Here is a 227,899-nt window from a genome sequence, read left to right as displayed (position 1 = left end):
CACGGTTACTCCAGTCCTGCCGGCCGGGTTCCGGTTCTCAACGTGCCTGGGGCGCCAGCCCGTTCGGCTGAGCGGCGCCGCCGCGGAAGGCGCGAAGGGCCCCTGGAATCCGCCGATCCGGCCGGGGCCCTTCAGGTCGTACGCGGGGTGGGTCAGCGGACGGTGGAGCGGGCGGCCTGCTCGATGATGCGGGTCACCGCGCCGGGGCGGGAGACCGAGACGGCGTGGGAGGCCTTGATCTCGACGGTGTGGGCGTGGGCCCGCTCGGCCATGAAGCGCTGGGCGGCGAGGGTGATGTTCTTGTCCTGGGTGGTGACCAGGTCCCAGGACGGGATGGTCCGCCAGGCGGCGCCCGCGGCCTTCTCGTCGAAGACCGACGCGGCCACGGGGCGCTGGGTGGCGGCCATCTGCTCGGCTACGGACTTCGGCACGTCGGCCGCGAACTGGGCGTGGAACTTGTCGGCCTTGATGTAGAGGTCGGTGCCGGTGCCGCCGCCGGGGAGCGGGAAGGGCACGGCGTTGAGGGTCTCGCCGAGGGTGCCGCCGGGGAACTTGTCGGAGATCTGCGTGACGGTCTCGCCCTTGTCCGGGGCGAAGGCGGCTATGTAGACGAGCGCCTTGACGTTGGGGGAGTCGGCGGCGGCCTCCGTGATCACCGAGCCGCCGTAGGAGTGGCCGACGAGCACGACCGGGCCCTTCACGCTCTTCAGGAAGCTGTGGACGTACGCCGAGTCGCTCGCCAGCCCGCGCAGCGGATTGGCGGGGGCCACGACCGGATAGCCCGCATGCTTCAGGCGCGACACCACGCCGTTCCAGCTGGAGGAGTCCGCGAAGGCGCCGTGCACCAGGACGACCGTGGGCTTCTTCTCCTGGGGGTGGTGCGCGGCCTTGGCGGCGTTGGCCGGGGCCGTGGCCGCCAGCGTGAGCGCCGCGACGCCCGCGGCCGCGCCGAGGACGGCGACGCTCTTGCGGGTGGGGCGAAGCACGGTCTTGAGGTTCACGGGGCTCTCCTCTGCCACGGCGCCCGGCACAGGCCGGACAAGCGATCCCGGGTGTCCGCCCGGGGCGATGCAGAGAAATCTAGCGCCCGTTTAAGTTGTGCGCAACTGAGTTGCGTCCAACTTCATGGCTCGCATGGAAAATGTGGTGCCGCCCGCCCCGACGGCCGGCCGTACGCGGTCACGGGCCACCCCGGTGCGGACGTGAACCCCGGCCGACGCGGGCCGGGGTCCGTGTCCGGAACGGTCAGGTGCTGGTCAGCGCGGCCCGCCCGCGGTCCGCCCGCGTCGGTCCGGTGGCCGACGGCCGCACGTCGAAGTCGAACATGGCGGTCGGCACGTACAGGGAGCAGCACGCGTTGGGGATGTCCACGATGCCGCTGATGCGTCCCTCTATCGGGGAGGAGCCGAGCAGCAGGTACGCCTGCTCGCCGCTGTAGCCGAACTTCTTGAAGTACTCGACGGCGTTGAGGCAGGCCCGGCGGTAGGCCAGTGTCGCGTCGAGGTAGTAGTTGGTGTCCGTGTCGTGGTCGACGGAGATCCCGATGAAGGTGAGGAAGTCCGAGTAACGCGGCTCCACGTTGCCGGGCATGAACACCGGGTTGGTCGAGATGCCGTACGCCTCCATGCCGCCCTTGATCAGGTCGACGTGGAAGTCGATGAACCCGCCCATCTCGATGGCACCGCAGAAGGTGATCTCCCCGTCGCCCTGGCTGAAGTGCAGGTCGCCGCCGGAGAGCTTGGCGTCCTTCACGTGCACCGGGTAGAACACCCGGGATCCGCGTGTGAAGTTCTTGATGTCGTGGTTGCCGCCGTTCTCGCGGGCCGGCACCGTACGGGCGCCCTCCGCGCAGATGCGCGTGGCGAGGTCGCCGGTGGCCGTGCCGGCGAGCGCGTGGGAGGAGTCCGGGGGAACCGCGAGCGGCGGGACCCGGTTCGGGTCGGTGTCGATGAGCGCCTTCTCCCGCGTGTTCCACCGGCCCAGCAGTTCGGCGGAGGGGGCGGTGCCGAACAGTCCGGGGTGGGTGATGCCGGTGAAGCGGATGCCGGGGAGGTGCCGGGAGACCGCCTGCTGCCCGTGGAAGTCCCACACCGCCTTGTAGGCGTCCGGGAAGTAGTCGGTCAGGAAACCTCCGCCGTTGGCCTTGGCGAAGATGCCGGTGTAGCCCCAGCCCTGACCCGCGGCGTCCCCGGACTGCTGGGGAACGGGGCCGAGGTCGAGTATGTCGACGACGAGCAGGTCGCCGGGCTCGGCGCCCTCCACGCCGATCGGGCCGCTGAGCATGTGGGGAATGGTGAGATCGATGTCGCGGACGTCGTTGGCGGAGTCGTTGTTGCCGACCTGGCAGTCGGTCCAGTCACGGCATTCCATCCGGAACTCGGCTCCGGGCTTCACCATGGCGGCAATGGGTATGTCCGGGTGCCACCTGTTGTGTCCTGGAGTGTCCTGATCCCGCATCGACTTGGTCTGGTCCACGCTGAAAACTACTTCGGGCATGACAGCCTCTCTTCTCTGATCCGGTCAGGACGTTGTGCCCGTGCTCCCGGCCGATGCCGCCCGGCCTACCCCGGGGACCCGGCCGACGCCGCGGCCCGGGCCTCCTCCCGCGACTTCCTGGTGAGCGGCCACAGCGCGGCGAACACCACCACGCCGAAGGCGCCCAGGGCGATGGCGATCTCCGTGGTGTGCTTCCAGTAGCCGGACAGCAGCAACGCCGCGGGAATCACGCCGGTGACCCAGCCCTCGATCGCCGTCACCCAGCCCACATACGTATTGAGTTCCGTTTTCCGGAGACCGAGCACGACGAAGAACAGAGCCCACAGGAACGCCCAGTACAGCCAGATCACGCCGAACGGGTAGTCCTTGAAGAGGTGGAAATTGACGAACGAGTAGCCCAGGGCCACAATCGCCACGAACAGGGAGTAGTACCCGACGCAGATATTGTCGATACCGGCGAGCAGGACGATACCCACGTAGAGATAGGTGAATCCGAAGAGGTAAATCCCGGACGCCGCCAGAATCTTGTCCTGGTCACCGTTGGCCGTGAAGATGAGGTAGGTCGGTGTCAGCACCTGCAGCGCACCCACGAAGAGGTTGAACACCGCTGCCGACTTGGGGTCGACCTTCCCCAGCAGCAGCAGGCCGTTCATGAACAGCACCGCGCCGACGAAGAGCAGTCCCACGTTCGCCACGGGGACGCACCTCCTAAGTCCGCATGACGGATTGCGGCCGGCGCGCCACCGGGTCCCGCCTCGGCGGGAGCAACGTCCGCGCCCCGGCGTCGGCCCCCCTGAACACCACTGCCTCGCCGACCACCGCCCTCAGGGCCTGGGCAGCCGCGAGAGCGCGGGGTGCGGCCGCGGAGCCGCCCGCTCACGGGGCGGCGGCGCGGTCACCACGTCCGGCATCTCACGGGACCTCTCCTCCCGTTCGCGGAAGGAGGCGATCCCGTGCGGGGTCGCGGTGAGGGAGGGGGACGAGAACACCCGCCTGGACGCGCCCGCGCAGACGGGGCAGTCGTAGGCGGCCGGCGCGGTGCCGATCGCGAGCTTGACGTCGAAGGGCCCGCAGCCGCTGCAAAGATATTCATAGGTTGCCATGAAGTTGCCTCCGGTCACCGGCGCACTTTGGTCAACCTCGACGTCTGCGACACACCCCGTTGAGCGCACGCCGGGGAAACAATCCCTATCTCAAGGAGACGCCACGGCAACACAGTTGTCAAGGTCGGCGGGAAGCGCCCGGGCGTGGCGGAGAGGGGTTGCGGAGTTCCCCTCCGGTGCCCGCGGAAAACCATGGGTTTCACCGCCGGCCGACGCCCGGACGCATGACGGGGCGACCTTGGCGGGGATTGTTTCCGCGTTTTCTCCCGAACCGGCGGACGGATATCCGCGGCACCCGCGCGACGGGATTCCCGTCCCCACCGCTCACCGGAACACGGTCGCAGCCGGGCCCGGCGGCGACCGGCGCGGTGGGGCCTCCGTCCGCCCCTCGCCCGGCCCGGGCCGGGCGTCGCGCCCCGGGGAGGAGGTGGGCGGTATGCCCGCTGTGAGGCGGTTCACTGCCCTTTTCCTGGACGAATACCACTCGCGGCTTTAGCGTTCATATGCATCGGCCTTTTCCGTGAATGCAGTGGCAATGACGCCGCGCTCATCGGACGGCACACAACATCGCGGAACAAGGCGAACGCCGGAGAGGTGGACAAGTTGAGCATGGACGCCGTGTGGGTCCGTGGCGTGAACGGGCTCCAGATGCATCACGTCACCGACCTCCAGGACGCCGGAAGGTTCCTGGGCAACGCAGCCATGGCGCTGCGGGCCGCCCACGTACGGACCGGGTCCGACCACTACGAAGGCCTCGCCACCGAGCTCAAGGCCCTGGTGTCGCGGGTGCGGGAGCTGGAGGACCAGGCCCGCTCCGCCATGCACGAGCTGCACGCGACCGACCCGGAGCGCTTCGCCCGCTGCCGCGACGGCCACGAGCCCTGGCCCGGCGAGATCCAGGCCGGGTTCATCCCGCGCCACACCTGCCGCGACGAGTGCCTCTACCACGACCGCGGCGTGCTCGAGGCGATCACGCAGTGCACCTGCGGCAGGCCGCCCTGCCAGGCGTGCGAGATCGGCGGAGCACCCGTGATGAACTGATCCACCGCGCTGCGCGGCCGCCCTCGGGCGGCACGAAGGCCCCGGCCCGAAAGGCCGGGGCCTTCGTCGCGCCCGCCCGGGTTCCGCCGGCCCACGGGGCGGCGGGGTCCCTACACGAGGAGCCTGAGCAGCAGCACCGCCACCACCAGGACGGCCGCCGCGATGGCGACGACCCGGGCGACCCGGCGGCGGGAGGGCAGCGGGAGCACCTCGATGCCGGCGGACCCCGGGAACGCGTAGAAGACACGGTCGGGGTCGGTGGGGACGGTGATGCGGGCGAGGGGCAGGTGGCGGAGGACGACCGTGCGGTGGACCTCGCCCGCGCGGGGTGCCAGGTGCGGTTCCAGGGCCTCGGCGTGCGTCGCGTCGAGATCGCCGGGCAGCGCGTCGTCGCCGGTCAGCTCGGCCTTGCGCCAGTGGCCCGACCGGGCGGTGCGCAGGCGGACCCGGAACGGGGGCCGTCTGCGGGGCCGGCGCACCACCTCCCCGCGGCTGCGCTGCTCGATGAGCCCGCCCATCCATGTGGTGACGACCCCGCTCCCCGCACAGGCGTCGTGCGCGACGGTGCCGCCCGCACCGCACTTCGGGCAGTCGACGAGCCCCGTCCCCTTGCACTGGGAGCACTCCGTCCGGCCCCGCCCGGCACAGGTACGGCACGCGGCCTCCGGACGGCGGCACTTGGCGCAGCGGACGCGTCGCGGGACGGCACCGGAGGCGGGTTTCCCGGCGCGGTCGCCGCCCTTGGGACGCGGGCGCGGTGTGCCGGTGCCGCCGCATTCGGCGCAGGGCTCGAGTCCGCGGCAGTCCGGGCAGGCCGTGGTCGGGTCGCAGGGGAGGCTGCCGCGCCCCTCGCACCGCCCGCAGGCCCATTCGCCGTTTCCGCACTCGCAGGTGCGGTGGTGTACGGATCCCTCCCGGACCAGCTCGATCCGGCGTGTGGTGCCGTGGTCGCCGGGCGGGCCGGGCCGGTAGCCGGCGATGTGCGTGTAGGTGGGGAGCGCGGTGAGGTCCTTCCGGCCCTTCTCGGTACGGGGGGTCTCGCTGCGGGTCTCCGTGGTGCGGCGGATGCGGCAGTCGAGGATCGAGTGCCAGGAGAGGTCCGCGCTGCCGGGCGAGTCGAGGCGGACGGCGCCGCCGTCCCGGGAGAGATGCCGGGCCAGGGCCTGGAGCATGTCGTCGTCGGACGGCGGACCGGACGGGCTCTCGGCCAAGGCGACCACTCCCCTCGACGGGCGCGAGGCGCGCTGTCGGCAGGGTACGGGGGACCTGACGTGCCATCAAGATCCAGGGCGGGGAGGGGGCTTGATCCCCTCCCCGCCGTGTGCTCAGTTCTCGCCGGTGGGCGCGCCGCTCCCGTAGGGGCGGGTGATGACCTCCATGCCGTGGCCGGCCGGGTCCATGAAGTAGACGCCGCGGCCGCCGTCGTTGTGGTTGATCTCGCCGGGCCGCTTGCCGTGCGGATCCGCCCAGTAGGTCAGTCCGGCGTCCTGGATCCGCCGGAGGATCCCGTCGAAGGCGTCCTCGGGGACGAGGAAGGCGTAGTGCTGCATGACGATCGAGTCCGCGGGGACGGTGGCGAAGTCGAGGGTGACGCCGTTGGCGAGCTGCAGAGGGACGAACGGGCCCCATGGCTCGCCGGCCCGCAGGCCGAGGATGTGCGCGAGGAAATCGGCGGATTCCCGGTTGTCCCGGGCGTGCACGATGGTGTGGTTCAGTTCGACTGACACGGTGGGATGCCTCCGCAAGGCATTCTCACGGGCACCTCCATGCCTCACCCGGCCGGTGACCGGCACGCGATGCCGTGCCGTCGATCCTATGCCGCTGCGAACCGCTCCGAAATCCGGTGGGCAGGGAGCCGTCGTGACCGTACGGTGGACGGCCGGACCGAGCGGGGAGGACGAGGATGACGGGCACGACGACGCTGTGGCGGCCCACCGGGCCGCAGGAGCTGGCCCTGGTGGAGGCGTCGGGCTGGACGGAGTGGCCGCCGCGGCTGCCCGAGCAGCCGATCTTCTATCCGGTGCTCGACGAGGAGTACGCGATCCGGATCGCCCGCGACTGGAACGTGCCCGCCTCCGGCGTCGGCTACGTGACGCGCTTCGACGTCGAGGCCGCTTTCGCGGCCCGCTATCCGGTGCGCCAGGTGGGCGGTCGGACGACCTCGAACTGTGGGTCCCGGCGGAGGAGCTGGCGGAGTTCAACCGGCACATCGTGGGACGGATCGAGGTCGTCCACGAGTTCCGCGGCGCGTAGCCGCCCTGCTCACGCCCTGCTCACGCCCGGCGTCGCCGGGCCCCGCCGCCCGCGGACGCGGGCCGCCCGGGCATCGGACCGACCGGGCGGAACTGGGGACCGTAGGTGCCGCGCCCGTCGGGGAGCGGGATCTCCATGAGGGCGAGGGCGGGCTCCTCCAGTTGTTCCATCGCCTTGATCGCGCGGTTGAGCGCGCCGTGGTCCCCGGACTGCCAGGCGGCCTCGAGGTCGCGCAGCAGTCCCGCGTAGGCGGTGTCGAAACGGTGGAGCAGCGGCGCGGCCTCGCGGGACGGGGCGGGCCAGCCGCCCCGGGGGACCGCGCCCATCGGGTGGACCTCGGGGAACGGGATGGGCGGACCGCTGAACTCCCAGAAGCCGTCGACCTCCTGCAGGGCGCGGCCGTGGTGGATCTCGGCGAAGGCGTAGTAGTGGGCCATGGCGCGATGGCCCCCGGTGGCCTCGGAGGAGGGAGCCTCGGGGGAGGAGGAGCTGCCCTCGCCCTGCTCCTTGATGATCTCCAGGGCCGCGACGACGTCGTCGAGGGTCCGCATCGGCCGCAGTTCGTCGGGGCCGATGCGCTGGCCCATCTGACCGCGGGTGGTGAGCTCGGGGCGGTGGTCCAGGAAGGCGGTCACCACCCCGTCGTAGAAGTCGCCGATGGTCGGCGGGCCCTCGGACGGATCGGGGAGCGGGGACTCCGGGGTCTCGATGGCCATGAGGACGTCCCGGACGTACTCCCGGGTCAGACCGGAGAGGTACACCGTCAGCTCGCCGCGCACCCCGCCGGGCAGAGGGCAGGGGTAGTCGGGCGTGGTGCCGGCGATCCGCGGCCGTCCGCCGACGGCGACCAGCATGTTGCAGGCCAGGCCCATGTGGAACATCTCGTCGGCGACGATGCCGCGGATGAGGCGGGCCACCGTGGCGTTCCGGTCCCGCACCGACCACCAGGCGCACAGATACGGCGGGATGGTGGCGAGTTCCAGTTCCACGGCCACCTGCAGGGCCTGCCGCAGCCAGCCGGTTTCGCGGGAGGGAGCGGGCACGGCCATCAGCCGGGCGACCATGCCGCGGGCGGCTGCCGCCGCCACCCGGGGCGCGGCGGCCGGTGCCGCGGCGGCGGCGCCGGCCACCGCGGACGACGGTACGGACGAGGGGGCGAGCGGGGCCGCGTGGGCGGCGGCGCCGAGGACGGCGGGGCTCACGGCGGCCAGCGCGGCCGACTTGACGAAGCCCCGGCGGTCGAGGGCCGCCGGCGGGGTCGCGGTGGTCTCGTGCTGGTTGTCCCTGTCGTCTGTCGGCCCCGTCACGCACGTCTCCGTCCCCGAGAAGAATGGCGCGCGGGACACGGCACACGGCGGGGCCCCGCGAGGCTGGCGAAGCTATCAGCCGGGCCCGGGGCCTCGGGCTCGCGACGCCGCGAGTGCCGTGTCGCTCCGCCCGTGCGGCCCAACGGCGCTCGTGGTGGCGGTGGGCAGGCGGTTGTTCTTCGCGCCTCCGAACGCGACGGCCGAGACGGGCGCGGGGGCGCGCGGCCCGCCGCCGCACGGGGCCCCTTGCCCCTCCCCTCCACCCTCGCCCCCGCCTCGCCCCCCTCTCTGCCCCGGTGGGAGCGGCGGGGCAGAGAGGGGGAGGGGGCGGGGGCGGGGAGGCCAACGACGCGCGGGGGGAGAGAGCCCCACAAGCCCGGCAGACACGAGCGGGGGGACTCCTCGTCCGGGTCGAGCGCGGGACGACTGGCGCGCGTGGAGCCGGCCTGCCGGTCCGTCACCCCCCGTACCCCGCTTGGGAACGGACATTCAGGGCATCCGAAGGTCAGGAGGTGCTGACGATGGTCCCCCTGACGGCAGGCCCCGAGGACGATGAGAGTGAGGTCGGGCGCCTGCGCGCCGAGAACGACCAACTGCGCCGGGCGCTGGGCAGCCGGGCGGTCATCGACCGGGCCGTCGGCATGGTGATGGCGCTGACGCCCTGCCCCGGCGACGTGGCCTGGGCGGTCCTGGTCCGGGCCTCCCAGTACGGCAATGTGAAGCTCCGCGACGTCGCGGCCGCGCTCGTCGCGAGCGCGGAGGGCGGGCCTCTGCCGGCCGGCGTCCGGCAGGCCCTCGTACGGGCGTCGCCTCCGCGCGGTGTCCGGTCCGGGGGGGGGCCGCGGCCCCCCGGTACAGGCGGCTGAGGGACGACGCGGGGCCGGGCCTCAGCGCTCCCCGGTCCCGGTGATCCGCGCTGCCTCCCTCCGTGCGGCCTCCCCCGCCTCCCTCGCCCCCGCCCGCTCCGCTTCCTCCGGCTGCTCGACCTCGTCGCGCAGCCGGCGGCAGGTCCGGGTGATGAGCCGGGAGACGTGCATCTGGGACAGGCCCAACCGGTCCGCGATCTGACTTTGCGTCATGTCGCCGAAGAAGCGCAGGTAGAGGATCTGCCGCTCACGTGGCGGGAGTTCACGCAACCGGGGGCCGACGGCGAGGCGGTCCACGACGGAGTCCAGGCCGGGGTCCTCGGCCCCCAGGGTGTCGAGGAAGGTACGGCCCTCGGCGCCCGGGACGGCGGAGTCCAGTGAGGCAGGGGCGAAGCTGTCGAGCGCCTCCATGGCGGTCAGCACGTCCGCCTCGCTCAGGCGCGCGTGGGCGGCGATCTCGGCGACGGTCGGGGTGCGGCCCCCGGTCCCGGTGAGTTCGAGGCGTACGGCGCGGACCCGGCTCCTGAGTTCCTGGACCCGGCGCGGGACGTGGACGGCCCACAGGTGGTCGCGGAAGTGCCGCTTCACCTCTCCGACGATGGTGGGCACGGCGAAGCTCTCGAAGGCGCTGCCGCGTTCGGGGTCATAGCGGAGCACGGCCTTCACCAGGCCGAGCGCGGCGACCTGCCGGAGGTCCTCGGTGGTCTCGCCGCGGTGCCGGAAGCGACCGGCGAGCCGCTCCGACATCGGCATCCAGGCGATGACGACCTGTTCGCGCAGGGCGTCCTTCTCCGGGCCGTCGGGGAGGGCCGCGATCCGCCGCAGCGCATCGGCGGTGTCCGGGGCGTCGCCGTGACGGGGACGGGGACCTGGACCGGGACCGGGACCTGGGGCTGTGGACGGATGCGGGTGCCTGGTACGGGAGTTTCGGACGGCCATGACAGGTCCTGCGCCTTCCTGCGGAGTCCGGGAACCGGGGGACCGCGCCGCGCGGGACGTGCCGTGCGGGATGGCACGCCCCGCGCTCCGGGAACCCTGCCGGGCGCCCCGCGCGTGCGTGCCTCCCTTCCGAAGCACGGAAGTCGCCTGCCCGGAGCGGCCGTCCGCAAACCCCGCACCCGCGCGGCGCCGTTCCGCCATCCGGCGACCGCACGGACGTCAGCCGCAGGACACCGGGACGTCGCGGGGACCGGGCATGAAGGGGCGACCACACCTGCGGACAGGCGCGTGACGCGCGGGGACGAGCGGACCATGGGCATCACCACCACGACGGCTCGACTCGTGCCGCGCGGCGCGACGCTGCGCCGGATCGCCTGCCTGGCCCCGATCGCGCTGGTCGGCTGGTGGGTGGCCCGGCACTGGCCGCTGATCACCGCCGGGGGCCGCGAACTGCTCGGCGCCGACCGGGGCTGGCTGCTGGCCGCCGTGGCGGCGACGGGGCTGGCCTGGGTGGCGGTGTCGTTCATGCGGCAGGGCGTGGTCCTGGAACGGCTCCCGGCGGGACGGCTGCTGGCCACCCAGTTCGCCGCCGGCGCCGCGAACCACCTGCTGCCCGCGGGCATCGGGGCGAGCGCGGTCAACCTGCGCTTCATGCGGGCGTGCGGGCTGCCGCCGGCCCGGTCGGCGGCGGCCATCGCGCTCTACTTCCTGGCCGAGTGCGTGGGCCGCGGAACGCTGCTGGCGGTGCTGCTGGCCGCGTTCCCGCACGCGCTGCGGCTGGACGGGCTGCTGCCCGACGGCGTCTCCCTCCCGGTCGGCCCGGTGGCGGCGGTGGCCGGCGGGGTCTGCGCGCTCGCGTCCGTGACGCTGGTGGCCGTGCCCCGGCTGCGACGGGTGGCGTGGACGTTCCTGACCACGGCGCTGACCGACGCCCGGACGCTGCACGCCCGGCCGTCGCGTGCCCTCGCGCTGTGGGGCGGCTCACTCGCCTTCCCCGCGCTGCAGGCCACCGGGCTCGTCGCGGTCACGATGGCGCTGGACGTCCCGGTGCCGTTCGCGCACGTCGCCCTCGCCTACCTCGTCGCCAGCGTCGCGGCGGCGGCGCTGCCGACCCCGGGAGGCGTCGGCTCGGTCGACGCGGCGCTCGTGGTGGCCCTGGTCGCCTCGGGTGCCTCGCTGACCGCGGCCACCTCGGCCGTCCTCGGCTACCGCATCGTGACGGTCTGGCTCCCCCTGGTCCCCGGGGCGCTGGTGCTGGGCGCGCTGGTCCGCCGGAAGGTCGTCTGAAGGCGCCCCGCCGCCGTCCGCGCTCCCGCGCGGCCCGGGCCGCGCGCCGCTCAGCTGCTGCTGGGGCTGGTTCCGGTGCCGTTGGTGGGCGGGAACGCGTAGACGTGGTCCGGGGTGACGATCTTGGTCATCGCCTCGGCGAAGAGGCTGCTGGGCTCGTTGCCGCCCACGGCGGTGTCCGTGTTGAGCAGCACGACCATAGTCGCCTTGGCGTCGGGCAGGTAGACGGTCGCGCTCTGGTAGCCGGGCAGCGAGCCGTTGTGCCCGATCCAGCCGTGGTTGTCGAAGAGGCCGAGGCCGTAGCCGATCCCCGGGTAGGAGGTGGGGAGGAAGGCCGTCCGCTGCGCCTGGGTCTCCTTGCTGAGCAGGGTGCCGTCGGCCAGGATGCGGGACCAGGCCCGCAGGTCCTGCTGGTCGGAGATCATCGCGCCGGCCGCCCAGGCCCAGGAGGGGTTCCAGTCGGTGGCGTCGGCCTCCTTCCCGTCCTTCGTCTGGTTGGTGTAGCCGCGGGCGTGCGGGGTGGGGAACGCGGGCCCCTCGGGGAAGACGGTGTGCTTGAGCTTCGCCGGGTCGAGCACGTTGCGCCGCAGGTAGTCGCGGAGCGGCATGCCCCCGGCCTTCTCGATCACCAGTCCCAGCAGGATCGTGTTGGTGTTGGAGTACTGGAAGCGCGACCCCGGGCTGAACTGCGAGGAGTGCTGGAAGGCGTAGGCCAGCAGTTCGGCGGGGACGAACTCCCGCTTGGGGTCGCCCTCCAGGGCCTTCTGGAAGTTCGGGTCGTCCGTGTAGTTGTAGAGGCCGCTGCGCATCTCGGCGAGCTGCCGCAGGGTGATCCCGTCGCCGCCGGGCACCCCGTCCACGTACCGGGAGACGGGGTCGTCGAGGCCGACCTTCTTCCGGTCGACGAGGGTCAGCAGCGCCGTCACGGTGAAGGTCTTGGTCTCGCTGCCGATCCGCAGGTAGAGGTCGGGCGACATCCGCGCCTTCGACTTCCGGTCGGCCACGCCGAAGGCCCGTACGTAGGAGCCCTTGCCGGGGGCCCACAGCCCCACGACGACCCCCGGCGCGCCGGTCTTCTTCAAGGTGTCCTGCACCGCGCGGTCGAGCTTGCCGACGACGTCGCCGGAGAGCGCGGGGAAGTTCCCGCCGCCCGGTGAGCCGCTGGGCGACGCCTCCGCCGGGGACGCGGAGGGCGAACCCGCCGTCGCGCCGGGCTCCGCGGTCCGTGCGAGCGGCGTGGCCGGCGCGGACCGCGCGCCCCGTGTGTCCTCGGGGGAGCGGACGGTGTCCGCGGGCCCGCCGCAGGCCAGGGCCGTGGGGAGCGCGGCGGCGGCGAGGGCCGTCGCCACGGCCCTCCGCACGGTGCTGCGGATCCTGGGCGGACGTGCGCACGGATGCGTCATGCCAGTGCCTTTCGGCCGTGGGAGCGGGGGCGGGGCGGGGACACGCCATCGCGAACGTAAGCCGCCCGCCGCGGTGGGGCGACCGGGCGCGCGGACCGGCGCGGCCATGCGGGTGACCGCCCCCGGAGGCCGGGGTCTTGACGGTACGTCGGGCCATTGGTTGAGTGGCTCATCCACTGACCCCTGGAGGTGTGATGGAAGCGCTGCCGCGCACGTCGATCGTGGACGTCCTGGAGGACCGGCTCCGCGAGGAGATCCTCACCGGCCGTCGTCCCGCGGGAAGTCTGCTGCCGCCCGAACGCACCCTGGCCGAGGGCTACGGCGTCACCCGCACCACCCTCAAGCACGCCTTCGGGCGGCTGGTGCAGGCCGGGCTGCTGGAGACGCGCCACGGTGTCGGCACCCGGGTGCGGGACTACGAACGCCTCGGCGGCGCCGACCTGCTGCCCATGCTCGTACGGCACGACGCGCGCTGGCTCGCCGAGATCTTCGAGGTGCGGCGCGGGGTGGGCGCCCTGATCGCCGGCGCCGCGGCGGCACGGGCGGCCGGCCCCGCGCAAGCCCGGCTGCGGGAACTGGTGGAGGCCGTGCGCGCGGCCGAGGAGCCGGACGCGGTGCAGCTGGCGGACGCCGAGGTGCACCGGGCACTGGCCCGCGCCACCGGCAACCGCGTCTACGTACTGCTCACCAACACCCTCTTCAACGCCTACCTGCCGATGCGCCGCCACCTCGCGGGCCCCTTCCAGGACGCGCAGGAGGCGTACGCGCGGCTGGAACCGGTGGTCGCCGCCGTCGAGGCCGGCGACGGCGCGGCCGCGCGCGCGGCGGCGGAGACGTATCTGACGGCGACCGAGAAGATCATGCGCGAGGGGCTGAAGTCCCGGTGAGTGCGGGCCGCGGGACGGTCTTCGCCGAGACCATGACCGGGACCGTACGGCTGCGCGGCGAGGACCGCGAGCGGCCCGTGCGGATGGAGCTGACGGCGCGCAGTGACACACCGCTGCTCCCGCACCGCACGACGACGGCCCGGATCGCCGGTCGGCTGCGCATCGCGGGCCGCGCCGACGACGCCGCCGCCACCGGGACGCTGGAGGTCTCCCCGCTGGCCCGGCGGCGCATCCACTACCGGCTGGAGTTCGAACTCGACGGCGCCCGCTGCCTCCTGGAGGGATGGAAGTCCGTCACCCCGCGCCGCCCGCTCGCCTCGATGACCACACTGCCCTTCACCCTCACCACCGAGGGCGACCGGGAACCGGCCGGTACGGGCACCCTGCGGTTCCGTACCGCCCGCTCGCTGGCGCCCTTCCTGGCGAGCTTCCGCTTCCCGCGCCGCGACGACCCGCGCGCGCAGTGGGCGCCGCGCTGGGACGGTGCCGCCGGGCGCACCGAGGTCTGGTACACCACCGCCACCGACCCGGCGACCGGCACCGGCCTGTGGCTCCACCACGAACTGGTCGCCCCCGCCGACGGATCCCCGGCCTTCGCCCACGGCTGGGCCGCCCTCTTCCCGCCGGACGGCAAGGGGCCGGTGGAGCACGCCCGCTTCGGCCCGCTCCCCTGGCACCCCGGCGCGGACGCCGGGGGCTTCACGGCCGGGGAGATCGAGGCCGTCCCCGGCCTGCTGCGCGGCACCGCCGGGCCGCTGGCCTGGGACCTCACCGAGGACGCCGGCACCGAGCAGCCGCTCTACACCTTCCCCCGCTGGTCGTGGCGGCACCCGCTGCTCCCCGCCGCGCAGATCGTGCCGTCCCCCCGCGCGCACTACACGGGCACGGTCCGCAACGGCTCGTCCGAACTCGCCCTGCGCGCCGCCCCCGGAGCCTCGGCCCGCATCTACGGCCACGGCAACGCCCGGCGCTGGGCCTGGCTGCACGCGGACCTCGGCGGCGGCGACGTCCTGGAGATCGTCGCCGCCGTCTCGACCCGCCCGGGCCTGGACCGGCTGCCGCCGCTGGTCTTCCTGCGGCTGCGCAAGGACGGCCGCGACTGGCCGCGCGGCGGTCTGCGCCCGGCCCTGGGCCGGGCGGGACTTGGCCGCTTCACCGCCGAGATCGGCCTGCCGCGCTGGACGGTGACCGGCCGCGCCGGACGGCGGCGGATCTCCGTCCGGGTCGACCAGCCCGAGGAGCGCACCCTCGCCCTCGACTACGCCGACCCCGACGGCTCCCCCGCCGTCTGCCGCAACAGCGAGACCGCCGACGCCCGCGTGCTGCTGGAGCGCAGGCACCGCGGCGGCTGGCGCACCGAGGCCGAGTGGACGCTGCGGGGCACCGCCCACGCCGAAGTGGGCGACCGGTGAGCGCCGCCGTCCGCGGTCTGGTCGCGGCCCTGCTCGCCGACGCGGGGGACGGCGACTGGCCCGCCGGGGTGCCGCGGCGGCTGGACGGGCTGCTGGCCGCGATGCCCGCGAGCACCCGGCACGGTTTCCGCGCCGCGGCCGCCGCGGTGGACGTCTACGCGGCGGCGCGCACCGGGCGGCGGCTGGGCCGGCTGACGCCGGGGCAGCGGGAACGGGTCCTGACGGGGCTCGCGGCGCGGCCGGCGCTGCTGCCCCTGCTCGACGTGGTGAAGGTTCCGGTGCTGCTGGCGGCGGGCACCGAGCGGCTGCTGGCGGAGCCGCCCCGCGCCGCGCCCCCGGTGGCACCCGAGGATCCGCCGCTGGACTGCGTGCCCGCCGGCGAGTGGCCGGACCGCTCCCGCGCCGACGCCGTCGTCGTGGGCTCGGGTGCGGGCGGCGCCATGGCGGCGCGCACCCTGGCGCGGGCGGGACTGCGGGTGGTCGTCCTGGAGGAGGGCCGGCGGCACACCACGGCGGAGTTCGGACGGCGGGCCCCGCTCGACCGGTTCGCCGAGCTGTACCGGGACGGCGGCGCCACCGTCGCCCTGGGCGACCCCCCGCTGATCGTGCCGACGGGACGTGCCGTCGGCGGCACGACGGTGGTCAACTCCGGCACCTGTTACCGCACTCCGGACCGTGTGCTGACCCGCTGGCGCGAGGAGCACGGGCTCGGCGCCCTCGCGGACGCCGAGACCTTCGGGGCGCACCTGGACGAGGTGGAGCGCACCCTGCGGGTGGCCCGCCAGCCGCTGGACGTGCTGGGCCGCAACGGCGCCCTCGCCCTGCTCGGCGCCGACGGGCTCGGCTGGCGGGCCGCGCCCCTGCGGCGCAACGCACCTGGCTGCCGGGGCTCGTGCCAGTGTGTGGTGGGCTGCCCCGCCGGCGCGAAGCAGAGCGTCCAGCTGTCGGTGCTCCCGCAGGCGTGCGCGGCCGGCGCCCGCATCGTGACGGAGGCCTCCGTACGGCGGGTGCTGACCGAGCCCGACCGGCCCGGCGGGCCGCGCGCCTGCGGGGTCGCGGTGCGGCGCCGGGACGGCAGCGAGCTGGAGATCCTCAGCCCGCTCGTCGTGATCGCCGCGGGGGCGCTGCGGACTCCCCCGCTGCTGCGCCGCTCGGGCCTGGGCGGACATCCCCGGACCGGCCGCAACCTGGCCGTGCACCCCGCCACCAGCGTCGCCGGGCGGTTCGCCGAGCCGGTCGCGGACGGCGCGCCGGCCGTGCTGCAGAGCGTCGGCGTGGAGGAACTGCACGAGGACGGCATCCTCGTCGAGGCGACCGCGCCGCCGCCCGGCATGGGCTCGTTCGTGCTGCCCGGCGTCGGCCGGGAGCTGCGCGCGGAACTCGAGGACTCCGGACGGCTGGCCACCTTCGGCGCGATGATCGCGGACCGGCCCGGCGGCCGCGTCCTCGGCCGCGAGGGCGGCCTGCTCCGTTACGACCTCGACCCCCGCGACGGCCGCCGTCTGCTGCGCGCCGTCCGCGCGATGGGCGAGCTGCTCTTCGCCGCCGGGGCCGAGGAGGTGCTCACCGGCCTGCCCGCCGCCCCGCGGGCCCGTACGCCGCGGGAGTTCGCGGCGGTCCTGGACGGGGTGACGGCACGGCAGCTGCACCTGTCGGCCTTCCACCCCACCGGCACCGTGGCCTTGGGCGCGGACCCGGAGGTGGCGCCCGCCGACCCCAAGGGCCGGCTGCGCGGGGTGCACGGGGTGCTGATCGCCGACGCCTCGGCACTGCCCAGCTGCCCCGAGGTGAATCCGCAGCTCAGCATCATGGCGCTGGCCCTGGCCGTCGGCGAGGGCGCGGTACGGGCGGCCGGCTGAGGGTCAGCCGAAGCGCAGCACCGCGCAGGTCGTCGTGCCGTGGGCGTAGAGCCTCCCGTCGGCCGCGCCGGTCACCCGCGCCTCGGCGGTGGCCGTCGTCCGGCCGACGTGCAGCGCGACGCCCTCGCAGCGCAGCGTCGACGTGCCGGGGAGCACCGGCCGGATCAGGTGCACCCCCAACTGCACGGTGGTGTAGGTGGATCCGGCCGGGAGCCGGCTCATCACGGCGGAGCCGAGCGCCGAGTCGAGCAGGGTTGCGAGGAAGCCGCCGTGGACGGTGCCCATCGGATTGAGCAGGTGGTCACCGGGTTCGCCCTCGAAGACGGCACGGCCGTCGCCGACCTCGGCGAGGCGGAAGCCCAGGGTGCTCATGATCGAGGCGTCCGGGAAGCGGCCGTCGATCGCGCCCTGCAGGATCTCGCGCCCGGTCATCGCCAGGAGTTCCGGGGTGGGTTCGGGACGCGGCTCCCACGAATGGGTGCGCGAGCGGGTGGCCGTGGCGGCCTCGTACGTCGTCATGCCACCGACGCTAGGCGTCGGCCCGGTCCGCCGGGAGTGGCGGATCCGGCAGCTTGGATACCGTTCCCGACACCACGGGTGCGGCGTGGCGCAGGTCGAAGGCGGGCGATTCGGACCGGATGCGGGGCAGCGTGCGGAAGTTGTGCCGCGGCGGCGGGCAGGAGGTCGCCCACTCCAGGGAGCGGCCCCAGCCCCAGGGGTCGTCGGTCTCGACCGGCTTGCCGTACTTGGCGGTCTTCCACACGTTGTAGAGGAACGGCAGGATCGACAGGCCCAGCAGGAAGGAGCTGATGGTCGAGACGGTGTTGAGCGTGGTGAAGCCGTCCGCGGCCAGGTAGTCCGGGATGCGTCGCAGCATGCCCTGCGTGCCCAGCCAGTGCTGGACGAGGAAGGTGCCGTGGAAACCGACGAAGAGCGTCCAGAAGGTGATCTTCCCCAGCCGCTCGTCGAGCATCTTGCCGGTGAACTTCGGCCACCAGAAGTGGAGTCCGGAGAACATCGCGAAGACGACGGTGCCGAAGACGACGTAGTGGAAGTGCGCCACGACGAAGTAGGAGTCGGAGACCTGGAAGTCCAGTGGCGCGGACGCCAGGATCACTCCGGTGAGCCCGCCGAAGACGAAGGTGACGAGGAAGCCGGTCGCCCAGAGCATCGGGGTCTCGAAGCTCAGTGAGCCCTTCCACATCGTGCCGATCCAGTTGAAGACCTTCACCCCGGTCGGCACGGCGATGAGCAGCGTCATGAAGGAGAAGAAGGGCAGCAGCACACCGCCGGTGACGTACATGTGGTGCGCCCAGACCGTCGCCGACAGTCCCGCGATCGAGATCGTCGCCGCGATCAGGCCGGTGTAGCCGAACATGGGCTTGCGCGAGAAGACCGGTATGACCTCGCTCACGATCCCGAAGAAGGGCAGCGCGATGATGTAGACCTCGGGGTGGCCGAAGAACCAGAACAGGTGCTGCCACAGCAGCGCCCCGCCGTTCGCCGGGTCGAAGATGTGGGCCCCGAACTTGCGGTCCAGTTCCAGCGCGAGGAGCGCGGCGGCCAGCACCGGGAAGGCCATCACCACCAGCACTCCGGTGAGCAGGACGTTCCAGGTGAAGATCGGCATCCGGAACATCGTCATGCCGGGGGCGCGCATGCAGATGATCGTGGTGATGAGGTTGACCGCACCCAGGATGGTCCCGAAGCCGGACAGCGCGAGCCCCATGATCCACAGGTCGCCGCCCACGCCCGGCGAGTGCGCCGCGCTCGACAGCGGCGCGTAGGCGAACCAGCCGAAGTCCGCCGCGCCCTGCGGGGTGAGGAAACCGCCCACCGCGATCAGCGAGCCGAACAGGTACAGCCAGTACGCGAGCATGTTGAGCCGGGGGAAGGCGACGTCGGGGGCGCCGATCTGCAGCGGCATGATCCAGTTCGCGAAACCGGAGAACAGCGGGGTCGCGAACATCAGCAGCATCACCGTGCCGTGCATCGTGAAGAGCTGGTTGAACTGCTCGTTCGACATGACCTGCAACCCGGGGCGGGCGAGTTCGGCGCGCATCAGCAGGGCCATCACCCCGCCTCCGCAGAAGAAGGCGAACGCCGTGCCGAGGTAGAGCGTGCCGATGGCCTTGTGGTCGGTCGTGGTCAGCCATGCCACGGCGGACGCCGCGCGTCGCGGGAACGTGAGCCTCATGCCCGGTACGTGTCCGGTCCGGTCCGGGCCGTCACGCGGAGAACATCACAGCGGAAGGGTGTGATGATCGGGGTCATGTCGGACACCAAGCGGTCATGAGCACGGACGAGACGCAGTCACAGGCGTTCGCCGCTGCCTACCGCGAGCACTACTGGGCGGTCAGCCGCTATGTCGCCCGGCGGACGGCCGGGCGGGCGGCGTACGACGAGGTGGAGGAAGTGGTGGCGGAGGTCTTCGCCGTCGCCTGGCGGCGCCGCTCCGAGGAGGTCTCGTACACGCTGCCCTGGCTGTACGGCGTCGCCCGCAACTGCCTGGCGAACAGCGTGCGCGGGCAGGGGCGGCGGCGCAGGCTGCTGGACCGGATCGGCAACCACGAGGTGGCGCACGGCACACACCTCGTGCCGAGCCCCGGCGCCGACCAGCCCGGCGCCTGGGTGCACGAGGCGCTGGCCCGCCTCCCGGCAGCCGACCAGGAGGTGCTGCGCCTGACCGCCTGGGAGGAACTGGACGTCGGCGGGTTGGCGGTGGCGCTCGGCTGCGGGCGTTCCGCGGCCGCCATGCGCCTGCACCGGGCGCGCCGCAGGCTGCGCGAGCAGATCGACCGCATGGGGATGACCGTGACCCAGGAGGGGCCATGACCGACGAGCCGGAGCTGGATCTGCTGCGGCGGGCCGATCCCGTACCGACCGGCGATCCGCGCTGGCGCGACCGCCCTCTGGACGCCCGGGCCGAATTCCGGCTCCGGCGGCTGCTGGAATCCGCGCCCGCGCCCCGCCGGACCGCCCGACGGATCGGCGGCCTCGCCACCGGCCTGGCCGCGGCGGTGACGGCGGTGGTGGCCGTGCTGGTCGTCGTGGTCTCCGGGGCCGGCACCACCCCCGCGGTCGCCGCTCCGGTGGCGCTGCGTCCGCAGGCCGGGTCGCGGACCGTACCGCTGGCCGACGTGGCCGGCGCGGCACGGGAGGCGGCGGCCCGCGGCGGCGGCCCGGGCACCCGCCGGGGGAGCCATGTGATGACGTGGAGCATGGCCATGGAGGCGGGCCCGGGCGCCCGCCCGCCCGTCACGCTGCCCGAGGAGCACCTCACCCGCTGGAACGCCGACGGGAGCGGCAGCGAACTGGTCGTCGCCACCGACCCGCGGCACCCAGGGGAGCCGGTGATCAGCGACACCGGCGGCTCCCCGCACACCGTCGCGGACGGCGAGGTGCTGCACCGCGCCGCGTACCCGCCGGGCACCCTCCCCCCGTACGGCCGCTCGGGGACCGAGCCCCCGGACTCCGCGCAGGAGCTGCGGGCGTATCTGTCCCAGGTGTACGGCTGCGCCTGCGCCGGCACACCGGAACTGGTGGACACGCTGGCCTCGCTGCTGCAGGACTGGACGCCGGGCGCCCAGGCCACCGCCGCGATCGACGAGCTCCTGGCCGCCGCCCCCGGCCTGCGCCCCGCCGGTACCGTCACCGACCGGCTGGGCAGGCGCGGCCAGGCCTACGTGCACGACGCCGCCGGCCTGCGCCGCATGCTCGTCCTCGACCCGGCCGACGGGCGCGTCCTGGGGATCGAGGAGACCTTCACGCGGGACCAGCCCGAGTACCGGGTGAAGGCCGGCGACGTCATGTCGTACCAGGCCTGGATGGACTGACGCCCGCCCGCCGCCTCACGCGAAGCGGCCGCTCCGCACCGGCCCGGACGGGGCGCGGCGCCGCTCTCCTTCCTGCCGCGGCACGGCGGGGGCGCTGACCGCGGCGCCCCCGCCCCGCCCGGGGTCAGCGCGCGGCCAGGACCGCCAGGCGCGCGGCGGAGGTGCCGAGGCCGGTCGGGCCGGTGGGCCACCGGACTCCCCCCACCGGGCGGCGCAGCTCCTCCTCGTCGTAGCGGCGGCAGCCGCGGTGCCAGGCCAGGATGCCCGCCAGCCAGTTCTCCAGCTCGCGCACATGGCCGTCCAGCACCGCCCGCGCCTCCGCGCCCAGCCCGACGTCGTCGTAGAGCACCGGGAGTTCGTTCGCCGCGACGTGCCGGAACTGGCGCATGCGCCCGGTCATCAGGTCGTGGACGACGGCGAGCGAGGCCGGCTCGTCGCAGTCGAAGAAGTTCTGCACCACCAGCAGGGCGTTGTGGATCTCGCCCTCGTACTCGATCTCCTTCCGGTACGAGAAGACGTCGTTCATCAGACAGGCGTAGTCGGCGGCGGCGTTCTCCAGCGACCGCAGCGGCCCGCTCCGGTAGACCTCCTCCGGCACCCGCTCGCCGTGGCCCAGCCGGCACAGGCTCATCGTCAGGTCGGAACCGAAGGTGTGCCGGCGCATCTCCAGGTAGTCGACGGGATCGGGGATGCGGTTCTGCGCCTGGTTGGCCAGCTCCCACAGCCAGCTCCCGGTCATGTTCTCGACGGCGGTGCGCAAGCGGCGCCGGGCCTGCGGCTCCATCGGCCCGGCCGTCCGCGTCCACAGGTCGGCCAGGCTCCGCTCCAGGGCGTTGGCCGGGGCCGGGGCGGCGGAGCCGTCGACCGGCATGAAGGCCGACAGCCGGTCGTTGGCGGCGCGGGCGCCGGCCAGGTCGCGGGAGCGGCCGAAGACGGCCGGGACATAGTCGTCGGCGTAGGTGCCCCAGGTGAGCCAGCCCGAGGTGAGGTCCAGCGCCTCGGGGGTCGCGTCGGGGTGGATGCCGGCGGCGCACAGCGGGAAGTCGAAGGCGGCCAACTTGTGCTCGTCCCACACGTGGGAGTGCGGGACCCCGGGCTGCGGGAGCAGCAGGCCCATCCGGTGCGCCCAGTCGACGACATGGCGCCGGGCGGCGTCCAGGTGCGGGCTGAGCCTGGCCGGGAAGGGCATGAGGAAGTCGGGCTGCGGGGTCGGCGCCGTACGCCGCGGCAGGTGGGCGAAGCCGCGGGCGCGGGCCGCCTCGGCGCGCCCGGTGGTCCGTACCGTGCCCGCGGACAGCCCGAGCCCGCCGGGCAGCGCGAAGGGCGACCAGCCGGCGTCCGGGGCGCCCGCCCCGCCGCCGTTCATGTAGCGACTGGAGCGCATGTGCCACTCGTGCCCGCCGGACTGCCAGTCCTGCAGGCCCTTGACGTACGCGAGCACGCGCGCGCACTGTTCCGGGTCGAGCCCGTGCTCGGCGAAGAGCGGCGGCAGTTCGGTGAGGACGGTGTTCTCGAACTGCTGCAGCCGGGAGGTCAGCAGGTCGTTGACCGACTCCGCGGCCTCCTGCGTCGAGCAGCCGAGGAAGGTCTCCAGGACCAGCACCCCGTTGCTGAACTCGCCTTCCTCCTCGGTCTCGCGCTGGTACGAGAACAGGTCGTTGCGCAGGTGCACCGCGTCGGAGAATGCGTCCCGCAGCACGAGCAGCGGCCGCGCGCCCGCGACCCCGGCCGGCACCTCGGCACCGGCGGCGTACTCCACCAGCCCCGCCGACCAGGGCGCGCCGCCGACCTTCCGGCGCATCTCGATGTACTCCACCGGGTTGGGCACCCGGCCCGCGTTGATGTTGGACAGCTCCCACAGCGACTCGTTGAGCAGGTGCTCGGTGCTCTCGGCGAAGCGCCTGCGCCAGTCCAGCGACATCGACGGCACGGTGCGCGACCACAGGTCGGCGAGGCCCGCCTCCACCGGGTTCTCCGGCTCGGGCATCCCCTGCGCCAGGTCCATCGGCATGAAGGCCGGCAGCCGGTCCAGGTACGCCTTGCCGCCCTCGCGGTCCTGCGTGCGCTTGAACGCCTCCAGGAAGTGGTCGTCGAAGAAGAAGACCCATACGTACCAGTCCGTCACCAAGGACAGCGCCGGTCCGGAGCAGTCCGGGTGCGTGTACGCGCACAGCAGGGCGTAGTCGTGCGCGTCGAGGTCGTCGGTGTCCCAGATGCCCGAGCCCTCGAGCATCCCCATCTCCCGCGCCCACCCGCGGGAGTGCTCCCGCGCCCGCTCCACGTGGGCGTTGAGTCGAGCCGGGTGCGGCAGATAGAAGTCGGGCAGTTCAAATGGCTGCGTCACTCGTTCAGCGCTACCCGGGGCCGGGGGCGCTATCCGGCAGTACGGACAACCCATACGAACGGGTGAAAAAGGCCCGGAACGGCCGGGGCCGGCCCGTACGCCGGGCCGGCCCCTCCTCGTCCGCGGGCTTCAGGCCCGCTCCCGCGTGTCCCCCCAACTCCTGCACAGCGCCCAGATGATGAAGACGTCGAGGGCGATGACGATGATCGCCCAGACCGGGGTGTACGGCAGCCAGGCGAAGTTCACGACGATGTTGAAGGCCGCCAGGGCGACACCGGCGACCCGGGCCCAGTCGGGGGCGTTCTGCAGCAGGGCGGCGCCGACGACGATGACCAGCACGCCCAGCACGAGATGGATCCAGCCCCAGGCCGTCAGGTTGAACTTGAAGACGTAGTCGCCGAGACGGACCCAGATGTCGTCCTGGGCGATGGCGGAGATGCCCTCGAAGATCATCACGACGCCGGAGACGATGAGCAGGACCCCGGCGAAGGTGGTGCCGCCCGACGCCCACGCCGAGTGAGCGGGTTTGGCGGCCGGCTGCGTCTGCTGGCTCATGAGACGGCTCCCATCCCTTGCCGCCCGGGCTCGCTGCCCGGACACTCCACACGGTCCGCCCGAACGACGGACCGGGCCATCCGCGCTGCGCCGTCCGGGTGAGCTGCGGGCGGCAAACCCCGGCAGGGGAGATCATCGGTGCATGGCAACCACACTCCGCCTCGCCCAGCAGCCCGAGGCCGACGCACTGCTCTCCCGCAGCCCCCTGGCCGCTCTCGTCGGCATGCTGCTCGACCAGCAGATCCCCATGGAATGGGCCTTCTCCGGCCCCTACACCATCGCGCAGCGCATGGGGCGCGACGATCTCGACTCCGGGGAGATCGCGGCCTACGATCCCGAGGCCTTCTCCGAGCTGCTCTCCCAGAAGCCCGCCGTCCACCGCTACCCGGGCTCGATGGCCAAGCGGGTCCAGCAGCTGTGCCAGTACCTCGTGGAGCACTACGACGGCGACGCCGAGGCGATCTGGCGCGGCGTCGACGACGGCCGGGAGCTGCTGGCCAGGCTGAACGAGCTGCCCGGTTTCGGCAAGCAGAAGGCGCAGATCTTCCTGGCCCTGCTGGGCAAGCAGCTCGGCGTGGCGCCCCGGGGCTGGCGGGAGGCGGCGGGCGCGTACGGGGACCGGGACTCGCACCGGTCGGTCGCCGACATCACCGGCCCCGAGTCGCTGGACAAGGTGCGGGCCTTCAAGCAGGAGCAGAAGCGGGCCGCCAAGGAGGCGAAGACCCCGAAGAAGTCCTGAACCGGCCCGATCCGCCCGCCCCCTGTTCCATTCCTTGACCAAGGCATTACCCTTCCGTGGCGCACCATCACCCGTCCGTCACAACACGCCACGCATCGTCACGGAAGGACTGTCATGCCCCTGCTCATCAGCAGACGCAGACGGCGCACCACGGCCCTCACCGCGCTCGCCACCGCGGCGCTGGTGTCGCCGCTCCTGCTGGCCGGTCCGGCCGCCGCCACCGGCGGCCACCACGGCCACGGCTCCGCCGCCAAGAAGGGCGACCGGCTCGCCCGCGAACTGGTCCGGGAGTCGAACGCCAAGGACGCCCACCGGCATCTGAGGGCACTGCAGAACATCGCCGACTACAGCGACGGCACGCGCGTCGCCGGCTCGGTCGGCCACGAGCGCTCCGCCCGCTACGTCGAGGACAAGCTCAAGCGGGCCGGCTACAAGGTGACCCGGAACGCCTTCGACTTCGTCTACACCGAGACCGTCGCCCAGACCCTGGACGTGGTCGCCCCCGCACCGCGCTCGGTGCCGGTCATCCTGATGACCTACACCGCCAGCGGACCGGAGGACGGCGTGACCGCCCCCGTGGCCGTGGTGCCCGCCGACGACACCACCGGCTGCGAGGCGGGCGACTACGCCGCCGGCGCCTTCACCGGGAAGATCGCCCTGATCAAACGGGGCGGCTGCCCCTTCGCCGTGAAGCAGGCGGCGGCCGCCGACGCGGGCGCCGTCGGCGCGATCGTCTACAACAACACCGAGGGCCCGCTCAACGGCACCATCGGCGACCCGGCCGCCGGCCGCATACCCACCGGCGGTGTCACCCAGGCGGACGGCGAGGCCCTGGCGGCCGACGCGGCCGCCGGGCAGGTCACCGTACGGCTCGACATCCGCGAGCACCGCGAGGACCGCACCACCTACAACGTCATCGCCGAGACCCGCGGCGGCGACCCCGCCAATACGGTCATGTTCGGCGCCCACCTCGACTCCGTCGCGCACGGCCCCGGCATCAACGACAACGGCTCCGGCTCCGCGGGAATCCTCCAGGTCGCCCTGGAGCTCGCCGAATCCGGCGCCAAGCCCGCCAACAAGGTGCGCTTCGCCTGGTGGTCCGCCGAGGAGTTCGGCCTGCTCGGCTCCGAGGCGTACGTCGCCGGGCTCAGCGACGCGCAGCGCGCCCAGATCTCGCTGTACCTCAACTTCGACATGATCGCCTCGCCCAACGCGGCCTACTTCGTCTACGACGGCGACGACTCCGACGGTGTCGGCTCCGGACCCGGCCCCGAGGGCTCCGCCCAACTGGAGAAGGGCATCAACGACTTCCTCGACGGCAAGCGCATCCCGCACGAGGGCACCGACTTCACCGGCCGCTCCGACTACGGCCCGTTCATCGCGGCCGGCATCCCGGCGGGCGGCACCTTCACCGGCGCCGAGGGGATCAAGACCGCGGCCCAGGCCGCCCGTTACGGCGGCACGGCGGGCGTCGCCTACGACCCCTGCTACCACCAGGCCTGCGACGACATCGACAACATCGACATGAAGGCCTTCGACGTCAACATCGACGTCATCGCCGACGCCGTGGGCCACTACGCCTACGACACCCGGGCGGTGCGGAACTAGCCCTGTCGCCCACGGCCCAGAGCTGACCTAGCGGCGCCTTCGTTTGGACGTGCCGAAGAGGGACCGGGTGATCTCGCGCCCGATCTGGGTGCCGATGGAGCGGGCCAGCGACTGGAAGACGCCGCTGCCCATCACCTGCTCCACGACACCCGGTTCCTCCTCGGGCCGCGCCTCGCGCCCGCGTGTGGCGGGGGCCGGCGCGGGCGGTCGCGCGGGGGCCGGCGCGGGCCGTTCGCTCAGCCGCTCGTACGCCGACTCCCGGTCCACCGCCTGGGCGTAGCGCCCGTACAGCGCCGAGCCGCCGATCGCCGCGTCCATCGCGGCCGGGTCGGCCGGCCCCATCAGCGACCGGGGTGCCCGCAGCCGGGTCGCGGCGACCGGGGTGGGGGCGCCCTCCTCGTCGAGCACGGTGACCACGGCCTCGCCGGTGCCGAGCCCGGTGAGCAGCTCCTCCAGGTCGTACGGCGAGGTGGGAAAGGTGCGCACCGTCGCCTTCAGCGCCTTGGCGTCCTCCGGGGTGAAGGCCCGCAGCGCGTGCTGCACCCGGTTGCCGAGCTGCCCGAGCACCTCGCCGGGCACGTCCTTCGGCGTCTGCGTCACGAAGAAGATCCCGACGCCCTTGGAGCGGATCAGCCGCACGGTCTGGGTGATCGCCTCCAGGAACGCCTTGCTCGCCCCGCTGAAGAGCAGGTGCGCCTCGTCGAAGAAGAAGACCAGCTTCGGCCGGTCCGGGTCGCCGACCTCCGGCAGCTCCTCGAAGAGGTCGGCCAGCAGCCACATCAGGAAGGTGGAGAACAACTGCGGCCGGTCCTGCACGGCCGGCAGCTCCAGCACGGAGACGATCCCGCGTCCCTCGCCGTCCGTCCGCAGCAGTTCGGCGGTGTCGAACTCCGGCTCTCCGAAGAAGGCCCCCGCCCCCTGCGCCTCGAAGGCCGTCAGCGCCCGCAGGATCACCCCGGCCGTCGCCGGCGAGACCCCGCCGATCCCCTTCAGCTCGGCCTTCCCCTCATCGGAGGTGAGGAAGGTGACCACGGCCCGCAGGTCCTTCAGATCCAGCAGCTCCAGGCCCTTGGCGTCCGCGTAGTGGAAGATCAGGCCGAGCGACTGCTCCTGCGTGGTGTTGAGGCCCAGCACCTTGGAGAGCAGCACGGGGCCGAAGCTCGTCACCGTGGCCCGCAGCGGGATGCCCCGGCCCATGCCGCCGAGGGCGTAGAACTCGGCGGGGCAGCCGGCCGGGCTCCACTCCTGCCCCACCTCGGCGGCCCGCCGCGTCACGCGGTCGCCGGACACGCCCGGGGCGGAGATACCCGAGACGTCGCCCTTGATGTCGGCCAGGAAGACGGGCACGCCGTGCGCCGACAGCTGCTCGGCGATCAGCTGCAGCGTCTTGGTCTTGCCGGTGCCGGTGGCGCCCGCGACGAGCCCGTGCCGGTTGAGCACGGCCAGCGGGACGCGGACTGGGGCGCCGGGCAGCACCCGGTCCTCCCACAGCAGGGCGCCGAGTTCGAGGGCCGGTCCGGTGAAGGCGTACCCCTCGGCGATGGCCCCGGCGGCGCCGGGTGGTGGGCTCGGCGTGGTCATGGGCTGCTCCGCTGCTCCCGCTATCACCGTATTTGCCCACCATCGCACTCCTGCGCCATTGCTGCGCCCGTACGCCCTTGCCCGGTAGGCTTTCCGTGTGATCTTCAAGCGCATCGGAAACGGGCGGCCGTACCCCGACCACGGCCGGAAAAGCACCCGTGAATGGGCGGACGTCGCCCCACGTCCGGTACGCCTCGACCAGTTGGTCACCACCAAGGGGCAGCTCGACCTGGAGACCCTCCTCGCCGAGGACTCGACCTTCTACGGGGATCTGTTCGCGCACGTGGTGAAGTGGCAGGGCGACCTCTACCTGGAGGACGGCCTCCACCGGGCCGTGCGCGCGGCGCTGCAGCAGCGTCAGGTGCTGCACGCCCGGGTGCTGGAGATGGACTGACCTCCCCTCAGGCGCTCTTTCGCCCTTTCGGGTTCAAGTGCACTCCAATGGCCCTGATTGGTTGATCGTTTAGTAGGCCCGGGCGGCTTATCGCACTACGCTGCGCACATGAGCATGCTGACGCCCCCTGGCATGGGCGGAAAGTACCGTGTCACCGGGAACCAGTACCCGCGGATGCGCCGCCCCAGGAGCCGGGTGCGCATCGTGGCGGCCGTCGTCGTGACCGTCGCCGTGGTCGGCCTGGCCGGCTGGGGCACGCTGCAACTGGTCGACGTCTTCGGCGGCCGGTCCACGCCGCCCAAGAACGCGGCCGCCAAGGCCGAGAACGCCGCCAAGGAACGCACCTGCAAGGCCGGAACCGCCCCGGGCTCCGCCTCGACGGCCCCCACCGCCTTCCCCGAGCCGGGGAAGCTCACGATCAACGTCTACAACGCGACCGCCAAGGGCGGCCTCGCCAAGAAGACCGCCGACCAGCTCGCCGCACGGGGCTTCAAGGTGGGCACCTTCGGCAATGCCGACCCCGAGTACGACCGCAAGGTGCAGGTGGCCGCGCTGCTCGTCGGCGGCCACGGCCCCAAGGCCGAGGCCGCGATGAAGCTGGTCAGCGCCCAGATCAAGGGCACGACCACGCTGAAGCCCGCGGCCGTCGGGTCCAAGCGGGACACCGGCACCGTGGACCTCATGATCGGCAAGGGCTTCACCAAGCTCTCCGGCGAGAAGGCCGTCGAGAAGGCCCTCGCCGCGCTGGCCCGCCCGAGCGCGGCGCCGAGCGCGGGCACCTGCTAGAGCCCGTCGCTCCGGGCCGCGTCAAAGCCCGGGCCGCCGCGGAGCCCAGGACGGACACCGGCCGCCGGAGCGGATGCCCCGGCGGCCGGATCGGTGTGTCGCGTCGCGGCCCGCGTCAGCCGGCCGTGCCGTAGAGGCGGTCGCCCGCGTCGCCCAGGCCCGGGACGATGTAGCCGCTCTCGTTGAGGTGGTCGTCGACGGCCGCGGTCACGACGGTGACGGGCTTGCCCGCCAGCGCGCGCTCCATCGCCTCGACGCCCTCCGGGGAGGCCAGCAGCACCACGGCCGTCACATCGTCGGCGCCGCGCTCGATGAGCAGGTCGATCGCGGCGATCAGGGTGCCGCCGGTGGCCAGCATCGGGTCCAGGACGTACACCTGCCGGCCGGACAGGTCGTCCGGCATACGGGTGGCGTAGGTCTTGGCCTCCAGCGTCTCCTCGTCGCGGATCATGCCGAGGAAGCCGACCTCGGCGGTCGGCAGCAGCCGCACCAGGCCCTCCAGCATGCCCAGGCCGGCCCGCAGGATCGGCACCACCAGCGGACGCGGGTGGGACAGCCGGACACCCGTGGTCCTCGCGACCGGCGTGGCGATGTCCACCTGCTCGGTGCGCACGTCACGGGTCGCCTCGTAGGCGAGCAGGGTGACCAGCTCGTCGGCCAGCCGACGGAAGGTCGGCGAGTCGGTGCGCTCGTCGCGCAGGGTGGTGAGTTTGTGCGCCACCAGGGGGTGGTCGACGACGTGGATCCGCATGTCCACGACTCTAACCGTCGCCCTGCGGCCGGGCCCGCCCGGTGTGTGCGGCCGGTCAGGCTTCGAACCACCCGGAAGGGGGAATGCGTGCACTTACGCCCGGGCTGTCCCGGCCGGGCACGTGGATCTCTAGGGGTGGTGCCCCATGGCGGAGCGCGGCAGCGACGGCGCCGACGCGGACGACACGGACGACGCCCGTACGCAGCAAGAGCGCGACGCCGAACGCAGACGACGGCGTGCCATGTTCCTGCGCGAGCTGAACGAGGCCAAGGAACTCCGTGACCGCGTCCAGCCACGCCGGGCGCGCGCGGCACGCGCGCGCCAGCAGATGCGGATGCGGACGTTCCGCTGGTAGTCCCCAGGTCGGCACAATGTCCGTACCCGGCGGGCGCCGGCGGGGTCCCCGCAGGCCGCCACGCGGAAAAAAGCCGGAAGGCCTCTCACGACGCAGCGCGGAAGACCCTTCGCAAAGCCGAGGTTTCTGCCACGATGCCGAGTGTGGGCGGGGACCTGCGCCAGATCATTCGGCTCCCGCCCGAAAGTCCGGACGGCCTGAGACCTGTGGGAGAGTCACGGTGTACTTCGCCGCACTGCTCGCGCGCACCGAGGACGGTTGGGAAGCGCGCGAGACCGATCTCGACGATGTGGAAACCCTCGGCGACCTGACCGACTTGGCCCGGGCGGCTGCCGCCGAGGAGGATACGGTCCTGGTCTTCATCGAGCAGGAGGACGCCTGGTTCGGCGTCGTCCGCGTCGACGGTGAGGAGGACCCGAGGATCTACGTGTCCGACGCCGCCTCGGCGGCGCGGAGCTCGTACGGGGAGATCCTGCTGACCGACGAGCTGCTGGGCCGCGACCCGGAGGACCTGGACGAGATCGTCGACCTCGACGGCACCGAGGAGGGTGACGCCGACGACCTCGACGACGACGTGGTGCCCGGCCCGACGGAGGTCCATGTCCCGGTGGGCCCGCTCGGCGACGCCGAGCTGCTCGCGGACTTCGGCATGAGCGGCAAGGAGCTGCTGGCCCTCAGCGGCGACGGCGCGCTGACCGGGGAGGCGCTCGGCGAGATCGCCGACTCGCTGGGCTGCGCCGATGTCCTGGAGGCGGTCCGCTGACCGGTCCGCCCGACCCGCTGCGCGACCCCTGGGTCTCCCCGATGCGGCTCGCCCTCGAGGAGGCGGCCCTCGCCCCGCGCACCGGCGACGTGCCGGTGGGCGCGGTCGTGGTGTCCCCGCACGGCGCGGTCATCGGCCGCGGCCGCAACGAACGCGAGGCGGTCGGCGATCCGACCGCCCACGCGGAGGTGCTCGCCATCCGCGAGGCCGCCGCGGCGCTCGGCGAGTGGCGCCTCACGGGCTGCACCCTGGTGGTCACCCTGGAGCCCTGCACCATGTGCGCGGGCGCCGCCGTCATGTCCCGGCTCGACCGCGTCGTCTACGGCGCCGTGGACGAGAAGGCCGGCGCGGCTGGCTCCCTGTGGGACCTCGTCCGCGACCGCCGGCTGAACCACCGTCCCGAGGTGATCCACGGCGTCCTCGCCGAGGAGTGCGGCGACCTCCTCACCCGCTTCTTCCGATCAAAGGATTTCAAAGCACACCCAGACGTCCGCTAAGCTCTCTCTCGGTAGCGTGTCCGAGCGGCCTAAGGAGCACGCCTCGAAAGCGTGTGAGGGGGCAACTCCTCCGTGGGTTCAAATCCCACCGCTACCGCTCTGAGCTCGTGAGAGACGGCATCCGGGAACCTCCCGGGTGCCGTTTGTCGTATCCGGGTCCGGGTTCCCGTCCCGGTCGGCCGGTCCGAGGGCCCCTGGGGAGCGGTCGTCGTCCTCCCCGGTCCACCCGGGCAATGGCGGGGCCCGCCCGCCGTCTTCCCTCGTCCGCGCGGGGCGGCGATGATGATCACCGCATCACGGCCACCCCCGAGGGAGACATGCGCACCCGATCCGTCACGCCGGTCCTCGCTCTCGCCCTCCTCGCCGGGACGACCGCGTGCAGCGCCTCCGCCGAGCCGCAGGAGCCCCGGGGCCACGCCGCCCCGTCCCGCACCCCGGCCGCACCGAGTGCTTCACGCCCCGGGCCGGGCGACGTGCCGATGCCCGGCTTCGTCGGCGGCAACGTGAAGCGGGCGCTCGAGCAGATCGGCCCCGACGCCGAAGTGCGGGTCCTCGACGCGAGCGGAAGGCATCGCCCCGTCGGGGACGGTGCCGCGTGGACGATCTGCGGTGCGAAGACGACGCCCGATCAGCTCATCGTCCTCGAAGCGGTCATGAGAGACGAGAACTGCTGACGGCTCTGCCGGCACGTCGGCCCGGGTCGCATCCCGCCGCCGATTCGCCGTCTCCGGTCCTCCGGCCGCCGCAGTGGCGGACGTCACACACGGGTCGACGCCGGGCCGCGGGTCACCCGCAAGGAGGCCCCCCGTCACCCGGTCTGATTGGGCCATCCGGTGGATACACTCCAGCCATGGCGCAGGCGAAGAAAATCACCATGTACGTCATCGTGGCTTTCGTGCTCTATACGATCGTGACGTCGCCGGCCCGCGCAGCCGATCTCGTGCAGATAGGCTTCCAGGGCATATCCGACGCCGCCAAGGGCGTCGGGGAGTTTATGACCGCGCTGGTCAACTGACCGGCCGGGAGCCGGTGAGGAGCACAGCGCCGTGATACGCCACCTGGTCCTGTTCAAGCTCGACGAGGGTGTGAAGCGCGACGACCCGCGCGTCGCGGCCGGGGTCGAGGCCTTCGAGCGGCTCGGCGGGCTGATCCCCGAGCTGGCCTCCTGGGAACTGGGCTGGAACATCTCGGACCGCCCCATCGCCTACGACTTCGCCATCAACTCCTCGGTGGCGGACGCCGACGCGCTCAAGGCCTACCTGGAGCACCCCGCGCACCAGGCCGGGGTGGCGCTGTGGCGCGAGTTCTCCACCTGGGTGGTCGCCGACTACGTGTTCGAGTGACCCCCGGCGGCGGCCCGTACGGCCCCGCCCCTCCCGCTCAGCCCTTCGCCCGCCGGGCGGAGGGCTTTTTCACTGAGGGCCGCGCCTCACTTGCACACAGTCCACATGAATTGTGATGCTATGACCGCTTTTGCCGGATGAGTGGACCGATGAGGAGTGGCATGTCCGTGTCGGCCCGAACCGCGTCACCATCGACCACCGGAGGCGGCAGCGGGACCGGCACGGGGACCGGCGGCGGGAGCCGCGGGAGCACCAACAGCAACGCGGTGGAGGCCCGGGCCCTGACGCAGGTGCTGTTCGACGAGCTGTCGGGGCTGGAGCCGGGCACACCGGAGCACTCGCGGGTGAGGGCCGCCCTCATCGAGGTGAACCTGCCCCTGGTGCGGTACGCGGCGGCCCGCTTCCGCAGCCGCAACGAGCCGATGGAGGACGTGGTCCAGGTCGGGACGATCGGGCTGATCAACGCCATCGACCGCTTCGACCCGGAACGCGGGGTGCAGTTCCCCACGTTCGCGATGCCGACCGTGGTCGGCGAGATCAAACGTTACTTCAGGGACAACGTCCGCACCGTCCACGTCCCGCGCCGGCTGCACGAGCTGTGGGTCCAGGTCAGCGGCGCCATCGAGGACCTGACGGTGACCCACGGGCGCACTCCCACCACCGCGGAGATCGCCGACCGGCTGAAGCTCTCCGAGGACGAGGTGCTGGCCTGCCTGGAGGCCGGGCGGGCGTACCACGCGACGTCCCTGGAAGCGGCCCAGGAGGGCGGCGACGGGGCCCCCGGACTGCTGGACCGGCTGGGGTACGAGGACCCGGCCCTGACGGGCGTGGAGCACCGCGACCTGGTGCGGCACCTGCTGGTGCAGCTTCCCGAGCGGGAACGGCGGATCCTGCTGCTGCGCTACTTCGGCAATCTGACCCAGTCCCAGATCAGTGCGGAGCTCGGGGTTTCACAGATGCACGTCTCCCGACTGCTGTCGCGTAGCTTCGCTCGGCTGCGATCCGCAAATCAGCTCGAATCGTAACCCTTACGGACTACCCACCCCCTGAGAAATAAGTCGACATGGCGCTACAGCGTGTTGCCGACATGTGACATTCTGCGGGAACTGCGTTTGTCGCGGTCCGGCCTCCGGTATTCCAGTGGAGGAACGAACCGTCGCCCGCGACACCCGTCCGCGACCTCAAGGGGGTGGCATGTCCGTAGAAGTGGGCAGTCCGAAGGTGCTGAACACCGACGCGCCGCACGATGCTCCTGACGGCAAGGCCATCGACACCGCCGGCACCGCCGTCGCCGACACCACCGCCGTCGACACCGCCGACGTCGACAGCACGATCGAGGCCGTCGACACGAGCGTCGACACCCGCACGCTCTCCCGCTCGCTGTTCCTGAGGCTCGCCGAGCTGCCGGACGACAGTCCGGAGCGGGCGTACGTACGGGACACGCTGATCGAACTCAACCTGCCGCTCGTGCGGTACGCGGCGGCCCGCTTCCGCAGCCGCAACGAGCCGATGGAGGACATCGTCCAGGTCGGCACGATCGGCCTGATCAAGGCGATCGACCGCTTCGACTGCAATCGCGGCGTGGAGTTCCCCACCTTCGCGATGCCCACGATCGTCGGCGAGGTCAAGCGCTTCTTCCGCGACACCTCGTGGTCGGTGCGGGTGCCGCGCCGGCTGCAGGAGCTGCGGCTGGCGCTGACCAAGACCAGCGACGAGCTCGCCCAGCGACTGGACCGCTCGCCCACGGTCTCCGAACTCGCCGCCGCGCTCGGCGTCTCCGAGGAGGACGTCGTCGACGGCCTGGCGGTGGGCAACGCCTACACCGCCAGCTCGCTGGACTCCCCGCCCCCGGAGGACGACGGAGGCGAGGGCTCGCTGGCGGACCGGCTGGGCTACGAGGACACCGCGCTGGAGGGCGTGGAGTACCGCGAGTCGCTCAAGCCGCTGCTCGCCCAGCTGCCCCCGCGTGAGCGGCGGATCATCATGCTCCGCTTCTTCGCCAACATGACGCAGTCGCAGATCGGCGAGGAGGTCGGCATCTCCCAGATGCACGTCTCCCGGCTGCTGACCCGGACCCTGGCGCAGCTGCGCGAGGGCCTGACCGCCGAGCAGTAGGGTCGGGATCCGGCCGAGCGGGATACCGGGCGTTTATTCCTGACGGTTCGTCAGTACACTGACGGGATGGTGCACATACCACCTGGCCGCCGAGGCGCGCTGGCCGCGGCCTCGGCGGCCGTCGTCTGCCTGGGGGCTTTCGCCGCGCTCGGCCCCGACTGCGAGGGGAACGGCGCCGGGTACGTGGCCGTCGGCGCTCCGGGCCCGCCGGGCGGCACCTCGGTGAACGCCCCGCCCTCCGGCGACGTGGACCTCGTACCGCTGGACGGCCGCACCACCTCCCCTCCCGGACCGGGCCGTAGGGCGTCCCCGGGGCCGGATGCACCCGGACGCGGCGCGGGCACCACACGGCCGCCGGAGGCCCCGTCCGCCCGGCCCGGCGACACGGCCGCCCCCTCCCGGCGGGGCGGCGGCACTGCGACGACGGCGCCGGGCACACCCGGCGGGCGCCCCGCCCCCGGCGGCACCACGCCCTCCTCGTCCCCGCCGGCGCCCGGGGCTCCGGCACATCTGGAAGTGAGCGCGGTCGAACGGTCGAAGGCCGCCGACCGCTGGTGCGAGAAGGTCACCGTCACCCTCTCCAACAGCGGCGATCGCCCCGCGACGACCGGCACGGTCGTGTTCGGCACGCACATCATCGGCCTGCTGGGCATCGACTGGGGGACCGTGGAGAGCAGCCGCGCCGCGCCGGTGCCGGTGCCCGGCGGCGGCAGTACGAAGGGCACCTGGGAGGTCTGCGTCGACGCGTGGCGGGTGCCGCTGGGCATGCACGTCGAGACCCGGGACATCTCCGTCCGGGACTCCTGAACCCCGGCGGCCCGCCGGGGACGCGGAGGCGGGGGCCGGCCCGTCCCGGGACCGGCCCCCGCCCGCCGGGGAGGAGCGGTGGCGCGCTCAGCCCGCCAGGTAGGAGCGGATCTGGCCGAGGGTCCCGGTGTCGCTGAGGAACCCGATGTGGGTCGTGCACGCCACCAGATGGTTGTTCGCGCCGCTGAGCGGCGTGCTGGTGTAGGGGATGATGATGCCGTCGCACGGCGAGTACCAGGTCGCGTAGACCGTGCTGCCCGGCGTCTCGTCACCGCTGCTGATGGTGCGGACGAAGGCGGAGCCCGGGAGCATCTCGACGCACGAGGTGTAGATCACGCAGGCCGAGGCGTAGGTCGTACCGTGGTTGGCGCCCGCGACCGAGGCGACCCGGCGGACGGACGACGTCCCGCCGAGCTGGGTGAGGTACCACTGGGTGACCAGGCCGCCCATCGAGTGGTTGACGATGTCGACCTTGGTCGCGCCGGTGCGGGTCAGCACCTGGCGCACATAGCTCGCCAGTCCGGCGGCGCTGGTCTTGTTGGACTGGGCCCAGTTGTACTCGTACGCGAAGAGTTCGCCGCGGCTGTAGCCGCCGGCCACGAAGACCGACTCCGCGTAGTCCCAGTTGCTCGCGCTGCCGGTGTAGCCGTGCACGAAGACCACCGGGGTGTGGGTCGCGGCGTTCGCGGTGCCCGGCATCACGAAGGTGCCGAGGCCGACGGCGGCCGCCACGGTCAGCAGGATCGCCCATATTCGTCGCATCTGAACTCCTTGTCGTGGGGGTCGACAGGAGTGTCGGAGCGGGACGCGGGCCACGGACCGGTGGAATCACCAGTGTCTTTCTGGCATGTACGGAACATCACGCAGGACCCTTCCCTCCTCGTGGGCGCCAGCAGACACTGGCGTCATGGAGGCCGGACGGAGCGAACTCGCCGCGTGGCCGCCGGGACTGCGCGGCCGCGACCGCGAACGCGCGGCGCTGGAAACCCTGTTGGCGCACGCCCGGCAGAGCCGGGGAGGGGCGCTGCTGCTGCTCGGCGAGCCGGGGACCGGGCGCACCTCGCTGCTCGCCGCCGCGGCGGGGATCGCCACGGCGGCCGGGGGGACCGTGCTCCGCACCGCCGGGATCCGGGCCGAGGCGGCGGTCCCGCTCGCCGGGCTGCACCGTACGCTGCTGCCGATCGCCCCGCTGGTGCGGGCCGTACCGGGGCCGCACGGCGCGGCACCGGCGGAGGTGCTGGCCGGGCGGGTGCCAGCCGGAGGCGAACTCGCCCTGGGCGCCGCCCTGTCCGGCCTGGTGGCCGAACTCGGCTCCGCCGCGCCGCTGCTGTGGTGCGTGGACGACGCGCAGTGGCTCGACCCCGCGACACTGCGCGCCCTCGGCATGGCGGCGCGCCGCCTCACCGGCCTGCCGGCCGCCATGCTGTTCGCCGCCGACGACACGGACCCGGCCACCGCGGCCCTGGAGGGTCTGGACACCCTGCGCCTGGAACCGCTGGCACCGGACGCCGCACGCCGGATGCTCGCCGACCGCCTCGCCCGCGAACGGCGGTCCGGGGCGGCGCACTTTGGCGCCGGCCCCCTCCCCGGCACCCTCCCCGGCACCCTCCGCACGGGCCTCACCGCGGAGAGCCGGCTGTCCGGGCAGGACGCGGCCGCGGTCCTGGACCTGGCCGCGGGCAATCCGCTGGCCCTGGTCGAACTCGCCGAGGCGGCCATGGACGGACGGCTGCCCGAACCGCCCGCGCTGCCGGCCGGAAGCCGGCTGCGGGAGCGGCACCGGGAGCGCTTCCGTACGCTGGGCCCCGGCGCCCGCACCGTGGTGGCCCTGGTCCTCTCCGGCGGCCCGCTGGCCGCGCCGGTGCTGGCGGCCGCCGCCCGACGGCTGGGCCTGGCCGCCGGATCCGTGGCGGACGCCCGCGCCCGCGGCCTGGTCGAACTGCGCGACGGGACGGCGACGGTACCGGGACGGCTGCTCCGCACCTCGCTGGCCGCCCTGCTCTCCCCCGCCGACCGGCTGGCCGCGTACGCCGTCCTGGCGTCGGTCCTGGACCCCTCGGCCGCCCGCGCCTTCGGCGCCCTGCACCGGCTCGGCCGCTCGGCCGCCCCGTCGCCGGAGACGGAACGGGAACTGGAGGCCGCGGCCGGGGCCGCCCGCCGGTCCACCGGTCACACCGCCGCCGCCACCGTGCTCGAGCGGGGCGCGGAGGCCGCCGCCCGTCCGTACATCCGGGGCCGCTGGCTGGTGGCGGCCGCCGCCGACGCGCAGGCCGCCGGGGAGACCCGCTGGGCGCGCGGCCTCCTGCGCCGGGCCGGCGCGCAGGGCGGGCCGTCACCGGGCGGGGCCATGGGCGCGCTGGTCCGGGGCGAGATCGAACTACGCGACGGGGTGCCCGCCGTGGCCTGCCGCGACCTGTCGGCCGCGATCGGCCGGTTTCCCGCCGCGCAGCGCGCGCCGGCCGTACGGGCCCTGATGCTCGCCGGCGAAGCGGGTTGCGTGGCGGGCGACTTCGTCGCCTACTTCGACCTCGCCGACCGCGCCCGCGCGCTGCGCCGCAGCGACGACCCGCCGGAACGGCGCCTGGTCTTCGACCACTTCGCGGGGCTCGCGGCGACCTTCCGGGGCCGGCACGACCAGGCGCAGTGGGCGCTGCGCCGGGTGGTGCGGCTCGCCGAGACGCTCCAGGACGCGGAGCCCGCGGTCTGGGCCGCCCAGGCCGCCTACACCCTGGGGGACGCCCGTCGCGCGCACGCCCTGGCCACCGCGGCCGTCCACCGGGCACGGCGGCAGGGCGCGAGCGCGCTGGTGCCCGCGGCCCTGGTGTACGAGGCCCTGTGCGCGCTGGCGCTGGACCGGTACGCCGCGGCCGGGGCCGCCGCGGAGGAGGGTCTGCGGCTCGCCGAGTCGACCGGCCAGCGCAACCTCGCCGTCGACCATCTCTCGGTCCTGGCGCTGCTCGCGGCGCTGCAGGGGGACAGCGCCACCGCCGGGCTGCGGATGGCGGCCGCCGAACGCGCCGTGGCCGTCCGGGGGCTGGGCCGCCCGGAGGCGTTCAACCGCTGGGTCTCCGCCTGCGCGGACCTCGCCGCGGACCGGCCCGCCGACGCGCTGTCCCGCTTCGCCCGCATGCGGGCCGGCGCGGGCCAGGTGAACCTGGCGGTCCGGGGCATGGCCGCGCCCCACTTCATCGAGGCCGCGGTGCGCTGCGGGCAGCGGGCGAAGGCCGCGGGAGCCCTGCGCGCGTACGAGCACTGGGCGGCGGCGAGCCGCAGCAGCGTACGGCTGGCACTGGCGCACCGCTGCCACGGTCTGCTGGCGGAGGACGACGGCACGGCCGTCGACCACTTCCGGGAGGCGCTGCGGCTCCACCAGGACGACGACACCGTCCTGGAACTGGCCAAGACGGAGCTGTTCTACGCGTCCCGGCTGCGGCGCACCCGCCGGCCGGGCGAGGCCCGCGGCCTGCTGCGGGACGCCGTGGCGGTGTTCCGGCAGTTCGACGCCCGCCCGTGGACGGACCGGGCGGTGGCCGAACTGCGCGCGGCCGGGGACCGGGTGGGCCCGGTGGACCGGGAGCCCGGGGGAGTGCGGGAGCTGACGGCGCAGCAGACGAGGATCTCCGAGCTGGTGGCGCAGGGCGCCACCAATCGCGAGATCGCCGACCTGCTGCTGCTCAGCACGCGGACGGTCGAGTACCACCTGCGGAACATCTTCAGCCGTCTCGGGGTGCGCTCGCGCGTCGAGTTGGCGTCGCTGTTCCGCTGAGAGCGGGGCCCGTACGCCGGGCGCGGGCGCACGACAGCCGCCGGACGGCCGGCGGCCGCCGGCGTCCGGTGTCGGTGAACGGGGTGGGGCGCGTGCCCGTCAGGCGACCGCGAACCAGACCACGGCGGCGATCACGACGACGGCCGCGATCACGCCGACGATCAGCCCGGTCTTGTTGCCGCCCGCGGCCTGGACCTGGGCGGGCTCCTCGTCGACGAAGGCGCGGAACATCTGGGTGCTGCCGGCCGGGTCGTAGTTGTTGTCAGGGGTAGTCATGGGGCAGGACCCTAGCGAAGTCACGTCGGGGCGGTCACCCCCGGCCCGTCGTTACGGGGGGAATACCCCGGGGAATACCGCTCGTCCTCGCCGCGTCCATCACCACATGGCACTCATCGGCAACTCTGATCTCGACGTCTTCCCCCTCTGCCTCGGCGGCAACGTCTTCGGCTGGACCTCGGACGAGGCGACCTCCTTCGAGGTGCTGGACGCGTACACGGAGGCGGGCGGCAACTTCGTCGACACCGCGGACGTGTACTCGGCCTGGGTCCCCGGTCACTCCGGAGGGGAGTCGGAGACCGTGATCGGCTCCTGGCTCGCCAAGCGCGGCCGCCGCGACGACGTGATCGTCGCGACCAAGGTTGGTTCCCACCCCGCGTTCAAGGGTCTGAAGGCCGCCACGATCAAGGCCGCCGCGGAGGAGTCGCTGCGCCGCCTGGGCACCGACCGGATCGACCTCTACTACACCCACTTCGACGACCCCGAGACCCCGGTCGAGGAGATCGTCGGCGCCCTGGACGAACTGGTCCGCGAGGGCAAGGTCCGCCACGTCGCGGCCTCCAACATCAGCCCCGAGCGGCTGGCGGCCTCGCTGGAGTTCGCCGACCGCGAGGGCCTGACGAAGTACGTCGCGCTGCAGCAGCACTACAACCTGGTGGAGCGGGAGCAGTACGAGGGGCCGCTGCGCGAGGTCGTCGAGGCGCACGGCCTCGCCTCCGTGCCGTACTTCGGTCTGGCCCGGGGCTTCCTCACCGGCAAGTACCGGCCCGGCGTCACGGTGGACAGCCCCCGGGCGGAAGGCGCGGGCGCCTACCTGGAGTCCGAGCGCGGACCGCGGGTGCTGGCCGTGCTGGACGAGGTCGCGGCGGCGCACGGGGTGGAGCCGGCGAGCGTCGCGCTGGCGTGGCTGCGGTCCCGGCCGACCGTCGTGGCGCCGATCGCCAGCGCCCGTACGCCCGAGCAGCTGACCGCGCTGCTGGCCTCGGCGACGCTGGAGCCGACCGCCGCGGAGTTGCAGCGGCTGACGGAAGCATCCGCCTGACCTGCGGTTTTCACCGCCGTTCCGCATGACGACCCGCCTCCCTTGACCGGAGGCGGGTCGTTCCTTTTGGAGGTTTTTACCCGAAAGAATTTGCCTGCAGCAACCAAACGTTTCTAAGGTTGCTTGAGGCAACCAACAAGAGTCGGGAAGCGAGGCGCCATGGCGACGCAGGAGCAGTTCGCGGAGCTCGCGAGCCAGCTGCGCGCGATCCCGGTGGTCGCCCGCGAACTCAGCCGGGCCTGTCCACCGGAGTGTCCGCCGTCATCGCTCGGCGTGCTCTCGGTAATCAGCCGCCACGGCGAGATGCGGATGAGCCGGCTGGCCGAGCTGCTGGAGGTCGACATGTCCGTCACCAGCAGACACGTGGCCCACCTCGCCGAACGCGGCTGGATCGACCGGCTGCCCGACCCGCACGACAAGCGGTCACGGTTGCTGCGCCTGACCCCCGGCGGCGCGGACATGCTGCGCGCCGCGCAGGACCGGGTCGCCGAGGCGCTGGCCCACCACCTGAGGGACTGGCCGGACGAGGACGTCACCGCGTTCTCCCGGCTGCTGGACCGGCTGCGAACGGACTTCGCGGCCGCCTGCCGCCCCCGTACACATTCCACGACGTGAAGAGGATGACGATGGCAACAACCGCATCACCTGCCGGTGTGCGGGGGACCGACGCCCACGCAGGACACGCGGCCCCCATGTCGCACCGGCAGATCATGGAGGCCCTCACCGGGCTGATACTCGGGTTGTTCGTGGCGATCCTGTCGTCCACGATCGTCTCCAACGCCCTGCCGAAGATCATCTCCGATCTGCACGGCGGGCAGAGCGCCTACACCTGGGTCGTCACCGCCGCCCTGCTCTCCACCACCGCCACCACCCCGCTGTGGGGCAAGCTCTCCGACCTGTTCAGCAAGAAGCTGCTGGTCCAGGTGGCGCTGGTGATCTACGTGGTGGGCTCGCTGGTCGCGGGCCTGTCGCAGAACGCCGGCATGCTCATCGCCTGCCGTGTCGTCCAGGGCATCGGCGCGGGCGGTCTGACCGCGCTGACCCAGGTCATCATGGCCGCGATGATCTCCCCGCGGGAGCGCGGCCGCTACAGCGGCTACCTGGGCGCGGCCTTCGCGCTGGGCACCGTCGGCGGCCCGTTGCTGGGCGGCGTCATCGTCGACACCGACTGGCTGGGCTGGCGCTGGTGCTTCTACGTCGGCGTGCCCTTCGCGATCCTCGCGCTGATCGTGCTGCAGAAGACCCTGCACCTGCCGGTCGTCAAACGCCGGGTCAAGGTCGACTGGGCGGGTGCCTTCTTCGTCACCGCCGCCGTCAGCCTGCTGCTGGTCTGGGTCACCTTCGCCGGCGACAAGTACGAGTGGTTCTCCTGGCAGACCTACGCCCTGCTCTCGGGCGCCGTCCTGCTCGTCCTGGTCTTCGTGCTGGTGGAGTCGCGGGCGAGCGAGCCGATCATGCCGCTGCGGCTGTTCCGCAACAAGACCATCAGCCTGACCTCCGTCGCCTCGCTCTTCGTCGGCACCGCCATGTTCGGCGCCACGGTCTTCCTCAGCCAGTACTTCCAGCTGGCCCGCGGCGAGTCGCCGACGATGTCCGGCGTCATGACCATTCCGCTGATCGCCGGCCTGTTCCTCTCCTCCACCGTCTCCGGCCTGATCATCACCCGCACCGGCCGCTGGAAGGCGTTCCTGGTCGCCGGCGGGGTGCTGCTCACCGGCGGTCTCTCCCTGCTGGGCTCGATGCGGTCCGACACCCCGTACTGGCACCTGGCGCTCTTCATGGCGCTGCTGGGCCTCGGCGTCGGCATGATGCTGCAGAACCTCGTGCTCGCGGTGCAGAACCAGGTCGGCGCCGCCGACCTCGGTGCGGCGAGCTCCGTCGTCACCTTCTTCCGGACCCTCGGCGGCGCGATCGGCGTCTCCGCGCTGGGCGCGGTGCTCGGCAACCGGGTGACGCACTACGTGCAGGACGGGCTGACCGCTCTGGGTGTGAAGTCCACCGGCGCCCCCGACGGCGCCATCCCGGACCTGGCCACGCTGCCCGCCCCGATCCGCCACGTCGTGGAGAGCGCGTACGGGCACGGCGCCGGCGACGTCTTCCTGGTCGCGGCCCCGGTGGCCTTCCTCGCACTGCTGCTGGTGCTCTTCATCAAGGAAGTACCGCTGAGGACCGCGAGCGGCCTGCAGCAGGCGGCCGGTGTGCCCGGTCACGCCGAGCAGCCCGCGGCCGTTCCGGCCCAGGCGTCCGCGGTGGAGACCCTCGCGGAGACCGCCGCCGAGACCGCCGAGGCGGTCACCGTGGGCGCGGCCCCGGCCGACGTCCCGGCCGAGGGCACCACGATCCACGGCCAGGTGCGCAACGCCGACGGCACTGGTGTCGAACGCGCCACGCTCACCCTGATCTCGCTCACCGGCCGGCAACTCGGCCGGGCCGCGACCCGCACCGACGGCGGCTACACCCTGACCGCGCCCGGGGCCGGCTCCTACGTGCTCATCGCCGCCGCCGACGGGCACCAGCCGCAGGCCTCCACCGTGGTGGCCGGCACCGAGCCCGTCCCCTACGACGTGGTCCTGGCCGGCACCGGCGGACTCACCGGCACCGTCGTCGCCGAGGCCACCGGCATCCCCGTCCCGGACGCCATGGTCGTGGTCACCGACATCCGCGGCGAGGTCCTGGCCACCGGCGGCACCGCCCACAACGGCACCTTCGGCTTCGACGACCTGCCCGCCGGCGACTTCACCCTGGCCGTCAACGCCACCGGCTACCGGCCGGCCGCGCTGCCGGTCGAGGTCACCGGCAACGGCCCCACCCACGTCGAGGTCCCGCTCCGCGACGGCGCCCGCCTCCACGGCACCGTCCTCGGCGGCGCCGCAGGGACGCCGCTGCCGGAAGCCCGCGTCACCCTCGTCGACGCCGCCGGGAACGTCGTGGCCACCGCCACCACCGGCACCGACGGCGCCTACGCCTTCGGCGACCTGGACGCCGGCGAGTACTCGCTGATCGCCGCCGGCTACCCGCCGGTGGCCGCCCAGGTCACCGTCGGCAACGGCGCCGCGGCCGGCCACGCGGACGGCTTCGACGTCGAGCTGAACCACCCCGAGGGGTGAACAAGCGGCCGGTCCGTGCGCCTGCGGAGACACACGGACCGGCGAACGGGGGAAACAGGGTCCTGTCCGGGCGACCGGAGCAGGGGACGGCCGAGGCCGTCCGGACGGACCCGACCGGGGGCACCCACCGAAGGCGAGCGAGGTCGATGAACACCACGGCAGGAACCGGGCTGCGCGGGCGGATCCGGACGAAGGACGGTTGGGCGGTGCCGCACGCCGTGGTCACCGTCACCGACATGACCGGGCAGCAGATCGCGCGGGAGGCGGCGGACGCCGAGGGCGCCGTGCGCACCGCGGCGCTGGCCCCCGGGGCGTACACCGTGATCGTGACGGCGGTGGGCTATCGCCCGGCCGCCGCGACGGCGCTGGTCACCGCCTCCGGCTCGGCGGACCTCGGCACCCTGCTGCTGGCCCGCGCGGGCGGCCTCGAACTGCCGCCGCCCGGGCCGTGGACGATCGACCCGGCGCACTCCGAGGTCGGCGCGGTCGCCCAGCACCTGGGCCTGTCCAGCGTGCACGGCCACTTCACGGGCTTCACCGGCCGGATCGACGTCGCGGAACAACCGCTCGCGTCGTCCGTCGAGGCCGTCATCGACGCGGCCTCGATCGACACCGGCAACGGCACCCGCGACGAGCATCTGCGCTCCGCCGACTTCCTCGACGTCGGGGAACACCCCACGGTCAGCTACCGCAGCACCTCGCTGGAGCCCGCCGCCGGCGACCGGTGGACCGTCCACGGGGAGCTGACGATGCGCGGGGTCACCCGCCCGGTCGACCTGGACCTGGCCTACCTCGGCACCGGGCCGGACCCCTGGGGCGGCGTGCGCGCCGCCTTCCGCGCGACGGCCGAACTGCGCCGGGCGGACTTCGCGATGAACTGGAACCAGATCGTCCGGGCCGGCATCGCCACCGTCGGGACGACGCTCAGGATCGCCCTCGACATCCAGGCGGTCCAGGGGACGGCCCTCCCCGCCGGGTAGCCGCGGGACGCATAGGCTGCCGTCCATGGCTGCCAACATCGCGACCAATACCAGCGTGCAACTCGACCAGTTGCTGGAATTCGTACGTCCGCGCCACCGCGCCCTGCTGCTGACCACCCGCGCGGACGGCCGCCCCCAGGGCTCCCCCGTCACCTGCGGGGTCGACGACGCGGGACGGCTGGTCGTCTCGACCTACCCCGAGCGGGCCAAGGCCCGCAACGCGCGCCGCGACCCGCGGGCGTCCGTGATCGTGCTGTCGGACGAGTGGGACGGCCCCTGGGTGCAGATCGACGGCACCGCGGAGGTCATCGACTCCCCCGACTCCGTGGAACCGCTGGTGGAGTACTACCGCAACATCGCGGGAGAGCACCCGGACTGGGACGAGTACCGCGCCGCCATGGTCCGGCAGGGCAAGTCCCTGGTGCGGGTGACCCCCGAACGCTGGGGCCCGATCGCCACGGGCGGCTTCCCGGCGCGGCTCGCACCGTAGCCGCACTCGGTCACAGGGCCCGGGTCGGCTGATGGCGGCCGGACTCGGTGCGCGGTGTGCCGCCGCCGGGTGTGACGGGGCGCGGTGCCGGTGCCGGTGCCGGAGGGTGGTTGGGCTGTCCCGCCGTCTGGCTCCCTTCGGTCGCACAGCGGCGGGCTGCGGACGGGAGGGTGGCAGCCTGGGGCTGGTCGGCGGTGTGCGGGTGGGTGCGCGGCGGGGGTTCAGGCTCCGGAGCGGGGCCGGTTGTTCGTGGGGTGCCGGTCTCGTCGCCGTCCGCGCGTATAGATGGCCGGTGACCACGCCCACCCTTCGTGGGTGGCGCACCCGCCGTGACCTGCGTCTGCGGGTGATTCCCCGACAGGCGAAGGGCCCGGCGGGGGGTCTGCCGAGATCGGGCTCTGTTTCGCCGAGTATGTCGGCGAAAGCGGGCCCGATGTCCCCCGGCTCAAAGATCGGGCTCTGTTCCGCCGACTATGTCGGCGAAAGCGAGCCCGACCTCCCATGGCCCCCTCAACAGCACCCCGAATCACCCGCGGACGCAGGTCACGGCAGGCGCGCCCACCACCCACCGATGGCGTGGAAGCGGTCATCTCTACCCGCGGACGGCAACGAGACCCGCGCCACCGGAAAGGCACCCGCTCCGGAGCCTGAACCCCGGCCACCCACCGGCCCGCACACCGCCGCGAAAGCCCGCCCCCACCCTCCCATCCGCAGCCAGCATCTCTGCGACCGAAGGGAGCGAGACGATAGGAAAGCCGAACACCGGCACGACGCCCCGCGCCGCCTGCGGTGGCCCGGTCGGCCTCGCCCGGGCCGGAAGAGGGCGGCGGCCCGGTGGCCGCCGCCCTCTCCGCGTTCTACGACCTGGGGTCAGCTCGGGTCGGTCAGGTCGTAGACGGTCGTTCCGCCCAGGGTGGTGGAACCGAAGTTCTCCTCCACCCACGAGCTGATCTGCGAGGAGGTGCCGCTCCCGCCCCGGCCGCCGCCACCCATGCCGCCGGAGGCGATGAAGTAGTGGATCCTCCCCGCGGCCACGTACTCCTTGAACCGCTCCAGCGTCGGGGACGGGTCGCTGCCGTTGAAGCCGCCGATCGCCATCACCGGCTTGCCGGTGGCCAGCTGGTAGCTCGCGGCGTTCTGGGAACCGATGGCGGCGGCCACCCAGGTGTAGGCGCCGGCGTCCGCCAGCAGCGCCTTCTTCGCGGCCTCGTCGACCGCGGCACCGCCCAGCAGCCCGCCGAGGCCGCCTCCCGCACCGCCGCGGCGGTTCTCCCCGCCCGTGCCGCCGCCGGGGAAGCCCTGGCCGCCCTGGCCCTGTTGACCCTGTTGACCCTGTTGGCCCTGGCCCGGAACACCCTGGCCCTGCTGCCCGTTGGCGCCCGGCGGGCCCCCGGGGAAGCCGCCCGTACCGTCGGCGCCGCCGCCCGGGAAGCCCTGCCCGCCCTGGCCCGGGCCCTGCCGTCCGTTGCCGCCGCCGGGGAAGGCCCGCAGGCCACCCGGGCCGCCGCCCATGCCGCCGCCCTGCACCGCCGGGCCGACGGTCACGATGGAGCCGGTGTGCGCCGTGCCCGCGGTCTGCAGGGTGTACGCCAGCGGTCCACCCAGGGCGGCCAGGAGGCCGGCCGCGGCCGCGAGCGGGGCGACGCGCCGGGCCGCCCCCGCCGGCCGGGCGCCGAGCGGCAGTCCGGCCGCCGCCGCGATCCCCGCCGCCAGTACGGCGTACCGCACCCACGGGTGCCAGTCGGCGGAACGCCCCAACAGGACGTACGACCAGACCGCCGTGAGCAGGACCGTGCCCGCCAGAACCGCCGCGGCCGCGAGGCGCGAGCGCCGCTCCCACAGCATCACGGCGCCCGTGCCGGTCAGCGCCGCGATGTAGGGCGCCAGCGCGACGTTGTAGTACTGGTGGAAGATCCCGGACATGAAGCTGAAGGTCAGGAAGGTGAAGACCAGCGCACCTCCCCAGACCAGGAGGGCCGCGCGCCCGATGTCCGTGCGCCGCGCCCGCCGGGTCAGCCACAGACCGGCGACGAGCAGCACAAGGGCCGCGGGCAGCAGCCAGGCGATCTGACCGCCCATGTCGGAACCGAACAGCCGGCCCCAGCCGGTCTCGCCCCACTGCCCCCCGCCGTTCGGGCCGCCACCGCCCCCGACCGAACCGGTCTCGTCGCCGGTGATCCGGCCGAGGCCGTTGTAGCCGAAGGTCAGCGAAAGGAAGCTGTTGTCCTGCGAACCGCCGATGTAGGGGCGGGAGGACGCGGGCCACAGCTCGACGATCGCGACCCACCAGCCCGCGGACACGAGGGTCACCAGACCTGCGAGGCCGAGTTGCGCGAACCGCCGCCGCACCGTCGCCGGGGCGCACACCGCGTACACCACGGCGAGCGGCGGCAGGATCAGCCAGGCCTGCAGCGTCTTGGTGAGGAAGGCGAGGCCGAACGCGGCCCCCGCCAGGAGCAGCCACTTCGTACGGGCGTCCTCCAGGGCGCGCAGGACGCAGTGGACCGCCACCACCATCAGCAGGCACAGCAGCGCGTCGGGGTTGTTGAAGCGGAACATCAGCGCCGCGACCGGGGTGACCGCGAAGGCGAGGCCCGCGATCAGTCCGGCGGCCGGGCCGGAACGGCGGCGCACGGCGGCGTGGAGGACACCGACCGCCGCGACGCCCATCAGCGCCTCCGGGACCAGGATCGCCCAGGAGCTCAGGCCGAACAGCCGGACGGAGAGCGCCATCGGCCACAGCGCGGCCGGGGGCTTGTCGACCGTGATCGAGTTCGCCGCGTCGGACGAGCCGAAGAAGAACGCCTTCCAGCTCTCGCCGCCCGCCTGCGCGGCCGCGGAGTAGAAGCTGTTGGCGTACCCCGAAGCGCTCAGGTCCCACAGGTAGACGACGGCCGTGAACGCGAGCAGTGCCAGGAGGGCGGGCCGGGCCCAGCGCGGGTCCCCCGGCCGCCCGGCCCACAGGCGCGTGACGATCCCGCGTGGGCGGCCTCCGTCGCCCTCCGGTACGGGGTGGCCCGCGGGGCCCGCGGGCCCCGCGGACGCGGCGGGCGCCTCCGGCGCGGGGGCGCCCACCGGAACGGGACTGCGGCCGGTCGTCCCGGGCGGCGGCGCGTCGGCGGGAACGGGGGTGCGGCTCACGGCCGCCGGGGCGTGCGCCGGTGGCGGGGGAACGGCGTGCGGGGAAACGGTGTGCGGGGAGGCGCCCTGCGGCGGGACGGCCCGCGCGGAAGCGCCCCCGGGGCCCGCCTGGGGTGCCCCCGAGGGGCCGCCTCCCGGCGCGGCCCGGTCCTGGGCCTCGTCGCTGCGCGGCGTGGTCATCGCTCGCTCCTCGGGTCGTGCGCGTCGGCGTGCGCGGTCGGCAGGGGGCGGGGGGTGTCCCGCGCGGGTTCGGCGGCGGGGACGTACCGGCCCCCGCACTCGCCGGCGTACGGGGCGGCCGGCGCCTGGAGGGCGCCCCCGCCCGTCCGGTCGGGGAAGACCCAGGCGCGGAAGAGCAGGAAGCGCAGTACGGTCGCGGCGAGATTGGCCGCGACCAGCACGGCGAGTTCGGTGCCGTGCGAGGGCACGGCGACGGCGACGTGGAGCGCGGCCAGCGAACCGCCGGTGAGCGCCAGGCCGATGCCGAGGACGGCCAGCCCCTGCGCCTGGTGCCGCAGTGCCCTGTCACGGCCGCGTACGCCGAAGGTCAGCCGCCGGTTGGCGGCCGTGTTGCCCACCGTCGAGACCAGCAGGGCGAGCGCGTTGGCGGGTTGCGCGCCGCACAGCTCGCGGAAGAGCGAGTAGAGCAGCAGATACGCGACCGTGCTGAGCCCGCCGACGACGCAGAAGCCGAGCAACTGGCGGGCGAGCCCGGCCGGCACGTCGGCGATCCCGCGGTCGCGCGGGTCGTCGCCGAAGGGCCGGCGCAGCCGGTCCAGCGGGAGGGCGCCGGTGGCGAGGGCGCGGCCGACGCGCCACACGCCCCTGAGGTCCTCGGCGGCGGTCCTGACGACGTCCACGCTCGAGTCCGGGTCGTCGACCCAGTCGACCGGCACCTCGTGGATCCGCAGTCCGGCCCGTTCGGCGAGGACGAGCAGCTCGGTGTCGAAGAACCAGCCGGTGTCCTCCACCAGCGGCAGCAGCCGCTCCGCGACGTCCTTGCGGATCGCCTTGAAACCGCACTGGGCGTCGGTGAAGCGGGCGGCCAGCGAGGTCCGCAGGAGGACGTTGTAGGAGCGGGAGACGAACTCCCGCTTCGCGCCGCGCACGACGCGCGAACTGCGCGCCAGCCGGGAGCCGATCGCCAGGTCGGAGTGGCCGGAGATCAGCGGGGCGACCAGCGGCAGCAGCGCGTTGAGGTCGGTGGACAGATCGGCGTCCATGTACGCCAGGACGGGGGCCCCGGAGCCGGACCATGCCGCGTGGAGGGCGTGGCCGCGGCCCTTGCGCTCCAGCCGGAGGGCGGTGACCTCGGGGAGCTCGTCCTCGAGGGCGCCGGCGATCTGCGCCGTCCGGTCGGTGCTGGCGTTGTCGGCGACGGTGATCCGGAAGGGGTAGGGGAAGGTGCGTCCGAGGTGGGCGTGGATCCGGCGAACGCAACCTTCGAGGTCCTTCTCCTCGTTGTGCACGGGGATCACGACGTCGAGCACCGGTTCGGTCTGGGGGACGGCCAGGTGCTCGCGGACGGGGAGGATCTCCGCGTCCGGAGCCGCCCGGCCGGTCGGCGGAAGCTGATGGGTTCGCATGGCCACGACCCTCGCCGGGCGCGCTGTCACGACCTTGTGGCGATGCTGAGCGGCGGCTGTGAGTGCGCGGCGGCGGGCAGATGAACGCGGAAGACCGTGCGGCCGGGCACGCTGTCGATGGACACCGCGCCGCGGTGCGCGGTCACCACGGCCCGGACGATGGCGAGCCCCAGACCCGTGCTGCCGGCCGTCCGGGAGCGGGAGGCGTCACCGCGCGCGAAGCGCTCGAAGACGTGCGGCAGCAGGCCGGGCGGGATGCCGGGCCCGTCGTCCTCCACCTCGACGAGCACCTCCCGGCCGCGCGGCACGACCCGCGCCACGACGGTGCTGCCGGGCGGGGTGTGGCTGCGGGCGTTGGCGAGCAGATTGGTCAGCACCTGGTGCAGCCGTTCCGGATCGCCCGCCACGACGGCGGGTTCGTCCGGGAGCCGCAGCAGCCAGTGGTGGTCGCGGCCGGCCGCGTGCGCGTCGCCGACCGCGTCGACGACGAGCGGCGACAGGTCGGTCTCGACGAGGCGGAGCGGCCGGCCGGCGTCCAGGCGCGCGAGCAGCAGCAGGTCCTCCACCAGGGTGGTCATCCGGCTCGCCTCCGACTCGATCCGGCCGAGCGCGCGCCGGGTGTCCGGGCCGATCTCCTCCCGGCCGCGCCGGGTCAGTTCGGCGTATCCCCGGATGGAGGCCAGGGGGGTGCGCAGTTCGTGGCTGGCGTCGGCGACGAACTGCCGGACGCGCGTCTCGCTCTGCTGGCGGGCGTGGAGCGCGTTGCCGACGTGGTCGAGCATGCGGTTGAGCGCGGCGCCGACCTGTCCGACCTCGGTGCGCGGATCGGTGTCGGCGTCCGGTACGCGTTCGTGGAGGGCGACCTCGCCGCGGTGGAGGGTGAGTTCGGAGACCCGGGTGGCGGTGGCGGCGACCCGGCGCAGCGGCTGGAGGTTGAGCCGGATCATCACGAAACCGGCCATCCCGGCCGCGGCCAGGCCCGCGGCGGTCACGCAGACCTCGACCAGCACAAGGGTGCCGATGGTGTCGCGCACGGTCGCCGTCGACAGTCCCACGACGAGGGACGCACCGTCGCCGTCGGCGGCCGACCGGACGCGGAAGCCGCCCAGTCCCGGCACCTCCAGGGTGTGCGGCAGGCCGTCGAGGGGGACGGCCGCGAACGCCTCCCGCTGCGGGGCGGTGAGCGGCCGGACGGGCAGCCGGTCCTGTGCGCTGCCGTCCGGCCGCGAGCTGATGCCGGCGTCGGTCACCGCCCCGGTCCCGTCGAACCGTGCGCCCACCGTCCCGGGGGCGATACCGGGTCCGCTGATGAAGCGCAGGCGGGGGTCGGTGCCCGGCTCCTCGGACGTGACGCTCCCGGGAGACGGCACCGTGACCGGCCATTGGGCGCCACCGTAACCGGGTTCCTTCCGGGCCCGGTTGGCGATCTCCGCCACCTGCTTGTCCAGTTGCTCGATGAGGAAGGACTGCAGGGCGAGCGTCGTGACCGCACCGATGACCGCGCACACGACCGCGATGAGCAGCACCGAGGAGACCACCAGCCGGGTCCGCAGGGAACGGCGCCGCCGGGGGCGCCGTTCCGGCCGGGGCGCGGTTCCCGGCGTCGCCGGCGTGCCGTCCCCGCGGCCGGGCACGGTCGCGGGGATCACGCCGCTTCGCCCGGCTTGATCAGGTAGCCCGCGCCGCGCCGGGTGTGGATCATCGGGGTGCGGCCCGCGTCGATCTTCTTGCGCAGATAGGAGATGTAGAGCTCGACGACGTTGGCCTGGCCGCCGAAGTCGTAGGACCAGACGCGGTCGAGGATCTGCGCCTTGCTCAGCACCCGGCGCGGATTGCGCATCAGGTACCGCAGCAGTTCGAACTCGGTCGCCGTGAGGTGGATGCCCTCGCCGCCGCGGGTGACCTCGTGGCTGTCCTCGTCGAGCACGAGATCGCCCACCACCAGCAGCGACTCCTGCCGGGCGGTGGCCGCGCCGGCCCGGCGGAGCAGCCCGCGCAGCCGGGCCACGACCTCCTCCAGGCTGAAGGGCTTGGTGACGTAGTCGTCGCCGCCCGCGGTCAGCCCCGCGATGCGGTCCTCGACCGCGTCCTTGGCGGTGAGGAACAGCACGGGGACGTCCGGCACTTCCCGGCGCAGCCGGGCCAGCACCTCCAAGCCGTCCATGTCGGGCAACATGATGTCGAGGACGACGGCGTCGGGCCGCGACTCGCGGGCGGCGCGCAGCGCGTCGGCGCCGGTGCCCTCGGTGCGGACGTCCCACCCCTCGTAGCGCAGGGCCATGGACAGCAGGTCGGAGAGGGCGGTCTCGTCGTCGACGACGAGCACCCGGACAGGTGAGCCGTCGGGACGCGTGAGGTCGGCGGCGGGGGAAGGCGACGCGGTCATGCCCGAATCCTGTGAGCCGCCTCTGAGAACGCCCTGTCCGCTGTCTGTGATTTCTCTGAGAATCTCCCGCCGCGGGGCCGGCCGGACGCCCTGACGCGCCGCCGGGGAGGGAATGCCGCGGGCCGCGGTTCCCGTTTTGGTACGAAGGACGTCGAACTTCAAACGGACTTCACGGCGGGAGAAGACCCATGAGCGACAGCCAGACGCCGGCGATCGGGCGCTACGGACTGTGGAACGCCGGGCTGCGCGACCCCGATCCGGCCCGCGCGGCCGAACTCGCCGAGACCGCGGCCGAACTGGAGGAGCTGGGATACGGGGCCCTGTGGCTCGGCGGCAGCAGCGGCGTCGAGCACGCCGCACCCCTGATCGCGGCCACCTCCGCCATCACCGTCGCGACCGGCATCCTCAGCATCTGGCAGTACGGGGCCGAGGACGCCGCCGCCCGCCACGCCGCCCTCGAGGCCGCCCACCCCGGGCGCTTCCTGCTGGGACTGGGCGTCAGCCACGCGCGGCTCGCCGAGCGGTACAAGCGCCCGTACGCGGCGATGACCCGCTACCTGGACGCGCTGGACGCCGCAGGAGTCCCCGCCGGACGCAGGGTGCTGGCCGCGCTCGGCCCGAGGATGCTGGAGCTCGCGCGCGACCGGTCGGCGGGCGCGCACCCGTATCTGGTCACCCCCGAGCACACCGCGGAGGCTCGCGCCCTGCTGGGCGAAGGGCCGCTGCTGGCACCGGAGTTCACCGTCGTCCTGGAGGCCGATCCGGCGCGGGCCCGCGAGACCGCCCGGGAGATGCTGGCGTTCTACCTGACGCTGCCCAACTACACCGGCAACTGGCTGCGGCTGGGCTTCACCGAGGACGACCTCGCCGGCGGCGGCAGCGACCGCCTGGTCGACGCGCTCTTCGGCTGGGGCGACGAGGAGCGGGTGCGCGAGCGGATCGACGCCTTCCTCGACGCGGGCGCCGACCACGTCGCCGTCCAGGTACTGGCCACGGGTGAGGACCGGGCCGGGCTGCCGCGTGAGCAGTGGCGCCGGTTGGCGGCGGTCCTGAAGCCCAGCGGTCACTGAAGGTCCGTCCCGAGACAATCGGGGACGCTCCGCCGACAGGAACGGAACGCTCCGCTCAAAGGCGTTCAGCGCCCGGCCGCGCCACAGGGCCGGGCGTATGTTCGGCCCCATGGACAGCGGCACCGTGCCTCGCACTGTCTCGGTCGACCGCATGGCGTCCGGCGATCACGCCTGCCTCGGCTTCCAGGACGAGGACGACCGCTGGGAGATCCGCGCGGCCTTCACCGCGATCGGGCTGACCCGCGGCGAGCGCGTCCTGCTCTTCACCGAGCCCGGCACGCCCCCGGACGAAGCCGTCACCCGGCTCGCCGCCCACGGTGTGCGCGCCGCCGAGGCGGTGCGCCACAGCGCCCTCGTCATCACCCCCGAGGTCCCCGGCTACGATGCCGCGGCAGCCTGGACCGCACTGACGAACACCGCCCACCGCCACGGCTTCTCCGGGCTCCGCGTCGCCGGCGACATGTCCTGGGCGCTGGGCCCCGGCCTCGACCGGGACCGGCTCCTCGGCCACGAGACCGCCATGACCCCGATCCTCGCGGGCCTCGGCCTCACCACCATCTGCGAGTACGACCAGCGGCGCTTCGCCGCCTCGCTCCTCGCCCGGGTCCGGGCCGCCCACCCGGTCTGCGTACGCCCGCGGCACGGCACCCTGCGCGCGGAGCGGTCCGCCGGCACCCTCGCCCTCCGCGGCGACGCCGACCTCGCCACCCGCGACGACTTCGAACTGGCCGTCCGTCACGCCTTCCACGCGCCGGCCGGACCGCCGCACCGGGTCGACCTCACCCGGCTCTCCTTCATCGACGCCCGCTGCGCATCCGTACTGATCCGCCACGCGGCGTCCCTCGGCCCCGCCGACCGCGTCACCATCCGCTGCCCGCGTCTGCACGCGCGCACCCTGCGGCTCTGCGGCGCGGCCGAGGTCCCCCAGCTCCTCCTCGAGGAGATCTGAGCCCCGGCCCGGCGTCAGGCCTGCTGGGCCGCCCAGAACTCGTCCCACGAGATCTTGCCGTCACCGTTGCCGTCGACGGCCTTGATGACGCTCTGCGCCACGGTCTCGGTCACGTTGAAGTCCCCGAGCTGCGCCATCACGCTCTTGTACTCGCTCGCCGTGATGAGCCCGTCCCCGTCGACATCGAATCGCGTGAACGCCTTCTTGGCCGCCTCGATGTCCGCCATCGTGACCACCCCTCCATGTATGTACTCGGTCCTGACTGCGCACACCCTAGCCGCCGCGCGCCACGCACCGGCGGCCGGGCGGATACGGATCAGAACGGACACCGGACCGCCGCGGCGCTCCGGGCCCGGCCCCCTAGTCGTTCGCGGTCTCGACCGCGAGCGTGTAGTCCACGCGCGTCGTGAACTCCCCCGACCGTCCGCTGATCTCCAGCACGTGGAAACCGGATTCGAGCGGGGCCAGCCGAACCCACAGGCCGCATCCGGTGGTCGTGGCGCGGCCGCCCGTCATCGTCACGGGATTGCCCTCGAGGCTCGTGGCAGCACGTCGCTACTGGCTCGAGTGCGGGCGTGTCAAGGTCATGTTGCGGCAATCTAGTTCCAGCGGTTGATCACGATCCGTATCTAGCAAGCGTTGCCGAGCGACAGCATGCTCAGATCGTGTGGTTCTTCCTGGTGCCTCTCGTCCTGCTTCTCGTGGTCGCTGCCTGGGTCGACCGAAAAGCACGACAACGCAGCGGTCGTCGCTTTCGCGACGGCGCAGCCATGTCGAGGGACATACGGGATGTTCGCCGTGACGTACACGCGTGGGAAGCGGGATCCCTGGGGCACAACGGCGAAGACATCTCATGGATGAGGAAGCCTCGATGACCTGAGGTTTCACATTCGTGAAAGCGCTGTTCACATGTGAGCGCACAGATCGCGATGACGATGGAGGTCTACGCCGCGGCAAGCGATGAAGAGGTCCGCGCTGCTATCGGCAAACTGTCCGATGCTGTGGGTCGCGCATGAGGGAGCGCCTACACCCCGAGTGCTTGCCGTACGGCCGCGTGTCGCTCTCGCGCCTCGGTGATCCAGTCACCGTTGAGGTCCAGGGGCACGCGCACACATATCTGGGTGCTGGGTGCATCGCGGACCTCGACCACGTACGGGTCATCGGCCACGAAGGTGAGGTACGCGGTGCGTCCTTCCTGCGGCCAGTCTCCGGCGAACACCGAGTCGTCTTCGTCGTCGTATTCGTCTTCCTCGACGGCGTCCAGCAGCGAGCCCCATGCCCGGATGTCGTCGGCGTCGAATCCCGTCCGGACGGTGGCGTTGACGAAGTCACTCTCGATCACGATCTCCGCGTCGTAGTAGTCCCCCTCCCGGGAGAGCACCCGGACGGCGACGCTCTGCACACCGTCGTCCAAGCGGATCAGTTCCACCGGCTCGGCGCTCTCGGTCACGGGTCCCCCTTGGACTGACACGGTTGCTGTACTTCGCTGCTGTACGGCACGGCAAAGCCCCCTCCGGGAAGATCCCGGAGGGGGCTTTGACCTGCTGTGCACTCGGCAGGATTCGAACCTGCAACCTTCTGATCCGTAGTCAGATGCTCTATCCGTTGAGCTACGAGTGCTTGTGCTTCCCGGCGTTTTCTTGCCGGTCGGCGTTGCGGGAACAACATTACATGACCCTCGCCGTGAGGCGAAATCCATTAGCCACACCCGGCCTGACCTGCGGAAACGCCATCAAGGGAGTCCAGCAGGGGCCCCGGGAACGGCAGAAGCCCCGGCCGGGGGCCGGGGCTTCGTGGAGCGGAGGCGGAGGGATTTGAACCCTCGATGGACGGTAAAGCCCAAACCGCATTAGCAGTGCGGCGCCATAGACCGGACTAGGCGACGCCTCCAGATGCTCCCGCGTGAGCGGGTCTGTGCAGATGATGGCACAGCCCACCGGGCTGGGACCAATCGCTGACAAGCGTACTAGCCCGCGCGCGGCCAGGGCAAAGGCGTTGCCGCGCCCGCCGGGGCGACGCGCCCACGATCGGGTGGATTGGGAGGCGCGGGCCGGTCCGGGAAGGTAGGGACGGAACATGCGATTGGCTCGTGTTCCCCTTACTGCCGCGCTCGCGCTCGGCCTGCCGCTGACGGTGGCCGCGCCGGCCCTGGCCTGCCCGCCGGGGGCGGGGGAGCCGCCCGACCTGCTGCGGGTGACCGTGGACGACGGGGGCGGGCACGTGTCGTCGTACGAGCTGCGCTGCGGTCCCGCCGGCGGGACGCATCCCGAGGCGACGGAGGCGTGCGCCCGGCTGGACCGGCTGGGCGGGCCGGTGGGCCCCGCGCCGGAGGGCACGATGTGCACGATGATCTACAGCGGCCCGCAGCGGGCGACGGTGCGGGGCAGCTGGCACGGGCGGCCCGTGGACGCCAGCTACGACCGCAGCAACGGCTGCGAGACGGCCCGCTGGCGGCGGATGGCCCCGGTGCTCCCCGCGACCGCGGTCCCCGACGGTCCGCCCGGCCGGGTCGCGTGACCCGCGGAGGTGACCGACACCACATCCGCACGGCTCGGCCACGAACACTACTCACGCGTACGGGACATGGGTATCCGGAGCCTCGCGGCCAACGGCTGCCCGTACACTCGCTCTAGTGACATGCCCCCCGGTCGGCGGCAAGATGGGCCACCACCGGTGGATGCCCCCTTCGCGGGTGGTGGCGCGGCAGCAAGTGCGGTTTCCAGGGAGGACGCGTCTCGTGAGCAGCAGGCCATCCCGAGGCGCTGCTCGCCTCGCGGCAATACTCGACGCGCTGCCGGACGCCCTGCTGCTGGTGAACGCCAACGGGACCGTCGTCAACGCCAATTCGATCGCCCTGGAGACCTTCGAGTCGCCGGGTACCGCCCTCGTGGGCCGCGGCCTGCTCGATCTCCTGCCGGCGTTCGACGCGCGTCGCATCCCCGGTTCGATGCGCCGCCCCGACGACGACATGGGCCGCACCAAGCCGACCCGGATGGTCGCCCGGCGGACCGACGGCAGTGAAATTCCGGTGGAGGTCACGAGCGCGAACCTCGACGACGCCCGCACACCCTTCGCCGAGACCTACAGCTACACCGGCGACGAGCTGCTGATGCTGGTCGTCCGCGACCTGACCGGGACCCTGGACACCGAGGCCGAACTCGCCCGCCAGCAGCGCCAGACCGAGATGATCCTGCGCGCCGCCAGCGAGGGCGTGATCGGCGTCGACACCGACGGCAAGATCGTCCTGGTCAACCCCTCGGCCGCGCAGATCCTGGGCTTCCGGGCCACCGACCTCGGCGGGCAGGAGCTGCACCCGCTGGTGCACCACTCCCGTCCGGACGGCACCCCGCTGCCGGCCGAGGAGACGCCGCTCTCCGAGACGCTGCGCTCCGGGCTGAAGCACCGGGTCCGCGGACAGGTGCTGTGGCGCAAGGACGGGCGCTCGGTGCCGGTCGACCTGATCACGGCGCCGGTACGGGAGGGCGACCAGCTGGTCGGCGCGGTGATGACCTTCACCGACCGCACGCGCTTCGACGCGCTCGCCGCGCGCAACGCGCAACTGCAGTCGCTGCTCGGCGAGGCCCTGCGCGGCCCGCTGGACGAACTGCGGGGCGAGCTCGCCGGGCTGGCCAACGACCCGGCCGGGCAGCTGTGGCCGGAGGCCAACCAGATCCTGCACCACCTCACCGCGGGCTACGCGCGGATCACCACGCTCATCGACAGCGTGCTGGCCTTCCAGCGGCTCGACCGGGGCGAGGAGAAGCTGCAGCGCGAGACGACCTCGATGGACAAGGTCGTGGCGTCCGGTGTCGAGGCGGCGGTCGAGCTGATCGGTCCCGGCCGGGCCCAGTACGCGGTGCACGCGCCCCCGATCGAGGCGACCGTGGACGCCGAGCGGATGTCGCAGGCGCTGTCGCACCTGATCGCGGACGTCGCGGGCGTCGACGCGGCCGGCAATGTGCCGGTCGTGGTCGCCGGTGTCGACTCCACGATCGTGGTGGCGGCGGCCCAGCGCGGTGATTCCGTCCGCATCGAGGTCCGCGGCCCGCACGCGGGCGGCAACCCGGTGCACCTGCCGATCGCGCGCGGGATCGTCGAGAAGCACGGCGGCGTGCTCCAGACGCACGAGGTGCCCGGGCAGGGCAGCGCGTACGTGATGGAGGTGCCGGTCGGCACGGGCGGGGCGAAGACGGCGGTCAAGGAGCCCCGGCGCGAGTCGGAGACGACCGTGATGCCGGTGCCGGCCGAGCCGGTACGCGGTACGGCCCCCGCCGCCCAGGCGCAGGTGCCGGCCCTGGCGCCGGCGCGGTCCCTGCCCGTCCCGGCGGCCCCGCAGCAGCTCCAGCCGGCCCGCCCCGCGGCCGATCCGGCGCCGGCCCCCGGTGCCGCCCTCGCGCTGCCCGCCGCGCCGACCACCGACGCGCCCACCCCGACCGGCCGCCGCCGTGCCCTGCGGCGTCCCGAGGAACCGCAGCCCCAGCCGCAGCCCGAGCCGCAGGCCGTACCCGCCGAGGCACAGGAACAGCCCACCGGCCGCAGGGCCCGTCGCGGCGCCCCGGAGCAGCCGCAGCCGGAGCTGCTGCCCGCGCTGCCCGCGCTGCCGGAGGCGCCCGCGCCGGCGCAGAACGGCACGGGCAACGGCCGCCGTGCGCGCCGGGCCGCGGCCCCGGAGACCCCGGCCGCCCCGGAACTCCCCGCGCTGCCCCCCGCCCCCTCGGCCCCCGCCACCCCGGCGACCGAGTGGCCCGAGGCCCAGGGCTCCGCCCGCCGCCCGCGCGGCATCGTGGAGAGCACACCGCGGCCGTCGGCGATCGTGGACCCGCGGCGGCTCCCCCCGCCCACCGCGGCCTCCCGGCCGGAACCGCCGGCCCTCGAGCCGCCGATGATCCCCGAGCAGACGCAGCGCAGTCCCGAGCCGGAGCCCGTGGCGCCGCCGCAGCCGCCGCCACCGCCGCAACCGCTGGTCCCGCCCCAGGCACCGGCCCCCGCGCCGGTGCAGCCCCAGCCGCAGTCGACGCAGGACGGCGGTACACAGGGCCGGGCCATCAGCGTGCGCACCCTCGGCCAGGGCGTCGCCTTCGCCCAGCAGATCAACGAGCAGGTCGCCCAGCAGCCCACCGGCTCCGGGCGCCGCCGCAGGCTGGCCGCCCCCGCCGAACCCGAGCCGCAGCCCGTGGCACCCCCGCAGTCGGTCAACGGGACGGAGACCCCCGGCCGGGCGTACGCCATAGGCGCTCCCACCGAGGCGAGCGAGGGCCCCGAACCGCTCGACGGTCCCAACGGCGCCGTCGACGTCACGGAGGAGAGCGGCCCCGAGCCGGGGGCCGTGCTGGACGAGCCGCGCCGGCTGCTGGTCTGGCCGGAGCCGGACGTCGCCACGCGCCAGGCGCTGACGGACCGGGGCTACCGTCCGGTCATCGTCCGCTCCCGCGAGGAGGTCGACGCCCAGGTCGCCGAGCCGCCCGCCGCCCTCTTCGTGGACCCGCTCACCGGGCCGATCACGCGAACCGCGCTGCAGTCGCTGCGCCAGGCGGCGGCCCAGGCGGAGGTGCCGGTCCTCGTCACGGCCGGGCTCGGCCAGGCGACCCGCGAGGCCGCCTACGGGGCCGACCCCGCCGTGCTGCTCAAGGCGCTGGCGCCGCGGGACAGCGAGCAGCACCCGCCGCGGGTGCTGCTGATCGAGGCCCACACGCCGATCGCCCAGGCTTTCACCGCGACGCTGGAGCGGCGCGGGATGCACGTGGCCCACGCCCAGTCCGAGGCGGACGCGATGACGCTCGCCGCGCAGATGCATCCGAACCTCGTCGTGATGGACCTGATGCTCATCCGGCGCAGGCGTCAGGGCATCGTCGACTGGCTGCGGACGAACGGCATGCTGGAGCGCACGCCGATGGTCGTCTACACCGCGGTCGACATCGACACCGCGGAGCTGCCGCGGCTGGCGTCCGGCGAGACGGTGCTCTTCCTCGCGGAGCGGTCGACCAGCACGGACGTCCAGGGGCGCATCGTCGACATGCTCGGCAAGATCGGTTCCTGACGGCCCCGCGCACCGTGCACGGCCCGGTGCGCGCTACGGCCTCGCCTGGAGTTCCTCGATCCGGTCCAGGATCGCGAACATGGCGTGGTGCTCGTCCCGGCAGTTGGTGACCATCCAGTCGCCGCCCTCGACCGCATACGTACCGTCGTCCAGCTTGAGGAACTGATAGGCCGTGCCGTTCACCGTGAGCGTGCCCACCGTTCCGGCCGGTGCGTTCGTGAACGCGTTCATCCCTCGTGCCCTCCCATTGCCTGGCTGCCCTCTCGGGGCAGCCTAGGCGGCCCCAGGGACAACGCCCGGCCGGCCCGGCGCCGTCGTGCACGGTGCCCCGGACACGCGCCGGGCCCCGGGGGTGCGCCCCCGGGGCCCGGCGTGCGTGCGGCGCGTCGTCAGACGAGCTTGGTGACGTCCAGCTCGCCCTCCGCGTACTGGCGGCGGATCACCTTCTTGTCGAATTTCCCGACCGAGGTCTTCGGCACCGCCGGGATGACGGCCCAGCGCTCGGGCAGCTGCCAGCGGGCGACGCTCTCGCCGAGGAAGGCGTGCAGTTCCTCGTAGCCGACCGTGCTGCCGTCCCGGAGGACGACCGTGGCGAGCGGCCGTTCGCCCCAGCGCTCGTCGGGGACGGCCACGACCGCGGCCTCGGCGACGGCCGGGTGGGCCATGATGGCGTTCTCCAGCTCGACGGAGGAGATCCATTCGCCGCCCGACTTGATGACGTCCTTGGCGCGGTCGGTCAGCGTCAGATAGCCGTCGTGGGTGATCGTGCCGACGTCGCCGGTGCGCAGCCACCCGTCGGGGCTGAACTTGTCCTCGGGGCGCAGCACTTCGGCGTCGGCCCCGCCGTAGTAGGCCGCGGCGATCCAGGGGCCGCGGACCTCCAGTTCGCCCGCGGACTCGCCGTCCCAGGGCAGGATCTCACCGCCCGGGCCGACCAGCCGCGGCTCCACGGAGGCGGGGAAGCGGCCCTGGGTGATCCGGTACGGCCACTGCTCGTCCTCGGTGAGGCCGGCCGGCGGGTGGGCCATGGTGCCGAGGGGGGAGGTCTCGGTCATGCCCCAGGCGTGCAGCAGCCGGACGCCGATCTTGTCGTACGCCTCCATCAGCGAGGGCGGGCAGGCGGAGCCGCCGATGGTGACGTGCCGCATGCTGCCGATGTCGCGCGGCTTCGCGGCGAGTTCGGCGAGCAGGCCCTGCCAGATGGTGGGGACCGCGGCGGCGTGCGTGGGGCGCTCGCTCTCGATCATCTCGGCGAGCGGGCCGGGCTGCAGGAAGCGGTCCGGCATCAGCATGTTGATACCGGTCATGAAGGTGGCGTGCGGCAGGCCCCAGGCGTTGACGTGGAACTGCGGCACGACGACGAGGGTGGTGTCGCTGTCGGTCAGGCCCATCGACTCGGCCATGTTGACCTGCAGGGAGTGCAGATAGATCGAACGGTGTGAGAACAGCACGCCCTTGGGATCGCCGGTGGTCCCGGAGGTGTAGCACATGGCGGCCGCGGAACGCTCGTCCACCTGCGGCCAGTCGTAGGTGTCCGGGCGGCCGTCGATGAGGGACTCGTACGCGTGCAGCGTGGGGCGGCAGCCCTCCAGCGGCGAGGTGTCGCCGGGGCCGACGACCACGATGTGCTCGACGGACTCCATCGCCGGCAGCAGCGGCGCCAGCAGCGGGATGAGGGTGCCGTTCACCAGGATCACCCGGTCGGCGGCGTGGTTGGCGATGAAGACCAACTGCTCGGCGGGAAGCCGGAGGTTGAGCGTGTGGAGGATCGCGCCCATGGAGGGGATCGCGAAGTACGCCTCCACGTGTTCCGCGTTGTTCCACATCAGGGTCGCGACGCGGTCGTCCGGTTCGACGCCGAGTTCGTCGCGGAGCGCGTGCGCCAGCCGGGCGGCGCGGACCCCGATCTCGGCGAACGAGCGGCGCTGCGGCTCGCCCTCGCCGGTCCAGGTCGTCACCCGCGACCTGCCGTGCACCGTCGAGCCGTGGGTCAGGATCCGGGACACCAGCAGGGGAACGTCCTGCATTGTGCTCAGCACCGGTCGCCTCCTCGTTGAAGCGGGCTACGCGTGGGTAGGTGGGTGCTGAGATTCTGCTGGCATACCGCTCGGTATGTCACTACCCCAGGCGCAATTCGGGGTCCTCGCGCAATTTGCCCAGGGCGCGCGACACCGCGCTCTTGACCGTGCCGACGGAGACCCCGAGCGTCTCGGCGGTCTGGGCCTCGCTCATGTCCTCGTAGTACCTGAGGACGACCATCTCCCGCTGGCGGGCGGGCAGCCGGGCGATCGCGCGCAGCATCGCGTCCCGCTGCGCCTGCCGCTCGGCCTCGTCCGGGCCCGCGAAGGCCTGGCCGTACGGCTCGGGGAGATCGTCGGTCGCGTACTCCTCCACCCGGCGCCTGCGCCACTGCGAGGTGCGGGTGTTGACCAGTGTGCGGCGGACGTAGCCGTCCAGCGCCCGGTGGTCGTCTATCCGGTCCCACGCCAGGTACGTCTTGGTCAGCGCGGTCTGCAGCAGGTCCTCCGCGTCGCACGGGTTGGCGGTGAGCGAGCGCGCGGTCCGCAGCAGAGCCGGGCCCCTGTCCCGGACATATCGGGTGAACTGGGCCTTCGAGGCACTGGTGCACACGGGCGTGGTCATGGCTCCACGCTAGGAGCCGGTCCGGGTGCGGCGGATCCGCCGCAGGTGCCGAAGCGGGGTCACCCTGAAGTCGTAGGGCGGGGGCCCGCCCCACCTCCGGAGGACTGAGGGCGGCCCCGCCGCCCCTACGGGTCACCCCGCAGAGGCGCGGCCGGGCCTGTCATTCGACGACGGCCACCGGTCCGTCCAGGCGGTTCCGGTCGATCGCCAGCCGCCGCCCGCCGTGCTTCTCGCGCACGCTGCCCGAGTACTGGTGGATGCGGCCGTGCGGATGCCAGGCGTTCCTGCGGAGCACCGGTTCGTTGCGTACCGACGGCTTTCCCTGCCAGCGGGCGAACCAGACGGCGCGCGGCAGGTCGTCGTAGCCCTGCCGGCGGGCCCGCTCGATGTGCCGGATGCCGGACTCCGAACTGCTGTAGAGCCCCGGCAGATAGCCCGCGTCGGCGACCTCGCGGTCCCAGGCCCGGATGAAGTCCAGGGTCTGGGCCGCGCAGCGGGACCGTCTGACGTTGTACGCCTCCATGTCCAGGTACAGCGCGCTGCCTTCGGCGAAGCCGAGGGCGGCGGCCCGGCGCACGGCGTCGTAGCCCTCGCTCGCGCCCTGGCCCCACGGGTCGTCCGTGTCGATCCTGTGGTGGCGCAGATGCCCGCCGCGCGCGCAGGGCGACTGGGAGCCGACGTAGATCGGCAGGATGCGCCAGCCCATCCGGTGCACGGAGCGCACCCAGTTGCGGTTGAGATGGCGCTGGGTCCTGCAGGCGCGGGCGCGGCCGCCGTAGTAGACGCCGATGGCGCGGTATTTGGAGCGCAGCCAGGCCCGCATCGTGGAGAGCGGGGGCGTACGGCAGGTGTCGAAGCCGTAGCCCCGGTAGACGCGGGTGGGGGCGCCCCCGGCCGGGGCGCGTTCCTCACCGCCGCCGAGTCCGTAGGGGAGGTCCAGGCCGTCGAGGAGCCCCGAGTCGGCGAAGCCGTACGGGTCGTCGCCGCCGTCGCCGGGCGCCCGGGCCGGCCGGTGCACCCGCCCCGCCGACGGTGTGGAAGCCGTCACCGCGGGCGGCTTGGCGACCGACGCCGTGGTACGCGTCACGACGGCCTCGGCCGCGGTGGGGCCGGCCAGGAGGCAGGCCAGCACCATCGCCACGATCGCCCCGTGTCGGATGATCGGCTTGTGTTCGCGCATGCGTCGAGTGAACGCAGGCGGCTGCCCGCGTACGGCGGAGCCACGCCTCGGTTTCAGCCGTACGCAGCAACACCGGGCCCCGGATGGTCCGGTCGCCGCGGGCGCGGGCCTCAGTCCGCCGCCCCCAGCAGCAGACCCGAGGTCGGCACCCCCGTGCCGGCCGTGACCAGCACATGGGCCGCGTCCGGCACCTGGTTGACGCTGGTGCCGCGCAACTGCCGTACGGCCTCGGCGATGCCGTTCATGCCGTGCAGGTACGCCTCGCCGAGCTGGCCGCCGTGGGTGTTGACGGGCAGCCGCCCGCCCGGTCCCAGGCCGCCGTCGGCGGCGAACGCCGCCGCCTCGCCGCGCCCGCAGAAGCCGTACTCCTCCAGCTGCATCAGGACGAAAGGGGTGAAGTGGTCGTAGAGCACGGCGGTGTCGACGTCCTCCGGCCCGAGGCCGGAGGTGCGCCACAGCTGCCGCGCCACGACCCCCGACTCGGGGAGCCCGCACAGATCCCGCTCCGGACGGTAGTAGCCGGTCATCTGCTCCTGGCCGCGCCCCGCGCCCTGCGCCGCCGCCCTGACGACGGCCGGGGGGTGCCGCAGATCGAGGGCGCGCTCGGCGCTGGTGACGACCAGCGCCTGGCCGCCGTCGGTCTCCTGGCAGCAGTCGAGCAGGCGCAGCGGTTCGACGATCCAGCGCGAGGCGGCGTGGTCGGCGAGGGTGATGGGCCGGCCGTGGAAGTACGCGGCCGGGTTGGTCGCGGCGTACCGGCGCCCGGCGACCGCGACATGGCCGAAAACCTCCGGTTCGAGCCCGTATGTGTGGAGATAGCGCTGTGCCGACATGGCGACCCAGGACGCGGGGGTGAGCAGCCCGGACGGCAGGTTGACGCCGAGCGCCGCGCCCTCGGCCGAGGGCTCGCGCTGCCGGACGCCGGAGCCGAAGCGGCGGCCCGAGCGCTCGTTGAAGGCCCGGTAGCAGACGACGACGTCCGCGACCCCGGTCGCGACGGCCATCGCGGCCTGCTGCACGGTGGCGCAGGCGGCCCCGCCCCCGTAGTGGATCCGGGAGAAGAAGCCGAGTTCGCCGATGCCGGCGGCTTGGGCGACCGTGATCTCCGGGCTGGTGTCCATCGTGAAGGTGACCATGCCGTCGACGTCGTCCGGGGTCAGCCCGGCGTCCTCGATCGCCGCCCGGACGGCCTCCACGGCCAGCTTCAGCTCGCTGCGGCCGGAGTCCTTGGAGAACTCCGTGGCGCCGATCCCCGCGATCGCGGCCCGTCCGCCCAGACCGTCGCGTCGTCGCAGGCTCATCCGCCCCTCACCTCCACCACCGCGGTGCCCGTGACGTGCCGCCCCCGCCGGCCCGCGCCGACGACCTCCACGGTCGCCTCCGAGCCGCGCACCGCCGTGACGTTCCCGGTGAACACCAGCTCGTCGCCGGGGTGCGCCGGGGCGCCCAGCCGTATGCGGAGCGAACGGAGCACCGCCGAGGGGCCGAAGTGCCCGGCGATGTAGCGGCCGACCAGCCCGCCCGTGGTGAGGATGTTCAGGAAGACGTCCGGGGAGCCCTTGGCCCGCGCCGCGTCGGGGTCGTGGTGGACGTCCTGGTAGTCGCGGGTGGCGATCGCGCCGGCGACGATCAGCGTCCGTGTGACGGGGATCCTCAGCTCCGGCAGGACGTCGCCCGCCCGCGCCCCCGGTCCGGTCATCTCACACCTCCGCGCGGAAGACGGGTACGGCCGGCTCCCCGTCGGCGTGCCGGAACTCGAGTGTCACCGGCATGCCGATGCGCACCTTCTCGTACGGCACGCCGACGACGCCGCCCAGGACGCGCACGCCTTCGGCGAGTTCGACCAGGGCGACCGCGTAGGGCGGGTCGAAGGCGGGGAACGGCGGGTGGTGCACGACGACATGGCTGAACACCGTGCCGCGCCCGCAGGCCGGTAGCGTGTCCCAGGCGCCGGAGCCGCAGCTGTTGCAGCCGGGGAGCCACGGCAGCCGCAGGGTGCCGCAGGAGGAACAGCGTTGGATGAGCAACTCGTGCCGTTCGACGCCCTCCCAGTAGCCCGCGTTGTCGCGGTTGACGACCGGGCGGGGCCGCCGCGGGCGGTCGCCCGGCGTCCCCGCGGGGGCGTACTTGAGGATGCGGAAGCGGTGGCGGCCGGCGAGTTCGCCGTCCGCCCGGAGGTCCATGCGCGTGGTGACGAAGTACCCGCTGCCGAGGCGGGTAGCCTTGCGCGGCGACACGGACTCGATCACCGCGTCGAAGGTGATCCGGTCGCCCGGGCGCAGCGGCCGCAGGTACTCCTGCTCGCAGTCGGTGGCGACGACCGCCGTGCAGCCCGCCTCGTCCAGCAGCGTGAGGAGCTCGTCGTAGGCGCCCGCGCGGGAACCGCCTCCGCCGGTGTCCCCCGGCCCGGACAGCCCGCGCATGGTCCACACCTGGAGCATGGGCGCGGGTGCCGTGCCGTCCGGCGGGACGGGGTGGCCCATCGCCTCACACCAGTGCCGGATCATGGGCGTGTTGACGGGGTCCCTGCCCTCGCCCGCGACGGCGGCGGGGCACCCCACGTACGCCACGAGCCGCTCGTACAGGCCGTCGGTCGTCATCGTCGCCGTCACCGCCCCCAGTTTCTGACTGATCGTCAGATTGGCGAGAGGGCGGCACCGCTGTCAAGATGCCCGGACGGAAGACGTTGTCCACAGGCTGTGGACAACGCCGGACGCGACTGCGCGACGGCAGTGAGAGTGCCGTCGCGCAGTCGACCCTTCAGCCCCCCGGCCCCTCCCCGCGGGCCAGTCCGCTCACCACATGGGCCCGAAGTGGATGTTCAGCGAGGGCTGGTTGATGGTGGTGAAGGCCGAGCCGACCACGCTGGCCGTGCTGTTCTGGTTGGACGCCCCCGCCCCCGTCGCCGCCTGCTGCGTCGTCGTCACCGTCCCGAAGTTGTCGCGGCCCACGTTGCCGCCGCTGTTGCTCACCACCGTCGCGTTGGAGGTGCCACCCGCCTGGGCGCCGTTGTCGGCCGCCGCCGTGCCTGCGAACAGCGCTGCGGCCAGCGGCAGCGCGGCCAGGCCGGCCATGACTCGGGCGGTACGGATGCTTGCCATGTGTTTCCCTCCGAGGAGTGGATACGAGGTGCGCGGTGCGGTCGGCCGACCGCTCCGCCGGCTCTGCGACGTCGCCGCAAGCAGAGTTGCCCAGCGCCACCGCGGACAAGCCGGACCTTGATCCCTTTCGCTCGCAAGCGTGACGATCTGTCGACAAACCCGCACAGCCGCCGCGATTGACCGCTTGGCCGCGTCATGGCCGGCCCGCCCCGGGCCCCGCAGCCGCGGAACCGTTACGGCACGACTTTCGGCCAATCTCCGCGCCCGCCGGCGGAACCCGCGCCCCACCACCTCCGGGTACCCGCCGTGCTGCCGTTCGAGCGGAAGCGGGCGGCCCCCGGTGCGTGGCGCCCCGGAAGGCCCACGTCCGCTTCCTACGCTCCGGCTGACGGACCACCCGCGGCCCGTCACGCCCTCGCGACCGGACGCCGCCGCCCGGCCGCGCCGCTTCACCAGGGGAGAGATGTGACCCGGTCCCGAACCCGATCCCCGCTGACCTTGCTCGTCGCCGGGCTGGTCCTCGTCGCCTGCTGGCTGGCCGGCTGCGCGGGCCACACGCCCACCGGGCACTCCCACTCCACGGACCGGCCCGCTCCGCAGGACCGGCAGGCGCCCCCATCCGGGCCCGGCCCGCGACTGCAGGACCCCCCGGAACTGGTCAGCCGCGACGGCGTTCTCAAGGCCGCGATCGTCGTCGAGCGGCGCAAGGTCCAGGTCGGGAACCACCGGCTGTACGCCCTCACCTACAACGGGAGGTACATGCCGCCCACCTTCCGCGTCCGGCCGGGCGACCGCATCGACCTCACCATGACCAACCGCGTGGACGAGGACACCAACGTCCATGTGCACGGGCTCCACGTCTCCCCGCGCAGCCCCGCCGACGACATCTTCATCGCCATCAAGTACGGGAAGAGCCACCACTACACGTACCGGCTGCCGCGCACCGTCACGCCCGGGACGTACTGGTACCACTCGCACGCGGACATGATGTCCGCCGCCCAGGTCGCGGGCGGCGAGTCGGGCGTCATCATCGTCGACGGCCTTGGGCGGTACCTGCCCCCGTCACTGCGCGGGATCACCGAACACGTCGTCGCATTCAAGGACTTCCAGATCCACGGCGACGCGATCAAGACCCACGGCCTCACCATCGGCGCCGCCACCAACCGCACCGTCAACGGGCAGCAGAACCCCGTGATCTCCATCCGTCCCGGCGAGACCCAGCTGTGGCGGCTGGCGAACATCGGCGCCAACATCTACTACCGGCTGCATCTGAAGGGCACCCGCTTCCATGTGATCGCCCAGGACGGCTATCCCGTCCGGCGGGTCTACGCGCGGGACACCCTGATCATCGCCGCGGGAGCCCGCTTCGACGTCCTCGTCCAGGGCGGCCGGCCCGGCAGCGCCACGCTGGAGACCCTCGCCTACGACACGGGGAAGGCCGGCAACACCTTCCCCCGCACCGACCTGGCCACCGTCGTCACCGCCGGCACCCCCATGACCCCGGCCCGTATCCCGGAGGACTTCGCGCCCAACCAGGATCTGGCGAACGCCGCGATCGCGGACCGCAAGACGGTGGTGTTCACGGAGAACGCGGCGGGGGACGAGTTCTACATCAACGGCCGGAAGTACGCCCCGGACCGGGTCGACTTCACCTCCGCCCTCGACACCGTCGAGGAGTGGACCGTCCGCAACGACTCGGACGAGGAGCACTCCTTCCACGTCCACACCAACCAGTTCCAGCTGATGAGCACCAACGGCCAGGCCACCGATCCGGACCACCGCTGGTTCGACACGGTGAACGTGCCCGCCCGAGGCAATGTCGTCATCCGCATCCCCTTCACGGACTTCACCGGCCGGACGGTGCTGCACTGCCACATCCTCAACCACGAGGACATGGGCATGATGGCCGTCCTCGACATCGTCCCGCCCCGCACCCGCGGCAAGTGACCGTGCGGAGGCGGGTCCGTCCCCGCCCCCGCACGGCGGAGGGCCTCGGCACGCGCCGAAACGGCGTGAAGCCGCCATGACCGCCTCACCCGTGGCGGGGCCGCCCGTCTGACCGGCCGTTCACGGCCGCGAACGCGGACGGGGGAAGGGCGGGGGCTCGGGCGGCTCCTCCGGCTCACCGGAGGTGGAGGGCCGGTACGGGTCGAGAGCCGGAAGGTCGGGCACCAGATGCGCGTGGGCCCGGCAGACGGCGGCGGTCTCGGAGATCGACACCAGCGGGGTGCGGATGTGCGACCAGCCGCCGGAGGCGTCACCGGCCACCGCGACACCCACCCGGTCCGGGGCGATGGCGGTCGCTGCGGCCATCGCCTCGGGCGAGATGTCGCCCAGGCCCATCTCGGCGGTCTGCCGGTTGACCCGGTGCACGACGCGCCCCGCGAGCTGGGACCGCAGCGTGACCGCCCCCTTGCCGAGTTCGACCCCGAACCGCTGGCCGCAGATCTCCAGGTAGATGCCGACCGCGCGGGCCCGCTGCGCCAGCCGGATCAGGTTCGCGACCATGAGGTCCCGGCGTTCCTCGTCCCTCTTCGTCGCGTTGAGGAAGAGCTCGGCGACCTCGTCGACCAGGACCACGACCGGCGTCGGCCGCACATAGGCGGGCAGCCCCCAGATGTCGGACGCGACCTCCTCCTCCGGGGTGGTCAGCGCCGTTCGCTGGCACTCCTTGAGCAGGGCGAACCGGTCCTCCATCTCCCCCACCAGCGCCTCCAGCAGCTTCGCCGCCTGCTCACGGTCGGTGGCCAGGGCCGACAGGCGGGACGCGTAAGGGATCTGCTCCACCCCGCCCTTGCAGTCGATCCCCACCAGGGCCACGGGCAGCCTGGCCAGATTCATGATCAGGTTGCGCTGGTACATCGACTTCCCCGACCGGTTCGCCCCGAGGGTGAGCGCGTGCGGGATCTCCCGGTAGTTCCGTACGAAGGCGGTCCCGTCGTCGCGCAGGGCCACCGGCACCACCATCGGGCCGGACGGCAGACGGCGCGGCATCCGCACCTCACGGAGCACGTCGTAGCCGGTCATCCGCAACTCCACGACCCCTGGCCCGACCTCGACGACGTGCACAGCGTGCACGCCCCACGCGTGGCGCAACCGGTTGGACGCGGCGACCACATCGGCCGGCTCCAGCCCGCCCGGCAACCGCAACCGCACCCGCATGCCGGTCAGCGAGCCGCCCACCCGGCGGATCCTCGGCGGAATCGGCTGGACCTCCCGGCGCCCGACCGCGCGGACCATCAGGGCCCGCGTCCGCGACGGCGGCACGGCGAGCCCGCACGCCGTCATCGTGGAGCCGTAGGTCGACAGGAACCGCCCCCAGGCCAGCGGCAGTCCGACCAGCAGCCAGAACACCGCGGGAAACCGCTCACGGGCATAGACCAGGCCACCGGCCGAGGCCAGCAGCAGACCCAGGAGCGCGATGCCCGTCATGGTGATCAGCCCTTGCCGTTCGAGACGGCGGCCGGAACCGGCACAGTGACCGCCCGTGGCGCTCGAGGAGATCCCGTGCCCGGTTTGACCGTTAAGCGTATTCTCCCAGCCGCGCCCCCTCACCCCGCTCACCGACACCGGCGTTCCCCGCGGGCGGCGGACCGGTTGCCGGCTCAGCCGATGAACGGGAAGAGGGGGTAGCCCTCGTAGCAGCCGTCGTCGGGCGAGACGTGGGGCAAGCCCATCCCCACGCGGTACAGCACCGTCAGGGCGACGGCCAGGAGGATCAACGCGAGCCGGCGGTCGGCGAACCCCCCGCTGCGGGGGCGCCTGCGCAGGCCGGCGTGGACGAGAACGAGCACGACGGTCATCGACAGCCATACCGCCGGCATCGTCATGTACTGCAGGCCGATGTCGTTGCTGACGTTGTTGCCGAGCGGGCAGTCGTCCCAGCCCCGGACCGTCCACCAAGTGCCGATGAACGCGCCGACGGCGGCGATGGCCGGCGAGAAGAGGTACTCGCCGCAGCCGGCCCAGTCGACGGTCTCCCGCCCGGGATCCTCCTGAGTCTCCACGCCCCTCCCCGTCCTCCGGCGCCGGGAGCGCCACAAGGATGCGTCACGTCCGAAATGATCGTCGTGGTTCCCGCCGCGCCCGTGCGGCGGCGTGCGCGGCCCGTACGTCATGGGTGTCACATCCGCAGGGCGCGTGTTCCGCATCACACTCCAGGCGGCCCGGGAGGGCCTCCCGGATGCCCGACTCCCCTTGTCCCACGGGCGACCGGGCGCGAAAACAGCGCCGGAAAGCGCATACCAGCGGATAGTAATCTTCACGAGTGGACAGTGTGAAAAGGCGGCCTCGCCTGTGGATACTCCTGACCCTGGCCGCGGTGACGGTGATAGCCGTGACCGTGGTCGTCATCATCCGGGCGACCGCCATGGAGACGCTCTCCCCGAGCGACGCACGCGCCCGGGCGGCGGCGAACGCGCAGCCGGCATCAGGGGAAGTGGACTGCCGGAAGGCGAAGTGCATCGCGCTCACCTTCGACGGCAACCCCGGTGAGCCGACCAACAGGCTGCTGGACCTCCTGGAGCGGCAGAAGGTGCCGTCCACGTTCTTCCTCGAGGGCAGGCGCATCCACGAGCACCCCGATGTGGTGCGCCGGATCGCCGCCGACGGGTACGAGATCGGCAACCACACCTGGACGCACCCGCGGCTGACCGACGTCTCCGACGCGCAGATCCGCGAGGAGCTGGGCCGCACCGCGCAGGCCATCTCGGCTCTCACCGGCAAGAAGCCCACGCTGATGCGGCCGCCGGAGGGCCGCACCGACGACCGTGTCTCCGAGGTCTCAAGGGAGTTGGGGGTCGCGCAGGTCCTGTGGACGGTCACCGCCAAGGACTACGAGACGGCCGACACGTCGCTGATCACCCAGCGCGTCCTCGACGGCGCCGACCGCGACGGGATCATCCTGCTCCACCCGCTCCACAAGGGCACCGTGCCCGCCATGCCCGGCATCCTGAAGGGACTCAGCGAGCGGGGCTACACCTTCGTCACCGTGTCCCAGCTCCTCGCGCCGGGCACCGCCGAGCCCGGAAAGATCTACCGCTAGCCCGCGTTCGCCTCACCGGCGCCGAGCCCGTGGTCGAGTGGAACCTCTCCACGCTGCGGAGCGAGCCATGGCGACACCGTGTCGCGGAGGCCCGGGCGGCGCTGGAGGCCCTGACCCCGGACAGGTAACGCAAAGACGCCGGCTGCGGATGGGAGGGCCGGGGGGCGGGGCCCTCGTGGCAGTGTGCGGGCCGGTGGTCGGCGGGGTTCGGGCTCCGGAGCGGGTTCCCTTTCCGGCGGCTGAGGTCTCGTCGCCGTCCGCGGGCATAGATGGCCGCTTCCACGCCTCATACCGGTGGTGGGCGCGCCCGCCGTAACCGGCGTCTGCGGCTGCTTCGAGGTGCTGTCCAGCCGTTGACGGGAGATCGGGCTCGCTTTCGCCGATATGTTCGGCGGAACAGAGCCCGATCTTTGAGCCAGGGAAGACCGGGCCCGCTTTCGCCGAAATAGTCGGCGAAACAGAGCCCGATCTCGGAAACCGACCCACCGATCCCGCTGCCCTGCCGGGGATTCACCCGCAGACGCAGGTCACGGCAGGCGCGCCACCCACGCACGGCGGGCGTCGCAACCAGCCATCTCTACCCGCGGACGGCAACGAGACAGACACCACCGGAGAGGCAACCCGCTCCGGCGCCTGAACCCCCGCCACGCACTCACCCGTACACCGCAGCGACGGACCAGCCGCCCACCCTCCCCTCCGCAGCCCGCCGCCTTGCGACCGAAGGGAGCGACACGGCGCGACAGCCGCAGGACCGGACAGACACGGAACAGACAGGCGCAGAACAGACAGACGCGAACCGGACAGGCCGCCGCGGCTACGCGGCGAGTGCCGCCAGCATCCGCTCGGGCGCGCTGAGGATCGAGAAGTGCCCTTGGCCGGAATGGACGTGAAGGCGTGCGCCCGGAATCGCCGCGGCGAAGCGGCGGGCGTGCTGGAGCGGCACGGTGGTGTCGGCGTCCCCGTGGTGGATCGACGTGGGCACCCCGATCGTCGCGAGATCGAAGCCCCAGGGCCGGGTGAGCACGCGCAGATCCTGCCCGACTCCCCGGCTGCCGCGGCGGAACGCCTGCAGGTAGTTGGCCAGGAAGGCCGCGCGCGCGTCCGGCCGGCCGAGGGCACGCCGGTCGCCGTCAGGCATCTCGCTGGTCGCCAGGCGAAGGAACAGCCCCGGTGCCCGGCGTGCCAACGTGGCCAGCAGACCCAGAGACCAGCCGCCGAAAGCCGGAGCGCGCCCGGCGATCCGCAAGGCCGCGCGCTGCCCGGCCGCCATCCCGAGGGTGGGCCAGGCAGGCGGCCCGAGGGGCGCGATGAGCAGTAGGCCGCGGACACGGTGGGGCAGCTCGGATGCGCAGGCCGCCGCGAACGCCCCGCCGCCCGAGACGCCGAGCAGCGCCACCGATCCGACGCCCAACGCGTCGAGGACCAGGCCGGCTTCCGCGACCCAGTCCACGACCCGTGGCAGGCGACGGGCGTCGGTGCCGCCGATGCCGGGCCGATCCGGGGCGATGAGGCGCAGCCCGAGCGCGCGGGCCGCGCCCGCGAAGTCGTACGCGGACAGCCGGGAGTCGGCGAGCCCGTGGCAGAACAGCACCGCGGGCGCGTCCGGATCCCCCACCACCTCGACCGCGATCACCCCGCCGTCGGTCCGTCGTACCTCCACCTTCATGTCGTCTCCCGTGACCTTGATCCGAGAACCGCGCGGACGGGGTGCGGGCCTCAGCCGCGTCGAGTCGTCGTCGCGGCGGCCTCCGCCTCGGCGAGGCGCTCCTTCGGCAGGTGGCGGGTGAAGGGCAGCCCGGCGAGGGTGATGCCGGCAGCCAGGAGAATGGCCGTCTTCAGACCGGCGAGCTGGGCGGCGGCGTACTCGTCCACGAGCGCGTCCGCTTCGGCCTCGGGCAGTTTCGCGCGCTCGGCGGCGATACGCACCTGGTCGGTGCTGACGAAGCTGACGCCGGCCTCGATGGCGATGCCGGTCTGCCGGCGGGCGGCATCGGAGATCTGCGGGTTGTCCGCGATGCGGTCGGTGAACACGCCGGCGAGCGCCCCGATGGTGATGGCTCCGATGAGCGCGGTGCCGAGGGAGGAGCCCAGGTTCTGGGCCGTGTACTGCAGACCGCCGACCTCGCTGCGCTCCGATCCCCCCACGCTCGACTGCACCACGTTGCCGAGTTGTGAGGCGAGCAGTCCCATGCCGAGTCCCAGCACCGCCATGGCGGCGGCGAACGAGAGATCGTCGAGTTCGGGACGGATGGTGGCCAGCAGCCACAGGATCGCGGCGAACAACACCAGCAGACCCAGCCGCACCACCGTGCGGGGACTGGCGACGCGGCCGAGGAGAGGACCGCTCATGGAGGCGACCAGCATGGTGATCGAGACCGGCAGCAGCCGCAGGCCGGTCTGGAAGGCGTCCAGTCCCTGAACGACCTGCAGGTAGAGGGGGATGGTGAAGAACAAGCCGAGCAGGATGAGGTTCTGACTGAGCAGCATGGCCAGGCCGGCACGCAGCGGCGGGATGCCGAACAGCGAGAACCGCACCAGCGGCTCCTTGTGCCGGGCCTCTTGACGCCGTTCCCACACCCGGAACAGCCACAACACGACGGCTCCGGCGGCGATGACGAAGACGGTGGGGGAGAAACCGAAGATCGTGACCGGAGGGTTGCGCGGCTTCAGCCATCCCCACGAGCTGCTCTGCAGGACGCCCAGGACGACCAGGGCGAGTCCGACGGCGGACAGCACCGCACCGCCCGCGTCGAGGTGGCCGCGGGTGTCATCGCGGGGGTGGTCCTGGTCCTTGATCCATCCGATGCAGCAGAGGATGGCCGCCACGACGACGACCTCGCCGGCGAAGACCAACCGCCAGGTGAGGTACGTGGTGACCCAGCCGCCGAGCAGCGGACCGACCGCGATGCCCGCTCCCGCCAGGCCGCCGACCACCCCGTACGCCACAGCCCGGTCCCGGCCGGTGTAGGTGCCGGCCACCAGGGCGGCCAGGGCCGGGAGGACCAGCGTGGCTCCCAGACCCTCGATCACCGACCATCCGACAGTGAGCACCCACAGCGTCGGGGCCACGGCGGTGAGGGCGGAACCGGTCCCGTACACGACGAGCCCGGCGGCGAAGGCGCGGCGCCTGCCGATCTTGTCGCCGAGCTTCCCGCCCGTGATCATGAAGGCGGCCATCACCAGGGTGTAGAGAGTGATGACGGCCTGAATGGCCGTGACCTCGGTGTCGAAATCCTCGACCAGCCGACTGATCGACACGTTCATCACGGAGGTGTCCAGGACCATGAGGAACTGGGCCGCCCCAAGGATGATCAACGCCCGCCATCGCCCCACGCCCACACCTCCCGCAGGTCTCGGCGCACCCACCCCTGCGTGAGCGACGACACAAGAGAACCATATGCTCAGTAATGTCCGGTTCGCGAACGTGAAGTGCCGTGGCCGCCCGGCATGTCCCGCCCCCGAGGCGAGGCCGTCTGCCGTTCCCCGGCTCACGGCCCCGCCATGCGGCGGCGTCCCGGAATCGCCGAACCGAGCGGCCTCGCCGCCCTCCGCGTGCCGGCTCCCCGCAATGGCGCGACAGTGGTGACGTGGGGCTTTGGGTACACGTCTCGCTCTTCGACGTCGGCGCGAGTGCCGGTCAGATCGAGCCCGACGTCGACGAGTGCGCGAAGGACCTCGTCGACGGAATCGCCGGCCTCCGCCGGTTCTACGGCTGCGAGAGCACCTGGACGGCGACGCGGGCATCAGTCGGCCGGATCGCCGAAGCCATGCTCCGCGACGGCAAGGCGGCCGTGCAGCGCCAAGAACAGTGGAGCTGCGCAGTGGGCGACGTGGAGGTGGCCCTGTACCCCGTGCCGGACCGGATAGGACCGTCGAGCACCGCACACCCCTACGGCATCCCGGAGCGCGTGGACTCGCCCTGAGAGACAGGGCGGTACGCGACCCGGCCCCACGGTTCCCGAACGGCCTCGCCGCGCACGGACGGCCGGATTCGCAGGGCGACCACCGCGGCTCGGCCGCCCCGCCGCGCCCGGCGGCCCCTCCGATCACAGAGCGTGGCGTCAGCCCTCGTCGGGTGCGGTGACCTGCCCGCTCCCCGGCTCCCGCGCTGCCGCCGCGGCGCGCCGAGACGGACCCGGCAAGTTTCGTACGTTTATCGCGCAATTGGTGAGGAATCACCACATTGGGCCTCTGTGGGTGCCCGTCCCTCGGAGGACAGTTCCACAACCCAGCGCGTGTGTGTCACCGACACACACAGTTAGAGGGTCACCGACCATGACAGCACAAGCTCCCGAACGCACACTGGGCGCGATAGCCCACGGGGACTTCCCCGTCTTCGAGCAGATCGCGCGCATGAACATCGAGACGCTGCCGAACTCGGGTCTCGACGACCGCACGTACCACCTTGTGCGACTGGCCGCGCTCATCGCGATGGACGCCGCTCCGGCTTCCTACCTGGCCAACCTCAGCGTGGCCAAGGAAGCCGGGCTCACGGTCGAGGACGCCCAGGCCGTGTGCGTGGCGATCGCGCCGATCGTCGGCAGCGCACGCGTGGTTGACGCGGCAGGCAACGTCCTGCGCGCCCTCGGCTTCGCCGAACTCGTCGACGACATGGGGCCGTAGGACCGTCGGCGCCCAGCGGAAGTGAGCAGGTCCCGGGCACCGACCCCGGGGCCCGCCACGAAGGGGGTCGGGGCGTACGGCCGCCGGCAACCGAGGCCGGACGAAAGCGCGCGGCACACGACGCGCACCAGCGGCGAGGGGGCAATCAAGAGGAGCGGCAATGACCGGTCACATCCACCTGGCCTACGACTATCCCGTGCTGGGCGCGTTCTGGACCATGATGTGGATCTTCCTGTGGGTCCTGTGGATCTTCTTGCTGGTCCGGATCCTCATGGACATCTTCCGCGACGACGACCTGAACGGATGGGGGAAGGCGGGGTGGTGCGCCTTCGTCCTGATCCTCCCCTTCCTCGGGGTCTTCGTGTACCTCCTCGCCCGCGGCAGGGGAATGGGCAAGCGCGAAGCACAGCACGTCGCAGCCCAGCAGCAGGCCTTCGATCGCTACGTCCGCGAGACCGCCGGCACCCGTCCTGCGAGTGACGCGGATGAACTCTCGAAGCTGTCGGAACTCAAAGCCAAGGGCGACATCACCGAAGAGGAATTCCAGCGAGCCAAGGTGAAGATCCTCGGCTGACCTCCGCCGACCACGCCCGGCCGACTGAGGCCGCCCACGCATGCCAGAAGGGGTGCCCCATGTCCGGGGCACCCCTTTTGGCCTTGCCAATGCCGCCGCACCGCCCGCAGGTTACAGTTCCGCCGGGGAGGATCCATGTTCGACCAAGACCCGATCGCCGACGCATCCCGGGGATTCGGGTGCATGATCCTTGTGGTCATAGCGCTCGTTGCCGCGATGATGATCATTCTGGCGTTGCCCTACCTGCTGGCACTGGTGGAGTGGGTGCTGGTCGGCGGCGAGGCGGCGGATTGACGCGTACCCCTGGCCTGCCCGATCAGACGGGGAACCAGGGGGAAGCACGGCGCCCCCGCAGACATGCCAGAAGGGGTGCCCCCGTGTCTAGGGCACCCCTTCTGACCTTTGCCTTTGCGGGCCATTGCGGAGAGTGTGGGATTTGAACCCACGGTGACATCGCTGCCACGACGGTTTTCAAGACCGTTCCCTTAGGCCGCTCGGGCAACTCTCCCCGCGCCACCGTTCCGGGTTGCCGGGCCCGGGGCGGCGCGGGGACAGCCTAACGGGTCGGCTCAGCTGCTGCTGTCGCCCTTGCGTTCGCCGAGTGTGAGGGTGGCGGTGCGGGTCTGACCGTCACGGGTGTACGTGAGGTTGACCTTCTCGCCGGGCTCGTGCTGCCAGATCTCGCCGATGAGAGTGGGGCTGGAGTCGACCACGGTGTCGTCGAACTTGGTGATGACGTCGCCGGAGCGCAGGCCCGCCTGGTCGGCGGGGCCGCCGGAGGTGACGGCGTCGGCGCCGGTGGCGATCTTGGCGCCCTCGCCGCTGTAGCTGGAGTCGACGTGCACGCCGATGACCGCGTAGACGGGCTCGCCGGTCTTGATCAGGTCCACCGCGACGCGGCGGGCCTGGTCGATCGGGATGGCGAAGCCCAGTCCGACGCTGCCGGCCTGGGAGGCGCCGTCGTTGCCGCCGGTGGACTGGATGGCGGAGTTGATGCCGATGACCGCGCCCTCGGAGTTGAGCAGAGGGCCGCCGGAGTTGCCGGGGTTGATCGAGGCATCGGTCTGTATGGCGCTCATGTAGGAGGCGTTGGAGCCTTCGCCGTCGCTGGAGGCGATCGGCCGGTGCAGGGCGCTGACGATGCCGGTGGTGACCGTGCCGGAGAGCCCGAAGGGGGCGCCGATGGCGATGGTGGAGTCACCGACCGCGACCTTGTCGGAGTCGCCGAGGGCGAGCGGGGTGAGCTTGTCGGGGGTGACCCCCTTGAGCTTGATCACGGCGACGTCGTAACCCTGGGCGCGGCCGACGACCTCGGCCTCGTACTTCTTGCCGTCGGAGAACGTCGCGGTGAGCTTGCCGCCGTCGGCGGCGGGGGCGACCACGTGGTTGTTGGTGAGGATGTGGCCTTCCTTGTCGTAGACGAAGCCGGTGCCGGTGCCGCTTTCCTGGCGGCCGCTGGCCTCGATCGTGACGACGCTGGGGAGGGCCTGCTTGGCGATGCCCGCGACCGAGCCGGCGGCGCGGCTGAGGTCCTTGGGGTTGCCGACCGAGGAGACGGTGGTGGACGCGGCGCTGTCGTTGCGGTCCGCGGCCCAGAAGCCGACTCCGCCGCCGATGCCGCCCGCGACGAGCGCGGCGACCAGGACGGCGGCGACGAGTCCGCCGTTGCCGCGCTTCTTGGGAGCGGGCGCGGCGGGCACCGGGGTGCCCCAGACCGGGCCGACGGGGCCGGAGGGGCCCATGGGGCCCGAGGGCCCGGCGGGACCGCCGTACGGCTGCGTGGGCGGCGGCGCGACCGGCGGCAGGGGCGCGGTGTGGACGCCCGCGGGGGGTGCCGGGGGCACGGCGGGGTGGCCGGCGGGCGGCGTGGCGGCGTGCACCGGGGGCACCGGCACCGGAGGCACGGGCGGCGCGGCCGCCGGAGCCACGGGCGTCGGGGGCACCGCGGGCGCGGCCGGCGCCGGGGCGGAAGCCTGGACCGGAGCCTGGACCGGAGCCTGGACCGGGGCCGGGGCCGGGGGACCGGCGGGCGGGGCGGCGGGTGCCGCGGGAGGCGCAGCGGGAGCGGCGGACTCAGCGTCAGCGGGCGCCTGCGTCGGCACCGCCGCCGGGACCGGGCCGACCTCGTTCTCGGTGCTCACGGCTGATCTCCTCGGATATGCGTTGTGTGCCGTGCGTACGGATACCGCTACGGTGCGTACCACGACCGTCAGGATGGACACAGCTTTTCCCACCGGGTGTCAGACCGCCGTAAGCAGCGGCCGTTCCCGGCCCGGCGGATGGCACCATAGCCCGGTGACTGATCTCCGCGCGATCCAGGTCGTGGCCCACCGGGGAGCGTCGGAGGACGCCCCGGAGCACACGCTCGCGGCCTACCGGAAGGCGATCGAGGACGGCGCGGACGCCCTGGAGTGCGACGTACGCCTCACCGCCGACGGCACGCTGGTGTGCGTGCACGACCGCCGGGTGAACCGCACCTCCAACGGGCGGGGCGCGGTCTCCGCGCTGGAGCTGGCCGATCTGCGGACCCTGGACTTCGGCAGCTGGAAGGCCCGGGCGGGCGGCGCGCGGGCGATCGGCCCGCGTCGGCAGCCGTCCCGGGAGCTCCGCTCCCTTCTCGACGCCGACGCCGAGGCCCCCGACCGCTTCGACGCCGACCCGGACGAGCTCAGCCGCGTGCTGACCCTGGAACGGCTGCTGGAACTGGTCGCGGACACCGGCCGCCGGGTGGAGCTGGCGATCGAGACGAAGCACCCCACGCGCTGGGCGGGCCAGGTGGAGGAGCGGCTGGTGGAGTTGCTGGACCGGTTCGGGATGCTGTGGCCGGAGCCCGGCGAGCCGTCCCGGGTGCGGGTGATGAGCTTCTCCTCGCGTTCGCTGCGCCGGATCCGGCTGGCCTCGCGCGATCTGCCGACCGTCTTCCTGATGCAGTACGTGCTGCCCCGGCACCGCGACGGCCGGCTGCCGGCCGGGGTGGGGATCGCCGGTCCGAGCATCCGCATCCTGCGCTCCAACCCGGGTTACGTGGAGCGGCTGCACGACGCGGGGCACCGGGTGCACGTGTGGACGGTCAACGAACCCGAGGACGTCGAACTCTGCGTGCGGCTCGGCGTCGACGCGGTCATCACCAACCGTCCGAGGCAGGTGCTGGCCCAACTCGGGCGCGCCTGAAGGGAAAACGGACGGGATCCTTCCCCGGGCGGTGTGCACCGGCGCGTTCGGAACCTGTTCGATCGTTGTGTGTGCCCCAAGAGATCGCAGTTGGCCGGTTTCCGGCCCAGAAGGACAGGGCATCCATCCCGTGGCGTGGGGTGAAGGAGGTCTCGGGGGTGGCGTTGGTGGTGGCCCAGGAGGTGCCGACGTCCTCGACCATGGCCTTGCCTCATGGTCCGGCGGGCGTGGCCGAGGCGCGGCGCAGGCTGCGCAAGGAACTGTGTGCGTACGGGGTCGCGGAGCCGGTCGTCGACGACGCGGTGCTCATCCTTTCCGAACTGCTGAGCAACTCCTGCCGGCACGCACGCCCGCTGGGCGACGACGCGCCGTCCTCGGGCGGCAGCGGCATCAGGGCCGCCTGGCGGATCGACGAGGACGGGCTGCTGACGGTGGAGGTCACCGACGGCGGCGGACCGACCCGCCCGCTTCCGGCCAGTCCCTCGCTCACCGCCCGCGGCGGCCGGGGGCTCGGCATCGTACGGAACCTGTCGCTGCGCTGGGGCGTGCGCGACGCTCCCGGCGAGGTCACGGTGTGGGCGATGCTCGCGGTGCGCAGCCGCCACGCGCGGCGTGACGACCTCGCGCCCCAACTCGACGTCCCGATCGATTTCGCGGACCCCTTCGACGACCTCGCGTAGGCCCCGCGGGGCGGTTGCCCGGCCTCCACGGGCGCGACCTCCCCTGAGGGCGGACGGCGTGGCGCTAGGCTCACGGCCGGAACACCGCCGTTACCGGGAGAGATCGAGCCATGGCGAAGAAGCGCCCGACGAAGACGAAGGCCCCCGCCCGCCCGCAGATCGCCGACGGGGAGATCCCCGTCGTCGGGGCCCGGGAGCCCTGCCCGTGCGGCTCGGGGCGGCGTTACAAGGCGTGCCACGGCCGTGAGGCGGCGCACGCGGTGACGGAGTTGGTGCGGCGGCCGTTCGAGGGGCTGCCCGGCGAGTGCGACTGGGTGGCGCTGCGCGAGCTGGTGCCCGCCGCCACGGCCGAGTTGACGCTGAAGGACCCGCTGCCCGAGGGCGTGCCGTCGGTCACCCTGGCGACCGTGCTGCCCATGGCGTGGCCGGGGCTGCGCCGCGACACCGGCATGGTGCTGCTGGGCCTGCAGAACGACACCGCCTCCGGGGACATCAGCCGCGACCTGGCCGACACCCTGCTGCGCGCCCTGCAGGCGGAGCCCGGCAACCCGGTGCCCGGGGAACGCCCGGCGCCCGAAGGCCCGCGCCTGCAGGACCTGCTGGACCTGAACGCCGCGTTCGAGCCGGTGGTGCACACCGGCTTCGAGTTCTGGCTGGAGAACGCGGAGTCCGCCACCGGCGAGGTCGCGGCCTCACTGGAGCGGGCGAACGCAGCGGTCATCCCGACGGTCCGGCTGACCGGTGTCGACGCGGCGTACTGGTGCGAGACGCCCGAGAAGAACCACCTGCGCTGGGTCATGCCGCACCCGGAGGAGCAGTTGCTGGACGCGCTGGCCCGGCTGCACGCCGCGGGTGCCTCGTCGCTGGGCGAGGGCACCCGGCTGGTGGGCTCGTTCCGGGCGCACGGGCTGGTCGTCCCGGTGTGGGACCTGCCCGCGGGCGTCTCGGCGGACGAGGTCGAGAAGCCGGCGGCGGCCTTCGGCGAGCGGCTGGCCGAGGTGCTGGAGCGCACCGGCCCGCTGACGGCGGAGGAGCGGCGGGCGCGCAGCGGCTTCACCAACCGGCAGATCACCCTCAGCTGACCGGTCCGCGGCCCCGGCGGCCGCAGTTCGGGCCATGATCGCCCCCTGGTGATCCTGGTCACAGCCACCCCCGGCCGGGGGTGGCCGCCGGGCCGGAACCCGTACCCCGGATTTGCGTACGGGCGAAGTCTTGTTACCGTTTAAACAGTCCGGTCGCTGGTGCATCCCCCGTCGCCAGCGACCGGACGTTTCATTGTGCGGACCCGCTGCGCAGCAGCGGACGTTCCCCGCCCTTCTCTGCGATCTCCGCCACCGCCATGTACGGTTCCGCCGCTCCCGCCACCGTCGGCTCGCGCGGCGTCTCACAGCTCCCGTCCGGCGCCTTCGCCGCGATGACGCACCGTGTCTGCACGGTCCGCCCGTCGGGCCGCATGAGGGTCAGCACGCCCTCCAGAGGACGGCCCGTGGTGTTGGCGTAGTACGTGCGCGCCCAGGTGTCGCCGTCCTCGCCGATGGTGCAGGTCTGCGCCCGCAGCCCTGCCGGGGAGGCGAGTTGGGGACCGCAGGATGCGGTCTGGCGTTCGGATTCGGCCAGCTTCGGCAGGGTGTCGAACACACTGGGGCCGCTTGACAAGGGCTTGTCGTCGGTGATCGCCGCGGTCACGTCCACGGGCACGGCGGGGAGGACGGGCCCGGCGGTGGCGCCGGCCAGGGGCAGCAGCGCGGCGGCCGCCACGACCGTGGCGAGGGCGGCCATCCGCAGGTTCGGCGCACGCATCATGCGCCGAACATAGCGGGAGAAACGGACATGAAGCGGGGGCCGTTGCCCGTTCACCGGACAACGGCCCCCGCTCCTACCCGAACGAGTGACGGCCGAGGTTGCCGAGGCCGCCGACGGCCGACGGCGGCGCTCCGCGACGGGGGCCCGCCCGGCGCGGAGCCCGGTCAGTACGAGAGCCGGCTGCCGTCCGGCGCCGTGCGCCCCGCCTGCACCAGGGTGTCGACGATGACCCGCACCCCGGGCAACCACGGCGCCCGGTCTCCCGCGTCCACCACCGGCCGCCGGACCCAGCGCGCCCCCGCGGTGCCGCCGGACCCGACCGGAGACGGCGGCAGAAGGAGATAGCCGCCCTGGCCGTGGTACCGCAGCGAGGTCGGCACCCATTCGTGGCGGTCGAGCAACTCGCCCAGTTCTTCGAGGGAGTAGGGCTCCACCAGCACGGCGAACCGCGTGGGGGTGGACACGACGGGGCCGATGCGCACCCCGAGCTTGTCGAAGACGCCCAGCGCCCGCGCCCCCGCGACCGCCGGCAGGCTCACCGCCGAGACCCGGTCGCCCGTGGCGAGCACGAGCGGCTGGTCCGGCCGCCGCGTCCACCACCAGCGGACCATCCGCGGGTCGCGGGTCGCCGCGAGGAGGCCCGGATCATGCGGATGGGCGCCCGGCACCGGGCAGTCCGGACGCAGACAGGCGCATCCGCCGCGTGCGTCCGTGCCGGCTCCGGGCACCACGGGCCACTGCCACCGTTCGGCGCAGGTGAGCGCCGCACGCAGCAGCTCCGGACTGCTCTTGCGTCGCTTTCCGAGGATCTCGCGCATCTGCGCTCGTTCCTTTCCGTTGGCACTCAGGGATCTGCCCATGACACAACGTAATCTGGAACACACCGCTTACGAGTCAGCGCATCACGTCTCGAGCCGAGCGTGGAACGTGGCGGGGGGTGGCGCACACTGGCGCTTGTTCGTCCTGCGTCGTGCTGGGAACTGCTGCGTGCGCTTGCGTTTGCTGCTGTGTGCGGTCCCGCTGGCTGTGCAACACCCCGCCGTGGGGGAGGGTCGGCCGTCTCCGTCTATGACGCCCTGGCCGGGCGCCGGGTTCCTGAGGCCGCCAACTCCCATCCCGTACGTACCCGCTGCGGCGGATATGACGCGCTGTAGAACCCCTTCAGTCGACAACTAATTGTCGCACGCGGTGCCCTTTTTCGGCCATAGTCGTGCATCGGCCCGGGCTCTCCGACACCAGCCCCGCCACCTGCGCAATCCTGGACACACCCACGAGTAGGCGGTACAAGGTAATCCATTGATAGCGGCGCAGCATGAGCTTGGGGGTTTGCGATGCTATTGACGGAAATGCGCTGCTCTACGGAGCCGTCGCCGCGGCACGACGAAGTGCGTGAAAGCCGGCGGCCATGAGCGCCGCGCGCCTTCCGAAAGTGGCCGGAATCGACTCACCCATTCCGACACCGGCGCACACTGCCTCCCCCTCGGTCGAACAACAATCCCATCCGGGCGACCCGAACGCACACCCCCCGGCACCGGATCCGGTCGGCCAACTCACCGCCGCCCAGGACCGGCTGGCCTCCTGGGTGACCGACCTGACCACCCTGCACGAGCTCACCGGGCGCCTCGCCGGGACGGCGACCCTCGAGGACGCCCTCCGCGAACTGCTGCGCGCCGGAGGCACCTTGGTCGGCGCCCGGCGCGGCCTGGCGGCCGTCTCCCCCGCCGACCGGCTCGGTCCGCCCACGGTCGTCGGCCTCGGTCTCGGCCCGGCAGAGCTCGGCACGCTGGAGACGGTCCCGCTGCCCGCCGCCCCCGAAGCGGTGCCGGCCGAGGAGATCCACACCGATCTGCGCCACGAGCCCGGCCTCGACGCGCGCCACCGCGAGGTCGCCGCCCGGCTCGGCTTCGCGGCCAGCTACGCCCTGCGGCTGTCCGGCGAGTCCGCCGGCCGGCTCGGCTCGGCCCTGTGGTTCTACGACGAGCCGGCCGAGCCCGTGGAGCGGCGCCGCCACCTCATCGGGCTGTACTGCCGGTACGCGACCGAACATCTCGCCCGGCTGCTCGAGCTGGACCGCAGCCGCGCCACCGTCGCCACCCTCCGCGAGGAACTGCTGCCGGCCCGGCTCCCCCGGGTCCCCGGGGTCCGCATGGCCGTACGGCACCGCCCGGCCGCCGGGGGCGGGGGCGACTGGTACGACGCCCTCCCGCTGCCCGAAGGCGCGCTGGGGCTGTCGGTCGGCGGGGTCAGCGGCAGCGGTATCAGCGCGGTCGCCGCGATGGGACGGCTGCGCGCCTCGCTGCGGGCGTACGCGGTGATGGAGGGCGAGGACCCGGTCGCCGTCCTCTCCGACCTGGAGCTGCTGCTGCGGCTGACCGAACCCGCCCGCTCGGCGACGGCACTGTTCGCGTACGTCGAGCCGGCCTCCCGGAAGATCGTGCTCGCCGGTGCCGGGCACTGCCCGCCGTTGATCGTCGGCGGGCGGCGGATCGAGTACGTGGAGACCTCGCTCTCGGCGCCGCTGGGGATGCTCAGCTGCTGGGAGGCGCCCAGCGTCGACTTCCGGGCGCTCTCCGGGGAGACCCTGCTGCTCTACACCGACGGCCTGCTGCACCGTACCGGCGACCCCGTCGACCGCGCCTTCGCCCGCCTGCACGCGGCCGCCGCGTCCGCCCCGCGCACCGCCCGGGACGACCCCGCCCAGCTGGTCGAGCACGTCCTGCACACCCTGCTCCCCGACGACCGTGAGAACCCCCACCCGACCGAGGACGTCGTCCTGCTCGCCGCCCGCTTCGACTGAGCGCCTCCGGGGTACCGCGACCGATTGCCCCCCACACCCACTTACGATGGGGTGGTCTACAGCGAGGAGGCATGACGTGGCCGAGGACCGCGCCCCGGAGACCCCGGAAGGTGACGAGCCCATCAAGCAGCGGAAGAACGGCCTGTACCCGGCCGTCTCCGACGAGCTCACCGAAGTGATGAAGTCCGGCTGGGCCGACACCGAGCTGCGCGACCTGCAGCCGATCGAGCAGGCTCCGTACGCCGCCAAGCGGCGCGCGGCGCTGTCCGCCCGGTTCCCGGGCGAGCGGCTGGTGATCCCCGCCGGCAACCTGCGCACCCGCGCCAACGACACGGACTACCCCTTCCGTGCCGCCACCGAGTACGTGTACCTCACCGGCGACCAGACCCAGGACGCCGTCCTGGTCCTGGAGCCCCGCGGGGACGGCGGCCACGACGCCACGGCGTATCTGCTGCCCCGCTCCTCGCGCGAGAACGGCGAGTTCTGGCTGGACGGCCAGGGCGAGCTGTGGACCGGCCGCCGCCACAGCCTGGCCGAGGGCGAGGTCCTGCTGGGCCTGCCCTGCGCCGACGTCCGCAAGGTCGCCGAGGCGCTGCGCGAGGCCACCGGCCCGGTCCGGGTGGTCCGCGGCTACGACGCCGGTGTCGAGGCGGCGCTGACCGACAAGGTCACCGCCGAGCGCGACGCGGAGCTGAAGGAGTTCCTGTCCGAGCTGCGGCTGGTCAAGGACGAGTGGGAGATCGGCGAGCTGCAGAACGCCTGCGACTCCACGGCCCGCGGCTTCGAGGACGTCGTCCGGGTCCTGGACAAGGCCGAGGCGACCTCCGAGCGGTACATCGAGGGAACGTTCTTCCTGCGCGCCCGGGTCGAGGGCAACGACGTCGGCTACGGCTCCATCTGCGCCGCCGGCCCGCACGCCTGCACCCTGCACTGGGTCCGCAACGACGGCCCGGTCCGCTCCGGTGACCTGCTGCTGCTCGACGCCGGGGTGGAGACCCACAGCCTCTACACCGCCGACGTCACGCGCACGCTGCCGATCAACGGCACGTACAGCGACATCCAGCGCAAGGTCTACGACGCCGTGTACGAGGCCCAGGAGGCCGGCATCGCCGCCGTCCGCCCCGGCGCCGCCTACCGCGACTTCCACGACGCCGCCCAGCGCGTGCTGACGGAGAAGCTCGTCGAGTGGGGTCTGCTGGAGGGCCCGGTCGAGCGCGTCCTCGAGCTCGGCCTGCAGCGCCGCTGGACCCTCCACGGCACCGGCCACATGCTGGGCCTGGACGTCCACGACTGCGCCGCCGCCCGCACCGAGACCTACGTCAACGGCACCCTGGAGCCGGGCGTGGTCCTCACGGTCGAGCCGGGTCTGTACTTCCAGTCCGACGACCTGACCGTGCCCGAGGAGTACCGGGGCATCGGCGTCCGCATCGAGGACGACATCCTCGTCACCGAGGACGGCAACCGGAACCTCAGCGCGGGCCTGCCGCGCCGCTCCGACGAGGTCGAGAGCTGGATGGCCGGCCTCAAGGGCTGACGCCACCGACACGCAGGAAGGCCGGGGCCCCGCGGACGGTGTCCGCGGGGCCCCGGCCTTCCCGCCGTGCGGGGCGGCGCGATCCCGGGCGGACCCCGGGCCGTGTCGTCCTGGGCCGTGTCCTCCTCGGCCGTGTCGCCCCAGGAGGCCCTACGAGACCTTGAGCAGGGAGTCGTCCCGCCACTTGAGGATCTTGTCGAAGCTGACCACCGCCCCGTGCCCGGGACGGTTGTGGAAGTGGACGTGGTCCACGAGCGCCTCGATCAGGAAGAGGCCGCGCCCGTGCTCCGCGTGCTGGTCCTTCTTCGCCAGCGGCCGTACGGAGTGGTGCGTACGGCGCAGGTCCGGGGCGAAGCCCGGTCCGGAGTCCGCCACCTCGATGCGGCAGCGGTCCCCTTCGATGCGGGCGGTCACCCGGTACTCGCCGTGCGCGGCGTGCTCAACGGCGTTGGCACAGGCCTCGGTGAGTGCGACGGACAGGTCGTAGGAGATGTCCGGATCCACCCCGGCCGTCTCCATCGTCCCCAGCAGGAGCCGGCGGGCGAGCGGAACGCTCGCAGCCTCGCGCCGCAAGTGGAGGGACCACCAGATGCTCATGCTCAGCCTCCTGGCTGCGGCTCGACATACCGATACGTATTGCCCCGAAACACGGTCGGTAAGCGTGGCGTTGACGTGATGCCAGCCATACGGCGGATGCCGTCGCTCCTCAGGCCGGTGTAGGAACGCCGCCGGACGCCATAGCACAGACCGACACGTTCCGGGACCCGCCGTTCGCAACGGGGGCGCGCGGTGAGAGGATGACGCCCGTCATGTCTTCCCCCGTGCGCGCCGGCGCCGATCTGCGACTGCTGCGGGCCGCGGTGTTCACCGCGGTCTGCGTCGCGTTGTCCGCGGGCGCGCACACGCTGGCCTCGGGGCACGGCGTACCCGGCTGGACGCTGGCGGTGGGCTGGCTCACCGTCTTCGCCGTCGCCGTCCCGCTCGCCGGGCGGGAGCGCTCGATGCCGGCGATCGCGACCGGCCTCGCGGGCGGCCAACTCGCGCTGCACGTGCTGTTCAACGTGGGCGGGGTCTGCGGGCGCGGCGGCGGCATCGCCGAGATCGCCGGCCGGCTGCTCTGCGACGAGCCGGCGACACGGCTCGCCTCCCACGCGCACGGCATGCCCGGGATGCCCCACCCGGCGGCCGAGAACACGATGCTCTCCTACAGCCTCCCCATGCTGCTCGGGCACGTGCTCGCCGCGGTGACCGCCGGCTGGCTGCTGCGCCGCGGCGAGGCCGCGCTGTGGCGGCTGCTCGCGCTGTCGGTCCGCGGGCTGACCGAGTTGTCGGGCGGTGCCCTGCGCCACGCCGTCGCGCTCGTGCGCGTCCTGCTGACAGGGGCCCCGGCCGCGTCCGGCCCCGTCCCCGCCGCGGGCCGCACCCGGGACGTCACCCGTGTGCCGCGCACCGTGCTGCTGCGGCACAGCCTGGCCCGGCGCGGCCCTCCGGCGTACGCCCTCGCGGCCTGAACGCGACCCGCTCCACCGACGTATGAGGGCGGAGTCGCGCGCGCCGCACGCGTGCCATCCGCCACTTTCCCTCCGTCATCGTGGAGTCTCCGCATCATGAACACCGTCATGCGCCGCGCCACCGCCCTCGCCGCCGTCACCGGGGCGGCCGTGCTCGCCACCGCCGTCCCCGCCTTCGCGCACGTGAGCGTCCAGCCCGGCAACGCCGCCAAGGGCGGCTACAGCACGGTCGCGTTCAAGGTCCCCAACGAGGACGACAAGGCCGCGACGATCAAGGTCGAGGTCAACCTGCCGATCGACCACCCGATCGCCTCGGTCTCCACCCAGCCGGTCCCCGGCTGGACGGTGCAGATCACCAAGAGCAAGCTCAAGACCCCGCTGAAGACGCACGGCGGCGAGATCACCGAGGCGGTCACGAAGATCACCTGGAGCGGCGGGAAGATCAAGCCCGGCGAGTTCCAGCAGTTCCCGGTCTCCCTGGGCCCGCTGCCCGAGGACACCGACCAGCTGGTCTTCAAGGCTCTCCAGACGTACGACAACAAGGAGGTCGTGCGCTGGATCGAGGAGCAGCAGAAGGGTCAGGAGGAGCCGGAGCACCCGGCTCCCGTGCTGACCCTGGCCGACGCCGCGGAGGACGGCCACGGCCACGACGCCTCCACCGCGGACGACAAGAAGGACGACGCCAAGGCCGAGGCCGTCTCGGCGTCCGGCGACGGCGCCACCGAGAAGGCGGCCTCCGCCGACGCCAGTGACACCACGGCCCGGGTGCTGGGCGTCGTCGGCATCGTCGTGGGCGTGCTCGGCGCCGCCTTCGGCGTGCTGGCCGGCCGTCGCCGCGGCACGGGCACCCCGTCCGCCTGACGCACCATCGCCGGGGCGGCCGTCGCGCACGCGCCGCGGCCGCCCCGGCGCCGCAACGAATTCCTGGGGAATCCCTGATGCGTACCACCCTCAGGGCGGCAGCCTCGGCAGCCGCCGTCGCCGCACTCGCCCTGACCCTCGCCGCCTGTGGCGGCGCCGACGGCTCCGGAACCGGCTCCGCCGCCGAGCCGGTCGTCTCCGTCGAGGGGACGCCGAAGGCGGCGACCGTCCTCGACACGCCCTTCGAGAAGCCGGACATGATCCTCACGGACACGCACGGCGAGAAGTACGACCTCGTGGAGCGGACCGCGGGCCGGCCGACCCTGCTCTTCTTCGGTTACACCCACTGCCCCGACGTGTGCCCCACGACGATGAGCGACATCGCGATCGCCAAGTCGAAGCTGCCCAAGGCGGAGCAGGACAAGCTCGTCGTCGTCTTCGTCACCACCGACCCCGAGCGCGACACCCCGCAGCGGCTCGGCGAGTGGCTGGCGGCGCAGGACAAGTCCTTCGTCGGCCTCACCGGCGACTTCGCCACGATCCAGGCGGGCGCGCGTGCGCTCGGCGTGGACGTGGAGAAGCCGGTGAAGGAGAAGGACGGCAGCATCACCGTGACGCACGGCGCCCAGGTGATCGCGTACTCGCCCAAGGACGACAAGGCGCACGCGCTGTACATGTCCGGCACGACGTCCGAGGAGTTCGCCGCCGACCTGCCGAAGATCATCGCGGGGCGGACGCCGTGACCCGCTCCCTACGGCTGATCCCCGTGGCGGCGGCGCTGGTGCTGCTCGGCGCCACGGCCTGCTCCGGGTCCCCGGAGGGTCCCGAACTGAAGGTGAGCGCCGCCTACATCCCGCAGCCCGCGCTGGCGGACATGGCGGCCGGCTACTTCACCGTCACCAACACCGGCGGCACGGACGCGCGGCTGACCTCCGTCACCAGCGACCTGTCCGGCGACATCACCCTGCACAGCACCGACGACAACCGGATGCGCCGGGTGACCTCCTTCACCGTCCCCGCGGGCGGGCGGCTCACGCTCGCGCTCGGCGGCAACCACCTGATGCTGACGGACCTGGAACACAAGCCCGTGGCCGGCGAGCGGGTGGCGCTGCGCCTGCACTTCGACGACGCCGACACCATCGACGTACGCGTCCCGGTCAAGCCCGCGGGCTACCGCCCGGGGGACTGAGGAGAGCGCCATGAGGGTGATGACGAAGACCGCGCTGCGCCTGCTGGCCGTACCGCTCGCCGTGCTCGGCCTGCTGTTCGGCACCGCCGCGCCGGCGTCGGCGCACGCCGCGCTGGTGGGCTCCGACCCGGCGCAGGGAGCGGTCGTCCAGACCGCGCCGGCACAGGTGCGGCTCACCTTCTCCGAGGGTGTGCTGCTGTCGAAGGACTCCATCCGCGTCCTCGGCCCGGACGGGAAGCGCGCCGAGACCGGCGGGGCGAACGACGGCGGCCGGGGGAACACGACGGCCGCCGTCGCCCTGCGGCCGGGACTCGGCGACGGCACCTACACCGTCGCGTGGAAGGTCGTCTCGGCCGACAGCCACCCGGTGGCGGGCGCCTTCATCTTCTCCATCGGCGCGCCTTCCAAGACCTCCGTCCCGCTGCCCACCGAGGAGGTGGGCGGGGGAATCGTCGGCACGCTGTACGACATCGGCCGCTATGCCGCCTACCTCGGCTTCGCGCTGCTCGTCGGCGCCGCGTTCTTCATCGGCGTGTGCTGGCCGGAGGGCGCGCGGACGCGGTCGATGCGGCGGCTGGTGGCCACCGGGTGGGCGGCGATGGTCGCCGCGACGATAGCGCTGCTGATGCTGCGCGCCCCCTACGCCGCCGGGGGCGGACTCGGCGACGCCTTCGACCTCGGCGGCGTGCGCGACGTCCTGGACACCCGGCCCGGCGCGGCGCTGCTCTCCCGGCTGCTGCTGCTCGCCGCGGGCGCGGTGTTCATCGCCGTGCTCTTCGGCAGCTGGGCCAAGCGGGAGGACCCGGTCGAGCGCCAGGACCTCGCCTGGGGCCTGGCCATCGGCGGCACGGTCGTGTCGGTCGGCCTGGCCGCGACATGGGCCATGGCCGAGCACGCCTCGGTCGGCATCCAGGCGTCGGTGGCGATGCCGGTCGACATCGTGCACCTGCTGGCCATGGCCGTCTGGCTCGGCGGCCTCACCGCGCTGCTGATCGCGCTGTGGGGCGGGCAGCGTGTGGAGCGGGCCATCGTGCGCCGCTTCTCGAAGATCGCCTTCGGGGCCGTCGTGACGCTGGTCGTCACCGGCGTCTACCAGTCCTGGCGCCAGCTCGGTTCCTGGGACGCGCTGGTGTCCACCGGATACGGGCAGCTGCTGCTGGTCAAGATCGGCCTGGTCATCCTGCTGGTGGAACTGGCCTGGCTCTCCCGCCGCTGGACCGCGCGGCTCGGCGACGCCGCCGTCCGCGGCAGGGCCGCCGTCGCCCAGCCGGTCGCGGCGGGACGGAAGGGGGCCGGCGGCGCGTCCGGCGGGGACGCCTCCGAACGCGCCGGGCAACTGGCCCGGCAGGAGGCCGCGCTGGCGAAGGAGCGGGCCCGCAAGGAGCGCGACGCCGACACCGAGCGCACCGGGCTGCGCAAGTCCGTGCTGGCGGAGGTCGCCGTCGCGGTCGTGGTGCTCGCCGTCACGACGCTGCTCACCGGCACCCAGCCGGGACGGGCCGCCGAGGAGGGCGCAGCGCAGCAGCGCGCGTCGGCGCCGGTCACCGAGGTGCCGGAACCGCTGGACGTCAGGATCCCGTTCGACACGGGCGGCACGAACGGCAAGGGCGAGGCCGAGGTGACGCTCGACCCGGGCGGTGTCGCCGAGAACGAGCTCCACCTGCTGGTCACCGCCCCCGACGGCCGGGCCTTCGACGTACCCGAGGTGAAGCTCTCCTTCACCCTGAAGTCGAAGAAGATCGGCCCCATCCCGGTGACACTGGGCAAGGTCGACACCGGCCACTGGAGCGCCGAGAACGTCCAGATCCCGGTCCCCGGGGAGTGGACGATCGCCGTGACCGTACGGACCTCGGACATCGACCAGGTCACCCGCACCAAGGCAGTGAAGATCGGCTCATGAACGACCGCCCTCAGGATCTCTCGCGGCGCCGTCTGCTCGGCACGGCCGGCGCGGCCGGCGCCGCCGGGCTGCTCGTGGGCGGCGCCTCGGGTGCCGTCGCCGCGCACGCGACGCGGGAGCAGCCCACCGCGCTGACCTCGGTCGGCGCGACGGCCGTGCCGTTCCACGGCGTCCACCAGGCCGGCATCAGCACCCCGCTGCAGGCCCGCGGCCACCTGGCCGCCTTCGACCTGGCCGCGGGGGCCGACCGCAAGAGCGCCGCGGCGCTGCTGCGCCGCTGGTCGGCGGCGGCCGAGGCGATGACGGAGGGCCGGGCGCCCTCGGGCGACAACCAGATCGCCCTGGACGCCGGGCCGTCCTCGCTCACCGTCACCTTCGGCTTCGGCCGGACCTTCTTCGGCAGGACGGATCTGGCCCGGCGGATGCCCGAGGCGCTCGCCCCGCTGCCGGACTTCGCCGCCGACGCGCTCGACCGCCAGCGCAGCGACGGCGACCTGTGGATCCAGATCGGCTCCGACGACGCGCTGGTCGCCTTCCACGCCCTGCGCGTGCTGCAGAAGGAGGCCGCGGGCGCGGCCACGCTGCGCTGGCAGATGAACGGCTTCAACCGCACCCCCGGCACGACCGCGCAGCCGCGGACGGCCCGCAACCTGATGGGCCAGGTCGACGGCTCCAACAATCCCCGGCCCTCCGACCCCGACTTCGACGCGCGCGTCTTCGTCCCGGCCTCCGGTTCCCCGGAGTGGATGGCGGGAGGTTCCTACGCGGTCGTCCGGCGCATCCGCATGCTGCTGGACTCCTGGGACAACCTCCCCCTGGCGCGCCAGGAGAAGGTGATCGGGCGCCGCAAGTCCGACGGCGCCCCGCTGTCCGGTGGCACCGAAGCCGCCAAGCCCGACCTCGACAAGCTCGGTCCCGACGGCCGGGCCTTCGCCATCGCCGCCGACGCGCACGTTCGCGTCGCCGCCCCGGCCTCCAACGGCGGCGCGGCGATGCTGCGGCGCGGCTTCTCGTACCACGACGGCTACCGCGACGACGGCGCCCCGGACGCCGGGCTGCTCTTCGTCGCCTGGCAGGCCGACCCGCTCAAGGGGTTCGTCCCGGTACAGCGCAAGCTCGACCGGGGCGACGGGCTGTCGCGCTTCCTGCGGCACGAGGCGAGCGGGCTGTTCGCGGTACCGGGCGGAGCGGCGCCGGGCGAGTACGTGGGACAGCGGTTGCTGGAGTCCTGAGGAGAACGCCCCGGACCACTAGGCTTGCAGGCATGTCGCCGGCGAGCCGCTACACGTATCTCGGCCCTGAGGGCACCTTCACCGAGGCCGCGCTGCGGACGCTCCCGGAGGCCGCGACGCGCGAGCTGGTGCCGATGGTCTCGGTGCAGGCCGCGCTCGACGCGGTGCGCGTCGGGGAGGCGGCGGCGGCCCTCGTCCCCATCGAGAACTCGATGGAGGGCGGCATCACCGCGACCCTCGACGAACTGGCGGCCGGCTCCCCGCTGATGATCTACCGCGAGGTGCTGCTGCCCATCGCCTTCGCGCTGCTGGTGCGGCCGGGTACGCGACTGGGCGACGTCAAGACCGTCACGGGCCACCCGGCGGCGCAGGTGCAGGTCCGCAAGTGGCTGTCGGCGCATCTGCCGGACGCCGCGTGGGAGTCGGCGGCGTCGAACGCGGACGGCGCGCGGCTGGTGGCGGAGGGCCGGTTCGACGCGGCGTTCGCGGGTGAGTTCGCGGCGCCGACGTACGGGCTGGAGCCGCTGGTCACCGAGATCCACGACGCGGCGAACGCCGAGACCCGCTTCGTCCTGGTCGGCCGGCCGGCCCGGCCGGTCGCCCCGACCGGCGCCGACAAGACCTCGGCGGTGTTCTGGCTGGGCGACGACCATCCGGGCGCGCTGCTGGAGCTGCTGCAGGAGTACGCCGTGCGCGGGGTGAACCTGATCCGCATCGAGTCGCGGCCGACCGGTGAGGGCATCGGCCGGTACTGCTTCTCGGTGGACTGCGAGGGCCACATCACCGAGCGCCGGGTCGGGGAGGCGCTGATGGGCCTGAAGCGGATCTGTCCGCAGGTGCGCTTCCTGGGCTCGTACCCGCGCGCGGACGAGGTGCCGCCGCAGCAGCGCAAGGGCACCACGGACGAGGAGTTCACGGCGGCGGCGGACTGGCTGGGACGCACCCTCGACGGACGGGTCTGAGGCCCCCTCGCACCGCTTTCAGGGCCCTCCGGTGAACAACCGGTGGGCCCTTCGGTTGTCCACCGCGTTATCCACAGGCCCTTCCCGCGGGCTGGGGATAAGTCGACAGAACAAGTCGCCCAAGGAACCGCCAGATCGACAAATCGGCACACTCGCACCAAGGTGCCCCACGGACCCCCAGGTCATCATTCGTCATCCCAATACCTTCGAACAACTCGATAGAGGGAAGAGTTCTCACTCGAAAGGGAGTGTTGGGAGGGTTTGGACCGGGAATCAACGGGCCGGCGACCACCCCGCGGAACGATCAAGTCCATCTTCCACAGCCCATCCACACCCGCTGTGGACAAGCCAGGGGGAAACCCTCCCCCCTGTGGATAACTCCCCGCTCCGGACCTGCCCCAACTACCCTTGTCCACAGGCCACATGCCCTCCCCGGAGGGATGCGCGGAATTCGGTTGACGGTTACCCGCTCGCCATTATCGGCCGTACGGCATTCACCGCGCCCCCCTTTTCGAATCGGGCATAACGCCCGATAAAGCACTTAACTTGTCGCGTCCTCACCCGGCGCACCGGTAGCCTGTTCCCCGTGATTGACCTTCGCCTGCTTCGTGAGGACCCCGACCGTGTGCGCGCCTCCCAGCGCGCCCGTGGAGAGGACGTCGCGCTCGTCGACGCCCTGCTCTCCGCCGACGAGCGGCGCAGGTCGTCCAGTACCCGCTTCGACGAGCTGCGCGCGGAGCAGAGGTCGCTGGGCAAGCTGGTCGGCAAGGCGCAGGGCGAGGAGCGGGCCGAGCTGCTGAAGCGGGCCGAGCAGCTCAAGGCCGCCGTCAAGGGCGCCGACGCCGAGCAGCACGAGGCCGCCGAGGAGGCGCGGCGCCTGCTGCTGCAGCTCGCCAACATCGTCCACCCGGACGCCCCCATCGGCGGCGAGGATGACTTCGTCGTCAAGGAGGTCGTCGGCAACCCTCGCGACTTCGCCGCCGAGGGCTTCGAGCCCAAGGACCACATCGACCTGGGCGAGCTGCTCGGCGCCATCGACGTCGACCGCGGCGCCAAGGTCTCCGGCTCGCGCTTCTACTACCTGACCGGCGTCGGCGCGCTGCTGGAGCTGGCCCTGGTCAACGCGGCCATCGCGCAGGCCACCGCGGCCGGCTTCACCCCCGTGCTGACCCCGACGCTGGTCAAGCCGGAGGCCATGGCCGGCACCGGCTACCTCGGCCAGGTCGAGGACGACGTGTACTACCTGGAGAAGGACGGCCTGTACCTGGTCGGCACCTCCGAGGTCCCGCTCGCCGCGTACCACATGGACGAGATCATCGAGGCGGGCAAGCTGCCGCTGCGCTACGCGGGCTTCTCGCCCTGCTACCGGCGCGAGGCGGGCTCGTACGGCAAGGACACCCGCGGCATCATCCGGGTCCACCAGTTCGACAAGGTGGAGATGTTCGTCTTCACCCGGCCCGAGGACGCCGAGGCCGAGCACGCGCGGCTGGTCGAGTGGGAGAAGCAGTGGCTGACCTCGCTGGAGCTGCCGTTCCGGGTGATCGAGCTGGCCTCGGGTGACCTGGGCTCCTCGGCGGCGCGCAAGTTCGACTGCGAGGCGTGGATCCCGACCCAGGGCAAGTACCGCGAGCTGACCTCGACCTCGAACACCACCGAGTTCCAGGCCCGCCGCCTCTCCATCCGGCTGCGGGACGAGAACGGCACCCGCCCGCTGGCCACGCTCAACGGCACGCTCTGCGCCATCCCGCGCACCATCGTCGCCCTTCTGGAGAACCACCAGCAGGCCGACGGCTCGGTCCGCGTCCCCGAGGTGCTGCGCCCGTACCTGGGCGGCCGCGAGGTACTGGAGCCGGTCGCCAAGTGACCGCCCCGCTCCCCTACCGTCTGATCGCGACGGATCTCGACGGCACGCTGCTCGGTCCCGACCACACCGTCTCCGAGCGTTCCCGCAAGGCACTCGCCGCGGCCACCGCGGCGGGTGCCGAGCACATCGTCGTCACCGGACGCCCGGTGGCCCGCACCGTGCACGTCCTGGAGGACCTCGGCTACGAGGGCCTGGCCGTCTGCATGCAGGGCGCGCAGGTCTACCACGCGGGCGAGCGGCGGCTGCTGACCTCGGTCACGCTGGACCGGCAGACCGCCCGGGCGGCGCTGGCCAAGATCGAGGCGGAGACCGGCCGGCTGGCTGTCGCGGCGGCGCTCGACGGCGTGGACGGCGACATCGTGCTGGGCCCCGGCTACCGGCTGTTCGACTCCGAGCTGCCGGTGGGCGGCGAGGTGGACGACGTGGAGGGGCTGTGGGCGTCGCCCGTCAGCAAGCTCTACATCCAGCACCCTCGGATGGGTGACGACGAACTCGCGCACGCGGCGACCGCGGCGGCCGGCGGCCTGGTGAGCGCGGTGATGTCCGGCGCGGGCATCGTGGAGCTGCTGCCGCTGGGCCTGTCCAAGGCCCGGGGGCTGTCGCTGGCCGCCCGCCGGCTGGGCCGGACCGCGCAGGACACCATCGCCTTCGGCGACATGCCCAACGACCTGCCGATGTTCGAGTGGGCGGGCCACGGCGTCGCGATGGGCAACGCCCACGCCCTGCTGAAGGCGGCCGCCGACGAGGTCACGGCGTCCAACGGCGAGGACGGGATCGCCCTGGTCCTGGAGCGGCTCTTCCCCGGGATCTGAGCCCGCGGCAGGGCGGACCCATCCGGCAGGGGGGCGAGCTGCTCGATTCCGGTGCGCGCATGCCCGTGGCCCCGTTGGCACCAAAAACGCACGGAGAAGCCCACAAGCGCCGGAGATCCGGACCGCTCATGGGCGACGTGAACACCGACGGTGAGGGCCGGCGGACGGATGTGGCTCCCGTGGGGAGCGCGCCCGCCCGCGGGCCTGGGTGACGACCCGGGCCGCCGCGCCGCTCGGTGCGGTGCGGCGGCGCCCGGTGCCGGCGGTGCCGGCCGTCTCGTCCGCTGCCGTCCCCTCCGTCGTACGGCAGGGGGACGGCTGTATCAGCGGGTTCAGGCCGCCTTGATCGCGGAGATGTCGAAGGTCAGCTTGACCTTGTCGCTGATCAGGACGCCGCCGCCCTCGAGGGCCGCGTTGTAGGTGAGGCCCCAGTCGCCGCGGTTGACGGTCGTGGAACCCTCGAAACCGACACGGAGGTTGCCGTAGGGGTCGGTGGCGGAGCCGTTGTAGGTGAAGTCGATGGAGACCGGCTTGGTGGTGCCCTTGATCGTGAGGTCACCGTGCATGCGGTAGGTCTCGTCGTCGACCTGCTCGGCGGAGGTGCTGCGGAAGCTGATCTCCGGGTAGGTGGCGACGTCGAAGAAGTCGCCGGTGCGCAGGTGCTCGTCGCGCTGCGCCTGGTTGGTGTCCACGCTGACGACCTTGATCGACACCTCGGCGGAGGAGTTGGCCGGCTTGGCGCCGTCCAGGCTCAGCTTGCCCTCGTACTCGGCGAACTGGCCGCGCACGGTCGTGACCATGGCGTGGCGCACGGAGAAGCCGACCTCGCTGTGGGTGGGGTCGATCGTGTACTCGCCGGTGAGGTGCGCCAGGTCCGCGGTGGGGGCGGCGGTGGTGGTCTCGGCGGCGTCGCTCTTGCGGCTGAACAGGCCCATCGTGAACTCCTTGGGGACGTCTTGGTTTACGTTTCAACCTCTTTCACCGTAGCGACATTCCCTTGAATTTTCAATGAGGACTGTGACGTGGCCCACTTTCGGGGGGCGGGTGCGAAACGACGAGGGCGCCGGCTCCGGGCGAGACGGACGCGGAGCCCGGCGGCGACGCGCGCGGCGAGCCCGTCGATGCGATGGGCCAGCTCCGGGCTGAACAGCGCGATGAGCAGGCCGAGGGCGGCCAGGAACACACCCATGGCGAAGAGCAGCGGAGTCTCGGACATCACGCCGCAAATCTGACAATCCGATGTGCGGACGGCGGGGGAGCAGGGCCGCCCGGGCGGGAGAAGACCACCCGGGCGGCCCACTGCTACGACGCGGGGATCACTCCTCGCCGGCCAGCGTCAGCGACCGCATCCGCTGCCCCGCGAAAGCCGTGGCGGCCAGCGTGACACCGATCAGCAGCACCACCGCCAGCGGCAGCCCCACGTCGGAGGTCACCATGCCCTCGCCCGCGATCTTCTGGGCCAGCGCCAGGGCCCACTGCTGCACGCTCAGTGTGCGCGCCCCCGGCACCAGGCTGCCGATCAGCGACTCCCAGATCAGCGCGTAGACCAGGCCGAAGACGACCGCCTGCCGCGTCACCACGCCCAGCAGGAGGAAGATCGCGGCGTACGTGACGGAGGCGACCGCCGCCGCGGCGGTGAACGCGACCGCGATGCCCTGGCTGTTGCCGTTGAGGATGAACCCGGCGATCAGGGTCGGCACGGCCGAGAAGACCACCGAGACCCCGATGGCGACCAGCAGCTTCGTGACGATGATCGTCGGCCGCCGCACCGGCTTGGCCAGCAGGTAGATGATCGAGCCGTCGTCGATCTCCGGCCCTATGGCACCGGTACCGGCGATCACTCCGACCAGCGGCACCATCGTCGCCAGGGCGAAACCGCCCAGCACCGAACTCGCGATGGAGTCGTCGGCGCCGACCAGCACCCGTACCGCCACGGCGATCAGGATCAGCAGCGCGGGCAGGGCGAACAGGACCAGGGCCCGGCGGCGGCCGAGCAGCCCCCGGTAGGTCAGCCTGGCCACGGTGGGATTGAACATCGAAGCTCCTTACAGCCGGGTGCCTACGCCGTGACCAGGTAGGAGAAGACGCTCTCCAGGGACTCGTCGGACGGCGAGACCGTGTAGAGCCGGATGCCCCGCTCCCGCGCGACGCGCGGCAGCAGCTCGGTGAAACCGGCGAAGTCGATCGCCTGGATCCGCAGCGCCCGCTCCTTCCAGTCCAGCTCGATGGCGGCCGTGGAACCGTCCGCGATCAGCGCCGCGGCGAGTGCCCGGTCGTCGCTGGAGCGCACCAGGTAGCGGTGCGGCCGGTCGGTCATGAGCCGGCGGATCTTGCGGAAGTCGCCGGAGGCGGCGTGCCGGCCGGCGACGACCACCTCGATGTGGCTCGCCAGCTGCTCGACCTCCTCGAGGATGTGCGAGGAGAACAGCACCGTCCGGCCCTCGGCCCCCATCCACCGCAGCAGGTCCATCAGCTGCATGCGCTGGCGCGGGTCCATGCCGTTGAACGGCTCGTCCAGCAGCAGCACCGACGGATCGTGCACCAGGGCGGCGGCCATCTTCGCGCGCTGCCGCATGCCCTTGCTGTACGTGGAGACCGGACGGTCCTGGGCGAACTCCATCTCGACCGTGGCCAGGGCGCGCTGCGCCGCCGCCCCCGGATCGGCCAGGCCCTGCAGCTCGGCGTTGGCGACCACGAACTCGCGGGCGGTCAGGAAGTCGTACATCGCCTCCCGCTCGGGCACGATGCCGATGTGCCGGTACACCTGCTCGTTCCGCCAGACCGTGGCGCCGTCGAGGGTGACGCCGCCCGCCGAGGGGGCGAGGAAGCCGCCCATCATGTTGATCAGGGTGGACTTGCCCGCGCCGTTGGGGCCGAGCAGACCGGTGACGCCCGGGCCGATCGTCATCGTGACGTCGTTGACGGCGACGACGTTGCCGAACCAGCGGGACACATGGTCGATGGACAGGGTGGTCACGACAGAACGGCCTTTCGGTAGCGGCGCATCAGCAGGCCGAAGGAGCCGGCGATCACGGCGAGGAGGACGAGGAGGTAGACCGTGCCGACGACCGCGGTCTTCGGGCCCGCGCCTTCGACGAAGCTGGAGGTCGCGCCCAGCCACCAGGTCTGCGTGCCGTCGATCAGCGTGATCGGCGAGAACAGGCCCAGCCAGGCGATCACGGTCTCGTTGCCGTTGATGGAGGCCACTCCCTGGACGCTGCTCACCGCGCCGTACGAGAGCGTGAACACGGCGATGACCGCGGCGACGCCGAAGCCCCGGCGGGGCGTGAGCGCCGCGATGACCAGGCCGATGCCGGCGAACAGCAGGGACAGCAGCAGCGCGGACAGCAGGGCCTTGGCGAAGCCCTCGCTCTGGTCGCCGACGTCGAACTTGGCCAGCAGCGCGCCGATGTACATGATCAGCAGCGGGACCCCGGTGAGGATGAACAGCGCCGTGGTCAGCGCCGCGAACTTCGCCGCGACGTAGTCGACCGCCTCGATCGGACGGGAGAAGTAGAGCGGGGTCGTCTTGAAGCGCAGGTCGAGCGAGACCGCCTGCGGCGCCTGCGCCGCGAGGTAGAGGCCGATCACGGCCTGCATGATGATCACATACTGGGTGTACTCGATCGGCAGCTCGGTCGCCTTCGTCCCGATCGCCACCGCGACCATGATGGCGGCGGGCCCGCACATCACGGCCAGAAGGATCATCGGCAGCACCTTGGACTTCGCCGAGCGGCCGAGGCCGTAGGCGCTGCGCAGGCTCTGCGCGTACAGCGACTTGCGCGCGTAGCCGCGACCCAGGCGCGGCCCGTCGTAGTGCCGGTAGCCGATGTCGTGGATGACGTCGGCCGCGGGCGGCCTGCCCTCAAGCTGCGTCATGGTCGTTCCCTCCCCGGAAGATCTCGGCGATGCGGTGCCGGTGCTGCTCCATGCGCACCAGGCCCGTGCCGAGCTCCGCGACCGCGTCGCGGACCGCGTCGTACGTCTCGTCCCCGTCGATGTCGACCATGATCAGCCGGCCGTCCGCGTGCGCGTTGAGCCCGGCGGCGGTCAGCTTCGCGACCAGTTCGTCCTCGTGCTCGGTGACCTCGACCGTGAGCGAGGCGGTCGCCTGCGTGAAGTCGCTGGTCGAGGAGGAGCGCAGGAGGGAGCCGCCGTCGATGACCACGATGTGGTCGCTGGTGCGCTCCAGCTCACCGAGCAGATGGGAGGTGACCAGGACGGAGATGCCGAAGTCGGTGTGGACCCGGCGGATCAGCCCGAGCATGTCGTCGCGGCCGACGGGGTCCAGCCCGTTCGTCGGCTCGTCGAGCAGCACCAGCCGGGGGTCGTGGACCAGCGCCTGGGCCAGCTTCACCCGCTGCTTCATACCCGTGGAGTAGCCGCCCATGGGACGGTACCGCTCCTCGTACAGGCCGACATGGCGGAGCGTGTCCGCGGTGCGCTCGCGCGCGGCGGCCGGCGGCAGGCCCGAGATGCGGGCCATGTGCACGACGAACTCGGTCGCCGACACGTCCGGCGGCAGGCAGTCGTGCTCCGGCATGTAGCCCACGTGGGCGCGGATCGACGCGCCCTCGGTCGCCACATCCATGCCCAGCACGGAGGCCCGGCCTTCCGTGGCCGGCGCCAACCCCAGCAGGATCTTGATCAGGGTCGACTTGCCGGCTCCGTTGGCACCGACCAACCCGGTCACACCGGGTGCGATGTCGACGGTGAGCCGGTCCAGAGCGGTCACCCTCGGGTACCGCTTCGTCAGGCTTTCGGTAGCGATCACAGTCACGCCACGAACCTAGTGGCGTGGACCACACCCCGTCGTCACTCTGGGGGGCGGTTGTGCGTAGTCCTTCGGGTTGACTCCCCCGTAGGGGAGGCGGTGCGGGACGTCCGACTTGCCGGGGTTCCTCCTGCGGATCGCGCGGTTCAGCCGTAGTGGGACGTCCGGGAGCGTCGTCGGCTCCACCGGTCGCCCTGGGCGGGCCGGCCCCCGCGGCGGTGCCGCGCGGTGCTGCGTTCGGTCGTGGGGTGCGAGTACGGGTGCGTGGCGATGCCTGCGGGCATGCCTGGGGGTGTGCCTGTTCGCGTATGGGTGCCGCGCTCGCGTGGGGTGTGCGTGGGTGTGCTGTGCGTGGTTGGGCTGCGCGTGCTTGTGCTGTGCGTGCGTGAGTCGTACGTGCGTGAGCTGTGCGTGGTTGGGCTGCGCGTGCTTGTGCTGTACCTGCGTGAGTCGTACGTGCGTGAGTCGTACGTGCGTGAGTCGTACGTGCGTGAGTCGTACGTGCGTGAGTCGTACGTGCGTGAGTCGTACGTGCGTGAGCTGTGCGTGCGTGAGTCGTACGTGGGTGTGCTGTACGTTCCTGTGCTCGTCTCGCCGTACGCGTGGATGCGGCGGCGAGCGCCGCCGTGCGCGGGCGGTTCGGTGACCGGACGGTTCAGGACCCCGGTACGGGCCGGGCTGTCCCGCCGCTTGTGGAGCCCCGTCGAGCCGGCGGTGACCGTCACAGCCTCGGGGGTGCGGGTCGTCTCCGGCATCGTCGTCCTCGTCCTCGTTGTCCTGCTCGTTGTCCTGCTCGTGATCCTGCTCGTGGTCCTGCTCATCGCCGTGCTTCGGCTCGGGCCCGTGCGTGTGCCCGTCGTCCGGGGCGTCCGGACGGTCCCGCTGTCGTGGGCGCCGGGGTTGTTCGCTGCCCCGCGGGTGGTCCGCTCGACGCGGCCCTCCGGGGTCGGGACGGCTTGACGTTCCGTCAACGGGCGCCGTGCGGCGCGCCGTACCGGCTGGTCACGCGCGTCCGCGGCGGTCATGCGCAGAGCGCCCACTCGCGGCGGGGGGTACGGGCCGGGGCCTCGGTCGCGTCGGTCAGCGCGGGGTCGAGGCCGGCGTCGCCGATCGGACGGGTGCGCACGCGGGCCACAGGCGAGGCGCCGTGGGCCTCGGCGCGGATGCGCTGCTTCATCGTCGGCGGCAGGGACAGCGCGTTGGAGCCGGTCGCGGCGGTGAGGCAGGGTCCCGTTTCGCAGGCGGTGGACGGCTCGGGCACGACGGGCTCGTCGCGGTGCGCAGTACGGGACGGCGTGCGGACGGACGTACGGGACGGCGTACGGACGGACGTGGGGGGTGGCGTGCGGAACGACGCGGGGCTCTGCGTACGGGATGGCGTACGGGTCGATGTGCGGGACGACGGGAGCTCGGGTGTGCGTCCGCCTGGTTCGACACGGAGTCCCGGCCCGGACGCGGCGGCGCCCACGGCCACCGGTTGTGGTGCCGGCTCCGTTCGCGGAGCCGGCGCCCAGTGGCGCACCGCCTCCGCGGTCGGCAGGAACCGGGTCCCGGGGACCGTCTCCGGTCGCGGCGCGGCCGGAGCCGTGCTACGCGACGCCGGGACGGCGAACCCGAAGTACGCGACCATCTTGAGCAGGAGCGTCACGAAGACGTCCCAGAACGTCCTGACATGGGTGTTGGCAGCCATGACCTCTCACTTCCTTCGGTGAGTCGGGAGCGACTAATCCGATGATGCGGAAGTGAGCACGAAATCCTCGGTGCCGCACCCCGAGGGTGCCGATATTCCGATCAACACCACCCGGGTGGCCCAGCCGTGCCCCGGCCGGCCGCTCCCGCGCCGGATTTCCGGCGGCCTGCGCTCTGGGTTGCGACCCCTCGCGGAAGGGGGTATCCGGCACTCCCCGGCAGGTCACCGCCACCGTGCGGGCCCGGACCGGACCGGTTTCCGGCGACGGGGACCGAGGGCGCCGTGGTGCGGAAGCGCAGCTCGTACGGCAGGACCGCCGGCGGGTTCCACCGGACGGGCGCCACCGGCGGGATCATCCCGCAGGGCCCCTCGGCGGTCGCGTCCCCGGCCGCCGAAAGGCCACCCCGTAGGGTTGGGGGCATGCGCCTGAGCACTGTGATCCTGCCGATCCACCGCTGGAACGAGGGCCGGAAGGTCTGGCGTCGGGCCGAGGAACTCGGTTTCCACGCCGCCTACACCTACGACCACCTGTCCTGGCGGAGCTTCCGGGACGGTCCGTGGTTCGGCGCGCTGCCGACGCTGACGGCGGCGGCCGCGGCGACCGAACGGATCCGCCTGGGCACGCTGGTGACGTCGCCGAACTTCCGGCACCCGGTGACGCTCGCGAAGGAACTGATCACCCTCGACGACGTCAGCGAGGGCCGGCTGACGCTCGGCATCGGCGCCGGCGGGGTGGGCTACGACGCGACCGCGCTGGGTCAGGAGCCGTGGACGCCGCGCGAACGGGCCGACCGCTTCGGCGAGTTCGTCGCCGTGCTGGACCGGCTGCTGACGGAACCGGTGGTGACGCACGAGGGCGACTTCTACTCGGCGCACGAGGTGCGGAACATCCCCGGCTGCGTCCAGCGGCCGCGGGTGCCCTTCGCGGTGGCGGCGACGGGTCCCCGCGGGCTGCGGCTGGCGGCGCGCTACGGCCAGGCCTGGGTGACGTACGGCGACCCGAAGGGCCCGGCGGACGTGCCCGTGGAGAAGTGCCCCGAGGTCGTCTCGCGGCAGTTCGACCTGCTGGAGATCGCCTGTGCGGAGATCGAGCGCGATCCGCGCGAACTCGACCGCGTGCTGCTGACCGGGTCCACGGCGGAGCGCCCGCTGGAGTCGCTCGACGCCTTCGTCGACTTCGCGGGCCGCTACGCGGAGATCGGCATCACGGAGATCGTGGTCCACTGGCCGGTGCCGGACTCCGTCTACGCGGCCGACGTCAAGGTCTTCGAGCGGATCGCCACCGAGGCGCCGGCCCAGCTCAGTTGAGCCGGCGGCGGGCGTTGCGCCGCCACTGGCCGAGCAGCACGGGCGACGCCGTGAGCGGCGGGCCCGCGGGGCAGACGTCGAAGTGGCTGATCCGGCACGTGTCGGAGGGCGCGGTCGCGCGCAGGTTGACCGCCGTGCCGTCGCCCGCGACGCGCCAGCGGCGACCGGCCGGGACGGCGGCGAGAGGCCACTCGCCGGGCTCGATCAGGATCCAGTAACCGCCGGAGGTGCGGTGCCGGTACGCGGCGCAGGCACACCGGCCGCAGGTCGTGGCGGTGCCGGCCGCCGGGTCGGCGACGGGTATCGCGGCGCGCGCGGCCAGGCGGATGCCGTCCACGACGGTCGGCAAAGCGTCGGCCAGGAGCACCGGTTCCCGGTCGGGCTGCTCTTCACAACGCACAAGGGCCATGACGTGATGGTGGCACCCCGCACTGACAACGAAGACGGAGTGTGTGGCGGTGGTCGCACTCCGCACCCGCCTGCTGTCATATGCATCCGCATGGGGGACCATGGGTCGGTGACCTCAGCCACCCAGCATCCCCGGACCCCGGACGCCACCCTCGCGGCCCCCGCGCCGCGGCTGATCGCCACCGACCTGGACGGCACGCTGCTGCGCGACGACAAGACCGTTTCGGCCCGGACGATCGCCGCGCTGGCGGACGCGGAGGCCGCGGGCATCGAGGTCTTCTTCGTCACCGGCCGTCCCGCGCGGTGGATGGACGTCGTCGCCGCGCACACCGCGGGCCACGGCATGGCGATCTGCGCCAACGGCGCCGCCGTCTACGACCTGCACCGCGGCAGACGCCTGCTCGCCGCCTACCCCCTCGACCCGCGGGACGCGCTCGCGGTCGTCACGATCCTGCGCGGCGCCGTCCCCGGCACGGCCTTCGCCGTCGAGCTGACCGGCGGCTTCGCCTACGAGCCGGAGTACCCGCCGTACGCGCCCACGCCGGACGCGGTCGTCGCCCCGGTGGAGGAACTGCTCGACGGCGGGCGGCAGGGCCAGCCCGTACTCAAGCTGCTGGCCAAGCACCCGTCCATGGACCCGGACGCCTTCCTGCGCACCGCGCGGGCCGCGGCCGGGGAGCACGCCGAGATCACCCGGTCCAGCGCGTCGGCGCTGCTGGAGATCAGCGGCACGGGGGTCAGCAAGGCCACGACGCTCGCGCGCTGCTGCGCGGACCTCGGCATCTCCGCCGAGGAGGTCGTGGCCTTCGGGGACATGCCCAACGACCTGCCCATGCTGTCCTGGGCCGGCACCTCGTACGCGGTCGCCAACGCCCACCCCGACGTGCTCGCCGCCACGACGCACCACACGGTGGCCAACGAGCAGGACGGCGTCGCCCGCGTCATCGAGCGGATCCTCGCCGGCCGCTGACCGGACCGCACGCGCGTACGGGGCCGGGGCGGCCCCTCGCGGCGGGGCCGGTGGTCACAGGGGCGCCTCCCAGGCGAGCGTGGTGCCCCTGCCGTCCGGCCCCGGCCCGAAGATCGACTCGCCGCCCAGCGACTCCGCGCGCCGCGCGAGGTTGCGCAGTCCGCTGCGCCGTCCGGTCTCCGGGATGCCCACACCGTCGTCGGAGACGATCAGCCGCACCCCCTCGCGTCCGTCGGACAGGACGGCGGTGGCGTCGAGGACCACCTCGACCCAGGTGGCGCCCGCGTGCCGCTGCACATTGGACAGCGCCTCGCGCAACGCCGCCACGAGATTGCGGGCGCTGAGCGCGCCGACCCGCGAGTCGACCGGCCCCACGAAGCGGACCGAGGGCTGGAAGCCCAGGCCCCGGGCGGCCGAGCCGGTCTCCCGCAGGACCTGGGCGCGCAGCCCCGCCGGTGCGTCGTCCCGCGGCTCCTGCTGCAGTGCGAAGATCGCCGTCCGCACCTCCTGGATGGTGGCGTCGAGCTCCTCGACCGCGTGCGCGATGCCCTCCTCGGCGTCGGGCGGCAGCGCCTTGCGCCGGGCGCCCTGGAGCATCAGCCCGGTCGCGAAGAGCCGCTGGATGACCAGGTCGTGCAGATCGCGGGCGATCCGGTCGCGCTCCTCGTAGACGGCCAGCCGGTTGCGGTCGCGCTGGGCGTCGGCGAGCAGCAGCGCCAGCGCCGCCTGCGCCGCGAACTGGGTGGCGACAAAGCGCTCGTCCTCGGTGAACCCCGGGACGCCGTGCTTCCTCGGCAGCGCGAGGGCGCCCATCACATGCCCGCTGCTCTGGAGCGGCAGCATCATGCACGCTCCGAAGCGCGGGGCGATGGCCGTGGTCATCCGGTCGTCGGTCGCGGCGTCCTCGACGAACACCGGCTCCCCCGCCATCAGCGGCGCCACGGGCGGGCTGTCCGCCTCGAGGACCGTGCCGACCAATCCCGCGGGCTGTTGGGCCGAGACCGCGACCACCTCCAGGCCGCCCTCGACGGTCGGCAGCAGAACCAGGCCCGCGTCGGCCCCCACGAGCGCGCGGGCCTGCTCGGCGACGACGTCGAGCGCGTCGACGCCCGGTTGTTCGTCCGCCAGCAGCGCGGACGTGACCGAGCCGACGGCGTCCAGCAGCTTGGCCAGTCGTTCTGCCATACGGCGAGCCTAGGGCGGTGCCGCGCCCTACGCCGTGATCGACTCCGGCTCCGGCGCGCCCACCCCGTCCGGCGCGTCCGCCGCCCGCTCGCGTTCCAGGCCCCGGCGGAAGGGACCCTCGGCGGCGGCCAGCTCCCGGTACCCGCCGCGCTGGACGACGCGGCCCCGGTCGAGGACGAGGATCTCGTCGACCGCGTCCAGCCCGGTGAGGCGGTGGGTGATCAGCACGGTCGTCCGGCCCGTGGTCGCGGTCAGCAGATCGGCGGTCAGCGCGTCGGCGGTGGCCAGGTCCAGGTGTTCGGCGGGCTCGTCGAGTACGAGAACGGGGAAGTCGGCGAGCAGGGCGCGGGCCAGTGCGAGCCGCTGCCGCTGGCCGCCGGACAGGCGGGTGCCGTGCTCGCCGACCGGGACGTCGAGATCCAGGTCGAGGCGGGCGGCGGTGAGGGCCGCCCGCAACTCGGCGTCGGCCGCGCCCGGCCGGGCCAGCCGCAGGTTCTCGCGGACCGTGCTGTCGAAGGCGTGCGCGTCCTGGGCGCACAGGCCGACCATGCGGCGTACGGCGTCGCCGTCGAGGGCCGTCGCGTCGGTGCCCGCGAGGGTGTACGCGCCCTCCTCGACGTCCAGGAAGCGCAGCAGCACATGGGCGAGGGTCGTCTTGCCGGATCCGGACGGGCCGACGACGGCGATCCGGCGACCGGGCGTCAGTTCCAGGTCGACGCCCTCCAGCGCGGGCCGGCGCTGTCCCGGGTGACGGGCCGACAGTCCGCGCAGGACCAGCGGGTGGGGCCCCTCGGGTGCCGCGGCGGGACGTTCCGGCTCCCGTACGGGCTCGGGTGTGTCGAGCACGTCGTAGACGCGCTGCGCCGCCTGCCGGCTGCGCTGCCGGTACTGCGCCGCGAGCGGCATGGCCGCCACCGCCTCGAAGGCGGCGAGCGGGGTGAGCACGACGACCGCGAGCGCGATTCCGCGCAGCTCCCCGGCGGCCGCCGCCCGGACGCCCGCCCAGGCGCAGACGGTGACGGTGAGACCGCAGACCAGCGCTCCGAGTCCGGCCCCGAGCGCCGCACCGGCCGCGGAGCGCGCCGCGATCCGGGTGAGCACGCGGTCGGCCTCGGCCGCCTTCGCGCGGCGCCCGGGCAGCGCCCCGGCGACCGTGAGCTCGGCGGTGCCGGTCAGTACCTCCACGACCTGGGCCGCGAGCTCGCCGCGGGCGGGGGCGAGGGCCCGTTCGGCGCGCCGGGCGAGCGCCGCCGACAGGGCGGGGACGGCGACTCCGGCGGTGAGCAGCCCCGCGGCCAGGACGGCTCCGGCGCCGGGGAGCAGCCAGGCGGTGAACGCGGCCGACGCGGCGCCGGTCAGGACGGCGGCGCCCGCGGGGAGCAGCCAGCGCAGGAAGTAGTCCTGCAGGCCGTCCACATCGGCGACGAGGCGGGAGAGCAGGTCGCCCCGCCGGGTGTCCCGCAGCGCGGCGGGCGCGAGGCGTTCCAGCCGGCGGTACACCGCGACCCTGAGGTCGGCGATGGCCCGGAAGACGGCGTCGTGCGCGACGAGGCGCTCGGCGTAGCGGAACACGGCCCGGCCGATGCCGAACGCCCGGGTCGCCGTGACCGCCACCATCAGATAGAGCACCGGCGGCTGCTCGGAGGCCCGGGAGATCAGCCAGGCCGAGGTCGCCATCAGGCCCACGGCGCTCAGCAGCGCGAGCGTGCCCAGCAGCAGCGCGAGCGCGAACCTAGGCCGCAGCGGCGAGGCGGTCCGGCGGACCCGTGCAAGAGGCGCAGAGGACGCGGGAACCGTGCCGGCATGTGCCGCGCCGAGGGGTTCGGGAGCCGGGGCGGTGGTCGCCGTGGGGCTTGCGGCCTGCGCCGTGGGGGCCCGGAGCTCCGTGGCGCGCGGCGCGGTGCGCTCGGCCCGGCCGGTGAGCCGCACCGTACGGTCGGCCACGGCGAGCAGCGCCGGGCGGTGCACCACGAGCAGCACCGTGCGTCCCGCCGCCAGCCGCCGTACGGCGTCGACCACGGCGGCCTCCGTCTCGCCGTCCAGTGCCGCCGTGGGCTCGTCGAGCAGGAGCAGCGGCCGGTCGGCGAGGAACGCCCGGGCCAGCGCGACGCGTTGCCGCTGTCCGGCGGAGAGCCCGGCGCCGCCCTCTCCGACGGCGGCCGCCGGGTCGAGGTCCGGGGCGCCCGCGTCGTGGAGCGCGGCACGCACCTGGGCCGGGGTCGCGTCGGGCCGGGCGAGCCGTACGTTGTCGGCGACGGTCCCGGCGAACAGGTGCGGCCGCTGGGGCACCCAGGCGATCTGCCGGTGCCAGCCGGCCGGGTCGTGGGCGGCGAGGTCGGTGCCGTCGACCAGGACGCGCCCCGAGGTCGGCTCGGTGAAGCCGAGCAGCACCCCGAGGAGCGTGCTCTTGCCGATGCCGCTGGGCCCGGTGAGGGCGATCGTCTCGCCGGGGGAGACCCTCAGGGACACCGCGCCGAGACGGCCCTCGACGGCGACCCCGTCCAGTTCGACGGCCGCTGTGCGCAGATCGGGGGCCGGGGCGGTGCCGCGTCCCGGCGGCGCGGTCTCCAGGACGGCGAACACCTCGTCGGCGGCGGAGAGCCCTTCGGCGGCCGCGTGGTAGTGGGCGCCGACCTGGCGCAGCGGCAGATACGCCTCGGGCGCCAGGACGAGGATGACGAGCCCGGTGTAGAGGTCGAGTTCACCGTGGACCAGCCGCATGCCGACGCCCACCGCGACCAGGGCGACGGAGATGGTGGAGAGCAGTTCCAGCGCGAAGGAGGAGAGGAAGGTGATGCGCAGCGTCCGCATCGTGGCGCGCCGGTAGTCGGCGGTGATGGCCCGGACGGACTCCGCCTGGGCCTTGGCCCGGCCGAAGACCTTGAGGGTGGGCAGGCCCTCGACGACGTCGAGGAAGTGGCCGGACAGCCGGGCGAGCAGCCGCCACTGGCGGTCCATGCGGGCCTGGGTCGCCCAGCCGATGAGGACCATGAAGACCGGGATGAGGGGGAGGGTCAGGGCGATGGTGAGCGCCGAGATCCAGTCCTCGGTGACGATCCGGGCCAGGACGGCGGCGGGTACGACGACGGCCAGGCCCAGTTGGGGCAGGTAGCGGGCGAAGTAGCCGTCGAGGGCATCGATGCCGCGGGTGGCGAGTGTGGTCAGTTCACCGGTCCGGCGTTCGGTGAGTCCCGCGGGGCCGAGCGCGGTGACATGCTCCAGCAGCCGGGTGCGCAACTGGGACTTGACGGCCGCCGAGGCCCGGTGGGCGCACAGCTCCGTGAGCCAGGAGACGACGGCCCGGCCGGCCGCGACACCGGCGAGCAGCAGCAGCGGGGTGCGCAGCGCGCCGGCGTCCAGACCGTCCTGGAAACCCCCGACGACGAGCTCCGCGATGAGCATCGCCTGCGCGATGACCAGTCCCGCGCCGGCGAGGCCGAGCAGGACGGAGACGGCGAGGAACACCCGGGTCGAGCGCGCGTACCTCAGGAGCCGGGGGTCGACAGGTTTCACGTGAAACAGCTCCTCAGTGCGCTTCGGCGATGTGCTGGGTGCCGATCCGCTTGCGGAACACCCAGTACGTCCATGCCTGGTAGAGCACGACCAGCGGGGCCGCGATCGCGGCGCACCAGGTCATGATCTTCAGCGTGTACGGGGTGGAGGAGGCGTTCTCCACGGTCAGGCTCCACGCCGGGTCCAGCGTGGACGGCATGACGTCCGGGAAGAGCACCAGGAAGAGCATCGCCACCGCGGCCACCACCGTGACCCCGGAGAAGGCGAACGCCCAGCCCTCGCGGCCCCGCAGATTGGCACCGAGCGCGGCGAGCAGCGCGAGCACGGCGGCGATGGCGGCCACCAGGCTCGCCGTGTTCCCGCCGTCCCCCTGCGTCCAGGCCAGGAAGGCCGCGGCGAGCACGGCCGTGACGGCTCCGGCGCGGGTGGCGAAGCGGCGGGCACGGGTGCGGATGTCGCCGAGGGTCTTCAGCGCCGCGAAGACCGCGCCGTGGAAGGTGAAGAGGCTGAGGGTGAGCAGTCCGCCGAGGAGGGCGTAGGGGCCGAGCAGGTCCTGGACCCCGCCGGTGAACTCACCGGACTCGTCGATCGCCACCCCGTGCACCATGTTGGCGAACGCGACACCCCACAGGAACGCGGGGAGCAGGGAGGTCCAGAAGATGGCCTGCTCCCAACCGGTCTGCCAGCGTTCGGTGCTGCGCTTGGCGCGGTACTCGAAGGCGACGACGCGGATGATCAGGCAGAGCAGAATCACCAGCAGCGGCAGGTAGAAGCCGGAGAAGAGGGTGGCGTACCACTCGGGGAACGCGGCGAAGGTGGCGCCGCCGGCGGTGATCAGCCAGACCTCGTTGCCGTCCCAGACCGGGCCGATGGTGTTGATCAGCACCCGGCGCTCAGGGCGGTCGCGGGCGAGCAGCCGGGTCAGCACCCCGATGCCGAAGTCGAAGCCCTCGAGGAAGAAGTAGCCGGTCCACAGGACGGCGATGATGACGAACCAGACGTCGTGGAGTTGCATGCCGTCTCTCCCTAGTACGAGAAGGCCATCGGGCGGTCGGCGTCGCCGCCGATCTTCGTGGGGGGATTGAGGTCGGCCTCGGTGAGCTCGGGCGGACCGGCCTTGGCGTACTTGACCAGCAGCTTGACCTCGACGACGGCGAGGACGGCGTAGAGCGAGGTGAGGACGATCAGCGAGGTCAGCATCTCGCCGGTGGAGACACCGGGGGAGACGGCGTCCTCGGTGCGCAGCAGCCCGTACACGACCCACGGCTGGCGGCCGTTCTCGGTGAAGATCCAGCCCCACGAGTTGGCGATCAGCGGGAAGCCCATGGTGAGCAGTCCGATCCGCCAGTACCAGCGCGACAGGGCCGGCGAGAGCGCGGTGTTCCTGGTGAGCATCAGATGCGGCGGCTCGTCGTCGGCGGTGCGCCGGTCCTCGGCGAGCCAGAACCTGCGGCGGGTGAGCCAGAGCCCCGCGAGGCCGACCGCGAAGGAGGTCATGCCGAACCCGATCATCCAGCGGAAGCCCCAGTAGGCGACCGGGATGTTGGGCCGGTAGTCGCCGGGGCCGTACTTCTCCTGCTCGGCCTTGTTGACGTCGTTGATGCCGGGGACATACGAGCTGAAGTCGTCGTGGGCGAGGAACGACAGCAGCCCGGGGACCTCGACGGCGACGCTGTTGTGGCCCTTCTCGACGTCTCCGTAGGCGAAGATCGAGAAGGGGGCGGGGGACTCGCCGTCCCACAGGGCCTCGGCGGCGGCCATCTTCATCGGCTGCTGTTCGTACATGACCTTGCCCAGCCGGTCGCCGCTCAGGGCGGTGAGCAGGCCCGCGACGACGGCGGTGACCAGGGCGAGGCGCAGCGAGGTCTTCATGACCGCGACGTGCTTCCTGCGGGCCAGGTGGTAGGCCGCGATACCCATCATGAAGGCGGCGCCGGTCAGGAAGGCCGCGCTCAGGGTGTGGAAGACCACGACCACGGTGGTGTTCTGGCTGAGCACGGCCCAGAAGTCGGTGAGCTCGGCCCGGCCGGTGGCCTTGTTGTACCGGTAGCCGACCGGGTGCTGCATCCAGGAGTTGGCGGCGAGGATGAAGTACGCGGACAGGATGGTGCCGAGCGAGACCAGCCAGATGCAGGCCAGGTGGATCTTCTGCGGGAGCTTGTCCCAGCCGAAGATCCACAGGCCGATGAAGGTGGACTCGAAGAAGAAGGCGATGAGCGACTCGAAGGCCAGCGGCGCGCCGAACACGTCGCCGACGAAGCGCGAGTAGTCTGACCAGTTCATGCCGAACTGGAACTCCTGGACGAGGCCGGTGGCCACACCCATCGCGATGTTGATCAGGAAGAGCTTGCCCCAGAACTTGGTCGCCCGGAGGTACTTCTCCTTGCCGGTGCGCACCCAGGCCGTCTGGAGACCGGCGGTCAGGGCGGCGAGGGAGATCGTGAGGGGGACGAAGAGGTAGTGGTAGACGGTCGTGATGCCGAACTGCCATCGCGCGACGACCACGGAGTCGAGTGCCAGGTCCACGTCACGCCTCCTATCGACGAGCTTGTGAAAGTGAACGCATTCACAAGCTCAGTATGCCGCACACGCTTTCGCCCCCTCACACCGGGGGGGCACGAGGGGGCGAAAGGGGGCATGCTACGAGGCCCGGCGACAGCGCCGGCGCGGCATCGGACCAGGTCAGAGCTCCTTGCGGAAGGCCTCCGCCGTACGCAGCAGGACGTCGTTGGCGGCGTCCTCGCCGATGGTGATCCGCACGCCCTCCCCCGCGAACGGACGGACCGTGACGCCGGCCCGCTCACAGGCGACGGCGAAGTCGGCGGTGCGCTCCCCCAGCCGCAGCCACACGAAGTTGGCGTGTGTCTCCGGCACCGTCCAGCCCTGCGCCGTCAGCCCCTCGAACACCCGGCTCCGCTCCGCGACCAGTGCGTCGACCCGCTCCAGCAGCGCGGCCTCGGCACGCAGCGAGGCCACCGCCGCGTCCTGCGCGAGCTGACTCACGCCGAAGGGGACCGCCGTCTTGCGCAGCGCAGCCGCGACCGGCTCGTGCGCGATCGCGAAGCCCACGCGCAGACCGGCGAGCCCGTACGCCTTGGAGAAGGTGCGCAGCACGGCGACGTTGGGGCGGTCGCGGTAGACCTCGACGCCGTCCGGGACCTCGGGGTCGCGGATGAACTCCTTGTACGCCTCGTCCAGCACGACCAGGACGTCGGAGGGGACGCGGTCCAGGAACCGCTCCAGCTCCGCGCGGCGGACCACCGTGCCGGTGGGGTTGTTGGGGTTGCAGACGAAGATCAGCCGCGTCCGGTCGGTGACCGCGCCGGCCATCGCGTCCAGGTCGTGGGTCTCCTCCGCGTCCAGCGGCACCGGCACCGAGGCCGCCCCGCTGATCTGCGTGATGATCGGATATGCCTCGAAGGACCGCCAGGCGTAGATCACCTCGTCGCCCGGGCCGGCGGTCGCCTGCAGCAGCTGCTGCGCGACACCGACCGAGCCGGTGCCCGTCGCAATGTGCTCCACCGGCACGCCGAAGCGGTGCGCCAGTTCGGCGTGAAGGGCCGTGCACGCCATGTCCGGGTAGCGGTTGAAGTTCTCCGCGGCGGCGGTGGCCGCCTCCAGGACACCGGGCAGCGGCGCGTAGGGGTTCTCGTTGGAGGACAGCTTGTAAGCCGTCACTCCCTCTTCCACGACCGGGGGTCTGCCCGGCTTGTACGTGGGGATTCCATCCATTTCGCGGCGCAGTTTGGGGCTCATGCCCCACACCATACGAGCGCCCGCCCGGCCGGGGGAGGGCCTGCAGCCCACAGGCGTGCGGCAGGGGCTCGCGGCGGTCCGGACAGGCTGTGCCACACGTTGCGCGCCGGTGGCGCACGCGGTGGCGCGCATCCCTCGAAGGAGTGAGTTGATGGCGGCATACACCGTGGCACGCGGGTCGGGAGAGGACGCGTAACCGACCCGTAACCCGAGGTAGCCACCCGCCGCCACCTGCGCTTTTCCGGCAGGTCCCGGCACTCGGAATGGGGAAACGTATCTGTCAACGGCTTCTCCCGCACCCCGCGAACGGACCACCCGAGCCCTACTATCACCACGCCATGACAGCAGCAGGGAACCACCAGGCGAGCCGGCCCGTCGGACGCCGGCTGGAGCGGGCGGGCATCAGGGACGTGGCCGCCGCGGCCGGTGTCTCGATCACCACTGTCTCCGACGCGCTCAACGGCAAGGGCCGACTCCCCGACGCCACCCGCCGCCACGTCCGCGAGGTCGCCGACCGGCTGGGCTACCGCCCCTCCGCCGCCGCCCGCACGCTGCGCACCGGGAGATCGGGGCTCATCGGCCTGACGGTGACGACGTACGGCGAAGAACCCTTCACCTTCACGGAGTTCGCGTACTTCGCCGAGATGGCCAGGGCCGCCACCTCCGCCGCGCTCGCCCGCGGCTACGCGCTGGTCATCCTCCCCGCCTCCTCCCGGCACGACGTGTGGAGCAACGTCGCGCTGGACGGCACGGTCGTCATCGACCCCTCCGACCACGACCCGATGGTCACGGAGCTGGTGCGGCAGGGCATCCCCGTGGTCAGCGACGGCCGGCCGGCCGGCAGCCTGCCCGTCCAGGCGTGGGTGGACAACGACCACGAGGCCGCCGTGCTCGGCATCCTGGAGCACCTCGCCGAAGCCGGGGCCCGCAGGATCGGCCTGCTCACCGGCACCAGCACGGACACCTACACCCGGCTGTCGACCACCGCCTACCTCAACTGGTGCGAGCGGATCGGCCAGGAGCCCGTCGTCGAGGCCTACCCCGCCCACGACCCGTGCGCCGGGGCCGTCGCCGCGGACCGCCTGCTCGCCCGGCCCGACCGCCCCGACGCGGTGTACGGCCTCTTCGACCCCAACGGCACCGACCTGCTCGCCGCCGCCCGCCGCTACGGGCTGCGCGTTCCCGACGACCTCCTCCTGGTCTGCTGCAGCGAGAGCATGGTCTACGCGACGACCGAGCCACCGATCAGCACGCTCTCCCTCAAACCGGGCCGGATCGGCACCGCGGTCGTCCAGCTCCTCATCGACGCCATCGAGGGTGTGGACGCGGGCCGCCCGGTGCAGCAGGTCATGCCGACCGACCTGATCGTCCGCACCTCCTCCCAGCGACGCTCGCCGCGCACGACCGTCAGCCCGCCCCGCGGGCCCGCGAGGGGATAGGAACGGCCCCCTCCGGGGCGAGAAGAGTCCGCCCCGGGGGGATTTGTCCGCCCCGGATGAAATCGCTATCAGCAGGTGTGTCACGCCACGACATCGTCATTCCTATGATGGGCGGATGGTGGCGCGACGGTGGAGGGGTCGATGACTCAGGGGGCAGGTCAGGGACCCATGCTCGGTACCTCGTACGGCTGGTCTCCGGACCCCGCGGAGGCGATGGCGCACGGCGCGCCCACGACACCGGCGGCGCACCCCGCCACGGCCGTCGGGGCCCCTCCCGGCCACCAGGCGGGACAGGAGCCGACCATGATCGACGAACAGCTGCTGCCGGAGTACACGCCGACCCAGCGCGACCTCCCGGTGGTCACCGCGGCCGACCCGCAGGCCCTCGGCCCGCTCTACGTCGTCGGCGACGTGCACGGCTACGTCGACCGGCTGCGCGACGCCCTGTACGCGACCGGCCTGATCGACTCCGAGGGGCACTGGGCGGCCGGGAACGCGCGCCTGTGGTTCCTGGGCGACTTCACCGACCGGGGCCCGGACGGCATCGGCGTGATCGAGCTCGTCATGCAGCTGTCCGCGGAGGCCGCCGCGGCCGGCGGCTACGCCAGGGCCCTGATGGGCAACCACGAACTGCTGCTGCTCGGCGCCCACCGCTTCGGCGACACCCCGGTGAACTCCGCCGCGGGCACCGCCTCCTTCCTCGCCGCCTGGCGCCTCAACGGCGGCCAGACCAGCGACATGGAACGGCTGCAGGACCACCACATCGCCTGGATGTCCCGGCTGGACGCGGCCGCCCTCGCCGACGGCCATCTGCTGCTGCACTCCGACACCACCGCGTACCTGGAGTACGGCACCACCATCGACGCGATGAACGACGCCGTCACCGGCATCCTGCAGCGCGGCGACGCGGACGAGTGCTGGGAGCTGTTCCGCAAGTTCACCCGGCGCTTCGCCTTCCGCGGCGAGGCGGGGCCGCAGGCCGCCCGGGAGCTGCTGGACACCTACGGCGGCCGGCGCGTCGTACACGGTCACAGCCCCATCCCGTACCTGCTCGGCGAGCCGGCCGGGGAGCTCGGCGCCGAGCAGCCGGACCGGTCCGCCGTCGTCGAGGGCCCCCATGTGTACGCGAACGAACTGGCGGTGGCGATGGACGGCGGAGTGACCATGGACGGCAAACTCCTGGTCGCACAGCTGCCGTTGTAGACCCCGAAACCCCCATTTTCCGGAAACACTCTGTCACCGCGTCACCTCCGCGCTCTACCATCGGGATATCCGTAGGCAGCTTCTCCTCCGCTTCCGCCCAGCCGGACCGGACCTTCGTCCTTCGTGAACTCCGGGGCGGCACCGGAGACGGAGCATCGGGGGATGCACATGAACAGCGCTCCACACCTGCTGACCGAGGACCGCCCGGAGTTCGAGCGCGCCCTCGACACGGCTCTGCACTCGGAGGGCACGCGCTCCGCTCTCGCCGACGCGCGGAACCCTCTGAACGCCGAGCAGTTGCGCACGCTCGCGCTCAACGCGGCCCAGTCGATCTCCGCATGCGCGGCGCCGGAGTACGAGCAGTTCGTCAAGGTCCGCGAGACCTTCGCGGAGCAGCGCCGCGAAGCGCGGACGTCGTCCGTGAACGGCCTCGGCTACGCGGCCGCCGCGGCCCCGGTCGCCGCGGACGGCCCCGGGGCCGGGCTGTTCGCGATCGTCGCCGTGCTCACGCCGATCCTCGCGGGCACGGCCGCCCTCATCTTCCTGGTGCTCGGGTACGCCCTGCGCTTCGGGCACCCCGAGCCGGCGATCGCGCCGCCGCTGCGGCAGGCCGGTTGGCTCTTCGCGGCCGTCGCCGCCTGTGGCATCGTCATCGGGATGATCGGGCTGCTGCTCACCGCGCTGCGCAACGGCTCGACCGCCCTCCACGACCCGCCCGACGACGAACCCCGCGACGTCGCGCTCGCCCGCGAGCTGTGGCGCCGGGCCCTGGTGGAGCGGGGGCTGCAGCCCTTCCTCACCGAGGCCCTCGCCAAGGCCGCCGACGCCGCCCCGACCGCACCCTCCCCGACCACGGGCCGCGACTCCCGCATGCCGCGGCTCGGTTACTCCCGCCCCGACTTCAGCAGCCCGGGCCCGGAATCCTCTCCCGAGCCCGGACACCGCTTCACCAGCCCCGACTTCTCCAGCCCGGACTTCTCCAGCCCCGACTACGGCGGCCCGGACCACGCGCCGGACTGACACGGCGGACCCGGGGGCGTTGTCGTACCCCCGTGCCACAGTGCGGGCATGGACACCGACCGGTTCTGGCAGCTGATCGAATCCGCCCGCTCCACCGCGGCGGCCGGCGGTGAGCCCTTCGACGTGGTGCTGGCGAAGGCGCTCACCCAACGCCCGGCGCAGGAGATCCTGGAGTACGCGGAACGTTTCGACGAGCTGCACGACGCCCTGTACCGCTGGGACGTCTGGGCCGCCGCTTACCTGATAGGCGGCGGCTGTTCCGACGACGGCTTCATGGACTTCCGGGCGGGGATGATCGCCCTCGGCCGCGCGTGGTACGAACGCGTCGCCGCCGAGCCGGACAGCCTGGCCGGGCATCCCGCCGTGGTCGAGGCCGCACGGGCCCACCGTGACGACGCCCTGTTCTACGAGGAGGTCAACTACGCGGCCGCCGACGCCTTCGAACGGCTCACCGGCGACCAGGACGCCTTCTACACCGCCTGGGCCGCGTACCGCCCCGCCGGCGCCGAGGCCGAGGCGGAACCGGACATGGGCGAGGACTTCGACTTCGACGACGACGCGGAGATGCACCGCCGGCTGCCCCGTCTGGCCCGTTTGTACCTCGGCCCGGACGGCGGCCGGGAGTAGCGCCGAGGCGGTCGGCGTTCGCCCCGCCGCCGCTCCTCCCCGCGGAGGGGGCGGACCCGCGACGCCCCAGGGGTCGCGGGCCCGCCCGGTACGGACGCCGTTGGTGCCCGGCGGGTCAGTCCGCGATCGGCAGATAGACCCGGTTGCCCGAGGCCGCGAACTCGCGGGACTTCTCCGCCATGCCGGCCTCGATCTCCTCGGCCGTGTCGCCGTGGCGGCGGCGGATGTCCTGGGAGATCTTCATCGAGCAGAATTTCGGCCCGCACATGGAGCAGAAGTGCGCGGTCTTGGCCGGCTCCGCCGGCAGGGTCTCGTCGTGGAACTCCCTGGCCGTGTCCGGGTCGAGGGCCAGGTTGAACTGGTCCTCCCAGCGGAACTCGAAGCGGGCGTCGGACAGCGCGTCGTCCCACTCCTGGGCGCCGGGGTGGCCCTTGGCCAGGTCGGCGGCGTGGGCGGCGATCTTGTAGGTGATGACGCCGGTCTTCACGTCGTCGCGGTCCGGCAGGCCCAGGTGCTCCTTGGGGGTGACGTAGCAGAGCATGGCCGTACCCCACCAGGCGATCATCGCGGCGCCGATGCCGGAGGTGATGTGGTCGTAGGCGGGCGCGATGTCGGTGGTGAGCGGGCCGAGGGTGTAGAACGGCGCCTCCTCGCAGATCTCCTGCTGGAGGTCGATGTTCTCCTTGATCTTGTGCATGGGGACGTGCCCCGGCCCCTCGATCATGGTCTGCACACCGTGCCGCTTGGCGATGGTGTTGAGCTCACCGAGCGTGCGCAGCTCCGCGAACTGGGCCTCGTCGTTGGCGTCCGCGATGGACCCCGGGCGCAGCCCGTCGCCCAGGGAGTACGTGACGTCGTAGGCGGCCAGGAGCTCGCAGAGCTCCTCGAAGTTCTCGTAGAGGAAGCTCTCCTTGTGGTGCGCGAGGCACCAGGCCGCCATGATCGAGCCGCCGCGGGAGACGATGCCCGTCTTGCGGCGGGCGGTCAGCGGGACGTACCGCAGCAGCACGCCGGCGTGGACGGTCATGTAGTCGACGCCCTGCTCTGCCTGTTCGACGACGGTGTCCCGGTAGATCTCCCAGGTCAGCTCCTCGGCCTTGCCGTCGACCTTCTCCAGCGCCTGGTAGAGGGGGACGGTGCCGATGGGGACGGGGGAGTTGCGCAGCACCCACTCACGGGTGGTGTGGATGTTGCGGCCGGTGGAGAGGTCCATGACCGTGTCGGCCCCCCAGCGGGTGGCCCAGGTCATCTTCTCCACCTCCTCCTCGATGGAGGAGGTGACGGCCGAGTTGCCGATGTTGGCGTTCACCTTCACCAGGAACCGCTTGCCGATGATCATCGGCTCGGTCTCCGGGTGGTTGACGTTCGCCGGCAGGACGGCGCGTCCCGCCGCGATCTCCTGGCGGACGACCTCGGGGGAGACGTTCTCGCGGATCGCGACGTACTCCATCTCCGGGGTGATCTCGCCCCGGCGCGCGTACGCCAGTTGGGTCACCGGCCGCCCGGGCCCGCCGCGCCGCGGGAGGCGGGGACGGCCGGGGAAGACGGCGTCCAGATTGCGCAGACCGCCGCGCGGTGAGGTGTGTTTGACCCCGTCGTCCTCGGGGCGGACGGGGCGGCCGGGGTACTCCTCGGTGTCGCCGCGGGCGACGATCCAGTTCTCCCGCAGCGGCGGGAGGCCGCGGCGGACGTCGGTGGTGACGGTCGGATCGGTGTACGGGCCGGACGTGTCGTACAGCGTCACGTCCCGGCCGTTGGTCAGGTGCACCCGGCGGACGGGGACCTTGATGTCCGGGCGGGACCCGGTCACATAGCCCTTGTGCCAGCCGATTTCGCGCGCGTGTGCATCCTGCATGGTCATGAGACCCACTCCCTACGCCGGCATTACCCGGTAACAGGTTCAGCGGTCGGCGCAGCTGGTGGCCCTCGGCCGGTCAGCGCCCTCTCAGCCCGGTGCTCCGAGCTCCCGCGTTTGCAAAGGTGCCTCAACGCTAGCGGGTCCTCGCTGACGCGCACCAGGGGGTGTTGCGATGATCGGGTCGTGGACTCCGCTCACTCGCACGCACACGCCCATGGCCACGGCCACGGCCCGGTACCTCCGGTCTCCAGGCATCTGCGGAAGGTCATCACCGCGATCCTGGTCCCCTTCGTCGCGGCGGTCGTGGCCGGCCTCGTGGTGCTCTGGCCCGGCGGTGTGCCGGCGCACGACCGCACCGGGGTCGGCTTCGACCAGCAGACGCAGTCCGGACGGGTGGTGAAGACCGAGGACGTCAAGTGCTCGGACGTGAACGCCGAACCCGGCGCCGCGCCCGGCACCGAGACCGCCCCCTCCCCGGGCCCGTCGGCGGCTCCGTCGTCCGGGCCGGCGATCTGCCAGCGCGCGACGATCGAGGTCACCTCGGGCAAGGACCGCGGGCGCACCTTCACGGAGATCGTGCAGCCCACCCAGACAAGGCACTACACGCAGAACCAGAAGGTGCTGCTGGCGTACGCGCCGCAGGCGCCGCGCGAACTGCAGTACTCGGTGACCGACGTCGACCGGGCGTTCCCGCTGTGGCTGCTGGCCGGCATCTTCGCGGCCGTGGTGGTCCTGGTCGGCCGGCTGCGCGGGGTCCTGGCGCTGGTCGCGCTGGTCATCAGCTTCGCGGTGCTGACGCTGTTCATCCTCCCGGCGATCCTGCACGGCAGCAATCCGCTGCTGGTGGCGGTGATCGGCGGCAGCGCCATCATGCTGATCGCGCTCTACATGTGCCACGGCCTCAACGCCCGTACCTCGGTGGCGGTCCTGGGCACCCTGTGCTCGCTGCTGCTGATCGGCGTCCTGGGCTCGGTCTTCATCGACTGGGCGGTGCTCAGCGGCAACACCTCGGACGAGACTGGGCTGATCCACGCCCTCTACCCGGACATCGAGATCCGCGGTCTGCTGCTGGCCGGCATCATCATCGGTTCGCTGGGCGTGCTGGACGACGTGACGGTGACCCAGACCTCGGCGGTGTGGGAGCTGCGGGAGGCGGACCCGGGCGCGAGCCGGCGCCGGCTGTACTCGGCGGCGATGCGCATCGGGCGCGACCACATCGCCTCTGTCGTCAACACCCTGGTGCTGGCCTACGCGGGCGCGGCGCTGCCGCTGCTGCTGCTCTTCTCCATCGCGCAGCGCGGTGTGCTCGCGGTGGCGGGCAGCGAACTGGTGGCCGAGGAGATCGTGCGGACCCTGGTGGGCAGCATCGGGCTGGTGGTGGCGGTGCCGTTGACGACGGCGCTCGCCGTCCTGGTGGTGTCGGCGGACCGCGGCGGCGGCGACACTGTTCCCGGGGGCACCGGACGCGGGCACCGGCGCCGCGCCAAGTGACCCGGGAGGGGGCGGGAACGTGGTCGGACTGCAGGGCCGGGTGACCGGGACGGTCGGGCCGGGGCTGGTCGGCGAGGTGATCGTGCAGGTGCGGGGCGGCGCGGAGGCGTTCCTCGCGTATCCGGCGACCGCCGGGGAGCGCATCGAGAAGGGCACGGTCGTGGTGGTCGTGGAGCATCTGCCGCCGCGCACCGTGTACGTGGCCCCCGCGTACGGCTGAGCGGAGCGGTCCGCTCCACGTCAAGAAACCGGCAAGGATCCGCCAGGATCTACCGGTCCGTCACCCACGGGCGCACACTCCCGTACGCGGCCCCGATCGGGGCCAATCGTAAGGGGGCGTATGCCGATGCTGATCGGCGTTGCGGCGGGCGGGGCGCTCGTCGCGGTCATCATTCTGGTCGGCCTGTTCAGACTCATGTGGCGGGTCGCCGAGCCCAACGAGGCACTGGTCATCTCCGGCTCCAAGCACCGTACGGACGGTGTGGGCGAGGGGATGGGATTCCGCATCGTCACGGGGCGGGGCACGCTGGTGATGCCCGGGGTCCAGGTGGTGCGCAGGCTCTCGCTCGACCTCAACGAGGCCGAGCTGAACGTGGACTGCGTGACCCAGCAGGGCATCCCGCTGAAGGTGCACGGTGTGGTCATCTTCAAGGTCGGCGACGACATGGTGTCGATCGCCAACGCCGCCCGGCGTTTCCTGGACCAGCAGAAGTTCATGGCCGAACGGGTGCACAACGTGTTCGCCGGCCATCTGCGGTCCATCGTCGGCGGGCTGACGGTGGAGCAGATGATCCGGGACCGGGAGCGGCTGACGGCCGAGACCCGGGCCGCGTCGGGGTCCGAGATGGAGAAGCTCGGACTGATCATCGACTCGCTGCAGATCCACGAGATCGTCGACCCGACCGGGTACATCAACAACCTGGCCGCTCCGCACGCCGCCGCCGTCCACCGCGACGCGCGCATCGCGCAGGCGGAGGCGGACCGGCTGGCCACCGAGGCCGAGCAGCAGGCGGCGGCCCGCATGGCGGAGGCCACCCGGGACAGCCAGATCCTGCAGGCCGGCTACATGGCCGAGCGGGACAAGGCCACCGCGGCCTCGCGGCAGGCGGGCCCGCTCGCGGAGGCGGCGGCCCGGCAGGAGGTCGTCGTCCAGGAGACCCGGGTCGCCGAGCTGGAGGCGCAGCGGCGCGAGCAGCAGCTCCAGGCGGACGTCCGCAAGCCGGCGGACGCCTCCGCGTACGAGAAGCGGACGCTGGCCGAGGCCGAGCGCGACGCCCGGATCTCGGCGGCCGAGGCGAAGGCCAGGGAGACGGAGCTGGCCGCCGTCGCGGAGGCGAACCGGGTGAAGACCGCGGCCGCCGCCCAGGCCGAGCAGACCAGGGTCGGCGGCGAGGCCGCCGCGGCGGCCACCCGGGCCACGGGTGAGGCCGAGGCCGCCGCGACCCAGGCGCGCGGTCTGGCCGAGGCCGAAGCGGCGAAGGCCAAGGGCCTGGCCGAGGCGGAGGCGATCAAGGCGCGGGCCGCGGCGCTGGCGGAGAACCAGGAGGCGGTCGTCGCCCAGCAGCTGGCCGAGAACTGGCCGGAGATCGTCCGGGCCGGCGCCGAGGCCTTCGGGAACGTCGACCACATGGTGCTGCTGAACGGCGCCGACGGGATGTCGGAGATGTTCGCCAAGGCGCTCACCATGGGCGGCACGGGCCTGGGGCTGGCCCGTCAGTTGCTCGCCCAGATGAACGGCACGACCGGCACCGGTACCGGCGTCGACGCCTCGGCGAACGGCACCGCGCCGCGGAGTCCCGAGCGCGTCCGGCTCCAGGACTGAGCGACGCACCGCCCGTGGGGCCCGGTCGCCGGGCCCCACGGGGTCACCACTTGTCGCGGGAGTCGGACGAGGACGAGGTGAACTTCTTGACCACGTAGACCAGGCCGGCGACGAGCAACACGAAGATCAGCACCTTGAACAGCAGCCAGAACAGGAACCCGATCGCGCTGGCGATCATGCCGCCGAAGACCACGATCGCGATCACGGGCACCGCGACCCACTTGACCCACCAGGGCAGGCCCTCGAAGAGCTTCACCGTTTCCTCCTCCGTATCGTCCTTCCGCTCCCAGGCTAGGGCCGCGGCGGCCCCGCGCGGAGGCCCCGGGGTCCCCATCCGTCCCTGACCCTTCCCCTACGGGACCCGGAGGCGGCGGACCCCCGGGACCCGGGGACGCGGCCCCTCAGGACTCGGGGGGCGAGAAGACCACCAGGACGGTCAGGTCCTCGGTGATGTGGTGGAAGCGGTGCGGCGACCCGGCCGGCACGTAGACCACGCTGCCGCGGGCGACGTGGGTCGTCTCCTCCCCCACGGTGATCAGCGCCCGGCCGCTCACGACCAGGTACATCTCGTCCTGGGCGTGCGGTTTCTGCGGGTCGAGGTCCCCGGCCCGCAGCGCGTAGAGCCCGGCGGACATGTTCCGCTCGCGGAGGAAGCCGAGGTACGCGCCCTCGTTGGCCGCCCGCTCCGCCTCCAGGTCGTCCAGCCGGAACACCTTCACTTGGCCGCTCCCTCACACCTCTGTGCCTGCGCGATCGCTTCTGCGACGATCTCAGCCATGATGAACTTCGTCGTCAAGACGCTCGCGAACGCCGGAGCCCTGCTGGTGGCCATCTGGCTCGTGGGCAACATCACGCTCACCGGTGACGACACCGGGCACAAGGCCCTCACCCTGATCCTGGTCGCCCTCGTCTTCGGCGTGGTGAACTGGCTGGTGAAGCCTCTGGTGAAGCTGCTGTCGCTGCCGCTGCTGGTGCTCACCCTGGGGCTGTTCACGCTGGTCGTGAACGCCCTGATGCTGCTGCTGACCTCGTGGATCTCCGGCAAGCTCGACCTGGACTTCCACGTCGAGGGCTTCTGGGCCGCGTTCCTGGGCGGCCTGATCATCAGCATCGTCTCCTGGGCGCTGAACATGGTCCTCCCGGACGAGGACTGATCCCGGGGTTGCATCATGGAGCCCATGAGCGCTCCGTCCTCCCGCACCCCGTTGCGGGTGTGCTTCGTCTGCACCGGCAACATCTGCCGCTCGCCGATGGCCGAGTCCGTCTTCCGCGCCAGGGTCGAGGAGGCCGGGCTCGGCGGCCTGGTCGTGGCCGACAGCGCGGGAACCGGCTCCTGGCACGAGGGCGACGGCGCCGATCACCGCACCGTGGCGGTGCTCCGCGCGGCCGGGTACGGCCATGAGCACATCGCGCGGCAGTTCCAGCCCGAGTGGTTCGCGGGCCTCGACCTGGTGATCGCGCTCGACTCCGGCCATCTGCGGGACCTGCGCCGGATGGCGCCCACCCCGGAGGACGCCGCCAAGGTGCGCCTGCTGCGCTCCTACGACCCGACCGCCGAGGACGCCGACGGCCGCGGCCCGGACGTGCCCGACCCCTACTACGGGGACATGGGCGGCTTCGAGGAGTGCCTGCAGATGTGCGAGGCCGCCGCCGACGGCCTGCTGGACGCCGTACGCGACGCCCTCGGCGAGCCCGCGCCCGCGCCGTGAGCGGCCGGGCCGGACTCGCGGACCGGGTCGCCGCCCTGCTGGGCGAGCCGGTGACCGAGGCCGGCCCGGTGAGCGGCGGCTCCATCTGCCGGGCCGCCCGGCTGCGGCGCCCCCGCGGTGGCACGGTCTTCGCCAAGACCCTGCCGGACGCGCCGCCGGGCTTCTTCGCCGCCGAGGCCGCGGGGCTGCGGCTGCTCGGCGGGACCGGCACGGTCGCCGTGCCGGAGGTGCTCGCCGCCGACGAGCGCACGCTCGTCCTGGAGTGGGTCGAACCCGGTCCGGCCACCCCGGCCGCCGCCGAGCGGCTCGGCCGGGAGCTCGCCGCGCTCCACTCCGTCCCGGCCCCGGCGTACGGCACGGCCCATCCCGCCTGGATCGGTTCCCTCCCGCTGCCTTTGCCCGGCTCCGCGCGGACGCCCGGCTCCCCCGGGCGGTGGCCCGTCTTCCACGCCGAGCAGCGGCTGCTCCCCTTCCTGCGGCAGGCCGCCGACAACGGGTCCATGGCGCCGGCGGACGTCCGCGCGGTCGAGCGGGTCTGCGAACTGCTGCCGCGGCTCTGCGGCCCGGCGCAGCCGCCCGCGCTGATCCACGGCGATCTGTGGTCCGGCAACGTGCTCTTCGCCGCCGACGGCAGGGCCCGCGTCGTCGATCCGGCGGCGCAGGGCGGGCATCCCGAGGCCGACCTGGCGATGCTGGAGCTGTTCGGCTGTCCGCATCTGGACCGGGTGCTCGCCGCGTACGAGCGGGTGCGGCCGCTTCCCGGCCGCCGGGAGCGGGTGCCCCTGCACCAGTTGCACCCGCTGCTCGTGCACGCGGTGCTCTTCGGGGCCGGCTACGGAGCCGCGGCCGGCCGGGCGGCCCGCGAGGCCCTCGCGTCCGCCTAGCGGACGCCCGTGTTCAATGGCCCGTACACCGGTATCTTCCGCCTGTACGTTCGAAAAGGCGGGGAGAGCGAGGAGAGGGCGATGACGGAGTACGAGAGCGGGCCCGGGGACAGCACGCGCAGCGTGCACGCGGGCCGGCCGGCCGCCCGGCCCCACGAGCCGGCGCTGCCCGGACCGGTGTTCGCCGCCCACTTCCACCTGCCCGGCGACGTCACCGGCCCGTACACCTACGGCCGCGACGAGAACCCCACCTGGAGCCGGCTGGAGGAGGCGATCTCCGCGCTGGAGTCCCCGGACACCCCCGCGCAGACGCTGGCCTTCGCCTCCGGCATGGGTGCCATCTCCTCGGTGCTGTTCTCGCAGGTGCGCTCCGGCGACACCGTCGTGCTCCCCTCCGACTGCTACCAGGCCACCCGCACCCTCCAGGGGCGCCTGGAGGACTACGGGGTCTCCGTGCGCCTGGCGCCCACCGCCGGCGACGCGCAGCTGAAGGTGCTGGAAGGCGCCCGGCTGCTGTGGATCGAGACGCCCTCCAACCCCGGCCTGGACGTGTGCGACATCCGCCGGCTCGCCGACGCGGCGCATGCCGCCGGCGCTCTGGTGGCGGTCGACAACACCCTCGCCACCCCGCTCGGCCAGCGCCCGCTGGACCTGGGCGCGGACTTCTCCGTCGCCAGCGGCACCAAGGCGCTCTCCGGCCACGGCGACCTGCTGCTGGGCTATGTGACCACCCGTCGGCCCGAACTCGCCGCCGGGGTGCGGATGTGGCGCAAGACCGTCGGGGCGATCCCCGGTCCGATGGAGGCCTGGCTGGCCCACCGTTCACTGTCCACGCTCGCCCTGCGGGTGGACAAGCAGGCCGCCAACGCCCTGGAGCTGGCGGCCGCGCTGCGCGAGCGCCCCGAGGTGACCGGCGTACGCCACCCCGGCCTGGCCGGCGACCCGGCGCACGCCGTCGCCGCCGCGCAGATGGCCCGCTTCGGCAGCGTCGTGTCGTTCACGCTGCCCGACAAGGAGCACGCCGAGCGCTTCCTGTCCGCACTTCTCATGACGACCGAGGCCACCAGCTTCGGGAGCGTGACCAGCACCGCCGAGCGGCGGGCGCGCTGGGGCGGCGACGCGGTCCCCGAGGGCTTCATCCGCTTCTCGGTCGGGGTGGAGGACGCGGCGGACATCGTCCGGGATGTGATGAACGCCCTGGACACCGCGGCGCACTGACGCGGTCTGTTCACCTGGAACAGATATATCTACGTAGAGGGCCCTACGCAGAATGGGTGGCCCGAGCCTCCCCCCTCGTGGCTCGGACCACCCTGGCTTTACGCGCGGAGATCCGCCCGAACAAGGCTAGTTGACTCTGCGTCAGTGTCCAATCACAGTTGCGATACAGACCTATCGATATATTTATATGTTGCGGTCATACCAGTGCTGGGAGGGAGCGGTTCCATGGATCTGGCTCTGCTGCGCACGTTCGTCACCGTGCACCGAGCCGGCTCCTTCACCAGGGCCGCCCAGCTCCTGGGGCTGTCACAGCCCGCCGTCACCAGCCAGATCCGCATCCTCGAACGGCAGGTCGGCCGCCCCCTGTTCCTCCGCCTGCCGCGTGGCGTCGCCCCGACCCCCGTCGGGGACGACCTGGCCCACCGGGTGGCCCCGCACCTCGACGCCCTCCTGGAGATCACCGAGTCGGACCTCGGCAAGGAGTCCGGAAGCCGCACCCTGCACCTCGCCGGGCCGCCCACCTTCACCTCCCTGCGCGCCCTCCCCGCCCTCGCCCCGCTCATCGCGGAGGGTCTGCAGCTGCGCATCGCGCTGGCCGGCGAGGACGAGGCGCTCGCCGGTCTCGCCGCGGGCCACCACGACCTGTCCATCGGCACCGTCCGGCCCCGCGACCGGCTGCTGACCGCCAGCGCCCTGTGGGACGAGGAGCAGATACTCGTGGCCGCCCCCGCCTGGCAGGAGCGGATCGGCGGCCCGCTCGCGGTGCGCACCCACGGGGTACGGGTGCTCGACGACATCCCCGTGATCTCCTACGACGAGGGCATGCCGCTGATCGACCACTACTGGTCGGCGGTCTTCGAGGCCACCCCCGCGATCGTCCCCGCCGTGGTCGTACCCGATCTGCGCGCGGTCCTGGAGTGCGTGATCGCCGGGGTCGGCATGGCCGTCCTGCCGCGCTACCTGTGCTGCCAGGCGATCGGGGCGGGTGCCGCCACGGCACTGCTGGAGCCGCCCGTGCCGCCCCTGCGCACGTACTTCGTCTCGGTGCGCGCCGGGACCCTCGCGCTGCCGCACATCGCGCGGGTGCACGAGCAGCTGATGCGCTCCTCGGCCGCCTGGTGACCGCGCGCCGGGCGTACGGCCGGTGACCTCCGCGAGAACGGGACGTTCCGATTCGCCGTCCCGGAGGCGTTTGCCGCCTCGCGCGCCGCGGCAGACCTCTGGCATGCCCCCGGACATCGAAGCACCCGCCACACCCGGTGCGGCGACCGCCCCGGCCACCCGGCCCGTGGTCAAGCGCACCGCCCGCGCGATCCTGCTCGACGGCGACTCCCTCGTGCTCATCAAGCGCACCAAGCCCGGGCTCAACCCGTACTGGGTCACACCCGGCGGCGGGGTGGAGCCCGAGGACACCACCATCGTGGAGGCACTCCACAGAGAGCTGGACGAGGAGCTCGGGGCCAAGGTCACCGATGTCGTCCCGGCCTTCGTCGACACCGTCGAGCACATCGGGGAGGACGGCTCCCACGGCGTGAAGGTGCAGCACTTCTTCGTGTGCCGGCTGGCCGCCATGGACCCGTCCCGGCGGCACGGCCCCGAGGTGGAGGAGCCCTCGGGCACCTACGACGTGGTGCGCGTGCCCTTCAGCCGGGTCGGGCTCGCCTCGGTGGAGATCGTTCCGCTCACCCTGCGCCACTACCTGGACGGCAACATCGAAGGAGTGCTGGGACTGCTCTCCGCCGACCTCGGCTGACCCGGCGGCCCGGCCACGGGCCCCGCGCCACCGGGTCCGTGGCCTCAGGCGCCGAACCAGCCCGAGCGCGCGTCCCGGGGCGGCGGCGCGGTCCGCGCGTGCGCGGCGTCGGCGGCCGCCCCGAAGTAGTCGCCGCCCTTGCGCCGCACGTCGTCGGTGCCCCAGGCGCGACCGCCCTGCAGCGGCACCCTCGCCATCCGCGGGATGTGCTTCGAGCAGTGGACGTACGCCTCCACGACCTGCACCCGGACCCACACCCGCGGTCTGCGCCCCGGCGCCGCGTCCACCGGGAGCGAGGGGTGCAGCGCGCGCATCGCTCCGTCGGGGACCACGCGGGCCCGGCCGTTGACGTGCAGCCCGATCCGGTCCCGGGTGAAGTCGATCATCAGGATGCCGACGTGCGGGTTCTCGCGCAGGTTGCCGAGCGAGGCCATCACGCCGTTCCCGCGGTACTCCGGGTAGACCAGGGTCCGCTCGTCCAGGACGGTCAGGAAGCCGGGCGGACCGGCCCTGAAAGTGCTGTCGCACTCTCCCCGGGCGTCCGCCGTGGACAGGAAGAACATCTCCTGCCGTTCGGTGAACTCCCGCATCCGCGGATTGAGATGGTCCAGCACCTGGTCGGTGTAGAAGCGGTCGGCACGGTCGGCCGTGCCCATCTCCTCCTGCACGCGGTGCTCTCCCGTACTGCCGGGACGTTCCTGCGGCAACGTTTCTCCTTGTGGGGGGTCGGATTCAGTCGCCGGCCGCGACCAGTTCCTCGATCAGGTCGTGCCGGATGCGCTGCGAGGGCATCCCGCCGCGCACGAGCGAGTCGACACCGCTGCGGATCATCCCGGGCGGACCGCTGAGGTAGGCGTCGTACTCCGGCCAGGGTCCGTACTGCTGCACGATCTCGGGGAGCGGGCCGTGCAGCCCCCCTTCCCCGTGCCCGTGGGAGACCACCGGACGCACCGAGAGCCACGAGTGGCGCCCGGCGAGCCCCAGCAGGGTGTCCAGGTCGTACAGGTCGTGGTCGCTGCGGGCGCCGTAGAAGACGTCCACGGCCCGCCGGCGGCCGTGCTCGGCCACGTCCTCGACCAGGGCCTTGATGGGGGCGATGCCGGTGCCGCCGCCCAGGCACAGCAGCCCGTTGTCGGTGCTGTGGTCCACGACCATGGAGCCGGCCGGCGGGCCGAGCCGTATGACGTCGCCGGGCCGGGCGCGGTGGACCAGCGCCCCGCTCACCCAGCCGGCCGGGACGGCCTTCACATGGAAGACCAGCAGTCCGTCCGGGCGGGGGGCGGAGGCGAAGGAGTAGTGCCGCCAGACCCGCGGCCACCAGGGGGTCTCCAGCGTCGTGTACTGGCCCGCGAGGAAGGGGTAGGGCTGGTCCGGGCGGACGCTGACCACCGCGATGTCGGAGGTGCGCGGTTCATGGCTGACGATCTCGGCCTGCCACCAGGGCGGCGCGTGCCTCTCGTCGGCCGCCGCCGCGTCGATCATGATCTGGGAGATCGCCGTGTAGGCGCGCACCCAGGCTCCCTCGACCTCGTCGTTCCAGACGGCCGAGGCATAGCGGGTCAGCGCCCCGATCAGGCATTCGCCCACGGCCGGATAGTGCTCGGATCGCGTGCCGTATTTGCGGTGGCCGCGGCCCAGGTGGGACAGGTATTCGGTGAGTATCTCGGCGTCGTCTATGTGTTCCGCGGCGGTAAGGAGCGCTTTCAACAATCGATCGCGCTGGGAGTCCATCGCGGCGGGAAAAAGTTCGCGCAACTCCGGATGCCTTATGAACAAAAGTGCATAGAAATACGACGTCGTCTTGTCGGCGACGGGCGCGATCTCCTCCATCGTGCGCCGGATGAGCACCGCGTCCGCGCTCTCCGGCCGTGACCGCGGACGGGCCTCGGCCCGGGCCGGCGGCGGGGTGGGGGGCGGGGCCGGTGGCGGAGTGGGCGGCGGCTGGGCCGGTGCCTCCGGATGCGGCCGCGGCCCCCGCGCGTCCTGCGGTGGACCGGGCCTCGGCCGCGCCGGCCCGGGGTCGGTGTTCCGCTCGGCGCCGGTCCCCACCGGCCTTATCGGCCGTACCGGGCGGCTCGGCGCCGTGCCGCCCCCGGCCTCGTGAAGGGGTCTCGGCCCGTCAGGGGGTGTGTGCGGCGTGAACCATCCGGAGGACTCAGCCCCGGCTCCCTTTCCCGGTTCGGCCGCGTTCGTGGTCAGAGCGTCCATGGTCAGCTTCGCCTCGAGCTTCTCCCGGTCGGTATCCGTACGTCGGCCACACATCCTGCGCGGAAAGCCTGCCAGGGCTTCACGCCGATCGGACAAATAGCCGGAAGTACGGGAAACGGCGATACCGATCCCGTTAAGCTCGGCCGAATGTGAAGCCCCGCTGCAGCGGAACCCTGTCGACCCTACCCCGAGTCACTGCTTTCACAACCGCCACTCAATTACCGTGGCGATCATCACCGTTCAATCGTCACGTATTCAGCCCACGACCAGCGCATACGCTTCACGCAGATCACTCCCCGTGTACGCGTGGCTCGCCAGCCCGCTCACATGGTGGTCGCCGTTGACGGCGACCGACACCGGCACCGCGGCGAAGAGCGCCGTGTCCGACAGCGAGTCCCCGTACGCCACGCACTCCCGGCGGCTGACCCCGTAGCGGGCGCAGAGCTCGTCCGCGGCCGTCACCTTCGTCTCCGGCAGCAGGATCCCGCTCACGTCGAGTCCCGTCCGCGGGCCGAAGGGGAGGTCCGGGAAGACCGAGGCCCGGACCGCGTGCGCGCCCCACTCCAGGAGCCGGCGCACGAAAAAGTTCGGCGAGAGCGACACCACCGCGCAGTACTCGCCGCGGGCGGCGATGTCCGCCCACACCTCCCGTATCCCGGCCAGCCACGGGGCGGCCTCGAACGCCGTCGCCACCTGGGCCGGGGTGAGCGCCCGCCACAGCTCGTACGCCCGCTCCGCGTAGCCGGGCGAGTCCAGCACACCCCGCCCGAGCGCGTGCTCCAGCTCGCGGAACTCCGCCACCAGCCCCAGCACCCGGGCGAGTTCCATGCTCGCCGAGGAGCCGTGCATCAGCGTCCCGTCCATGTCGAAGATGTGCAGCCGTCCCACGCGTTCCCTCCCTCGTCCCCCGCCGCCCGGGCGGTCCCCGGCGGCGTCCCTCCGAACAGACGGGCGGCGTCCTCCGCCGCCCCGCGGACCGCGGGCCTGCGGTCCGCCGCCCGCCAGGCCAGCGCGACCGTGCAGCGCACGTCCCCGGCCAGCGGCACGATCACCACGTTCGACCGCGCGTAGTGCTCGTCGGTCGACGTGCTCGCCAGTGCGCAGCCCCGCCCCGCCGCCACGAGTTCCAGCGTCTCCTCCAGCGACCCCGACGGGACCGTCCCGGCCACGTGGGCGACGCCCACGGCCGACGGATGGCGGAAGCCCGCGTACGCCGCGTCGCCCGTCCGCGGCACCACCCAGGTCCTGCCGCCCAGTTCGCCGGGCGCGACCTCGGCACGGCGGGCGAGCGGGTCCGTCGCGGGCAGCGCGACGCAGCGGCGGTCACTGGAGACCGTCACCATCTCCAGTCCCGGCCCGTCCAACGGCGGCCACACGATGGCCAGATCGGAGTGCCCGTCCAGCAGACCGCAGGAGGGGTCGTCGAAGTCGTAGCGGCGCAGGCGCACATCGCCCTGGACGCGGGCATGGACCAGGTCCAGCAGTTCCCGTGTGCGGCCGGCCGCCGCCTCGCCCAGGAAGCCCACGGTGAACGGCCGGGACACCCCGTCCAGCAGCCCCTCGAGCTCGTCGGCGGCGTCGACGGCCGCCACGGCGTGGGCCAGGATCCGCCGCCCGAGATCGGTCAGCTCGACCCGCTCCCGGTTGCGCACCAGCAACGGCCGCCCCGCGGCGGCCTCCAGCCGCCGCACCGACTCGCTCACCGTCGGCTGGCGTACGTCGAGCCGGCGGGCGGCAGCCGAGAACGATCCCGTGCGCGCCACCGCCACGAACGCCCGCAGGCCGGGCAGGGTCAGCGTCACCCCCGGAGGATAGCCAGGCACCGCCCGATGGCCATAGGGGAAAACTATGGGCGCCGCCCGGCGCCGCCCCGGCACGCTTCCCGTATGACACTCCCCACGGCCCCGGTACGCCGCCTCACGTCCGCCGACCTCCCCGCCTGCAGCAAGCTGGCCGTCAGCCGCGACTGGGGCGCCGAGGAGCACAAGTGGCGCTTCCTGCTCGCCCACGGCGCCGGTTACGGCATCGACGCCCCCGACGGCGACGGCCTGGCCGCCACCACCGTCCTCACCCGCTTCTCGGGCGGCCTCGCGGCGGTCAGCATGGTCCTCGTCGCGGCCCGCTACGAGGGGCAGGGGCTCGGGCGGCGCATCATGGCCCACGTCCTGGCCGAGGCGGGCGACGACACCGTCACCCTCCACGCCACCGACCGCGGCCGGCCCCTCTACGAGAAGCTCGGCTTCCGCGCGGTCGGCACCGTCGTCACGCACCGCGGCCGCTTCACCCTGTCCGCCCCGACCGACCCGACCGACCCCGACGAGCCCGCGGCGGCCGCCCCGCGGCCCTTCACCGCGGACGACCTCCCCGCGCTGCTCGCCCTCGACGCCGAGGTGTTCGGCGCGGACCGCTCCCCGCTCCTGCGCGACCTGCCCCACTTCGCCGAGCGCGTCGTCGTCGCCGAGGAGGACGGTGTCCTGACCGGCTACGCCTCGGCCTGGCTCAACGCGGACACCCTGGTCGTGGGACCGGTCGTCGCCGGCACCGCGGCCACCGCCCGGCGGCTGATCACCGCGCTCGCGCGGGACGCCGGCACGCCCGTCCGCCTCGACCTGCGCACCGACACCCCCGGCAGCCTCGCCGCCTGGTCCGCGGAGCACGGCGTCGCCCCCGTCTTCCCCAACACCCTCATGGTGCTCGGGGACCGCGACCTGCCCGGCGACGAACACCGCCGCCACACGCCGCTGATGGTGGCGCTGGGCTGAGGCACGGCAGCCCCGGTGCCGCCCGCGGCGGCCCTGCGGACGGCGGACGGCGGAGGGCCCGGACGGGGCCCGGGCTCAGGTCTGGGCCATGTCCACGAAGCGCGAGTAGTGGCCCTGGAAGGCCACGGTGATCGTCGCCGTGGGGCCGTTGCGGTGCTTGGCGACGATCAGGTCGGCCTCGCCCGCGCGCGGGGACTCCTTCTCATAGGCGTCCTCGCGGTGCAGCAGGATCACCATGTCGGCGTCCTGCTCGATGGAACCCGATTCACGCAGGTCGCTGACCATGGGCTTCTTGTCGGTGCGCTGCTCGGGGCCACGGTTCAGCTGGGAGAGCGCGATGACCGGCACCTCCAGCTCCTTCGCGAGGAGCTTGAGGTTCCGGGACATGTCGGAGACCTCCTGCTGACGGCTCTCGGGGCGGCGCGAGCCACCCGCCTGCATCAGCTGGAGGTAGTCGATGACGACCAGGCGCAGATCGTTGCGCTGCTTGAGCCGTCGGCACTTGGCGCGGATCTCCATCATCGACAGGTTCGGCGAGTCGTCGATGTAGAGCGGGGCGGCCGATACGTCGGGCATGCGGCGGGCCAGCCGCGTCCAGTCGTCGTCGGTCATGTTGCCGGAGCGCATGTGGTGCAGGGCGACCCGTGCCTCGGCGGACAGCAGGCGCATCGCGATCTCGTTGCGGCCCATTTCGAGCGAGAAGAAGACGCTCGGCATGCCGTTGGTGACCGAGCAGGCCCGGGCGAAGTCCAGCGCGAGCGTGGACTTGCCCATCGCGGGACGGGCGGCGATGACGATCATCTGGCCCGGGTGCAGGCCGTTGGTCAGGGAGTCCAGGTCGGCGAAGCCGGTGGGCACCCCGGACATCTGGCCGCTGCGTGAGCCGATGGCCTCGATCTCGTCGAGGGCACCTTCCATGATCTCGGAGAGCGGGAGGTAGTCCTCGCTGGTGCGCTGCTCCGTGACGGCGTAGATCTCGGCCTGCGCCGAGTTGACGATCTCGTCGACGTCGCCGTCGGCCGCGTATCCCATCTGCGTGATGCGGGTGCCCGCCTCGACGAGCCGGCGCAGGACCGCGCGCTCGTGCACGATCTCGGCGTAGTACTCGGCGTTGGCGGCGGTGGGCACCGCGTTGACGAGGCTGTGCAGGTACGGGGCGCCGCCGACGCGGGCGAGCTCACCGCGCTTGGTGAGCTCGGCGGCGACGGTGATGGGGTCGGCCGGCTCGCCGCGGGCGTAGAGGTCCAGGATCGCGGCATAGACGGTCTCGTGGGCGGGCCGGTAGAAGTCGGCGCCCTTGAGCACCTCCACGACGTCGGCGATCGCGTCCTTGGACAGCAGCATGCCGCCGAGCACGGACATCTCGGCGTCGAGGTCCTGCGGCGGTACGCGCTCGAACCCGGCCGAGCCGCGGTCGTCGTCGCGGTCGCGGTCGCGGTCCCGCTCGTCCTTCCTGCGGAAGCGGGAGACGGGCAGACGGTCGCCGGGACCGTCCGGCGGGAACGGCGGTTCGCTTCCCCAGTGGTCGTCCGCGGGTTCGGGCTGGCTCACCCCCCTGCCACCTCCTCCCGTCCGGCGCGGACCGCTGCGTCGCGTCTCTTTCCTACGCCTCGGCTCTGACAATCGAGCCGCCCGGGCACACCTGTGGCACGTCGGGCGACGCCCCACGGTAGGGGTCCGCGGGGCTCACAGCCAAGACGGTTATCCACAGGGGCTGGGGATGACCTGTTGAAGAACCGCCTCTGCCTGTGGAGAAGCCCGCTCCAGCTGTGTACAGCACGGGGGACAGTGCGGTGGACAAGCACACAATCACCCAATGATCACGTCGCTGACCTGGCCTTTCTTCATCCACTCGCTGTGGACAAGAAAAACTTGCCCGCTCAGCCCAAGATCACGACAAACGGCGCGGAGGAGATCACCCTGCGCAGCCGCTCGTAATAGACAGACTCTGCTTGCATCCCTTACATGTGGATGATTACCCTGACCCGGTGCCCCAGGTTGCCGAGCTCTCCCCCACACAGGCCGTCCGCCGCCACGACCGCGAGATCATAGGCCTCGCCCTGCCCGCCTTCGGCGCGCTGGTCGCCGAACCGCTCTTCCTCATCGCGGACAGCGCGATCGTGGGTCATCTGGGCACGTCCCAGCTCGCCGGACTCGGCGTCGCGGGTGCCCTGCTCACCACCCTCGTCGGCGTGTTCGTCTTCCTCGCCTACGCCACCACCGCCGCCGTCGCCCGCCGCGTCGGCGCCGGCGACCTGCCCGCCGCGATCCGCCAGGGCATGGACGGCATCTGGCTCGCCCTCCTCATCAGCGCCGTCGCGGTGGCCGTCGCCGTCCCCGCCGCCCCCGCCCTGACCGAGGCCTTCGGCGCCTCGGGCACCGCGGCGCCGTACGCCGTCACCTATCTGCGGATCAGCGCCCTCGGCATCCCGGCGATGCTCGTCGTCCTCGCGGCCACCGGCGTACTGCGGGGGCTGCAGGACACCCGTACCCCCCTCTCCGTCGCCATCGGCGGATTCGCGGTGAACGCCGCGCTCAACGCGGTGCTCGTGTACGGCGCCGGGCTCGGCATCGCGGGCTCCGCCTGGGGCACCGTCATCGCCCAGAACGCGATGGCGGCCGTCTACCTCGTGGTGGTGATCCGCGGCGCCCGCCGGCACGGCGCCTCGCTCCGGCCCGACCTCGCCGGCATCCGCGCCTGCGCCCAGGCGGGGACCCCCCTGCTGATCCGCACGCTGAGCCTGCGGGCCGTCCTGATGATCGCCACGGCGGTCGCGGCGCGGCTCGGGGACGCCTCCGTCGCCGCCCACCAGATCATCTCCACCCTGTGGTCGCTGGCCGCGTTCGCTCTGGACGCCATCGCCATCGCGGGCCAGGCCATCATCGGCCGCTACCTCGGCGCCGACGACGTGGCCGGCGCCCGGGCCGCGTGCCGCCGCATGGTCCAGTGGGGCATCGTCTCGGGCCTGGTGATCGGCGTGGCACTGGCCGTCTCGCGGCCGCTGATCGCCCCGCTGTTCACCTCGGACCCCGCCGTGCGCGCCGAGCTGATGACCGTCCTGCTGGTCGCGGCGCTCGCCCAGCCGATCGCCGGCGTCGTCTTCGTCCTGGACGGGATCCTCATCGGCGCCGGTGACGGCACCTACCTGGCCTGGTCGATGGTCCTCACCCTCGGCGTCTTCGCCCCCCTCGCCCTGGCCGTACCGGCACTGGGCGGGGGACTCACCGCGCTGTGGTGGGCGATGGGGCTGATGATGCTCACCCGGCTGGCGACCCTGCACTGGCGCGCCCGCTCCGGGAAGTGGGCCGTCACCGGCGCCGTCCGCGCCTGACCGGCGCGTCTTCCGCCGTCCCGTCCCTTCCTGTCCTGCCCCCGACACGACGCCGGGCCCGGAACCTCGCGGTTCCGGGCCCGGCGTTCACGCGGTGCGCGGGTGTCAGGAAGCGACGACCTCGACGTCGAGAGCGGCCTCGACCTCGGGGTGCAGACGCACCGACACCTTGTGCGAGCCCAGCGTCTTGATCGGGGAACCGATCTCGATCCGGCGCTTGTCCACGTCCGGACCGCCCGCGGCCTTGACGGCGGCGGCGATGTCGGCCGGGGTCACCGAGCCGAACAGCCGGCCGGCGTCACCCGCGCGGGTCGACAGCTTGACCTTGACGCCCTCGAGCTGCGCCTTGAAGGCGTTGGCCTGCTCGACGGTCGCGATCTCGCGGATCCGGCGCGCGCGGCGGATCTGCTCGACGTCCTTCTCGCCACCCTTGGTCCACGCGATCGCGAAACCGCGCGGGATCAGGTAGTTGCGGGCGTAGCCGCTCTTGACCTCGACGACATCGCCGGCGGCACCGAGGCCGCTGACCTCGTTGGTGAGGATGATCTTCGCCATTGCTCAGTCACCCTTCCTTAGCGAGCGGTCGAGGTGTAGGGCAGCAGCGCCATCTCACGGCTGTTCTTCACGGCCGTGGCGACGTCGCGCTGGTGCTGGGTGCAGTTGCCGGTGACCCGGCGGGCACGGATCTTGCCGCGGTCGGAGATGAACTTCCGCAGCAGGTTCGTGTCCTTGTAGTCGACGTACGTGATCTTGTCCTTGCAGAACACGCAAACCTTCTTCTTAGGCTTGCGAGCAGGCGGCTTCGCCATTGTCTCTCTCCAGTGTGATCAAGAAGTTTGGTGCGCTGCCGCCCTTAGAAGGGCGGCTCGTCCGAGAAGCCGCCGCTGCCGCCGCTGCCGCCGGAGCCACCGCCCCAGCCGCCGCCACCGCCCTGGCCGCCACCGGCCGGAGCGCCGGTCGCCCACGGGTCGGCATCGGGCGCGCCGCCCTGGCCGCCACCGGGGCCACCGCCCCAGCCGCCGCCCTGGCCGCCACCGCCGCCGTAACCGCCCTGGCCGCCGCGCGAGGCACCGCCGCCGCTGGCCCGGGTGATCTTGGCGGTCGCGCTGCGCAGGCTGGCGCCGACCTCGTCGACGTCCAGCTCGTAGACCGTCCGCTTGACGCCCTCGCGGTCGTCGTAGGAGCGCTGCTTCAGCCGGCCCTGCACGATGACGCGCATGCCCTTCTGGAGCGACTCGGCCACGTTCTCCGCCGCCTGACGCCAGACCGAGCAGGTCAGGAACAGGCTCTCGCCGTCCTTCCACTCGTTGGTCTGCCGGTCGAAGGTGCGGGGTGTGGACGCGATACGGAACTTCGCGACCGCCGCACCGGAAGCGGTGAAGCGCAGCTCGGGGTCGTCGACGAGATTGCCGACGACCGTGATGACGGTCTCGCCTGCCATGGTGAGTGACCTCTCGGCGTTGCTTGGCTTCTCGGTTTCCCGAATGCCTGAGCCGTCAGGCTCAGTGGGTCTCGGGACGAAGGACCTTGGTCCGGAGGACCGACTCGTTCAGGTTCATCTGACGGTCGAGCTCCTTGACGACCTCAGGAGTGGCGTTGAGGTCGATGACCGAGTAGATGCCCTCGGGCTTCTTCTTGATCTCGTACGAAAGACGACGACGGCCCCAGGTGTCGACCTTCTCGACCTTGCCGCCGCCATTGCGGACGACGCCGAGGAAGTTCTCGATCAGCGGGGAGACAGCACGCTCCTCGAGATCGGGGTCGAGGATGACCATCACCTCGTAGTGACGCATGTGGAACCCACCTCCTTTGGACTCAGCGGCCACGGCGTTTCCGTGGCAGGAGGGTTTGCATCGCGTCGCAACGGTATCGCGGGCCACCGACAACGCCCGGGGCGTTCCGGGGATCGCTCCCCGAAGGCCCTGCGGGACCGTCGTGTGGGCCTGCACAGACACCGGTGCAGACCGTACACACTACCCGCCTCGTGGCTTCCGGTTGAAATCCGGCCCCGGAAGCCCGCAATCTGTACACATCGGGTGTGTCCGGCGCTACGATGCGCCACCTCTCCATCACGGAGGTGCCCCATGGCACAGGCAGTGCGAGCCACTACCGGCAGCCGTCTCTACCAGCGACTCCTCAGCACCCTCAACTCCGACGGCAGGCCCCACCCGGTCGAGAACACCCTGGCCGTCGTGGCCATCGTGCTCGGCCTGGTCGCCGCCATCGCGGCATTCTGGGACCACCTCCACCTGCTCAGCTCCTGGGCGGGCCTGGCGGGCGTCCTCGTGGGCGCCTTCGGGCAGTACCGCTCCGCCACGACGGCCGAGCGCTTCGTCTTCATCATCGGCATGGGCCTCGCCGCGATCGGCTTCTACATCGGCATGGCCCACGGCGGTCTCTTCGGCGGCGTCCTGTCCTAGGACCGGCCCCGGGCCGGTCCTAGGACACGTCGCCGGGCGGAGCCACGGACGGAGTTGTCCACAGCCCTCGTGGGGGCGTTCGCCGTTCGCAGTAGGCTTCGGCGCAGTAATGCAGTCAGCAATGCCGTAGCCGCAGCGATGGGGAGCGCCCCGCATGAGCTTGACCCTGAGGACCATCAGTCGGGAACAGCACCTGGCGTACATCCAGAGCCTGCCCTCGGCAAGCCACTGCCAGGTTCCCGCCTGGGCGGACGTCAAGACCGAGTGGCGCTCGGAGAACCTGGGCTGGTTCGACGACAAGACCGGTGAGCTGGTCGGCGCCGGCCTGGTGCTCTACCGGCAGCTGCCCAAGGTGAAGCGCTACCTCGCGTACCTCCCCGAGGGCCCGGTCATCAACTGGTACGCGCCCAACCTGGAGGATTGGCTGCGCCCCATGCTGGCGCACCTGAAGCAGCAGGGCGCGTTCTCCGTGAAGATGGGCCCCCCGGTCGTCATCCGCCGCTGGGACGCCGCGGCCATCAAGAGCGGCATCGCCGACCCGGACGTCAAGCGACTGCGCGACGTCGAGGCGACGTTCATCGAGCCGCGCGCCTTCGAGGTGGCCGACCGGCTGCGCCGCATGGGCTGGCAGCAGGGCGAGGACGGCGGCGCCGGCTTCGGCGACGTGCAGCCCCGCTACGTCTTCCAGGTCCCCCTGGAGAACCGCAGCCTGGACGACGTCCAGAAGGGCTTCAACCAGCTGTGGCGGCGCAACATCAAGAAGGCCGAGAAGGCCGGCGTCGAGGTCGTCCAGGGCGGCTACGACGACCTTCCCGTCTGGCAGCAGCTGTACGAGGTGACCGCCGAGCGCGACCACTTCCGGCCGCGGCCCCTCTCCTACTTCCAGCGCATGTGGCAGGTCCTCAACTCCGAGGACCCCAACCGCATGCGGCTGTACTTCGCCACGCACGAGGGCGAGGCGGTCGCCGCCGCGACGATGCTCGTCGTCGGCCGGCACGTCTGGTACTCCTACGGGGCCTCGGCCAACCACAAGCGCGAGGTGCGGCCGAGCAACGCCATGCAGTGGCGGATGCTGCGCGACGCCTACGCGCTCGGCGCGAGCGTGTACGACCTGCGCGGCATCAGCGACTCGCTGGACGAGAGCGACCACCTCTTCGGCCTCATCCAGTTCAAGGTGGGCACCGGCGGCCAGGCTGCCGAATACTTGGGCGAGTGGGACTTCCCGCTCAACAAGCTGCTGCACAAGGCCCTCGACATCTACATGTCCCGTCGCTGACCCACGTGCCCGACTGATCGCAGACACCGCAGAAAGGTCCCCGTTCCGGCCATGGCGCTCACTCTGTACGTCGACACCGCGCGCTGGCGTGCGCACCAGCAGTCAGTGGCCGAGCAGTTCCCCGGGCTGATCCCGGTCTGCAAGGGCAACGGCTACGGCTTCGGCCACGAGCGCCTGGCCGAGGAGGCGATCCGGCTCGGCTCGGACATCCTCGCGGTGGGCACCACCTACGAGGCCGCCAGGATCAAGGACTGGTTCGGCGGGGACCTGCTGGTGCTGACCCCGTACCGGCTCGGCGAGGAGCCGGTGCCGCTGCCGGACCGCGCCATCCGGTCCGTGTCGTCCGTGGAGGGCGTGCGCGGTCTGGTCGGGGCCAGGGTCGTCATCGAGGTCATGAGCAGCATGAAGCGCCACGGGGTCAGCGAGGACGACCTGGCCAAGCTGCACTCGGCCATAGACGACGTCCGGCTGGAGGGCTTCGCCATCCACCTGCCGCTGGACCGCACCGACGGCTCCGACGCGGTGGAGGAGGTCTACCACTGGATGGAGCGGCTGCGCGCGGCCCGGCTGCCGCTGCACACCATGTTCGTCAGCCATCTGAAGGCCGGCGAGCTCACCCAGCTGCGCAGCCAGTTCCCGCAGACCCGCTTCCGCGCCCGGATCGGCACCCGGCTGTGGCTCGGCGACCACGACGCCACCGAGTACCGGGGCGCCGTCCTGGACGTCACCCGCATCGCCAAGGGCGAGCGCTTCGGCTACCGCCAGAACAAGGCCTCCGAGGACGGCCACCTGGTCGTCGTGGCGGGCGGTACGTCGCACGGGGTGGGCCTGGAGGCCCCCAAGGCCATGCACGGCGTCATGCCGCGCGCCAAGGGCGTCGCCAGGGCCGGTCTGGCCACCATCAACCGCAACCTGTCGCCCTTCGTCTGGGCGGGCAAGCAGCGCTGGTTCGCCGAGCCCCCGCACATGCAGGTGTCGATCCTCTTCCTGCCGGGCGATGTGGCGCCCCCGGCGGTCGGCGACGAGCTGGTCGCGCACCTGCGGCACACGACGACCACGTTCGACCGCGTCGTCGACCGCTGAGCCCGCTCCCGGTTCAGTGGGGCGGGGCCGGCGGTGCCGGGTCCCCGCCCCACTGCACCGGACGCGTCCGGCCCTCACCGGGGTCGTCACCCGGCCAGGTCCCGCCCTGGAGCGGCGCCGCGTGCCGCGGCTGGTGCGAGGACCGCCCCAGCACGAACACGTCCTCCGCGCCGTCCAGCACGCCGCCGGAGGGGTCGTCGGAGCCGTCCTGGCGGACGGGGTCGCGCTCGGGGAAGAGCGCGTCGCGGACGACGACCACGCACAGGTAGAGCGTTCCGATCAGATGCGCCGCGATGGCCAGGTGGTAGCCGTCCTGCGGCAGGCCCTTGCTGTTGCCGCCCGTCGTGTACGCCAGGTAGGACCAGATCCCCAGGAAGTACATGACCTCGGCGGCCTGCCAGATCAGGAAGTCCCGCCAGCGCGGCCGGGCGAGCGCCGCCAGTGGCACCAGCCACAGCACGTACTGCGGCGAGTAGACCTTGTTCGTCAGGATGAAGACGGCCACGACGAGGAAGGCGAGCTGCGCGAAGCGCGGACGCCGCGGCGCGTACAGGGCCAGCGCGGCGATCGCCGCCCACAGCAGCAGGACCAGCGCCTCGGCGTAGTAGTTCACCGCCTGGGGCTCGATGTTCCGGTGGGTCTGCTGGGAGATGATCAGCCAGATGGAGCCGTAGTCGACGCCCCGCTCCTGGCTGAACGTGTAGAACTTCGACCAGCCGTCCCAGGCGAGCAGCATCACCGGCAGGTTCACCACGAACCAGGCCGCCGCCGTACCGCCCACGGCCGCGCCCCAGGCCTTCAGTTTCCCGGCCCGCAGGCACAGCACGAACAGCGCGACGAGCAGGAACAACGGGTAGAGCTTGGCGGCCGTCGCCAGGCCGATCAGGATGCCCGCGGCCGCCGGTCGGCCGCGCGACCACAGCATCATCCCGGCCGCTGCCAGGGCGACCGCGAAGAGGTCCCAGTTGATGGTCGCGGTCAGCGCGAAGGCGGGCGCCAGCGCGACCAGCAGGGCGTCCCAGGGGCGGCGCCGGTTCGTCCGGGCGACGCAGACGGCGATGACGGCCGTGCAGACCAGCAGCATGCCGGCGTTGACCAGCCAGTAGATCTGCTCACGGTGCTGGATGGTGCCGCCGTGCGGGGTGAGCCAGGAGGCGACCTCCATGAAGAGCCCGGTCAGCACCGGGTACTCCAGGTAGCCCATGCCGCCCGACACCGTGTCCGGGATGCGGTCGAAGTACGGGACGAGGTCGTCCGCGAAGCCCCGGCCGTAGTACAGGTGCGGGATGTCGGAGTAGCACGCGTGGCTGTACTGGGTGTTCGCCCCGAAGAACCACCCGCTGTCGTAGCACGGCACCTTCTGCACCATGCCCAGTGCGAACATCCCGATCGCGACCAGCACGATCACGCGCAGGGGATTCCACCAGCCCCGCCGCCCCACGGCCGCGAACCGGCCGAGCGGGCCGCCGATGACCTCGCTGCCGGCCTTGGCGACCGGGTCCTCGTGGGTCGGGGGCACGACCGCCTCGGCCGCCGGGGCCTCGTGGTGGGGGTCTTCGCGCACGATCGTCATGGGCCACATCCTGCCCTACATCGCCGGGCGCGGGCCGTCGGATCCCCACGCCGCCTCCGCGCCCGTTTCCCCGCCCGCCGGAACGGCCGCGGCCGCGGAGGGCGTGGTGCCCTCCGCGGCCGCGGTTTCACTGTTCTGCCGGAATCCCTCCTCGGGACCCGGGGCGGTCAATTGCCAGTGCCTGCGAAGAGTCCACTGCCGCCGTTGTTGTTGCCGTTGCCTCCGCTGCCTCTGGTACTGCTGGAGGACACGGTGGGTGTCGGTGACCCGCTGGGGCCGCCGTCCGAGGACCCGCCGTTGTTGTTGCCGCCGCCGTTGTCCTGGCAGTCCCACTGCCAGGGCTTGCAGTCGCCGCTGTCCGTCGGGGTCGGCGTGATCTGCGACTGCGTGGCGGTCGGGGTCGGGTTGGTGGTCGCCGACTCCGTGGGGCTGGCCGTGACCGACGGGCTCGGGCTGGAGGCGCCGCCGCCGAAGACGACCTTGCCGATCGGTTCCGGCGTCGGGAACGTCAGGTTCGGCTTGCCCTTCATGGCGTCCGCCATGTAGTCGTGCCAGATCTCGGCCGGGAACGACGCACCGTGGATCTTGTCCTTGCCGTAGGTCCCGTACATCTCCAGGAACTTGCGGTCCTTGGCCTTCGCGTCGTCGTTGTAGCGGAACATCACGACGGACGTGGTGAGCTGCGGCGTGTAACCGACGAACCAGGCCGACTTGTTGCCGTCGGTGGTACCGGTCTTGCCGGCCACCTCGCGGCCCGGCAGCTTCGCCGAGGTACCCGTACCGCTCTGGACGACGGTCTTCAGCACGTCGGTGACGTTGTCGGCCACCGCCTGCTCGAAGGCCTCCTTGGGCTTGGACTTGTGCTGATAGACGGTCCCGGTCTGGTTGTCGACCTTCCGCACCGAGTACGGGTCGTTCTGCTTCCCGCGGTTGGCGAAGGTGGCGTAGGCGTCGGCCATCCGGATGGCGCTCGGTGTCGAGGTGCCGATGGAGAAGGTCGGGCTGTTGGTGGTCGCCAGGCTGCCCTCCAGGAGGCCCGCCTTGAGCGCCGCCTCCTTCACCTTGTCCGTGCCGACGTCCATGCCCAGCTGTACGAACGGCGAGTTCGCCGAGACCCGCATGGCCTCACGCAGTGTGATGTTGCCGTAGGAGTCGTTGTCGTCGTTGGTCTGGAGCCACGCGCCGTCCTTGTCCTGCCAGGGCCGGCCGTCGTAGTAATTGATCTTCAGCTTGTTCTTGCCGTTGTAGATGCTCTTCGGCGAGACGATCGTTCGGTCCTGCAGGCCGTCGGCTTCGGTCCAGTCCTTGTCCCGCTTGCCGTAGGTCATGCCCGCGGCGAGGACGAACGGCTTGAACGTCGAACCGACACCGGCGCCCGTCTCGTCGGCGTTGTTCGTGAAGTGCTCGGTCGCGTCCACGCCGCCGTAGATCGCGACGATCCTGCCGTCCTTCGGGTCCACCGAGGCGCCGCCGAACTGCACGTACTTGTCCACGTCGGGGCGGCGCTTGACGTTCTCGTTCTCCTTGCGGACCTGCTTCACCGCCTTCTCCAGCTGGCCCACCTTCTTCTTGTTGAAGGTGGTGTAGATGCGGTAGCCGCCGAGCTGGAGCTTCTCCTGGGTGATCTTGCCGTCGCTGTTGGCGATGGCGTACTTCTGGGCGAGGCCGACGAGGTAGCCGATCTGACCGCCGAGCTCCGCGTCGTTCTGCGGCTTCTCCGGCATGGGGAAGCCCTTGCTGATCCACTTGTCGTGGTCCGCCTTGGACATCCGGCCGTCGGTCAGCTCCTGGTCGAGGATCCACCTCCAGCGGTCCTTGGCCCGCTTGGTGTTGGCCTCGGGCGTCGCGGTGCTGTTGATGTCGGTGTTGCCGTGGGGGTCGTAGAGCGTGGCGCCCTTGAGCAGCGCGGCGAGGAAGGCGCACTCGCTCGGGTTCAGCTCGACCGCGTCCTTGCCGTAGTAGGAGCGCGCGGCGGCCTGCAGACCGTAGGAACGCCGGCCGTAGTAGGAGGAGTTCAGGTAGCCCGCCATGATCTTCTCTTTCTTGACCGTGGCACCCACCTTCACCGAGATGAACAGCTCCTTGAACTTACGGGTGACGGTCTGCGACTGGTCGCCGAGCCGGGCGTTCTTCACGTACTGCTGGGTGATGGTGGAGCCACCCTGCGTCTCGCCGCCCTTGGCCATGTTGACCAACGCGCGCGCGATGCCCATGGGGTCGACGCCCGAGTCCGTCTCGAAGGTCTTGTTCTCCGCGGACATGACGGCGTACCGCATCTCCTTGGGGATGTCCGCGTAGGCCAGGTTCTGGCGGTTGACCTCACCACCGGTCGCCACCATCTCCGTATCGTCGTCCCAGAAGTAGACGTTGTTCTGGGCCTTGGCGATGTCGCTCTCATTGGGCACGCCCACTATGGCGTAGCCCACGCCCGCGACGGCGATCAGGCTGCCGAAGAAGAACAGGCACAGCCCGGAGACGAGCTTCCACGACGGCATCCAGCGCTGCCAGCCGTCCTTCCCCCAACGGGGGTAGTCGATGACGCGCTTCTTGGGGGGCTGGCCCCCGCCACGGCCGCCGCCCGCGGCGGCCCTGCGGCGGCTGCCGCCCTTCTGTGAGGCCTGGGCGGCTCGACGCGCGGCCGCCCTCCCCTCGTACGGCGGCTCGCCCCCGCGGGACCGGCCTCCGGTGCTCGCGCGGCCCCCCGCGCCCATGCTCGCGCCCGCGCCCTGGCGGGGGGGCTGTCCCGCACCCTGGCGGGGGCCGTGACCCTGCCCGGCTCCGGCTCCGGCTCCGGTTCCTGCTCCGGCTCCGGTTCCGTGCGTGCCGTACGGCTGCGGCCTCGGCGGCCCAGCGGCCCGCCGGCCGCCGGGCGGCGGGGGCTGCTGCTGCGCGCCGCGCCGGGCGGCTGCCCGGCCGTCGCCGGGCGACTGCGGCGGCTTGCGACGGTGCTCGCTCATGAACAGCTACTCCTAGGACAGGCGGAATCGCCTGAAAGCGGCAGTTGGATTTCCGGTCCCCCCGGCGTGCGATGGCCGCACTGCACCAGGGACATTGACGCTCACTGACGCCACACGGTTCCCGGTGCTCTGCATGGCGAACAGAGTACGCACGGTCAAAAGAGGTTCTAGCCAGATGTTCATCACATACCGGGCGGTTGACGGTGGACGGATTTCGTGATGTGACGCCGGTCACCGTGAGCCGTCTTGCCGTAGTCGGGATCTCGTTCTATCGTCGCGATGTATCGAGCCGATACATCACGGCGAGATAAGAGGCGATGACGGCATGAACGAAGGGGAGACGAGGGCATGAGCAAGCGCTCCGGCATCCTCGAGTTCGCCGTCCTGGGCCTGCTGCGCGAATCCCCGATGCACGGCTATGAGCTGCGCAAGCGGCTCAACACCTCGCTCGGCGTGTTCCGCGCGTTCAGCTACGGCAGCCTCTACCCCTGCCTCAAGACACTGGTCGCTCAGGGATATCTGGTCGAGGAGACCGGCCCCGAGCCCGATCCGCTCGCCGCGCCGCTGGCCGGCCGACGAGCCAAGATCGTTTACCGGTTGACGGCAGCCGGCAAGGAGCACTTCGAAGAGCTCCTCGCCCACTCCGGCCCGGACGCGTGGGAGGACGAGCACTTCGCGGCTCGTTTCGCCTTCTTCGGCCAGACGTCCAGGGACGTACGGATGCGTGTTCTCGAGGGGCGGCGCAGCCGCCTCGAGGAACGCCTGGAGAAGATGCGCGCGTCTCTCGCGCGTACCCGTGAGCGGCTCGACGACTACACGCTCGAGCTGCAGCGGCACGGCATGGAGTCGGTGGAGCGAGAGGTCCGCTGGCTGAACGAGCTGATCGAGACCGAGCGGGCGGGGCGCGACAGGCAGCCCCGGACCGCTTCGTCCGCCGATGCCGAGCAGGACAACCAACAGGAAAACGGCGGACCCGGCACCGGCCGGGGACCCGCGTGACGATTACACAGGGAGCAACCGGAATGGGTTCGGTTCGCGTAGCCATCGTTGGCGTGGGCAACTGCGCCGCTTCGCTGGTGCAGGGTGTCGAGTACTACAAGGACGCCGACCCGGACAGCCGCGTGCCTGGTCTCATGCACGTGCAGTTCGGCGACTACCACGTGCGTGACGTCGAGTTCGTGGCGGCCTTCGACGTCGACGCGAAGAAGGTCGGCCTCGACCTCGCGGACGCCATCGGTGCCAGCGAGAACAACACCATCAAGATCTGCGACGTGCCGCAGAAGGGCGTGACCGTCCAGCGCGGCCACACCCTCGACGGTCTCGGCAAGTACTACCGCGAGACCATCGAGGAGTCCGCCGAGGCGCCGGTGGACGTGGTGCAGATCCTCAAGGACCGCCAGGTCGACGTGCTGGTCTGCTACCTGCCCGTGGGCTCGGAGGCCGCCGCCAAGTTCTACGCGCAGTGCGCGATCGACGCCAAGGTGGCCTTCGTCAACGCCCTCCCGGTCTTCATCGCGGGGACCAAGGAGTGGGCCGACAAGTTCACCGAGGCCGGCGTGCCGATCGTCGGTGACGACATCAAGTCGCAGGTCGGCGCGACCATCACGCACCGCGTGCTGACGAAGCTCTTCGAGGACCGCGGTGTCATCGTCGAGCGCACCATGCAGCTGAACGTCGGCGGCAACATGGACTTCAAGAACATGCTCGAGCGCGACCGCCTGGAGTCCAAGAAGATCTCCAAGACGCAGGCCGTCACCTCGCAGATCCCCGACCGCGAGCTGGGCGAGAAGAACGTCCACATCGGCCCGTCCGACTACGTGGCCTGGCTGGACGACCGCAAGTGGGCGTACGTCCGCCTCGAGGGCCGCGCCTTCGGCGACGTCCCGCTGAACCTGGAGTACAAGCTCGAGGTCTGGGACTCCCCGAACTCCGCGGGTGTCATCATCGACGCGGTGCGCGCGGCGAAGATCGCCAAGGACCGCGGCATCGGCGGCCCGATCCTGTCGGCGTCCTCGTACTTCATGAAGTCCCCGCCGGTCCAGTACTTCGACGACGAGGCCCGCGAGAACGTCGAGAAGTTCATCCGCGGCGAGGTCGACCGCTGAACAGCGGCTTAACCCCCGCCACCACTCGTCGTACGACGCGACCGATCAGGCCCCCGGGTATGGCACCCGGGGGCCTGTGCGTCATGTGAGGCTGTGCGCATGCCCGTTGTCCGTGATCTCCGTGTGCTGCTGCGCTTCCGGGACTTCCGGCGGCTGCTCGCGGTGCGGCTGCTGTCCCAGCTCTCCGACGGGGTCTTCCAAGTGGCGCTGGCGGCCTATGTGGTCTTCTCCCCGGAGAAGCAGACCTCGCCGGCCGCCATCGCCTCCGCGATGGCGGTCCTGCTGCTGCCGTACTCGCTCCTGGGGCCGTTCACGGGCGTTCTGCTGGACCGCTGGCGACGCCGGCAGGTTCTCCTCTACTGCAACCTGCTGCGGTCCGCGCTCTCCGTCGGCACCGCCGTGCTGATGCTGGCGCGGGTTCCCGACTGGCTCTTCTATCTCTCCGCCCTCTCGGTCACCGGCATCAACCGCTTCGTCCTCGCCGGACTGTCGGCCGCCCTTCCCCGTGTCGTCGACGGCAAGCGTCTGGTCATGGCGAACGCGCTGTCGCCGACGGCCGGCACGCTCGCGGCCACCGCGGGCGGCGGGGCGGCCTTCCTGGTCCATCTGGTGGTGGCCGAGGGCACCCGCTCCGATGCCCTGGTCGTGGTGCTCGGTGCCGTCCTCTATCTCTGTGCCGGGCTCGCCTCGCTGAGCATGGGGCGTGATCTGCTGGGACCCGACCCCTCCCGGATCCAGCCGCGGTTCGGCGAGGCGCTGCGCGGCACCTTCCGCGGGCTGGTGCACGGGCTGCGGCACCTGCGCCAACGGCCGCGTGCGGCACGTGCCATGGCCGCGATGACGGCGATGCGCTTCTGCTACGGCGGGCTCACGGTGACGGTGCTGATGCTCTGCCGCTACGCCTGGTCGGACTCCGACGGGCCCGACCACGGGACGGCGGACGGGCTGGCACTGCTCGGGCTCGCCGTCATCGTCTCGGGTGCGGGTTTCCTCGCGGCGGCCGTGGTCACCCCCTGGGCGACCGGGCGCTTCGGCACCTTCGGGTGGATCACCGTCTGCGCGGGATCCGCCGCCGTGCTGCTGCCCGGCCTGGGACTCCCCTTCGAGCCCGCGCCCGTACTGGCGGCGGCCTTCATGCTGGGGCTGGCCACCCAGGGCGCGAAGATCGCCACCGACACGGTGGTCCAGTCGTCGGTCGACGACGCCTACCGGGGGCGGGTGTTCTCGATCTACGACGTGCTGTTCAATGTCGCCTTCGTCGGCGCCGCGGCGGTCTGTGCTCTCGCCCTCCCCCCGGACGGCCGCTCCGCGGGACTGCTCCTCACGCTGGCGGCGGTCTACGCCGCCGTGGCCTTCGGCACCGCCAGAACCTCCCGCCGTTTCACGTGAAACACGAAGATCACCCCGCCTCCTCCTGTTTCACGTGAAACAGCCGCACCAAGAGGGTCGGCTACTCGACCCGCCAGAGGAAGCGGTGCGACTCCGCCGACCCGTCGGCCACCCTGCGATGGATTCGCCATGAAAGGTGAAGGGGCCGTGTTTCACGTGAAACACGACCCCTTCGACACGTCCGGTGACCCGGTGACCCTGCGGGCAGAACGCTCAGCCCTGCGCGGCCCACCATTCCTTGAGCGCGGTCACCGCGGCCTCCTCGCCCAGCGGCCCGTTCTCCAGCCGCAGCTCCAGCAGGTGGTTGTACGCCTTGCCGACCTGGGGCCCGGGGGCGATGCCCAGGATCTCCATGATCCGGTTGCCGTCCAGATCCGGGCGGATCGAGTCCAGCTCCTCCTGCTCCTTCAGCTGCTCGATCCGCTCCTCGAGCCCGTCATAGGTGCGCGACAGCGCCGCCGCCTTGCGCTTGTTGCGGGTCGTGCAATCGGAGCGGGTCAGCTTGTGCAGCCGGTCAAGGAGCGGTCCGGCGTCACGGACGTAGCGGCGGACGGCGGAGTCGGTCCACTCACCGGTCCCGTAGCCGTGGAAGCGCAGATGCAGCTCGACCAGCCGGGCGACGTCCTTGATGATCTCGTTGGGGTACTTGAGCTTGGTCAGCCGCCCCTTGGTCATCTTGGCGCCGACCACCTCGTGGTGGTGGAAGGAGACCCGCCCGTCGGACTCGAAGCGCCGGGTGCGCGGCTTGCCGATGTCGTGCAGCAGCGCCGCGAGCCGCAGCACCAGGTCCGGCCCGTCCGCCTCCAGCGCCATCGCCTGGTCCAGGACGGTCAGCGAGTGCTCGTAGACGTCCTTGTGGCGGTGGTGCTCATCCCGCTCCAGGCGCAGCGCCGGCAGCTCGGGGAGGACCCGGGCGGCCAGGCCCGTCTCGACGAGCAGGTGCAGACCCTTGCGCGGGTGGTCGGAGAGGAGCAGCTTGCTGAGCTCGTCCCGGATACGCTCCGCCGACACGATCTCGATGCGGTCGGCCATCTCCGTCATCGCGGTCACGACCTCGGGGGCCACCTCGAAATCGAGCTGGGCGGCGAAGCGCGCGGCGCGCATCATCCGCAGCGGATCGTCGGAGAAGGACTCCTCCGGAGTACCGGGCGTACGCAGCACCCGCTGGGCCAGGTCGCCCAGACCGCTGTAAGGGTCCACGAACTCCGCCGCGGGCAGGGCGACCGCCATCGCGTTGACGGTGAAGTCCCGGCGGACCAGGTCCTCCTCGATGGTCTCCCCGTAGGAGACCTCCGGCTTGCGGGAGGTACGGTCGTAGGCCTCGGAGCGGTAGGTCGTCACCTCGATCTGGAATCCGTCCTTGCGGCAGCCGACCGTGCCGAAGGCGATTCCCACCTCCCAGACCGCCTCCGCCCACCCACGGATGATCTTCAGTACCTGGTCGGGACGGGCGTCCGTCGTGAAGTCCAGGTCATTGCCGAGCCTGCCGAGCAGGGTGTCGCGGACCGAGCCGCCGACGAGGGCAAGCCGGAATCCGGCGTCCTGGAAGCGGCGACCGAGCTCCTCGGCCACCGGCGCGATCGCGGGCGCGGTCTTCAGGGTCTGGGGGGCGTTGTTGGCATTCGGCACAACAGAAAAGGGTACGTGCCCATGCGCCCCGCGGCGGACCGGTTTACCGGCGCCCGCGATCACCTCGGCGGGGTCCGCACCGCGGACTGTATCGATCTTGTGGCCCACTCACAGCACTTCGAGTCATCGAGCATCGTTACCATTCCAGGACGCACATCCGATGACGACGAGGGACGGCCAGCGCGTGGGCGAGGCGGCACAGCACCCCGGAGGAACTCCGGCCCGTTCGAGGCTGCGCCGGGCGACGGCGCTGTTCGTGGGCGCCACCCTGTTCACCGGCCTGATCCAGGCCCAGACGGCCCCCACCGCGTACGCGGCGGGCTCGGACGGCCGTGCCGTGGACGTCTCGGTGAACTCGCTGTCCCCCTCCGTCCCCGCCAAGGGCGACACCATCACGGTGACCGGCACGGTCACCAATAGGAGCAAGCACGCCGTCAGCGGCGCCCACGTCGGGGTGGAGATCGCTCCCGGGGGGCCCCTGGGCAGCCGCAGCGCCATCAGCGGCACCTCCCCCGATGCCGCCCACACCCTGGCCGACGGCAACGAGATCCCCGGGCACACCGCCTCCCTCGAGGACCTGCCGGCCGGGATCAGCCGCGGCTTCACGCTGAAGGTCCCGGTCAAGGCGCTGAACCTGGGTTCCGACGGCGTCTACCAGCTCGGGGTCTCCCTGACCGGCCAGACCCGGAACCGGGGCTACCAGGAGATCCTGGGGATCGAGCGGACCTTCCTCCCCTGGTACCGGGACGGGGACGCCAAGCCGACCCGCTACACCTTTCTGTGGCCGCTGATCGACCGCTCCCACCTCGCCGTGCGCAGCGAGAGCGACGACCAGCAGAGCCCGATCTTCCTCGACGACGACCTGGCCGAGGACCTGGCGCCCGGCGGCCGTCTGCAGCAGATGGTGTCGCTCGGGAAGGACCTGCCGGTCACCTGGGTCATCGACCCCGACCTGCTCGCCACGGTCGAAGCGATGACCCGTCGGTACCAGGTCGCGGGACCGGACGGTGATCTCGATCACACCACCGCGGGCACCGGCACCGACGACGCCAAGCGCTGGCTCAACAGCCTCAAGGAGGCCGTCGCCGGGGACGAGGTCGTCGCGCTGCCCTTCGCGGACCCCGACATCGCCTCGATCGCGCACCACGGCAAGAGCGTCCCTGGCACCCTGAACCAGCTCAAGACGGCCACGGAGCTCGCGACCACGACGGTCGAGACCGTCCTCAACGGCGTGGTCACCCCCGACACGGACGTCTCCTGGCCCGTGGACGGCGCCGTCGACCCCTCCATCGTCGACGTGGCCACCTCCGCCGGCGCCGACAAGGTCATCGTCCGCAGCGACAGCCTCGGCGACACCGGCCGCCTCACCTACACCCCGACCTCGGCGCGGCCCATCGGAGGCGGCACCACGGCGGTCGTCGCCGACGCCGGCCTCTCCCAGGCCTTCCAGGGCGACATGACGAAGGCCGGCACCGCGACCCTCGCGATCCAGAAGTACCTCGCGCAAACCCTCATGATCACGATGCAGTCGCCCGAGCGGCAGCGGAGCATCGTCGTGGCCCCGCAGCGCATGGCCAAGGCCTCCCAGGCCCAGGCCATGGCCCAGGCCATCACGGAGGTCGCCCGCAGCGGCTGGTCCGAGACCGCGGACTTCTCCGCCGCCGCCAAGGCCACCCCGGACCCCAAGGCCAACCGCAAGGTGCCGGGTGCCGGTTCCTACCCCAAGCGCCTGCGCAAGCAGGAGATGAGCACCGCGGCCTTCCAGCAGGTCCAGGCCACCCAGGTCAGGCTCGACGACTTCATGGCCCTGCTGAGCCAGCCCGACCGGGTGAGGACCCCCTTCGGGAACGCCCTGATGCGGTCCATGTCCACCGAGTGGCGCGGCATCCCCGGGGGCTCCGCCGACTACCGCGCGGCCGTCTCCACCTACCTGTCGGACCTGATGAGCCTGGTCTACCTGCTCCCGAAGCAAGGGACGCTCACATTGTCCGGCCGCAGCGGCACCATCCCGGTGACCGTGAAGAACGAGCTCGGCCAGACCGTGAAGGGTCTGGAGCTCCGCCTCACCTCCAGCCAGGGCAACAGCCTGAAGCCGGGCAAGTCGCAGCAGGTGACCGTCGAGGGCGGCCACACCCGCTCCCTGAAGTTCGAGGGCACCGCCGCCCGCAACGGCCTGAACACGGTCACGGCGCAGCTCTACACCGCGGACGAGGTCAAGTTCGGCGAGCCGATCACCTTCCAGGTGGATGTCACCTCCATCACATCCACGGTCATGCTGGTGATCGCCGCCGGACTGCTCCTGCTCGTGCTGGCCGGCGTCCGGATGTACCACCAGCGCAAGCGCCGCGCGGCCACCGAGGACGAGGGCGGCGACGCGGACGGAGACGCGGACCCGGCCGGGGACGGCGACACGGGCGAGGACGAGGACGACGCCGGAGAAGGCACCATGGGTGACCGGGACGGCGTCCGGGACGAGCAGCCGGGTGACCTGGCGCCGGACACCTCCCCGGAAAGTACGGACCCGTCCGGGACGGGTGAGAAGGTGGACCGATAGCCAGCGAGCCAGTGGCCGATGAGGTGGGGCAGAGATGAACGCACCGTACGACGGTGAACGCGAGCGGGAAGCCGGGGAGCGTTTCCCCGCGCAGCCCGGGCAGCACCCTGCCGCGTCCGACCCGTACCTGCAGGACACCTACGCCCGCGATCCGTACCGGCGGCAGGATCCGACCGCGCAGGACCCGGTGGGCGAGGTGCTCTACGACCGCACCGCGCACCCGCCGGCCCAGCCCCAGCCCTACGGGCCGCCGTACGGGCACCAGGAGCCCTACCGCATGCCATACGCCGACGACGCCTCCACCCGGTACGTCGGCGTCGACGAGCTGGTCTCCAACGCCCCGGACGACGACGGGACGCCCGCGCGGCCGGACGAGTACGCCCACCTCTTCCGCGAGGAGCCGGTGGCGACCGCCCCCGAGCCCGAGCCCGCGGCGGAACCGGTCGCGGCGAAGTCCGGCGGCCGGGCCGGCAGCATCCTCAAGTCCAGCGCTCTCATGGCGGCCGGCACCCTCGTCTCCCGGGTCACCGGCTTCCTGCGGACGCTCGTCATGGCCGCCGCGATCGGCGTCGGCACGCTGAACGACGGCTACCAGGTCGCCAACACCCTGCCGACGATGATCTACATCCTGGTCGGCGGCGGCGCGATCAACGCCGTGTTCGTCCCGCAGCTCGTCCGCGCCATGAAGAACGACGAGGACGGTGGCGAGGCCTACGCCAACCGCCTGCTGACCCTCGTCGCCGTCGGCCTGGCGGCGGTCACCGCCCTCTGCGTGTTCGCCGCGCCGCTGCTCATCCGGGCGATGTCCCACGACATCGCCTCCGACCCGGTCAGGTTCGAGGTCGCGGTCACCTTCGCCCGCTACTGCATCCCGACGATGTTCTTCATGGGTCTGCACGTGGTGCTCGGGCAGGTGCTCAACGCCCGCGGCCGGTTCGGCGCGATGATGTGGACGCCGGTCCTCAACAACATCGTCATCATCGCCACCTTCGGTGCCTTCATCTGGGCCTTCGGCTCCTTCACCAGCACCGGTGTCACCTCGCAGACGATCACCCCCGAGGGCGCCCGGCTGCTCGGCCTCGGCACCCTGCTGGGTCTGACGGTGCAGGCCCTGGCGATGATCCCCTACCTCCGCGAGGCCGGATTCCGGATCAGGCCGCGCTTCGACTGGCGCGGCCACGGCCTCGGCCACGCGGCGAAGCTGGCGAAGTGGACCTTCTTCTTCGTCCTCGCCAACCAGATCGGCCTGATCGTCCTCACCCAGTTCGCCACGGCGGCCGGCGCCGCGGCCGAGGCGCAGCACCACGAGGGCACGGGCATCACGGCCTTCAACTACGCGCTGCTGCTCTGGCAGATGCCCCAGGCGATCATCACCGTCTCCGTCATGACCGCCGTCCTGCCGCGCATCTCCCGCGCCGCCGCCGACGGCGACGCCGCGGCGGTCCGTGACGACATCTCCTACGGGCTGCGAACCTCGGGCGTCGCCATCGTGCCCGCCGCCTTCGCCTTCCTCGCCCTCGGCCTCCCCATCGCCACCCTGCTCTACAGCAGCTCCGGCGAGGGTGCGGTGAACATCGGCTTCGTCCTGATGGCGTTCGGACTGGGCCTGATCCCCTTCTCGGTGCAGTACATCGTCCTGCGCGGCTTCTACGCCTACGAGGACACCCGCACCCCCTTCTACAACACGGTCATCGTCGCCGCCTGCAACGCCATCGCGGCCGCGGCCTGCTACTTCCTGCTGCCCGCCCGCTGGGCCGTGGTCGGCATGGCAGGCGGCTACGGACTGGCCTACGCGATCGGCGTGGGCGTCGCGGTGAAGCGGCTGCGCAGGCGCCTCGGCGGCGACATCGACGGCAAGCGTGTGGTCCGCACCTACGCCCGGCTGTTCGGCGCGTGCATCCCCGCCGCCGCGGCCGCGGGCGCCGTCGTCTACGGTGTCTGGCACTCGCTGGGTCACGGCGCCGCCGCTTCGTTGCTGTCGCTGGTGCTCGGCGCCGTGGTGCTGGGTGGGGTCTTCTTCATCGCCGCCAAGCGCATGCGCGTCGAGGAACTGACGGCCATGGTCGGTATGGTCAGGGGCCGGCTGGGTCGCTGACCGCGCCCACCGCGCAACCTTCGTGGGCCGTCGTGTGTCGTGCATAGCGGTGGACTGTTGGCACAATTGTCCTTGGCTGTGTTGTCAGATCTTGCAACGGATGGGGAGGCAGGAACGACGGTGGCGGAACGGAGCACGGCTGCCGTCGGAGTGGCCAACGAGAGCGGCGACAACAAGCAGCTCACCGCCCACGCGGACAGTGCCACGGCCGACGAAGCGACCGACCAAAGCGACGAGCAGGACGCGCCGCAGCAGACCATCCCCGAGGAGACAGCACCAACCGACAAACAGCCGCCGGAGCTCCACAGCGGCTACAAGCTCGCCGAGCGCTACCGCCTGGAGGAGTGCCTCACCCGCGCCGACGGCTTCAGCAGCTGGCGGGCGGTCGACGAGAAGCTGCGCCGGGCGGTGGGGATCCACATCCTGCCCGCCGACCACGGCAGGGCCCGTCCGGTGCTGGCGGCGGCCCGATCGGCCGCCCTGCTCGGCGACCCCCGGTTCGTCCAGGTCCTCGACGCGGTCGAGGAGAACGACCTCGTCTATGTCATCCACGAGTGGCTCCCTGACGCCAAGGAGCTGACCGCCCTCATCACCACCGACCCGCTGGAGCCCCACGAGGCCTACCAGATGGTCAGCCAGATCTCCCAGGCGATGGCGGCCGCGCACCGCGAGGGCCTTTCGCACCTGCGGCTCGGCCCGGACGCCGTGCTGCGCACGGAGGCGGGCCAGTACCGCATCCGCGGGCTGGCGGTCGCCGCCGCGCTGCGCGGCATCTCCTCCGAGCGCCCGCAGCGCGAGGACACCGAGGCCATCGGCGCCCTGCTGTACGCCGCGCTCACCCAGCGCTGGCCGTATCCGCGGGACGAGCACGGACTCACCGGCCTGCCCAAGGACGTCGGCCTGGTCGCGCCCGACCAGGTACGGGCGGGAGTCCACCGCGGGCTGTCCGAGCTCACGATGCGGGCGCTGGTCAACGACGGCGCCACAGCCTCCCGCGAGCCCGAGCCCTGCGCCACTCCCGAGGAGCTGGCCAAGGCGGTGACCGCGATCCCCAAGATCCGGCCCCCGGAGCCGGCGATGGCGCCCTACTCGCGCACCACCTACCAGCAGGGCTCCTACCGTCAGACCGCCGCGGGACCGGCGCCCGCGGGCCCCACGGCCACCCTGCAGGTCCCGCCGCCCCCGGCTCTGCCCGGGCGTACCGGCAAGGCCCTCAAGTGGTCCGTCTCCGCCCTCCTCATCGTCGCGCTGGGCCTCGGCAGCTGGCAGCTCGCCGAGACGCTGATGGACCACGAGAACCAGGCGAAGACCAACGGCACCTCCACCTCCCAGAACACGGGCGGCGACGGGGGCAGCGGCGACAACGGCGGGGCTCAGCAGATCACGCTGAAGCCGCTGCCGATCCAGGGTGCGGCCGAGTACGCGCCGTACGGGGGAGCCCAGCACCCGAACGACGTCCGGAACACCTACGACGCCAAGACGTCCACGTACTGGCGCACGAACAGTTTCGCCGACGGCCCCGAGTTCGCCCCCTCCGTCAAGAAGGGCGTCGGGATCGCCTATGACCTGGGAGCCACGAAGAAGCTCGGCCAGGCTTCGATAGACCTCTACTACGGCGGCGACCACACGACGGTCACGCTCTACGCGGCCGACTCGCTGGACAGCTCGGCCAAGCCGCACCAGCTGAGGAAGCTGGCCACCGTCACGACCGACGGCAAGGCGGCGAAGCTCTCCTTGAAGACTCCCGCGGAGACGCGCTACGTGGTCGTCTGGCTGACCGCTCTTCCCCATTCACCGGCCGACGGCTATTCCGGCGAAGGCTACAAGCAGGCCATCACCAACGTGAGGTTCGAGGGGCAGTAGCCCCGCGGGGAGGGGGACGGTGGGCACACAGGACAGGGGCGGGGAGGTCAGCGACAGCGACCTCCTCGCCCGTCATGTCTCGGGGGACCCGAACGCTTTCGGGGAGCTCGTCCGCCGGCATCGCGACCGGCTCTGGGCAGTGGCTCTGCGGACCCTGGGGGACCGCGAGGAGGCCGCCGACGCCGTGCAGGACGCCCTGGTGTCGGCCTTCCGGTCCGCCCATACCTTCCGCGGCCAGTCGGCCGTCACGACCTGGCTGCACCGCATCACCGTGAACGCGTGCCTGGACCGGGCGCGCAAGGCCGCCTCACGCCGCACCGCGCCGGTCACCGATGAGAAGCAGTTCGAGGAACTGCTCGAACCGCATGAGTCCGCGGCGGCCCCCGCCGAGCGGGGCGAAATTCACCGGGAACTGCTGCGGGCGCTCGCGACCCTTCCCGCGGAGCAGCGGGCCGCTCTCGTCCTGGTGGACATGCAGGGCTACCCCGTCGCGGAGGCCGCGGCGGTCCTCGACGTACCGGCGGGAACGGTCAAGAGCAGATGCGCCCGGGGCCGGGCCCGGCTGCTTCCACTCCTCGTCCATCTACGGGACACGCCGGGGAGTAGCGGTGATCGGGGAGGGGGAAGGAACCGGACGGAGAACGCATCCGTCCCAGAGACGGAGACCCGACCGGGCCACGGCTTCACGAAGGGCGGAGGTGGACACCCATGACGTCGACGACGGGAACGGACGAGCACCCCGAGGTCGCGGAGATCTCGGCGCTCAGCGAGGGCATCCTCCCGCCCGAGCGCTCGGCCGACGTCCGCGGGCACCTCGACGGCTGTGCGCTCTGCGCCGATGTCCGCGCTTCGCTGGACGAGATCCGCGGGCTGCTGGGGACACTGCCCGGCCCGCCCCGGATGCCTGCCGACATCACCGGCCGGATCGACGCGGCCCTCGCCGCCGAGGTGCTGCTCGCCTCGAACGGCCCCGATGTTTCACGTGAAACACAGACCGCGGAACCGTCCCGTGTTTCACGTGAAACATCGATCCCGGCCGACCGCGGGCCCGCCGGTCGCGGCTCCGCCCCCACCGGACCCGGACGCCCCGGCACCCGGACCCGTCGGCGGTGGGGGAAGGGGATCCTCATCACGGCCTCCGTGGCGGCCGTCATCGGCTTCGGTACCTTCGCCGCCCAGTCCGCCTGGAACACCGGAGACATCACCGCGGACCGGAGTTCGTCCGCCTCCGACGCGGGCGCCAAGACTGAAAGCGACACGCTCGGCGCGCAGGTACACGATCTGCTGACAGCCGAGGCCCGCCAGCGCGTCGAGGACAAGCCCACGGGACAGTCCCCGCTGGCCGGTGTCGACAGCGTCGCGCCCTCCTGTGTACTGCGCGCCGTCGACCGTCACGACACCCCGCTCGCCATCCGTCGGGGCAGGTACGAAGGCGTGGACTCCTATCTCGTCGTGCTGTCGCACAGCGGCGACCCGTCGCTCGTGGACGCCTATGTCGTGGACGCCTCGTGCGCCACCGCTTCGTCCTCGGAAGCGGGCACTCTGCTCCGCGAGGAGACATACCCTCGCTAGCGCCACGCCGACGGGAATGCCCGGACCGTAGGATCCGTTAGGCGGGATGACAATGGTCCCGCCCGCCGAGGCACCCGGCGAGTCGGCACAGCAGAGACGAGGAAGAACCCGTGAGCGACGTCCGAAACGTGATCATCATCGGTTCCGGGCCGGCGGGATACACAGCCGCGCTCTACACCGCCCGCGCCTCCCTCAAGCCGCTGGTCTTCGAAGGTGCGGTCACCGCCGGCGGCGCTCTGATGACCACGACCGATGTGGAGAACTTCCCCGGCTTCCGCGATGGCATCATGGGTCCCGACCTCATGGACAACATGCGGGCCCAGGCCGAGCGCTTCGGTGCCGAGCTGATCCCGGACGACATCGTCGCGGTCGACCTCGAGGGTGACATCAAGACCGTCACCGACTCGGCCGGCACCGTTCACCGGGCGAAGGCGGTCATCATCGCCACCGGTTCCCAGCACCGCAAGCTGGGCCTCCCCAACGAGGACCAGCTCTCCGGTCGCGGTGTCTCCTGGTGCGCCACCTGTGACGGCTTCTTCTTCAAGGACCACGAGATCGCCGTCATCGGCGGCGGCGACACCGCGCTGGAGGAGGCGACCTTCCTCTCGCGCTTCGCCAAGAGTGTGACCGTGGTCCACCGCCGGGACACCCTCCGCGCCTCCAAGGCCATGCAGGAGCGGGCCTTCGCCGACCCGAAGATCAAGTTCCTCTGGGACAACGAGGTCGCCGAGATCAACGGCGACGGCAAGCTCGCCGGTCTGGTCCTGCGCAACACGAAGACCGGTGAGCCCTCCGAGCTGCCGGTCACCGGACTGTTCATCGCGATCGGTCACGACCCGCGGACCGAACTGTTCAAGGGCATCCTCGACCTGGACGCGGAGGGCTACCTCAAGGTCGAGTCGCCCACCACCCGTACGAAGATCCCCGGTGTCTTCGCCGCGGGTGACGTCGTGGACCACACCTACCGACAGGCGATCACCGCCGCGGGCACCGGCTGCTCCGCCGCCCTGGACGCCGAGCGCTACCTCGCCGCTCTGAGCGACGCGGGCAGCGAGCACACCCGCGAGCCCGAGCAGACCGCCGCCGCGGTCGTCTGACCGCACCCAACGAAGCACCCGTCCAACACACCGAGGAGACAGCCGTGGCCGGCAACACCAAGACCGTGACCGATGCGACCTTCGACGAGGAGGTCCTCTCCAGCGACAAGCCCGTGCTGGTCGACTTCTGGGCCGAGTGGTGTGGTCCGTGCCGTCAGATCGCCCCGTCGCTCGAGGCGATCGCCGCGGAGCACGGCGACCAGATCACCATCGTCAAGCTGAACATCGACGAGAACCCGGTCACCGCCGCCAAGTACGGCGTCATGTCGATCCCGACCCTGAACGTCTACAAGGGCGGCGAGGTCGTGAAGACCATCGTCGGCGCCAAGCCGAAGGCCGCCATCGAGCGCGACCTGGCCGACTTCATCGGCTGAGCACTGCCCGAGGAACGCGAAAGGGCCCGCCCCCTCACGGGGCCGGGCCCTTCGTCTGTCACAGGGGCCGCAGCGCCGGCTCCTTCTGCACGGCACCGAGCAGCCGGTCGATCGCCATCTCGACGTCCTCCTTCCAGGAGATCGTCGTCCGCAGCTCCAGCCGCAGCCGGGGAAACCGCGGATGAGGCCGCACCGTCTTGAACCCCACGGCCAGCAGATGCTCGGCCGGAAGCACGCACGCGGGTTCCTCCCAGCGCGCGTCACCGAAGGCCTCGATCGCCCGGAAGCCCCGTCGCACCAGGTCCTTGGCCACGGTCTGCACCAACACCCGCCCCAGTCCCTGTCCCTGGAAGCCCGGCATGATCCGGGCCGTCATCAGCTGGACCGCGTCGGGGGAGACGGGGCTCGTCGGAAAGGCGGTGGAGCGCGGTACATAGGCCGGGGGCGCGTAGAGCACAAAGCCGGCCGGTACCTCGTCCACATAGACGACACGACCGCAGGATCCCCACTCCAGCAGCACGGCGGAGATCCAGGCCTCCTTCTCCAGCTCCGGCTTGCCGGCCTGGACGGCGGCCTCCCCGCTTACCGGATCGAGCTCCCAGAAGACGCACGAACGGCAGCGGTTGGGGAGGTCCGGAAGGTTGTCCAGCGTGAGCGGAACGAGCCGACGCCCCATGAGGTCAGACCCTCGTTTCTGTCGTGGACCCAACTGCCGACGAAGCCACCCACGGCGCCCAGCCCAAGCCCCGCCGCGACGAGAACGGCCTTCTGCCAATCGTGCTCCACTCCAGCGCGCCGCACCGATCGCATGGGCCCCTCCTTGGAGGTAGTGCTCCATCCCGTACGCATCGTAGCCGTGAGCGGACAAGTCCGACACTGGAGCAACGCGAACGGCCCAGCCGAAAACGGGCCGCATCCCTCGAAGGGATGCGGCCCGCACGGACGTTGCGGCCCCTGGAGGGAACCGGGAGTGGACTCACTCCTCTTCGTCGGTCTCCTCGGTGAGCGAACGCTGGAGGACGTTGTCCTCTCCCGGCGCCATCGATCCGAGGATGCGCTCCAGATCCTCTATCGAGGCGAACTCGACGACGATCTTTCCGCGCTTCTGCCCGAGATCTACCTTCACCCTGGTCTCGAAGCGGTCCGAGAGTCGCAGCGCGAGATCGGTGAGGGCAGGGGACATCCGCTTGCCGGCCCGGGGGGACGGAGCCTTTCGCACCGGCTGGGACTCGGAGTTCATCACATGGACGATCTCCTCGACCGCGCGCACGGAGAGTCCCTCGGCCACGATCCGGCTGGCGAGCCGGTCCTGGTCCTCCACGTCCTCCAAGGCGAGCAGGGAGCGCGCGTGCCCTGCGGAGAGCACACCGGCCGCCACCCGGCGCTGTACGGGCGCGGAGAGCTTCAGCAGACGCAGGGTGTTGGAGACCTGGGAGCGGGAACGGCCGATGCGGTCGGCGAGCTGCTCATGCGTGCAGGCGAAGTCCTTGAGGAGCTGATCGTAGGCAGCCGCCTCCTCCAGCGGGTTCAGCTGGGCGCGGTGCAGGTTCTCCAGCAGCGCGTCGAGGAGGAGCTTCTCGTCGTCGGTGGCCCGCACGATCGCCGGGATGCGCTCCAGGCCGGCCTCACGGCTGGCCCGCCAGCGCCGCTCGCCCATGATGAGCTCATAGCGCTCGGGGGCGATCTGACGCACGACGACCGGTTGCAGCAGGCCGACCTCCTTGATGGAGGTGACCAGTTCCGCCAGCGCGTCCTCGTCGAAGACCTCACGCGGCTGACGCGGGTTGGGCGTGATCGCGTCCAGCGACAGCTCGGCGAAGTACGCCCCCGCCACCATGGGCGGCTCCTGAGCCGCGATGGTTTCCGGTGTTTCACGTGAAACCGGGATCGCCGGGGTGCCCTCGCGCCCCTGCTGTTCCACCAGACCCGCCACCTTGGCGGCGGCGACTCCTCTTTCCGGCGCCAGGACCGGAGCGGCGGCTCCCGCCGTCGCCACCGCGGTCGCGGCTGCCGCGTCCGCACCATTCGGTGCGGCGGGAATCAGCGCGCCGAGACCACGGCCGAGTCCTCTGCGTCGCTCACTCACTGGATCCCCTCCGACATGTTCTGCTCGGTGAACTCACGGGTGCGCCCGAGGCCGCGCATGGCCATCTCACGTGCCGCCTCTAGGTACGACAGCGCCCCGGTCGAACCCGGATCATAGGTCAGCACCGTCTGACCGTAGCTGGGGGCCTCCGAGATACGGACGGAGCGCGGGATGCTCGTGCTCAGCACCTCCTTGCCGAAGTGGGTGCGCACTTCTTCGGCGACCTGTGAGGCGAGCCGGGTCCGGCCGTCGTACATGGTCAGCAGGATGGTGGAGACATGGAGCTTGGGGTTGAGATGGCCTCGCACCAGCTCCACATTGCGGAGCAGCTGGCCCAGACCCTCCAGGGCGTAGTACTCGCACTGGATCGGGATGAGCACCTCCGCGCCGGCCACCAGGGCGTTGACGGTCAGCAGACCGAGCGAGGGAGGGCAGTCGATGAGGATGTAGTCCAGCGGCTGCTCATAGGCCTCGATGGCCCGCTGGAGCCGGCTCTCCCGGGCCACCAGCGAGACCAGCTCGATCTCCGCTCCGGCCAGATCGATCGTGGCCGGCGCACAGAAGAGACCCTCGACGTCCGGCACCGGCTGGACGACATCGGAGAGCGGCTTGCTCTCCACCAGGACGTCGTAAATCGACGGCACTTCGGCGTGGTGGTCGATTCCCAGCGCGGTGGAGGCGTTGCCCTGAGGGTCGAGGTCCACGACCAGCACCCGGGCGCCGTGCAGGGCGAGGGAGGCGGCCATGTTGACCGTCGTCGTGGTCTTGCCGACCCCGCCCTTCTGGTTGGCGACCACCATCACTCTGGTCTCGGCGGGGCGGGGGAGTCCTTCACCGGCCCGCCCCAGTGCCTCCACGGCCAGTTGGGCGGCACGGCCGATGGGGGTGTCGTCCATGGGGGGCGGTGTTTCACGTGAAACATCATCCCCGAACGGCTCGGTGCGGGGACCGGGGACCGGATCGGTCATCGGTCCCGCGATGTTGGCGTCGGACCGCAAGGATTCACTCTCCTCGACTACAAGCTCGCAATGAACAGAGCCTGCCATGCTTTCGGGGTCGCGAACCAGTGAGGGCCGTTCTCCTGTGGATGAATCCTCCGGTTGATTCACCGAATGGGTCACCTCGGCGGCCCGATGAGAGAGCGATTCGGCCGCAGCGCGAGCGCGGCCGAGGATTCCTGGAAGCAGAGAGCGCCGTTTCACGTGAAACACGATGCGCAGCGCCGCGACCGATTCCTACACGACACTCCGGATTGTTCAGGTATGGCCGTTCGATGGAGCACACGGCCGGAGGTTTCCCTCAGCGTTGGCGATGGCGGTTCGCGCGAGCCGCCTTGGCCCTCCGGGTCGCCGCCCGCACACCGCCGGGGCTCTCCCCCACCAGTACCCGCACGACGGTGGACAGCGGGTCCACGACCCCTTCGCCAACCTGGACGACGGAGGTCTCCACGGCGCCGAGCCGGCTCAGCGCGGCACGCGCCGCCTTCAGCTCCTCCTCTGCCGTGTCTCCCTTGAGAACGGTCATCTCCCCGTGCGGTCGGAGCAGGGGCAGTCCCCAGCCCGCAAGCCGGTCCAGCGGCGCCACGGCGCGCGCGGTCACCACGTCCACCGGCGGCAGCTTGCCGACCATCTCCTCGGCCCGGCCACGCGCCACCGAGACATTGGAGAGCCCCAGCAGCCGGACGGCCTCTTCCAGGAAGGTCGTCCTGCGCAGCAGCGGCTCCAGCAGGGTGATGCTCAGGTCCGGCCGGGTCAGTGCCAGCGGGATGCCCGGAAGTCCCGCGCCGGAGCCCACGTCGCACACCGAGACGCCATGGGGGATGACCTCGGCGAGCACGGCACAGTTCAGCAGATGGCGCTCCCACAGCCGGGGCACCTCCCGAGGGCCGATGAGCCCGCGGTGCACCCCCGCGTCGGCCAGGAGCTCCGCATACCGCACCGCGTCCGCGAAGCGCTCCCCGAACACCTCGCGTGCCGCCTCCGGCGCCGGGGGGAGCTCCGCCGCTGCCTCCGTCACGAGAACCGTCCTTCCGTTGTTACGGGCTTTCACCAGGCTGACAAGATTCGGCCCCGCCTGCGAACAGACGGGGCCGAGTGAGTACTGCTGAGACCAAGAGTTCAGGAAGCCGGAAGGACGACCACCCGACGCTCGGGCTCCTCGCCCTCGGATTCGCTGCGCAGCCCCGCGGCGGCCACGGCGTCGTGCACGACCTTGCGCTCGAAGGGCGTCATGGCCTCCAGTTTCACCGGCTTACCGGAGCCCTTGACCTCCTCGGCCGCCTTCTCGCCGAGCTCGGTCAGCTCGGCCCGCTTCCGCGCCCGGAAGCCGGCGATGTCCAGCATCAGCCGGCTGCGGTCACCGGTCTCACGGTGCACCGCGAGCCGGGTCAGCTCCTGCAGCGCCTCCAGCACCTCGCCGTCCCGGCCGACGAGCTTGTTGAGGTCGCGGCTCGACGACTCGCCGATGATGGAGACCGAGGCGCGGTCGCCCTCGACGTCCATGTCGATGTCACCGTCGAGGTCGGCGATGTCCAGCAGCCCCTCGAGGTAGTCGGCCGCGATCTCGCCCTCCTGCTCGAGGCGGGTGAGCGCGTCGGTGGTGTTGCCGTCCGTCACGGCAGGACTCCTCTACTACTTCTTCTTCGACAGGTTCGGCTTGTCCGCGCCGCTGCTCGGCTTGGGCTTGGTGCCCGTGGTCGCCCCGCCGGCCGGCTTGGGCTTGGGCTTCGTGCTGCCGGCGGTACCGGACTGCGCGGGACCGCCCGTCTGACGCTGGGCCTTGGTCTGGCGCTTGGGCTGGGTGCGCTTCACCGGCGCCGCGTCCTGCGGCTCCTGGTCGGCGGGCTCGTCCTTCAGCTTGCCCGCGGCCTTCAGGCGCTCCTGGCGCTGCTTGAAGGCGAGGCTGCCGGGGGTCGGGTTCCGGCGGATGACGAACATCTGCTGCCCCATGGTCCACACGTTGGTGGTCAGCCAGTAGATGAGGACACCGACGGGGAAGTTGATGCCGAAGACGGCGAACATGATCGGGAAGACGTACATCAGCATCTTCTGCTGCTGCATGAACGGCGTCTTGACCGTCATGTCGACGTTCTTCGTCATCAGCTGGCGCTGCGTGTAGAACTGCGAGGCCGACATCAGGACGATCATGATGACCGTGACCACACGGACGTCGACGAGCGTCGCGCTCAGCGACTCGACCTTGGCCGCGCTGTCGGTGAACTTCGCCGCGATCGGCGCACCGAAGATGTGGGCGTGCTGGGCGCTGGTGACCAGGGACTGGTCCATCACGCCGACCTGCTTGCCCTGCGCGATGTGGCTCAGCACGTGGTACAGCGAGAAGAAGAAGGGGGACTGCGCCAGGATCGGAAGGCACGAGGAGAGCGGGTTGGTACCCGTCTCCTTGTACAGCTTCATCATCTCTTCGGACTGGCGCTGCCGGTCGTTCTTGTAGCGCTCCTGGATCGCCTTCATCTTCGGCTGGAGCGCCTGCATGTTCCGGGTCGACTTGATCTGCTTCACGAAGAGCGGGATCAGGCAGATCCGGATCAGGACCACCAGCGAGACGATCGACAGGCCCCAGGCCAGGCCGCCGTCCTTGTCAAAGACAAGGCTGTACAGCGAGTGGAACTGGACAATGATCCACGAAACGGCATCGTAGAGGGGGTTCAAGATCCCCACGGTCAGGCTCCTTGGGCATGAGGCGTCTCGACGGGCTCGGGAGTAACGGACCCGCCTGGTGCGTCACCCCGGAGGGCGGTGCGCAGGCGAGCGTGCCACGGCGGGCGCTTGCGCGGCGGGACATGGTCCACACCGCCCAGCGACCACGGGTTGCAACGCAGGATCCGCCACGCGGTCAGGGCAGTGCCCTTGATCGCGCCGTGCCGATCGATCGCCGTATACCCGTAGTGCGAGCACGAGGGGTAGTACTTGCAGACCGGACCGAGCAACGGGCTGATGGTCCACTGGTAAATCTTGATCAACGCCAGCAACGGGTACTTCATAGCGCCACCCCCAGGAGCCTCCCGAGGGCGGCGTCCAGGTCTCGGGCCAGCTGTGAATGGTCTGCGTCACCCGCACCGGGCAGCGCTCGTACGACTACCAGGCTACCGGGGGGCAGCACGGACAGACGTTCGCGAACAAGGTGACGAAGCCGACGCTTGACCAGGTTCCGGGTCACCGCGCCACCGACGGCCTTGCTCACGACGAAACCCGCACGCGCCGGGGAGGCACTCCCCCCCGCCGCGTGCGGGTCCCTTGTGTCACTGTCGGTGCGCAGGTGGACGACCAGTAGCGGGCGTCCGGCCCGGCGTCCTCGACGTACCGCGGTCGCGAAGTCCTGCCGCCGCCTCAGCCGATTCTCGGTGGGCAGCACGACTACACCTCGCGCTTCGGTGCGATCAGGCGGACAGGCGGGCGCGGCCCTTGCTGCGGCGGGTCGCGAGAATCGCGCGGCCGGCACGCGTACGCATACGCAGCCGGAAGCCGTGGGTCTTGGCGCGACGACGGTTGTTCGGCTGGAAGGTGCGCTTGCTCACTCGGGGGCTCCAGGATGAATCGTGTGTTGGCGGGGCGTCGCCTGGCTGTCACCGTGCGCCCACGAGAAACTCGCGGAACATCCAGGTGTGCACCGCTTGACGATCACCTAGGTGATCCTCGCCCATCGGTAGGCAGGCGGCAGCAGCCATCGACAACTCGACCTGGTTACGGTACGCGGGGCCGAGGCGTCAGGTCAAACCAGCGGTCGCGGGGACCGTCGGCACCGCCATCCGGACGTGGTTTTGCACACCCTGTGGACAACGACTTGAACCAGGGACGTCGCGCTGACTACCGTGGCTGAACCCCGAAACATTCCCGTCCGTCCCAAGAACCACACCTTCGTGGGACCCATCGGCACCAACCAGCGACCGAGAGAGCGTGCACTGTGGCTGACGTAACTGCCGATCTTGCCTCAGTGTGGCCAAGGGTCCTGCAGAAACTGCTCGTCGAGAGCGACGATCTCAAGCCGAAGGACGCGGACTGGCTGCAGCGCACCCAGCCGCTGGCGCTCGTCGCGGGCACGGCCGTGCTGTCGGCCCCCAATGAATTCGCCAAGAGCGTGCTGGAGGGACGGCTCCTCCCGCTGATCACCGATGTGCTCAGCCGTGAGTTCGGCCACCCCGTGGGCATCGCCATCGCCGTCGCCTCGGGCGGCGAGCAGGAGGCGGCCCCCGCACCCCCGGCCCCGATCCCCGCGCCGGCGGCCCCCGAGCCCGAGCCGCGTCCCCAGCCCGCCGTGTACCCCGCGGAGCCCGCCCGGTACGGGCAGCAGCCGCACGGCTACGGCGAGGTCCCGCGCATGCGCCCGGCCTACCCCGAGCACTCCGTCGGCGGCCCCGGTGGCTGGCCGCCCCGTGAGCCCGAGGACCACTGGCAGCAGCAGCGCATCGGCGACTACCAGGAGCGCGAGCCGTACCGGCAGCCCGCCTCCCGCTACGAGATCCCGCCGCCCCACCAGGCCCCGGGCCGCCCGGAGCCGGCGCCACCGCAGATGCCCACCATGCCGACCATGCCGACGCCGCGCACCGGAGGTGGCGGCGGTGGCGGTTCCTCCACGGGGTCCGGAGCGGGCACGGGCGGTTCCGGCAATTCCGGCGGTCCCGCCGAGCCCACCGCGCGGCTGAATCCCAAGTACCTCTTCGACACCTTCGTCATCGGCGCCTCCAACCGCTTCGCGCACGCCGCCGCGGTCGCCGTCGCGGAGGCCCCGGCCAAGGCGTACAACCCCCTGTTCATCTACGGGGAGTCGGGCCTGGGCAAGACGCACCTGCTGCACGCGATCGGGCACTACGCCCGCAGCCTGTACCCGGGCACCCGGGTGCGCTACGTGAGCTCCGAGGAGTTCACCAACGAGTTCATCAACTCCATCCGCGACGGCAAGGCGGACGCGTTCCGCAAGCGCTACCGCGACATGGACATCCTGCTCGTCGACGACATCCAGTTCCTGGCGAGCAAGGAGTCGACGCAGGAGGAGTTCTTCCACACCTTCAACACCCTGCACAACGCCAACAAGCAGATCGTGCTCTCCTCGGACCGGCCGCCCAAGCAGCTGGTGACCCTGGAGGACCGGCTGCGCAACCGCTTCGAGTGGGGTCTGATCACGGACGTCCAGCCGCCCGAGCTGGAGACCCGGATCGCGATCCTCCGCAAGAAGGCGGTGCAGGAGCAGCTGAACGCCCCGCCGGAGGTGCTGGAGTTCATCGCCTCCCGGATCTCGCGCAACATCCGCGAGCTGGAGGGCGCGCTGATCCGCGTGACGGCCTTCGCCAGCCTCAACCGGCAGCCGGTGGACCTGCAGCTCACCGAGATCGTGCTGAAGGACCTGATCCCGGGCGGGGAGGACTCCGTCCCCGAGATCAGCGGGCAGGCGATCATGGCGGAGACAGCCTCGTACTTCGGCCTGGACGTGGAGGACCTCTCGGGCTCCTCCCGCAGCCGGGTGCTGGTCACGGCCCGGCAGATCGCCATGTACCTGTGCCGTGAGCTCACGGACCTGTCGCTGCCCAAGATCGGCGCCCTCTTCGGCGGCCGCGACCACACGACCGTCATGCACGCGGACCGCAAGATCCGCTCCCTGATGGCCGAGCGACGGTCCATCTACAACCAGGTCACCGAGCTCACCAACCGCATCAAGAGCTGAGGAGGCGCGCCCCTCGGCGCCCTCCCACGCCACCGGCCGCCCCGGCCACCTCACGCGTCCTCACGCGTCCTCACACATCCCTACGCGTCCCCACGCGTCCCCGGACACCCCCGGGCGTCCTCACGCGCCCCGGGAAATCGTTCCGGGGCGTCGTTCCGGACGTCCACAGCGCCCCGGGTCCAACTCCCGGGGCGCTGTGCGTTGTTCGATTGCGCCGGCCGCGACCGGGGGACAGGAACGTCTCTCCACAGGACAGGGCGGTTTTCCCCCGTCCACAGCCTGGGGATGCCCGGGTTGTCCAGAACGTGTCCACAGCCGGGACCGCGCGATACTCATACTGGCTGCTCGGAGCGGTGTGGATTTGTGGGCAACCCGGATCCACAGACTGTGGACGCTCCGGCCGCCCACAGGGCCGGCGTCCCGGTTGTCCACCGGCCGCCCACAGACCGGGGTCGGTTGTCCCCAGACGGGGGCCGCTTCTCCACAGTCCTGTCCACTGTTCGGCAACGGAACACGTCCCCTCACCGGTCGGAGTGAACCGCGTCACACCAACGTGGTGGGTTGGGCTGGGGAGAACCGGGGTATTCCTGGGGACAGCGCTGGGGAGAACCGCGACAGTCCTGTGCATCGCGTGTGCACAACTTCCGGCCGTCCACAGAACGGCCCGGTTGTCCACGGGCCCCACCCACAGGCCCGGTGGACAAAAAACAGGGCCTGACCTGCACCGGAACCACTTATCCACGGTATCCACACCCCCTATTACTACGACCAGGGATAGTTACCGGGGAATCTGCTTCGAAGTGGGACCTGTGCACAACCGAGCCGCGGGCCGTCCGCCCCCCGGGGCTCCGGCTTGACCCCAACCCGCACCGCATGTCCGCGGCGGCTGTCAGACTGTTCTCCGGCAAGAGGGCCAGCAGGGCCAAGAGACAGTCGGCCACAGACAGCCAGCAACAGCAGGAGGCGGTTCCGGTGAAGATCCGGGTGGAGCGCGATGTACTCGCGGAGGCAGTGGCCTGGGCGGCCCGCAGTCTCCCGGCCCGTCCCCCGGTGCCGGTCCTGGCGGGCCTGCTGCTGAAGGCCGAGGAGGGCCAGCTGAGCCTCTCGGGCTTCGACTACGAGGTCTCGGCCCGGGTGTCCGTCGAGGCGGACGTCGAGGAGGACGGGACCGTCCTGGTCTCCGGCCGGCTGCTCGCCGACATCTCGCGGGCACTTCCCAACAGGCCTGTGGAGATCTCCACCGACGGTGTGCGCGTGACCGTCGTCTGCGGCAGCTCGCGATTCACACTCCACACCCTGCCTGTGGAGGAGTATCCGGCGCTGCCCGCGATGCCCACCGCGTCCGGCACCGTCCCCGGCGAGGTCTTCGCCGCGGCCGCCGCCCAGGTCGCCATCGCCGCCGGCCGTGACGACACCCTGCCGGTGCTCACCGGTGTGCGGATCGAGATCGAGGGCGACACCGTCACCCTGGCCGCCACCGACCGCTACCGCTTCGCGGTGCGCGAGTTCCTGTGGAAGCCGGAGACCCCGGACATCTCCGCGGTCGCCCTGGTGCCCGCCAAGACGCTGCTGGACACCGCCAAGTCCCTCACCAACGGCGACTCGGTCGCCATCGCCCTGGCCGGCTCCGGCGCGGGCGAGGGCCTCATCGGCTTCGAGGGCGCGGGCCGCCGTACGACCACCCGCCTGCTCGAGGGCGACCTGCCGAAGTACCGGACGCTCTTCCCGACCGAGTTCAACTCCGTCGCGGTGATCGAGACCGCCCCGTTCGTCGAGGCCGTCAAGCGCGTCGCCCTGGTGGCCGAGCGCAACACCCCGGTGCGGCTGAGCTTCGAGCAGGGCGTGCTGACCCTGGAGGCCGGTTCCAGCGACGACGCACAGGCTGTGGAGCGCGTCGACGCCAAGCTGGACGGCGACGACATCTCGATCGCCTTCAACCCGACCTTCCTGCTGGACGGTCTGAGTGCGATCGACTCGCCGGTGGCGCAGCTGTCGTTCACCACGTCGACCAAGCCCGCGCTCCTCAGCGGCCGCCCGGCGGTCGACGCCGAGGCGGACGACGCGTACAAGTACCTCATCATGCCGGTCCGGCTGTCCGGCTGAAGCGAAGCCTGTCCGGTCACGTCGGCCCGCAAGGGCCGACGTAGGCTCGACCTAGGTCAGGCAGGCTTCGAACGAAGGATCAACGATGGAGCTCGGACTCATCGGTCTCGGCAAGATGGGCGGCAACATGCGCACGCGCATCCGCCAGGCCGGTCACACTGTCATCGGCTACGACCGCAACCCGGACCTCGCCGATGTCCACAGCCTGCAGGAACTTGTGGACAAGCTCGAGGCCCCGCGGGTGATCTGGGTGATGGTCCCGGCCGGTGCCCCGACCCAGTCCACGATCGACGAGCTCGGCGAGCTGCTCTCCCCCGGCGACGTGGTCGTCGACGGCGGCAACTCCCGCTGGACGGACGACGAGAAGCACGCCGAGGAGCTCGCGGCCAAGGGCATCGGCTTCGTCGACTGCGGTGTCTCCGGCGGCGTCTGGGGCCTGGAGAACGGCTACGCGCTGATGTACGGCGGTGAGCCCGAGCACGTGGAGCTGGTGCAGCCGGTCTTCAACGCCCTCAAGCCGGTCGGGTCCTTCGGTTCCGTCCACGCGGGCAAGGTCGGCGCCGGCCACTTCGCGAAGATGGTCCACAACGGCATCGAGTACGCCATGATGCAGGCCTACGCCGAGGGCTGGGAGCTGCTGGAGAAGGTCGACTCGGTCACCGACGTGCGCGAGGTCTTCCGCTCCTGGCAGGAGGGCACGGTCATCCGCTCCTGGCTGCTGGACCTCGCGGTCAACGCCCTCGACGAGGACGAGCACCTGGACAAGCTCAAGGGCTACGCCGAGGACTCCGGCGAGGGCCGTTGGACCGTCGAGGCGGCCATCGACAACGCCGTGCCGCTCCCCGCGATCACCGCCTCGCTCTTCGCCCGCTTCGCGTCCCGCCAGGACGACTCCCCGCAGATGAAGATGATCGCCGCGCTCCGCAACCAGTTCGGCGGCCACGCCGTCGAGACCAAGCAGTAGTCACACCCACAGGAAGGAGGCGGCGCACAGCCATGCACGTCGCGCATCTGTCGCTGGCCGACTTCCGTTCCTACGCCCGGGTCGAGGTCCCGCTCGACCCGGGCGTCACCGCCTTCGTGGGCCCCAACGGCCAGGGCAAGACCAATCTGGTCGAGGCCGTCGGCTATCTGGCGACGATGGGCAGCCACCGGGTCGCGGGCGACGCCCCGCTGGTGCGGATGGGCGCGGACCGGGCGATCGTCCGGGCGTCCGTCGTGCAGGGCGAGCGGCAGCAGCTGATCGAACTGGAGATCAATCCGGGCCGGTCCAACCGGGCCCGGCTCAACCGCTCCTCCCAGGTCCGCCCGCGCGACCTGCTGGGCATCGTCAGGACCGTGCTCTTCGCCCCCGAGGACCTGGCCCTGGTCAAGGGCGACCCCGGCGAGCGCCGCCGCTTCCTCGACGAGCTGCTCACCGCCCGGGCGCCCCGGCTGGCCGGCGTCCGCAGCGACTACGAGCGGGTCCTCAAGCAGCGCAACACGCTGCTCAAGTCGGCCGCGATGGCCCGCCGCCACGGCGGCCGCGGGGCCGACCTGTCGACCCTCGACATCTGGGACCAGCACCTGGCCAAGGCCGGCGCCGAGTTGCTGGCCCAGCGCCTGGACCTCACGCACGCCCTCCAGCCGCTGGCCGACAAGGCGTACGAGCAGCTGGCCCCCGGTGGCGGTCCGGTCCTTCTGGAGTACCGCAGTTCGATCGGCGAACGAATCGCCGGGGCGTCGGGCCGCGAGGAGCTGTACGGACTGCTGCTGGAGGCTCTGGGCGAGTCCCGCAGGCAGGAGATCGAGCGCGGGGTGACCCTCGTCGGCCCGCACCGCGACGACCTCGCGCTCAAGCTGGGCCAGCTTCCCGCCAAGGGGTACGCGAGCCACGGCGAGTCCTGGTCGTACGCGCTGGCGCTGCGCCTGGCCTCGTACGACCTGCTGCGCGCGGACGGCGGCGAGCCGGTGCTCGTGCTGGACGACGTCTTCGCCGAGCTGGACGCCCGGCGCCGTGACCGGCTGGCCGAGATGGTGGCCCCCGGCGAGCAGGTGCTGGTGACGGCGGCCGTGGACGACGACGTTCCGGGCGTGCTGGTCGGCGCGCGGTACGCGGTGGAGAACGGCGGGGTGGAGCGGGCATGAGCGAAACGCAGCCCCAGCCCCCCGCCCAGGACAAGCCGGTGTCCGGGGTCGACCTCGCGCGCGTCGCGCTGCGCGCGGCGAAGGAGCAGGCCCGCGCCAAGGGCGCGGCCGCGCAGCAGAAGAAGCAGGCCAGGCGCGGGGGGCTGCGCAGTGGTGCGCGGGCGGACGGCAGGGATCCGCTGCCGCTGGGCGCCGCGATCAGCCGGCTGATCACCGAGCGGGGCTGGGAGGCTCCCGCGGCGGTGGGCGGCGTGATGGGCCGCTGGCCGCAGCTGGTCGGCGACGATGTGGCGCTGCACTGCCAGCCTCAACGGTACGACGAGGAGGACCGGGTCCTCACCGTGCAGTGCGACTCCACGGCCTGGGCGACGCAGCTGAGGCTGCTCGCCCCCACGCTGGTGGCCAGGCTGAACGCCGATCTCGGGCACGGCACCGTGAAGCTGATCAAGGTGCTGGGGCCGGGGGGACCGGTGCGTTCCTACGGGCGGTTGCGTGCTCCCGGGAGCCGTGGGCCGGGCGATACGTACGGTTAAGCCGGAAACCTGCTGTGCGTAATCGGGTCGAAGCCCTGTGCGCCCGCGTGAGCCGTTTTGAGACCCGGTCCGCGTGTGGGGAGTCGGGAGGCGGTACTTCAGTCGGGCACACGGGAACTCAGGTACCGCCAAAGCCCCATCTATGTCGGCGCTACCGGTAGACTGATGGCAGTACCGCCCGCCCCTGGCCTCCGGCACCGGGGGACCCCAGCGGGACCAGTCGAAGATGTCGAGTGATGCAGCCGGTTCCGCCCCGCGGGACCCGGCTCATGCTGTGCCAGAAAGGGCGCTTCGTGGCCGATTCCGGCAACCCCAACGAGATCAATACGTCCGCAGCTGACGGCTCCGCCGTGCCCGCCTCCGGCGGGGCGTACGACGCCAGCGCGATCACCGTCCTGGAGGGCCTGGACGCGGTTCGCAAGCGCCCGGGCATGTACATCGGCTCGACGGGAGAGCGCGGCCTGCACCACCTGGTGTACGAGGTCGTCGACAACTCCGTCGACGAGGCGCTGGCCGGCCACGCGGACACCATCAACGTCACGATCCTCCCCGACGGCGGCGTGCGCGTGGTCGACAACGGCCGCGGCATCCCCGTGGACATCGTGCCGTCCGAGGGCAAGCCCGCCGTCGAGGTCGTGCTGACCGTCCTCCACGCCGGCGGCAAGTTCGGCGGCGGCGGCTACGCCGTCTCCGGCGGTCTGCACGGCGTCGGCGTCTCCGTGGTGAACGCCCTGTCGACGAAGGTCGCGGTCGAGGTCAAGCGTGAGGGCTTCCGCTTCACCCAGGACTACAAGATGGGCGTCCCGACCGCCCCGCTGCAGAAGAACGAGACGGTCTCCGAGACCGGCACGACCGTGACCTTCTGGGCCGACGGCGACATCTTCGAGACCCTCGAGTACTCCTTCGAGACGCTCTCGCGGCGCTTCCAGGAGATGGCCTTCCTCAACAAGGGCCTGACCATCTCGCTGACGGACGAGCGCCCCGAGCACGCGGACGTGGAGAACGAGGGCCAGCCGCGCTCGGTCATGTACCACTACGAGGGCGGCATCGTCGACTTCGTGAAGTACCTGAACTCGCGCAAGGGCGAGCCGGTTCACCCGTCGGTGATCGACATCGACGCGGAGGACAAGGAGCGGCTGCTCTCCGTCGAGGTCGCGATGCAGTGGAACACCCAGTACAGCGAGGGTGTCTACAGCTTCGCCAACACCATCCACACCCATGAGGGCGGCACCCACGAGGAGGGCTTCCGCGCCGCGCTGACCACGCTGGTCAACAAGTACGCGCGCGAGAAGAAGCTGCTCCGCGAGAAGGACGACAACCTCACCGGCGAGGACATCCGCGAGGGTCTGACCGCGATCATCTCGGTCAAGCTGGGCGAGCCGCAGTTCGAGGGCCAGACGAAGACCAAGCTCGGCAACACCGAGGCGAAGACCTTCGTCCAGAAGGTCGTGCACGAGCACCTGACGGACTGGCTGGACCGCAATCCCAACGAGGCCTCGGACATCATCCGCAAGTCCATCCAGGCGGCCACCGCCCGCGTCGCCGCCCGCAAGGCGCGCGACCTGACGCGCCGCAAGGGACTGCTGGAGACGGCGTCGTTGCCGGGCAAGCTGAGCGACTGTCAGTCCAACGACCCGAGCAAGTGCGAGATCTTCATCGTCGAGGGTGACTCCGCCGGCGGCTCGGCCAAGTCCGGCCGCAACCCGCAGTACCAGGCCATCCTCCCGATCCGCGGCAAGATCCTGAACGTGGAGAAGGCACGGATCGACAAGATCCTGCAGAACACGGAGATCCAGGCGCTGATCTCGGCCTTCGGCACCGGTGTGCACGAGGACTTCGACATCTCGAAGCTGCGGTATCACAAGATCATTCTGATGGCCGACGCCGACGTGGACGGCCAGCACATCAACACCCTGCTGCTGACCTTCCTGTTCCGCTTCATGCGGCCGCTGGTCGAGGCGGGCCACGTGTACCTCTCCCGTCCTCCGCTCTACAAGATCAAGTGGGGTCGGGACGACTTCGAGTACGCGTACTCGGACTCCGAGCGCGACGCCCTGATCGAGCTGGGCCGCCAGAACGGCAAGCGCGTGCGCGAGGACTCGATCCAGCGCTTCAAGGGCCTCGGCGAGATGAACGCCGAGGAACTGCGTGTCACCACGATGGACGTCGACCACCGCGTGCTCGGCCAGGTCACCCTGGACGACGCGGCCCTCGCCGACGACCTGTTCTCGGTGCTGATGGGCGAGGACGTCGAGGCCCGGCGCTCCTTCATCCAGCGCAACGCCAAGGATGTCCGCTTCCTCGACATCTGAGTCGGCCCCCATCAGCCGCCGCCCGAAAGGACTTTGACCAGCAATGGCCGACGAGAATTCCCCTGTCTCCGGCGGGGAGAACCCCACCCCTGCCACGCCCGAGGGCCCCGAGGGCGCCGCCGCGGTGACGGACACCATGCGTATCGAGCCCGTGGGCCTCGAGACGGAGATGCAGCGCAGCTACCTGGACTACGCGATGTCCGTCATCGTGTCCCGCGCGCTGCCCGACGTCCGGGACGGCCTCAAGCCCGTCCACCGCCGCGTGCTGTACGCGATGTACGACGGCGGCTACCGCCCGGAGCGCGGCTTCTACAAGTGCGCCCGCGTCGTCGGTGACGTCATGGGTACGTACCACCCGCACGGCGACTCCTCGATCTACGACGCGCTGGTGCGCCTGGCCCAGCCGTGGTCGATGCGCATGCCGCTGGTCGACAGCAACGGCAACTTCGGTTCCCCGGGCAACGACCCGGCCGCCGCCATGCGGTACACCGAGTGCAAGATGGCGCCGCTGTCGATGGAGATGGTCCGGGACATCGACGAGGAGACCGTCGACTTCCAGGACAACTACGACGGCCGCAACCAGGAGCCGACGGTCCTGCCGTCGCGCTTCCCCAACCTGCTGATCAACGGCTCCGCCGGCATCGCGGTCGGCATGGCGACCAACATCCCGCCGCACAACCTGCGCGAGGTCGCCGAGGGTGCCCAGTGGTACCTGGCCAACCCCGAGGCGTCGAACGAGGAGCTGCTGGAAGCGCTCATCGAGCGCATCAAGGGCCCCGACTTCCCGACCGGCGCCCTGGTGGTGGGCCGCAAGGGCATCGAGGAGGCCTACCGCACCGGGCGCGGCTCCATCACCATGCGCGCGGTGGTCGAGGTCGAGGAGATCCAGGGCCGGCAGTGCCTGGTCGTCACGGAGCTGCCGTACCAGGTCAACCCCGACAACCTGGCGCAGAAGATCGCCGACCTGGTGAAGGACGGCCGCGTCGGCGGCATCGCCGACGTCCGGGACGAGACCTCCTCCCGGACCGGGCAGCGCCTGGTGATCGTGCTCAAGCGCGACGCCGTCGCCAAGGTCGTGCTGAACAACCTCTACAAGCACACCGACCTGCAGACGAACTTCGGCGCCAACATGCTGGCGCTGGTCGACGGCGTGCCGCGCACGCTCTCGCTCGACCAGTTCATCAAGCAGTGGGTGACCCACCAGATCGAGGTCATCGTCCGGCGGACCCGCTTCCGGCTGCGCAAGGCCGAGGAGCGGGCCCACATCCTGCGCGGTCTGCTCAAGGCGCTGGACGCGATCGACGAGGTCATCGCCCTGATCCGGCGCAGCGCGACGGTCGACGTGGCGCGCGAAGGCCTGATGGGCCTGCTGGAGATCGACGAGATCCAGGCCAACGCGATCCTGGAGATGCAGCTCCGCCGCCTGGCGGCCCTGGAGCGGCAGAAGATCGTCCAGGAGCACGACGAGCTCCAGGCGAAGATCAACGAGTACAACCGGATCCTGGCCTCGCCGGAGCTGCAGCGCGGCATCATCAGCCAGGAGCTGACGGCGATCGTCGAGAAGTACGGCGACGACCGGCGCTCGGCGCTGGTGCCCTTCGACGGCGACATGTCCATCGAGGACCTGATCGCCGAGGAGGACATCGTCGTCACGATCACCCACGGCGGCTACGTCAAGCGGACCAAGACGGACGACTACCGCTCGCAGAAGCGCGGCGGCAAGGGCGTGCGCGGCACGAAGCTGCGGGAAGACGACATCGTCGACCACTTCTTCGTCACCACCACGCACCACTGGCTGCTGTTCTTCACCAACAAGGGCCGGGTCTACCGGGCCAAGGCGTACGAGCTGCCGGACGCCGGCCGTGACGCCCGCGGGCAGCACGTGGCGAACCTGCTGGCCTTCCAGCCGGACGAGCAGATCGCCCAGGTGCTGGCCATCCGCGACTACAACGCGGCGCCGTACCTGGTGCTGGGCACCCGTTCGGGCCTGGTGAAGAAGACCTCGCTGAAGGACTACGACTCCCCCCGTTCGGGCGGTGTCATCGCGATCAACCTGCGCGAGACCGAGGACGGCGGCGAGGACCTGCTGATCGGCGCGGAGCTGGTCGGTCCCGACGACGACCTCCTGCTCGTCAGCCGCAAGGCGCAGTGCATCCGGTTCACCGCGACGGACGAGTCGCTGCGGCCGATGGGCCGGGCCACCTCGGGCGTGAAGGGCATGAGCTTCCGCGAAGGGGACGAACTGCTCTCGATGAATGTCGTGCGACCGGGTACGTTCGTCTTCACCGCCACCGACGGCGGGTACGCCAAGCGCACCAGTGTGGACGAGTACCGGGTCCAGGGGCGCGGCGGACTCGGCATCAAGGCGGCGAAGATCGTCGAGGACCGGGGTTCACTGGTCGGGGCGCTGGTGGTGGAGGAGACGGATGAGATCCTCGCCATCACCCTCGGCGGCGGTGTGATTCGTACCCGTGTCAACGAGATCAGGGAAACCGGGCGTGACACCATGGGCGTCCAACTGATCAACCTCGGTAAAAAGGATGCAGTTGTGGGCGTCGCCCGCAATGCCGAGGCGGGGGCGGAGGCCGAAGAGGTCGTCGCCGCCGAAGAGGTCGAGGGCGAGCTGCCCGCGGCCGCCGAGTCGGAGGAGTAAACAGTCGTGAGTGGAGCCGAGGGCGTCGCGGGTGGGACGGGCGCGGACGGAGGGCAGCCGATGCCGACTGCCGTTCCGGACGCGATCGGCGGTGCCCCTGGCTCACGCACGGACAGCGGCCCGCACCAGGGGGGAATCACCGTGACCGACACCCGTCCATCGCACCACCAGCACGCGGTGCATCAGCAGACCTACGGTGGCGGGCCCGGCCCGGTCGCCGAGCAGGCGCAGCCGGCCCAGCAGGCTCAGCAGGCCGTCCAGGGCCCGCACCAGCCGCCCCAGGCCTACGCGCCCCCGGCCGGGCCTCCGGCCACCGCGGGCGTCCGCCAGCCGCGTCCGGCGGCCCGTACGGTCCCGCGCACACGCAAGGCGCGGCTGCGGGTGGCCAAGGCCGACCCGTGGTCGGTGATGAAGGTCAGCTTCCTGCTCTCCATCGCGCTGGGCATCTGCACGGTCATCGCGGTCGCGGTGCTGTGGATGGTGATGGACGCCATCGGCGTCTTCACCACGGTCGGCGGCACGCTCAGCGAGGCCACCTCGTCGGGCTCGGACGGCGGCTTCGACCTCGTGTCGTTCCTGTCGCTGTCGCGGGTGCTCATGTTCACCGCGGTCATCGCCGTCATCGACGTGGTGCTGGCCACCGCGCTGGCCACCCTCGGTGCCTTCATCTACAACATGTCGGCGGGCATGGTGGGCGGTGTCGAGCTGACGCTGGCGGAGGACGAGTAACCGATTTTGGGCCACGGCCCCGGGTGCGCTAATCTTTCAACGCAACGCAGCGCGGGGCTATAGCTCAGACGGTTAGAGCGCTTCCCTGATAAGGAAGAGGCCACAGGTTCAAGTCCTGTTAGCCCCACCAGCGTGAAGGGCCCTTGGGAAATCTCCCGGGGGCCCTTCGGCATTCACGGGTGACCTCCGCCGAGGGGTTTGCTCCGGCTCGGGAGTTCCCCACGCCGCCGATGCGGGTGAAGGTCCAGGGGATCGTGATGCGCCTCACTCGGGCCCGCTTGATCGGAGCACCGAACGCGCGGGAGAAGCCGCGCGGCCCGATCGGCCCGCCTTTCCGGGGACGAACCGTTCGCTGTCGAGTTCCGCGCCGACGTGCGCTGGGAGTTCGGACCTCGCAGGTGCGAGGAAGCAGGTCCCGACCCAAGGCTTCGCGGTCTTTGATTCCCCCCGCCCAGCCGCCTACGTTGAAGTAGTCGACCGGTCGGCCAGCAGGCTCCGGTCGTGGCATCGCTCCGATTCGACACGAAGGCAGAACACCGGCATGCGTACTACCACCCTGGGCATCCGCGGACCTGAGGTCGGCGTCGTCGGCCTGGGCGCCATGGGCATGAGCTTCGCCTATGACATGACCGCCCCGCGTGACGAAGCCACTTCCGTCTCCGTCATCCACCAGGCCCTCGACCTGGGCGTGACCCTGATCGACACCGCCGATGTCTACGGCCCGTACACCAACGAGGAGCTCCTCGGCCGGGCCCTGGCCGGCCGGCGCGACCGCGCGGTCCTCGCCACCAAGGTCGGGCTGGAGTCCATCGACCCCACCGGCGGCCCCGGTGGCTCGCCCCTGGTCAGGCCCAACGCCCGGCCCGAGCACATCCGCGCCGCCCTCGACGCCAGCCTGCGCCGTCTGGGCACCGACCACGTCGAGCTCTACCAGCTCCACCGCGTCGACCCCGAGGTCCCGATCGAGGAGACCTGGGGTGCCATGGCCGAGGCCGTCACCGCCGGCAAGGTCCTTCACCTGGGGCTGTCCGAGGTCAGCGTCGAGCAGATCAAGCGCGCCCAGGCCGTCCACCCGGTGACGACCGTGCAGTCCGAGTTCTCCCTGTGGACCCGGGACGTCCAGGCCGAGGTCCTGCCCTACTGCGCGCAGCACGGCATCGGCCTGTTGCCGTACTCGCCGCTGGGCCGCGGCTTCCTCCTCGGGCGTTTCGCCTCCTTCGACGAACTGCCGGAGAACGACCAGCGGCGGCGCCTGCCGCGCTTCCAGCAGGACAACCTGCACGCCAATCGTGAGATCGCGACCAAGGTCCGCGAGGTCGCCGACCGGATCGGCGCCACCCCCGCACAGGTTGCCCTCGCCTGGCTGCTCGCCCAAGGCGAACACGTCGTACCCATCCCCGGCACCAAGACCCCGAAGTACCTCGCCGACAACGCGGGCGCCGCAAACGTCCGGCTGTCCCCGGTCGACCTCGCCGACCTCGACGCCATCCCCGCACCCGTAGGCGCCCGGTACTGACGGTCCGGCCTCCGGCGCGAACGGTGCCAACCGGCGCCAACCGGCGGTGACCGAGGACGCGACGAGGGCGCTGCCCGAGTCCTGTCGGCCCGATGGGCGCGAACGGCCTTCACGGATCATCCGTACGGACCGTTTCCTCGCGTGCGCCGGCGAAGTTGGTTCTCCTGGCAGGTCACCGTTCGATATCGACCGGTGTGTATAGTCGGGCCCGTCGGAGGACCCCCAACGCAAGAAGGACGAGGTCGCGCGGTGAAGAAGTTTCTCCTGGTCGCACTGGCCGCCATCGGCGGTCTCCTCGTGTACCGCCAGATCCAGGCGGACCGCGCCGAGCAGGACCTGTGGACGGAGGCCACGGATTCCGTTCCGGCGGGTTCCGGCGCGAGCGTCTGAGACGGCATAGCCCGGACAAGGATTCCCGAAGCCCCGATCACGGTGTGGTCGGGGCTTCGTCGTGCCCGCGTCGTTGTTGCCCGACCGTGACGCGATCCGCTTGTATTTGCTGTCGCAAATCAATAGCTTCGCTGAGGCCGATGATGTGCGAGGGGGAACAGCACATGCGACGAGGGAAGGCGTTGCCGCGCGCGTTCGCGGGGCCCCTGCGGGCGGGTGTGTGCGGGCTCGCGGTGCTGGCCGCCCTCCTGGGCCCGGCCGGGGCGGCGCGGGCCGCGGAGACGGACGAGGGCGACGGGCTGGTCATGGTGCTGGACTCCTCCGGCTCCATGGCGGGTGCCCGGATGACGGCGGCCCGGAAGGCCGTCGGCGCCGTCGTGGACGCGCTGCCGGACGGCTACCCGACGGGGCTGCGGGTCTACGGCGCGGGCAAGGACCACGGCTGCGACGACACACGACTGCTGGAGCCGGTACGACCGTTGGACCGGAACGCCCTGAAGAAGGCCGTGGCGGGGGTGGAGCCCAAGGGGGACACCCCGATCGGCCTGTCGCTGGAGAGGGCGGCCGCCGACCTCCCCGGGGGCGGGCGGCGCACGATCGTGCTGGTCTCGGACGGCGAGGACACCTGCGGGGCGCCCGAACCCTGCGAGGTGGCGGAACGGCTGGCCGGAGGCGGCGTGGACCTGCGGATCGACACCATCGGCTTCCAGGTGCGCGGCGCCGCCCGCGAGCAGCTGGAGTGCATCGCCGGGGCCGGCCACGGCAGCTACCACGACGCTCCGGACGCGGCCTCCCTCGCACGACAGTTGACGCGGGCCTCACGCCTCAGCGCGGACGCGTACCGTCTCCGGGGCCGGCGGGTGGACGGCGGGGCGAGCGCCGGCGCGGCCCCGGGCCTGTCGCCCGGCCAGTACGTGGACGACATCGGGCCCGGTGAGACCCGCTGGTACGCGGTGACGCTGGACGCGGTCTCCACCGCCGACCTGTCGGTGACGGCCGTGCCGCGTGCGGGGGTGCGGGCGGCGTTCGGGGACGGCGTGGAGCTGCGGCTGAACGGGCCCGGCCGGTCCTCCCTCACCTGTGGCTCGGACACGGCGCACTTCGGGCAGGGGGAGGGAGCGATGGTGCTCAGCGGCGCCGTCAGCCGGATCCCCTCCGACGACGGCCACGGCGGCTGCGACACGGCCGGGCGCCACGTGCTGTCCGTGCACCGCACGAGCGCCGCCGGGTCCGACCGGGCGCGCTGGCCCCTGGAGCTGCGGTACGGCACCGAGCGGCCGTTCACCGCGGGCGCCACCCCGGCGCCGGCCGCGACGGGGTACGGGGATCCGCCGGCGCCCCTGAGGGGCACACCGCGGGACATCGAGGGCGGTTCGGGGTTCAACGACGCACGCGGGCTCGGGACGGGCATCTGGCGCGACACCCTGCTGCCCGGTCAGACGCGCTTCTACAAGGTGCGGGTGGGCTGGGGGCAGCGGCTGACCTACGCCGCGGACTTCGCCAACGAGCCCCTCCTGGAGCGGGGTCCCACGGCCTCCTCCTTCGTGGCGACGGCGGCGTACGGGCCGGGACGGCAGCCGCTGGGCGACGCCTCCGGCGCCGTTCAGCGCCGCGGCTACTACGGGCGGCCGCTGTCCGTGGGGCTCGGTACGGTGCCGGTGACGTGGACCAACCGCTGGGTCACCGGCGGCGCCGTGCGGGGCGCCCGCACGGGCGGCGAGCACTACATCGCCGTGTCGCTGGGGCCGGGCGCGGCGCGGCTGGCGCGCAACGCGGCGGTGGGGGTCGTCCTGCGCGTGCAGGTGACGGGTGCGGAACTGGCCGGGCCCCAGTACGACGCGCCCGCGCGCGCCGGCGCCTCCGCCGCCCCGGAGGACGGGGGACACGGACACGGACATGGGGACGGAGATGGGGACGCGCGCCGGACGGCGGCGGCCGTCCCCGCGGACGGGGGAGGTTTCATGACCACGAGCGATGTGATCGCGGCGGCCGCGGGCGGCGCGACGGCGCTCGCCGGGGTCGGGACGGTGGCTCTGCTGAGCCGCAGGCGGAGGGACGGGGCATGATCCGCAGGGCACTCGCATCCGTGGCGGCGGCGCTCGCGCTGCTGACCGGACCGGCCGGACCGGCGCTCGCCGACCAGGCGGTCCCCTCCTGGCAGCCGCGGGGCGAGGAGGTGAGGGGCCGGGCCAGCACGGCGGACGCCCCGCAGCTCGATCCGGGCGTTCTGTACCGGGACACGCTCTCGGCGGCCGAGGGCACCAAGAACTACGCGGTCGACCTGGACGCCGGGCGCTCGGCCTATCTCGCGGTCTTCGCGCTGCCGGAACCGGGCAGCGAGGTGGCCTTCGGCGACGGCATCCGGCTGACGCTGACGAGCACCGACGGCACCCGCTGCGACAGCGACTACCGGACCTTCTCCGCCGACGGCGCGGCCCGGCCCATCGGCACCTGGGTCAAGCGCACCATCGGCGAGGGCGAGCAGTGCCAGCAGGCACACGCGTACGTGCTGGAAGTGACCCGCACGTCGCAGGGCACCTCGGACGCCGCGCCGTGGCCGCTCCAGATACGGTTCACGAACGAGCCGGGGCTCGTCGACGGCGCCACGCCCGGCCCCGCCCTGAGCCCGGGCACGCAGACGCCCGTGCCGGCGAGCGGTACCGGCGGCAGGACCTCGGGCGGCACCGACTTCGCCTCCGCCGCGGCCCTCGCCCCCGGAGTCTGGAAGGACGAGGTGCGGCCCGGGCAGACGCGCTTCTACCGGGTGCCCGTCGCCTGGGGACAACAGGCATGGGTCGCGGCCGACTTCGCCAACGCGCGGGTGACGAAGCCGGGCGGCTACAGCGGGTCCGGTGTGCGCCTGGAGGTCTACAACCCGCGCTGGGCCTTCGTCCGCACGGACACGGCCGCCTACGCGGGCCGCCCGGCCTCCGTCACCACGACGACGGGGAGGGTCGCGTACGCCAACCGCTATGAGAGCAGCGACCTCGTCTCGGCCGCCCGCTTCGACGGCTCCTACTACCTGGCGGTGACGGTGCATCCGGAGGTCGCCGGCTTCATCGGCGGTGCCGTACCGGTCACGCTCCGGGTCGACGTCGAGGGCACGGCGCAGGCGGGGCCCTCGTACGACGGCGACCCCACCGGGGACCTGGGCCTCCCCGGGGAGCCCGGCTCCGGGAATCCGGTGCTGCGGGCGTTCGGCTTCGCGGCCCTGGGCGCCGGCACCGTACTGCTGCTGTCGCTCGCGGTCTGGGTGGCGGCGGCCCGGCGTCCGCGGGCCGCGGCCTCAGGAGGACGCTGACAGGGCCCAGAAACCGAAGGCGAGGCAGACCGCCGCGACCAGCAGCATCGGGACGACGACCTTGGCCGGGGGGCTGGTCCGGCGCGCGGCTGCCGTCCCGGGCGCGGCGGCTGCGGGGACGGCTGTGGGGGCCGCTGCGGGGACGGGAGGCGGCGGTACCGCAGGAGCGGGGACGGCGGGGGCACCGGCGCCCGCCACGGTGGCCGTGTACGGACGCGTCGGTGCCGGGGTGACCGGTGCCTGCGTCGGCGGTGTCGGGGCCGACACGGGCGGTTGCGGGGCGGGCTGGGGCGGCGGCAGGCGGAAGCTGCCGGTCTCCTCCACGGACGGCGCCGGATGCACCGGGCCGTCGGGTGTGAAGCCCCCGGGCAACGGCCCGATCTGGTCGAAGACCTCGACGGGCTCGTCGTCCCGGTCCGGCGCCGGCAGCAGTTCCACGGCCGCGGCCAGCGCCTTGCGGGCGCCGGCGGCGGTACGGAACCGGGCCTCCGGGTCCGGCTGCAACAGGGTGCCGACGACCTCCCACATCGGGCCGGGGACGCCCTGCGGGGCCCGGGGCATGCCGTGGGCGTACTGGGTGACGATCGCCTCGGCGTCGGGCTTGCTGCCGCTGAGCAGGTACAGGGCGACCAGTCCGGTCGCGTACAGGTCGGCCGCGAAGTCCGGCTCGGCGCCGAGCAGCTGCTCGGGGGCGAAGTAACCCGGAGTGCCCACCACGTAGTTGGCCGCGGTGAGCCGGGGCTCTCCCTTGCGCATGGCGATGCCGAAGTCCGAGAGCCGCAGATGCGGGCGCCCGGTGCCGGTCGCCTCCATCAGGATGTTCGCGGGCTTGATGTCCCGGTGCACCACGCCCTCGGCGTGCACGGCGGTCAGCCCGGACAGCAACTGGTCGAGCAGCCCGGTGACATAGTGCGCCGGGAGCGGGCCGTAGTCGCCGATGAGGTGCGACAGCGACCCGCCGCGCACCAGGTCCATGGTGAAGAGCACCTTGTCGTCGTCGGCGGCCCAGCTGGTGGGGGCGAGGACGTGCGGGTGGTCGATGCGCAGCGCCTGCTCCCGGACGAAGCGCAACAAGGCGTGGGCGTCGCTCTGCAGCAGCACCTTGGCCGCCACGTAGCGTCCGCGCCGCCGGTCCCAGGCGCGCCACACCGCGCCCACTCCGCCGCGTCCGATCGGGTCGACCAGTTCGTACCGGCCCGCGAAGACCTCACCCATGGCCTGCGTCCGCCCCCTGCTTCCGCGCCTCGTAGTGCCTGACGGCCGCATCGGCGGGCCCGGCACCGTACACACGGAGGAACTCTGCCAGCCGGGGGTGGTGACGGGCGAGGGAGTCGGCGGCTTCGGCGATCTCGGCCGGCGAGGCCACCCCGTTCAGCAGGGAGCGGATCTCGTGGACGACCCTGCGCGCGGGGGGCAGCGGCGCCCCCGACACGCTCTGCGTGGTCCCCAGCACGGACGAGCCCTCCGAACGGCGGACCTCCTCCATCCGGGCGGCGGCTTCCGCCGCCGTGACCACGCCGTCGGACACCTCTCCGGCCAGCTCCTGCAGCGCCTGGAGCCGCTGCACGACCGCGGGATTGCCGATCTTCGCGCGCTGCCCGCTCATCAACTGGGACAGCATCGGCGCCGACAGCCCCAGCACCCCGGCGAGCCGTGCCTGGTTCAGCCCCAGGGCCTCCATCAGACGGCGGAACAGCACGCCGAGCGGCTCGCCGTACCAGGTGCGCTGCATGTCCTGGACGCGGGTGGTGGCGTCCGGCTGCGAGGTGTCCAATGCGGGCTCCTGACGGGGGACCTTTGCGGCCGCGAACTTGCCCGTCATCCTACGGACCCCCGATACTCGGTCGGTGATCCTCTCCGCAGCCGGTACCCTGGTCTGCGGCACGGGGCCTTAGCTCAGTTGGTAGAGCGCCGTCTTTGCATGGCGGATGTCAGGGGTTCGACTCCCCTAGGCTCCACACCGTCCGACCGGGCCGGGAACCTCATCGAGGTCCCGGCCTGTCGTGTTCGAGGGGCGTGCCGCCGGATGCCCCGGCATGCTGGAGCCATGTTCCGGGACACGAGGGCGTTCAGCGGCTTCGCCGTGGACGACCTGCACAAGGCCAGGGAGTTCTACGGGGACGTGTTGGGGCTGGACGTCTCCGAGGAGCATCCCGGCCTGCTCACCCTCACCCTCGCGGGTGGGACCCGGGTGCTGGTGTACGCCAAGCCGCACCACACCCCGGCGACCTTCACCCTTCTCAACTTCCCCGTGGACGACATCGACCGGGCGGTGGACGAGCTGGCCGCGCGCGGGGTCGCCTTCGAGCACTACCCGGGCCTCGACCAGGACGGGAAGGGCATCAGCCGTGCCGGGGGCGGCCCGGCGATCGCCTGGTTCACCGATCCCGCGGGGAACGTGCTCTCCGTCCTCCAGGAGGGTTAGCGCCCCTTCGTGGGGCACAATCGGCGGCGTGCGTTTCGGCATTCTGGGGGAGACGAGAGCGCTGCCGGACGGCGGGGGCACCGCCGCCGTCGGAGGACCGGGGCGGCGGGCACTGCTGGCGATGCTGCTGCTGGAGGCGGGCCGGATCGTCAGCATCGAGCGGCTGATCGACGGGCTGTACGGGGACGAGCCGCCGGCCGGGGTCGGCAATGCGCTGCAGTCCCAGGTCTCCCGGCTGCGCTCGGCCCTCGGGGTGCCCATCGAACGTCATCCCGGTGGCTACCGGCTGGCCGTCGCCCGCGACGAGGTGGATGTGCACCGCTTCGAGCGGCTCGCCGCCGAGGGCCGGCAGGCGCTGGCCGCCGGTGAGCCCGAGCGGGCCGCGGGCCTGCTGCACCGTGCGCTGGGCCTGTGGCGGGGTTCGGCCCTGTCGGACGTGGGCGACGCGCCCTTCGCCCGGCCGCAGGCGACCCGGTTGGAGGAGCTGCGGATCGCGGCCGTGGAGGACCGCATAGCCGCCGAGCTGGTGCTGGACGCCCACCACCACCGTGAACTCGTCGCCGAATTGCAGGAGCTGGTCGGCCGCTACCCGCTGCGGGAACGGCTGCGGGCCCAGCTGATGAGGGCGCTCCACAGCTGCGGCCGCCAGTCGGAGGCGCTGCGGGTGTACGAGGACGCGCGGCGCGATCTCGCCGAATCCCTCGGCGCCGATCCGGGGCCGGAACTGGCGGAGGCCCATCTGGCGGTGCTGCGCGGCGAGCCCGTGTCCGCCCGTTCCGTGTCGTCCGCGCCGTCCGGGGCCCCGAAGATCCCTGGAGCCCCGGCGGATGCCCGGACTTCGGGTGTTTCACGTGAAACAACGTCGGCGGGGGCCGCGCCCGCGCAGCCGCTCCGGCATGGACTGCCCGCCCAGCTGACCAGCTTCATCGGCCGTGAACGGGAGCTGGAGCGGATCGGATCGCGGCTCGGCGACACCCGGCTGGTGACCCTGATCGGCCCGGGGGGTGCGGGCAAGACCCGTATCGCCGTGGAGGCGGCCGGGCGTCATCCGGGGGAGGTCTGCTTCGTCGACCTGTCCGGGCTGACCCATGGCTCCGAGGTGCCGCAGGCGATCGCGGGCGCCGTGGGCCTGCGTGAGACGGGCCTGCTCCCCGGTGCCGCCGGCCGGGACGCGGGAGCGCCCGAGGGCTCGCCGTCGGCCCGTCTGACGGCCGCACTGGCGGACCGGGAGCTGCTGCTCGTCCTGGACAACTGCGAGCACCTGATCGCCGACGTCGCCCGCCTCACCGCGCGCCTGCTGGCGGCCTGTGCGCGGGTCCGGGTGCTGGCGACCACCCGGGAGGCGCTCGGCATCACCGGCGAGACGCTCTGCCCGCTGGAACCGCTGCCCGTGCCGGCACCCGGGGCACCGGACGAGGAGGTGCTCGATTCGCCCGCGGTCCGGCTCTTCACCGAGCGGGCCGCCGCCGCGAGCCCGTCCGGCCGGCTGCCGGACGCCGAGGCCGCCGCCCGGATCTGCCGGGCCCTGGACGGCGTCCCGCTCGCCATCGAACTGGCCGCGGCCCGGCTGCGGTCGATGTCCGCCGGGGAGATCGCCGACCGGCTCGGAGATGCTCCGGCCGGGCCCGACGACCGCTTTCGGCTGCTCTCGAGGGGCAGCCGCACCGCCCAGCCCCGCCAGCGGACCCTGCGCGGCGTCGTGGACTGGAGCTGGGAGCTGCTGCCCCAGGAGGAGCGCACCGTGCTGCGCCGGGCCTCGGTCTTCTCGGGCGGCTGGACCCTGGCGGCGGCCGAGGAGATCTGTGCCGGGCCCGCGGACGATCCGGTGTCCGGCACCGCCATCGAGGCCGAGGACATGCTCGACCTGCTCGCCTCCCTCGCGGACAAGTCGCTGGTCGTGGTGGACCGTCCGGACGGCGACGGCGGCGTCCGCTACCGGCTGCTCCAGACCATCAGGGCGTACGCCGCGGAACGCCTGGCGGAGGCGGGCGAGTCGGAGGCGCTGCGACGGGCGCACGCCGCCTGCTTCCTCGATCTGGCCCTGACCGCCGACCCGCACCTGCGCCGTGCCGAGCAACTGGAGTGGCTGCGCCTGCTCGCCACCGACCACGACAATCTCCATGCCGCGCTGCGAGGTTCGGTGGCCGCGGGCGACACCGTCCGGGCGCTGCGGCTGCTCGCCTCGCTGTGCACGTACTGGATGCTGCGCGGAATGCGCTACGAAGGCGCCCAGCCCGCACGGGAGTCGCTCGCGGCGACCGGGCCCGCCGCGCCGCCCGGGATGGAGGAGGAGTACGCGCTGTGCGTGATCACCGCCGCCTCCGCCACGGCCGACCAAGGTGAACTCGCCGTCCATCTGGCGGCCGCCACGGAGGTCCTCGCCGGACTCGGGGGGATGGCCCGCCGCTTCCCCGTGCTCAACCTGCTGTGGGCGCCTTTCGCCGGGGTGCCGGACGACGAGACGTACGCGCGGTACGCGGGCGATGCCGTGGGCCTCGCCGAGCCCTGGCAGCGTGCGCTGGTCCACATCGGCGCGGGGTTCCACGCCTGGATGGTCGGCGGTGACATCGCGGCCGGCGAGGCGCAGTTCACCCTGGCTCTGGACGGGTTCCGGGCGCTGGGCGACCGCTGGGGGACGACCATGGCCCTCACACAGCTGGCCTGGCTGTCCGGCGCCCGCGGCGACGTACGGCGGGCCGTGGGGCTGATCGACGAGGCCCTCGGCCACGCCGCCGAGCTGGGTGCCACGGAGAGCGTCGCGGAACTGCTCGGCGAACGCGGCAGGTGCGCCGTGCGGGACGGACGCCACGGCGACGCCAGGGCCGACTTCACGCGCAGCCTGGAGCTCGCCCGCGGCTGCGGCGCCCGGGAGATGTTCGCCGGGATCCATCTGGGTCTGGGCGAGTGCGCGCGGCTGGCCGGCGACCTCGCCGAGGCGCGGCGGCTGTCGGGGCTGGCCCTGTCGGAGTCGTTGGACGGCTGGTACACCGGGGAGAGCGCCCGTGCCGAGGCGCACATCTCCCTCGGCAGGATCGCCCTGGAGGAAGGCGACGCCGATCGCGCCCGCGGGCACCTGCGCGAGGCCGCGGACCTGGAGCACGGCGCCCGCGACGTGCCGTTCGCCGCGGGCCTCGCCGACGCCTTCGCCTGGCTGGCCCTCGTCGAAGGGGATGCCGTCCGGGCCGCCGAACTGCTGGGCGTGGGCCGGGCGCTGCGCGGCCCCGAGGTACCGGCCGGCCACGATGCCGCCCGGACCGAGAGCGCCGTACGCGCGGCCCTGGGCGGCCCGGTCTGGGACGAGACGCACGCACGCGCCGCGCTGCTCCCCGCCGACCGGGCCCTGCGGGTGCTGACCACGCTGACCGCGCGGCCGTAGCCACCGGTCAGCGCGCGGTGCGCGGCCGGTCAGCGCCCGCGCGCACCGTGTCCGGCATGACGCATCACACGACGAAACACACCGCCGCGGCCGGGACGCCCGCGGCCCCCGCCCGACGGTGGGCCGCGCTGGCCGTCTGCTGCCTGGCCGCCATGCTCCTCGGCATCGACAACAGCGTGCTCAACTACGCCGTCCCGTCGCTGCTGAGGGAGATGGGCCCGTCCGGCACCGAGATCCTGTGGATCTCCGACATCTACGGCTTCGCCATGGGCGGCCTGCTGGTCGTCATGGGCAACCTCGGCGACCGGCTCGGCCGCAAGCGGATGATACTGCTCGGGGCCGCCGCCTTCGGCGTGGCGTCGCTGTTCACCGCGTACGCCCCGACCCCCGAGGCGCTGATCGCCGGCCGCGCGCTGCTCGGCGTCGCCGGAGCGGCGATGGTCCCCTCGACGCTCTCCGTGGTGCGGCACGCCTTCACCGACCCCAAGGAGCGCACCACCGCGATCGGCATCAGCAGTGGCATCGGAGCCGCGAGCTTCGCGCTCGGCCCGGTCGTCGGCGGTCTGCTGCTGGACCACTTCTGGTGGGGCTCGGTCTTCCTGATCAACGTCCCGCTCATGGCCGTCGTCCTGGTGGCAGGTGTGCTGGTGCTGCCGGAGTCCCGCAACCCTCGTCCGGGCCGGCTGGACTGGATCGGCGTGCCGCTGTCGGTCGTCGGTGTCCTGGGCGCCATCTACGCGATCAAGACCGGTTTCCGCGACGGTGCGGACCACGCGCCCGTGTGGATCGCCGCGGCCGTCGGGACGGCCGCTCTGCTGCTGTTCGCCCGCCGCCAGGTGCGCGTCGAGGAGCCGCTGATCGACCTGCGGCTGTTCCGCAACCCGGCTTTCAGCGGCGCGGTCGGCTCCAACCTGGTCATGATCTTCGCCTCGTCCACGCTGTCGCTCGCGTTCTCCCTGTACTTCCAGGTCGTCCGCGGCTGGTCGCCCTTCACCGCGGGGCTGGCGCTGCTCCCCGGTCCGCTGGCGGCGGCCTTCGCCGCGCCACTGGCCACCGCGCTGATCCCGCGGCTGGGCCGGGCGCGGGTGGTCGCGCTCGGGCTGGTGCTGCTGGCCGTGAGTACCGCGGCCCTCGGCCGGCTCTCCGCACCGGGGACGTCGTACGCGGAACTGCTGGCGCCGCTGGTCGTCAACGGGGCGGGCATCATCCTGATCGTCTCGGTCACCAACGACACGATCCTGGCGAGCGCCCCCAGGGAACGGACGGGGGCGGCCGCCGCCGTCTCGGAGACCGCGATGGAGATGGGCGGCTCGCTGGGCATCGCCATCCTCGGTTCGCTGCTCGGGGCCGTCTACCGGGACGCCCTCGTCCTGCCCGCGGGGCTGCCCGCCGGTGCCGCGGGGCCCGCCCGCGAGTCGGTGGGCGGAGCCGTCGAGGCCGCCGCCCGGGTGCCGGGGGCGGACGGGGCCGCGCTGGCGGCGGCGGCGAAGGACGCCTTCTGCCACAGCATCCAGGTCACCACCGTGGTGGGCGCCGTACTCCTCGCCCTGGGCGCCGTCGCGGCGCTGTACACCCTGCGCGGGGTGCCGGCGGAGATCCCCGACTCCGAGGCGGAGGAGGACATGCGGTCGCTGTCCGCGCCCGGGCGGTGAGCCATGCGCGACGGAGGGAGGGCGGCGGGCCCGTAGTCGGCCCGCCGCCCTCCCTCCGTCCGTCACCGCTCGCGGTGTCCCCGCCGTCACCTCACGGGCGGGTGTCCCCGTGGTCGCCGCGGTCCTCGGCGTCGGCCTCCGCCTGCTTGGCCTGCACCTCGGGGTCGAGGGCATCCACAGGCGAGCCGTCGACCTTGCCGAACGACGCGTCGGCACCGACACCGCCGTTGAGCGAGGCCCGGTCGGCCACCTCGGTGGCGGGAGCGGGTTCGACCAGCCAGTCGGGATTGGTCTGCTTGCTCCACCACTTCCACGCCGCGAAACCCACTCCGGCGATGAGGCCCGCCAGCAGGAGGCCCTTGGCGCACCGCCCGGTGCGGGCCCGGCGCTCGCGGCGCCGCTCGAGCTTGCGGATGTCGTCCGCCGTGACGTGGCTGCGCAGCACGGCGACGGCGGCGGCGCTGCGGGCGGCCGCCTCCTCCGCGGCGGGGGCGGCGACGCTGCGCATGGTGGTCATCGCCTGGCCCACCCGCGGGCCCGTGTAGTCCGCCGCCTGACGGGCGGTGTCACGGGTGCGCCGGGCGGCGGTTCCCACTTTCTGCTGGACGCCCGGCGGCACCGCCGCCAGGGCCTGGTCGACGCGCGCCGCCAGATGCGCGTCGTACTGCGTCCGGGCCGCCGTGCGGGCCTGCCGCCCGGCCGCCGACACCCGCGGTGCCAGGTAGAGCCTGGCCTCGTCCGCGTAGTGCACGGCGTTGACCTTCGCTGTGTCGGCGTACGGCGCCACCACGTCCGCGGCGTGCCGCACGCTGTCCCTCGTCCTCTCGGCTGCGTCGCGCACGCTGTCGATGCGGGTCACGAGAACCTCCTCCTCGGTGGCGTTCGGTTTTCGCCTTTCCACCCGGTTTGAAATCATGCCCGCCACCGCGGCGTCCGGCATGTGCGTGCGGGCATCCGGGTCAAGGGGGGCCGCGGGGGGCCGTCACCGACGATGCCACCGCGGGAACCGCTGCGCGACAGTTGCATGGGGGAAGCCCGGGCGTGCGAGGATTTGTCCCTGTCAATGAGGACTATGGAAGGCAAGATCGTGGCCGAGCAGCTCTACGCCACCCTGAAGACCAACCACGGGGACATCACCGTCCGGCTGCTGCCGAACCACGCGCCGAAGACGGTCAAGAACTTCGTGGAGCTCGCGGAGGGAACCCGTGAGTGGACGGACCCCCACACCGGTCAGTCCTCCAAGGAGCCGCTGTACGACGGCACGGTCTTCCACCGGGTCATCTCCGGCTTCATGATCCAGGGCGGCGACCCGCTGGGGAACGGCACCGGCGGCCCCGGCTACCAGTTCCCCGACGAGTTCCACCCGGAGCTCGGTTTCACCAAGCCGTACCTCCTGGCCATGGCGAACGCCGGCCCGGGCACCAACGGCTCGCAGTTCTTCATCACGGTCGCCCCGACGGCATGGCTGACCCGCAAGCACACCATCTTCGGCGAGGTCACCGACCCCGCCAGCCAGAAGGTCGTGGACTCCATCGCGACCACCCGCACCAACCCGCGCACCGAGCGTCCGCTGGAGGACGTCGTGATCCAGAGCGTCGTCATCGAGCGTCGCTAGGGTCCCGGGAACCCGAACGCCCCGCCTGTGCGTATGACGGGCGGGGCGATTCTGCTGTGAAGGGCTGACACATGACCGACCAGGCGGTCCGCTGCTACCGGCACCCGGACCGGGAGACCGGCATCCGCTGCTCGCGCTGCGAGCGGCCGATCTGTCCCGAGTGCATGATCAACGCGTCGGTCGGCTTCCACTGCCCGGAGTGCGTGCGGGAGGGCCGCCGGGCGGCCCAGTCCGCCGAGCCGCGCACGGTGGCGGGCGGCACGGTCGCGGGCGACCCGCGGCTGGTCACCAAGATCCTTGTCGCGCTGAACCTGCTCGTCTTCCTGTTGGCCCAGGTCGAGGGCAAGCGGTTCGTCATCGAGTTGGGACTCTTCACCCCCTGCTACTCGCCGGGCACGGTGGAATGCGGCGTGGCGGGCGGACCCGGCGAGTGGTACCGGCTGCTGAGCTCGATGTTCCTGCACCAGGAGATCGCCCACATCGCCTTCAACATGCTGTCGCTGTGGTGGATCGGCGGCCCGCTGGAGGCGCTGCTCGGCCGGGCCCGCTACATCGCGCTCTACCTGGTCGCCGGGCTGGGCGGCAGCGCGCTGGTGGTGCTGCTGGCCCCCGACACCCTGACCCTGGGCGCCTCGGGGGCGATCTACGGTCTCTTCGGCGCCACGGCCGTGTTCATCAAGCGGTTGCGGATGGACATGCGCCCGGTCCTGATCCTGCTCGCGCTGAATCTGCTGTTCACCTTCACCTGGGGGAACATCAGCTGGGAGGCGCACATCGGCGGCCTCGTCACGGGCACGATCGTGGCCGTCGCGATGGCGTACGCGCCGCGCTCGCACCGGGCGCTGGTCCAGTGGGGCACGTGCGCCGTGATGCTGCTCGCCGTGGCGGTCACGGTGTGGGCCGGGGTCGCGAATATCTCCGGCTAGGCCGTAACGCGCACCGTTGATCAGACGTTATCCACAGAGAGGCGGAGGCCTCCTGTGCATCCTGTGGGCAAGCCGTGCCCGAGCCCGTACACACCGTGTCTGACCTGCAAGATCAATGAATGACCGGTGGTCCGTACAGCGGACCACCGGTCACACCGGTGTCAACCGGTTCGTGGTTATCCACAGATCATGCGACCTTTTCAACACTGTGGATGACGCCTGTGGATAACTGTGCGAGCTGCTACTTCCACTGCGTGGAGACGACGAACCCGCCCGCGATGAAGCCGAAGCCGACGGCGATGTTCCAGTTGCCGAGCTGCTCGATCGGGAAGCTGCCCTGCGTCACATAGAAGACGACGATCCATGCCAGGCCGACCAGGAAGAGCGCCAGCATGAGCGGGGCCACCCAGCCGCGGCCGGACTTCAGCCTTATGGGGGTGGTCTTCTCCGGGGGCGGAGTGAAGTCGGCCTTCTTGCGGATCCGTGACTTCGGCACGAGGAACTCTCCTGTCGATGCGCTGCGTAACCGCGCGTGTGACGTCTTGTGTGAGCGGCCGGACGGCAAGGGGACCACGCCACCAGGCGTCCGTTAGCGTAGTGCTTCCGCGGGTTGGAAGGAGATAAGGCTACGGTGAGCAATCCGGTCAACGCCTCTTCAAGCCGCCGATCCGCCCGGTCTGTGGTGCTTCGCGTGCTCAGTGCCGGCGTCTTCGCCCTGGCGGGACTGCTGTTCTGGATGAGCTTCGACACCGCCAAGGGGCTCGACATCCGCACCGACGACCCGCTGCTGCGGCTCTCGGACCGGGTGCAGGACAAGAGCCGGCAGAACGAGCAGTTGGAGAACGAGCTGGCCGGCGTCCGCAAGGACGTCGACGGGCTCGCCCACGCCGACAGCGGGGTCAGCGACGCCACCCGGAAGGAGCTGGCGCGGCTCGCCGCCGCGGCCGGCACGACCAGGCTCACCGGCCCGGCCGTCACCGTCACCCTGAACGACGCGCCCCCCGACGCCACGCCGCTCGTCCCGGGCGTGCCGAATCCGCAGCCCAACGACCTCGTCATCCACCAGCAGGATCTGCAGGCCGTGGTCAACGCCCTGTGGGCGGGCGGCGCGTCCGGCATCAAGGTGATGGACCAGCGGCTGATCTCCACCAGTGCGGTCCGCTGCGTCGGCAACACCCTGATCCTGCAGGGCCGCGTCTACTCCCCGCCGTACCGCATCACCGCCGTCGGCGACCGGGAGAAGCTGCACAAGGCGCTCGACGCGAGTCCCGCGATCCAGAACTACCTGCAGTACGTCCAGGCCTACGGGCTCGGCTGGAAAGTCGAGGACGAACGACGGGTGACTCTTCCCGGCTACTCCGGCACAGTGGATCTGCAGTACGCCAAGCCTGTGGGGTGAGCATGCGCCTGGTGGTGCGGACGCTGAGCGAGTTGTGCATCACCGTGGGCGCGTTGATCGTGCTCTTCGTCGCCTACGTGCTGTTCTGGACCGGCGTCCGGGCGGACCAGGCGATGGACGGCGAGATCGGCCGGCTGCAGGACCGCTGGGCGGCCCGGCCGGTCGCCACGGCCGACCCGCCGCCTGGTCCGCGCGCGGCGGGCGCCCCGGCGTCCGCGTCCGCCCCGCCGTCCCCCGCCGTCTACCGGGACGGCACGGCCTTCGCGGTGATGTACGTCCCCCGGCTGGGCCGCTCCTGGCACAAGCCGGTCCTGGAGGGCACGGGCACCGGCACCCTGAAGAAGGGCCTCGGCCACTACGCGAACACCGCCCGGCTCGGCGCCGTGGGCAACTTCGCCGTCGCAGGCCACCGCCGTACCTATGGCGACCCGTTCAAGGACTTCCCCAGGCTGCGCAAGGGCGACGAGGTCGTGCTGACCGACGGGCGCACCTGGTACACCTACGAGATCGACCGCGCACCCTATCGCACCGTCCCCACCGACGTCGCCGTGATCGATCCCGTACCGGCGAAGTCCGGGTACACGGTTCCCGGCCGCTATCTGACCCTGACCACCTGCGATCCCGAGTGGGGCCACAGCCACCGGCTCATCACCTGGGGGCACCTGGAATCCACACAGCCTGTGGAGGACGGCATGCCGGAGGCCTTGTCGGGCTAATCTTGGGCGAGGCACGGGCGAGGAAGGCAGGAAGGCGGCGCATGTACGGCTGGATCTGGCGGCATCTGCCGGGCAACGTGTGGGTGAAGGCACTCGTCTCGCTGGTGCTGGTCGTCGCTGCCGTCTACGTGCTGTTCCAGTACGTCTTCCCGTGGGCGGAGCCGCTGCTCCCGTTCGGCGACGTGACCGTCGACGAGGGGATGGCTGCCGTCCGATGAGCGCGCGCATCCTCGTCGTGGACAACTACGACAGCTTCGTCTTCAACCTGGTCCAGTACCTGTACCAGCTGGGTGCCGAGTGCGAGGTGCTCCGCAACGACCAGGTGGAGTTGGCCCACGCCCAGGACGGCTTCGACGGCGTCCTGCTCTCCCCCGGGCCCGGGACCCCCGAGGAGGCCGGCGTCTGCGTCGACATGGTGCGCCACTGCGCCGCCACCGACGTGCCGGTCTTCGGCGTCTGCCTGGGACTGCAGTCCATGGCGGTCGCGTACGGCGGTGTGGTGGACCGGGCGCCGGAGCTGCTGCACGGCAAGACCTCCCTGGTGACCCACGAGGGCCGTGGGGTCTTCGCCGGGCTGCCGACGCCGTTCACCGCGACCCGCTACCACTCGCTGGCGGTCGAACGGGACACGGTGCCGGAGGAGTTGGAGATCACCTCCTGGACGGAGAACGGCATCATCATGGGACTGCGACACCGCAGCGCCCGGGTGGAGGGCGTCCAGTTCCACCCCGAGTCGGTGCTCACCGAATGGGGGCACCGGATGCTCGCCAACTGGCTGGTGGAATGCGGCGACAAGGACGCCGTCGAGCGTTCCGCGGGCCTGGCGCCTGTGGTCGGAACCGGGGCGTGACTGCGTGACCGCGCATCGGCACTTCGGTGACACCGCCGAATTCGCCGCCGCGGTGGAGCAGTTGGCCGATCCACTCAACGACCCGCTGCCGAACACCTCGCGGCGCGCGGCCCGGTCCGCGCAGGAGACCGACGCGGAGCCGGCGTCCGCCACGACGCCGCCGGACGCGCCGCCGGTCACGACACCCGCCGGGACGCCGCCCGTCACGTCCCAGGCCGGGGAGCCCGGGCGGCAGACGTACGAGCAGGGGTATCACGCGTCCGCCCGGCCCGTGTACGAGCCGCAGCCGGCCGATCCGTGGCCGTCCCGGCAGGCGTCGGTGCCCGAGCCCCGCCCCGGACAGGCTCCCCCTGCCGAGCAGCCCGTCCCCGAGGCGGTCAGGCCGGTCCGGCGCACCCTCACGGGCGAGGAGCGCGCCGCGGCCCGCCGCCGGGCCGCCGGCACACCCGGCGACACCATGGCGATGCCCGTCGTGCCCGGACCCGGACCCGGACCCGGGTCGGACCGTGGACAGGACCGGGACCGCGAACAGGACCGGGACCGGGACCAGGATCGGGATCGGGACCGGGAGCGCGAGGAGGCGCCCGCGCCGCCACCCGACGGGCTCCTGCCCGAGGGCGGCGGTCGCGCGGCGCGCCGTAAAGCCGCCCAGGAGGCCGCACGGCGCGGCGGCAGGGGACGCAGGCGTTCCGGTGCCGCCACGGCCCCCGGGGCCGCCACAGAGGCCGCCACGGCCCCCATGGCCTCGTCTCCGGCCGCGCCCAGGTCCCGCGTGGAGGCCCGTCGCGCCGCGCGCGCGGCGAAGGAGAGCCCCGCGGTGATCGCCAGCCGGGTCGCGGGCGAACTCTTCATCACCCTGGGCGTGCTGATGCTGCTGTTCGTCACCTACCAGCTGTGGTGGACCAACGTCCTCGCCCACCAGCAGGCCGGCGGTGCCGCGAGCAACCTGCAGAAGCAGTGGGAGGGCGAGAAGGGCCCGAGCCGCGACCCCGGCGCCTTCACGCCTGGCCAGGGCTTCGCCATCATGTACATCCCCAAGCTGGACGTGAAGGCGCCCATCGCCGAGGGCATCGACAAGCACAAGGTGCTCGACAAGGGCATGATCGGCCACTACTCCGGCGAACTGGAGACGGCCATGCCCTGGGACAAGAAGGGCAACTTCGCGCTCGCCGCCCACCGCAACACCCACGGCGAACCGTTCCGCTACGTCAACAAACTGGTCGCCGGGGACAAGGTCGTGGTCGAGACCGAGAGCACGTACTACACGTACGAGGTCACGAGCATGCTGCCCTCCACCCCGCCCTCCAACATCTCGGTGATCAAGCCGATCCCCAACGGTTCGGGCTTCACCAAGCCGGGCCGCTACCTCACACTGACCACGTGCACCCCGGAGTTCACCAGCAAGTACCGGCTGATCGTCTGGGGCAAGATGGTCGAGGAACGGCCGCGCAGCAAGGGCAAGCCCGACGCGCTGGTCGAGTAAGTCACGTACGGGCGTACACAGATCGGGGCAAGCGGTGACGACCACCCAGCATGACCGCACCAGGGAGACCGCGCCGGTGCGGCGCCCCCTCTCGTGGATCGCCGCCGCGGTCAGCCTGATCGGTGAACTCCTCATCACCGCGGGCGTGATCCTCGGGCTCTTCGTCGTCTACTCCCTGTGGTGGACCAACGTCCTGGCCGACCGGGCGGCCAGGCACGACAGCGACGTCATAAGGCGCCAGTGGGCCGACAGCGGTCCGGGGAAGCTGGACACCAAGGACGGCATCGGCTTCCTCCACGTCCCCGCCATGGGCAAGGGCTTCGAGGTCCTGGTGAAGAAGGGCACCTCCACGAAGGTGCTCAACGAAGGCGTCGCCGGCTACTACACGGAGCCCGTCGAGTCGGCCATGCCCTGGGACAAGCAGGGCAACTTCACGCTCGCCGCGCACCGGGACGGCCACGGCGCCAAGTTCCACAACATCGACAAGATCGAGAACGGCGACCCGGTCGTCTTCGAGGACCGCGACACCTGGTACGTCTACAAGGTCTACAAGATCCTTCCCGAGACCTCGAAGTACAACGTCGAGGTCATCGACCGGATCCCGAAGGAGAGCGGCAAGAAAAAGGCCGGCCGCTACCTCACGCTGACCACCTGCACCCCGGTCTACACCTCGCGCGACCGCTACATCGTGTGGGCCGAGCTCGTGCGGACCCAGAAGGTGGACGCGAAGCGGACGCCTCCGGCGGAGCTGGGCTGAGCCCGCCCTCCCCCCCACCACCGGGTGCTCGGAGACACGGAGAGGGGCCGCGGACGTGATGTCCGCGGCCCCTCTCCGTTGCCGTGCCTCAGGTGGTGCGGCCGGCTCAGCCGCCGCCTCCGAAGAAGCCGCCTCCGTTGTTGCCGCCGCCGTTCTGCTGCTCCTGGGCGATGATCTGCAGCTTGTCCCCCGGCTTCACCTGCGTGTTGGGCTGCGGGTTCTGGATCTGCACGATGGCCTGGTCGTTCTGCGCGGCCGGGTTCATCGGCTGGTAGACCATGCCGAGCTCATTGGCCGCCGCCTTGGCCTCGGCGACCGTCTTGCCCTGCAGGTTGGGCATGGGGGTCGTGGACGGGGGCTTGGCGATGAACAGGGTCACCGAGTCGCCCTCCTTGAGCGTGCTGCCGCCCCGCGGACTCTGGTCGACGACCTTGTTCTCCTGCTGGTCGGGCGTCGGCCTGTCCTCGGTCTTGACCTGCAGTCCCTGCGCCTGGAGGGCCTTCGTCGCCGCTTCCACGTCCTGGCCGACCACGTCGACGACCACGATCTGCTCGGGTGCCACGGCCACGGTGAGGGTGATCGTCGCGCCCTTGGCCCGCTTCGCGCCGCCCTTGGGGTCCTGGTCGAGGACCTCGTCCTCCTCCTTGTTGGAGGTCTTGGACTGCTTGTCGACCTCGAAGCCCGCGTCCTTGAGCTCCTGCTCGGCGTCCTCGTACGAGTCGCCGATCACATCCGGGACCTCGACCTTCTGGACGCCCTTCGAGAGCTGCAGGGTGACGGTCTCGTCCTTGGGGATCTCCTTGTCGACCGTGACCGACTGGCTGCAGACCTTGTCCTTCTCCTGCTCTTCGCAGAACTTCGGGTCGCCGAAGGTGATGGAGACATCGGCGTTGTCGGCCTTGTTCTGGGCCTCGGTCTTGGTCAGGCCGATGAACTGCGGCACCGTCACGTTGCCGTCGCCGGCGCCCTTGGGGCCGAACAGCGCCTTGCCCATGAAGATCGCGCCGATCAGGACCAGGACGGCCGCGACGACCAGCAGGATCGTGGAGGTGTTGCTCTTCTTGGGCTTGCGCCGGCCGCCACCGCCCTGGGACTGCTCGTAGCCGAAGCCGCCGTCGTCCTCGCGCATGGGCGGCAGCATCGAGGTGCCGGGGTCCTGCTGGGGCGGGAGGGCCGTGGTGGGGGCGTCGTTGCCGTAGCCGCCGTAGCCGCCGCCGTTGTAGCCGACGGCGCCCAGGGCGACCGTGGCGCCGACGGGCTGGCCGTCGAGGCAGGCCTCGATGTCGGCGCGCATCTCGTCGGCGGACTGGTAGCGGTAGTCCGGGTCCTTGGTCAGCGCCTTGAGCACGATGGCGTCCATCGAGGGCGTGACCTCGGGGTCGTACACGCTCGGGGGCTGGGGCTCCTCGCGCACGTGCTGGTACGCCACCGCGACCGGGGAGTCGCCGACGAAGGGCGGCCGCACGGTGAGCAGCTCGTAGAGCAGGCAGCCCGTGGAGTACAGGTCGGAGCGCGCGTCGACGGACTCGCCCTTGGCCTGCTCCGGGGAGAGGTACTGGGCGGTGCCGATCACGGCCGCGGTCTGCGTCATGGTCATGCCGGAGTCGCCCATGGCGCGGGCGATGCCGAAGTCCATGACCTTGACCTGGCCGTTCCGGGTCAGCATCACGTTCGCGGGCTTGATGTCGCGGTGCACGATGCCGGACCGGTGGCTGTACTCCAGGGCCTGGAGGATGCCGATGGTCATCTCCAGGGACCGCTCCGGCAGGAGCTTGCGTCCGGAGTGGAGCAGCTCACGCAGGGTGGAGCCGTCCACGTACTCCATGACGATGTACGGGATGGACACCCCGTCGACGTAGTCCTCGCCGGTGTCGTAGACGGCGACGATCGACGGGTGGTTCAGCGAGGCGGCCGACTGGGCCTCACGGCGGAACCGGGCCTGGAAGGACGGATCGCGGGCGAGGTCCACCCGGAGCGTCTTCACGGCGACGGTGCGGCCGAGCCGGGTGTCATGGGCGATGTACACCTCGGCCATGCCACCGCGGCCGAGCACCGAGCCCAGCTCGTACCGGCCGCCGAGGCGACGCGGCTCTTCCATAGCGCTTGCCCTTCCTAAACCGTCCGTGTGGCTGCTCGGGCATACCGTACCCGCCGCCGCGTGCCGATCCCGGCCCTCGCCGGTAGCCGATACACGACCGGTATCGCGACATGCGACTTAACGCACATCCATGGATACGGTGTGACCGGCATCACTGGTTCAGCACGGCCTCCATGACACTCTTGGCGATCGGCGCGGCGAAGCCGCCGCCGGAGATGTCGCCGCGGTTCGCGCTCGCGTCCTCGACCACGACGGCGACCGCGACCGGGGAGCCGTTGTCGGTCTTGGCGTATGAGATGAACCACGCGTAAGGCTTCTCACTGTTGTCGACACCGTGCTGCGCGGTACCCGTCTTGCCACCGACGGTGACGCCGGGGATCTGGGCGTTCCTGCCGGTGCCGTCGGTGACGACGGTCTCCATCATGTCCTGCAGCTTCCGGGCGTTCTCCGCGCTGAGCGGCTGCGAGAGCTCCTTGACCTTGGTGCGCTCGACCACCGTGTTGTTGGGGGCCTGCAGCTTGTCGACCATGTACGGCTGCATCAGCTTGCCGTCGTTGGCGATCGCCGCGGCCACCATCGCCATCTGCAGCGGGGTGGCGGCGGTCTCGAACTGGCCGATGGAGGAGAGGGCCGTCTGCGGCTTGTCCATGGTCTTGGAGATGTTGCTCGCCGAGACGCGGACCGGGATGAACTGCTCCTTGTTGAAGCCGAACTTCTCGGCCTCCTCGACCATCTTGTCGCGGCCGAGGTCCGCGCCGAGCTTGCCGAAGACCGTGTTGCACGAGTACTGCAGCGCCACGCGCAGGCTGGCGTTCTTGCAGGGGATGTTGCCCTCGTTCTCCAGAGGGGTGTTGGTGTCCGGCAGGATGTACGGGACCGGCGAGTCGGTGTCCTCGTCGATGTTGCTGTACAGCCCGTCCTCCAGCGCCGCCGCCGCCGTGACGACCTTGAAGGTCGAGCCCGGCGGGTAGGTCTGGCGCAGCGCCCGGTTGAGCAGCGGCTCGTCTTTGTCCTTCCGCAGCGCGTTCCAGGCCTCGCCGTCCTTGTCGGAGTTACCGGCGAAGGAGGACGGGTCGTACGACGGCGTGCTGGCCAGGGCGAGGATCGCGCCGGTCCGCGGGTCGATCGCGGCGACCGCGCCCTTCTTGTTCCCCAGGCCCTCGAAGGCGGCCCGCTGTGCCTTGCCGTTCAGCGTCGTGACGACGTCGCCGCCCTGCTTCTGCTTGCCGGACAGGATGTCGACGGTGCGCTTGAAGAACAGGCGGTCGTCGTCACCGGTGAGAATCGAGTCGTAGATCGACTCCAGCTGGGTCGAGCTGAACGCCTGGGACGCGTAGCCGGTGACCGGCGCCCACAGCGGGCCGTTCTTGAACGTGGCCTTGTACTTGTAGTCGCTGCCGTGGGTCTCGGTGTGGCCGGTGACGGCCTTGCCGTCGACGATGATGTCGCCGCGCGGGGTGGCGTACTGATTGATCGCGACGCGTCGGTTGTTCTTGTCGTTCTTGAGCGCGTCGGCCTGCACGAACTGGATGTAGTTCACCCTGACGAGAAGGGCGAGCACAAGGAGTCCACAGAAGATGGCGACTCGGCGCAGGGGCTTGTTCACTGGGTGCGCACCACCTGGGTCGGCTCGGCATCGGGGGACGAGACGGGGGTCGGCGCCGGGCGGCGCGCGGTGTCGCTGATTCTCAGCAGGATGGCGACCAGGGCCCAGTTGGCGATCACCGAGGAACCGCCTTGAGCCAGGAACGGCATGGTCATACCGGTCAGCGGGATGAGCCCGGTGACACCGCCGGCCACGACGAACACCTGGAGCGCGAAGGCCCCGGACAGGCCGATCGCCAGTAGCTTGCCGAATGGGTCGCGGGCCGCCAGCGCGGTTCGCACGCCGCGCTCGATGAGCAGTGCGTAGAGCAGGATCAGGGCCATCAGGCCCGCCAGGCCCAGTTCCTCGCCGACCGTCGCGAGGATGTAGTCGCTCTTGGCCGCGAACTTGATCAGCCGGGAGTACCCCTGGCCGAGGCCGGAACCGAAGATGCCGCCCGAGCCGAAGGCCCACATGGCCTGCGCGGGCTGGCTGGCGCCCTGGCCGGCTTCGAGGGTGCGGAACGGGTTGAGCCAGTCCTCCACACGGCTGTGGACGTGCGACTCGAAGCTGCCGACGACCACCGCGCCGCCCACAGACAGCACCAGACCGAAGACGATCCAGCTGGTGCGCTCCGTGGCGACGTAGAGCATGATCACGAAGAGGCCGAAGAAGAGCAGCGAGGAGCCGAGGTCGGTCTCGAAGACGAGGATCATCAGGCTGATCGCCCAGACCGCGAGGATGGGCCCGAGGTCCCGGCCGCGCGGCAGGTACAAGCCCATGAACCGGCGGCTGGCGAGTGCGAGGGCGTCCCGCTTGACCATGAGGTAGCCCGCGAAGAAGACGGTGATGATGATCTTCGCGAACTCACCGGGCTGGATGGAGAAGCCGGCGATCGTGATCCAGATCTTCGCGCCGTACACACCCGGGAAGAAGGCCGGGGCGATCAGCAGCACCAGCGCGACCACCATGGAGATGTACGTGTAACGCTGGAGGATCCGGTGGTCCTTCAGGAAGACCAGCACGGCCACGAAGAGCGCGATACCGAGGGTCGACCACAGCAGCTGCGTCGGGGCGGACGAGGAGCCCAGGCTGGGTTCCTGGTCGAGGCGCCAGATGAAGACTAGCCCCATGCCGTTCAGGAGCGTGGCGATGGGCAGCATCAGCGGGTCCGAGTACGGCGCGAACTTGCGCACCATGAGGTGCGCCACCGCCGCCAGCGCGCCGAGCCCGACACCGTACGCGAGAAGGCCCGCGGGCAGGGATCCCTTTTTCGCCAGCCCGACGTTCGCGTACGCGAAGACCGGGATCAGGACCGCGAAGACGAGGAGCGCGAGCTCCGTGTTGCGGCGGCTGGGCGCGCCGACGGAAGTGATGGTCGTGGTGTTGGTGACAACGCTCATGCTGGACTGACGCCCCTCCTGCTCGCTAGCTGCTGGTCGGGCACTGCTGGGCCAGCGACTGGTCCTCGTCGGAGAGGGTGGGGCTGCTGGACGGGCTGGGGGAGGGGCTCGTGCCGGGCTTGGGGGAGGAGGACGCCTCGGGGGACGGGCTGCCGGTGGTCTTGCCGCCGGCGGCGTCGGCGCCCTTCTGCTGGTCCTTCCTGGCCTTCTCCGCCGCGGCGGCGTTGGACTTGTCGATGGCTTCCTTGGTCTGGCAGACCTTGGCCTGGTGCTCGAGCTCGTCCGCGGTCTTGCGCGCGTCGGACAGACCGCTGGCGGCGATCGTGGCCGTGACGTACCTGCGCTGGTTCTGCGGTAGGTACTTGAGTTCGATACCGGGGCGGTCCTCGTGGACCTTCGACAGGTTGATCCAGGCCAGCTCCTGCTCGATGCCCTGGTAGATCGCCGCGTGGTCGCCCTTGACGCCGACGTAGTACTGCGTCTGGGTCCAGCGGTACGCGCCGTAGAGGCCGCCGCCGACGATGCCGAGGACGACCAGCAGGACCAGCGAGCGCTTGAGCCAGCGGCGGGGCTTGCGGGGCTTGCCCAGTTCCTCGTCGTCGAAGTCGCCGAAGCTGCCCATGGGCGCGCCGACCTGCGGGTTGCCGCTGCCGGGCGGGCCGAAGGAGCCCTCGGGGGCCGGCGGGCGGCCGAGCTCGGAGGCGCGGCCGGCCGGGGTCTGGAGGTGCCGCGGGTCGGACAGCGGGGAGTGGTGCCGGCTGTCGGCGACGGCGCCCACGACGACGGGTGTGTCGTGCAGCTGCGCGGCCAGGGTGTCGCCGTCGTCGATGTCCAGGACGTCGGCGACGATGCAGGTGATGTTGTCGGGACCGCCGCCGCGCAGCGCGAGCTGGATCAGCTCCTGCACGGTCTCGGCGGGCGCCTGGTAGCCGGCGAGGGTGTCCTCGAGCGTCTGGTGGCTGACCACGCCGGACAGGCCGTCGGAGCAGATCAGGTAGCGGTCGCCGGCCCGGACCTCGCGGATCGACAGGTCGGGCTCGACCTGGCCGCGGCCGTCCAGGGCGCGCATCAGCAGCGAGCGCTGCGGGTGCGTGCCGGCCTCCTCCTCGGTGATCCGGCCCTCGTCGACGAGCCTCTGCACCCAGGTGTGGTCCTGGGTGATCTGGGTGAGCACGCCGTCGCGCAGCAGGTACGCACGGGAGTCGCCGACGTGCACCAGGCCGAGCCGCTGGCCGGTCCACAGCAGGGCGGTGAGCGTGGTGCCCATGCCCTCCAGCTGCGGGTCCTCCTCGACCATGACGCGCAGCTGATCGTTGGCCCGCTGCACGGCGACCGCGAGGGAGGTGAGGATGTCCGAGCCGGGGACGTCGTCGTCGAGCGGGACGAGGGTGGAGATCACCTCGGAGGAGGCGACCTCACCGGCGGCCTGGCCGCCCATGCCGTCGGCGATGGCGAGCAGCCGCGGACCGGCGTAGCCGGAGTCCTCGTTGCCCTCCCGGATCATTCCCTTGTGCGAGCCGGCGGCGAAGCGCAGCGACAGAGTCATGCGCACCTCGCCCGTCGGCTCCGGGTACATCCGCACGCTGCCCACCCTCTCGCTCGCGCTCGCTGGCTGTGCTCGCCCATTGTGCGACTACTTCCGCAGCTCGATGACGGTCTTGCCGATGCGGATCGGGGCACCGAGCGGGATCGGGGTCGGCGTGGTGAGCCGGTTCCGGTCCATGAAGGTGCCGTTGGTGGATCCCAGGTCCTCGACGATCCAGTTGCCGTCGCGGTCCGGGTAGATCCTGGCATGGCGGCTGGACGCGTAGTCGTCGTCGAGCACGATCGTGGAATCGTGCGCCCGGCCCAGAGTGATCGTCTGGCCCTGGAGCGCGACCGTGGTGCCCGCCAGCGAGCCCTCGGAGACCACCAGTTTGGTGGGGGCGCCGCGCCGGGCCCGGCTGTTGTTCTGCTGTTGCTGCTGCCGTCCCTGCGCCGCCTGCGCCTGCTGGCGCTGCTGCGGCGGACGGGACTGGGCCTCGCGGCGCCCGGAGGTGCGCTGGGTCACCCGGGTCCCGAAGAGGTCGCTGCGGATGACCTGCACGGCCACGATGACGAACAGCCACAGTACGGCGAGGAAACCCAACCGCATGACCGTCAGGGTCAGCTCTGACATTGCCCCCGCTTCACCCTTCGGCTTGCCGGTACACGATGGTGGTACTGCCCACGACGATCCGCGAACCGTCGCGGAGCGTAGCGCGTTGAGTGTGCTGCCCGTCCACCACGATGCCGTTCGTCGACCCGAGGTCCACGATCGTCGAGGGCGATCCCGCCCTGATCTCGCAGTGGCGGCGGGACACACCGGGGTCGTCGACCCGGACGTCGGCCTCGGTACTGCGGCCGAGGACCAGGGTCGGCCGGGACATCTGGTGACGGGTGCCGTTGATCTCGATCCAGCGGCGCACGTTCGTGCCGGCGCCCCCGGGGGCCGTGGGGCCACTCCCGGGGAGCCGGGTCACCGGCGCGGCGCCGGGCGGCGGACCGGCCGGCATCGGCGGCGGGCCCGCGGGGCGCTGCGGGGCCTGCGGCGGGTAGCCGTAGCCTCCGCGGCCGGCGGGGGGTTGCTGCTGCTGGGGCTGCTGTGCCTGCTGCGACTCGCTGGAGGCGAGGGTGCGGCTGCGTACCCGGTACAGGCCGGTGTCGAGGTCGTCGGCCTTCTCCAGGTGGACCTTGATGCCGCCCATGAAGGTGTAGCGCTGCTGCTTGGCGTAGTCGCGCACCATGCCGGCCAGCTCTTCGCCGAGCTGGATCGCGTAAGGGCTCAGCCGCTCGTAGTCGGACGTGCTGAGCTCGACGATGAAGTCGTTGGGGACCACGGTGCGGTCCCGGTTCCAGATCGTCGCGTTGTTGTCGCACTCGCGCTGCAGCGCGCCCGCGATCTCCACGGGCTGGACCTCGGACTTGAACACCTTGGCGAAGGTGCCGTTCACGAAGCCCTCGAGACGCTGCTCGAACTTCTTGAGTACTCCCACGGTGCACCTCCCTCCTCGAGGCCCTGCGGTCGCACACGGCGGTGGCCGCCGTGATCTTCCGTCCGATCCTTCCGGTACTGCTTACTGATCGTATCCACGCACTGGGAAAACCGCTGGTTCCCCGGTCGGTCCCATGGGACCGATGTCAACACTGACACGGTCCGCGGCCGCTCCCCCACAGGGATGGTAGAGGCGGCCCCTGCCAGTGTCCCGCAACAAAGGACGGTTCCCCTCGCTCGGGGGTGCCCGGAAACGGATGTGATTCCACCCTGAGCAGCGTGCTAATGTTCTCGATGTCGGAAGGCGCTGACGCACCGGACGGGGAAGACCCCAAAGTGTGACAGAATCCAAACGACAACACCCATGCGCGGGTGGCGGAATAGGCAGACGCGCTGGATTCAGGTTCCAGTGCCCGAAAGGGCGTGGGGGTTCAACTCCCCCCTCGCGCACATAGCGGAGACGGGTCTCCGACCGTGACGAAAGTCGCAGTCGGGGGCCCGTTTCTCGTGTTGATCAAGGGGTCGGCCCGTCGACTGGAGCGGCCGCCGCTTCCCTCACGCACTGGAGCCCCTCGCTTGGCCGTTTGCGGTCAGTGAGGGGGCTCTTTCGTATGAGTGATGTTCATCTGTGAGGCGCGTCACTCAAGTGGCGGGTGTCAGGTGGCCAGTTGGTGTCCAGGTGCCCAGGGGCTTCGTCTTGCGTCTGCGATTCGTGCGCCTGATGGGGCGCTGTCCGCCGAGGGCGAGGCTGTCCAGCCACGTCGTGATCTTTCGCCGGTTGGCATGGGCGAGCTGGAACACGAGGAGGATGGTCTGTGCGGCGAGCCCGCGGATGGGACGGGATCGTGAGGATTCGATGGTCTCGGCGAGCGGACTCTTGGCGAAGCCATTGAAGCCCTCGACGCTGTTGCGGAGGCGGAAGTAGATCTTCTGCCATTCCTCGTCGCCGTAGTCCAGGGCCTGCCAGTGCTTGGCCCCTTCTTCCGGGGCGAGCGTGATGGCCCGCTGGCGGCAGACCTTGAGGGGCCCGGTCGGACTGGGCAGCGGGTCGACCAGCGGGAGGTGGACGCCGCTGCCAATCGAGCGCGGCTTGAGCGGGCACTGCACCTTGCCTGATTCTGCCGGGCACATCATGCGCTGGTGGCCTTCGGAGTCCTCTCTTTCCTCGGGCATGAGTCGGTATGGCTTGCGAGCGGCGATGCGCGCGGCCCAGGTCTCGCGGTCGATGCGGCCGGCGTGCAGGTCGCTGGTGGCTTCGATGAGGGACTCGGGCATCGAGGGGCAGTACCAGGTGCCCTCGACGAGGATCGACCCTTGGGCTCCGCCTTGATCGCCGAGCTGGTCCACGCGGTAGTCGTAGACGGGCTTGTAACCCAGGGCACGGACGGGCAGCTGCCACTCATGGGGTTCGGAGTTGTCGTAGGCGCGGTCGCCCGCCAGGAAGCCGGGCGTGTAGCCGCGCTCTCGAAGGCGGCGGATGGTCTTCAGCCCGTTGTACGCGGGGCGCTCTCCCGGCTTGTCCAGGCAGAGACCGACAACGAGAGCGGGCAGCACGTCGGGATCGGGTGTCCCGTCGTCCAGGAGCGGCTTGATGTGCTGGGTATCCCGCGTGACGGCGAGGTGCGCATCGAAGCCGAAGAGGTAGCGCTTCGCGAGGGACGGCTTTGCGGCCTGACTCGTGGTCGCCCCGACCAGATGCCGGTGCGGGCGGCAAGTCAACCTTGCGGGTGCCGGGAGTAGGGATCGCCTCCGCTGTCATCTGCGCGCCCCTGGGACATTGTGGCGCCGACTTGCGATGCGCAACGAGGCTAGGGTGCCCTGCCGATCCTGGACGATGGGCGGAGGCAACAGCCAACCTGGGAGACCTTGGGTGGTTGGAGCGAAGCTGTGCCCCCCCCCAAGGGGACGAACACGGATCGTGCGGTGGTGGTCGGCATCGTTGCCGGCAACCGGGTGACACCCTCTGCCTACTCACGTTAAGACCGGCTGCGCAAGCGCGCCGAAGCGCCCGTCGGAGGTGCGGGCCAATCGGAGGCTTGCCCAGCGCTGTACGAGCGGCACCGGCGTAAGTCTCAACCGGCTCCAACCACTATCTGCAGGCCATCGCGGTGACCGGTCGGATCCTGGCCGAAGACGACGCTTCCACGCCCGCAGCCGGCGGGCGGCATCACGCTCTGGGCGACGTTCTTCCAGGCGCGATCGAAGCCGGGTCGGCTGCCGGTGCGCGGTCGGCCCTGGTCTACCGGCGCTTGTCGGGGCCGTGGATGCCGAGGTGGGTGACGATGAAACTGTGGTCGTACTTGACCCCGTACTTGAGGACGCGGTCGAAACCGAGATGGAACAGGCCGATGGCGCCGGCCACGATCAGTGAGGTGTGTTCCCTAGTGGCGCCCGCGACGATCAGGGCGAGAGGCAGCGGTGCGGTGTGCATGAGGTTGTAGACCCAGGCGCCGACTTTCGGGCCGGCGAGGTAGGCGAACCAGGACAGGTCCGGGACGAGGAACAACGCGGGAACCAGCCACCATGGTTCGTCGGTCGTGGCGAAGAGCACCAGTGCGGCGATGGCCACGGCAAGACCTTCGACGCGCAGCCAGACCGCGGGCCGGCCGGTGACCACGCCGCGGAAGTCCCGGTCATCGGCGTTCGGCCCGCGCGAGTTGTCCACGGTGGTTGCGGCCGGGACGTCAGTGGGCTCAGGCACGGGTGTTCTCCTGCAGGAACGAGGCGATCAGAGCCACCGTCTGCTCGGGAAACTGGTCGTGCGGGTAGTGACCGGCGCCATCGACCATCGCGAGCCGGCCGATCCCGGCGGGCAGCGCCGCGACGATGGCCTCGCCCTCGGCCCGCGGGTCGGTCCAGTCGGGGTCGAGGGAGCCTTCGACGATCAGCACCGGGCAGCGCACATCGGCGAGCTTCGCCCCGGCGTCGGCCGGTGAGGTCTTGAGCATCGACTGGAGTGCCTTCATCCGGCCAGGCTCTCGCAGTTCGGCCGCGATGCGGGCCTGCCGCTCGGTCCAGTCCGCGGGCTTGCGGCCCGGGTAGGCGTGGTCGAGGTAGCCGAGCCACTGCGTCACGCTGCCCAGCATCGCGCCGGCCATCCGGTAGGCGCCCCGGCGGTACGACCTGTTGCTGAGGTCGCCGAGCTTCATTGCCTGGGCACGGGTGAACGGCGCGATCTCGACGATTCCGGTGATCAGGCCGGGCTCCTGAGCGGCAGCGATGGTGGCGGCGCCCCCGGCGATGGAGTGACCGATGAGCACGGCCGGGCCGCCGAGGTGGCGGATCAGGGCGAGCAGGTCGCCGGCGATATCGGTGCGGGAGTACGACGGCCACGCCGCGGCCGACTCGCCGCAGCCGCGCAGGTCGGCCGCGGCGACCCGGTATCCGGCCGCGACCAGCTGCGGCGCGACGAACCGGTAGGCCGCGCGGCTCTGCCCCATGCCGTGGGCGAGCACCACCAGCGGACCGTCACCGGCCACCTCGTACGCGATGCGACCGCCGTCGACGGTCAGGTACTGGGTCTGCTGGTTGAGGGGCATGATCATGGTCGTCTCCTGGCGCGTTGATGAATCCGGATACAACATTGTTCCCCGGTCCAAAATTGCCTCCGGGTTCAAGTCTGTACTCGGGTACACTTACGGACTGGAGTACACTTGTCAAGTCGGAAGAGAGCAGATATCGATCATGAAGAACGGCACTTCAGCAGCCCCCGAGTCGCCGCCGCAGGATCGCCGCGCACGTCAGCGGGAGCGGCGCCGCGCTGAGTTGTACGACGTCGCCCTGGCACTGTTCGTCGAGAAGACGTACGAGGGAACGACGATGGAGGACATCGCCGAGCGGGCAGACGTCGCCCGGACCACGGTCTTCAACCACTTCCCCCGCAAGGTCGCCTTCCTGCAGGAATGGGCTGTCCGCCGCCGGGAGAAGGCCATCGAAGCTGCCTACGCCGCAGGCCCGGACTCGTCCGCCCGGGAGATCCTGGTGCGGTACTTCACCGAGATGGGCCGGCTCAGCGACGCGTCCCGGCCGGAGAGCGTGGCCGTGATCCTCGGGTCGGTGCACTCGACGAACATCTGGCAGCGCTCGCCGCTCGCCGTCGAGTTCGCCGGCATCATCAGCGGGGCACAGCACAAAGGCGAGATCGACCCGGCCGTCAACGCGGACCGGGTCGGCCTGCTCCTGTCCTCGTCGTACTACGTCATCCTCACCGCATGGGCCGCCGAAGAGCCGGCACCCTTCGACCTCACCGGGGAGATGACCGGAACCGTCGACCTCATCCTCAACGGAGTCCTGCCCCGACGAGACAGAACCTCTAGCGGCTGAATGACTTGATTTCGGTGGTGATACCGCCGACGGGGTTTCACCGGTGAGCACGGGCAGACCGCGTTCGTCTGAGCGGCTTGGAAGAAGTGCTCAGCGCGGTGGTCAGGAAGAGTGGTGCGACTGACGGGAACGCTGTCGCACAGGTGGGAGAGGTGCGACCGCTGACGCTTGTTGCGTCGCACTTCTCGCACCTCTCGCACGTGCCCTGGAGAGGGTGGGTACGGGCGGAATCTGATCTGAAAGTGCGGAAATGGTCTGCTGCTGATGTTCACCATCAGAAATGAAGGCGTTACCGCTGTTCAGAGCGTTTCTGAGGGCTCGAATCTGCGGATTCAGCCGCACTTGAAGACCGTGGCCGCGGATCAGATGTGAGCCCGACCAGCGTCCGAACCACTGAGGCCACGGGGGGCAACCGTCACCGCCTCGCTACCTGGCCAACTATGGATTGCCAGCCAGGGAGAACGCATCAAGGTTCACCGGCCGGACAGACGGCGCAGGGCGCGAGCGGTCGAGGTGTCGGGGTCGGCCGTCATGAACAGCACTTGTTGGTCGTCCTCGGGGAGGGTGAGCACGTCACAGTTGATGCGGAGCTCTCCGAGTTCGGGATGGACCATGGTCTTTGTGCGGTGTCCGGGGATGCGCAGAGAGGGCGAAGCCCAGATCTCGCGGAACTCCGGGCTGCCAGCCGTAAGGTCCGTCAGGAGGTCGGACAGGCCCTCGTCATGGGGATAGCGGTCGGCGGCGGTACGCAGACGGGAGACCGCGATTTCAGCGAAGTCCTCATGGCCTGTGGTCAAGACGTGCTCGCGGAGCAGAAAGCGGCGTCGCGCCAGGTTCGGCCTGGAGTCCAGGTCGCCGAGCAGCGCTTGGGCCAGTGGGTTCCAGGCCAGGACGTCGTAGTTCGCCGCGGTGACCAGGGCGGCAGTGTCCGGGAGCCGATGGATCAGGCCGGCGACGTGCCCTCGTACACGCCGCGGGGGTGCCGTGGGCGGACGGGGGGTCTGGCCGGCCAGCAGGAACATGTGGCTGCGTTCGGCGGGGTCAAGGCGGAGAGCCGTCGCAAGGCCGTCGAGGATCTGCGGGGAGGGACGTGGCCCGCGCGCCTGTTCCAGGCGGACGTAGTAGTCGACCGACATGTGCGCAAGGTCCGCGATCTCTTCCCGGCGCAGGCCTCCGGTGCGGCGACGTGACCCTGTTGGCAGGTCGACGTCCTGGGGGCGCAGACCTGCGCGACGGCCACGCAAGAAGCGGGCCAGTTCGTCTCGGGCCACCGGTGGCCTCCTCCACTGTGTCCGGGTGGTATCGATTATCCCTGGTTGCGTCCTCGGCCGGTGAAGAGACTGGCGGCATGGATATCTCGACTGTGCTGGTCACAGGAGCCAACAAAGGCATCGGCAAAGAAATTGCCCGGCAGTTCGTGCAGGCCGGGCTGACCGTCTACGTGGGGTCGCGAGACGCGGAACGTGCGGAACAAGCCGTCGCCGACATCGGCGGTGACGCGCGACCGCTGGTCCTCGACGTCACCGATCCCGTGAGTGTCGCGGCGGTGGCGGACCATATCGATGTTCTGGACGTCCTGATCAACAATGCGGGTGTCTCCTCTGCAGAAGGCAGGGCCGCGCAGGACGAGGACGCCGACACCTTCCGTCGCATTTTTGAGACGAACGTATTCGGTGTGGTCGCGGTGACCAACGCGCTCCTGCCGGCCCTGCGACGCTCGGCCCATCCGAGGATCGTGAACATCTCCAGCGGGACCGGGTCGCTCGCAGCCGCAGTGACCGAGCACTCCGGCTACCGGGGTGGCTTCGCCTCCTACCGCTCATCGAAGGTGGCCCTGAACGCGCTGACCGTGTTCTACGCCCAGAGCCTTGCCGAGGACGGCATCAAGATCAACGCCCTGGCACCTGGTCTGCGGCGGACCGATCTGAATGCCGCGGCCGCCGCGGCAGGCGGGGACCCCGCGGAGGCCGCCGCCGGCGCCGTCAGGCTGGCGATGCTGCCTGACGACGGGCCCACCGGCGCGTTCTTCTCCTGGGACGGAACACCGCTCCCCTGGTAGCCGCCTCGGTCCCGTGGCGGCGTCGTCTGCTGTCGACAGCTCCGCCTCGCAGAGAGCCTTCAGTCCGGAATGTGAGAGCTGGATCACCAGGCGCCCCGACCACTTGGGAACCGACCGGCCCAGCGGCTTAAGTAGATCGCCACGCGCTGCCCCGAGCTCGATCGGACCGCCGTCCACGTCCGCGCTTTCGCCGAGTTGTTGAATAACCGCCAGGGTTGCCGACTCAACCAGTGGATCAACGACGTCCGCAGCGACGACCTGCCCGCCCTCCATACCTTCGCAGGCGGCTTGAGCCAGGACCTGACGCCGTGGTCGCCGACGGCCTGAGCCTGCCCTACAGCTCTGGCACGGTTGAGGAACACAACAACAAGATCAAGATGCTGAAACGGCAGATGTGGGCCTCTTTGGTAGCCGTCGCGGATCATGTGGGTGAGCTGGCCCGCGGGAAACGATCTTGGTGAGTGTGGGAAACGATCTTCACAGGAGGAATGTAAGCCCCTGATCAGCGCATTTCGTCGGTGCCCCACATAGCGGAGACGGGTCTCCGACCGTGACGAAAGTCGCAGTCGGGGGCCCGTTTCTTGTGTTGATCAAGGGGTCAGCCCGTCGACTGGGGCGGTCGCCGCTTCCCTCACGCACTGGAGCCCCCCCGCTTGGCCGTTTGCGGTCAGTGAGGGGGCTCTTTCGTATGGGTGATGTTCATCTGTGAGGCGCGTCACTCAAGTGGCGGGTGTCAGGTGGCCGGTTGGCGTCCAGGTGCCAAGGGGCTTCGTCTTGCGCCTGCGGTTGGTGCGCCTGACGGGACGCTGTCCGCCGCGGGCCAGGCTGTCCAGCCACGCCGTGATCTTCCGGCGGTTGGCGTGGCCCTCGACGCTGTTGCGAGGACGGAAGTAGATCTTCTGCCACTGCTCATCGCCGTAGTCCAGCGCTTGCCAGTACTCGGCCCCTTCTTCTGGGGCGAGCGTGATGGCGCGCTGACGGCAGACCTTGAGAGGCCTGGTCGGACTCGGCTGTGGGTCGACGAGCGGGAGGTGGACGCCGCGCCCGAGCGAGCGCGGTTTGAGCGGGCACTGCACCTTGCCTGCCTCGGCCGGGCACATCATGCGCTGGTGTCCCTCGGCGTCCTTACTTTCCTTGGGCATGAGGCGGTACGGCTTACGGGCGGCGATGTGGGCTACCCAGGTTTCACGGTCGATGCGGCCGGCGTGCAGGTCGCTGGTGGCTTCGATGAGGGGCTCGGGCATCGAGGGGCAGTACCAGGTGCCCGCGACGAGGATCGACCCCTGGGCTCCGCCTTGATCGCCGAGCTGGTCCACCCGGTAGTCGTAGACGGGCTTGTAGCCCAGGGCACGGACGGGCAACTGCCATTCATGGGGTTCGGCGTTGTTGCAGGCGGGGTCACCGGCCAGGTAACGGGTGTACAGCCGCGTTCCCGGAGGCGGCTGATGGTCTTCAGCCCGTTGTACGTGGGGCGCTCTCCCGGCTCGTCCAGGCAGAGACCGAGAACGAGAGCGGGCAACAGGTCGGGATCAGGTGTCCCGTCGCCGCAAAGCGGCTTGATGTGCTGGGTATCCCGCGTGACGGCGAGGCGCGCATCGAAGCCGAAGAGGTAGCGCTTCGCGAGGGACGACTTTGCGGCCTGACTCGTGGTGGACGTCTGCTTCCGCCGAAGTCGGTGGCCACCTGCTCGACCGTCACCCCCGGGCCACGGTTCCTCGCGACTCGCACGACGTCTTGGCGGAACTCTTCCGGATGGGGCTTGGGCGCGACGGCATCCTTCCCACCCGCCCCACAGGGCATACCAGTTCAGATGTCACCCGATCGTGCAGCAGACCCGATGGTGAACAGAGGCTGGAACAACTCGCCAGCTAGAGCGGACGCCGTCATGGTCTTTTCCGTAGATGAGCACTCGCGCGGGCAGGTGGGGCAGATGCCGGTCGAGGTGGCCAACGGGTGTTGGAGTGGGTCCACAGCCCGGTAGAGGGTCTGGCCCTGACACCAGGGTGCAGGGCGCCGGCCGGAAGTGCTGCCGCACCTACCTACAGGCCCACACCGCGCTGACCGCCCGCACCACTTCCAGCTCGGGACGCCGACCCGCCGCCCCCAGAGTCACCGGATTCATTTTCATGCATTTATTGCAAGTCTGAGGACTTTGATGCACTCAACCCTAAATGTGGCCTACATGTGCCGCGGTGGAAATGCGCATCCGGTACTGGAACGCAGACCTACCGGGCGCGAATCGGGCATGCTTCCCTGAGGAACAGTAACGGCAAGTACATATGGGCAAAGCCTCAAGGGCCCATATACACCGGCAATGCTCGGATCACCTGCGGCTGAACCGGCGACGGGCTCCGCGGGGACAGGGCGCTACCGGAGCCGCCGTCGAGCCCATGCGAAGCCGATCACGCCGGCGAACCCCGTCAGTCCCCACCGAATGATCTGGCCTGCGGGAGAGCCGTGGAGCAGGGTTTCCGAGATCACGGCCCCGATCAGCCACCCGGCGGCCATCAGTAGCAGCCAACCGCAGCCGGCGACGGCGAGGTCTGCGGGGTCGCGTTGTTGCTCCATTGGACCGCATCCCATCTGCTCGCCTGCTCCGTGGGTGAGGGTACCGATGAGGCGCCTCGGTTCGCTGGGATCTCCCAGTTGCGCAAGCGTTCAGAGGACGTGAAACAGCCAAGTTGGGCCATGCTTCGGCTGGGCCGGCCATCCCGTGGCTCGAGATGGACTGGCAGGTAGACGCCCTGCGGTGGGAATCGATCACAATGAGCGTGGGATACGGAGTCCGGCTGATTCATCAATGCGCCTGATCAGCGCATTTCGTCGGTGCCCCACATAGCGGAGACGGGTCTCCGACCGTGACGAAAGTCGCAGTCGGGGGCCCGTTTCTCGTGTTGGCCAAAAGGCTTGACTGCCGGCCGGCGCGGTCGCCGCACCCCTCACGCGCCTTTCGTATGGGTGGTGGTGACCTGTGAGGCGCGTCACTCAAGTACCGGGTGTCAGGTGGCCTGTTGGCGTCCGGGTACCAAGGGGCTTGGGCTTGCGTCTGCGGTTGGTGCGCCTGATGGGGCGCTGTCGCCGGGGCGGGCCCGCGGATGGGCCGGGATCGTGAGGATTCGATGGTCGCGGCGCGAGGGCTTCCGGTGAAGCCGTTGAAGTCTTCGACGTCGCGCCGGAGGCGGAAGCAGATCTTCCGCCCCTGCTGGTCGCCCCGGGCTGATCGACGCGGTGGTCGTGGACAGGCCCGGGGCCCGGGGCCCGGGGCCCGGACGGATGGTGGCCGGTCGGCTGATGTGGAGCCGTTGCAGGAGCGGTCGCCGGCCGGGCGGCCGGGCGGGCAACTCCGCGCCTGGAGCCGGGAGATCGTTTTCAGACCGTTGTATCCGGGCCGTTCTCCGGGGTTGTCCCGGCGGAGGCCACTCGGGCGTGTTGTGCCGGGCGGTCTTCGTGGCGTGGAACAGGCCGCGTCCGCTCCGTGGTCCCGGCCGCCCACCGGAACCACCGGGAACGCTCCTTCACGTGCCGGCCAGCGCCTCCGTCGGAGACATGCGCGCGGCACGGACCGACGGGTACAAGCCGGCCAGACCGCCGATGGCCAGCGTGGCGGTGGTGCCTCCCGCGGAGGCCCAGACCGGCACGGTGGTCGGCCACCCCTGCGTTGTGGCGTACACGCCGGTCACGAGGATTCCGAGGAGTACACCCGCCACTCCGCCGAGTGCGGACAGCAGGAGCGACTCGGCGAGGAACTGCAGCCGGATCTGCCCTTGTGTGGCACCCAGGGCGCGGCGCAGGCCGATCTCGGTGCGGCGCTCCAGCACCGAGATGACCATGGTGTTGGCGACGCCGATCCCGCCGACCAGCAAGGCGACCGAGCCCAGGCCCAGCAACAGTCCCGTGAAGGCCCGCTCCGACGCGTTCTTGGCCACGAGGGCGTCGGAGGGCCTGGAGACCGCCACCAGTTCGGGGTGCTCGGGGTTGGCCGTGGGGGCGAGGACGCCGTGCACATCGGTGACAGCGTCGTCCCGGACACGGGCGTACACGGTCGTCGGGTGTCCGTCGAAGCCCAGCTCCGTACGGGCGGCTTCCCAGCCGACGAGCGCGGCCCGATCCAGTTCGGGCGCGAGAGCGGCCGGGGCGAGGATTCCTACGACGGTGAAGCGACTGCCGTCGAGCACCACCTGAACGCCGTTCGGGCCCTCCGCGGCCGAGGCGCCACGCAGTTCGTGAATGCCCAGGGTATTGGCGGTGCCGGCGCCGAGAACCACGACGGGCAGCTTCGCCTGGGCGGCATTGGGCCAGTCCCCGACGGCCAGGGAGACGCGCAGCGCCTCCGGCAGGCCCTGCGTCGCCGCGTAGACGGCGATGCTGCCGCTGAGCGCCGTGGGGATGTGCTCGTTGCGGTAGACGTTGGCGCGCGGAAGCCGGGCGACCGCGGCGACCGACTGCACCGGGCCGACCCGGCGGATCATGGCCGGGGCCGTCTCCGGGAGCGCGACCCTCTGCCCCGTGCCGTGGTCCTTGCCCGGGCCCACGGTGAGCAGGTTGGTTCCCAGGGCGGCCAGTTCCCGGTCGAGTGCCGTGCGACTGGAACTGGAGATCCCGACGACGGCGGTCATCGCCGCGATGCCGATGGCGATGCCGAGCGCGGACAGCACTGCCCGAACGGGCCGGTACCGCAATCCGGTGCCGCCGACCCGTAGTACGTCGCGCGGCCGCAGCCGGAACGGGGTCAGGGGCGGACTGGTCGTCTGCATCAGTGGGGCACCTCCGTCGCGGTGTGGTGGCCGAGGTCGCCGCCGCGGGCAAGGGCGACCCGGCCGGCGAATCCGGCCGTCGACGAACCCTTTCCGGCGTCGTCCGCCGCACCTGTGGCACGATCGCCGACCACGGCGCCGTCCCGGAACTCGATCCGGCGCGGCAGCCGAGCCGCCACCTCGGCGTCGTGGGTGATCAGGACCAGGGCCGTGCCGGCGGTGTGCAACTCGCCGAGAAGCTCCATGACGGCCGTACCGGAGGCCGTGTCGAGGTTGCCGGTGGGTTCGTCGGCGAGCAGCAGTGGCGGCTCGCCGACGATGGCGCGGGCGATCGCGGCTCGTTGCCGCTCGCCGCCCGAGAGTTCATGCGGCCGGTGGTCGGTCCGGTGTCCGAGGCCGACGCGGGACAGGGCGGCCAGGGAACGGCGGGTCCGTTCCCGCCGGGCCACGCCGCTGTACAGCAGGCCGTCGGCCACCGCTTCGACGATCGGGAATCCGGCCGGGAGATGGAACTGCTGGAAGACGAAACCGATGTACCTGGCACGCAGGGCGGACAGGCGGCGGTCGCTCAGCCGGCCCACTTCGTGCCCGGCGACGGTGACCGTGCCCGAGGTCGGCCGGTCCAGCGTGCCGATGAGGTTGAGCATCGTGGACTTCCCCGAGCCGGACGGGCCGACGACGGCAACCGCCTCACCGGGCCCCACCGTCAGGCTGACATCGCGCACGGCGGCGACACCGCCGTAGCCACGGCTCACCCGGTCCAGGACCACGACGGGTTCGGCGTTCATCGCGCGGTTCCCACCTTGGTACCGGGGGCCAGCCCGTCACCGGTCACCTCGACGCGTCCGTCGACGAACAGCCCGAGACGTACGGCGACGACATGACCGCGCCCGTGGCCGTCCAGCGTTTCCACGCCGTAACCTCCGCCGGACAGCGCCAGGAGTGCCGACACGGGGACCGTCAGAGCGTTCTCGTGCCGGCCGGCGAGGTAACGACCCGTGAGGGTGCCGGAACCGCGGCCGGTCCCACTGCTCACGGCCGAGGGGTCGGCCAGGGAGACGGTGACGTCCTGGACGTTCCCGCCGCTGTCGTCGGTGTGCGGGCCGCCGACCGCGATGACCGTGGCGTCCGTGCTCCCGCCGCCGGTGGTGGACACCTTCAGCCGCACGCCCTTGACCGCCAGCTCGGCGTCCTCGACGGGAACGGTGAGCTTTGCCCGCGGGGTGGTTCCGGTCACGGTCAGCAACTCGGGTACGGCGGCTGCACCGATCGCCGCACCGCGCTGGGCGACCCTGCGCGCACCGTCGGCGTACACCACGTCACCGAGGGCGATCCTGCCGGTCTCGGCACCGCCCAGGGCCTTCTGCCAGCGTTTGACGGCGGCTTCGACTCCGGCGGTGTACGTGTCGTCACCGGGTGTGAAGCCGCCGTAGCCCAGGGCACTGAGGTTGGTCGTGAACTCCTCGACGTCCTCGCCCTTGGTGTTCGGCGCCAGTTCCCTGTAGGCAGGGAGCTTGCCGTAGAGCAGGACGACGGGGCGATTGTCGACTCGGGCCAGCGCGTCGCCCCGGCGGAGTACGGTGCCCGATGCGGGCAGCCAGGTGACGGTGCCCTGGGCGTGTCCGGTCAAGGGCTGTGCGGAGCCGTACGTCACGGCGCCCGGCACGGTGATCCAGCGTTCCATGGTCTTCCGTGTCACCTCCGCGGTGGCAGGAGGGGACGCGCTGGGCGCGGCGGTCTTGGTGCGGCCGCCGAGAACGCCGGAGGAGGCCGCACCGGCCAGTACCACCACGGCCACGGCCGCCGTCCCGCCGAGAACGAGAAGAGTGCGGCGTCCCTTGCCGGAGCCCTTGCGGCGACTCATCCGGCGACGCCGTCGTTCTCGGACTGCGGGTAGAGGTGGTCGCAGGCCGTCCAGGCCTTCGGAGCATTCGGGTCGAGCTTCTGGTTGTACGTCGAGTCGTCGGGCTGCTCGCCGGTCTCCGGGTCGGGATCGGGATAGTCCTTGGACCCGTTCTCCCGCATGCACACGGCGAACCGCTTGAGCTTCTCGATGTCCGCCGGCTTCCAGAGGGGACCGGGGTCGATGGCCGGCCACTTCGACTGGCACGCCGTGTAGGCGGGGTCCGTGACGGGCACGCCGCTTCCGTCGGCCATGGCGACGATGGTCCCGTCCTCGGCGTCGGGGTCGGGGTCCTTCACATCGAGACCGTGTTCGCGCAGGCACCGCACGAAGGGCATGAAGTCGGCATCCTTGGCGGCCGGTGCCGAGGCGGAGCTCGACGTGCCGTCCGGCACACTCGCCACCTGCGCGCCATTCGTGCCCCCACCGCCGCATCCCGCCAGTGCCGCCGCCGCGGCGACGACGAGCGCCGGAGGGCCGAACAGCTTGGCGAGCGCTGTCACTGCACGCATTTCTCGTCTTCCCATCGTCCAGAGGTGGCGTCCTTTGGGCACAGTCCGTGAGATCCCAGGTGACGCTGCTGCCGGTATCCCAACAGGCGCCCGGTGAGCAGCCCGTGAGCCCGGACGCTCACCTCCGGCTCACGCCCGATTCGGATACTGAGGCGTGGGAACATCGCCGAGCGGAGGATGGTGGACGGGATGGGTTCTGGGGCCGCAGTGCGGAAGTTCGCCTCGGCCGGCTTCCTGCGTTCGCCAACGCCGAACGGGCCGACGTCGAACCGGCCGACGTCGAACGGGATGACGTCCGTCCGGGACGGCGGCCGGGCATCGCGGGCGGCGACGACGCATCGGACGCGCCGTGGTCAGCGGCGCCGGACCCGGGGGGCGGTGGCCTACCCCTTCCTGTGGGTCGCCGCTCACCGCGGCAGCCTGCGTGTGCGGCTGACCGCCGTGTTCGGCCTGATGTTCTTCGTCGCCGCCTCGGCCGTGCTCGCGGCCACCGTGCTGCTTGTCGTCCGCTACTTGCACTGGGACCAGCCCGAGGTTTCGCCCGAAGCGCATTCGGAGCTCTACGCAGTGGTGGCGCCGGAGCGCAGGGGTGAGTTCAAGGTAGTGGCGGGCGAGAACCGTGCCGTCGATCCGGTTCTGCTGCACGGTGATGTGTGGTGGTTGCTGAAGTGGGGGTCGTTGGTCGTCGTCAGCGTCGGAATCGCGGCCACAGCGGCCGGTTGGTGCGTGGCCGGACGACTGCTCCGGCCGCTCGCGGAGATCACGCGCACCGCCGAGCGGGTGGCCGGGCGCACGTTGCACCGGCGCATCGCTCTGGCGGCACCGCCCGGTGAGGTCAAGACCCTCGCCGACTCCTTCGACCGCATGCTGGAACGTCTGGACGAGTCGTTCGCCGGTCAGGGCCGCTTCATCGCCAATGCCGCGCACGAGTTGAAGACGCCGATCGCGCTCAACCGCACACTCGTCGAAGTGGCCATGAACCGCCGCGACGCCACGCCATCCGTGCGTCACCTCGGTGCGGACCTGCTGAAGGTCAACGCCCGCCAAGAGCGCCTCATCGATGCCCTCCTCGCGCTCGCCCGCTCGGACAGCGGCGTGGTGGAGCGCCTGCCCACCGACCTTCGCGTCGTGGCCGGAGCGGTCCTCGACGACGCCGCGGCATCGGCACGGGAAGCCGGCGTCGCCCTGTCCGGTGATCTCGACGCCGCACCACTGCGGGGGGACCCCACCTTGCTGGAGCAGCTCGCGCGGAACCTCGTCGACAACGCCATCCGCTACAACCAGCACGGCGGCACCGTCCGCGTCACCACCCGCCTCAGTCCCGAAGCGGCGGTGCTGACCGTCACCAACACCGGGCCCCCGATCGCCCCGCACGAGGTGCCCACCCTCTTCCAGCCCTTCCGCAGGCTCACCGACCGCGTCGGTTCCGCCAGGGGAAGCGGCCTGGGCCTGTCCATCGTCCGGGCGATCGCCCACACCCACGGCGGCGAGGCCAACGCCGTTCCACGCCCGAAGGGCGGTCTGACCGTCACCGTCGCCCTCCCCCGCCGGTTCCAGGAACAGGGGACGCAGCCCGCCCCGGTCAAACGGCCCGAGCCGGAACGGACCGGCCCGGCTCGCGCACGCGACATCCTCAGCGGGGCCGGGCAGGCCTGAGAGCCCGGCTTCGGCAAGCGGTACCCGACGCTGTCCTCACGCGGCCGTCAGCGTCCGCTCGGCCGGATCGTCTTGCCCTTGCGCCCCTCCCATCAGCCGTTTCCGTGCCGCCTGTTCGGCGGCAGCAGGCTCTTTGCGTCCGCGCCAACAGCGCTTCCCGGGCCGCCACCCTGCATCGCGTCGCGTGAGGACGGTGTGAGTCCCGGTGCTCACCGCTGCTTCACCGGCGGCCCTGTGTAGTTCGAGGCATGAAGCACCGTCGCAGCAAACACCGCCGGGCAAGGAGGCGGCGCGGGGTTCTCGTCGTCCCCTGCCTCGCGATCCTGGGAGTGTGCCTCGCGGGGGTGTACGCCATCACAGAGCGGGACACGGCGGAGCCGGCCGTCGCCGCGCACAAGAGCCGGCCCTCGCCGACCACGGCCGCCTCGGCGCCTCCACACCGCTCAAGCCCTTCGACGGCGCCGCCGAGTCCCCGGCGCAGCCCGTCGCCCCCACCGCCTCCGCGCATACCGCAGCAGGGGGCCGGCACGTTCACCGCCGCCCGCGGCTCATCGGAGACCGTCGGGCACGGCAGAACCCTGCGGTACGTCGTGGAGGCCGAGGACGGCAGCGGCCTCACCGCGGCATCCGTGGCCGCCGAAGTCGAACGCGTACTGGCCGACGGACGGGGCTGGACGACGAGCGGTGTCGCATTCCGGCGTGTGGAGGGGCCGCCGTACGACTTCCGGGTACGTGCGGCGACCCCGGACACCGCGGATGCCCTGTGCGCCGCCTACGGTCTGGACACCCACGGCGAGCTGAACTGCAATGTCGCCCAGACCGTCGTGGTGAACATCAAGCGCTGGATCCTGCTCAGCCCTCAGTACGAGGGGCGGCCCGCCGACTATCACGCGATGATCATCAACCACGAGGTGGGCCACTTCCTCGGGCGTGGACACCGGGGATGTCCCGGACCGGGCATGCCGGCCCCGGTGATGATGCAGCAGATCAAGGGGCTGCACGGGTGCATCGCCAACCCATGGCCTTACGACGCCCGGGGAAACCCGATCACCGGGCCGCGCGTGTCCCCCTGACCCTGGAGCGACCGAGGCGGGGAGTCGACGCCTCACGCCCCCTTCACGCGAGCGACGCCGGGCGGCTGGTGCGCCTGATGGGGGGCACCGCGGCACTCACCGGGACGGACGCTCCCATATCGGATCCGGCGTCGCTGCATGCGCGGTTTTGCCCGTGCCGTGACCATCTTTGGGCTTGCCTTTGCTTCGGGGCTACCGCCGTGACCTGCGTCACATCGCGCGTGGCGGCTATGACCCCGGACGCGTTCACCGGGTTGAGGTCATCGACGGAGTGCACAGCATCGTGCGATCCCTTAGACCGAAGCGATGGAACGACATGGCTCACATACGCATGGCGCGAGCTTTCCTGCCGGTGGCCGCCGCGGGTGTGCTCGCGCTCACCGGATGCTCCCAGGGCGGCGGCTCCGCCGCGCCCGCCGACTCCGGTGACCGCGCGCCGTCCTCGAAGGCCGCGGCGCCCCCGAAGGGCGAGGTGGCGATTCCCGAGGGAGTCGACGAGGGGATCAGGCAGATCTACGTGTCGCAGAACGCCACTGCCGCCTGCATGCGGAAGAAGGGCTTCACCTACACCCCGCGCGTGGCGGGCCTGACGGCCGCCGCCAGTCCGGTCGACGGGCAGGACTACGCACTGGCGAAGAAGTACCGGGAGAAGTTCGGCTTCGGCTTCTTCGCGCCGGCCGTCTACCCGGACGACCCGACGGTTGTCGGCAGCAAGGCCCACGAGGCTCAAGAGGCCAACCCGGACCGGGCCTACCTCGACGCGCTGTCCCCGGCGCAGCGGAAGGCCTACGACAAGGCGATGGGCTCCGCGAAGCAACTCGCCAGCGGGAAGAAGGTGATGCTCCCGGGGTGCGTCAAGGAGGCGCACGAGAAGGCCTACGGGCCGGAGAAGTCCCAGGCGCAGCTCGATCGTGAGCGGGCCGCGAACCAGGAGCAGGACCGTGCCGCCAGGCAGGCGCTGAACGGGGACCCCAAGTTGATCTCCCTGGCGCAGCGGTTCGCGTCCTGCCTGCGGGACGAGGGGATGGCCGTGACCACCACGCAGCCGATCGCCATCGGGGACATGGTGAAGTTCGCGACGGCCGCACTGACCCCGTCGAGCGGCGTCCGGAACATGGACAAGGACGACGCCCGGGCCAAGCTCACCCAGGAGATCGGGATCGCGCTGAAGGACCTGGAGTGCGGGAAGAAGTTCCGCGCCGCGTACTTCCCCAAGCTGGCCAAGCACCCCTTCTCCGGGGCGACGGGATGAGCCGGGGTCTGCCGGGCGGCCCGAAGGGGCGCGGCAAGCAGGTCGGGTTGATCGTGGGCGTGGTGGCGCTCGTCGGCGCCGGCGGCTGG

Annotated in this window: 204 protein-coding genes, 7 tRNA genes, 4 pseudogenes and 1 riboswitch; of the genes and pseudogenes, 115 read left to right on the top strand and 100 right to left on the bottom strand. The window is 71.8% G+C overall.

Features of this window, described 5'->3' with window-relative positions; translation table 11 throughout:
- Positions 1-152: 152 nt before the first annotated feature.
- The 4 genes from AB0F62_RS02610 to AB0F62_RS02595 form a co-directional block, all read right to left on the bottom strand.
- Entirely contained in the window at positions 153-1,001 is an 849-nt protein-coding gene (locus AB0F62_RS02610; RefSeq protein ID WP_361791332.1) for an alpha/beta hydrolase, read from the bottom strand.
- A 244-nt stretch (positions 1,002-1,245) separates the two neighbouring features.
- Positions 1,246-2,496 (bottom strand): formamidase, encoded by a 1,251-nt coding sequence (gene fmdA, locus AB0F62_RS02605; RefSeq protein ID WP_361791330.1) that lies wholly within the window; start codon positions 2,494-2,496, stop codon positions 1,246-1,248.
- Between the two features lie 65 nt (positions 2,497-2,561).
- The gene (locus tag AB0F62_RS02600) at positions 2,562-3,191 is read right to left on the bottom strand and encodes an AmiS/UreI family transporter (protein WP_361791328.1); all 630 of its coding nucleotides are present in this window, start codon (positions 3,189-3,191) and stop codon (positions 2,562-2,564) included.
- Between the two features lie 129 nt (positions 3,192-3,320).
- A complete protein-coding gene (locus AB0F62_RS02595; protein WP_361791326.1) occupies positions 3,321-3,599 on the bottom strand; it encodes an FmdB family zinc ribbon protein in 279 nt (92 codons plus the stop codon).
- Positions 3,600-4,208: 609 nt separating this feature from the next.
- Between AB0F62_RS02595 and AB0F62_RS02590 the strand changes: the two genes are divergently transcribed.
- On the top strand, positions 4,209-4,640 hold the full coding sequence (locus AB0F62_RS02590; RefSeq protein ID WP_361791507.1) for a hypothetical protein: 432 nt from the start codon (positions 4,209-4,211) through the stop codon (positions 4,638-4,640).
- A gap of 110 nt (positions 4,641-4,750) precedes the next feature.
- On the opposite strand, the gene AB0F62_RS02585 is transcribed toward AB0F62_RS02590, so the two are convergent.
- Together AB0F62_RS02585 and AB0F62_RS02580 are read right to left on the bottom strand one after the other, a co-directional pair.
- On the bottom strand, positions 4,751-5,851 hold the full coding sequence (locus tag AB0F62_RS02585; protein ID WP_361791324.1) for a hypothetical protein: 1,101 nt from the start codon (positions 5,849-5,851) through the stop codon (positions 4,751-4,753).
- 114 nt (positions 5,852-5,965) lie between these two features.
- Complete coding sequence (locus AB0F62_RS02580; RefSeq protein ID WP_361791322.1) at positions 5,966-6,367, bottom strand: VOC family protein; 402 nt, start codon at positions 6,365-6,367, stop codon at positions 5,966-5,968.
- A 176-nt stretch (positions 6,368-6,543) separates the two neighbouring features.
- Here AB0F62_RS02580 and AB0F62_RS02575 point away from each other — a divergent pair.
- Positions 6,544-6,893: pseudogene (locus AB0F62_RS02575) on the top strand (hypothetical protein).
- Between the two features lie 20 nt (positions 6,894-6,913).
- Here the strand turns inward: AB0F62_RS02575 and AB0F62_RS02570 are convergent.
- On the bottom strand, positions 6,914-8,200 hold the full coding sequence (locus AB0F62_RS02570) for a ferritin-like protein (RefSeq protein WP_361791320.1): 1,287 nt from the start codon (positions 8,198-8,200) through the stop codon (positions 6,914-6,916).
- A gap of 521 nt (positions 8,201-8,721) precedes the next feature.
- Here AB0F62_RS02570 and AB0F62_RS02565 point away from each other — a divergent pair.
- Positions 8,722-9,066, top strand: a complete 345-nt coding sequence (locus AB0F62_RS02565; protein WP_361791318.1) for an ANTAR domain-containing protein — start codon at positions 8,722-8,724, stop codon at positions 9,064-9,066.
- Positions 9,067-9,087: 21 nt separating this feature from the next.
- Here AB0F62_RS02565 and AB0F62_RS02560 read toward each other — a convergent pair whose 3' ends face one another.
- Positions 9,088-10,005, bottom strand: a complete 918-nt coding sequence (locus tag AB0F62_RS02560) for a SigB/SigF/SigG family RNA polymerase sigma factor (protein WP_361791316.1) — start codon at positions 10,003-10,005, stop codon at positions 9,088-9,090.
- 312 nt (positions 10,006-10,317) lie between these two features.
- Between AB0F62_RS02560 and AB0F62_RS02555 the strand changes: the two genes are divergently transcribed.
- Entirely contained in the window at positions 10,318-11,292 is a 975-nt protein-coding gene (locus AB0F62_RS02555; RefSeq protein ID WP_361791505.1) for a lysylphosphatidylglycerol synthase domain-containing protein, read from the top strand.
- Between the two features lie 50 nt (positions 11,293-11,342).
- On the opposite strand, the gene AB0F62_RS02550 is transcribed toward AB0F62_RS02555, so the two are convergent.
- Positions 11,343-12,653, bottom strand: a complete 1,311-nt coding sequence (locus tag AB0F62_RS02550; RefSeq protein WP_361791314.1) for a serine hydrolase domain-containing protein — start codon at positions 12,651-12,653, stop codon at positions 11,343-11,345.
- 236 nt (positions 12,654-12,889) lie between these two features.
- Here AB0F62_RS02550 and AB0F62_RS02545 point away from each other — a divergent pair, with 236 nt between their 5' ends.
- Genes AB0F62_RS02545 through AB0F62_RS02535 form a run of 3 tightly spaced genes read left to right on the top strand, consistent with a single transcriptional unit; the run spans position 12,890 to position 16,853 of the window.
- Positions 12,890-13,582: a GntR family transcriptional regulator gene (locus tag AB0F62_RS02545; RefSeq protein WP_361791312.1), complete on the top strand. Its 693-nt coding sequence runs from the start codon at positions 12,890-12,892 to the stop codon at positions 13,580-13,582.
- Positions 13,579-14,994 carry a hypothetical protein gene (locus AB0F62_RS02540; RefSeq protein WP_361791310.1) on the top strand — a complete coding sequence of 472 codons (1,416 nt, stop codon included), beginning with the start codon at positions 13,579-13,581 and terminating at the stop codon, positions 14,992-14,994. The genes AB0F62_RS02545 and AB0F62_RS02540 overlap by 4 nt, the downstream gene beginning before the upstream one ends.
- Positions 14,991-16,853, top strand: coding sequence for a GMC family oxidoreductase (locus tag AB0F62_RS02535; RefSeq protein WP_361791308.1), 1,863 nt, complete (start codon positions 14,991-14,993; stop codon positions 16,851-16,853). The genes AB0F62_RS02540 and AB0F62_RS02535 overlap by 4 nt, the downstream gene beginning before the upstream one ends.
- Before the next feature lie 3 nt (positions 16,854-16,856).
- On the opposite strand, the gene AB0F62_RS02530 is transcribed toward AB0F62_RS02535, so the two are convergent.
- Together AB0F62_RS02530 and ctaD are read right to left on the bottom strand one after the other, a co-directional pair.
- Positions 16,857-17,372: a PaaI family thioesterase gene (locus tag AB0F62_RS02530; RefSeq protein ID WP_361791306.1), complete on the bottom strand. Its 516-nt coding sequence runs from the start codon at positions 17,370-17,372 to the stop codon at positions 16,857-16,859.
- Between the two features lie 10 nt (positions 17,373-17,382).
- Positions 17,383-19,050 (bottom strand): cytochrome c oxidase subunit I, encoded by a 1,668-nt coding sequence (gene ctaD, locus AB0F62_RS02525; protein ID WP_361791304.1) that lies wholly within the window; start codon positions 19,048-19,050, stop codon positions 17,383-17,385.
- A gap of 95 nt (positions 19,051-19,145) precedes the next feature.
- On the opposite strand from ctaD, the gene AB0F62_RS02520 reads away from it, so the two are divergent.
- Together AB0F62_RS02520 and AB0F62_RS02515 are read left to right on the top strand one after the other, a co-directional pair.
- Complete coding sequence (locus AB0F62_RS02520) at positions 19,146-19,688, top strand: sigma-70 family RNA polymerase sigma factor (protein ID WP_361791302.1); 543 nt, start codon at positions 19,146-19,148, stop codon at positions 19,686-19,688.
- The gene (locus AB0F62_RS02515; RefSeq protein ID WP_361791300.1) at positions 19,685-20,689 is read left to right on the top strand and encodes a CU044_5270 family protein; all 1,005 of its coding nucleotides are present in this window, start codon (positions 19,685-19,687) and stop codon (positions 20,687-20,689) included. Before AB0F62_RS02520 ends, AB0F62_RS02515 begins: the two co-directional genes overlap by 4 nt.
- A gap of 124 nt (positions 20,690-20,813) precedes the next feature.
- On the opposite strand, the gene AB0F62_RS02510 is transcribed toward AB0F62_RS02515, so the two are convergent.
- Together AB0F62_RS02510 and AB0F62_RS02505 are read right to left on the bottom strand one after the other, a co-directional pair.
- A complete protein-coding gene (locus AB0F62_RS02510) occupies positions 20,814-23,033 on the bottom strand; it encodes a terpene synthase family protein (RefSeq protein WP_361791298.1) in 2,220 nt (739 codons plus the stop codon).
- A 129-nt stretch (positions 23,034-23,162) separates the two neighbouring features.
- The gene (locus tag AB0F62_RS02505) at positions 23,163-23,588 is read right to left on the bottom strand and encodes a hypothetical protein (protein ID WP_361791296.1); all 426 of its coding nucleotides are present in this window, start codon (positions 23,586-23,588) and stop codon (positions 23,163-23,165) included.
- Positions 23,589-23,730: 142 nt separating this feature from the next.
- On the opposite strand from AB0F62_RS02505, the gene AB0F62_RS02500 reads away from it, so the two are divergent.
- Entirely contained in the window at positions 23,731-24,327 is a 597-nt protein-coding gene (locus tag AB0F62_RS02500) for an HhH-GPD-type base excision DNA repair protein (protein ID WP_361791294.1), read from the top strand.
- Between the two features lie 114 nt (positions 24,328-24,441).
- Entirely contained in the window at positions 24,442-25,935 is a 1,494-nt protein-coding gene (locus AB0F62_RS02495) for a M28 family metallopeptidase (RefSeq protein WP_361791292.1), read from the top strand.
- 27 nt (positions 25,936-25,962) lie between these two features.
- Here AB0F62_RS02495 and AB0F62_RS02490 read toward each other — a convergent pair whose 3' ends face one another.
- Positions 25,963-27,516: a helicase HerA-like domain-containing protein gene (locus AB0F62_RS02490; RefSeq protein ID WP_361791290.1), complete on the bottom strand. Its 1,554-nt coding sequence runs from the start codon at positions 27,514-27,516 to the stop codon at positions 25,963-25,965.
- A gap of 97 nt (positions 27,517-27,613) precedes the next feature.
- On the opposite strand from AB0F62_RS02490, the gene AB0F62_RS02485 reads away from it, so the two are divergent.
- Both AB0F62_RS02485 and AB0F62_RS02480 read left to right on the top strand, forming a co-directional pair.
- Positions 27,614-27,910 carry a type II toxin-antitoxin system VapB family antitoxin gene (locus AB0F62_RS02485; RefSeq protein WP_319134963.1) on the top strand — a complete coding sequence of 99 codons (297 nt, stop codon included), beginning with the start codon at positions 27,614-27,616 and terminating at the stop codon, positions 27,908-27,910.
- A gap of 108 nt (positions 27,911-28,018) precedes the next feature.
- On the top strand, positions 28,019-28,696 hold the full coding sequence (locus tag AB0F62_RS02480; protein WP_361791288.1) for a LytR C-terminal domain-containing protein: 678 nt from the start codon (positions 28,019-28,021) through the stop codon (positions 28,694-28,696).
- Between the two features lie 115 nt (positions 28,697-28,811).
- On the opposite strand, the gene upp is transcribed toward AB0F62_RS02480, so the two are convergent.
- Positions 28,812-29,447: a uracil phosphoribosyltransferase gene (gene upp / locus AB0F62_RS02475; protein ID WP_361791286.1), complete on the bottom strand. Its 636-nt coding sequence runs from the start codon at positions 29,445-29,447 to the stop codon at positions 28,812-28,814.
- Between the two features lie 145 nt (positions 29,448-29,592).
- Between upp and AB0F62_RS02470 the strand changes: the two genes are divergently transcribed.
- From AB0F62_RS02470 to AB0F62_RS02425, 10 genes are all read left to right on the top strand, one after another.
- Positions 29,593-29,802 carry a hypothetical protein gene (locus AB0F62_RS02470; RefSeq protein WP_361791284.1) on the top strand — a complete coding sequence of 70 codons (210 nt, stop codon included), beginning with the start codon at positions 29,593-29,595 and terminating at the stop codon, positions 29,800-29,802.
- A gap of 220 nt (positions 29,803-30,022) precedes the next feature.
- Positions 30,023-30,565 carry a hypothetical protein gene (locus tag AB0F62_RS02465; protein ID WP_361791282.1) on the top strand — a complete coding sequence of 181 codons (543 nt, stop codon included), beginning with the start codon at positions 30,023-30,025 and terminating at the stop codon, positions 30,563-30,565.
- A gap of 41 nt (positions 30,566-30,606) precedes the next feature.
- Positions 30,607-31,062 (top strand): tRNA adenosine(34) deaminase TadA, encoded by a 456-nt coding sequence (gene tadA / locus AB0F62_RS02460; RefSeq protein WP_361791280.1) that lies wholly within the window; start codon positions 30,607-30,609, stop codon positions 31,060-31,062.
- A gap of 10 nt (positions 31,063-31,072) precedes the next feature.
- Positions 31,073-31,159: transfer RNA gene (locus AB0F62_RS02455), tRNA-Ser, on the top strand.
- A 220-nt stretch (positions 31,160-31,379) separates the two neighbouring features.
- Positions 31,380-31,736, top strand: a complete 357-nt coding sequence (locus tag AB0F62_RS02450; protein ID WP_361791278.1) for a hypothetical protein — start codon at positions 31,380-31,382, stop codon at positions 31,734-31,736.
- Positions 31,737-31,912: 176 nt separating this feature from the next.
- Positions 31,913-32,077: a hypothetical protein gene (locus AB0F62_RS02445; RefSeq protein ID WP_018558266.1), complete on the top strand. Its 165-nt coding sequence runs from the start codon at positions 31,913-31,915 to the stop codon at positions 32,075-32,077.
- Positions 32,078-32,108: 31 nt separating this feature from the next.
- Entirely contained in the window at positions 32,109-32,405 is a 297-nt protein-coding gene (locus AB0F62_RS02440) for a Dabb family protein (RefSeq protein WP_361791276.1), read from the top strand.
- A gap of 161 nt (positions 32,406-32,566) precedes the next feature.
- On the top strand, positions 32,567-33,430 hold the full coding sequence (locus tag AB0F62_RS02435) for an RNA polymerase sigma factor SigF (protein WP_361791274.1): 864 nt from the start codon (positions 32,567-32,569) through the stop codon (positions 33,428-33,430).
- 169 nt (positions 33,431-33,599) lie between these two features.
- The gene (locus AB0F62_RS02430) at positions 33,600-34,520 is read left to right on the top strand and encodes an RNA polymerase sigma factor SigF (RefSeq protein ID WP_361791272.1); all 921 of its coding nucleotides are present in this window, start codon (positions 33,600-33,602) and stop codon (positions 34,518-34,520) included.
- 66 nt (positions 34,521-34,586) lie between these two features.
- Positions 34,587-35,327: a hypothetical protein gene (locus tag AB0F62_RS02425; protein WP_361791270.1), complete on the top strand. Its 741-nt coding sequence runs from the start codon at positions 34,587-34,589 to the stop codon at positions 35,325-35,327.
- An 87-nt stretch (positions 35,328-35,414) separates the two neighbouring features.
- Here AB0F62_RS02425 and AB0F62_RS02420 read toward each other — a convergent pair whose 3' ends face one another.
- Positions 35,415-36,089 carry an alpha/beta fold hydrolase gene (locus AB0F62_RS02420; RefSeq protein WP_361791268.1) on the bottom strand — a complete coding sequence of 225 codons (675 nt, stop codon included), beginning with the start codon at positions 36,087-36,089 and terminating at the stop codon, positions 35,415-35,417.
- 145 nt (positions 36,090-36,234) lie between these two features.
- Between AB0F62_RS02420 and AB0F62_RS02415 the strand changes: the two genes are divergently transcribed.
- Positions 36,235-39,093, top strand: coding sequence for a LuxR family transcriptional regulator (locus AB0F62_RS02415; protein WP_361791266.1), 2,859 nt, complete (start codon positions 36,235-36,237; stop codon positions 39,091-39,093).
- 99 nt (positions 39,094-39,192) lie between these two features.
- On the opposite strand, the gene AB0F62_RS02410 is transcribed toward AB0F62_RS02415, so the two are convergent.
- The gene (locus AB0F62_RS02410; RefSeq protein ID WP_361791264.1) at positions 39,193-39,369 is read right to left on the bottom strand and encodes a hypothetical protein; all 177 of its coding nucleotides are present in this window, start codon (positions 39,367-39,369) and stop codon (positions 39,193-39,195) included.
- Between the two features lie 106 nt (positions 39,370-39,475).
- Between AB0F62_RS02410 and AB0F62_RS02405 the strand changes: the two genes are divergently transcribed.
- From AB0F62_RS02405 to AB0F62_RS02385, 5 genes are all read left to right on the top strand, one after another.
- Positions 39,476-40,411 carry an aldo/keto reductase gene (locus tag AB0F62_RS02405; RefSeq protein WP_361791262.1) on the top strand — a complete coding sequence of 312 codons (936 nt, stop codon included), beginning with the start codon at positions 39,476-39,478 and terminating at the stop codon, positions 40,409-40,411.
- 159 nt (positions 40,412-40,570) lie between these two features.
- Positions 40,571-41,026 carry a MarR family transcriptional regulator gene (locus AB0F62_RS02400; protein WP_361791260.1) on the top strand — a complete coding sequence of 152 codons (456 nt, stop codon included), beginning with the start codon at positions 40,571-40,573 and terminating at the stop codon, positions 41,024-41,026.
- A gap of 11 nt (positions 41,027-41,037) precedes the next feature.
- Positions 41,038-43,518: an MFS transporter gene (locus tag AB0F62_RS02395; RefSeq protein WP_361791258.1), complete on the top strand. Its 2,481-nt coding sequence runs from the start codon at positions 41,038-41,040 to the stop codon at positions 43,516-43,518.
- A gap of 146 nt (positions 43,519-43,664) precedes the next feature.
- Positions 43,665-44,498 carry a YceI family protein gene (locus AB0F62_RS02390; protein WP_361791256.1) on the top strand — a complete coding sequence of 278 codons (834 nt, stop codon included), beginning with the start codon at positions 43,665-43,667 and terminating at the stop codon, positions 44,496-44,498.
- A gap of 25 nt (positions 44,499-44,523) precedes the next feature.
- Positions 44,524-44,988, top strand: coding sequence for a PPOX class F420-dependent oxidoreductase (locus AB0F62_RS02385; protein WP_361791254.1), 465 nt, complete (start codon positions 44,524-44,526; stop codon positions 44,986-44,988).
- An 870-nt stretch (positions 44,989-45,858) separates the two neighbouring features.
- Here AB0F62_RS02385 and AB0F62_RS02380 read toward each other — a convergent pair.
- The 4 genes from AB0F62_RS02380 to AB0F62_RS02365 form a co-directional block, all read right to left on the bottom strand.
- Entirely contained in the window at positions 45,859-48,309 is a 2,451-nt protein-coding gene (locus tag AB0F62_RS02380) for a glycosyltransferase family 39 protein (protein WP_361791252.1), read from the bottom strand.
- Entirely contained in the window at positions 48,306-49,715 is a 1,410-nt protein-coding gene (locus AB0F62_RS02375; protein WP_361791250.1) for a bifunctional glycosyltransferase family 2/GtrA family protein, read from the bottom strand. Before AB0F62_RS02375 ends, AB0F62_RS02380 begins: the two co-directional genes overlap by 4 nt.
- Positions 49,716-49,741: 26 nt before the next feature.
- Complete coding sequence (locus AB0F62_RS02370) at positions 49,742-51,268, bottom strand: HAMP domain-containing sensor histidine kinase (RefSeq protein WP_361791503.1); 1,527 nt, start codon at positions 51,266-51,268, stop codon at positions 49,742-49,744.
- Between the two features lie 92 nt (positions 51,269-51,360).
- On the bottom strand, positions 51,361-52,101 hold the full coding sequence (locus AB0F62_RS02365; RefSeq protein WP_361791248.1) for a response regulator transcription factor: 741 nt from the start codon (positions 52,099-52,101) through the stop codon (positions 51,361-51,363).
- 188 nt (positions 52,102-52,289) lie between these two features.
- Here AB0F62_RS02365 and AB0F62_RS02360 point away from each other — a divergent pair, with 188 nt between their 5' ends.
- Together AB0F62_RS02360 and AB0F62_RS02355 are read left to right on the top strand one after the other, a co-directional pair.
- Positions 52,290-53,171, top strand: a complete 882-nt coding sequence (locus AB0F62_RS02360; protein ID WP_361791246.1) for an LLM class F420-dependent oxidoreductase — start codon at positions 52,290-52,292, stop codon at positions 53,169-53,171.
- 109 nt (positions 53,172-53,280) lie between these two features.
- Positions 53,281-54,120, top strand: coding sequence for an MEDS domain-containing protein (locus AB0F62_RS02355; protein ID WP_361791244.1), 840 nt, complete (start codon positions 53,281-53,283; stop codon positions 54,118-54,120).
- 14 nt (positions 54,121-54,134) lie between these two features.
- Here the strand turns inward: AB0F62_RS02355 and AB0F62_RS02350 are convergent, their stop codons facing one another.
- The 5 genes from AB0F62_RS02350 to AB0F62_RS02330 form a co-directional block, all read right to left on the bottom strand.
- Positions 54,135-54,347 carry an EF-hand domain-containing protein gene (locus AB0F62_RS02350; protein WP_361791242.1) on the bottom strand — a complete coding sequence of 71 codons (213 nt, stop codon included), beginning with the start codon at positions 54,345-54,347 and terminating at the stop codon, positions 54,135-54,137.
- Positions 54,348-54,480: 133 nt separating this feature from the next.
- The gene (locus AB0F62_RS02345; RefSeq protein WP_361791240.1) at positions 54,481-54,642 is read right to left on the bottom strand and encodes a hypothetical protein; all 162 of its coding nucleotides are present in this window, start codon (positions 54,640-54,642) and stop codon (positions 54,481-54,483) included.
- Positions 54,643-55,144: 502 nt separating this feature from the next.
- Entirely contained in the window at positions 55,145-55,570 is a 426-nt protein-coding gene (locus AB0F62_RS02340; protein WP_361791238.1) for a DUF5959 family protein, read from the bottom strand.
- A 97-nt stretch (positions 55,571-55,667) separates the two neighbouring features.
- A tRNA-Arg gene (locus AB0F62_RS02335) sits at positions 55,668-55,740 on the bottom strand.
- 179 nt (positions 55,741-55,919) lie between these two features.
- Positions 55,920-56,010, bottom strand: a tRNA-Ser gene (locus AB0F62_RS02330).
- Positions 56,011-56,196: 186 nt separating this feature from the next.
- Between AB0F62_RS02330 and AB0F62_RS02325 the strand changes: the two genes are divergently transcribed.
- Together AB0F62_RS02325 and AB0F62_RS02320 are read left to right on the top strand one after the other, a co-directional pair.
- On the top strand, positions 56,197-56,637 hold the full coding sequence (locus AB0F62_RS02325; RefSeq protein WP_361791236.1) for an SSI family serine proteinase inhibitor: 441 nt from the start codon (positions 56,197-56,199) through the stop codon (positions 56,635-56,637).
- A 220-nt stretch (positions 56,638-56,857) separates the two neighbouring features.
- On the top strand, positions 56,858-60,157 hold the full coding sequence (locus AB0F62_RS02320; RefSeq protein ID WP_361791234.1) for a PAS domain-containing protein: 3,300 nt from the start codon (positions 56,858-56,860) through the stop codon (positions 60,155-60,157).
- A 33-nt stretch (positions 60,158-60,190) separates the two neighbouring features.
- Here AB0F62_RS02320 and AB0F62_RS02315 read toward each other — a convergent pair whose 3' ends face one another.
- From AB0F62_RS02315 to AB0F62_RS02280, 8 genes are all read right to left on the bottom strand, one after another.
- Positions 60,191-60,388, bottom strand: coding sequence for a hypothetical protein (locus AB0F62_RS02315; RefSeq protein WP_361791232.1), 198 nt, complete (start codon positions 60,386-60,388; stop codon positions 60,191-60,193).
- Positions 60,389-60,546: 158 nt separating this feature from the next.
- Positions 60,547-62,196, bottom strand: coding sequence for a long-chain fatty acid--CoA ligase (locus tag AB0F62_RS02310; protein ID WP_361791230.1), 1,650 nt, complete (start codon positions 62,194-62,196; stop codon positions 60,547-60,549).
- Positions 62,197-62,275: 79 nt separating this feature from the next.
- A complete protein-coding gene (locus AB0F62_RS02305) occupies positions 62,276-62,800 on the bottom strand; it encodes a SigE family RNA polymerase sigma factor (RefSeq protein ID WP_361791228.1) in 525 nt (174 codons plus the stop codon).
- Between the two features lie 160 nt (positions 62,801-62,960).
- Positions 62,961-63,980 carry a DUF1906 domain-containing protein gene (locus AB0F62_RS02300; protein ID WP_361791226.1) on the bottom strand — a complete coding sequence of 340 codons (1,020 nt, stop codon included), beginning with the start codon at positions 63,978-63,980 and terminating at the stop codon, positions 62,961-62,963.
- Positions 63,981-64,090: 110 nt separating this feature from the next.
- Positions 64,091-65,281 (bottom strand): lipid-transfer protein, encoded by a 1,191-nt coding sequence (locus AB0F62_RS02295; RefSeq protein ID WP_361791224.1) that lies wholly within the window; start codon positions 65,279-65,281, stop codon positions 64,091-64,093.
- Positions 65,278-65,679: a MaoC/PaaZ C-terminal domain-containing protein gene (locus tag AB0F62_RS02290; RefSeq protein ID WP_361791222.1), complete on the bottom strand. Its 402-nt coding sequence runs from the start codon at positions 65,677-65,679 to the stop codon at positions 65,278-65,280. Before AB0F62_RS02290 ends, AB0F62_RS02295 begins: the two co-directional genes overlap by 4 nt.
- 1 nt (position 65,680) lies before the next feature.
- Complete coding sequence (locus AB0F62_RS02285) at positions 65,681-66,580, bottom strand: OB-fold domain-containing protein (RefSeq protein ID WP_361791501.1); 900 nt, start codon at positions 66,578-66,580, stop codon at positions 65,681-65,683.
- 195 nt (positions 66,581-66,775) lie between these two features.
- The gene (locus tag AB0F62_RS02280) at positions 66,776-67,081 is read right to left on the bottom strand and encodes a hypothetical protein (RefSeq protein ID WP_361791220.1); all 306 of its coding nucleotides are present in this window, start codon (positions 67,079-67,081) and stop codon (positions 66,776-66,778) included.
- 465 nt (positions 67,082-67,546) lie between these two features.
- Here AB0F62_RS02280 and AB0F62_RS02275 point away from each other — a divergent pair, with 465 nt between their 5' ends.
- Positions 67,547-69,028, top strand: coding sequence for a multicopper oxidase family protein (locus tag AB0F62_RS02275; RefSeq protein ID WP_361791217.1), 1,482 nt, complete (start codon positions 67,547-67,549; stop codon positions 69,026-69,028).
- Positions 69,029-69,148: 120 nt separating this feature from the next.
- On the opposite strand, the gene AB0F62_RS02270 is transcribed toward AB0F62_RS02275, so the two are convergent.
- The gene (locus tag AB0F62_RS02270) at positions 69,149-70,513 is read right to left on the bottom strand and encodes an FtsK/SpoIIIE domain-containing protein (protein WP_361791214.1); all 1,365 of its coding nucleotides are present in this window, start codon (positions 70,511-70,513) and stop codon (positions 69,149-69,151) included.
- 173 nt (positions 70,514-70,686) lie between these two features.
- Positions 70,687-71,088, bottom strand: a complete 402-nt coding sequence (locus tag AB0F62_RS02265; RefSeq protein ID WP_361791211.1) for a hypothetical protein — start codon at positions 71,086-71,088, stop codon at positions 70,687-70,689.
- Between the two features lie 260 nt (positions 71,089-71,348).
- Between AB0F62_RS02265 and AB0F62_RS02260 the strand changes: the two genes are divergently transcribed.
- A complete protein-coding gene (locus tag AB0F62_RS02260) occupies positions 71,349-72,125 on the top strand; it encodes a polysaccharide deacetylase family protein (protein ID WP_361791208.1) in 777 nt (258 codons plus the stop codon).
- An 814-nt stretch (positions 72,126-72,939) separates the two neighbouring features.
- Here the strand turns inward: AB0F62_RS02260 and AB0F62_RS02255 are convergent.
- Both AB0F62_RS02255 and AB0F62_RS02250 read right to left on the bottom strand, forming a co-directional pair.
- A complete protein-coding gene (locus AB0F62_RS02255; RefSeq protein WP_361791205.1) occupies positions 72,940-73,791 on the bottom strand; it encodes an alpha/beta fold hydrolase in 852 nt (283 codons plus the stop codon).
- A 50-nt stretch (positions 73,792-73,841) separates the two neighbouring features.
- Positions 73,842-75,458 (bottom strand): MFS transporter, encoded by a 1,617-nt coding sequence (locus AB0F62_RS02250; protein WP_361791202.1) that lies wholly within the window; start codon positions 75,456-75,458, stop codon positions 73,842-73,844.
- 254 nt (positions 75,459-75,712) lie between these two features.
- Here AB0F62_RS02250 and AB0F62_RS02245 point away from each other — a divergent pair, with 254 nt between their 5' ends.
- From AB0F62_RS02245 to AB0F62_RS02230, 4 genes are all read left to right on the top strand, one after another.
- Positions 75,713-76,048: a hypothetical protein gene (locus AB0F62_RS02245; RefSeq protein WP_361791199.1), complete on the top strand. Its 336-nt coding sequence runs from the start codon at positions 75,713-75,715 to the stop codon at positions 76,046-76,048.
- Positions 76,049-76,400: 352 nt separating this feature from the next.
- Positions 76,401-76,748 carry a carboxymuconolactone decarboxylase family protein gene (locus AB0F62_RS02240; protein ID WP_361791196.1) on the top strand — a complete coding sequence of 116 codons (348 nt, stop codon included), beginning with the start codon at positions 76,401-76,403 and terminating at the stop codon, positions 76,746-76,748.
- Between the two features lie 160 nt (positions 76,749-76,908).
- Positions 76,909-77,322, top strand: a complete 414-nt coding sequence (locus AB0F62_RS02235; RefSeq protein ID WP_361791193.1) for an SHOCT domain-containing protein — start codon at positions 76,909-76,911, stop codon at positions 77,320-77,322.
- A gap of 135 nt (positions 77,323-77,457) precedes the next feature.
- Positions 77,458-77,616 carry a hypothetical protein gene (locus AB0F62_RS02230; protein WP_361791190.1) on the top strand — a complete coding sequence of 53 codons (159 nt, stop codon included), beginning with the start codon at positions 77,458-77,460 and terminating at the stop codon, positions 77,614-77,616.
- Positions 77,617-77,743: 127 nt separating this feature from the next.
- Here AB0F62_RS02230 and AB0F62_RS02225 read toward each other — a convergent pair.
- A tRNA-Ser gene (locus AB0F62_RS02225) sits at positions 77,744-77,830 on the bottom strand.
- A gap of 61 nt (positions 77,831-77,891) precedes the next feature.
- Entirely contained in the window at positions 77,892-79,463 is a 1,572-nt protein-coding gene (locus tag AB0F62_RS02220) for a trypsin-like peptidase domain-containing protein (RefSeq protein ID WP_361791187.1), read from the bottom strand.
- A gap of 154 nt (positions 79,464-79,617) precedes the next feature.
- Between AB0F62_RS02220 and AB0F62_RS02215 the strand changes: the two genes are divergently transcribed.
- The 3 genes from AB0F62_RS02215 (at position 79,618) to AB0F62_RS02205 (ending at position 82,255) form a co-directional block, all read left to right on the top strand.
- Positions 79,618-80,493: a glycerophosphodiester phosphodiesterase gene (locus AB0F62_RS02215; RefSeq protein ID WP_361791184.1), complete on the top strand. Its 876-nt coding sequence runs from the start codon at positions 79,618-79,620 to the stop codon at positions 80,491-80,493.
- Positions 80,494-80,651: 158 nt separating this feature from the next.
- A complete protein-coding gene (locus AB0F62_RS02210) occupies positions 80,652-81,173 on the top strand; it encodes an ATP-binding protein (protein WP_361791181.1) in 522 nt (173 codons plus the stop codon).
- Between the two features lie 110 nt (positions 81,174-81,283).
- Complete coding sequence (locus AB0F62_RS02205) at positions 81,284-82,255, top strand: DUF5926 family protein (RefSeq protein ID WP_361791178.1); 972 nt, start codon at positions 81,284-81,286, stop codon at positions 82,253-82,255.
- 190 nt (positions 82,256-82,445) lie between these two features.
- On the opposite strand, the gene AB0F62_RS02200 is transcribed toward AB0F62_RS02205, so the two are convergent.
- Both AB0F62_RS02200 and AB0F62_RS02195 read right to left on the bottom strand, forming a co-directional pair.
- Positions 82,446-82,976 carry a hypothetical protein gene (locus AB0F62_RS02200; RefSeq protein ID WP_361791175.1) on the bottom strand — a complete coding sequence of 177 codons (531 nt, stop codon included), beginning with the start codon at positions 82,974-82,976 and terminating at the stop codon, positions 82,446-82,448.
- A 164-nt stretch (positions 82,977-83,140) separates the two neighbouring features.
- On the bottom strand, positions 83,141-83,794 hold the full coding sequence (locus AB0F62_RS02195) for a bifunctional DNA primase/polymerase (protein ID WP_361791172.1): 654 nt from the start codon (positions 83,792-83,794) through the stop codon (positions 83,141-83,143).
- A 587-nt stretch (positions 83,795-84,381) separates the two neighbouring features.
- Between AB0F62_RS02195 and AB0F62_RS02190 the strand changes: the two genes are divergently transcribed.
- Both AB0F62_RS02190 and AB0F62_RS02185 read left to right on the top strand, forming a co-directional pair.
- A complete protein-coding gene (locus AB0F62_RS02190) occupies positions 84,382-85,773 on the top strand; it encodes a PP2C family protein-serine/threonine phosphatase (protein ID WP_361791169.1) in 1,392 nt (463 codons plus the stop codon).
- 76 nt (positions 85,774-85,849) lie between these two features.
- Complete coding sequence (locus AB0F62_RS02185; protein ID WP_361791166.1) at positions 85,850-87,307, top strand: aminopeptidase P family protein; 1,458 nt, start codon at positions 85,850-85,852, stop codon at positions 87,305-87,307.
- Between the two features lie 150 nt (positions 87,308-87,457).
- Here the strand turns inward: AB0F62_RS02185 and AB0F62_RS02180 are convergent, their stop codons facing one another.
- Positions 87,458-87,904: an ATP-binding protein gene (locus AB0F62_RS02180; protein WP_018558220.1), complete on the bottom strand. Its 447-nt coding sequence runs from the start codon at positions 87,902-87,904 to the stop codon at positions 87,458-87,460.
- Between the two features lie 212 nt (positions 87,905-88,116).
- Between AB0F62_RS02180 and AB0F62_RS02175 the strand changes: the two genes are divergently transcribed.
- The 9 genes from AB0F62_RS02175 (at position 88,117) to AB0F62_RS02135 (ending at position 97,638) form a co-directional block, all read left to right on the top strand.
- On the top strand, positions 88,117-88,818 hold the full coding sequence (locus tag AB0F62_RS02175) for a hypothetical protein (protein ID WP_361791163.1): 702 nt from the start codon (positions 88,117-88,119) through the stop codon (positions 88,816-88,818).
- A 96-nt stretch (positions 88,819-88,914) separates the two neighbouring features.
- Positions 88,915-89,679, top strand: coding sequence for a YcnI family protein (locus AB0F62_RS02170; protein WP_361791160.1), 765 nt, complete (start codon positions 88,915-88,917; stop codon positions 89,677-89,679).
- A gap of 77 nt (positions 89,680-89,756) precedes the next feature.
- Complete coding sequence (locus tag AB0F62_RS02165) at positions 89,757-90,422, top strand: SCO family protein (protein WP_361791157.1); 666 nt, start codon at positions 89,757-89,759, stop codon at positions 90,420-90,422.
- Entirely contained in the window at positions 90,419-90,868 is a 450-nt protein-coding gene (locus tag AB0F62_RS02160; protein ID WP_361791154.1) for a copper chaperone PCu(A)C, read from the top strand. The genes AB0F62_RS02165 and AB0F62_RS02160 overlap by 4 nt, the downstream gene beginning before the upstream one ends.
- A 10-nt stretch (positions 90,869-90,878) precedes the next feature.
- Complete coding sequence (locus tag AB0F62_RS02155; protein WP_361791151.1) at positions 90,879-92,768, top strand: copper resistance protein CopC; 1,890 nt, start codon at positions 90,879-90,881, stop codon at positions 92,766-92,768.
- Positions 92,765-94,000: an iron uptake transporter deferrochelatase/peroxidase subunit gene (efeB, locus tag AB0F62_RS02150; protein ID WP_361791148.1), complete on the top strand. Its 1,236-nt coding sequence runs from the start codon at positions 92,765-92,767 to the stop codon at positions 93,998-94,000. The genes AB0F62_RS02155 and efeB overlap by 4 nt, the downstream gene beginning before the upstream one ends.
- Before the next feature lie 32 nt (positions 94,001-94,032).
- The gene (gene pheA / locus AB0F62_RS02145) at positions 94,033-94,962 is read left to right on the top strand and encodes a prephenate dehydratase (RefSeq protein ID WP_361791145.1); all 930 of its coding nucleotides are present in this window, start codon (positions 94,033-94,035) and stop codon (positions 94,960-94,962) included.
- 586 nt (positions 94,963-95,548) lie between these two features.
- Positions 95,549-96,826 (top strand): serine--tRNA ligase, encoded by a 1,278-nt coding sequence (gene serS, locus AB0F62_RS02140; RefSeq protein ID WP_361791142.1) that lies wholly within the window; start codon positions 95,549-95,551, stop codon positions 96,824-96,826.
- The gene (locus AB0F62_RS02135; RefSeq protein ID WP_361791139.1) at positions 96,823-97,638 is read left to right on the top strand and encodes a Cof-type HAD-IIB family hydrolase; all 816 of its coding nucleotides are present in this window, start codon (positions 96,823-96,825) and stop codon (positions 97,636-97,638) included. Before serS ends, AB0F62_RS02135 begins: the two co-directional genes overlap by 4 nt.
- 332 nt (positions 97,639-97,970) lie before the next feature.
- On the opposite strand, the gene AB0F62_RS02130 is transcribed toward AB0F62_RS02135, so the two are convergent.
- From AB0F62_RS02130 to AB0F62_RS02095, 8 genes and pseudogenes are all read right to left on the bottom strand, one after another.
- On the bottom strand, positions 97,971-98,573 hold the full coding sequence (locus AB0F62_RS02130) for a YceI family protein (protein WP_361791136.1): 603 nt from the start codon (positions 98,571-98,573) through the stop codon (positions 97,971-97,973).
- Between the two features lie 26 nt (positions 98,574-98,599).
- A complete protein-coding gene (locus AB0F62_RS02125; RefSeq protein ID WP_361791133.1) occupies positions 98,600-98,857 on the bottom strand; it encodes a hypothetical protein in 258 nt (85 codons plus the stop codon).
- A 97-nt stretch (positions 98,858-98,954) separates the two neighbouring features.
- On the bottom strand, positions 98,955-99,674 hold the full coding sequence (locus AB0F62_RS02120; RefSeq protein WP_361791130.1) for an ABC transporter permease subunit: 720 nt from the start codon (positions 99,672-99,674) through the stop codon (positions 98,955-98,957).
- Positions 99,675-99,697: 23 nt separating this feature from the next.
- A complete protein-coding gene (locus AB0F62_RS02115; RefSeq protein ID WP_361791127.1) occupies positions 99,698-100,615 on the bottom strand; it encodes an ABC transporter ATP-binding protein in 918 nt (305 codons plus the stop codon).
- Entirely contained in the window at positions 100,612-101,517 is a 906-nt protein-coding gene (locus tag AB0F62_RS02110; RefSeq protein ID WP_361791124.1) for an ABC transporter permease, read from the bottom strand. Before AB0F62_RS02110 ends, AB0F62_RS02115 begins: the two co-directional genes overlap by 4 nt.
- The gene (locus AB0F62_RS02105) at positions 101,504-102,418 is read right to left on the bottom strand and encodes an ABC transporter ATP-binding protein (RefSeq protein WP_361791121.1); all 915 of its coding nucleotides are present in this window, start codon (positions 102,416-102,418) and stop codon (positions 101,504-101,506) included. The genes AB0F62_RS02110 and AB0F62_RS02105 overlap by 14 nt, the downstream gene beginning before the upstream one ends.
- Before the next feature lie 9 nt (positions 102,419-102,427).
- Positions 102,428-102,925, bottom strand: a pseudogene (locus tag AB0F62_RS02100) (hypothetical protein); the annotation flags it as partial.
- Positions 102,926-103,433: 508 nt separating this feature from the next.
- Positions 103,434-104,102, bottom strand: a complete 669-nt coding sequence (locus AB0F62_RS02095; protein ID WP_361791118.1) for a DUF6344 domain-containing protein — start codon at positions 104,100-104,102, stop codon at positions 103,434-103,436.
- Positions 104,103-104,522: 420 nt separating this feature from the next.
- Between AB0F62_RS02095 and AB0F62_RS02090 the strand changes: the two genes are divergently transcribed.
- Positions 104,523-105,410, top strand: a complete 888-nt coding sequence (locus AB0F62_RS02090; RefSeq protein ID WP_361791115.1) for an LLM class flavin-dependent oxidoreductase — start codon at positions 104,523-104,525, stop codon at positions 105,408-105,410.
- On the opposite strand, the gene AB0F62_RS02085 is transcribed toward AB0F62_RS02090, so the two are convergent.
- The gene (locus tag AB0F62_RS02085) at positions 105,403-105,819 is read right to left on the bottom strand and encodes a DUF6083 domain-containing protein (RefSeq protein ID WP_361791112.1); all 417 of its coding nucleotides are present in this window, start codon (positions 105,817-105,819) and stop codon (positions 105,403-105,405) included. The genes AB0F62_RS02090 and AB0F62_RS02085 overlap by 8 nt on opposite strands.
- 108 nt (positions 105,820-105,927) lie before the next feature.
- Between AB0F62_RS02085 and AB0F62_RS02080 the strand changes: the two genes are divergently transcribed.
- On the top strand, positions 105,928-106,788 hold the full coding sequence (locus tag AB0F62_RS02080) for a Cof-type HAD-IIB family hydrolase (protein WP_361791109.1): 861 nt from the start codon (positions 105,928-105,930) through the stop codon (positions 106,786-106,788).
- Positions 106,789-106,842: 54 nt separating this feature from the next.
- Here the strand turns inward: AB0F62_RS02080 and AB0F62_RS02075 are convergent.
- From AB0F62_RS02075 to hisC, 5 genes and pseudogenes are all read right to left on the bottom strand, one after another.
- Positions 106,843-107,934, bottom strand: a pseudogene (locus AB0F62_RS02075) (histidine kinase); the annotation flags it as partial.
- 66 nt (positions 107,935-108,000) lie between these two features.
- The gene (gene cydD / locus AB0F62_RS02070) at positions 108,001-111,486 is read right to left on the bottom strand and encodes a thiol reductant ABC exporter subunit CydD (protein WP_361791106.1); all 3,486 of its coding nucleotides are present in this window, start codon (positions 111,484-111,486) and stop codon (positions 108,001-108,003) included.
- A gap of 13 nt (positions 111,487-111,499) precedes the next feature.
- Entirely contained in the window at positions 111,500-112,501 is a 1,002-nt protein-coding gene (cydB, locus tag AB0F62_RS02065) for a cytochrome d ubiquinol oxidase subunit II (protein WP_361791103.1), read from the bottom strand.
- 11 nt (positions 112,502-112,512) lie between these two features.
- Positions 112,513-114,012 (bottom strand): cytochrome ubiquinol oxidase subunit I, encoded by a 1,500-nt coding sequence (locus tag AB0F62_RS02060; RefSeq protein WP_361791100.1) that lies wholly within the window; start codon positions 114,010-114,012, stop codon positions 112,513-112,515.
- A gap of 156 nt (positions 114,013-114,168) precedes the next feature.
- Positions 114,169-115,251 (bottom strand): histidinol-phosphate transaminase, encoded by a 1,083-nt coding sequence (hisC, locus tag AB0F62_RS02055; RefSeq protein WP_361791499.1) that lies wholly within the window; start codon positions 115,249-115,251, stop codon positions 114,169-114,171.
- Positions 115,252-115,580: 329 nt separating this feature from the next.
- Here hisC and AB0F62_RS02050 point away from each other — a divergent pair, with 329 nt between their 5' ends.
- From AB0F62_RS02050 to AB0F62_RS02035, 4 genes are all read left to right on the top strand, one after another.
- Positions 115,581-116,681, top strand: coding sequence for a LacI family DNA-binding transcriptional regulator (locus AB0F62_RS02050; protein WP_361791097.1), 1,101 nt, complete (start codon positions 115,581-115,583; stop codon positions 116,679-116,681).
- Between the two features lie 168 nt (positions 116,682-116,849).
- Entirely contained in the window at positions 116,850-117,884 is a 1,035-nt protein-coding gene (locus tag AB0F62_RS02045; RefSeq protein WP_361791094.1) for a metallophosphoesterase, read from the top strand.
- Positions 117,885-118,046: 162 nt separating this feature from the next.
- On the top strand, positions 118,047-118,904 hold the full coding sequence (locus AB0F62_RS02040; RefSeq protein WP_361791091.1) for a hypothetical protein: 858 nt from the start codon (positions 118,047-118,049) through the stop codon (positions 118,902-118,904).
- A 48-nt stretch (positions 118,905-118,952) separates the two neighbouring features.
- Positions 118,953-119,531: a DUF4240 domain-containing protein gene (locus AB0F62_RS02035; RefSeq protein ID WP_361791088.1), complete on the top strand. Its 579-nt coding sequence runs from the start codon at positions 118,953-118,955 to the stop codon at positions 119,529-119,531.
- Positions 119,532-119,646: 115 nt separating this feature from the next.
- Here AB0F62_RS02035 and thiC read toward each other — a convergent pair whose 3' ends face one another.
- Entirely contained in the window at positions 119,647-121,392 is a 1,746-nt protein-coding gene (gene thiC / locus AB0F62_RS02030; RefSeq protein ID WP_361791085.1) for a phosphomethylpyrimidine synthase ThiC, read from the bottom strand.
- Positions 121,385-121,511: riboswitch (TPP riboswitch) on the bottom strand. It overlaps the preceding gene by 8 nt.
- 61 nt (positions 121,512-121,572) lie before the next feature.
- Here thiC and AB0F62_RS02025 point away from each other — a divergent pair.
- From AB0F62_RS02025 to AB0F62_RS02015, 3 genes are all read left to right on the top strand, one after another.
- Positions 121,573-122,880 (top strand): YibE/F family protein, encoded by a 1,308-nt coding sequence (locus tag AB0F62_RS02025; RefSeq protein ID WP_361791082.1) that lies wholly within the window; start codon positions 121,573-121,575, stop codon positions 122,878-122,880.
- Positions 122,881-122,899: 19 nt separating this feature from the next.
- Positions 122,900-123,100: a hypothetical protein gene (locus tag AB0F62_RS02020; protein WP_361791079.1), complete on the top strand. Its 201-nt coding sequence runs from the start codon at positions 122,900-122,902 to the stop codon at positions 123,098-123,100.
- A 120-nt stretch (positions 123,101-123,220) separates the two neighbouring features.
- Complete coding sequence (locus tag AB0F62_RS02015; RefSeq protein WP_361791076.1) at positions 123,221-124,702, top strand: SPFH domain-containing protein; 1,482 nt, start codon at positions 123,221-123,223, stop codon at positions 124,700-124,702.
- A gap of 43 nt (positions 124,703-124,745) precedes the next feature.
- Here AB0F62_RS02015 and AB0F62_RS02010 read toward each other — a convergent pair whose 3' ends face one another.
- Together AB0F62_RS02010 and AB0F62_RS02005 are read right to left on the bottom strand one after the other, a co-directional pair.
- On the bottom strand, positions 124,746-124,958 hold the full coding sequence (locus AB0F62_RS02010) for a DUF5326 family protein (RefSeq protein WP_361791074.1): 213 nt from the start codon (positions 124,956-124,958) through the stop codon (positions 124,746-124,748).
- Between the two features lie 145 nt (positions 124,959-125,103).
- Complete coding sequence (locus AB0F62_RS02005) at positions 125,104-125,421, bottom strand: cupin domain-containing protein (protein WP_361791072.1); 318 nt, start codon at positions 125,419-125,421, stop codon at positions 125,104-125,106.
- Between the two features lie 57 nt (positions 125,422-125,478).
- On the opposite strand from AB0F62_RS02005, the gene AB0F62_RS02000 reads away from it, so the two are divergent.
- The 6 genes from AB0F62_RS02000 to AB0F62_RS01975 all read left to right on the top strand — a co-directional run bounded on the left by AB0F62_RS02000 (position 125,479) and on the right by AB0F62_RS01975 (position 130,266).
- Entirely contained in the window at positions 125,479-125,856 is a 378-nt protein-coding gene (locus AB0F62_RS02000) for a phage holin family protein (protein ID WP_361791069.1), read from the top strand.
- A 24-nt stretch (positions 125,857-125,880) separates the two neighbouring features.
- Positions 125,881-126,411 (top strand): low molecular weight protein-tyrosine-phosphatase, encoded by a 531-nt coding sequence (locus AB0F62_RS01995; RefSeq protein ID WP_361791066.1) that lies wholly within the window; start codon positions 125,881-125,883, stop codon positions 126,409-126,411.
- Positions 126,408-127,295 carry a fructosamine kinase family protein gene (locus AB0F62_RS01990; protein ID WP_361791063.1) on the top strand — a complete coding sequence of 296 codons (888 nt, stop codon included), beginning with the start codon at positions 126,408-126,410 and terminating at the stop codon, positions 127,293-127,295. The genes AB0F62_RS01995 and AB0F62_RS01990 overlap by 4 nt, the downstream gene beginning before the upstream one ends.
- Positions 127,296-127,376: 81 nt before the next feature.
- Positions 127,377-128,513, top strand: a complete 1,137-nt coding sequence (locus tag AB0F62_RS01985) for a cystathionine gamma-lyase (protein WP_361791060.1) — start codon at positions 127,377-127,379, stop codon at positions 128,511-128,513.
- A gap of 225 nt (positions 128,514-128,738) precedes the next feature.
- On the top strand, positions 128,739-129,635 hold the full coding sequence (locus AB0F62_RS01980) for a LysR family transcriptional regulator (protein WP_361791057.1): 897 nt from the start codon (positions 128,739-128,741) through the stop codon (positions 129,633-129,635).
- A 103-nt stretch (positions 129,636-129,738) separates the two neighbouring features.
- Positions 129,739-130,266, top strand: coding sequence for an NUDIX hydrolase (locus AB0F62_RS01975; RefSeq protein ID WP_361791054.1), 528 nt, complete (start codon positions 129,739-129,741; stop codon positions 130,264-130,266).
- Between the two features lie 44 nt (positions 130,267-130,310).
- Here the strand turns inward: AB0F62_RS01975 and AB0F62_RS01970 are convergent, their stop codons facing one another.
- The 4 genes from AB0F62_RS01970 to AB0F62_RS01955 form a co-directional block, all read right to left on the bottom strand.
- The gene (locus AB0F62_RS01970) at positions 130,311-130,973 is read right to left on the bottom strand and encodes a pyridoxamine 5'-phosphate oxidase family protein (protein ID WP_361791051.1); all 663 of its coding nucleotides are present in this window, start codon (positions 130,971-130,973) and stop codon (positions 130,311-130,313) included.
- Positions 130,974-130,998: 25 nt separating this feature from the next.
- Positions 130,999-132,474 carry a globin domain-containing protein gene (locus AB0F62_RS01965; RefSeq protein WP_361791048.1) on the bottom strand — a complete coding sequence of 492 codons (1,476 nt, stop codon included), beginning with the start codon at positions 132,472-132,474 and terminating at the stop codon, positions 130,999-131,001.
- A 255-nt stretch (positions 132,475-132,729) separates the two neighbouring features.
- Positions 132,730-133,362 carry an HAD-IB family phosphatase gene (locus AB0F62_RS01960; protein WP_361791045.1) on the bottom strand — a complete coding sequence of 211 codons (633 nt, stop codon included), beginning with the start codon at positions 133,360-133,362 and terminating at the stop codon, positions 132,730-132,732.
- Positions 133,323-134,276 carry a LysR family transcriptional regulator gene (locus AB0F62_RS01955; protein ID WP_361791042.1) on the bottom strand — a complete coding sequence of 318 codons (954 nt, stop codon included), beginning with the start codon at positions 134,274-134,276 and terminating at the stop codon, positions 133,323-133,325. The genes AB0F62_RS01960 and AB0F62_RS01955 overlap by 40 nt, the downstream gene beginning before the upstream one ends.
- An 84-nt stretch (positions 134,277-134,360) precedes the next feature.
- Here AB0F62_RS01955 and AB0F62_RS01950 point away from each other — a divergent pair, with 84 nt between their 5' ends.
- Complete coding sequence (locus tag AB0F62_RS01950; protein WP_361791039.1) at positions 134,361-135,236, top strand: GNAT family N-acetyltransferase; 876 nt, start codon at positions 134,361-134,363, stop codon at positions 135,234-135,236.
- A 75-nt stretch (positions 135,237-135,311) separates the two neighbouring features.
- On the opposite strand, the gene dnaB is transcribed toward AB0F62_RS01950, so the two are convergent.
- Positions 135,312-136,787: a replicative DNA helicase gene (gene dnaB / locus AB0F62_RS01945; RefSeq protein ID WP_361791036.1), complete on the bottom strand. Its 1,476-nt coding sequence runs from the start codon at positions 136,785-136,787 to the stop codon at positions 135,312-135,314.
- Between the two features lie 437 nt (positions 136,788-137,224).
- Here dnaB and AB0F62_RS01940 point away from each other — a divergent pair, with 437 nt between their 5' ends.
- Complete coding sequence (locus AB0F62_RS01940) at positions 137,225-138,568, top strand: MATE family efflux transporter (RefSeq protein ID WP_361791033.1); 1,344 nt, start codon at positions 137,225-137,227, stop codon at positions 138,566-138,568.
- Positions 138,569-138,673: 105 nt separating this feature from the next.
- On the opposite strand, the gene rplI is transcribed toward AB0F62_RS01940, so the two are convergent.
- The 4 genes from rplI to rpsF form a co-directional block, all read right to left on the bottom strand.
- Positions 138,674-139,123, bottom strand: a complete 450-nt coding sequence (gene rplI, locus AB0F62_RS01935) for a 50S ribosomal protein L9 (protein WP_361791030.1) — start codon at positions 139,121-139,123, stop codon at positions 138,674-138,676.
- Between the two features lie 17 nt (positions 139,124-139,140).
- Positions 139,141-139,377, bottom strand: a complete 237-nt coding sequence (gene rpsR / locus AB0F62_RS01930; protein ID WP_026250812.1) for a 30S ribosomal protein S18 — start codon at positions 139,375-139,377, stop codon at positions 139,141-139,143.
- 44 nt (positions 139,378-139,421) lie between these two features.
- A complete protein-coding gene (locus tag AB0F62_RS01925) occupies positions 139,422-140,009 on the bottom strand; it encodes a single-stranded DNA-binding protein (protein ID WP_361791027.1) in 588 nt (195 codons plus the stop codon).
- Between the two features lie 61 nt (positions 140,010-140,070).
- A complete protein-coding gene (gene rpsF / locus AB0F62_RS01920; protein ID WP_361791024.1) occupies positions 140,071-140,361 on the bottom strand; it encodes a 30S ribosomal protein S6 in 291 nt (96 codons plus the stop codon).
- A gap of 291 nt (positions 140,362-140,652) precedes the next feature.
- On the opposite strand from rpsF, the gene AB0F62_RS01915 reads away from it, so the two are divergent.
- From AB0F62_RS01915 to AB0F62_RS01905, 3 genes are all read left to right on the top strand, one after another.
- Positions 140,653-140,988 (top strand): hypothetical protein, encoded by a 336-nt coding sequence (locus AB0F62_RS01915; RefSeq protein ID WP_361791021.1) that lies wholly within the window; start codon positions 140,653-140,655, stop codon positions 140,986-140,988.
- Positions 140,989-141,142: 154 nt separating this feature from the next.
- Entirely contained in the window at positions 141,143-142,264 is a 1,122-nt protein-coding gene (locus AB0F62_RS01910) for a peptidoglycan bridge formation glycyltransferase FemA/FemB family protein (RefSeq protein WP_361791018.1), read from the top strand.
- 51 nt (positions 142,265-142,315) lie between these two features.
- Positions 142,316-143,347 carry an alanine racemase gene (locus AB0F62_RS01905; protein WP_361791015.1) on the top strand — a complete coding sequence of 344 codons (1,032 nt, stop codon included), beginning with the start codon at positions 142,316-142,318 and terminating at the stop codon, positions 143,345-143,347.
- Between the two features lie 13 nt (positions 143,348-143,360).
- On the opposite strand, the gene AB0F62_RS01900 is transcribed toward AB0F62_RS01905, so the two are convergent.
- Both AB0F62_RS01900 and AB0F62_RS01895 read right to left on the bottom strand, forming a co-directional pair.
- The gene (locus AB0F62_RS01900) at positions 143,361-144,920 is read right to left on the bottom strand and encodes a glycosyltransferase 87 family protein (protein WP_361791012.1); all 1,560 of its coding nucleotides are present in this window, start codon (positions 144,918-144,920) and stop codon (positions 143,361-143,363) included.
- A gap of 167 nt (positions 144,921-145,087) precedes the next feature.
- Positions 145,088-147,877, bottom strand: coding sequence for a transglycosylase domain-containing protein (locus AB0F62_RS01895; RefSeq protein ID WP_361791009.1), 2,790 nt, complete (start codon positions 147,875-147,877; stop codon positions 145,088-145,090).
- A 348-nt stretch (positions 147,878-148,225) separates the two neighbouring features.
- Here AB0F62_RS01895 and AB0F62_RS01890 point away from each other — a divergent pair, with 348 nt between their 5' ends.
- The 3 genes from AB0F62_RS01890 to AB0F62_RS01880 all read left to right on the top strand — a co-directional run bounded on the left by AB0F62_RS01890 (position 148,226) and on the right by AB0F62_RS01880 (position 151,371).
- On the top strand, positions 148,226-148,876 hold the full coding sequence (locus AB0F62_RS01890; RefSeq protein ID WP_361791006.1) for a PadR family transcriptional regulator: 651 nt from the start codon (positions 148,226-148,228) through the stop codon (positions 148,874-148,876).
- 23 nt (positions 148,877-148,899) lie between these two features.
- A complete protein-coding gene (locus AB0F62_RS01885; protein WP_361791003.1) occupies positions 148,900-149,982 on the top strand; it encodes an inositol-3-phosphate synthase in 1,083 nt (360 codons plus the stop codon).
- A gap of 99 nt (positions 149,983-150,081) precedes the next feature.
- Positions 150,082-151,371 (top strand): MFS transporter, encoded by a 1,290-nt coding sequence (locus tag AB0F62_RS01880; protein WP_361791000.1) that lies wholly within the window; start codon positions 150,082-150,084, stop codon positions 151,369-151,371.
- A 213-nt stretch (positions 151,372-151,584) separates the two neighbouring features.
- Here the strand turns inward: AB0F62_RS01880 and AB0F62_RS01875 are convergent, their stop codons facing one another.
- Complete coding sequence (locus AB0F62_RS01875) at positions 151,585-153,000, bottom strand: CCA tRNA nucleotidyltransferase (protein ID WP_361790997.1); 1,416 nt, start codon at positions 152,998-153,000, stop codon at positions 151,585-151,587.
- Positions 153,001-153,160: 160 nt separating this feature from the next.
- Between AB0F62_RS01875 and AB0F62_RS01870 the strand changes: the two genes are divergently transcribed.
- The 7 genes from AB0F62_RS01870 (at position 153,161) to trxA (ending at position 162,555) form a co-directional block, all read left to right on the top strand.
- A complete protein-coding gene (locus AB0F62_RS01870) occupies positions 153,161-155,554 on the top strand; it encodes a DUF6049 family protein (RefSeq protein WP_361790994.1) in 2,394 nt (797 codons plus the stop codon).
- 34 nt (positions 155,555-155,588) lie between these two features.
- Positions 155,589-157,649, top strand: coding sequence for a murein biosynthesis integral membrane protein MurJ (murJ, locus tag AB0F62_RS01865; RefSeq protein ID WP_361790991.1), 2,061 nt, complete (start codon positions 155,589-155,591; stop codon positions 157,647-157,649).
- A gap of 120 nt (positions 157,650-157,769) precedes the next feature.
- A complete protein-coding gene (locus AB0F62_RS01860) occupies positions 157,770-159,512 on the top strand; it encodes a serine/threonine protein kinase (protein WP_361790988.1) in 1,743 nt (580 codons plus the stop codon).
- Positions 159,513-159,531: 19 nt separating this feature from the next.
- Entirely contained in the window at positions 159,532-160,224 is a 693-nt protein-coding gene (gene sigM, locus AB0F62_RS01855) for an RNA polymerase sigma factor SigM (RefSeq protein ID WP_361790985.1), read from the top strand.
- Positions 160,221-161,084 carry a hypothetical protein gene (locus AB0F62_RS01850; protein WP_361790982.1) on the top strand — a complete coding sequence of 288 codons (864 nt, stop codon included), beginning with the start codon at positions 160,221-160,223 and terminating at the stop codon, positions 161,082-161,084. Before sigM ends, AB0F62_RS01850 begins: the two co-directional genes overlap by 4 nt.
- A gap of 110 nt (positions 161,085-161,194) precedes the next feature.
- Entirely contained in the window at positions 161,195-162,181 is a 987-nt protein-coding gene (trxB, locus tag AB0F62_RS01845) for a thioredoxin-disulfide reductase (protein ID WP_361790979.1), read from the top strand.
- A 44-nt stretch (positions 162,182-162,225) separates the two neighbouring features.
- The gene (gene trxA / locus AB0F62_RS01840; RefSeq protein WP_089225436.1) at positions 162,226-162,555 is read left to right on the top strand and encodes a thioredoxin; all 330 of its coding nucleotides are present in this window, start codon (positions 162,226-162,228) and stop codon (positions 162,553-162,555) included.
- A gap of 58 nt (positions 162,556-162,613) precedes the next feature.
- Here trxA and AB0F62_RS01835 read toward each other — a convergent pair whose 3' ends face one another.
- The 9 genes from AB0F62_RS01835 to rpmH all read right to left on the bottom strand — a co-directional run bounded on the left by AB0F62_RS01835 (position 162,614) and on the right by rpmH (position 169,175).
- The gene (locus AB0F62_RS01835) at positions 162,614-163,231 is read right to left on the bottom strand and encodes a GNAT family N-acetyltransferase (protein ID WP_361790976.1); all 618 of its coding nucleotides are present in this window, start codon (positions 163,229-163,231) and stop codon (positions 162,614-162,616) included.
- A 300-nt stretch (positions 163,232-163,531) separates the two neighbouring features.
- Entirely contained in the window at positions 163,532-164,641 is a 1,110-nt protein-coding gene (locus tag AB0F62_RS01830) for a ParB/RepB/Spo0J family partition protein (RefSeq protein ID WP_361790973.1), read from the bottom strand.
- Positions 164,638-165,687: a ParA family protein gene (locus AB0F62_RS01825; RefSeq protein WP_361790970.1), complete on the bottom strand. Its 1,050-nt coding sequence runs from the start codon at positions 165,685-165,687 to the stop codon at positions 164,638-164,640. Before AB0F62_RS01825 ends, AB0F62_RS01830 begins: the two co-directional genes overlap by 4 nt.
- Positions 165,688-165,940: 253 nt before the next feature.
- Positions 165,941-166,657, bottom strand: a complete 717-nt coding sequence (rsmG, locus tag AB0F62_RS01820) for a 16S rRNA (guanine(527)-N(7))-methyltransferase RsmG (RefSeq protein ID WP_361790967.1) — start codon at positions 166,655-166,657, stop codon at positions 165,941-165,943.
- Positions 166,658-166,758: 101 nt separating this feature from the next.
- Positions 166,759-167,256 carry a R3H domain-containing nucleic acid-binding protein gene (locus AB0F62_RS01815; RefSeq protein ID WP_361790964.1) on the bottom strand — a complete coding sequence of 166 codons (498 nt, stop codon included), beginning with the start codon at positions 167,254-167,256 and terminating at the stop codon, positions 166,759-166,761.
- Between the two features lie 15 nt (positions 167,257-167,271).
- Positions 167,272-168,318: a membrane protein insertase YidC gene (yidC, locus tag AB0F62_RS01810; RefSeq protein ID WP_361790961.1), complete on the bottom strand. Its 1,047-nt coding sequence runs from the start codon at positions 168,316-168,318 to the stop codon at positions 167,272-167,274.
- Between the two features lie 2 nt (positions 168,319-168,320).
- Positions 168,321-168,641, bottom strand: a complete 321-nt coding sequence (gene yidD / locus AB0F62_RS01805) for a membrane protein insertion efficiency factor YidD (RefSeq protein ID WP_361790958.1) — start codon at positions 168,639-168,641, stop codon at positions 168,321-168,323.
- Positions 168,638-169,012 (bottom strand): ribonuclease P protein component, encoded by a 375-nt coding sequence (gene rnpA / locus AB0F62_RS01800; protein ID WP_089225441.1) that lies wholly within the window; start codon positions 169,010-169,012, stop codon positions 168,638-168,640. The genes yidD and rnpA overlap by 4 nt, the downstream gene beginning before the upstream one ends.
- Before the next feature lie 25 nt (positions 169,013-169,037).
- The gene (gene rpmH, locus AB0F62_RS01795) at positions 169,038-169,175 is read right to left on the bottom strand and encodes a 50S ribosomal protein L34 (RefSeq protein WP_003975051.1); all 138 of its coding nucleotides are present in this window, start codon (positions 169,173-169,175) and stop codon (positions 169,038-169,040) included.
- Positions 169,176-169,561: 386 nt separating this feature from the next.
- Between rpmH and dnaA the strand changes: the two genes are divergently transcribed.
- The 13 genes and pseudogenes from dnaA to AB0F62_RS01730 all read left to right on the top strand — a co-directional run bounded on the left by dnaA (position 169,562) and on the right by AB0F62_RS01730 (position 186,980).
- Positions 169,562-171,316: a chromosomal replication initiator protein DnaA gene (gene dnaA / locus AB0F62_RS01790; protein ID WP_361790955.1), complete on the top strand. Its 1,755-nt coding sequence runs from the start codon at positions 169,562-169,564 to the stop codon at positions 171,314-171,316.
- A gap of 972 nt (positions 171,317-172,288) precedes the next feature.
- Positions 172,289-173,419: a DNA polymerase III subunit beta gene (gene dnaN / locus AB0F62_RS01785; protein WP_361790952.1), complete on the top strand. Its 1,131-nt coding sequence runs from the start codon at positions 172,289-172,291 to the stop codon at positions 173,417-173,419.
- Between the two features lie 82 nt (positions 173,420-173,501).
- A pseudogene (gnd, locus tag AB0F62_RS01780) lies at positions 173,502-174,383 on the top strand (phosphogluconate dehydrogenase (NAD(+)-dependent, decarboxylating)); the annotation flags it as partial.
- Between the two features lie 32 nt (positions 174,384-174,415).
- Entirely contained in the window at positions 174,416-175,546 is a 1,131-nt protein-coding gene (gene recF, locus AB0F62_RS01775) for a DNA replication/repair protein RecF (RefSeq protein WP_361790949.1), read from the top strand.
- The gene (locus tag AB0F62_RS01770) at positions 175,543-176,079 is read left to right on the top strand and encodes a DciA family protein (RefSeq protein ID WP_361790946.1); all 537 of its coding nucleotides are present in this window, start codon (positions 175,543-175,545) and stop codon (positions 176,077-176,079) included. Before recF ends, AB0F62_RS01770 begins: the two co-directional genes overlap by 4 nt.
- A 269-nt stretch (positions 176,080-176,348) precedes the next feature.
- Positions 176,349-178,391 (top strand): DNA topoisomerase (ATP-hydrolyzing) subunit B, encoded by a 2,043-nt coding sequence (gyrB, locus tag AB0F62_RS01765; RefSeq protein ID WP_361790943.1) that lies wholly within the window; start codon positions 176,349-176,351, stop codon positions 178,389-178,391.
- 43 nt (positions 178,392-178,434) lie between these two features.
- Positions 178,435-181,044, top strand: a complete 2,610-nt coding sequence (gyrA, locus tag AB0F62_RS01760) for a DNA gyrase subunit A (RefSeq protein ID WP_361790940.1) — start codon at positions 178,435-178,437, stop codon at positions 181,042-181,044.
- A gap of 60 nt (positions 181,045-181,104) precedes the next feature.
- Entirely contained in the window at positions 181,105-181,773 is a 669-nt protein-coding gene (locus tag AB0F62_RS01755; RefSeq protein ID WP_361790937.1) for a DUF3566 domain-containing protein, read from the top strand.
- A 53-nt stretch (positions 181,774-181,826) separates the two neighbouring features.
- Positions 181,827-181,903: transfer RNA gene (locus tag AB0F62_RS01750), tRNA-Ile, on the top strand.
- A 411-nt stretch (positions 181,904-182,314) separates the two neighbouring features.
- Entirely contained in the window at positions 182,315-183,289 is a 975-nt protein-coding gene (locus tag AB0F62_RS01745; RefSeq protein ID WP_361790934.1) for an aldo/keto reductase, read from the top strand.
- Between the two features lie 249 nt (positions 183,290-183,538).
- Complete coding sequence (locus AB0F62_RS01740) at positions 183,539-183,679, top strand: DLW-39 family protein (RefSeq protein ID WP_018559211.1); 141 nt, start codon at positions 183,539-183,541, stop codon at positions 183,677-183,679.
- A gap of 164 nt (positions 183,680-183,843) precedes the next feature.
- On the top strand, positions 183,844-185,745 hold the full coding sequence (locus AB0F62_RS01735; protein WP_361790931.1) for a VWA domain-containing protein: 1,902 nt from the start codon (positions 183,844-183,846) through the stop codon (positions 185,743-185,745).
- Positions 185,742-186,980 carry a hypothetical protein gene (locus tag AB0F62_RS01730; RefSeq protein ID WP_361790928.1) on the top strand — a complete coding sequence of 413 codons (1,239 nt, stop codon included), beginning with the start codon at positions 185,742-185,744 and terminating at the stop codon, positions 186,978-186,980. Before AB0F62_RS01735 ends, AB0F62_RS01730 begins: the two co-directional genes overlap by 4 nt.
- On the opposite strand, the gene AB0F62_RS01725 is transcribed toward AB0F62_RS01730, so the two are convergent.
- Both AB0F62_RS01725 and AB0F62_RS01720 read right to left on the bottom strand, forming a co-directional pair.
- Positions 186,966-188,195: a protein kinase gene (locus AB0F62_RS01725; protein ID WP_361790925.1), complete on the bottom strand. Its 1,230-nt coding sequence runs from the start codon at positions 188,193-188,195 to the stop codon at positions 186,966-186,968. The two genes, AB0F62_RS01730 and AB0F62_RS01725, sit on opposite strands and share 15 nt — an antisense overlap.
- Complete coding sequence (locus tag AB0F62_RS01720; protein WP_361790922.1) at positions 188,188-188,754, bottom strand: helix-turn-helix domain-containing protein; 567 nt, start codon at positions 188,752-188,754, stop codon at positions 188,188-188,190. The genes AB0F62_RS01725 and AB0F62_RS01720 overlap by 8 nt, the downstream gene beginning before the upstream one ends.
- Positions 188,755-188,865: 111 nt before the next feature.
- Between AB0F62_RS01720 and AB0F62_RS01715 the strand changes: the two genes are divergently transcribed.
- The 4 genes from AB0F62_RS01715 to AB0F62_RS01700 all read left to right on the top strand — a co-directional run bounded on the left by AB0F62_RS01715 (position 188,866) and on the right by AB0F62_RS01700 (position 194,433).
- Positions 188,866-188,938: transfer RNA gene (locus tag AB0F62_RS01715), tRNA-Ala, on the top strand.
- Positions 188,939-189,027: 89 nt separating this feature from the next.
- Positions 189,028-189,405, top strand: coding sequence for a VOC family protein (locus AB0F62_RS01710; RefSeq protein ID WP_361790919.1), 378 nt, complete (start codon positions 189,028-189,030; stop codon positions 189,403-189,405).
- A gap of 28 nt (positions 189,406-189,433) precedes the next feature.
- Positions 189,434-192,781: a BTAD domain-containing putative transcriptional regulator gene (locus AB0F62_RS01705; RefSeq protein WP_361790916.1), complete on the top strand. Its 3,348-nt coding sequence runs from the start codon at positions 189,434-189,436 to the stop codon at positions 192,779-192,781.
- A 56-nt stretch (positions 192,782-192,837) separates the two neighbouring features.
- Entirely contained in the window at positions 192,838-194,433 is a 1,596-nt protein-coding gene (locus AB0F62_RS01700; protein ID WP_361790913.1) for an MFS transporter, read from the top strand.
- A 91-nt stretch (positions 194,434-194,524) separates the two neighbouring features.
- Here AB0F62_RS01700 and AB0F62_RS01695 read toward each other — a convergent pair whose 3' ends face one another.
- A complete protein-coding gene (locus AB0F62_RS01695) occupies positions 194,525-195,292 on the bottom strand; it encodes a DUF5324 family protein (RefSeq protein ID WP_361790910.1) in 768 nt (255 codons plus the stop codon).
- 228 nt (positions 195,293-195,520) lie between these two features.
- Here AB0F62_RS01695 and AB0F62_RS01690 point away from each other — a divergent pair, with 228 nt between their 5' ends.
- Both AB0F62_RS01690 and AB0F62_RS01685 read left to right on the top strand, forming a co-directional pair.
- Positions 195,521-196,048, top strand: a complete 528-nt coding sequence (locus AB0F62_RS01690; protein ID WP_361791497.1) for a peptidylprolyl isomerase — start codon at positions 195,521-195,523, stop codon at positions 196,046-196,048.
- 71 nt (positions 196,049-196,119) lie between these two features.
- Positions 196,120-196,974 (top strand): rhomboid family intramembrane serine protease, encoded by an 855-nt coding sequence (locus tag AB0F62_RS01685; protein ID WP_361790907.1) that lies wholly within the window; start codon positions 196,120-196,122, stop codon positions 196,972-196,974.
- 241 nt (positions 196,975-197,215) lie between these two features.
- Here the strand turns inward: AB0F62_RS01685 and crgA are convergent, their stop codons facing one another.
- A complete protein-coding gene (gene crgA, locus AB0F62_RS01680) occupies positions 197,216-197,470 on the bottom strand; it encodes a cell division protein CrgA (protein WP_361790904.1) in 255 nt (84 codons plus the stop codon).
- 240 nt (positions 197,471-197,710) lie between these two features.
- Between crgA and AB0F62_RS01675 the strand changes: the two genes are divergently transcribed.
- The 6 genes from AB0F62_RS01675 (at position 197,711) to AB0F62_RS01650 (ending at position 202,179) form a co-directional block, all read left to right on the top strand.
- The gene (locus AB0F62_RS01675) at positions 197,711-198,373 is read left to right on the top strand and encodes a DUF881 domain-containing protein (RefSeq protein ID WP_361791495.1); all 663 of its coding nucleotides are present in this window, start codon (positions 197,711-197,713) and stop codon (positions 198,371-198,373) included.
- A gap of 2 nt (positions 198,374-198,375) precedes the next feature.
- Positions 198,376-199,089, top strand: a complete 714-nt coding sequence (locus tag AB0F62_RS01670) for a class E sortase (protein WP_361791493.1) — start codon at positions 198,376-198,378, stop codon at positions 199,087-199,089.
- Positions 199,090-199,130: 41 nt separating this feature from the next.
- Positions 199,131-199,307: a hypothetical protein gene (locus AB0F62_RS01665; protein WP_361790901.1), complete on the top strand. Its 177-nt coding sequence runs from the start codon at positions 199,131-199,133 to the stop codon at positions 199,305-199,307.
- Complete coding sequence (locus AB0F62_RS01660) at positions 199,304-199,939, top strand: aminodeoxychorismate/anthranilate synthase component II (protein ID WP_361790898.1); 636 nt, start codon at positions 199,304-199,306, stop codon at positions 199,937-199,939. Before AB0F62_RS01665 ends, AB0F62_RS01660 begins: the two co-directional genes overlap by 4 nt.
- A 4-nt stretch (positions 199,940-199,943) precedes the next feature.
- Complete coding sequence (locus AB0F62_RS01655; protein ID WP_361790895.1) at positions 199,944-201,422, top strand: class E sortase; 1,479 nt, start codon at positions 199,944-199,946, stop codon at positions 201,420-201,422.
- A gap of 76 nt (positions 201,423-201,498) precedes the next feature.
- Positions 201,499-202,179 (top strand): class E sortase, encoded by a 681-nt coding sequence (locus AB0F62_RS01650; protein WP_361791491.1) that lies wholly within the window; start codon positions 201,499-201,501, stop codon positions 202,177-202,179.
- 106 nt (positions 202,180-202,285) lie between these two features.
- On the opposite strand, the gene pknB is transcribed toward AB0F62_RS01650, so the two are convergent.
- From pknB to AB0F62_RS01620, 6 genes are all read right to left on the bottom strand, one after another.
- Positions 202,286-204,277 carry a Stk1 family PASTA domain-containing Ser/Thr kinase gene (gene pknB / locus AB0F62_RS01645; RefSeq protein ID WP_361790892.1) on the bottom strand — a complete coding sequence of 664 codons (1,992 nt, stop codon included), beginning with the start codon at positions 204,275-204,277 and terminating at the stop codon, positions 202,286-202,288.
- 151 nt (positions 204,278-204,428) lie between these two features.
- Positions 204,429-205,883 carry a penicillin-binding protein 2 gene (locus AB0F62_RS01640; protein ID WP_361790889.1) on the bottom strand — a complete coding sequence of 485 codons (1,455 nt, stop codon included), beginning with the start codon at positions 205,881-205,883 and terminating at the stop codon, positions 204,429-204,431.
- Positions 205,880-207,265: an FtsW/RodA/SpoVE family cell cycle protein gene (locus AB0F62_RS01635; RefSeq protein WP_361790886.1), complete on the bottom strand. Its 1,386-nt coding sequence runs from the start codon at positions 207,263-207,265 to the stop codon at positions 205,880-205,882. Before AB0F62_RS01635 ends, AB0F62_RS01640 begins: the two co-directional genes overlap by 4 nt.
- A gap of 25 nt (positions 207,266-207,290) precedes the next feature.
- Entirely contained in the window at positions 207,291-208,841 is a 1,551-nt protein-coding gene (locus tag AB0F62_RS01630; RefSeq protein ID WP_361791489.1) for a PP2C family serine/threonine-protein phosphatase, read from the bottom strand.
- A gap of 57 nt (positions 208,842-208,898) precedes the next feature.
- The gene (locus AB0F62_RS01625; protein WP_361790883.1) at positions 208,899-209,423 is read right to left on the bottom strand and encodes an FHA domain-containing protein; all 525 of its coding nucleotides are present in this window, start codon (positions 209,421-209,423) and stop codon (positions 208,899-208,901) included.
- A 10-nt stretch (positions 209,424-209,433) separates the two neighbouring features.
- The gene (locus AB0F62_RS01620) at positions 209,434-210,279 is read right to left on the bottom strand and encodes a DUF3662 and FHA domain-containing protein (protein WP_361790880.1); all 846 of its coding nucleotides are present in this window, start codon (positions 210,277-210,279) and stop codon (positions 209,434-209,436) included.
- Positions 210,280-210,644: 365 nt separating this feature from the next.
- Here AB0F62_RS01620 and AB0F62_RS01615 point away from each other — a divergent pair.
- A tRNA-Leu gene (locus tag AB0F62_RS01615) sits at positions 210,645-210,728 on the top strand.
- Between the two features lie 192 nt (positions 210,729-210,920).
- On the opposite strand, the gene AB0F62_RS01610 is transcribed toward AB0F62_RS01615, so the two are convergent.
- The 3 genes from AB0F62_RS01610 to AB0F62_RS01600 all read right to left on the bottom strand — a co-directional run bounded on the left by AB0F62_RS01610 (position 210,921) and on the right by AB0F62_RS01600 (position 213,823).
- On the bottom strand, positions 210,921-211,997 hold the full coding sequence (locus AB0F62_RS01610) for a hypothetical protein (RefSeq protein ID WP_361790877.1): 1,077 nt from the start codon (positions 211,995-211,997) through the stop codon (positions 210,921-210,923).
- Positions 211,998-212,517: 520 nt separating this feature from the next.
- A complete protein-coding gene (locus AB0F62_RS01605; RefSeq protein ID WP_361790874.1) occupies positions 212,518-212,979 on the bottom strand; it encodes a DUF4260 domain-containing protein in 462 nt (153 codons plus the stop codon).
- Positions 212,972-213,823 (bottom strand): alpha/beta hydrolase, encoded by an 852-nt coding sequence (locus tag AB0F62_RS01600; RefSeq protein ID WP_361790871.1) that lies wholly within the window; start codon positions 213,821-213,823, stop codon positions 212,972-212,974. Before AB0F62_RS01600 ends, AB0F62_RS01605 begins: the two co-directional genes overlap by 8 nt.
- A 139-nt stretch (positions 213,824-213,962) precedes the next feature.
- Between AB0F62_RS01600 and AB0F62_RS01595 the strand changes: the two genes are divergently transcribed.
- Positions 213,963-214,601 (top strand): TetR/AcrR family transcriptional regulator, encoded by a 639-nt coding sequence (locus AB0F62_RS01595; protein ID WP_361790868.1) that lies wholly within the window; start codon positions 213,963-213,965, stop codon positions 214,599-214,601.
- A 473-nt stretch (positions 214,602-215,074) separates the two neighbouring features.
- Here AB0F62_RS01595 and AB0F62_RS01590 read toward each other — a convergent pair whose 3' ends face one another.
- Positions 215,075-215,872, bottom strand: a complete 798-nt coding sequence (locus AB0F62_RS01590; protein WP_361790865.1) for a helix-turn-helix transcriptional regulator — start codon at positions 215,870-215,872, stop codon at positions 215,075-215,077.
- Positions 215,873-215,949: 77 nt separating this feature from the next.
- Between AB0F62_RS01590 and AB0F62_RS01585 the strand changes: the two genes are divergently transcribed.
- Both AB0F62_RS01585 and AB0F62_RS01580 read left to right on the top strand, forming a co-directional pair.
- Positions 215,950-216,660: an SDR family NAD(P)-dependent oxidoreductase gene (locus tag AB0F62_RS01585; protein ID WP_361790862.1), complete on the top strand. Its 711-nt coding sequence runs from the start codon at positions 215,950-215,952 to the stop codon at positions 216,658-216,660.
- A gap of 308 nt (positions 216,661-216,968) precedes the next feature.
- A complete protein-coding gene (locus tag AB0F62_RS01580; RefSeq protein WP_361790859.1) occupies positions 216,969-217,121 on the top strand; it encodes a hypothetical protein in 153 nt (50 codons plus the stop codon).
- 258 nt (positions 217,122-217,379) lie between these two features.
- Here the strand turns inward: AB0F62_RS01580 and AB0F62_RS01575 are convergent, their stop codons facing one another.
- The 5 genes from AB0F62_RS01575 to AB0F62_RS01555 form a co-directional block, all read right to left on the bottom strand.
- Positions 217,380-218,021, bottom strand: coding sequence for a hypothetical protein (locus tag AB0F62_RS01575; protein ID WP_361790856.1), 642 nt, complete (start codon positions 218,019-218,021; stop codon positions 217,380-217,382).
- A gap of 2,154 nt (positions 218,022-220,175) precedes the next feature.
- Positions 220,176-221,414, bottom strand: coding sequence for an ABC transporter permease (locus AB0F62_RS01570; protein ID WP_361790853.1), 1,239 nt, complete (start codon positions 221,412-221,414; stop codon positions 220,176-220,178).
- Positions 221,414-222,202, bottom strand: coding sequence for an ABC transporter ATP-binding protein (locus AB0F62_RS01565; RefSeq protein WP_361790850.1), 789 nt, complete (start codon positions 222,200-222,202; stop codon positions 221,414-221,416). Before AB0F62_RS01565 ends, AB0F62_RS01570 begins: the two co-directional genes overlap by 1 nt.
- A complete protein-coding gene (locus tag AB0F62_RS01560; protein ID WP_361790847.1) occupies positions 222,199-223,278 on the bottom strand; it encodes a peptidoglycan-binding protein in 1,080 nt (359 codons plus the stop codon). Before AB0F62_RS01560 ends, AB0F62_RS01565 begins: the two co-directional genes overlap by 4 nt.
- Positions 223,275-223,829 (bottom strand): hypothetical protein, encoded by a 555-nt coding sequence (locus AB0F62_RS01555; RefSeq protein WP_361790844.1) that lies wholly within the window; start codon positions 223,827-223,829, stop codon positions 223,275-223,277. Before AB0F62_RS01555 ends, AB0F62_RS01560 begins: the two co-directional genes overlap by 4 nt.
- Before the next feature lie 378 nt (positions 223,830-224,207).
- On the opposite strand from AB0F62_RS01555, the gene AB0F62_RS01550 reads away from it, so the two are divergent.
- From AB0F62_RS01550 to AB0F62_RS01540, 3 genes are all read left to right on the top strand, one after another.
- Positions 224,208-225,485: a HAMP domain-containing sensor histidine kinase gene (locus tag AB0F62_RS01550; protein ID WP_361790841.1), complete on the top strand. Its 1,278-nt coding sequence runs from the start codon at positions 224,208-224,210 to the stop codon at positions 225,483-225,485.
- Between the two features lie 248 nt (positions 225,486-225,733).
- Positions 225,734-226,558, top strand: coding sequence for a DUF3152 domain-containing protein (locus AB0F62_RS01545; RefSeq protein WP_361790838.1), 825 nt, complete (start codon positions 225,734-225,736; stop codon positions 226,556-226,558).
- Positions 226,559-226,874: 316 nt separating this feature from the next.
- The gene (locus AB0F62_RS01540; protein ID WP_361790835.1) at positions 226,875-227,810 is read left to right on the top strand and encodes a hypothetical protein; all 936 of its coding nucleotides are present in this window, start codon (positions 226,875-226,877) and stop codon (positions 227,808-227,810) included.
- Positions 227,811-227,899 lie beyond the last annotated feature (89 nt).

The sequence above is a fragment of the Streptomyces sp. NPDC026673 genome (genome assembly GCF_040638135.1).
In the GTDB taxonomy this organism is placed as follows: Bacteria; Actinomycetota; Actinomycetes; order Streptomycetales; family Streptomycetaceae; genus Actinacidiphila.
The sequence above is the reverse complement of the archived record's forward strand: the minus strand, read 5'-3'. Positions and strand labels throughout refer to the sequence as shown.

What these genes read in the sequence shown, in the direction of transcription:
- fmdA (WP_361791330.1), bottom strand. Translation starts at nt 2,496, where the DNA reads ATGCCCGAAGTAGTTTTCAGCGTGGACCAGACCAAGTCGATGCGGGAT.
- AB0F62_RS02595 (WP_361791326.1), bottom strand. Translation starts at nt 3,599, where the DNA reads ATGGCAACCTATGAATATCTTTGCAGCGGCTGCGGGCCCTTCGACGTC.
- AB0F62_RS02590 (WP_361791507.1), top strand. Translation starts at nt 4,209, where the DNA reads ATGGACGCCGTGTGGGTCCGTGGCGTGAACGGGCTCCAGATGCATCAC.
- AB0F62_RS02565 (WP_361791318.1), top strand. Translation starts at nt 8,722, where the DNA reads ATGGTCCCCCTGACGGCAGGCCCCGAGGACGATGAGAGTGAGGTCGGG.
- AB0F62_RS02560 (WP_361791316.1), bottom strand. Translation starts at nt 10,005, where the DNA reads ATGGCCGTCCGAAACTCCCGTACCAGGCACCCGCATCCGTCCACAGCC.
- AB0F62_RS02555 (WP_361791505.1), top strand. Translation starts at nt 10,318, where the DNA reads ATGGGCATCACCACCACGACGGCTCGACTCGTGCCGCGCGGCGCGACG.
- AB0F62_RS02545 (WP_361791312.1), top strand. Translation starts at nt 12,890, where the DNA reads ATGGAAGCGCTGCCGCGCACGTCGATCGTGGACGTCCTGGAGGACCGG.
- AB0F62_RS02530 (WP_361791306.1), bottom strand. Translation starts at nt 17,372, where the DNA reads ATGACGACGTACGAGGCCGCCACGGCCACCCGCTCGCGCACCCATTCG.
- ctaD (WP_361791304.1), bottom strand. Translation starts at nt 19,050, where the DNA reads ATGAGGCTCACGTTCCCGCGACGCGCGGCGTCCGCCGTGGCATGGCTG.
- AB0F62_RS02520 (WP_361791302.1), top strand. Translation starts at nt 19,146, where the DNA reads ATGAGCACGGACGAGACGCAGTCACAGGCGTTCGCCGCTGCCTACCGC.
- AB0F62_RS02515 (WP_361791300.1), top strand. Translation starts at nt 19,685, where the DNA reads ATGACCGACGAGCCGGAGCTGGATCTGCTGCGGCGGGCCGATCCCGTA.
- AB0F62_RS02505 (WP_361791296.1), bottom strand. Translation starts at nt 23,588, where the DNA reads ATGAGCCAGCAGACGCAGCCGGCCGCCAAACCCGCTCACTCGGCGTGG.
- AB0F62_RS02500 (WP_361791294.1), top strand. Translation starts at nt 23,731, where the DNA reads ATGGCAACCACACTCCGCCTCGCCCAGCAGCCCGAGGCCGACGCACTG.
- AB0F62_RS02495 (WP_361791292.1), top strand. Translation starts at nt 24,442, where the DNA reads ATGCCCCTGCTCATCAGCAGACGCAGACGGCGCACCACGGCCCTCACC.
- AB0F62_RS02490 (WP_361791290.1), bottom strand. Translation starts at nt 27,516, where the DNA reads ATGACCACGCCGAGCCCACCACCCGGCGCCGCCGGGGCCATCGCCGAG.
- AB0F62_RS02480 (WP_361791288.1), top strand. Translation starts at nt 28,019, where the DNA reads ATGAGCATGCTGACGCCCCCTGGCATGGGCGGAAAGTACCGTGTCACC.
- upp (WP_361791286.1), bottom strand. Translation starts at nt 29,447, where the DNA reads ATGCGGATCCACGTCGTCGACCACCCCCTGGTGGCGCACAAACTCACC.
- AB0F62_RS02470 (WP_361791284.1), top strand. Translation starts at nt 29,593, where the DNA reads ATGGCGGAGCGCGGCAGCGACGGCGCCGACGCGGACGACACGGACGAC.
- tadA (WP_361791280.1), top strand. Translation starts at nt 30,607, where the DNA reads ATGCGGCTCGCCCTCGAGGAGGCGGCCCTCGCCCCGCGCACCGGCGAC.
- AB0F62_RS02450 (WP_361791278.1), top strand. Translation starts at nt 31,380, where the DNA reads ATGCGCACCCGATCCGTCACGCCGGTCCTCGCTCTCGCCCTCCTCGCC.
- AB0F62_RS02445 (WP_018558266.1), top strand. Translation starts at nt 31,913, where the DNA reads ATGGCGCAGGCGAAGAAAATCACCATGTACGTCATCGTGGCTTTCGTG.
- AB0F62_RS02435 (WP_361791274.1), top strand. Translation starts at nt 32,567, where the DNA reads ATGTCCGTGTCGGCCCGAACCGCGTCACCATCGACCACCGGAGGCGGC.
- AB0F62_RS02430 (WP_361791272.1), top strand. Translation starts at nt 33,600, where the DNA reads ATGTCCGTAGAAGTGGGCAGTCCGAAGGTGCTGAACACCGACGCGCCG.
- AB0F62_RS02425 (WP_361791270.1), top strand. Translation starts at nt 34,587, where the DNA reads ATGGTGCACATACCACCTGGCCGCCGAGGCGCGCTGGCCGCGGCCTCG.
- AB0F62_RS02420 (WP_361791268.1), bottom strand. Translation starts at nt 36,089, where the DNA reads ATGCGACGAATATGGGCGATCCTGCTGACCGTGGCGGCCGCCGTCGGC.
- AB0F62_RS02415 (WP_361791266.1), top strand. Translation starts at nt 36,235, where the DNA reads ATGGAGGCCGGACGGAGCGAACTCGCCGCGTGGCCGCCGGGACTGCGC.
- AB0F62_RS02410 (WP_361791264.1), bottom strand. Translation starts at nt 39,369, where the DNA reads ATGACTACCCCTGACAACAACTACGACCCGGCCGGCAGCACCCAGATG.
- AB0F62_RS02405 (WP_361791262.1), top strand. Translation starts at nt 39,476, where the DNA reads ATGGCACTCATCGGCAACTCTGATCTCGACGTCTTCCCCCTCTGCCTC.
- AB0F62_RS02400 (WP_361791260.1), top strand. Translation starts at nt 40,571, where the DNA reads ATGGCGACGCAGGAGCAGTTCGCGGAGCTCGCGAGCCAGCTGCGCGCG.
- AB0F62_RS02395 (WP_361791258.1), top strand. Translation starts at nt 41,038, where the DNA reads ATGGCAACAACCGCATCACCTGCCGGTGTGCGGGGGACCGACGCCCAC.
- AB0F62_RS02390 (WP_361791256.1), top strand. Translation starts at nt 43,665, where the DNA reads ATGAACACCACGGCAGGAACCGGGCTGCGCGGGCGGATCCGGACGAAG.
- AB0F62_RS02385 (WP_361791254.1), top strand. Translation starts at nt 44,524, where the DNA reads ATGGCTGCCAACATCGCGACCAATACCAGCGTGCAACTCGACCAGTTG.
- AB0F62_RS02380 (WP_361791252.1), bottom strand. Translation starts at nt 48,309, where the DNA reads ATGACCACGCCGCGCAGCGACGAGGCCCAGGACCGGGCCGCGCCGGGA.
- AB0F62_RS02375 (WP_361791250.1), bottom strand. Translation starts at nt 49,715, where the DNA reads ATGCGAACCCATCAGCTTCCGCCGACCGGCCGGGCGGCTCCGGACGCG.
- AB0F62_RS02365 (WP_361791248.1), bottom strand. Translation starts at nt 52,101, where the DNA reads ATGACCGCGTCGCCTTCCCCCGCCGCCGACCTCACGCGTCCCGACGGC.
- AB0F62_RS02360 (WP_361791246.1), top strand. Translation starts at nt 52,290, where the DNA reads ATGAGCGACAGCCAGACGCCGGCGATCGGGCGCTACGGACTGTGGAAC.
- AB0F62_RS02355 (WP_361791244.1), top strand. Translation starts at nt 53,281, where the DNA reads ATGGACAGCGGCACCGTGCCTCGCACTGTCTCGGTCGACCGCATGGCG.
- AB0F62_RS02350 (WP_361791242.1), bottom strand. Translation starts at nt 54,347, where the DNA reads ATGGCGGACATCGAGGCGGCCAAGAAGGCGTTCACGCGATTCGATGTC.
- AB0F62_RS02325 (WP_361791236.1), top strand. Translation starts at nt 56,197, where the DNA reads ATGCGATTGGCTCGTGTTCCCCTTACTGCCGCGCTCGCGCTCGGCCTG.
- AB0F62_RS02315 (WP_361791232.1), bottom strand. Translation starts at nt 60,388, where the DNA reads ATGAACGCGTTCACGAACGCACCGGCCGGAACGGTGGGCACGCTCACG.
- AB0F62_RS02305 (WP_361791228.1), bottom strand. Translation starts at nt 62,800, where the DNA reads ATGACCACGCCCGTGTGCACCAGTGCCTCGAAGGCCCAGTTCACCCGA.
- AB0F62_RS02300 (WP_361791226.1), bottom strand. Translation starts at nt 63,980, where the DNA reads ATGCGCGAACACAAGCCGATCATCCGACACGGGGCGATCGTGGCGATG.
- AB0F62_RS02295 (WP_361791224.1), bottom strand. Translation starts at nt 65,281, where the DNA reads ATGAGCCTGCGACGACGCGACGGTCTGGGCGGACGGGCCGCGATCGCG.
- AB0F62_RS02290 (WP_361791222.1), bottom strand. Translation starts at nt 65,679, where the DNA reads ATGACCGGACCGGGGGCGCGGGCGGGCGACGTCCTGCCGGAGCTGAGG.
- AB0F62_RS02285 (WP_361791501.1), bottom strand. Translation starts at nt 66,580, where the DNA reads ATGACGACCGACGGCCTGTACGAGCGGCTCGTGGCGTACGTGGGGTGC.
- AB0F62_RS02280 (WP_361791220.1), bottom strand. Translation starts at nt 67,081, where the DNA reads ATGGCAAGCATCCGTACCGCCCGAGTCATGGCCGGCCTGGCCGCGCTG.
- AB0F62_RS02270 (WP_361791214.1), bottom strand. Translation starts at nt 70,513, where the DNA reads ATGACGGGCATCGCGCTCCTGGGTCTGCTGCTGGCCTCGGCCGGTGGC.
- AB0F62_RS02255 (WP_361791205.1), bottom strand. Translation starts at nt 73,791, where the DNA reads ATGAAGGTGGAGGTACGACGGACCGACGGCGGGGTGATCGCGGTCGAG.
- AB0F62_RS02240 (WP_361791196.1), top strand. Translation starts at nt 76,401, where the DNA reads ATGACAGCACAAGCTCCCGAACGCACACTGGGCGCGATAGCCCACGGG.
- AB0F62_RS02235 (WP_361791193.1), top strand. Translation starts at nt 76,909, where the DNA reads ATGACCGGTCACATCCACCTGGCCTACGACTATCCCGTGCTGGGCGCG.
- AB0F62_RS02230 (WP_361791190.1), top strand. Translation starts at nt 77,458, where the DNA reads ATGTTCGACCAAGACCCGATCGCCGACGCATCCCGGGGATTCGGGTGC.
- AB0F62_RS02205 (WP_361791178.1), top strand. Translation starts at nt 81,284, where the DNA reads ATGGCGAAGAAGCGCCCGACGAAGACGAAGGCCCCCGCCCGCCCGCAG.
- AB0F62_RS02200 (WP_361791175.1), bottom strand. Translation starts at nt 82,976, where the DNA reads ATGATGCGTGCGCCGAACCTGCGGATGGCCGCCCTCGCCACGGTCGTG.
- AB0F62_RS02195 (WP_361791172.1), bottom strand. Translation starts at nt 83,794, where the DNA reads ATGCGCGAGATCCTCGGAAAGCGACGCAAGAGCAGTCCGGAGCTGCTG.
- AB0F62_RS02190 (WP_361791169.1), top strand. Translation starts at nt 84,382, where the DNA reads ATGAGCGCCGCGCGCCTTCCGAAAGTGGCCGGAATCGACTCACCCATT.
- AB0F62_RS02180 (WP_018558220.1), bottom strand. Translation starts at nt 87,904, where the DNA reads ATGAGCATCTGGTGGTCCCTCCACTTGCGGCGCGAGGCTGCGAGCGTT.
- AB0F62_RS02175 (WP_361791163.1), top strand. Translation starts at nt 88,117, where the DNA reads ATGTCTTCCCCCGTGCGCGCCGGCGCCGATCTGCGACTGCTGCGGGCC.
- AB0F62_RS02170 (WP_361791160.1), top strand. Translation starts at nt 88,915, where the DNA reads ATGAACACCGTCATGCGCCGCGCCACCGCCCTCGCCGCCGTCACCGGG.
- AB0F62_RS02165 (WP_361791157.1), top strand. Translation starts at nt 89,757, where the DNA reads ATGCGTACCACCCTCAGGGCGGCAGCCTCGGCAGCCGCCGTCGCCGCA.
- AB0F62_RS02155 (WP_361791151.1), top strand. Translation starts at nt 90,879, where the DNA reads ATGAGGGTGATGACGAAGACCGCGCTGCGCCTGCTGGCCGTACCGCTC.
- efeB (WP_361791148.1), top strand. Translation starts at nt 92,765, where the DNA reads ATGAACGACCGCCCTCAGGATCTCTCGCGGCGCCGTCTGCTCGGCACG.
- pheA (WP_361791145.1), top strand. Translation starts at nt 94,033, where the DNA reads ATGTCGCCGGCGAGCCGCTACACGTATCTCGGCCCTGAGGGCACCTTC.
- AB0F62_RS02130 (WP_361791136.1), bottom strand. Translation starts at nt 98,573, where the DNA reads ATGGGCCTGTTCAGCCGCAAGAGCGACGCCGCCGAGACCACCACCGCC.
- AB0F62_RS02120 (WP_361791130.1), bottom strand. Translation starts at nt 99,674, where the DNA reads ATGTTCAATCCCACCGTGGCCAGGCTGACCTACCGGGGGCTGCTCGGC.
- AB0F62_RS02110 (WP_361791124.1), bottom strand. Translation starts at nt 101,517, where the DNA reads ATGACGCAGCTTGAGGGCAGGCCGCCCGCGGCCGACGTCATCCACGAC.
- AB0F62_RS02095 (WP_361791118.1), bottom strand. Translation starts at nt 104,102, where the DNA reads ATGGCTGCCAACACCCATGTCAGGACGTTCTGGGACGTCTTCGTGACG.
- AB0F62_RS02090 (WP_361791115.1), top strand. Translation starts at nt 104,523, where the DNA reads ATGCGCCTGAGCACTGTGATCCTGCCGATCCACCGCTGGAACGAGGGC.
- AB0F62_RS02085 (WP_361791112.1), bottom strand. Translation starts at nt 105,819, where the DNA reads ATGGCCCTTGTGCGTTGTGAAGAGCAGCCCGACCGGGAACCGGTGCTC.
- cydB (WP_361791103.1), bottom strand. Translation starts at nt 112,501, where the DNA reads ATGCAACTCCACGACGTCTGGTTCGTCATCATCGCCGTCCTGTGGACC.
- AB0F62_RS02050 (WP_361791097.1), top strand. Translation starts at nt 115,581, where the DNA reads ATGACAGCAGCAGGGAACCACCAGGCGAGCCGGCCCGTCGGACGCCGG.
- AB0F62_RS02045 (WP_361791094.1), top strand. Translation starts at nt 116,850, where the DNA reads ATGCTCGGTACCTCGTACGGCTGGTCTCCGGACCCCGCGGAGGCGATG.
- AB0F62_RS02040 (WP_361791091.1), top strand. Translation starts at nt 118,047, where the DNA reads ATGCACATGAACAGCGCTCCACACCTGCTGACCGAGGACCGCCCGGAG.
- AB0F62_RS02035 (WP_361791088.1), top strand. Translation starts at nt 118,953, where the DNA reads ATGGACACCGACCGGTTCTGGCAGCTGATCGAATCCGCCCGCTCCACC.
- thiC (WP_361791085.1), bottom strand. Translation starts at nt 121,392, where the DNA reads ATGACCATGCAGGATGCACACGCGCGCGAAATCGGCTGGCACAAGGGC.
- AB0F62_RS02015 (WP_361791076.1), top strand. Translation starts at nt 123,221, where the DNA reads ATGCCGATGCTGATCGGCGTTGCGGCGGGCGGGGCGCTCGTCGCGGTC.
- AB0F62_RS02000 (WP_361791069.1), top strand. Translation starts at nt 125,479, where the DNA reads ATGATGAACTTCGTCGTCAAGACGCTCGCGAACGCCGGAGCCCTGCTG.
- AB0F62_RS01995 (WP_361791066.1), top strand. Translation starts at nt 125,881, where the DNA reads ATGAGCGCTCCGTCCTCCCGCACCCCGTTGCGGGTGTGCTTCGTCTGC.
- AB0F62_RS01985 (WP_361791060.1), top strand. Translation starts at nt 127,377, where the DNA reads ATGACGGAGTACGAGAGCGGGCCCGGGGACAGCACGCGCAGCGTGCAC.
- AB0F62_RS01980 (WP_361791057.1), top strand. Translation starts at nt 128,739, where the DNA reads ATGGATCTGGCTCTGCTGCGCACGTTCGTCACCGTGCACCGAGCCGGC.
- AB0F62_RS01975 (WP_361791054.1), top strand. Translation starts at nt 129,739, where the DNA reads ATGCCCCCGGACATCGAAGCACCCGCCACACCCGGTGCGGCGACCGCC.
- AB0F62_RS01965 (WP_361791048.1), bottom strand. Translation starts at nt 132,474, where the DNA reads ATGGACGCTCTGACCACGAACGCGGCCGAACCGGGAAAGGGAGCCGGG.
- AB0F62_RS01950 (WP_361791039.1), top strand. Translation starts at nt 134,361, where the DNA reads ATGACACTCCCCACGGCCCCGGTACGCCGCCTCACGTCCGCCGACCTC.
- rplI (WP_361791030.1), bottom strand. Translation starts at nt 139,123, where the DNA reads ATGGCGAAGATCATCCTCACCAACGAGGTCAGCGGCCTCGGTGCCGCC.
- rpsR (WP_026250812.1), bottom strand. Translation starts at nt 139,377, where the DNA reads ATGGCGAAGCCGCCTGCTCGCAAGCCTAAGAAGAAGGTTTGCGTGTTC.
- AB0F62_RS01925 (WP_361791027.1), bottom strand. Translation starts at nt 140,009, where the DNA reads ATGGCAGGCGAGACCGTCATCACGGTCGTCGGCAATCTCGTCGACGAC.
- rpsF (WP_361791024.1), bottom strand. Translation starts at nt 140,361, where the DNA reads ATGCGTCACTACGAGGTGATGGTCATCCTCGACCCCGATCTCGAGGAG.
- AB0F62_RS01915 (WP_361791021.1), top strand. Translation starts at nt 140,653, where the DNA reads ATGGCACAGGCAGTGCGAGCCACTACCGGCAGCCGTCTCTACCAGCGA.
- AB0F62_RS01910 (WP_361791018.1), top strand. Translation starts at nt 141,143, where the DNA reads ATGAGCTTGACCCTGAGGACCATCAGTCGGGAACAGCACCTGGCGTAC.
- AB0F62_RS01905 (WP_361791015.1), top strand. Translation starts at nt 142,316, where the DNA reads ATGGCGCTCACTCTGTACGTCGACACCGCGCGCTGGCGTGCGCACCAG.
- AB0F62_RS01900 (WP_361791012.1), bottom strand. Translation starts at nt 144,920, where the DNA reads ATGACGATCGTGCGCGAAGACCCCCACCACGAGGCCCCGGCGGCCGAG.
- AB0F62_RS01895 (WP_361791009.1), bottom strand. Translation starts at nt 147,877, where the DNA reads ATGAGCGAGCACCGTCGCAAGCCGCCGCAGTCGCCCGGCGACGGCCGG.
- AB0F62_RS01890 (WP_361791006.1), top strand. Translation starts at nt 148,226, where the DNA reads ATGAGCAAGCGCTCCGGCATCCTCGAGTTCGCCGTCCTGGGCCTGCTG.
- AB0F62_RS01885 (WP_361791003.1), top strand. Translation starts at nt 148,900, where the DNA reads ATGGGTTCGGTTCGCGTAGCCATCGTTGGCGTGGGCAACTGCGCCGCT.
- AB0F62_RS01880 (WP_361791000.1), top strand. Translation starts at nt 150,082, where the DNA reads ATGCCCGTTGTCCGTGATCTCCGTGTGCTGCTGCGCTTCCGGGACTTC.
- AB0F62_RS01870 (WP_361790994.1), top strand. Translation starts at nt 153,161, where the DNA reads ATGACGACGAGGGACGGCCAGCGCGTGGGCGAGGCGGCACAGCACCCC.
- murJ (WP_361790991.1), top strand. Translation starts at nt 155,589, where the DNA reads ATGAACGCACCGTACGACGGTGAACGCGAGCGGGAAGCCGGGGAGCGT.
- AB0F62_RS01850 (WP_361790982.1), top strand. Translation starts at nt 160,221, where the DNA reads ATGACGTCGACGACGGGAACGGACGAGCACCCCGAGGTCGCGGAGATC.
- AB0F62_RS01835 (WP_361790976.1), bottom strand. Translation starts at nt 163,231, where the DNA reads ATGGGGCGTCGGCTCGTTCCGCTCACGCTGGACAACCTTCCGGACCTC.
- AB0F62_RS01825 (WP_361790970.1), bottom strand. Translation starts at nt 165,687, where the DNA reads ATGGCAGGCTCTGTTCATTGCGAGCTTGTAGTCGAGGAGAGTGAATCC.
- yidD (WP_361790958.1), bottom strand. Translation starts at nt 168,641, where the DNA reads ATGAAGTACCCGTTGCTGGCGTTGATCAAGATTTACCAGTGGACCATC.
- recF (WP_361790949.1), top strand. Translation starts at nt 174,416, where the DNA reads ATGCACGTCGCGCATCTGTCGCTGGCCGACTTCCGTTCCTACGCCCGG.
- AB0F62_RS01770 (WP_361790946.1), top strand. Translation starts at nt 175,543, where the DNA reads ATGAGCGAAACGCAGCCCCAGCCCCCCGCCCAGGACAAGCCGGTGTCC.
- gyrB (WP_361790943.1), top strand. Translation starts at nt 176,349, where the DNA reads ATGCTGTGCCAGAAAGGGCGCTTCGTGGCCGATTCCGGCAACCCCAAC.
- gyrA (WP_361790940.1), top strand. Translation starts at nt 178,435, where the DNA reads ATGGCCGACGAGAATTCCCCTGTCTCCGGCGGGGAGAACCCCACCCCT.
- AB0F62_RS01755 (WP_361790937.1), top strand. Translation starts at nt 181,105, where the DNA reads ATGCCGACTGCCGTTCCGGACGCGATCGGCGGTGCCCCTGGCTCACGC.
- AB0F62_RS01745 (WP_361790934.1), top strand. Translation starts at nt 182,315, where the DNA reads ATGCGTACTACCACCCTGGGCATCCGCGGACCTGAGGTCGGCGTCGTC.
- AB0F62_RS01735 (WP_361790931.1), top strand. Translation starts at nt 183,844, where the DNA reads ATGCGACGAGGGAAGGCGTTGCCGCGCGCGTTCGCGGGGCCCCTGCGG.
- AB0F62_RS01730 (WP_361790928.1), top strand. Translation starts at nt 185,742, where the DNA reads ATGATCCGCAGGGCACTCGCATCCGTGGCGGCGGCGCTCGCGCTGCTG.
- AB0F62_RS01725 (WP_361790925.1), bottom strand. Translation starts at nt 188,195, where the DNA reads ATGGGTGAGGTCTTCGCGGGCCGGTACGAACTGGTCGACCCGATCGGA.
- AB0F62_RS01710 (WP_361790919.1), top strand. Translation starts at nt 189,028, where the DNA reads ATGTTCCGGGACACGAGGGCGTTCAGCGGCTTCGCCGTGGACGACCTG.
- AB0F62_RS01700 (WP_361790913.1), top strand. Translation starts at nt 192,838, where the DNA reads ATGACGCATCACACGACGAAACACACCGCCGCGGCCGGGACGCCCGCG.
- AB0F62_RS01685 (WP_361790907.1), top strand. Translation starts at nt 196,120, where the DNA reads ATGACCGACCAGGCGGTCCGCTGCTACCGGCACCCGGACCGGGAGACC.
- AB0F62_RS01675 (WP_361791495.1), top strand. Translation starts at nt 197,711, where the DNA reads ATGAGCTTCGACACCGCCAAGGGGCTCGACATCCGCACCGACGACCCG.
- AB0F62_RS01670 (WP_361791493.1), top strand. Translation starts at nt 198,376, where the DNA reads ATGCGCCTGGTGGTGCGGACGCTGAGCGAGTTGTGCATCACCGTGGGC.
- AB0F62_RS01665 (WP_361790901.1), top strand. Translation starts at nt 199,131, where the DNA reads ATGTACGGCTGGATCTGGCGGCATCTGCCGGGCAACGTGTGGGTGAAG.
- AB0F62_RS01660 (WP_361790898.1), top strand. Translation starts at nt 199,304, where the DNA reads ATGAGCGCGCGCATCCTCGTCGTGGACAACTACGACAGCTTCGTCTTC.
- pknB (WP_361790892.1), bottom strand. Translation starts at nt 204,277, where the DNA reads ATGGAAGAGCCGCGTCGCCTCGGCGGCCGGTACGAGCTGGGCTCGGTG.
- AB0F62_RS01635 (WP_361790886.1), bottom strand. Translation starts at nt 207,265, where the DNA reads ATGAGCGTTGTCACCAACACCACGACCATCACTTCCGTCGGCGCGCCC.
- AB0F62_RS01630 (WP_361791489.1), bottom strand. Translation starts at nt 208,841, where the DNA reads ATGTACCCGGAGCCGACGGGCGAGGTGCGCATGACTCTGTCGCTGCGC.
- AB0F62_RS01625 (WP_361790883.1), bottom strand. Translation starts at nt 209,423, where the DNA reads ATGTCAGAGCTGACCCTGACGGTCATGCGGTTGGGTTTCCTCGCCGTA.
- AB0F62_RS01600 (WP_361790871.1), bottom strand. Translation starts at nt 213,823, where the DNA reads ATGATCATGCCCCTCAACCAGCAGACCCAGTACCTGACCGTCGACGGC.
- AB0F62_RS01595 (WP_361790868.1), top strand. Translation starts at nt 213,963, where the DNA reads ATGAAGAACGGCACTTCAGCAGCCCCCGAGTCGCCGCCGCAGGATCGC.
- AB0F62_RS01585 (WP_361790862.1), top strand. Translation starts at nt 215,950, where the DNA reads ATGGATATCTCGACTGTGCTGGTCACAGGAGCCAACAAAGGCATCGGC.
- AB0F62_RS01570 (WP_361790853.1), bottom strand. Translation starts at nt 221,414, where the DNA reads ATGCAGACGACCAGTCCGCCCCTGACCCCGTTCCGGCTGCGGCCGCGC.
- AB0F62_RS01565 (WP_361790850.1), bottom strand. Translation starts at nt 222,202, where the DNA reads ATGAACGCCGAACCCGTCGTGGTCCTGGACCGGGTGAGCCGTGGCTAC.
- AB0F62_RS01560 (WP_361790847.1), bottom strand. Translation starts at nt 223,278, where the DNA reads ATGAGTCGCCGCAAGGGCTCCGGCAAGGGACGCCGCACTCTTCTCGTT.
- AB0F62_RS01555 (WP_361790844.1), bottom strand. Translation starts at nt 223,829, where the DNA reads ATGCGTGCAGTGACAGCGCTCGCCAAGCTGTTCGGCCCTCCGGCGCTC.
- AB0F62_RS01545 (WP_361790838.1), top strand. Translation starts at nt 225,734, where the DNA reads ATGAAGCACCGTCGCAGCAAACACCGCCGGGCAAGGAGGCGGCGCGGG.
- AB0F62_RS01540 (WP_361790835.1), top strand. Translation starts at nt 226,875, where the DNA reads ATGGCTCACATACGCATGGCGCGAGCTTTCCTGCCGGTGGCCGCCGCG.